This window comes from Streptomyces sp. NPDC050085, from assembly GCF_044460595.1.
Classification (GTDB): domain Bacteria; phylum Actinomycetota; class Actinomycetes; order Streptomycetales; family Streptomycetaceae; genus Streptomyces.
The window spans coordinates 229,781-455,103 of the sequence record NZ_JBITJZ010000003.1 but is presented as its reverse complement, the minus strand read 5'-3'; the positions used below and the strand labels follow the sequence as shown (position 1 = coordinate 455,103).

Annotated in this window: 202 protein-coding genes, 1 tRNA gene and 1 riboswitch (2 of these 204 running past the window's edge); of the genes, 105 read left to right on the top strand and 98 right to left on the bottom strand. The window is 71.9% G+C overall.

What is annotated here, in order from left to right:
- The 7 genes from ACIBUY_RS14485 to ACIBUY_RS14455 all read right to left on the bottom strand — a co-directional run.
- Positions 1-1,589, bottom strand: the 5' portion of a protein-coding gene (locus tag ACIBUY_RS14485; RefSeq protein ID WP_399152727.1) for an AfsR/SARP family transcriptional regulator. It extends 1,147 nt beyond the left edge of the window; only the first 1,589 of its 2,736 coding nucleotides appear in the window; the start codon lies at positions 1,587-1,589; the stop codon falls past the left edge of the window.
- 66 nt (positions 1,590-1,655) lie between these two features.
- Positions 1,656-2,279: a hypothetical protein gene (locus ACIBUY_RS14480; RefSeq protein ID WP_365560045.1), complete on the bottom strand. Its 624-nt coding sequence runs from the start codon at positions 2,277-2,279 to the stop codon at positions 1,656-1,658.
- Between the two features lie 113 nt (positions 2,280-2,392).
- Positions 2,393-5,119 (bottom strand): BTAD domain-containing putative transcriptional regulator, encoded by a 2,727-nt coding sequence (locus ACIBUY_RS14475; RefSeq protein ID WP_365560042.1) that lies wholly within the window; start codon positions 5,117-5,119, stop codon positions 2,393-2,395.
- A 104-nt stretch (positions 5,120-5,223) separates the two neighbouring features.
- The gene (locus tag ACIBUY_RS14470) at positions 5,224-5,442 is read right to left on the bottom strand and encodes a DUF6458 family protein (RefSeq protein WP_365560039.1); all 219 of its coding nucleotides are present in this window, start codon (positions 5,440-5,442) and stop codon (positions 5,224-5,226) included.
- Between the two features lie 90 nt (positions 5,443-5,532).
- Entirely contained in the window at positions 5,533-6,831 is a 1,299-nt protein-coding gene (locus ACIBUY_RS14465) for a M18 family aminopeptidase (RefSeq protein ID WP_365560037.1), read from the bottom strand.
- 273 nt (positions 6,832-7,104) lie between these two features.
- Complete coding sequence (locus ACIBUY_RS14460) at positions 7,105-8,943, bottom strand: acyl-CoA dehydrogenase (RefSeq protein ID WP_365580795.1); 1,839 nt, start codon at positions 8,941-8,943, stop codon at positions 7,105-7,107.
- A gap of 169 nt (positions 8,944-9,112) precedes the next feature.
- Positions 9,113-9,973: an alpha/beta fold hydrolase gene (locus ACIBUY_RS14455; protein ID WP_399152726.1), complete on the bottom strand. Its 861-nt coding sequence runs from the start codon at positions 9,971-9,973 to the stop codon at positions 9,113-9,115.
- Between the two features lie 164 nt (positions 9,974-10,137).
- Between ACIBUY_RS14455 and ACIBUY_RS14450 the strand changes: the two genes are divergently transcribed.
- From ACIBUY_RS14450 to ACIBUY_RS14420, 7 genes are all read left to right on the top strand, one after another.
- The gene (locus ACIBUY_RS14450; protein WP_365580800.1) at positions 10,138-10,626 is read left to right on the top strand and encodes an SseB family protein; all 489 of its coding nucleotides are present in this window, start codon (positions 10,138-10,140) and stop codon (positions 10,624-10,626) included.
- A gap of 172 nt (positions 10,627-10,798) precedes the next feature.
- Entirely contained in the window at positions 10,799-12,844 is a 2,046-nt protein-coding gene (locus tag ACIBUY_RS14445; RefSeq protein ID WP_399152725.1) for a hypothetical protein, read from the top strand.
- Between the two features lie 135 nt (positions 12,845-12,979).
- Positions 12,980-13,948, top strand: coding sequence for a pirin family protein (locus tag ACIBUY_RS14440; protein ID WP_365580804.1), 969 nt, complete (start codon positions 12,980-12,982; stop codon positions 13,946-13,948).
- 148 nt (positions 13,949-14,096) lie between these two features.
- Positions 14,097-14,678 (top strand): hypothetical protein, encoded by a 582-nt coding sequence (locus tag ACIBUY_RS14435; protein WP_365565216.1) that lies wholly within the window; start codon positions 14,097-14,099, stop codon positions 14,676-14,678.
- Between the two features lie 5 nt (positions 14,679-14,683).
- Positions 14,684-15,838, top strand: coding sequence for a peptidoglycan-binding protein (locus tag ACIBUY_RS14430; protein ID WP_399152724.1), 1,155 nt, complete (start codon positions 14,684-14,686; stop codon positions 15,836-15,838).
- A complete protein-coding gene (locus ACIBUY_RS14425) occupies positions 15,835-16,554 on the top strand; it encodes an ABC transporter ATP-binding protein (RefSeq protein WP_365565212.1) in 720 nt (239 codons plus the stop codon). Before ACIBUY_RS14430 ends, ACIBUY_RS14425 begins: the two co-directional genes overlap by 4 nt.
- On the top strand, positions 16,551-17,765 hold the full coding sequence (locus tag ACIBUY_RS14420) for an ABC transporter permease (RefSeq protein WP_365565210.1): 1,215 nt from the start codon (positions 16,551-16,553) through the stop codon (positions 17,763-17,765). Before ACIBUY_RS14425 ends, ACIBUY_RS14420 begins: the two co-directional genes overlap by 4 nt.
- Here ACIBUY_RS14420 and ACIBUY_RS14415 read toward each other — a convergent pair.
- Both ACIBUY_RS14415 and ACIBUY_RS14410 read right to left on the bottom strand, forming a co-directional pair.
- Entirely contained in the window at positions 17,686-19,395 is a 1,710-nt protein-coding gene (locus ACIBUY_RS14415) for a sensor histidine kinase (RefSeq protein ID WP_399152723.1), read from the bottom strand. The two genes, ACIBUY_RS14420 and ACIBUY_RS14415, sit on opposite strands and share 80 nt — an antisense overlap.
- Positions 19,392-20,090, bottom strand: a complete 699-nt coding sequence (locus tag ACIBUY_RS14410) for a response regulator transcription factor (RefSeq protein ID WP_399152722.1) — start codon at positions 20,088-20,090, stop codon at positions 19,392-19,394. Before ACIBUY_RS14410 ends, ACIBUY_RS14415 begins: the two co-directional genes overlap by 4 nt.
- 126 nt (positions 20,091-20,216) lie before the next feature.
- On the opposite strand from ACIBUY_RS14410, the gene ACIBUY_RS14405 reads away from it, so the two are divergent.
- Positions 20,217-21,335: an AI-2E family transporter gene (locus ACIBUY_RS14405; protein WP_365565203.1), complete on the top strand. Its 1,119-nt coding sequence runs from the start codon at positions 20,217-20,219 to the stop codon at positions 21,333-21,335.
- Here ACIBUY_RS14405 and ACIBUY_RS14400 read toward each other — a convergent pair.
- The gene (locus tag ACIBUY_RS14400) at positions 21,248-23,458 is read right to left on the bottom strand and encodes a SpoIIE family protein phosphatase (RefSeq protein ID WP_399152721.1); all 2,211 of its coding nucleotides are present in this window, start codon (positions 23,456-23,458) and stop codon (positions 21,248-21,250) included. The two genes, ACIBUY_RS14405 and ACIBUY_RS14400, sit on opposite strands and share 88 nt — an antisense overlap.
- A gap of 138 nt (positions 23,459-23,596) precedes the next feature.
- On the opposite strand from ACIBUY_RS14400, the gene aspS reads away from it, so the two are divergent.
- Positions 23,597-25,363, top strand: a complete 1,767-nt coding sequence (aspS, locus tag ACIBUY_RS14395) for an aspartate--tRNA ligase (RefSeq protein WP_365565198.1) — start codon at positions 23,597-23,599, stop codon at positions 25,361-25,363.
- A 74-nt stretch (positions 25,364-25,437) separates the two neighbouring features.
- On the opposite strand, the gene ACIBUY_RS14390 is transcribed toward aspS, so the two are convergent.
- Positions 25,438-27,036, bottom strand: a complete 1,599-nt coding sequence (locus tag ACIBUY_RS14390) for a hypothetical protein (RefSeq protein ID WP_399152720.1) — start codon at positions 27,034-27,036, stop codon at positions 25,438-25,440.
- A 326-nt stretch (positions 27,037-27,362) separates the two neighbouring features.
- On the opposite strand from ACIBUY_RS14390, the gene ACIBUY_RS14385 reads away from it, so the two are divergent.
- Positions 27,363-27,845 carry a hypothetical protein gene (locus ACIBUY_RS14385; protein ID WP_399152719.1) on the top strand — a complete coding sequence of 161 codons (483 nt, stop codon included), beginning with the start codon at positions 27,363-27,365 and terminating at the stop codon, positions 27,843-27,845.
- A 5-nt stretch (positions 27,846-27,850) separates the two neighbouring features.
- Here the strand turns inward: ACIBUY_RS14385 and ACIBUY_RS14380 are convergent, their stop codons facing one another.
- Both ACIBUY_RS14380 and ACIBUY_RS14375 read right to left on the bottom strand, forming a co-directional pair.
- Positions 27,851-28,534 carry a response regulator transcription factor gene (locus ACIBUY_RS14380; protein WP_365565190.1) on the bottom strand — a complete coding sequence of 228 codons (684 nt, stop codon included), beginning with the start codon at positions 28,532-28,534 and terminating at the stop codon, positions 27,851-27,853.
- Positions 28,531-29,691, bottom strand: a complete 1,161-nt coding sequence (locus ACIBUY_RS14375; protein ID WP_365565188.1) for a histidine kinase — start codon at positions 29,689-29,691, stop codon at positions 28,531-28,533. Before ACIBUY_RS14375 ends, ACIBUY_RS14380 begins: the two co-directional genes overlap by 4 nt.
- A gap of 121 nt (positions 29,692-29,812) precedes the next feature.
- Between ACIBUY_RS14375 and ACIBUY_RS14370 the strand changes: the two genes are divergently transcribed.
- The 3 genes from ACIBUY_RS14370 to ACIBUY_RS14360 are packed head-to-tail and all read left to right on the top strand — an operon-like array spanning position 29,813 to position 32,972.
- A complete protein-coding gene (locus tag ACIBUY_RS14370) occupies positions 29,813-30,739 on the top strand; it encodes an ABC transporter ATP-binding protein (protein ID WP_365565185.1) in 927 nt (308 codons plus the stop codon).
- On the top strand, positions 30,736-32,172 hold the full coding sequence (locus ACIBUY_RS14365; RefSeq protein ID WP_399152718.1) for a hypothetical protein: 1,437 nt from the start codon (positions 30,736-30,738) through the stop codon (positions 32,170-32,172). Before ACIBUY_RS14370 ends, ACIBUY_RS14365 begins: the two co-directional genes overlap by 4 nt.
- Positions 32,169-32,972 carry a hypothetical protein gene (locus ACIBUY_RS14360; RefSeq protein ID WP_399152717.1) on the top strand — a complete coding sequence of 268 codons (804 nt, stop codon included), beginning with the start codon at positions 32,169-32,171 and terminating at the stop codon, positions 32,970-32,972. The genes ACIBUY_RS14365 and ACIBUY_RS14360 overlap by 4 nt, the downstream gene beginning before the upstream one ends.
- 21 nt (positions 32,973-32,993) lie before the next feature.
- Here ACIBUY_RS14360 and metG read toward each other — a convergent pair whose 3' ends face one another.
- The 4 genes from metG to ACIBUY_RS14340 form a co-directional block, all read right to left on the bottom strand.
- Positions 32,994-34,718, bottom strand: coding sequence for a methionine--tRNA ligase (metG, locus tag ACIBUY_RS14355; protein ID WP_399152716.1), 1,725 nt, complete (start codon positions 34,716-34,718; stop codon positions 32,994-32,996).
- Between the two features lie 159 nt (positions 34,719-34,877).
- A complete protein-coding gene (locus tag ACIBUY_RS14350) occupies positions 34,878-36,491 on the bottom strand; it encodes a VWA domain-containing protein (RefSeq protein WP_399152715.1) in 1,614 nt (537 codons plus the stop codon).
- A gap of 181 nt (positions 36,492-36,672) precedes the next feature.
- Positions 36,673-38,088, bottom strand: a complete 1,416-nt coding sequence (locus ACIBUY_RS14345) for a hypothetical protein (protein WP_399152714.1) — start codon at positions 38,086-38,088, stop codon at positions 36,673-36,675.
- A 171-nt stretch (positions 38,089-38,259) separates the two neighbouring features.
- Positions 38,260-39,216, bottom strand: coding sequence for a LysR family transcriptional regulator (locus ACIBUY_RS14340; RefSeq protein WP_365565170.1), 957 nt, complete (start codon positions 39,214-39,216; stop codon positions 38,260-38,262).
- Between the two features lie 150 nt (positions 39,217-39,366).
- Between ACIBUY_RS14340 and snpA the strand changes: the two genes are divergently transcribed.
- Entirely contained in the window at positions 39,367-40,020 is a 654-nt protein-coding gene (gene snpA / locus ACIBUY_RS14335; RefSeq protein ID WP_365565230.1) for a snapalysin, read from the top strand.
- A gap of 36 nt (positions 40,021-40,056) precedes the next feature.
- On the opposite strand, the gene ACIBUY_RS14330 is transcribed toward snpA, so the two are convergent.
- The 4 genes from ACIBUY_RS14330 to ACIBUY_RS14315 form a co-directional block, all read right to left on the bottom strand.
- Entirely contained in the window at positions 40,057-42,027 is a 1,971-nt protein-coding gene (locus ACIBUY_RS14330; protein WP_399152713.1) for an FUSC family protein, read from the bottom strand.
- A 72-nt stretch (positions 42,028-42,099) separates the two neighbouring features.
- Entirely contained in the window at positions 42,100-43,104 is a 1,005-nt protein-coding gene (locus ACIBUY_RS14325) for an endonuclease/exonuclease/phosphatase family protein (RefSeq protein ID WP_399152873.1), read from the bottom strand.
- Positions 43,105-43,187: 83 nt separating this feature from the next.
- Positions 43,188-43,706 carry a hypothetical protein gene (locus ACIBUY_RS14320; protein WP_399152712.1) on the bottom strand — a complete coding sequence of 173 codons (519 nt, stop codon included), beginning with the start codon at positions 43,704-43,706 and terminating at the stop codon, positions 43,188-43,190.
- Entirely contained in the window at positions 43,703-44,617 is a 915-nt protein-coding gene (locus ACIBUY_RS14315) for a hypothetical protein (protein ID WP_399152711.1), read from the bottom strand. The genes ACIBUY_RS14320 and ACIBUY_RS14315 overlap by 4 nt, the downstream gene beginning before the upstream one ends.
- Positions 44,618-44,755: 138 nt before the next feature.
- Here ACIBUY_RS14315 and ACIBUY_RS14310 point away from each other — a divergent pair, with 138 nt between their 5' ends.
- Entirely contained in the window at positions 44,756-45,208 is a 453-nt protein-coding gene (locus tag ACIBUY_RS14310; protein ID WP_399152710.1) for an SH3 domain-containing protein, read from the top strand.
- On the opposite strand, the gene ACIBUY_RS14305 is transcribed toward ACIBUY_RS14310, so the two are convergent.
- The 6 genes from ACIBUY_RS14305 to ACIBUY_RS14280 all read right to left on the bottom strand — a co-directional run bounded on the left by ACIBUY_RS14305 (position 45,209) and on the right by ACIBUY_RS14280 (position 51,282).
- Positions 45,209-45,631, bottom strand: coding sequence for a hypothetical protein (locus ACIBUY_RS14305; protein WP_365565157.1), 423 nt, complete (start codon positions 45,629-45,631; stop codon positions 45,209-45,211). It abuts the gene before it with no gap.
- Positions 45,632-45,733: 102 nt separating this feature from the next.
- Entirely contained in the window at positions 45,734-46,975 is a 1,242-nt protein-coding gene (locus ACIBUY_RS14300; protein ID WP_365565154.1) for a PP2C family protein-serine/threonine phosphatase, read from the bottom strand.
- A gap of 139 nt (positions 46,976-47,114) precedes the next feature.
- Positions 47,115-48,515 carry a helix-turn-helix domain-containing protein gene (locus tag ACIBUY_RS14295; RefSeq protein ID WP_365565151.1) on the bottom strand — a complete coding sequence of 467 codons (1,401 nt, stop codon included), beginning with the start codon at positions 48,513-48,515 and terminating at the stop codon, positions 47,115-47,117.
- Between the two features lie 31 nt (positions 48,516-48,546).
- The gene (locus ACIBUY_RS14290; RefSeq protein WP_399152709.1) at positions 48,547-49,350 is read right to left on the bottom strand and encodes a ParB/RepB/Spo0J family partition protein; all 804 of its coding nucleotides are present in this window, start codon (positions 49,348-49,350) and stop codon (positions 48,547-48,549) included.
- On the bottom strand, positions 49,350-50,141 hold the full coding sequence (locus ACIBUY_RS14285; protein ID WP_399152708.1) for a ParA family protein: 792 nt from the start codon (positions 50,139-50,141) through the stop codon (positions 49,350-49,352). Before ACIBUY_RS14285 ends, ACIBUY_RS14290 begins: the two co-directional genes overlap by 1 nt.
- Before the next feature lie 85 nt (positions 50,142-50,226).
- Positions 50,227-51,282 (bottom strand): Lrp/AsnC family transcriptional regulator, encoded by a 1,056-nt coding sequence (locus ACIBUY_RS14280; RefSeq protein WP_399152707.1) that lies wholly within the window; start codon positions 51,280-51,282, stop codon positions 50,227-50,229.
- A 178-nt stretch (positions 51,283-51,460) separates the two neighbouring features.
- Between ACIBUY_RS14280 and ACIBUY_RS14275 the strand changes: the two genes are divergently transcribed.
- A complete protein-coding gene (locus ACIBUY_RS14275) occupies positions 51,461-53,332 on the top strand; it encodes an ATP-binding protein (protein WP_399152706.1) in 1,872 nt (623 codons plus the stop codon).
- 140 nt (positions 53,333-53,472) lie between these two features.
- The gene (locus ACIBUY_RS14270; RefSeq protein WP_399152705.1) at positions 53,473-54,534 is read left to right on the top strand and encodes a M4 family metallopeptidase; all 1,062 of its coding nucleotides are present in this window, start codon (positions 53,473-53,475) and stop codon (positions 54,532-54,534) included.
- Positions 54,535-54,559: 25 nt separating this feature from the next.
- On the opposite strand, the gene ACIBUY_RS14265 is transcribed toward ACIBUY_RS14270, so the two are convergent.
- The gene (locus tag ACIBUY_RS14265; RefSeq protein WP_399152704.1) at positions 54,560-55,357 is read right to left on the bottom strand and encodes a DUF4389 domain-containing protein; all 798 of its coding nucleotides are present in this window, start codon (positions 55,355-55,357) and stop codon (positions 54,560-54,562) included.
- A gap of 49 nt (positions 55,358-55,406) precedes the next feature.
- Positions 55,407-56,624, bottom strand: a complete 1,218-nt coding sequence (locus tag ACIBUY_RS14260) for an MFS transporter (RefSeq protein WP_399152703.1) — start codon at positions 56,622-56,624, stop codon at positions 55,407-55,409.
- 83 nt (positions 56,625-56,707) lie between these two features.
- Between ACIBUY_RS14260 and ACIBUY_RS14255 the strand changes: the two genes are divergently transcribed.
- The 3 genes from ACIBUY_RS14255 to ACIBUY_RS14245 all read left to right on the top strand — a co-directional run bounded on the left by ACIBUY_RS14255 (position 56,708) and on the right by ACIBUY_RS14245 (position 59,216).
- Positions 56,708-57,631 carry a LysR family transcriptional regulator gene (locus ACIBUY_RS14255; RefSeq protein WP_399152702.1) on the top strand — a complete coding sequence of 308 codons (924 nt, stop codon included), beginning with the start codon at positions 56,708-56,710 and terminating at the stop codon, positions 57,629-57,631.
- A gap of 59 nt (positions 57,632-57,690) precedes the next feature.
- Positions 57,691-58,647, top strand: coding sequence for a S8 family peptidase (locus ACIBUY_RS14250; RefSeq protein ID WP_365565127.1), 957 nt, complete (start codon positions 57,691-57,693; stop codon positions 58,645-58,647).
- Between the two features lie 131 nt (positions 58,648-58,778).
- Positions 58,779-59,216, top strand: a complete 438-nt coding sequence (locus ACIBUY_RS14245) for a hypothetical protein (RefSeq protein WP_365565124.1) — start codon at positions 58,779-58,781, stop codon at positions 59,214-59,216.
- 28 nt (positions 59,217-59,244) lie between these two features.
- Here the strand turns inward: ACIBUY_RS14245 and ACIBUY_RS14240 are convergent, their stop codons facing one another.
- Both ACIBUY_RS14240 and ACIBUY_RS14235 read right to left on the bottom strand, forming a co-directional pair.
- Entirely contained in the window at positions 59,245-61,071 is a 1,827-nt protein-coding gene (locus ACIBUY_RS14240) for a DUF6049 family protein (RefSeq protein WP_399152701.1), read from the bottom strand.
- A gap of 125 nt (positions 61,072-61,196) precedes the next feature.
- Positions 61,197-61,607, bottom strand: coding sequence for a VOC family protein (locus ACIBUY_RS14235; protein ID WP_365565119.1), 411 nt, complete (start codon positions 61,605-61,607; stop codon positions 61,197-61,199).
- Positions 61,608-61,718: 111 nt separating this feature from the next.
- On the opposite strand from ACIBUY_RS14235, the gene cbiE reads away from it, so the two are divergent.
- Positions 61,719-62,960, top strand: a complete 1,242-nt coding sequence (gene cbiE / locus ACIBUY_RS14230) for a precorrin-6y C5,15-methyltransferase (decarboxylating) subunit CbiE (protein WP_399152700.1) — start codon at positions 61,719-61,721, stop codon at positions 62,958-62,960.
- A 259-nt stretch (positions 62,961-63,219) separates the two neighbouring features.
- Positions 63,220-64,002: a precorrin-4 C(11)-methyltransferase gene (gene cobM / locus ACIBUY_RS14225; protein WP_399152699.1), complete on the top strand. Its 783-nt coding sequence runs from the start codon at positions 63,220-63,222 to the stop codon at positions 64,000-64,002.
- Here the strand turns inward: cobM and ACIBUY_RS14220 are convergent.
- Positions 63,979-65,574, bottom strand: coding sequence for a PstS family phosphate ABC transporter substrate-binding protein (locus ACIBUY_RS14220; protein ID WP_399152698.1), 1,596 nt, complete (start codon positions 65,572-65,574; stop codon positions 63,979-63,981). The genes cobM and ACIBUY_RS14220 overlap by 24 nt on opposite strands.
- Positions 65,575-65,742: 168 nt before the next feature.
- On the opposite strand from ACIBUY_RS14220, the gene ACIBUY_RS14215 reads away from it, so the two are divergent.
- The gene (locus ACIBUY_RS14215; protein WP_365565111.1) at positions 65,743-66,096 is read left to right on the top strand and encodes a hypothetical protein; all 354 of its coding nucleotides are present in this window, start codon (positions 65,743-65,745) and stop codon (positions 66,094-66,096) included.
- Here the strand turns inward: ACIBUY_RS14215 and ACIBUY_RS14210 are convergent.
- Positions 66,093-67,208: a cobalt-precorrin-5B (C(1))-methyltransferase gene (locus ACIBUY_RS14210; protein WP_365565108.1), complete on the bottom strand. Its 1,116-nt coding sequence runs from the start codon at positions 67,206-67,208 to the stop codon at positions 66,093-66,095. The two genes, ACIBUY_RS14215 and ACIBUY_RS14210, sit on opposite strands and share 4 nt — an antisense overlap.
- Before the next feature lie 11 nt (positions 67,209-67,219).
- On the opposite strand from ACIBUY_RS14210, the gene ACIBUY_RS14205 reads away from it, so the two are divergent.
- A complete protein-coding gene (locus ACIBUY_RS14205) occupies positions 67,220-67,963 on the top strand; it encodes a cobalt-precorrin-6A reductase (protein WP_365565105.1) in 744 nt (247 codons plus the stop codon).
- Here the strand turns inward: ACIBUY_RS14205 and cobJ are convergent.
- The 3 genes from cobJ to ACIBUY_RS14190 are packed head-to-tail and all read right to left on the bottom strand — an operon-like array spanning position 67,936 to position 71,250.
- On the bottom strand, positions 67,936-69,447 hold the full coding sequence (gene cobJ, locus ACIBUY_RS14200; RefSeq protein ID WP_399152697.1) for a precorrin-3B C(17)-methyltransferase: 1,512 nt from the start codon (positions 69,445-69,447) through the stop codon (positions 67,936-67,938). The genes ACIBUY_RS14205 and cobJ overlap by 28 nt on opposite strands.
- The gene (locus ACIBUY_RS14195) at positions 69,444-70,124 is read right to left on the bottom strand and encodes a precorrin-8X methylmutase (protein ID WP_399152696.1); all 681 of its coding nucleotides are present in this window, start codon (positions 70,122-70,124) and stop codon (positions 69,444-69,446) included. The genes cobJ and ACIBUY_RS14195 overlap by 4 nt, the downstream gene beginning before the upstream one ends.
- A complete protein-coding gene (locus ACIBUY_RS14190; protein ID WP_399152695.1) occupies positions 70,117-71,250 on the bottom strand; it encodes a cobalamin biosynthesis protein CobG in 1,134 nt (377 codons plus the stop codon). The genes ACIBUY_RS14195 and ACIBUY_RS14190 overlap by 8 nt, the downstream gene beginning before the upstream one ends.
- Before the next feature lie 54 nt (positions 71,251-71,304).
- Positions 71,305-71,443: riboswitch (cobalamin riboswitch) on the top strand.
- 33 nt (positions 71,444-71,476) lie between these two features.
- Between ACIBUY_RS14190 and cobN the strand changes: the two genes are divergently transcribed.
- Complete coding sequence (gene cobN, locus ACIBUY_RS14185) at positions 71,477-75,082, top strand: cobaltochelatase subunit CobN (protein ID WP_399152694.1); 3,606 nt, start codon at positions 71,477-71,479, stop codon at positions 75,080-75,082.
- Between the two features lie 20 nt (positions 75,083-75,102).
- Here cobN and ACIBUY_RS14180 read toward each other — a convergent pair whose 3' ends face one another.
- The 4 genes from ACIBUY_RS14180 to ACIBUY_RS14165 form a co-directional block, all read right to left on the bottom strand.
- Positions 75,103-77,595 carry a polysaccharide lyase family 8 super-sandwich domain-containing protein gene (locus ACIBUY_RS14180; protein WP_399152693.1) on the bottom strand — a complete coding sequence of 831 codons (2,493 nt, stop codon included), beginning with the start codon at positions 77,593-77,595 and terminating at the stop codon, positions 75,103-75,105.
- 125 nt (positions 77,596-77,720) lie between these two features.
- Complete coding sequence (locus ACIBUY_RS14175; protein WP_399152692.1) at positions 77,721-78,914, bottom strand: right-handed parallel beta-helix repeat-containing protein; 1,194 nt, start codon at positions 78,912-78,914, stop codon at positions 77,721-77,723.
- Positions 78,915-79,046: 132 nt separating this feature from the next.
- Entirely contained in the window at positions 79,047-80,168 is a 1,122-nt protein-coding gene (locus ACIBUY_RS14170) for a protein-L-isoaspartate O-methyltransferase (protein WP_399152691.1), read from the bottom strand.
- A 407-nt stretch (positions 80,169-80,575) separates the two neighbouring features.
- A complete protein-coding gene (locus ACIBUY_RS14165; protein ID WP_399152690.1) occupies positions 80,576-80,959 on the bottom strand; it encodes a hypothetical protein in 384 nt (127 codons plus the stop codon).
- A 209-nt stretch (positions 80,960-81,168) separates the two neighbouring features.
- On the opposite strand from ACIBUY_RS14165, the gene ACIBUY_RS14160 reads away from it, so the two are divergent.
- Positions 81,169-82,395 carry an XRE family transcriptional regulator gene (locus ACIBUY_RS14160; RefSeq protein ID WP_399152689.1) on the top strand — a complete coding sequence of 409 codons (1,227 nt, stop codon included), beginning with the start codon at positions 81,169-81,171 and terminating at the stop codon, positions 82,393-82,395.
- On the opposite strand, the gene cutA is transcribed toward ACIBUY_RS14160, so the two are convergent.
- The 5 genes from cutA to ACIBUY_RS14135 all read right to left on the bottom strand — a co-directional run bounded on the left by cutA (position 82,392) and on the right by ACIBUY_RS14135 (position 84,928).
- Positions 82,392-82,709, bottom strand: coding sequence for a divalent-cation tolerance protein CutA (gene cutA, locus ACIBUY_RS14155; protein ID WP_365565079.1), 318 nt, complete (start codon positions 82,707-82,709; stop codon positions 82,392-82,394). The genes ACIBUY_RS14160 and cutA overlap by 4 nt on opposite strands.
- A gap of 80 nt (positions 82,710-82,789) precedes the next feature.
- Positions 82,790-83,104, bottom strand: coding sequence for a hypothetical protein (locus tag ACIBUY_RS14150; RefSeq protein ID WP_399152688.1), 315 nt, complete (start codon positions 83,102-83,104; stop codon positions 82,790-82,792).
- Positions 83,105-83,136: 32 nt separating this feature from the next.
- The gene (locus ACIBUY_RS14145; RefSeq protein WP_399152687.1) at positions 83,137-83,529 is read right to left on the bottom strand and encodes a hypothetical protein; all 393 of its coding nucleotides are present in this window, start codon (positions 83,527-83,529) and stop codon (positions 83,137-83,139) included.
- Positions 83,508-84,149: a DUF1707 domain-containing protein gene (locus ACIBUY_RS14140; protein WP_399152686.1), complete on the bottom strand. Its 642-nt coding sequence runs from the start codon at positions 84,147-84,149 to the stop codon at positions 83,508-83,510. Before ACIBUY_RS14140 ends, ACIBUY_RS14145 begins: the two co-directional genes overlap by 22 nt.
- 428 nt (positions 84,150-84,577) lie before the next feature.
- Entirely contained in the window at positions 84,578-84,928 is a 351-nt protein-coding gene (locus ACIBUY_RS14135) for a hypothetical protein (RefSeq protein WP_399152685.1), read from the bottom strand.
- Positions 84,929-85,029: 101 nt separating this feature from the next.
- Between ACIBUY_RS14135 and ACIBUY_RS14130 the strand changes: the two genes are divergently transcribed.
- Complete coding sequence (locus ACIBUY_RS14130) at positions 85,030-85,689, top strand: MSMEG_1061 family FMN-dependent PPOX-type flavoprotein (RefSeq protein ID WP_365565065.1); 660 nt, start codon at positions 85,030-85,032, stop codon at positions 85,687-85,689.
- A gap of 69 nt (positions 85,690-85,758) precedes the next feature.
- Here ACIBUY_RS14130 and ACIBUY_RS14125 read toward each other — a convergent pair whose 3' ends face one another.
- Entirely contained in the window at positions 85,759-86,241 is a 483-nt protein-coding gene (locus tag ACIBUY_RS14125) for a DUF4334 domain-containing protein (RefSeq protein ID WP_365565062.1), read from the bottom strand.
- Positions 86,238-87,041, bottom strand: coding sequence for a squalene/phytoene synthase family protein (locus ACIBUY_RS14120; RefSeq protein ID WP_399152684.1), 804 nt, complete (start codon positions 87,039-87,041; stop codon positions 86,238-86,240). The genes ACIBUY_RS14125 and ACIBUY_RS14120 overlap by 4 nt, the downstream gene beginning before the upstream one ends.
- Positions 87,042-87,208: 167 nt before the next feature.
- Here ACIBUY_RS14120 and ACIBUY_RS14115 point away from each other — a divergent pair, with 167 nt between their 5' ends.
- Genes ACIBUY_RS14115 through ACIBUY_RS14105 form a run of 3 tightly spaced genes read left to right on the top strand, consistent with a single transcriptional unit; the run spans position 87,209 to position 90,577 of the window.
- Entirely contained in the window at positions 87,209-88,648 is a 1,440-nt protein-coding gene (locus ACIBUY_RS14115) for an oxygenase MpaB family protein (protein WP_399152683.1), read from the top strand.
- A gap of 13 nt (positions 88,649-88,661) precedes the next feature.
- Complete coding sequence (locus tag ACIBUY_RS14110; RefSeq protein WP_399152682.1) at positions 88,662-89,039, top strand: collagen-like protein; 378 nt, start codon at positions 88,662-88,664, stop codon at positions 89,037-89,039.
- The gene (locus ACIBUY_RS14105) at positions 89,036-90,577 is read left to right on the top strand and encodes an AarF/UbiB family protein (RefSeq protein ID WP_365565051.1); all 1,542 of its coding nucleotides are present in this window, start codon (positions 89,036-89,038) and stop codon (positions 90,575-90,577) included. The genes ACIBUY_RS14110 and ACIBUY_RS14105 overlap by 4 nt, the downstream gene beginning before the upstream one ends.
- Positions 90,578-90,588: 11 nt before the next feature.
- Here the strand turns inward: ACIBUY_RS14105 and glsA are convergent, their stop codons facing one another.
- The gene (gene glsA / locus ACIBUY_RS14100) at positions 90,589-92,292 is read right to left on the bottom strand and encodes a glutaminase A (RefSeq protein WP_399152681.1); all 1,704 of its coding nucleotides are present in this window, start codon (positions 92,290-92,292) and stop codon (positions 90,589-90,591) included.
- A gap of 324 nt (positions 92,293-92,616) precedes the next feature.
- On the opposite strand from glsA, the gene ACIBUY_RS14095 reads away from it, so the two are divergent.
- Positions 92,617-93,150, top strand: a complete 534-nt coding sequence (locus ACIBUY_RS14095) for a hypothetical protein (RefSeq protein WP_399152680.1) — start codon at positions 92,617-92,619, stop codon at positions 93,148-93,150.
- 18 nt (positions 93,151-93,168) lie between these two features.
- Positions 93,169-93,600 (top strand): hypothetical protein, encoded by a 432-nt coding sequence (locus ACIBUY_RS14090; protein ID WP_399152679.1) that lies wholly within the window; start codon positions 93,169-93,171, stop codon positions 93,598-93,600.
- Here the strand turns inward: ACIBUY_RS14090 and ACIBUY_RS14085 are convergent.
- The 3 genes from ACIBUY_RS14085 to ACIBUY_RS14075 form a co-directional block, all read right to left on the bottom strand.
- On the bottom strand, positions 93,597-94,676 hold the full coding sequence (locus tag ACIBUY_RS14085; RefSeq protein ID WP_399152678.1) for a PP2C family protein-serine/threonine phosphatase: 1,080 nt from the start codon (positions 94,674-94,676) through the stop codon (positions 93,597-93,599). The genes ACIBUY_RS14090 and ACIBUY_RS14085 overlap by 4 nt on opposite strands.
- A gap of 59 nt (positions 94,677-94,735) precedes the next feature.
- Positions 94,736-95,365: a hypothetical protein gene (locus tag ACIBUY_RS14080; protein ID WP_399152677.1), complete on the bottom strand. Its 630-nt coding sequence runs from the start codon at positions 95,363-95,365 to the stop codon at positions 94,736-94,738.
- A 495-nt stretch (positions 95,366-95,860) separates the two neighbouring features.
- Positions 95,861-95,934: transfer RNA gene (locus tag ACIBUY_RS14075), tRNA-Gly, on the bottom strand.
- 545 nt (positions 95,935-96,479) lie between these two features.
- Here ACIBUY_RS14075 and dcd point away from each other — a divergent pair.
- The 3 genes from dcd (at position 96,480) to ACIBUY_RS14060 (ending at position 98,234) form a co-directional block, all read left to right on the top strand.
- Entirely contained in the window at positions 96,480-97,055 is a 576-nt protein-coding gene (dcd, locus tag ACIBUY_RS14070; RefSeq protein WP_018529309.1) for a dCTP deaminase, read from the top strand.
- A gap of 11 nt (positions 97,056-97,066) precedes the next feature.
- Entirely contained in the window at positions 97,067-97,564 is a 498-nt protein-coding gene (locus ACIBUY_RS14065) for a phosphoribosyltransferase (RefSeq protein WP_365565024.1), read from the top strand.
- A gap of 127 nt (positions 97,565-97,691) precedes the next feature.
- Positions 97,692-98,234, top strand: coding sequence for a GNAT family N-acetyltransferase (locus tag ACIBUY_RS14060; protein WP_365565021.1), 543 nt, complete (start codon positions 97,692-97,694; stop codon positions 98,232-98,234).
- A gap of 81 nt (positions 98,235-98,315) precedes the next feature.
- Here ACIBUY_RS14060 and ACIBUY_RS14055 read toward each other — a convergent pair whose 3' ends face one another.
- The 4 genes from ACIBUY_RS14055 to ACIBUY_RS14040 form a co-directional block, all read right to left on the bottom strand.
- Positions 98,316-99,209, bottom strand: coding sequence for a YIP1 family protein (locus ACIBUY_RS14055; RefSeq protein ID WP_365565018.1), 894 nt, complete (start codon positions 99,207-99,209; stop codon positions 98,316-98,318).
- Between the two features lie 130 nt (positions 99,210-99,339).
- Positions 99,340-100,602, bottom strand: coding sequence for an FG-GAP repeat domain-containing protein (locus ACIBUY_RS14050; protein ID WP_399152676.1), 1,263 nt, complete (start codon positions 100,600-100,602; stop codon positions 99,340-99,342).
- Positions 100,603-100,722: 120 nt separating this feature from the next.
- On the bottom strand, positions 100,723-103,014 hold the full coding sequence (locus ACIBUY_RS14045) for a (Fe-S)-binding protein (RefSeq protein ID WP_399152675.1): 2,292 nt from the start codon (positions 103,012-103,014) through the stop codon (positions 100,723-100,725).
- Positions 103,015-103,192: 178 nt separating this feature from the next.
- Positions 103,193-104,461, bottom strand: coding sequence for a nucleotide sugar dehydrogenase (locus ACIBUY_RS14040; RefSeq protein WP_399152674.1), 1,269 nt, complete (start codon positions 104,459-104,461; stop codon positions 103,193-103,195).
- Between the two features lie 147 nt (positions 104,462-104,608).
- Between ACIBUY_RS14040 and ACIBUY_RS14035 the strand changes: the two genes are divergently transcribed.
- From ACIBUY_RS14035 to ACIBUY_RS14005, 7 genes are all read left to right on the top strand, one after another.
- Positions 104,609-105,652: an NAD-dependent epimerase/dehydratase family protein gene (locus ACIBUY_RS14035; protein WP_365565006.1), complete on the top strand. Its 1,044-nt coding sequence runs from the start codon at positions 104,609-104,611 to the stop codon at positions 105,650-105,652.
- Positions 105,653-105,656: 4 nt separating this feature from the next.
- On the top strand, positions 105,657-106,700 hold the full coding sequence (locus ACIBUY_RS14030; protein WP_399152673.1) for an MraY family glycosyltransferase: 1,044 nt from the start codon (positions 105,657-105,659) through the stop codon (positions 106,698-106,700).
- Between the two features lie 152 nt (positions 106,701-106,852).
- Positions 106,853-107,530: a WecB/TagA/CpsF family glycosyltransferase gene (locus ACIBUY_RS14025; RefSeq protein WP_399152672.1), complete on the top strand. Its 678-nt coding sequence runs from the start codon at positions 106,853-106,855 to the stop codon at positions 107,528-107,530.
- On the top strand, positions 107,524-107,928 hold the full coding sequence (locus tag ACIBUY_RS14020) for a hypothetical protein (protein WP_365564999.1): 405 nt from the start codon (positions 107,524-107,526) through the stop codon (positions 107,926-107,928). Before ACIBUY_RS14025 ends, ACIBUY_RS14020 begins: the two co-directional genes overlap by 7 nt.
- Positions 107,925-109,052: a glycosyltransferase family 4 protein gene (locus tag ACIBUY_RS14015; RefSeq protein ID WP_365564996.1), complete on the top strand. Its 1,128-nt coding sequence runs from the start codon at positions 107,925-107,927 to the stop codon at positions 109,050-109,052. Before ACIBUY_RS14020 ends, ACIBUY_RS14015 begins: the two co-directional genes overlap by 4 nt.
- On the top strand, positions 109,049-110,260 hold the full coding sequence (locus ACIBUY_RS14010; RefSeq protein ID WP_399152671.1) for a glycosyltransferase: 1,212 nt from the start codon (positions 109,049-109,051) through the stop codon (positions 110,258-110,260). Before ACIBUY_RS14015 ends, ACIBUY_RS14010 begins: the two co-directional genes overlap by 4 nt.
- 36 nt (positions 110,261-110,296) lie before the next feature.
- Positions 110,297-111,343, top strand: coding sequence for an LCP family protein (locus tag ACIBUY_RS14005; RefSeq protein WP_399152670.1), 1,047 nt, complete (start codon positions 110,297-110,299; stop codon positions 111,341-111,343).
- Positions 111,344-111,356: 13 nt separating this feature from the next.
- Here ACIBUY_RS14005 and ACIBUY_RS14000 read toward each other — a convergent pair whose 3' ends face one another.
- Together ACIBUY_RS14000 and ACIBUY_RS13995 are read right to left on the bottom strand one after the other, a co-directional pair.
- The gene (locus ACIBUY_RS14000) at positions 111,357-112,781 is read right to left on the bottom strand and encodes an oligosaccharide flippase family protein (RefSeq protein WP_399152669.1); all 1,425 of its coding nucleotides are present in this window, start codon (positions 112,779-112,781) and stop codon (positions 111,357-111,359) included.
- Positions 112,778-113,830 carry a hypothetical protein gene (locus ACIBUY_RS13995; protein ID WP_399152668.1) on the bottom strand — a complete coding sequence of 351 codons (1,053 nt, stop codon included), beginning with the start codon at positions 113,828-113,830 and terminating at the stop codon, positions 112,778-112,780. Before ACIBUY_RS13995 ends, ACIBUY_RS14000 begins: the two co-directional genes overlap by 4 nt.
- 74 nt (positions 113,831-113,904) lie before the next feature.
- Here ACIBUY_RS13995 and ACIBUY_RS13990 point away from each other — a divergent pair, with 74 nt between their 5' ends.
- Entirely contained in the window at positions 113,905-114,996 is a 1,092-nt protein-coding gene (locus ACIBUY_RS13990; RefSeq protein ID WP_399152667.1) for a glycosyltransferase, read from the top strand.
- Positions 114,993-116,156 (top strand): glycosyltransferase family 4 protein, encoded by a 1,164-nt coding sequence (locus ACIBUY_RS13985; protein ID WP_399152666.1) that lies wholly within the window; start codon positions 114,993-114,995, stop codon positions 116,154-116,156. Before ACIBUY_RS13990 ends, ACIBUY_RS13985 begins: the two co-directional genes overlap by 4 nt.
- Here the strand turns inward: ACIBUY_RS13985 and gmd are convergent.
- The 3 genes from gmd to ACIBUY_RS13970 are packed head-to-tail and all read right to left on the bottom strand — an operon-like array spanning position 116,153 to position 119,333.
- Positions 116,153-117,139, bottom strand: a complete 987-nt coding sequence (gene gmd / locus ACIBUY_RS13980; RefSeq protein WP_399152665.1) for a GDP-mannose 4,6-dehydratase — start codon at positions 117,137-117,139, stop codon at positions 116,153-116,155. The two genes, ACIBUY_RS13985 and gmd, sit on opposite strands and share 4 nt — an antisense overlap.
- Complete coding sequence (locus ACIBUY_RS13975; protein WP_399152664.1) at positions 117,136-118,518, bottom strand: O-antigen ligase family protein; 1,383 nt, start codon at positions 118,516-118,518, stop codon at positions 117,136-117,138. The genes gmd and ACIBUY_RS13975 overlap by 4 nt, the downstream gene beginning before the upstream one ends.
- Positions 118,515-119,333 carry a glycosyltransferase gene (locus ACIBUY_RS13970; RefSeq protein ID WP_365564969.1) on the bottom strand — a complete coding sequence of 273 codons (819 nt, stop codon included), beginning with the start codon at positions 119,331-119,333 and terminating at the stop codon, positions 118,515-118,517. The genes ACIBUY_RS13975 and ACIBUY_RS13970 overlap by 4 nt, the downstream gene beginning before the upstream one ends.
- 158 nt (positions 119,334-119,491) lie before the next feature.
- On the opposite strand from ACIBUY_RS13970, the gene ACIBUY_RS13965 reads away from it, so the two are divergent.
- Together ACIBUY_RS13965 and ACIBUY_RS13960 are read left to right on the top strand one after the other, a co-directional pair.
- Positions 119,492-120,427: a GDP-L-fucose synthase gene (locus ACIBUY_RS13965; RefSeq protein WP_365564966.1), complete on the top strand. Its 936-nt coding sequence runs from the start codon at positions 119,492-119,494 to the stop codon at positions 120,425-120,427.
- 91 nt (positions 120,428-120,518) lie between these two features.
- Complete coding sequence (locus ACIBUY_RS13960) at positions 120,519-121,970, top strand: polysaccharide biosynthesis tyrosine autokinase (protein WP_365564963.1); 1,452 nt, start codon at positions 120,519-120,521, stop codon at positions 121,968-121,970.
- Between the two features lie 7 nt (positions 121,971-121,977).
- Here the strand turns inward: ACIBUY_RS13960 and ACIBUY_RS13955 are convergent, their stop codons facing one another.
- A complete protein-coding gene (locus ACIBUY_RS13955; protein WP_399152663.1) occupies positions 121,978-123,138 on the bottom strand; it encodes a hypothetical protein in 1,161 nt (386 codons plus the stop codon).
- Between the two features lie 104 nt (positions 123,139-123,242).
- Here ACIBUY_RS13955 and ACIBUY_RS13950 point away from each other — a divergent pair, with 104 nt between their 5' ends.
- From ACIBUY_RS13950 to ACIBUY_RS13925, 6 genes are all read left to right on the top strand, one after another.
- Positions 123,243-123,779, top strand: a complete 537-nt coding sequence (locus ACIBUY_RS13950) for a low molecular weight phosphatase family protein (protein WP_399152662.1) — start codon at positions 123,243-123,245, stop codon at positions 123,777-123,779.
- 108 nt (positions 123,780-123,887) lie between these two features.
- Positions 123,888-125,750, top strand: coding sequence for a molecular chaperone DnaK (gene dnaK / locus ACIBUY_RS13945; RefSeq protein WP_365564956.1), 1,863 nt, complete (start codon positions 123,888-123,890; stop codon positions 125,748-125,750).
- Positions 125,747-126,433, top strand: coding sequence for a nucleotide exchange factor GrpE (gene grpE, locus ACIBUY_RS13940; RefSeq protein ID WP_365564953.1), 687 nt, complete (start codon positions 125,747-125,749; stop codon positions 126,431-126,433). Before dnaK ends, grpE begins: the two co-directional genes overlap by 4 nt.
- A gap of 45 nt (positions 126,434-126,478) precedes the next feature.
- Complete coding sequence (gene dnaJ, locus ACIBUY_RS13935) at positions 126,479-127,660, top strand: molecular chaperone DnaJ (RefSeq protein ID WP_365564950.1); 1,182 nt, start codon at positions 126,479-126,481, stop codon at positions 127,658-127,660.
- A 5-nt stretch (positions 127,661-127,665) separates the two neighbouring features.
- On the top strand, positions 127,666-128,124 hold the full coding sequence (locus ACIBUY_RS13930; protein WP_365564947.1) for a heat shock protein transcriptional repressor HspR: 459 nt from the start codon (positions 127,666-127,668) through the stop codon (positions 128,122-128,124).
- 222 nt (positions 128,125-128,346) lie between these two features.
- The gene (locus ACIBUY_RS13925) at positions 128,347-129,639 is read left to right on the top strand and encodes a hypothetical protein (protein ID WP_365564944.1); all 1,293 of its coding nucleotides are present in this window, start codon (positions 128,347-128,349) and stop codon (positions 129,637-129,639) included.
- 23 nt (positions 129,640-129,662) lie between these two features.
- On the opposite strand, the gene ACIBUY_RS13920 is transcribed toward ACIBUY_RS13925, so the two are convergent.
- Positions 129,663-130,997 carry a fibronectin type III domain-containing protein gene (locus ACIBUY_RS13920; protein ID WP_399152661.1) on the bottom strand — a complete coding sequence of 445 codons (1,335 nt, stop codon included), beginning with the start codon at positions 130,995-130,997 and terminating at the stop codon, positions 129,663-129,665.
- Between the two features lie 224 nt (positions 130,998-131,221).
- Here ACIBUY_RS13920 and ACIBUY_RS13915 point away from each other — a divergent pair, with 224 nt between their 5' ends.
- Complete coding sequence (locus tag ACIBUY_RS13915; RefSeq protein WP_365564938.1) at positions 131,222-131,740, top strand: GNAT family N-acetyltransferase; 519 nt, start codon at positions 131,222-131,224, stop codon at positions 131,738-131,740.
- Here the strand turns inward: ACIBUY_RS13915 and ACIBUY_RS13910 are convergent.
- The 3 genes from ACIBUY_RS13910 to ACIBUY_RS13900 all read right to left on the bottom strand — a co-directional run bounded on the left by ACIBUY_RS13910 (position 131,707) and on the right by ACIBUY_RS13900 (position 133,632).
- On the bottom strand, positions 131,707-131,913 hold the full coding sequence (locus ACIBUY_RS13910) for a DUF397 domain-containing protein (protein WP_365564937.1): 207 nt from the start codon (positions 131,911-131,913) through the stop codon (positions 131,707-131,709). The genes ACIBUY_RS13915 and ACIBUY_RS13910 overlap by 34 nt on opposite strands.
- Complete coding sequence (locus ACIBUY_RS13905) at positions 131,910-132,767, bottom strand: helix-turn-helix transcriptional regulator (RefSeq protein ID WP_365564934.1); 858 nt, start codon at positions 132,765-132,767, stop codon at positions 131,910-131,912. The genes ACIBUY_RS13910 and ACIBUY_RS13905 overlap by 4 nt, the downstream gene beginning before the upstream one ends.
- An 85-nt stretch (positions 132,768-132,852) precedes the next feature.
- Positions 132,853-133,632 carry an NAD(P)H-dependent oxidoreductase gene (locus tag ACIBUY_RS13900; protein WP_399152660.1) on the bottom strand — a complete coding sequence of 260 codons (780 nt, stop codon included), beginning with the start codon at positions 133,630-133,632 and terminating at the stop codon, positions 132,853-132,855.
- A gap of 173 nt (positions 133,633-133,805) precedes the next feature.
- Here ACIBUY_RS13900 and ACIBUY_RS13895 point away from each other — a divergent pair, with 173 nt between their 5' ends.
- The 3 genes from ACIBUY_RS13895 (at position 133,806) to ACIBUY_RS13885 (ending at position 136,228) form a co-directional block, all read left to right on the top strand.
- Positions 133,806-134,687, top strand: a complete 882-nt coding sequence (locus ACIBUY_RS13895; RefSeq protein ID WP_399152659.1) for a helix-turn-helix transcriptional regulator — start codon at positions 133,806-133,808, stop codon at positions 134,685-134,687.
- 48 nt (positions 134,688-134,735) lie between these two features.
- Positions 134,736-135,203 (top strand): ATP-binding protein, encoded by a 468-nt coding sequence (locus ACIBUY_RS13890; RefSeq protein ID WP_399152658.1) that lies wholly within the window; start codon positions 134,736-134,738, stop codon positions 135,201-135,203.
- A gap of 200 nt (positions 135,204-135,403) precedes the next feature.
- On the top strand, positions 135,404-136,228 hold the full coding sequence (locus ACIBUY_RS13885) for a helix-turn-helix domain-containing protein (RefSeq protein ID WP_399152657.1): 825 nt from the start codon (positions 135,404-135,406) through the stop codon (positions 136,226-136,228).
- Between the two features lie 444 nt (positions 136,229-136,672).
- Here ACIBUY_RS13885 and ACIBUY_RS13880 read toward each other — a convergent pair whose 3' ends face one another.
- Positions 136,673-138,352, bottom strand: a complete 1,680-nt coding sequence (locus ACIBUY_RS13880) for an FG-GAP repeat domain-containing protein (protein WP_399152656.1) — start codon at positions 138,350-138,352, stop codon at positions 136,673-136,675.
- 356 nt (positions 138,353-138,708) lie between these two features.
- Between ACIBUY_RS13880 and ACIBUY_RS13875 the strand changes: the two genes are divergently transcribed.
- The 3 genes from ACIBUY_RS13875 (at position 138,709) to ACIBUY_RS13865 (ending at position 141,627) form a co-directional block, all read left to right on the top strand.
- Positions 138,709-139,074, top strand: a complete 366-nt coding sequence (locus tag ACIBUY_RS13875; RefSeq protein WP_399152655.1) for a nuclear transport factor 2 family protein — start codon at positions 138,709-138,711, stop codon at positions 139,072-139,074.
- Between the two features lie 323 nt (positions 139,075-139,397).
- A complete protein-coding gene (locus ACIBUY_RS13870) occupies positions 139,398-140,519 on the top strand; it encodes a sugar ABC transporter substrate-binding protein (RefSeq protein ID WP_399152654.1) in 1,122 nt (373 codons plus the stop codon).
- Between the two features lie 100 nt (positions 140,520-140,619).
- A complete protein-coding gene (locus ACIBUY_RS13865) occupies positions 140,620-141,627 on the top strand; it encodes a helix-turn-helix transcriptional regulator (RefSeq protein WP_365564914.1) in 1,008 nt (335 codons plus the stop codon).
- Positions 141,628-141,634: 7 nt separating this feature from the next.
- Here the strand turns inward: ACIBUY_RS13865 and ACIBUY_RS13860 are convergent, their stop codons facing one another.
- Both ACIBUY_RS13860 and ACIBUY_RS13855 read right to left on the bottom strand, forming a co-directional pair.
- Positions 141,635-142,621, bottom strand: coding sequence for a helix-turn-helix transcriptional regulator (locus tag ACIBUY_RS13860; protein ID WP_365564911.1), 987 nt, complete (start codon positions 142,619-142,621; stop codon positions 141,635-141,637).
- Positions 142,618-143,664, bottom strand: a complete 1,047-nt coding sequence (locus tag ACIBUY_RS13855) for a helix-turn-helix transcriptional regulator (protein ID WP_365564908.1) — start codon at positions 143,662-143,664, stop codon at positions 142,618-142,620. Before ACIBUY_RS13855 ends, ACIBUY_RS13860 begins: the two co-directional genes overlap by 4 nt.
- Positions 143,665-143,932: 268 nt before the next feature.
- On the opposite strand from ACIBUY_RS13855, the gene ACIBUY_RS13850 reads away from it, so the two are divergent.
- Positions 143,933-144,280, top strand: coding sequence for a hypothetical protein (locus tag ACIBUY_RS13850; protein ID WP_365564906.1), 348 nt, complete (start codon positions 143,933-143,935; stop codon positions 144,278-144,280).
- 102 nt (positions 144,281-144,382) lie between these two features.
- On the opposite strand, the gene ACIBUY_RS13845 is transcribed toward ACIBUY_RS13850, so the two are convergent.
- The gene (locus ACIBUY_RS13845) at positions 144,383-144,802 is read right to left on the bottom strand and encodes a TIGR03618 family F420-dependent PPOX class oxidoreductase (RefSeq protein WP_365564904.1); all 420 of its coding nucleotides are present in this window, start codon (positions 144,800-144,802) and stop codon (positions 144,383-144,385) included.
- A 164-nt stretch (positions 144,803-144,966) separates the two neighbouring features.
- On the opposite strand from ACIBUY_RS13845, the gene clpB reads away from it, so the two are divergent.
- Both clpB and ACIBUY_RS13835 read left to right on the top strand, forming a co-directional pair.
- Entirely contained in the window at positions 144,967-147,564 is a 2,598-nt protein-coding gene (gene clpB / locus ACIBUY_RS13840) for an ATP-dependent chaperone ClpB (protein WP_365564901.1), read from the top strand.
- Between the two features lie 127 nt (positions 147,565-147,691).
- Entirely contained in the window at positions 147,692-148,234 is a 543-nt protein-coding gene (locus ACIBUY_RS13835; RefSeq protein ID WP_365564899.1) for a YbjN domain-containing protein, read from the top strand.
- Between the two features lie 9 nt (positions 148,235-148,243).
- Here ACIBUY_RS13835 and ACIBUY_RS13830 read toward each other — a convergent pair whose 3' ends face one another.
- Together ACIBUY_RS13830 and ACIBUY_RS13825 are read right to left on the bottom strand one after the other, a co-directional pair.
- Entirely contained in the window at positions 148,244-149,434 is a 1,191-nt protein-coding gene (locus ACIBUY_RS13830; RefSeq protein ID WP_399152653.1) for a hypothetical protein, read from the bottom strand.
- 66 nt (positions 149,435-149,500) lie between these two features.
- Complete coding sequence (locus ACIBUY_RS13825) at positions 149,501-150,700, bottom strand: pyridoxal phosphate-dependent aminotransferase (protein ID WP_399152652.1); 1,200 nt, start codon at positions 150,698-150,700, stop codon at positions 149,501-149,503.
- Positions 150,701-150,831: 131 nt separating this feature from the next.
- On the opposite strand from ACIBUY_RS13825, the gene ACIBUY_RS13820 reads away from it, so the two are divergent.
- The 3 genes from ACIBUY_RS13820 to ACIBUY_RS13810 all read left to right on the top strand — a co-directional run bounded on the left by ACIBUY_RS13820 (position 150,832) and on the right by ACIBUY_RS13810 (position 153,769).
- Positions 150,832-151,134: a hypothetical protein gene (locus ACIBUY_RS13820; protein ID WP_399152651.1), complete on the top strand. Its 303-nt coding sequence runs from the start codon at positions 150,832-150,834 to the stop codon at positions 151,132-151,134.
- Positions 151,135-151,619: 485 nt separating this feature from the next.
- A complete protein-coding gene (locus ACIBUY_RS13815) occupies positions 151,620-152,144 on the top strand; it encodes a DUF2617 family protein (RefSeq protein ID WP_399152650.1) in 525 nt (174 codons plus the stop codon).
- A gap of 98 nt (positions 152,145-152,242) precedes the next feature.
- Positions 152,243-153,769 carry a polyamine aminopropyltransferase gene (locus tag ACIBUY_RS13810; protein ID WP_365564889.1) on the top strand — a complete coding sequence of 509 codons (1,527 nt, stop codon included), beginning with the start codon at positions 152,243-152,245 and terminating at the stop codon, positions 153,767-153,769.
- A 71-nt stretch (positions 153,770-153,840) separates the two neighbouring features.
- Here ACIBUY_RS13810 and ACIBUY_RS13805 read toward each other — a convergent pair whose 3' ends face one another.
- Positions 153,841-156,141 (bottom strand): FG-GAP-like repeat-containing protein, encoded by a 2,301-nt coding sequence (locus ACIBUY_RS13805; RefSeq protein WP_399152649.1) that lies wholly within the window; start codon positions 156,139-156,141, stop codon positions 153,841-153,843.
- A 319-nt stretch (positions 156,142-156,460) separates the two neighbouring features.
- On the opposite strand from ACIBUY_RS13805, the gene ACIBUY_RS13800 reads away from it, so the two are divergent.
- The 10 genes from ACIBUY_RS13800 to kynU all read left to right on the top strand — a co-directional run bounded on the left by ACIBUY_RS13800 (position 156,461) and on the right by kynU (position 164,478).
- Positions 156,461-157,288: an SRPBCC domain-containing protein gene (locus ACIBUY_RS13800; RefSeq protein WP_399152648.1), complete on the top strand. Its 828-nt coding sequence runs from the start codon at positions 156,461-156,463 to the stop codon at positions 157,286-157,288.
- A 56-nt stretch (positions 157,289-157,344) separates the two neighbouring features.
- Positions 157,345-158,133 (top strand): aldose 1-epimerase, encoded by a 789-nt coding sequence (locus ACIBUY_RS13795; RefSeq protein WP_399152647.1) that lies wholly within the window; start codon positions 157,345-157,347, stop codon positions 158,131-158,133.
- A 10-nt stretch (positions 158,134-158,143) separates the two neighbouring features.
- Complete coding sequence (gene pyrE / locus ACIBUY_RS13790) at positions 158,144-158,704, top strand: orotate phosphoribosyltransferase (RefSeq protein ID WP_399152646.1); 561 nt, start codon at positions 158,144-158,146, stop codon at positions 158,702-158,704.
- A 158-nt stretch (positions 158,705-158,862) separates the two neighbouring features.
- On the top strand, positions 158,863-159,894 hold the full coding sequence (gene fbaA, locus ACIBUY_RS13785; protein ID WP_365564877.1) for a class II fructose-bisphosphate aldolase: 1,032 nt from the start codon (positions 158,863-158,865) through the stop codon (positions 159,892-159,894).
- Between the two features lie 85 nt (positions 159,895-159,979).
- Complete coding sequence (locus ACIBUY_RS13780) at positions 159,980-161,137, top strand: aminotransferase class I/II-fold pyridoxal phosphate-dependent enzyme (RefSeq protein WP_365564875.1); 1,158 nt, start codon at positions 159,980-159,982, stop codon at positions 161,135-161,137.
- Positions 161,138-161,176: 39 nt separating this feature from the next.
- A complete protein-coding gene (locus ACIBUY_RS13775) occupies positions 161,177-161,416 on the top strand; it encodes a ribbon-helix-helix protein, CopG family (protein ID WP_365564872.1) in 240 nt (79 codons plus the stop codon).
- Positions 161,413-161,847 carry a PIN domain-containing protein gene (locus ACIBUY_RS13770; RefSeq protein WP_399152645.1) on the top strand — a complete coding sequence of 145 codons (435 nt, stop codon included), beginning with the start codon at positions 161,413-161,415 and terminating at the stop codon, positions 161,845-161,847. Before ACIBUY_RS13775 ends, ACIBUY_RS13770 begins: the two co-directional genes overlap by 4 nt.
- Positions 161,848-161,893: 46 nt before the next feature.
- On the top strand, positions 161,894-162,307 hold the full coding sequence (locus tag ACIBUY_RS13765) for a DUF3151 domain-containing protein (protein WP_365564868.1): 414 nt from the start codon (positions 161,894-161,896) through the stop codon (positions 162,305-162,307).
- A gap of 148 nt (positions 162,308-162,455) precedes the next feature.
- Positions 162,456-163,286: a tryptophan 2,3-dioxygenase family protein gene (locus tag ACIBUY_RS13760; protein WP_365564865.1), complete on the top strand. Its 831-nt coding sequence runs from the start codon at positions 162,456-162,458 to the stop codon at positions 163,284-163,286.
- On the top strand, positions 163,279-164,478 hold the full coding sequence (kynU, locus tag ACIBUY_RS13755; protein ID WP_365564863.1) for a kynureninase: 1,200 nt from the start codon (positions 163,279-163,281) through the stop codon (positions 164,476-164,478). The genes ACIBUY_RS13760 and kynU overlap by 8 nt, the downstream gene beginning before the upstream one ends.
- A 48-nt stretch (positions 164,479-164,526) precedes the next feature.
- On the opposite strand, the gene ACIBUY_RS13750 is transcribed toward kynU, so the two are convergent.
- Entirely contained in the window at positions 164,527-165,135 is a 609-nt protein-coding gene (locus ACIBUY_RS13750) for a TetR/AcrR family transcriptional regulator (RefSeq protein WP_399152644.1), read from the bottom strand.
- A gap of 144 nt (positions 165,136-165,279) precedes the next feature.
- On the opposite strand from ACIBUY_RS13750, the gene ACIBUY_RS13745 reads away from it, so the two are divergent.
- The 8 genes from ACIBUY_RS13745 to ACIBUY_RS13710 all read left to right on the top strand — a co-directional run bounded on the left by ACIBUY_RS13745 (position 165,280) and on the right by ACIBUY_RS13710 (position 174,253).
- A complete protein-coding gene (locus tag ACIBUY_RS13745; protein ID WP_365564857.1) occupies positions 165,280-166,143 on the top strand; it encodes an alpha/beta hydrolase in 864 nt (287 codons plus the stop codon).
- Between the two features lie 102 nt (positions 166,144-166,245).
- Positions 166,246-167,604: a sensor histidine kinase gene (locus ACIBUY_RS13740; protein ID WP_399152643.1), complete on the top strand. Its 1,359-nt coding sequence runs from the start codon at positions 166,246-166,248 to the stop codon at positions 167,602-167,604.
- A complete protein-coding gene (locus ACIBUY_RS13735) occupies positions 167,601-168,275 on the top strand; it encodes a response regulator transcription factor (protein WP_365564852.1) in 675 nt (224 codons plus the stop codon). The genes ACIBUY_RS13740 and ACIBUY_RS13735 overlap by 4 nt, the downstream gene beginning before the upstream one ends.
- Before the next feature lie 37 nt (positions 168,276-168,312).
- On the top strand, positions 168,313-169,143 hold the full coding sequence (locus tag ACIBUY_RS13730) for a PaaX family transcriptional regulator C-terminal domain-containing protein (protein WP_399152642.1): 831 nt from the start codon (positions 168,313-168,315) through the stop codon (positions 169,141-169,143).
- Between the two features lie 144 nt (positions 169,144-169,287).
- Positions 169,288-170,685 carry an alpha/beta hydrolase gene (locus tag ACIBUY_RS13725; protein ID WP_399152641.1) on the top strand — a complete coding sequence of 466 codons (1,398 nt, stop codon included), beginning with the start codon at positions 169,288-169,290 and terminating at the stop codon, positions 170,683-170,685.
- 23 nt (positions 170,686-170,708) lie between these two features.
- The gene (locus tag ACIBUY_RS13720; protein WP_399152640.1) at positions 170,709-172,313 is read left to right on the top strand and encodes an MFS transporter; all 1,605 of its coding nucleotides are present in this window, start codon (positions 170,709-170,711) and stop codon (positions 172,311-172,313) included.
- A 9-nt stretch (positions 172,314-172,322) separates the two neighbouring features.
- Positions 172,323-173,549 (top strand): cytochrome P450, encoded by a 1,227-nt coding sequence (locus ACIBUY_RS13715; RefSeq protein WP_399152639.1) that lies wholly within the window; start codon positions 172,323-172,325, stop codon positions 173,547-173,549.
- 98 nt (positions 173,550-173,647) lie between these two features.
- A complete protein-coding gene (locus ACIBUY_RS13710; RefSeq protein WP_399152638.1) occupies positions 173,648-174,253 on the top strand; it encodes a Uma2 family endonuclease in 606 nt (201 codons plus the stop codon).
- Between the two features lie 45 nt (positions 174,254-174,298).
- Here ACIBUY_RS13710 and ACIBUY_RS13705 read toward each other — a convergent pair whose 3' ends face one another.
- Both ACIBUY_RS13705 and ACIBUY_RS13700 read right to left on the bottom strand, forming a co-directional pair.
- Entirely contained in the window at positions 174,299-175,921 is a 1,623-nt protein-coding gene (locus ACIBUY_RS13705) for an ABC transporter permease (protein WP_399152637.1), read from the bottom strand.
- Entirely contained in the window at positions 175,918-176,838 is a 921-nt protein-coding gene (locus tag ACIBUY_RS13700) for an ABC transporter ATP-binding protein (protein WP_365564833.1), read from the bottom strand. The genes ACIBUY_RS13705 and ACIBUY_RS13700 overlap by 4 nt, the downstream gene beginning before the upstream one ends.
- A gap of 62 nt (positions 176,839-176,900) precedes the next feature.
- Here ACIBUY_RS13700 and ACIBUY_RS13695 point away from each other — a divergent pair, with 62 nt between their 5' ends.
- Complete coding sequence (locus ACIBUY_RS13695) at positions 176,901-177,380, top strand: MarR family transcriptional regulator (RefSeq protein ID WP_365564830.1); 480 nt, start codon at positions 176,901-176,903, stop codon at positions 177,378-177,380.
- A 40-nt stretch (positions 177,381-177,420) separates the two neighbouring features.
- Here ACIBUY_RS13695 and ACIBUY_RS13690 read toward each other — a convergent pair whose 3' ends face one another.
- Positions 177,421-178,254 (bottom strand): diacylglycerol kinase family protein, encoded by an 834-nt coding sequence (locus ACIBUY_RS13690; protein ID WP_399152636.1) that lies wholly within the window; start codon positions 178,252-178,254, stop codon positions 177,421-177,423.
- Positions 178,255-178,436: 182 nt separating this feature from the next.
- Here ACIBUY_RS13690 and ACIBUY_RS13685 point away from each other — a divergent pair, with 182 nt between their 5' ends.
- From ACIBUY_RS13685 to ACIBUY_RS13675, 3 genes are all read left to right on the top strand, one after another.
- A complete protein-coding gene (locus ACIBUY_RS13685; RefSeq protein WP_365564825.1) occupies positions 178,437-179,720 on the top strand; it encodes an adenylosuccinate synthase in 1,284 nt (427 codons plus the stop codon).
- Between the two features lie 95 nt (positions 179,721-179,815).
- Entirely contained in the window at positions 179,816-180,151 is a 336-nt protein-coding gene (locus ACIBUY_RS13680; protein ID WP_399152635.1) for a hypothetical protein, read from the top strand.
- 161 nt (positions 180,152-180,312) lie between these two features.
- The gene (locus tag ACIBUY_RS13675) at positions 180,313-182,244 is read left to right on the top strand and encodes an NAD-binding lipoprotein (RefSeq protein ID WP_365564819.1); all 1,932 of its coding nucleotides are present in this window, start codon (positions 180,313-180,315) and stop codon (positions 182,242-182,244) included.
- Between the two features lie 43 nt (positions 182,245-182,287).
- Here the strand turns inward: ACIBUY_RS13675 and ACIBUY_RS13670 are convergent, their stop codons facing one another.
- Positions 182,288-184,183 (bottom strand): protein kinase, encoded by a 1,896-nt coding sequence (locus ACIBUY_RS13670; protein ID WP_399152634.1) that lies wholly within the window; start codon positions 184,181-184,183, stop codon positions 182,288-182,290.
- Positions 184,184-184,412: 229 nt separating this feature from the next.
- Here ACIBUY_RS13670 and ACIBUY_RS13665 point away from each other — a divergent pair, with 229 nt between their 5' ends.
- Positions 184,413-185,138 (top strand): hypothetical protein, encoded by a 726-nt coding sequence (locus ACIBUY_RS13665; protein ID WP_399152633.1) that lies wholly within the window; start codon positions 184,413-184,415, stop codon positions 185,136-185,138.
- 184 nt (positions 185,139-185,322) lie between these two features.
- Positions 185,323-186,678 (top strand): aspartate aminotransferase family protein, encoded by a 1,356-nt coding sequence (locus tag ACIBUY_RS13660; protein ID WP_365564811.1) that lies wholly within the window; start codon positions 185,323-185,325, stop codon positions 186,676-186,678.
- Between the two features lie 117 nt (positions 186,679-186,795).
- Here the strand turns inward: ACIBUY_RS13660 and ACIBUY_RS13655 are convergent, their stop codons facing one another.
- From ACIBUY_RS13655 to ACIBUY_RS13645, 3 genes are all read right to left on the bottom strand, one after another.
- Positions 186,796-187,446 carry a hypothetical protein gene (locus ACIBUY_RS13655; protein ID WP_399152632.1) on the bottom strand — a complete coding sequence of 217 codons (651 nt, stop codon included), beginning with the start codon at positions 187,444-187,446 and terminating at the stop codon, positions 186,796-186,798.
- A 112-nt stretch (positions 187,447-187,558) separates the two neighbouring features.
- Positions 187,559-188,299, bottom strand: coding sequence for a GntR family transcriptional regulator (locus ACIBUY_RS13650; protein WP_399152631.1), 741 nt, complete (start codon positions 188,297-188,299; stop codon positions 187,559-187,561).
- Positions 188,300-189,097: 798 nt separating this feature from the next.
- Positions 189,098-189,835, bottom strand: a complete 738-nt coding sequence (locus tag ACIBUY_RS13645) for an SLATT domain-containing protein (RefSeq protein WP_365564804.1) — start codon at positions 189,833-189,835, stop codon at positions 189,098-189,100.
- Between the two features lie 267 nt (positions 189,836-190,102).
- Between ACIBUY_RS13645 and ACIBUY_RS13640 the strand changes: the two genes are divergently transcribed.
- The 7 genes from ACIBUY_RS13640 (at position 190,103) to ACIBUY_RS13610 (ending at position 196,597) form a co-directional block, all read left to right on the top strand.
- Positions 190,103-190,447, top strand: coding sequence for a YbaB/EbfC family nucleoid-associated protein (locus tag ACIBUY_RS13640; protein WP_365564802.1), 345 nt, complete (start codon positions 190,103-190,105; stop codon positions 190,445-190,447).
- 94 nt (positions 190,448-190,541) lie between these two features.
- Positions 190,542-191,141 (top strand): recombination mediator RecR, encoded by a 600-nt coding sequence (gene recR / locus ACIBUY_RS13635; RefSeq protein WP_018529216.1) that lies wholly within the window; start codon positions 190,542-190,544, stop codon positions 191,139-191,141.
- Positions 191,134-191,799: a DUF5063 domain-containing protein gene (locus ACIBUY_RS13630; protein WP_365564800.1), complete on the top strand. Its 666-nt coding sequence runs from the start codon at positions 191,134-191,136 to the stop codon at positions 191,797-191,799. The genes recR and ACIBUY_RS13630 overlap by 8 nt, the downstream gene beginning before the upstream one ends.
- 213 nt (positions 191,800-192,012) lie before the next feature.
- Entirely contained in the window at positions 192,013-193,299 is a 1,287-nt protein-coding gene (locus ACIBUY_RS13625; RefSeq protein ID WP_365564798.1) for an aspartate kinase, read from the top strand.
- Entirely contained in the window at positions 193,299-194,372 is a 1,074-nt protein-coding gene (locus tag ACIBUY_RS13620; RefSeq protein WP_365564795.1) for an aspartate-semialdehyde dehydrogenase, read from the top strand. Before ACIBUY_RS13625 ends, ACIBUY_RS13620 begins: the two co-directional genes overlap by 1 nt.
- Before the next feature lie 369 nt (positions 194,373-194,741).
- A complete protein-coding gene (locus tag ACIBUY_RS13615; RefSeq protein ID WP_399152630.1) occupies positions 194,742-195,437 on the top strand; it encodes a SigE family RNA polymerase sigma factor in 696 nt (231 codons plus the stop codon).
- On the top strand, positions 195,434-196,597 hold the full coding sequence (locus ACIBUY_RS13610; protein ID WP_399152629.1) for a hypothetical protein: 1,164 nt from the start codon (positions 195,434-195,436) through the stop codon (positions 196,595-196,597). The genes ACIBUY_RS13615 and ACIBUY_RS13610 overlap by 4 nt, the downstream gene beginning before the upstream one ends.
- 6 nt (positions 196,598-196,603) lie before the next feature.
- Here the strand turns inward: ACIBUY_RS13610 and ACIBUY_RS13605 are convergent, their stop codons facing one another.
- The 3 genes from ACIBUY_RS13605 to ACIBUY_RS13595 form a co-directional block, all read right to left on the bottom strand.
- On the bottom strand, positions 196,604-197,374 hold the full coding sequence (locus ACIBUY_RS13605) for an SURF1 family protein (RefSeq protein ID WP_365564787.1): 771 nt from the start codon (positions 197,372-197,374) through the stop codon (positions 196,604-196,606).
- Between the two features lie 59 nt (positions 197,375-197,433).
- Positions 197,434-199,236 carry a prolyl oligopeptidase family serine peptidase gene (locus ACIBUY_RS13600; RefSeq protein ID WP_365564785.1) on the bottom strand — a complete coding sequence of 601 codons (1,803 nt, stop codon included), beginning with the start codon at positions 199,234-199,236 and terminating at the stop codon, positions 197,434-197,436.
- A gap of 199 nt (positions 199,237-199,435) precedes the next feature.
- A complete protein-coding gene (locus ACIBUY_RS13595; protein WP_399152628.1) occupies positions 199,436-199,729 on the bottom strand; it encodes a DUF6191 domain-containing protein in 294 nt (97 codons plus the stop codon).
- Positions 199,730-199,817: 88 nt separating this feature from the next.
- Between ACIBUY_RS13595 and ACIBUY_RS13590 the strand changes: the two genes are divergently transcribed.
- Entirely contained in the window at positions 199,818-199,979 is a 162-nt protein-coding gene (locus ACIBUY_RS13590; protein WP_365564780.1) for a hypothetical protein, read from the top strand.
- A gap of 281 nt (positions 199,980-200,260) precedes the next feature.
- Here the strand turns inward: ACIBUY_RS13590 and ACIBUY_RS13585 are convergent, their stop codons facing one another.
- Positions 200,261-201,619: a helix-turn-helix domain-containing protein gene (locus ACIBUY_RS13585; RefSeq protein ID WP_399152627.1), complete on the bottom strand. Its 1,359-nt coding sequence runs from the start codon at positions 201,617-201,619 to the stop codon at positions 200,261-200,263.
- Between the two features lie 123 nt (positions 201,620-201,742).
- Here ACIBUY_RS13585 and ACIBUY_RS13580 point away from each other — a divergent pair, with 123 nt between their 5' ends.
- A complete protein-coding gene (locus ACIBUY_RS13580; protein WP_399152626.1) occupies positions 201,743-203,059 on the top strand; it encodes a M64 family metallopeptidase in 1,317 nt (438 codons plus the stop codon).
- Positions 203,060-203,096: 37 nt separating this feature from the next.
- Here ACIBUY_RS13580 and ACIBUY_RS13575 read toward each other — a convergent pair whose 3' ends face one another.
- A complete protein-coding gene (locus ACIBUY_RS13575; RefSeq protein ID WP_365564771.1) occupies positions 203,097-204,440 on the bottom strand; it encodes a hypothetical protein in 1,344 nt (447 codons plus the stop codon).
- Between the two features lie 154 nt (positions 204,441-204,594).
- On the opposite strand from ACIBUY_RS13575, the gene ACIBUY_RS13570 reads away from it, so the two are divergent.
- Entirely contained in the window at positions 204,595-206,769 is a 2,175-nt protein-coding gene (locus tag ACIBUY_RS13570; protein ID WP_399152625.1) for an MMPL family transporter, read from the top strand.
- On the opposite strand, the gene ACIBUY_RS13565 is transcribed toward ACIBUY_RS13570, so the two are convergent.
- The 5 genes from ACIBUY_RS13565 to ACIBUY_RS13545 all read right to left on the bottom strand — a co-directional run bounded on the left by ACIBUY_RS13565 (position 206,766) and on the right by ACIBUY_RS13545 (position 211,258).
- Positions 206,766-207,359 carry a hypothetical protein gene (locus ACIBUY_RS13565; protein WP_365564766.1) on the bottom strand — a complete coding sequence of 198 codons (594 nt, stop codon included), beginning with the start codon at positions 207,357-207,359 and terminating at the stop codon, positions 206,766-206,768. The two genes, ACIBUY_RS13570 and ACIBUY_RS13565, sit on opposite strands and share 4 nt — an antisense overlap.
- 142 nt (positions 207,360-207,501) lie before the next feature.
- On the bottom strand, positions 207,502-208,296 hold the full coding sequence (locus ACIBUY_RS13560; protein ID WP_399152624.1) for an SDR family oxidoreductase: 795 nt from the start codon (positions 208,294-208,296) through the stop codon (positions 207,502-207,504).
- Entirely contained in the window at positions 208,296-209,975 is a 1,680-nt protein-coding gene (locus ACIBUY_RS13555) for an FAD-binding dehydrogenase (RefSeq protein WP_365564760.1), read from the bottom strand. The genes ACIBUY_RS13560 and ACIBUY_RS13555 overlap by 1 nt, the downstream gene beginning before the upstream one ends.
- Positions 209,972-210,583 carry a TetR/AcrR family transcriptional regulator gene (locus ACIBUY_RS13550; protein WP_365564757.1) on the bottom strand — a complete coding sequence of 204 codons (612 nt, stop codon included), beginning with the start codon at positions 210,581-210,583 and terminating at the stop codon, positions 209,972-209,974. Before ACIBUY_RS13550 ends, ACIBUY_RS13555 begins: the two co-directional genes overlap by 4 nt.
- A 93-nt stretch (positions 210,584-210,676) precedes the next feature.
- Positions 210,677-211,258: a TMEM165/GDT1 family protein gene (locus tag ACIBUY_RS13545; RefSeq protein WP_365564754.1), complete on the bottom strand. Its 582-nt coding sequence runs from the start codon at positions 211,256-211,258 to the stop codon at positions 210,677-210,679.
- 351 nt (positions 211,259-211,609) lie between these two features.
- Here ACIBUY_RS13545 and ACIBUY_RS13540 point away from each other — a divergent pair, with 351 nt between their 5' ends.
- Together ACIBUY_RS13540 and ACIBUY_RS13535 are read left to right on the top strand one after the other, a co-directional pair.
- Entirely contained in the window at positions 211,610-212,005 is a 396-nt protein-coding gene (locus tag ACIBUY_RS13540; protein ID WP_365564751.1) for a hypothetical protein, read from the top strand.
- 85 nt (positions 212,006-212,090) lie between these two features.
- The gene (locus ACIBUY_RS13535) at positions 212,091-214,067 is read left to right on the top strand and encodes a hypothetical protein (RefSeq protein ID WP_399152623.1); all 1,977 of its coding nucleotides are present in this window, start codon (positions 212,091-212,093) and stop codon (positions 214,065-214,067) included.
- Between the two features lie 76 nt (positions 214,068-214,143).
- On the opposite strand, the gene ACIBUY_RS13530 is transcribed toward ACIBUY_RS13535, so the two are convergent.
- From ACIBUY_RS13530 to ACIBUY_RS13520, 3 genes are read right to left on the bottom strand one after another with little or no spacing between them, the layout of a single operon-like run.
- On the bottom strand, positions 214,144-216,252 hold the full coding sequence (locus ACIBUY_RS13530) for a reprolysin-like metallopeptidase (protein WP_399152622.1): 2,109 nt from the start codon (positions 216,250-216,252) through the stop codon (positions 214,144-214,146).
- Between the two features lie 51 nt (positions 216,253-216,303).
- A complete protein-coding gene (locus tag ACIBUY_RS13525) occupies positions 216,304-216,510 on the bottom strand; it encodes a DUF397 domain-containing protein (RefSeq protein WP_399152621.1) in 207 nt (68 codons plus the stop codon).
- A complete protein-coding gene (locus tag ACIBUY_RS13520) occupies positions 216,489-217,334 on the bottom strand; it encodes a helix-turn-helix transcriptional regulator (RefSeq protein WP_399152620.1) in 846 nt (281 codons plus the stop codon). Before ACIBUY_RS13520 ends, ACIBUY_RS13525 begins: the two co-directional genes overlap by 22 nt.
- 175 nt (positions 217,335-217,509) lie before the next feature.
- Between ACIBUY_RS13520 and ACIBUY_RS13515 the strand changes: the two genes are divergently transcribed.
- Both ACIBUY_RS13515 and ACIBUY_RS13510 read left to right on the top strand, forming a co-directional pair.
- A complete protein-coding gene (locus ACIBUY_RS13515; protein ID WP_365564736.1) occupies positions 217,510-217,833 on the top strand; it encodes a hypothetical protein in 324 nt (107 codons plus the stop codon).
- Positions 217,834-218,067: 234 nt separating this feature from the next.
- Positions 218,068-218,622, top strand: coding sequence for a L,D-transpeptidase (locus ACIBUY_RS13510; protein WP_365564733.1), 555 nt, complete (start codon positions 218,068-218,070; stop codon positions 218,620-218,622).
- Positions 218,623-218,680: 58 nt separating this feature from the next.
- Here ACIBUY_RS13510 and ACIBUY_RS13505 read toward each other — a convergent pair whose 3' ends face one another.
- Complete coding sequence (locus ACIBUY_RS13505) at positions 218,681-219,853, bottom strand: ATP-binding protein (protein WP_399152619.1); 1,173 nt, start codon at positions 219,851-219,853, stop codon at positions 218,681-218,683.
- A 534-nt stretch (positions 219,854-220,387) separates the two neighbouring features.
- On the opposite strand from ACIBUY_RS13505, the gene ACIBUY_RS13500 reads away from it, so the two are divergent.
- Together ACIBUY_RS13500 and ACIBUY_RS13495 are read left to right on the top strand one after the other, a co-directional pair.
- Positions 220,388-220,951, top strand: a complete 564-nt coding sequence (locus ACIBUY_RS13500) for a bifunctional DNA primase/polymerase (RefSeq protein WP_399152618.1) — start codon at positions 220,388-220,390, stop codon at positions 220,949-220,951.
- 231 nt (positions 220,952-221,182) lie between these two features.
- Positions 221,183-223,117 (top strand): hypothetical protein, encoded by a 1,935-nt coding sequence (locus tag ACIBUY_RS13495; protein ID WP_399152617.1) that lies wholly within the window; start codon positions 221,183-221,185, stop codon positions 223,115-223,117.
- On the opposite strand, the gene ACIBUY_RS13490 is transcribed toward ACIBUY_RS13495, so the two are convergent.
- From ACIBUY_RS13490 to ACIBUY_RS13475, 4 genes are all read right to left on the bottom strand, one after another.
- Positions 223,106-223,399, bottom strand: a complete 294-nt coding sequence (locus tag ACIBUY_RS13490; RefSeq protein ID WP_365564723.1) for a hypothetical protein — start codon at positions 223,397-223,399, stop codon at positions 223,106-223,108. The genes ACIBUY_RS13495 and ACIBUY_RS13490 overlap by 12 nt on opposite strands.
- Positions 223,392-223,784 (bottom strand): DUF6578 domain-containing protein, encoded by a 393-nt coding sequence (locus tag ACIBUY_RS13485; RefSeq protein WP_399152616.1) that lies wholly within the window; start codon positions 223,782-223,784, stop codon positions 223,392-223,394. Before ACIBUY_RS13485 ends, ACIBUY_RS13490 begins: the two co-directional genes overlap by 8 nt.
- Positions 223,785-224,052: 268 nt before the next feature.
- A complete protein-coding gene (locus ACIBUY_RS13480; protein ID WP_365564718.1) occupies positions 224,053-224,391 on the bottom strand; it encodes a MerR family transcriptional regulator in 339 nt (112 codons plus the stop codon).
- Between the two features lie 644 nt (positions 224,392-225,035).
- A protein-coding gene (locus ACIBUY_RS13475) for an SCO5918 family protein (RefSeq protein WP_365564716.1) crosses the window boundary here: on the bottom strand, positions 225,036-225,323 show its 3' portion. It continues 39 nt past the right edge of the window; the window shows 288 of its 327 coding nt (coding positions 40-327); its start codon lies off the right edge, out of view; its stop codon occupies positions 225,036-225,038.

The following is a 225,323-nucleotide window of genomic DNA, read 5'->3' as shown; positions in this document are numbered from 1 at the left end:
AGGCGGTGGAAGAGGAGGCGGGCGTCGGCGGGCAGGGTGCGCAGGGTGAGGCGCAGTGCGGCACTGACCCCGGTGTCGTCGAGGTCGAGGAGCGCCAACCGCCGGTGTTCGTCGGCCAGTTCGTCGGCGAGGGAGGTGAGCGGCCACGGGGAGCGGGCGCCCGCGCGGGCGGCGACGACGCGCAGCGCCAGCGGCAGGCCCGCGCACAGTGCGGTGAGCCGGGCGGCGGCCTCGGGCTCCGCGCTGAGGCGGTCCTCGCCGCCGGTGGCGGCGGCGAGCAGGGCGGTGGAGGCGGCGCTGTCGAGCACGCCGACGTCGACGGTGCGGGCGAGTTCGCTGACTGCCAGGCCGTCCAGGCGCAGGCGCGAGGTGACCAGGGCGGCGCTGCCGGGTCCGGCGGGGAGCAGGGGGCGGACCTGGGCGGCGGTGCGGGCGTTGTCGAGGACGACGAGGTACCGGTGCTGCTCGCTGCGACGCCGGTACGCGGCCGCCAACGCGCTCTGGGTGTCGGGCAGTTCACGCGCCGGGACGCCGAGCGCGATGAGGAACTCGCGCAGTACGTCGGCGGTCTCCTGGCCGCTCTCCTCGCTGAATCCGCGCAGGTCGGCGAAGAGGACGCCGTCGTAGCGGTCGCGTGCGGCGTGGGCCCAGCGCAGGGCGGCCGCGGTCTTGCCGACCCCGGCGGGTCCTGTGATGACGACGACGGCCTGCTCGCGGCGCGCGGCCGCGCCGATCGCGGCCAGTTCGCGCTCGCGCCCGACGAACCCGCGCGGCGGCCGCGGCAGCAGATCGGGCCCGTCCGCCGCCGCGACGGGCCGGTCCACCGGGGCGTCCCCGGGCTCGGCGGTCTCGTCCCCGGCGAGGATCTCCGCGTACGCCTCGCGCAGCGCGGGCCCGGGGTCGACGCCGAGTTCGTCGGCGAGCAGGGTGCGGGTGCGGTGGTACTGGTCGATGGCGTCGGACTGGCGGCCCGCCCGGTACAGGGCCCGCATCAGCGCGGCGGCGAGCGTCTCCCGCATGGGATGCGCGACGGCCTCCGCGTGCAGCAGCGCTGCGGCGCGCGCGTGGTCGCCGAACTCCCCGTAGGTACGCGCCAGTTGCTCGACCGCCGAGATCCGCGCCTCCTCCAGGCCGTCGGCCGCGACCCGCAGCGCCCCGCCTGTGGCGACGCCGACGAGCGCGGGCCCGCGCCACAGCGCCAGGGCCTCGCGCAGCAGGGCGGCCGCGTCGTCGGGGGTGCGCTGGTCGCGGGCGAGCCGGACGAGCTCCTCGAAGCGGTGCGCGTCGAGGAGCGACTCGGGCATCTCCAGGACGTACGCGTCGCCGCGCGTCACGAGTTGTACGCCCCACTCGTCGGCGCCGCCCTGTGCGAGCAGCGCCCGCAGCCGGGACACGTGGCCCTGTGCGACGGTCCTGGCCCGCGCGGGCGGACCCTCCGGCCACAGCGCGTCGATCAGCTGGTCCAGGGGGACGGCCGTGTTGGGCCGCAGCAGCAGCGCGGCGAGCAGGCTGCGCCGCTTGGCCGGACCGAGGGGCAGCTCCCCGCTCTCGGTGGCCACGGCGACCGCGCCGAGCAGCCGGAACTCCACGACCGTACTCTCCCTGAATACCCCGAAAAACTGATGGGATCAGGGTACGTGGCGGGCGGCGCGCCCTTACGGGTGGTAGATCTCCTTGACCGTGGTGGCGATGCCGTCCGCGTCCTTGGTGACCTGCACCTTGACGGAGTTCATCTTGGCGGCCTTCACCAGCTGCTCGTAGGTGCACGGGGTGGTGCCCATGTTGTTCTCGGCGGTGACGGAACCGTCCGAGCTGCCGCAGATCGCTGCGGCACCGAGGATCTGGGTGTTGTTCTCGACGAGGAACTCATAGTTGCCGACCATCAGCTTGTGGTCGGCCAGGTACGAGAGCGTGCCCTCGTAACATCCGTCGGCGCCACCGGTGTTGACGCACTGCTCCTGACCGGTCGCGACGCTGTCGTCGCCCTGCTGGGAAGCGCCGCCGGAGCCGGAGCCGGAGCCGGAGCCGGAGCCGGAGCCCGAGCCGGAGCCCGAGCCCGAGCCCGAGCTGGCAGCGGGAGCGGGGCTGGAGGCGTCGCTGCCGGCGGCGGGCGTGCTGTTGGTGGAGGCGGCGGGGCTGCTCGCGGTGGTGCTCGCGCTGCTGTCGGCGGCGCCGCTGTCCTTGGTGCCGTCCCCGTCGTTGCAGGCGGTCAGCGAGAGGGCGAGCGCCGCGACGGCGGCGACGGCGAAGGCGGTGTTCTTACGCAGGGCGGTACGCATGATCGCAAGTCCCCCGTGGTAGTTAGGTTTGTTGACAGTTACGACCTTGCCGCCTGCCGCTGGCGTTCTGCTAACACCCCACTAACGAAACATCGTTGCAGGTGAAGGGCTGGTCAAGGCAGTGTGAAGGACTGTTGGAGCTGTTCCGCTCTGGCCCGGTATGCGGCTTCTGAGAGCGGCTCGTCGAGCACCGCGGCGACGTCGCCGAGCCGGGTCAGCGTGCGCACCGTACGCGCCGGAAGGTCCTCCTCCTCGTTGGCGGCGACCGCGGCGAGCAGCGCCTCGCGGGCCTCCTGGTGCAGCCCGCTGTAGTGCAGTGCGACGCCGTACGACTCCCAGATCAGCGGACGCCAGCCGGCGATCTCGTTCTCGGGGATGGCGGCGAGGCAGCGGGCCATGTGCCCGGCCGCCGCCGCGAAGTCGTTCTCGGCCAGGGCGACATGGGTGGCGTGGTAGTGCTCCAGGGTGACGGTGATCGGATGGTCGGCCGAGCGGGCGTCGCGCGCCGCGTCCGCCAGCGCGTCGAGCATGCCGGCCGGGTTGCCGTGCCGGTGGCGGGCGATGGCGAGCAGGACGAGGACCTGGCAGGAGACCTCGGGTGCGAAGGTGCGCAGCGGCGCCACCGCCCCGGCCAGGAAGGTCTCGGCCCGCGTGAACTGCCCGGTCTCCACGAACAGCAGGCCGGTGATGGCCCGCAGCCAGCCGATGCCCGGGGTGCTGCCGATCCGCTCGGCGGCGGCGAGCGCCGTGCGCAGCGGCTGCTGCCAGCCGGGGTGCGGGTGCCAGTGGACGAGGGGCCACAGCAGGGTGGCGATCCGCCAGGTGCGGTCCTCGTCGCCGAGCCGGGCGGCGGCCGATACGGCGGCCATCAGCGACTCCTGCTCCTTGAGGAACCAGCCGAACACGGCGTCGCGTTCGGCGAACCGGGGGACGGGCAGCCCTGCCTCGAACCCTTCGGGCAGCGCTACGGTCCGCGCGCCGGTGGGGTCGAAGACGTCCACGGCGGCGTGCTGGGCCCGCAGCCAGTGGTCGACGAGGCGCCTGGTGACCGCGTCGGCCCCTTCGGCGCGGGGCAGTGCGCGCGCGTAGAGCCGTACGAGGTCGTGCAGGCCGTAGCGGCCGGGTCCCGCCTCCTGGACGAGGTGCGCCGCGGCGAGGCGGTCCAGGCCCGCGCGGGCCTCGGCGAGCGGGATCCCGGCGGCGGCCGCGGCGGCGTAGGCGTCGCTCTCCCGTGTGAAGGAGTGGCCGAGCGCGCCGAGCAGCCCGGCGTCGGCGCCGTCGAGGCGCGCCACCGAGGTGCGCAGGGCGGCCTCCACGCCGGTGTCCTCGGCGGACAGCAGGGTCAACCGGCCGTCCTCGTCGGCGAGTTCGGCGGCCAGATCGGCGACCGTCCAGTGCCGGCGGCCCTTGAGACGGGCGGCGGCGATCCGCAGCGCGAGCGGCAGCCCGTCGCACAGCCGGGCCACTTCGCGCACGGCGCCCGGATCGGGGTCGTCGCCGAGGGCCTCGGTGAGCAGGCCCGCCGCCTCGTCCTCGCCGAGCACCTCGACGGGGACGGGTGTCGCGCACTCCTCGGCCATGACGGCGTCGAGGCGGGTGCGGCTGGTGACGACGGTCGTGCAGGCGGAGCCGCCGGGCAGCAGGGGGCGTATCTGCGCGGAGTCCCTGGCGTTGTCGAGGACGACGAGCAGCCGCCTGTCCCGCACCAGTGAGCGGTACAGGGCCGCCGCCGCGTCGGTGGAGGCGGGGACGGCGGGGGCCTGCACACCCAGGCAGATCAGGAACTCCCGCAGTACGTCGGCGGGGTGGGCGGGCTCCGTCCCGCTGTGGCCGCGCAGATCGGCGAAGAGCACCCCGTCCGGATGCCGGGCGGCGTGCGCGTGCGCCCAGTGCACGGCGAGGGAGGTCTTGCCGACCCCGGCCGGGCCGGTGACCAGGGCGATCGGCGCGGTGCCGGGGGCGGTGGCGCGGGTCAGGAGGTCCAGCTCCGGGGCCCGGCCGTGGAAGCCGCGGGGCGGGCGCGGCAGCAGATCGGGACGGGGCGTGTCGTCGACGAGGAGGGGGCCTGGACCGCCGCCGCCGAGGGGAGCGGCGTCCGCGTCCGCGGTGCCCAGGACCTCCGCGTACGCCTCGCGCAGCGCGGGCCCGGGGCCGACGCCGAGTTCGTCGGCGAGGAGGGTGCGCGTGCGGTGGTACTGGTCGATGGCGTCGGACTGGCGCCCCGAGTGGTACAGGGCCCGGACCAGTGCGGCCGTCAGGGGCTCGCGCAGCGGATGCGCGGCGGCCTCGGCGGCGAGCAGCTCGACGGCCTGCCCGTGCGCCCCCGACTCGCCGTACACGGCGGCCAGTTGCTCCACGGTGGCGAGCCGGCTGTCCTCCAGCGCGGCCGCGGCGACGAGCAACGGGCCGGTGGCGACGGTCCCGCCCAGCGCGTCCCCCCGCCACAGCGCGAGCGCCTCGCGCAGCATCAGCGCCGTGTCGCCCGGATCGCGCTGCCGCCGGGCCAGCGCCACCAGGTCCTCGAACCGGCGGGCGTCCAGGAACGTCTCCGGCAGGTGCAGCGCGTACGCCCGCCCCTGTGTGGCGAGTTCGACGTCGTACGCGTCAAGGCCCGCCTGCGCGATCAATGCGCGTAGCCGCGACACGTGGCCCTGGATGACGGTGCGCGCGTGCAGCGGCGGCTCGCCGTCCCACAGCGCCTCGGTGAGGGCGTCGACGGAGACCGCCGTCCCGGCGCGCAGCAGCAGCATCGCCAGCAGGCTGCGTCGCTTGGCGGGCCCGAGCGGCACCGGGCCCGCGCTCCCGTTCAGGGACACGGGCCCGAGGAGTTGGAACTCCATATGTGCACTCTCCAGGGGGCCTGCGTGACGTCCTGCATGACGTGCGTACGAGACTATCCCCGGGAGTTACAGGCCGGTCACGGCGGCCCTACAAGTGGGACGGCTCAGTAGCGGTGCTGCGGATCGTCCTCGATCACGGTGGTGCGGCTCGGCGGGACGCCCCTGCGGCGTCCGATGCTGCGGAACACGAAGACCCCGATCAGCCCGACGATCATCAGGATCCAGCCGACGAGATCGAGGTTGACGCCTTTCATGTGCCAGTCGGTCGCGAACGCGAGGATCGCCCCGACGGCGACCAGAATGATGGAACCCCCCAGGCTCATGAGGTCCGCCTCCCAGACTCGTATGACGTACGGATACGTGAAAGCCCCGGGTACCCGGGGCTCTCGACGTCACACGGGGGAGGACGGAACTCAGCCCTCCAGGAACGCCGTCAGCGCGTTCGCCAGCAGGTACGGGTCGTCCGCGCCGCACATCTCGCGGGCGCTGTGCATCGACAGGATCGCGGCGCCGATGTCGACGGTCTTGATGCCGTGCCGGGCCGCGGTGATCGGGCCGATGGTGGTGCCGCAGGGCATCGCGTTGTTGGACACGAACGACTGGAACGGCACGCCCGCCTTCTCGCAGGCCCGCACGAACACGGAGCGGCCGACGCCGTCCGTCGCGTAGCGGTTGTTGACGTTGACCTTGAGGATCGGGCCGCCGTTGGCGCGCGGGTGGTGCGTGGGGTCGTGCCGCTCCGCGTAGTTGGGGTGCACCGCGTGGCCGGTGTCCGAGGACAGGCAGACCGTGCCCGCGAAGGACCGCGCCTTGTCCTCGGCCGAGCCGCCGCGCGCGAACACGGAGCGTTCGAGCACGTTGCCGAGCAGCGGGCCGTCCGCGCCGGTGTCCGACTGCGACCCGTTCTCCTCGTGGTCGAAGGCGGCGAGCACCGGGATGTACGGCAGGCCCTCCCGCTTGCTGACCTCGGCGAGCGCGGCCGTACAGGCGTGCACGGACAGCAGGTTGTCCATCCGCGGCCCGACGACCAGCTCCTTGTCGCGGCCCAGGTACGACGGCGCTTCGATCGCGTACGGCATCAGGTCCCAGCCGGTGATCGAACCGCGCTCGAGACCGAACTCGTCCTCCAGGAACGCCAGCAGATCGCCCTCGTGGACGTCGTCGCCCAGACCCCAGATCGGCTGCATGTGCCGCTGCTTGTCCAGCTTCAGACCGTCGACGTTCACCGACCGGTCCAGGTGGACGGCGAGCTGCGGGACGCGCAGCAGGGCCCGGTCGACGTCCACGAGCCGCTCGCTGCCGTCGCGCAGCGAGATGCGTCCGGCCAGGCCCAGGTCCCGGTCCAGCCAGGTGTTGAGCAGCGGCCCGCCGTAGATCTCCACGGCGACCTGCCGCCAGCCCTGGGTCCCCATGTCGGGCTGCGGCTTCACGCGCAGGTTCGGGGAGTCGGTGTGGGCGCCCACGATCCGGAACGGGGTGTGCGCCTGCGCGCCCTCCGGGACGTACCAGGCGATGATCGCGCCGCCCCGCGTCACGAACTTGCCGCCCGCCTCGCCGTCCCAGGCATCGGTCTCCGCGACCTGCCGGAACCCCGCCTTCTCCAGCCGCCCGGCGACGCTCGCCACGGCGTGGTACGGCGTGGGGCTCGCCGCCAGGAAGGACATGAGGTCGTCGGTGTGCCCGCGATCGAAGGGGCCGGAGGATGTGCGCATGCGGCCAGGGTAGTGCGGGTTTCCGGGGGCCTGCCTGCGGCGGCCCGGCGCCCACCCGCCGTGGCGCCTGCTCCCGTCCCGCGAGTGCGGCTCTCGTCGTGGCTGGTCGCGCAGTTCCCCGCGCCCCTTCAGGGGCGCGGGGAACTGCGCGAGAAGCCCCACCGCCCGCAGCCGCGCACGGAACAGGAACCCCGCAGACGACTGGGCGCACAAAGGCCCGTCGTCCCCCAGCGGGGGCGACGGGCCTCAGGGCAGGGTCCGGCTCGGCGGAGGCTAGAACGCCGCCTCGTCCAACGTCATGACGTCCAGGCCCGACTCGCTCGTGGTCTGGGCGAGCTTGCGCGCACCCGTGACCCCCGGCAGGACGTTCGCCGCGAAGAACTTCGCCGCGGCGACCTTGCCCTGGTAGAACGCCGTGTCCTTGCCCGCGTCCCCGGCGGCGAGCCGCTCCGCCGCGACGGCCGCACCCTTGAGCAGCAGGTAGCCGACGACCACGTCGCCGGAGGCCATCAGCAGCCGCGTCGTGTTCAGCCCCACCTTGTAGATGGACTGCACGTCCTGCTCGGTCGCGATCAGGTCGTTGATCATGAGGCCGACGATGGTCTCGAGCTCGGTGGTCGCCTTGGCCAGCGACTCACGGGCCCCGGCCAGTTCCTCGCCGCCGGTCTCCACCGCGAGGAACTTCTTGATCTCCTCGGACAGGCCGTTCAGCGCGGCGCCCTGGTTGCGGACGATCTTCCGGAAGAAGAAGTCCTGGCCCTGGATGGCCGTGGTGCCCTCGTACAGCGTGTCGATCTTGGAGTCACGGATGTACTGCTCGATCGGGTACTCCTGCAGGAAGCCGGAGCCGCCGAACGTCTGCAGCGACTGCGCGAGCTGCTCGTAACCCTTCTCCGAGCCGTAGCCCTTGACGATGGGCAGGAGCAGGTCGTTCAGCGCGTGCTCGGCCGAGGCGTCCTCGCCCGCGGCCTCCTTGACCTGGATCGCGTCCTGGACGGAGGCGGTGTGCAGGACGAGGGAGCGCATGCCCTCCGCGTACGCCTTCTGCGTCAGCAGCGAGCGGCGCACGTCGGGGTGGTGCGTGATGGTGACCTTCGGCGCGGTCTTGTCCGTGCTGCGGGCCAGGTCAGAGCCCTGCACGCGCTCCTTGGCGTACTCCAGCGCGTTCAGGTAACCCGTCGACAGCGTGGAGATCGCCTTCGTGCCGACCATCATGCGGGCGAACTCGATGATGCGGAACATCTGGCGGATGCCGTCGTGCTTGTCGCCGATCAGCCAGCCCTTGGCGGGGTGCTGGTCGCCGAACGTCATCTCGCAGGTGTTGGACGCCTTGAGGCCCATCTTGTGCTCGACGTTGGTCGCGTACACGCCGTTGCGCTCGCCCAGCTCGCCGGTCTCCCAGTCGAACTCGAACTTCGGGACCAGGAAGAGGGAGAGGCCCTTCGTGCCCGGGCCGTGGCCCTCGGGGCGGGCGAGGACGTAGTGGAGGATGTTCTCCGACATGTCGTGCTCACCGGACGTGATGAATCGCTTCACGCCCTCGATGTGCCACGAGCCGTCCGCCTGCTCGACGGCCTTGGTGCGGCCGGCGCCCACGTCCGAACCGGCGTCCGGCTCGGTCAGCACCATCGTCGAGCCCCACTGCTTCTCGACGGCGATCTCGGCGACCTTCTTCTGCGCCTCGTTGCCCTCCTCGAAGAGGATGCCGGCGAACGCCGGGCCCGAGGAGTACATCCAGATCGCCGGGTTGGCGCCCAGGATCAGCTCGGCGTGGGCCCAGATCAGGGAGCGCGGCGCGGTGGTGCCGCCGATCTCCTCGGGCAGGCCGAGGCGCCAGTACTCGGCGTCCATGAACGCCTGGTAGCTCTTCTTGAAGGAGGCCGGGACCGGTGCCGTGTTCGTCTCCGGGTCGAAGACCGGCGGGTTGCGGTCGGCGTCCGCGAAGGACTCGGCCAGGTCGTTCTCGGAGAGGCGGGCGACCTCTTCGAGGATGCTCTTGGCGGTGTCGACGTCCATCTCCCCGAACGGGCCGGTGCCGTACAGCTTGTCGCGTCCGAGCACCTCGAAGAGGTTGAACTCGATGTCGCGGAGATTCGACTTGTAGTGCCCCATGGCGACGGCTCCGTAAAGGCTCAGGAAGGATCGACGGCGGTCGACCTCGTACGCATACCAACTAGTAACCAACAGGATGCTACCCGTCGGTAATAACAATCAACCCCTGATGGGCCAACTGTGACGAAGCACCCTCGCATCGGGACCGGTATTGCGCTCGAGGCTCCTCTCACGCCCCCGTCTCGCGCAAGAACCCCGTCAGCAACTTCCCCCACTCCTGCGGCAGTTCGGCGAACGGGAGGTGGCCCGTGGGTATCTCCGCGAGCCGTGCCCCCGGTATCGCGGCCGCCAGCTCCCGGTGCAGCGGCGGCGGCACCAGACGGTCCCCCGTCGTCGTCACGACCAGGGTCGGGGCGGTGATCCGGGGCAGGTCCGCGCGCACGTCCACCCGCGTGACCAGATCGACGTGGTCCGCCGTGCCGGGCGGGATCCCCGCGCCGACGTCCTTCAGGAGCGCCGCCAGCTGCTCGTCGTCCAGGGAGCGCAGGGCATGCTCGCTCAGGGCGTGCGGGACCACGAAGCGGGCCAGCGGGTCCGGGTCGCCGGCCAGAGCGAGGTCGCGCCACAGCTCGGCGCCGAGCCGCAGCTCGTGGTCGGTCCTGGCGAACGCGGCCGTGAGCAGCAGGGCCGTCACGCGCTCGGGGTGCCGGACGGCCGTGCGTATCGCGACGGCTCCGCCCAGCGAATATCCGGACACCGCGAACCGGTCCAGGCCCTCCGCGTCCGCCGCGGCCACCAACTGGTCCACCAGCTCGTCCAGTTGGAGCGGGGTCCGGCTCCTCGGGGTCGCGCCCGTGCCCGGATAGTCCACGCCGACCACGGTGTGCCCGGCCGCCAGGGTCTCCATCACCGGGCCGTAGTTGGCCTCCACCGATCCGCCCGCGCCGTGCGCCACCAGCAGGCCGGGGCCCGACCCGCGCACGGTGCGCGCATAGGCACCGATCCCCGCACCGATCCCCGCACCGATTCCCGCACCGATTCCCGCACTGATCCCCGTGCCGATCTCCGCACCAATGTCCGTACTGGTCATGCCCGTTCCTCCCCCTCGGCGGCGCGCGGGAGTCCCGCGCCGCCCATTTCTGTATCGGCAACTACAGAAATAACGTAGCAGCTCCCGTCCCTCTTTTTCTACCGTCCGCTACAGAAATCCATCCCGGCCCCATGGCCCCGCCCGCGCTCGGTACGCTTGCCCCCATGTACGGATACGACCCGCACGCCGGAGGTGCTGCCGCCGGGCAGCAGTACGCGCCGCCGCAGCAGGGAATGCAGCCCGGCATGCAGGGCGGGTACGGGCAGCAGGCGCCGCCGCTGTACCCGGAGCCGTCGCCCCCGTCGCTCGCCGACGCGGTCCGTGCGTTCACCACCGGATCGATGTCCGCCGAGGACTTCCAGCAGATCTTCGCGTCGTCGAAGGTCTACTGCCCGCGCGGCGACAACCCGGGCTTCCTCGCGCTGCACAACACCCAGCAGCCGGTGATCCCGATGTTCACCACGCTCAAGGAGCTGCGCCGGTACGCGGGCAAGGAGTCCAAGTACTTCGTCATCACCGGCGCCGAGGTGATCGACCTGCTGCCCACCGGGTACGGCTTCGTCCTCGACATGGAGGGCGAGCACCGGATGGTCTTCGACGCGAAGGCGGTCGAGCAGATGGTCGACTTCGCGATGCGCCGCATGTACGGCTGACGCCAGGGCCGTAGACGTACCGGCATCTGACATCCGACATCCGGCATTCCGCATCCGGCATCTGACATTCCGCATCGGGCATCCGAACAGCTCACTCAGCGTGCACGGAATAGCTCTGCGTGACTAGATCGCAACTATGCGTAGTCAATTCCTTGTGCGTCTTCTACGGAGCGTGACCATCACTGCGGTGGCCGCCGGTGGCCTCGCCCTGCCGATGGCGACCGAGGCCCGGGCCGACACCCTGATCGACGAGACGTTCAGCAAGGCGGACGTCGACACGGCCGAGTGGTACAGCCGTTCCGCCGGGTCCAAGGACCCCAGCGGCTGGGCCTGTCTCACCGCCGCCCGCGGCACCGAGGGGCCGCTCAAGGCGTGCGGCGGCCGGACGTCCAAGGACGCGGCCGGCAAGGGTGCGCTGCGGCTGACCGGCAACACCGTGCGGCAGAGCGGCTTCGCCCTGATCAATCGCGCGGTGCCCTCGCGCGCGGGCATCTCGGCGACCTTCGACCAGTACCAGTACGCGACCACGACCTCCCGAAAGGGCGGCGCCGACGGCATCAGCTTCTTCCTCCTCGACGGGAAGGCCGCGCCGAAGGACGCCGGGCACTACGGCGGTGCACTCGGCTACTCCGGGATCGCGGGCGGCTACATCGGCGTCGGCCTCGACCAGTACGGCAACTTCGCCGACCCCGTGCAGGGCCACGGCCGCGGCGGCCCCGGCCGCACGCCGAACTCCATCACCGTGCGCGGCGCCCTCGCCGCGCAGAACGCGTACATCGGCAACTACAAGATGCGCCGCTCGCTGGCCGTGGACTCCGGGACGGCCCGGTCCAAGGCCCGGCGCACGGTCAAGGTCGAGCTGTCTCCCTCCCTCGAACTCGCGGTCTCCATCGACTTCCACGACGGACAGGGCATGAAGCGGGTCCTCGGCCCGCTGAACCTGGCGCATGTGAAGGGGCAGCCCGCCGTCCCGCCGACGCTGAAGATCGGGTTCGCCGCGTCCACGGGTGCGGCCACGAACTTCCACGAGATCCAGAACGTCAAGGTCACCACCCTCGATCCCGACCTGTACGTCACCGAACAGGTGGAGGGCACGTTCCGGACGGGCGGCACGGGGCGCCTCGTCCTGGACGTCGGCAACCGGCCGCTCGCCGCGCCCAGCAAGGGCATCGTCACCCTGACCAAGACGCTGCCGCCCGGCCTCACGCCGAAGATCGTGTCGGCGCCCGGCTGGGACTGCGCGATCAGCGGAGAGAAGGCCGTCTGCACCCGGCCCGACGTGATCCAGCCCGGCACCAAGGCGCCGCCGGTCGTCCTCGACGTGAAGGCCGGGCCGAACGCGGTCGGCTCCGCGCCCAGCGACGCGGTGGTCGGCGCCGCCCCCGAGGACGACCAGCACCCGGCCGACAACCACGTACAGACCACCATCGACGTCATCAACGAGGTGGCCCTGCGCGTGGCCGAGGCCGCCGACCCCGAGCCGTACGTGCCCGGGCGGAACGTGTCGTTCGCCACCGCCGTCACCAACGACGGGCCCGGCACCGCGACCGGCGCCCGCGTCACGGCCCAACTGCCGCCGAACCTCAGCGGGTTCACCTGGACCTGCAAGGCGCTCGACGGGGCCACGTGCGCGGCGGCCGAGGGCACCGGGGACGTGGACCAGCGGGTCACGCTGCCGCCGGGCGGCAAGGTCGTCTACATCCAGGTCGGCAAGGTGCCCTCGGGTGCGAGCGGCGACCTGACCGGGCACGCCACGGCGGCGCCGCCCGCCAACTCCGAGGACGCGGGCTGCGACCCGACCTGCACGGACCAGGCGTCGGTGTCGCCGCGCCCGCACACCGCCCTGTCGGTCCAGGAGACGCACAAGCCGGAGAAGTACCAGGCCGGCGACCCGCTGACGCTGACCGTGACGGTGCGCAACGCCGGGCCGTCGGACGCGCTCGGCGTCCGCGTCCAGGACACGCTGCCGCCCTATCTGAGCAACTTCAGCTGGGTCTGCGCCGCGCAGTCGCCCAGCTCCTGCGGGCAGGGCCGGGGCGTCGGCGACCTCGACACCACCGCCGACATCGCGGCCGACGGCGAGGTCACGTACACCTTCTCCGGCGTCGTGGCACCGCGCGTCGCGAGCAACGAGGCCCTGGTCGCACCGGCGGACAACGCGGTGGAGCTGACCTGCCGCGGCGGCTGTTCCGCCTCGACCCAGGTCAACGTCGGGTAGCCCGGGACACGGAGAAGCGACGGTCACCGCTGCGGCGCCCGGAGGGAATTCCCTCCGGGCGTCCGGCGTTCCAGGTGGCAGAAAGTTCTACGTTCAACTAAAGTCGAGGTACGAGGACGCCAAGGAGGTCCCCCAATGCCCGCTGTGACCGTCGAGAACCCGCTGACCCTGCCCCGTGTGGCCGCGCCGGCGGACGCCACCTCGCGCCCCGTGCTCGCCGTGACGACCGCGCCCAGCGGCTTCGAGGGGGAGGGATTCCCGGTGCGCCGCGCCTTCGCCGGGATCAACTACAAGTACCTCGACCCGTTCATCATGATGGACCAGATGGGCGAGGTGGAGTACGCGCCGGGAGAGCCCAAGGGCACCCCTTGGCACCCGCACCGCGGCTTCGAGACCGTCACGTACATCATCGACGGCACCTTCATCCACCAGGACAGCCACGGTGGCGGCGGCACCATCACCAACGGCGACACGCAGTGGATGACGGCGGGCTCGGGCCTGCTGCACATCGAGGCGCCGCCGGAGCAGCTCGTCATGTCCGGCGGGCTCTTCCACGGCCTGCAGCTGTGGGTGAACCTGCCCGCCAAGGACAAGATGCAGGACCCGCGCTACCAGGACATCCGCGGTGGCCAGGTCAAGCTGCTGACCACGGCCGACGGCGGCGCGCTGCTTCGCGTCATCGCCGGTGAGTTCGACGGTCACGAGGGCCCCGGCATCACGCACACGCCGATCACGATGGTGCACGCCACCGTCCGCCCCGGCGCCGAGGCGACCCTGCCCTGGCGCGAGGACTACAACGGTCTCGTGTACGTGCTCGCGGGCAAGGGCACCGTGGGCGCCGACCGGCGTCCGGTCCACATGGGCCAGACCGCCGTCTTCGGCGCGGGCTCGTCCCTGACCGTGCGGGCCGACGAGTCGCAGGACTCGCACACCCCGGACCTCGAAGTGGTCATCCTGGGCGGACAGCCGATCCGTGAGCCGATGGCGCACTACGGCCCGTTCGTGATGAACACCAAGGCCGAACTCCAGCAGGCCTTCGACGACTTCCAGGCGGGCCGCCTGGGTGTCGTCCCCTCCGCGGAGCGGCTGCCGCACACCGGCTGACAACCGGCCGGACGACAGGTCCGCGGGGGCCCGGACGGGTTCTTGAACGGTTCTTCAAAGGTTCTTCACAGCTCCGCTCGTACGGTCGTCGCGGCCCGGACCCAAGTGGTCCGGGCCGCGACGGCTGTTACGTGAGGAGCGCTTGGGGATGAGTACGCGTCGGTGGTCCGGGGGGCCGCTCCTGATCGGGGCGGTGGCTGTGGCGGTGATGACGGTGGCCGGGTGCGGAGGCGGCGGTGACGGCAAGGGCGGCGAGATCGCCTCCGCCGGGCGCGGCACCGCGAGCGCCGGCGCCTCGAAGCAGGCGTCCAGCGAGCTGGCCGAGTACGTCGAGGCCAGGCGCACCTGGGTGAAGTGCCTTCGGGGCGCCGGGTTCGACGCCCCCGACCCGGACGCCAAGGGCCGGGTCGACCTGGGCGACACCGCCAAGTGGAAGAAGGACCCGGTCGCGCTGGACGCGCAGGAGAAGTGCGCGGACCTGGTGCCGCCGGTGCCGGACAGCGTGGAGAAGGCGCAGCAGCCCGAGCTGTCCGAGGCGGAGATCGCCAAGAACCAGAAGTACGCGCAGTGCATGCAGGACAACGGCGCCCCCGACTTCCCCGACACCGACGCGAGCGGCCACTTCCGGGACGTCACCTGGGACTCCGCGTCCGCGGGCGGCAAACGGGCCGCGCGGATCTGCGCCCCGGTCATCGGGATCCCGTCCGACGCCCCCTCGCCGAAGGGCTGAGCGCGATGCGCGGACGCGGCACGCTCCTGATCGGCGGGGGGCTGCTGGTCGCGGCGGTGAGCGTGGTCGGCGCGCTCGGTCTCGGCGGTGGCGGCGGCACGGGTGCGGGCGGCGCCGCGGCGCAGAGCCGCAGCAGCCGCCTGGTCTCCGTCGACAAGGGGACGCTGACCCGGCAGGCGGAACTGGACGGGCAGTTGGGGCACGGCCCGCAGGTGCCGTTCCCCGTCAAGGCCGGGGGGACGGTCACCTGGCTGCCGCGGCCCGGCGCGGTGGTGCGGCGCGGTGCGGCGGTGCTGCGGGCCGACGACCGGCCGGTGACGCTCCTGTACGGGAGCCTGCCGATGTACCGGGAGCTGGCCGTACGCCGCTCGGGCGAGACCTCGACTCCCTTGCGGGGCATGGACGTCAAGCAGTTCGAGACGAACCTCGCCGCCCTCGGCTACGCCGGCTTCACCGTCGACGAGTCGTACACACGGCTCACGGCGGACGCGGTGAAGCGCTGGCAGGAGGACCTCGGTCTGCCGCGGACGGGCCGGGTCGGCGCGGGCGACGTCGTCTACGCGCCCGGTGCCGTGCGGATCGCGGGGACGAGCGTGCTGGTCGGCGGAAGTGCCGCGGGGACTCCGGTGAGCTATACGAGTACGGCGCGCATGGTCACCGTCAACGCCCCGGCCGGGCAGACGAGTTGGGCGGAGGTGGGCGCTCGCGTCACCGTCGATCTCCCGGACGGCAGGTCCGTCGGGGGCGAGGTCGCGAGCGTGGGCGGCGACGCCACCGCGCCGGGGGCCTCGGGCGACGGCGGAGACGGAGGGGGAGACGGAGGCGGAGACGGAGGGGGTGACACGGGTGGTGCCGGCGCGGCGGACAAGGCGGCGACCGTGGCCGTGGTGGTCACCTTCGACGAGCAGGGCGCACCCGGCAGGCTGCAGAGCGGCCCGGTCACCGTCCGGCACGTCGAGCAGCGGCGCACGGGCGTCCTCAGCGTTCCGGTCGCCGCGCTGGTGGCCCTGGCCGAGGGGGGATACGGCCTGGAAGTGCCCGGGGGCGGGGACGGGGACGGCCGCTTCGTCCCGGTCAGGACCGGCCTGTTCGCCGACGGCCGGGTCGAGGTGAGCGGCCCGGGTGTCCGCGAGGGCCTGAAGGTGAGGATCCCCCAGTGACCCAAGTGGCGTTGCCTGTCGTGGAGTTCACCGGGGTCTCCAAGGTCTACCCCGGTCGTGTCACTGCCGTGGACCGCGTCGATCTGACCGTCCAGCACGGCGAACTGGTGGCGGTGGTCGGCCACTCCGGGTCCGGCAAGTCGACCGTGCTGCATCTGATGGGCACGCTCGAAAGGCCGTCGGGCGGCCGCATCGCGGTGGCCGGGTACGACGTCGCGGGCCTGTCCGACCGCGAGCTGTCGGCGCTGCGCGCCCAGCACATCGGCTTCGTGTTCCAGCAGTTCCATCTGGCCGTGGGCGTACGGGTGTTGGACGCGGTGGCGGACGGTCTGCTGTACGCGGGCGTGCCGTTGCGGGAGCGGCGCCGCAGGGCTGCCCGCACCCTGGAACGCGTAGGACTCGGGCACCGCGTCGGCCATCTGCCCCATCAACTGTCCGGCGGTGAGCGCCAGCGCGTCGCCGTCGCCCGCGCCGTGGTCGGCGAGCCGCCGCTGCTCCTCGCCGACGAACCCACCGGCAACCTGGACTCGGCCTCCGGCGCCGCGGTCCTCGCGCTGCTGCGGGAACTGCACGCCGCGGGCACGACCGTCGTCGTCATCACCCACGACCGGGAGCTGGCCGAGAGCCTCGACCGGCGGGTGGAGATGCACGACGGGCGGCTCGTCGCCGACAGCGGACCTGCCGTGCCGGGCGTACGAGCGGAGGCCCGGTCATGAGAGGCACGCGCGCGGGCGGCCGGGGCCTGCGCCCGGCCCGCCTCGGCCTCGCCGACATCGTCCGCCTCGGCGGCACGGGTCTGCGCACCCGCCCGCTGCGCGTCTTCCTGTCCGCGCTCGGCATCGCGATCGGCGTCGCCGCGATGGTCGCCGTCGTGGGGATCTCCGGCTCGGGGCGCGCCGAGGTGGACCGGCGTCTCGACGCCCTGGGCACCAATCTGCTGCGGGTCGCGCCGGGCCGGGCACCGGACGGCACCACGACCCGGCTGCCGACGCAGGCGCCGGCGATGATCGGGCGGATCGGCCCGGTCGACCGGGTGGCGGCGGTCGGCACGGTCCCGGGCGCGGCCGTCTACCGCAACGAGCACATCCCGGTGGGGCGCACGAGCAGCGTCGAAGTGGCCGTGGCAGGAAGGGAGTTGCTGCCCACCGTCGGGGGCAGGGTGCAGACCGGGCGGTGGCTGGAGGAGGCGACCGAGCAGTACCCGGCCGTGGTGCTCGGCGCGCGGGCGGCCCGCCGCCTCGACGCGTACACGCCCGGCACCCGGCTCTGGCTGGGCGGCCAGTGGTTCTCGCTGGTCGGTGTCCTCGACCCGGTGCCGCTCACTCCGGAGCTCGACGACACCGCGCTCGTCGGACGACAGGCCGCGGCGACGTATCTGCACGTCGACGGCCACCCCTCGACGGTGTACGTCCGGGCGCGCGACGACCGCGTCACCGCCGTACGCGACGTGCTGGCGGCCACGGCCAACCCCGAGCGGCCCGGCGGCGTCCTGGTCTCCCGGCCCTCCGACGCGCTCGCCGCCCGCGAGGCCACCGAGTCCGCGCTGACCGGGCTGCTGCTGGGCCTCGGCGGCGTCGCGCTCCTGGTCGGCGGGGTCGGCGTCGGCAACACCATGGTCATCTCGGTGCTCGAACGGCGCCCCGAGATCGGCCTGCGCCGCTCCCTCGGCGCCACCAGCGGGCAGATCCGCGGCCAGTTCGTCTCCGAGGCGCTGCTGCTGTCGGCCCTGGGCGGCCTCGGCGGCACGGTGCTCGGTACGGGGATCACGGCCGGGTACGCCCACACCCGGGACTGGCCGACCGAGGTGCCGCCGTGGGCCGCTGCCGCCGGGATCGGCGTCACCCTCGTCATCGGGATGCTGGCCGGTCTGTATCCGGCGGTACGGGCAGGGCGGCTCGCCCCGACCCAGGCGCTCGCGGGGACGTGACCGATGGAGGGGAGGCGGCGGGCAGCACGACGGTGAACGTGCTGCCCGCCCCGAGCGTGCTCGCCACCTCGATCGTCCCGTCGTGGTCGGCGACGATCCGGTGGGCGACGGCGAGGCCGAGGCCGCTGCCGCCGGTGGCCCGGCCGCGGGCGGCGTCGGCCCGCCAGAAGCGGTCGAAGAGGTGCGGCAGGTCCTCGGGGCGTATCCCGGTGCCGGTGTCCCGCACCTCGATGACGGCACGGTCGCCCTGCGCGTTCAGGGCCAGGGTCACGACACCGCCGGGTGCCGTGACGCGCAGCGCGTTCACGACCAGGTTGCCGAGCACCTGCCGCAGCCGGTCGGGGTCCCCGTGCACGAACACCGGCCGAGCGGCGGCGAGTTCGACGCGCACGCCCGCGTCCTCGGCCTGCTGCCGGTGAGCGGTGCGGCAGGTGTCGAGCAGCTCCCGAAGGGCGACCGGCGCCCGGTGGTAGGTGAGCGCGCCCGCCTCGGCGAGCGCCAGGTCCTGCAGGTCGTCGACGATCCGCTGCTGCAGCAGCGCCTCGCGGTGCAGCGAGTCGAGCAGTTCGGGGGTCGGCTCGACGACACCGTCGCGCAGCGCCTCCAGGTAGCCGCGCAGATTGGCCAGGGGTGTCCGCAGCTCATGGGCGATGTCACCGGTCAGCCGCCGCTGCCGGTCCTCGGCCTCCTGCAGGGAGTCGGCCATGCGGTTGAAGACACGGCCGAGACCGGCGATCTCGTCGCGCCCCGACTCCGGGACCCGCCGGGTCGGATCGCCCTCCCCCAGTGCCCGCGCTGCCCCGGTCAGGGCGCGTACGGGGCGCAGCACGGCCCGGCTCAGCAGCAGGGCGCCGAGGATGACCGCGAGTGCCACCCCCGCGGCGACGAGCACCGTGGGCGTCGCGGCCAGGGACGGCGGGGACTCGTGCAGGACCCCCGTGCGGATCTGCAGCCGCGCGGGCGCGAAGGCGTCGGCCCGCTCGTTGAACGCACGCCGCAGACACGCGGCCGGCTCCCGCTCCTTCTCGCACGGCATCGCCGCGTCGCGGTCCTGCCGGGACAGCGCCTGCGAGACCGGCGGCTGCTTCAGCGGCGCGCACTGCCCCACCGGCCGGTCGGCAGTCGCCTGCGGCATGCCGAAACGGTCCGGCTCGGCATGGACCGCGGCCCGCGCCCGCGTCAGGCACGTGGCGTAGGCGACGGAGTCCCGGTACGCGCCGAGGGCGACCAGCGTCGTCTTGACCGAGGCGCGCGGCACCTTCCCGACCGGCAGGACCAGGCGCGGACGGGGGTCGACCAGGACCGGCGGCCGGGTGCTCACCGGCCGGACGTCGCGCCCGGCCAGCGCGTCGGAGTCGGCGAGCAGGACGTCCGCGTCGCTGACGACGCGAATGCGCTGCCCGGTCTGCCGGGACAGCGCGGCGACGGTCGCGGAGACCCCGTCCCAGGTGCCGTGCGCATAGCCGTACGCGTACAACTCACCGGTGATCAGGGCGATTTCCTCCCGCCCGGCGCTCACCTCCTCCCGCACCTGACCGGTCGCCTGCCGCCAGGTCAGCCATGCGGTGGCGGCGGTCGCGGCGAGTGCGACGAGCAGCAGCAGGCCGAGCGCCCGCAGCCGGAAGCTCATCGTGCGCCCCCGGCCTCGGTGATCCGGTAGCCACGGCCGTACACCGTCTCCACGTGCGGTGCGTCGCCCGGGGCCCGCGCGAGCTTGCGCCGCAGGTTCATCACATGGGCGTCGACGGTGCGCTCCATGACGTTCTGGTCGAACCCGAAGACCCGGTCGATGATCTGGCTCCGGGTGAACACCCGCCCGGGTTCGGCCGCGAGGAGGCCGAGGATCGCGAACTCCTTGCCGGTCAGCGGCACTTCGCAGCCGGACACCCGCACCTCGTAGCGGACCAGGTCGATCTCCGTCCCGCCGACGCTGATCACCGTGGGCTCGGCGGACCCGGCACCGCGCGCCCGCCGCAGCAGCGCCCTGACCCGGGCGGTCAACTCCCTTGGGCTGTACGGCTTCGCCATGTAGTCGTCGGCCCCGAGGTCGAGCCCGAGCAGCATGTCCTCCTCGGTGGTCCGCGCGGTGAGCAGCAGGATCGGCACCTGGGACTCGGCCCGCAGGATGCGGCACACGTCGAGGCCGTCGACGAGCGGCATCATCACGTCGAGGACGATGAGGTCGGGCCGCACCGCCCTGGCCCGGTCGACGGCGCTGCGCCCGTCGGAGACCACCTGCACCTCGTGGCCCTCGCGCTCCAGGTAGACCCGGATCAGGCGTGCCTGCAGGGCATCGTCCTCGGCGACCAATATCCGTGCGCTCAAAGGGACTCCTCTGCCCAGGGGCCCCCAAGGTACTGGGACGCACCCCGGCCGCGGGCGCTGACCCTGCGTCACCCGCGTGGCCCCGCCCGGAAGGTCGGGGCCACGCGCGCGTGATGGCCTGAAGGCGTGCAGACCGGTAAGCAGCTCCTCCCCGAACCCGCCCGCCGCACCGCCGCGTGGTGTGCCGTGGCGCTGCTCGTCGCCGGGGTCGCGGCCGTGGCGATCTGGCTCGTCGTCATCTTCAAGTCGGCCGTCACGCCCGTGCTGCTCGCCCTGCTCGGCACCGCACTGCTCGCGCCGGTCTTCGACTGGCTGATCAAGATGAAGGCGCCCCGCGCCCTCGCCGCCGGACTGACCTGCGTCGCGCTCGTCGCCGTCGTCGGCGGCGCCGGATACATCGTGGTCACGGCCCTCATCGACAGCGGGGACCAGATCGTCGACTCGGTGCAGGACGCCGGGAACTGGATCCGCGAGCACTTCGGGATCACGGAGGCCGGTGACCTCGGCAACGCCGCCGACAACGCCAAGAGCCTGCTCGAGAAGTGGGGTTCCAACCTGGCCAGCGGGGTGCTGACCGGCCTGTCCGTGCTCGGCTCGCTGCTCGCCACCAGCGTGCTCGCGCTGCTGCTGACCTTCTTCTTCCTCAAGGACTCCGACCGGGCCGTGGGCCTCGCCCACGCGGTCGCGCCGCGCGGCGCGGGCGAGGTCGTCGAGGCCATGGGGCGCCGCGCCTTCGAGGCGATCTCCGGGTTCATGCGGGGCACGACCTTCATCGCGCTCATCGACGCGATCTGCATCACCGTGGGGCTGCTGATCCTGCGTGTGCCGGGCGCGGTGGGCCTGGGCGCCCTCGTCTTCGTCGGCGCCTACATCCCCTACCTCGGCGCCACCCTCTCCGGCGCCGTCGCCGTCCTCGTCGCCCTCGCCGACCGGGGCCTGGTCATCGCCCTGTGGACGCTCGGCGTGATCCTCGCCGTGCAGCAGCTGGAGGGGCACATCCTGCAGCCGATGATCCAGTCGCGGACCGTGCAGATGCATCCGGCGATGGTGATGCTGGCGATCACCGCGGGCGCGTCCGTCGCGGGCGTCCTCGGGATGCTGCTCGCGGTGCCACTGGTGGCGGCCGCGTTCGGGATCCTCGGGGAGCTCAGGACGCGTTACGCGGACGGAGGCGCGGCTTCCGATCCCGTTTCACGTGAAACAGCGTCCGGGGACTCCGGGCACTCCGGGGCCACCGGCTCGTAGAGCTCGAACCAGGTGCTCTTGCCCTCGCCCTGCGGGTCCACGCCCCAGCGCTCGGCGAGCAGGTCCATGAGCACCAACCCGCGCCCCGACGAGGCGAGTTCACCGGGTCTGCGCTTGTGCGGCAGATCGTCCGAGGCGTCCGCGACCTCGACCCGCATCCGGCGCGGTCCGTCGGCGGCGCGGGTCACCTCGGCGACCAGGAGGGCGTCGCCGTCGGTGTGCACGAGGACGTTCGTGACCATCTCGGAGACGAGGAGCACCGCCGAGTCGATCTGGTCGTCGTCGGCCCAGTCGTGCAGCAGCTCGCGCAGCTGCTGGCGGGCGGCGGCGATCCGCTCCGGCTCGGCCTGCGCGATGGTCATGGCGGTGCGGCGGGCCGTGGCGGGGGTGCTGCCCGTCGTCCGCCGCAGCAGCACCAGGGCTATGTCGTCCTCGCGGCGGTCGGCGAGCGGGCCCGTGGTGTGGTGCGAGGAGGGCCCGTGCACGGCTTGGACGAGGGCGTCGGCCAGCTCCTCCAGCTTCTCGGCGGCGGCCGACTCCAGCGTCGTACGGACCCGCGACCAGCCGGTGTCGAGATCGTGCCCGCCCGTCTCGATCAGGCCGTCGGTGCACAGCAGCAGCGTCTCGCCGGGCTCCAGGGCGAGCCGGGTCGTCGGGTAGTCCGCGTCCGGGTCGATGCCGAGCGGCAGTCCGCCGGCGGTGGGCCGCATCAGGACGGTGCCGTCGGCCATGCGTATCGCGGGGTCGGGGTGTCCGGCGCGGGCGATCTCCAGGACGCCGGTCGCCGGGTCGGCCTCGACGTACAGACAGGTCGCGAAGCGTGCGCCCATGTCGTCGACGGTGCCGGAGGTGGTGGCAGTGTTGGCGGTGTCGTCTGCGTGCTCCGTGATCCCGTACAGGAAGCGGGAGGCGCGGGAGAGGACCGCGTCGGGGCGGTGCCCTTCGGAGGCGTACGCGCGCAGGGCGATGCGCAGCTGCCCCATCAGGCCCGCGGCCCGCACGTCGTGCCCCTGGACGTCGCCGATGACGAGCGCGATGCGGCCGGAGGGCAGCGGGATCATGTCGTACCAGTCGCCGCCGACCTGGAGGCCGCCGCCGGTCGGCACGTAGCGGGCGGCGATGCTCATGCCGGGGATCTCCGGGCCGAGCGTGGGCAGCATCGACTTCTGCAGGCCGTCGGTGAGCTCCCGCTCCGACTCGGCGACCCCGGCCCGGGAGAGGGCCTGGGCCAGCATCCGCGCGACCGTCGTCAGGACCGAGCGCTCGTCGGGCGTGAACGACACCGGGTAGGCGAAGCCCGCCATCCACGCGCCGATCGTGCGGCCCGCGACGACCAGCGGCAGGAACGCCCACGACTGCCGCTTGAACCGGGCGGCCAGCGGCCAGGCCGCCGGATAGCGGGTGCGGTACTCCTCCGGCGACGAGAGATAGACCGCGCGCCCGCCCCGTACGACCTCGGCCGCCGGATAGTCCGTCGCCAGGTCCATGTCCGTGAAGGGGCCCTCCGAGCCGGCCTTGTGCCCGTGGTGGCCGATGACGGTGAGCCGGTCGCCCGCGACGCCGAAGACCGCGAGCCCGTCCGGCGAGAACCCCGGCATCGACAGGCCGGCCGCGACCCGCAGGACCTCCTGCGTCGAGGTGGCCTCCGCCAGGGCGCGGCCCGCATCCAGCAGGAACGCCTCGCGCGAGCGGCGCCAGTCGCCGGTCACCGGGGTGCGGGACGCGGTCTGCGGATGGGGCTCGGTGACTTCCTGGAGGGTGCCGATCAGCTCGTACGAGCCGGGGGCGTCGCCGTGCACCACGGGCCGGGAGCGGCTGCGTACCGTCCGCACGACGTGGCCCTGGTCGTCCATGATGCGCAGCCGGGCCTCGGCGACGGTGCCCTCGGCGACGGCGAGCTGCACGATGCCGTCCACCTCGTTCCAGTCGACCGGGTGGAAACGGGCCCGCACCCCGGCCTCGGTCAGGGTGACCGTGCCTCCGCCGGGGTTGGGCAGGCCGAGGAGCCGGGCGGCCTCGGGGTCGAAAGTGACCAGGCCCGCCCGGTTGTCCCAGCGCCACAGGCCGGTCGCGAGAGCGGCGAGGACGTCCTCCACCGGAGGGAGGGGCTCACCGGTGTGCATGGCCCCACTCTAAGAAGAGGTGATCGGGAACGGCCACCGAGACTGTGAGCGGAGCGATCTTGGGGCGGCCGGTACCCTTGGGGAGATCCGGGTTGTCTCCCCGGGAACCCCAAAAATGCAAAGGCTGGATGAACGACGATGCATCGGTACAGGTCCCACACCTGCGGCGAGCTCCGCGCCTCTGACGTCGGCAGCGACGTCCGGCTGAGCGGCTGGCTGCACAATCGCCGAGACCTGGGCGGCATCCTCTTCATCGATCTGCGCGACCACTACGGCATCACGCAGCTCGTCGCCCGCCCGGGCACGAAGGCCGCCGAGGTCCTCGACAAGCTCACCAAGGAGACCGTCGTCCGCGTGGACGGCAAGGTCGTCTCCCGCGGCGCGGACAACGTGAACGCGGAGCTGCCCACCGGCGAGATCGAGATCGAGGCCGCCGAGGTCGAGGTCCTGGGCGCGGCCCAGCAGATCCCCTTCACGATCAACGCGGACGACGGCGTGAACGAGGAGCGGCGCCTGGAGTACCGCTTCCTCGACCTGCGCCGCGAGCGCATGCACCGCAACATCATGCTGCGCTCCGCCGTGATCGCCTCGATCCGCTCGAAGATGGTCGCCCTCGGCTTCAACGAGATGGCGACGCCGATCCTCACCGCGACCTCCCCCGAGGGCGCGCGCGACTTCGTCGTCCCGTCCCGTCTGAACCCGGGCAAGTTCTACGCGCTGCCGCAGGCCCCGCAGCAGTTCAAGCAGCTGCTGATGATCTCGGGCTTCGACCGCTACTTCCAGATCGCGCCGTGCTTCCGCGACGAGGACGCGCGCGCGGACCGCTCGCCGGGCGAGTTCTACCAGCTCGACGTCGAGATGAGCTTCGTGGAGCAGGAAGACGTCTTCCAGCCCATCGAGAAGCTCATGACGGAGCTGTTCACGGAGTTCGGCGGCGGCCGCGAGGTCACCAGCCCGTTCCCGCGCATCCCGTTCCGCGAGTCGATGCTGAAGTACGGCAACGACAAGCCGGACCTGCGCGCCAAGCTCGAGCTCGTCGACATCACCGACGTCTTCGAGGGCTCCGAGTTCAAGGCGTTCGCCGGCAAGCACGTGCGCGCGCTGCCCGTGCCGGACACGGCCTCGCAGTCCCGCAAGTTCTTCGACGGCCTCGGTGACTACGCGGTCGAGCAGGGCGCCAAGGGCCTGGCCTGGATCCGCGTGGGCGAGGACGGCGCGTTCGCGGGCCCGATCGCCAAGTTCCTCACCGAGGAGAACGTCAAGGTCCTCACCGAGCGCCTCGGCCTGAAGGCCGGTCACGCCGTGTTCTTCGGCGCGGGCGAGTTCGACGAGGTCTCCAAGATCATGGGCGCCGTCCGCGTCGAGGCCGCCAAGCGCGCCGGGCACTTCGAAGAGGGCGTCTTCCGCTTCTGCTGGATCGTCGACTTCCCGATGTACGAGAAGGACGAGGAGACCGGCAAGATCGACTTCTCCCACAACCCGTTCTCCATGCCGCAGGGCGGCATGCAGGACCTGGAGGAGAAGGACCCGCTCGACATCCTGGCCTGGCAGTACGACATCGTCTGCAACGGCATCGAGCTGTCCTCCGGCGCCATTCGTAACCACGAGCCCGACATCATGCTCAAGGCCTTCGAGATCGCGGGCTACGAGGCGGACGTGGTCGAGGCCGAGTTCGCGGGCATGCTCCGCGCGTTCCGCTTCGGCGCCCCGCCGCACGGCGGGATCGCCCCGGGCGTCGACCGCATCGTCATGCTCCTCGCCGACGAGCCGAACATCCGGGAGACCATCGCGTTCCCGCTGAACGGCAACGCGCAGGACCTGATGATGGGCGCCCCGACGGAGCTGGACGAGTCGCGTCTGCGCGAGCTCAACATCCAGCTGCGCAAGCCGGTCGAGAAGAAGTAGCGACCACGGTCGCTCACCGGGAAGGGCCCGGAACCGTCCGTCGGTTCCGGGCCCTTCCTGCTGTCGTACGCGGATCAGCGCAGCCTGCGCGCCAGGGTGACCAGGGCGGTGCCGGACGCGAGCAGGGCCAGGGTGAGGAGCACGGTCGCGGTCGGGAAGGGCGCGCCCGTCTCGGCGAGCGGGGGGCCGGGGACGGCCGTCGGCGTGGGCCGCGGCGTGCCCGCGGGCGACGACGGGGTGGGCGTCGGCGTGGGTGCGGGGGACGAGGTCGGTGTCGGTGTCGGTGTCGGTGTCGGAGACGGCTGCGGCGCATAGCGGTTGGTGACCGTACAGACCGCGCCCGCCGCGGTGACGTCCACCGGGAACGACACCGACCGGCCCGACGGCGTTGCCGTCACCGGGCTGCCGTCACACTGCGCCGACACGAACTCCCAGTCGTCGGACGGCAGTTGTTCGGTCACCGTCTGCGTGCCGAGGGCCACCTGACGGTGGTCCACCTCGGCGGCGGTGCCGACGGCCGAGGTCGACACCGTGCCGAAGTCGGTAGTGGTCCCGGACGTGTCCTTCGCCGAGAACGCGAACGGGCCGCCCGTGCCGCCCTCCGTCCGCTTGAGCAGGGTCAGCGGGGCGACCGTGTCACTGGGCGCGTTGGTGTACGTACACGTGACGGTGTCGCCCTTGGCCAGGTCGACGGTGGCCTTGCCCGCCGCCGTGGTCGTACTCGTACTGGAACCGGACTGCGAGGCGCAGTTCAGGTCCGTCAGCGTCCAGCCGGACGGCGCGGTCTCGGCGAACGACCAGGGCGTGTCGCCCGAGCCCTTGGTGGCGGCCCGGCGGAACGACGTCTCGGCGGCGGCCCCGCCCGTCACGTCGAGCGCGAAACTCTTGTCCGCGGTGTACGAGATGTTCCCGCTGTAGTCGAAGGTCTGGTCGGCGGTGCTGTTCCTGACCTCCTTGCGGACGACGATCCGGCCCGCGCCCGGGTTCGGGGTGACCGTGTAGTAGAAGCAGAAGACGTGCTGGACGCCGGTCGGGTACGCGGCCCGGTCGACGTTGTCGTTCTTCTGGTTGTCCACCGCGCAGCGCAGCGCGCCGAAGGCGTACTTGTCGCCGAAGTCCGCCGTGTTCAGCGGGTCGGTGGGGGTGCCGCCCTGGATCTGCAGACGGCGGTTCTGGGCGACGGTGGTGTCGGTGGGGCCGAGCGCGACGGTGACGGCGCCCGCCAGGGTGTCGCCGGTCGGGTCGCCCTGGTCGTCGAGGAGCGGGGTGGACGCCTCGGTGACCGGCTGCACCCCGGAGTCGCTGGGCACCACCGTGGACAGGCCGTCGACGTCGCTGCTGATGCCCCTGCCGAGCGTGAACCTCCAGCCCGGCAGCGGACGGCAGTTGGGGTCGTTGGCTTCCTCGATCGCCGGGTCGACCGGCTGGCCCGCCGTGTAGACGGAGTCCTTGCCGAGGTCGCGCAGGGACTGCGAGTTGTTGTCCCTGAGTACGTTGGCCATGATGTCGGTGTAGTCGTCGCAGACGCGCGCGGCCAGGGTCAGCCGCAGACCGGTCGCCCTGCCGGCCTTGGTCGCGGGGTCGGGGGCGTCGGCGGTCGCGCCCGGCGGGCCGGAGCAGATCAGCATCCCGATCAGGGCCAGGACCAGGACCGCGGCTTGTCTTCTCGTCACGCACTCAGAGTGGGACCCGGGGCCCGTTCCGGGTCGCACACACGGCGCGTTACTGCCATCGATCATCTGATCGCAGTAACGCCCGCCCCGCCCGGCGAGAACCGCCGCCTCCCGGGCCGGTACCGGCACGACGCTCACCGAGGACACCATCTACGACCAGAGCGGTGTCACCGGAGGACTGCTCAGAGCCCGGACCACTCATGCCTCCGGGGTCATGACGGCATGGCGAAATGGGTCTTGGACGCTATAACTCGCAAGCCATAGCGTCGAGTTGTCCGCACGATTCGCATGGTTCGCACACGGACGTCACCGTGAGGAGACCTGTCATGGCCACTGGAAAGTTCACCAGACTCTTCGCCGTATCGCTGGTGACCGCTGTCATCGGCATCGGCGTGGGAGGAAGCGCAGACGCCGGCACCTCGGCGAAGAGCCGGGTCGAGGTCCTCGACCTGGCGGTGCGCTACGACCAGCACGAGGCCCTCGACGTCGGCCCGGCGGGCCCGAGCCTGGGTGATACGAACGTCTACTCCGGCATTGCCGTGCAGGACGGCCGTGACGTCGGGCGCGGCGGCGGTACGTGTCAGGTCGTGCGCGTCGAGGGAACCGCCGCCACGACGCAGTGCCTGCTCACGCTGGAGACGGAGCGCGGCTCCCTGACCATGCAGTCGCTCTGGAAGACCGGGGGCAGGGGTCCGCTCGACATGGCCATCACCGGCGGCACCGGTGATTTCGCCGACGCTCGGGGCACGGTCCGCTACTCGGACATCGGCACGCCGGACGAGCGGGCGCGGGCCGAGATCCTGCACTGACGCCGCTAAGGTGCCGCCTCCCGGCCGGAGCGCGGCACCACGAGCCCCGACTCGTACGCCGCCACCACCGCCTGCGCCCGGTCGCGGACGCCCAGCTTGGCAAGGACGCGGCTGACGTGGGTCTTGACCGTCTCGCCGCCGACGACGAGGCGGGCCGCGATCTCCTGATTGGACAGGCCCTCGGCGATCAGCCGCAGCACTTCGCGCTCGCGCGGGGTCAACGCGTCGATCGGCTGGGCCTGTTGGGGCGTCGCACGCGGCCGCAGCCGGGCAAACTCCGCGATCAGCCGCCGGGTGACCGTCGGCGCGAGCAGCGCCTCGCCCGCCGCCACCACCCGCACCGCCTCGAAGAGCCGCTCGGCCTGCATGTCCTTGAGCAGGAAGCCGCTGGCCCCGGCGGCGAGCGCGTCGTACACGTACTCGTCGAGGTCGAACGTCGTCAGCATCACGATGCGGGTGGCGGGCAGGTCGCGGGTGATGCGGCGGGTGGCCTCGATGCCGTCCATGCCGGGCATGCGGACGTCCATCAGGGCGAGGTCGGGGCGGACCTCGCGGCAGACGCGGACCGCGTCGGCGCCGCCGGACGCGCTGCCGACGACCGTGAAGTCCTGCTGGCTGTCGAGGAGGGCGCCGAATCCCGCGCGTACGACGTCCTGGTCGTCGGCGACGACGATCCGGATGGCGGTCATGCGGCCGGGCCCTTGACCGGCAGGGACGCCTCGACCAGGAAGCCGCCCGCAGGCGCCGGGCCCGCGTGCAGGGAGCCACCCGCCATGGCGGCGCGTTCGCGCATGCCGAGCAGGCCGTGGCCCGCCGCCGCCTCCGATGCGCCCCCGCCGGGGCCGCAGTCGCGTATACGCAGGGTCAACTCGTCCTCCGTGTAATGGAGTTCGACGTCCACCGCGACGCCGGGTGCATGACGGCGGGCGTTCGTCAGGGCTTCCTGCACGATGCGGTACGCGGTCAGCTCCAGGCCCGGTTCGAGGGCCCGCACCGGGCCGCGCACGAGGAGCCGGACCGCGCCGCCGGCCGTCGTCCGGGCCTCGTCGACGAGGGCCAGCAGCTGGTCGAGTCCGGGCTGCGGGGCCCGCGGCACGGCGGTGGCCTCGGGCACGTCCTCGCGCAGCACGCCGAGCAGCCGGCGCATCTCGGTGAGGGCGAGCCGGGCCGTGTCGCCGATCGCCAGGAACGACGCGGCGCCCTGGTCGCTGAGGCCGGGGGTGGTGTAGCGGGCGGTCTCCGCCTGGACGGAGATCGTCGAGATGTGATGGGCGACGATGTCGTGCAACTCCCGTGCGATACGGGCCCGTTCGCCGAGCGCCGCATGGGCGAGGGCCGTGTCCGCGTACGCCCAGTCGGCGGCGGAGCGACGGGCCGCCTCGGCCTTCGCGCGCCGGGCGCCGCCCGCGGTGAGCGCGGCCGCGGCGCCCGCGAGGAGGACGACGCCGTAGGGGCCGCTGCCGTCCGTGAGCGCGTACGCGGTGAAGGGCACGGCGAACAGGACGGCGGTGCGGCCAGGACCGCGCCGCCCCACCAGGTACAGGGCGGCGGCGAGGGCCGGCAGGCCCGCGTACAGCGTCTGCCCGTACGTGAGGGGAGCGAGCAGCGCGGCCGCGGTGAGGGCCGTGGCGGTCAGGAGGAGCTGGGAGCGGACGAAGGCGAGGGGGGCGCTCGCGCCCAGCGCGAGGGCGAGGAGTCCGGGGAGTTCGGGGGCCGGGTCGCGGCCCTGCCCGGTGACCTCGGCGAGAGCGGCGAGGGACAGGGCCGTGGCGGCGAGCAGCGGCAGGTCGCGGGCGCTCGCCACGCGCTGCGCCCGCGCCCGTGCCGCGGTCCGGGTCCCGGTCATGGCGGCCATTATCGGCGGGGCGCGACGCGGCGGGCGTCCCCCTGCGGGGGGAGGGGGTCCCCCCGGAGACCACGCCCGGGCGGGACGCCTGACCGCCGCCCGGTCCCTAACGTCAACTGGCATGACCGACATGACGATCGAGGCCCGCGGGCTGTGCAAGCGGTACGGGGCCACCACGGCCGTGGACGAGCTCAGTTTCACCGTCGAGGCCGGGCGGGTGACCGGGTTCATCGGGCCCAACGGGGCCGGGAAGTCGACGACGCTGCGGATGATGCTCGGGCTCGACCGGCCCGACAGCGGGGCCGCGCTCATCGGCGGGCGGGAGTACACCCGGCTCGCCGACCCGCTGTCCACCGTCGGCGCGCTGCTCGACTGCGAGGCGCTGCACCCGGGCCGCCGGGCCCGCGACCACCTGCTCTGGCTCGCCCACTACAACGGGCTGCCGAGCCGCCGCGTCGACCTCGTCCTCGACCAGGTCGGCCTCGCCTCCGCCGCGAAGAAGCGCGCGGGCGGCTTCTCCCTCGGCATGCGCCAGCGGCTCGGCATCGCGGCCGCGCTGCTCGGCGACCCGCCCGTGCTGATCCTCGACGAGCCGGTCAACGGGCTCGACCCCGAGGGCGTCCAGTGGATCAGGCGCTTCCTCAAGTCCCTTGCCGCAGAAGGGCGTACGGTCCTCGTCTCGTCGCATCTGATGAGCGAGCTGCAGGACACCGCGGACCACGTCATCGTGATCGGCCGGGGGCGGCTGCTCGCCGACACCGACGTCGCCGCGCTGCTCGACGAGGCGTCCGGCGAGCGCGTCGCCCTGCGCACCAGCCGGCGCGCCGAGGCCCTGGCGGTCCTCGCGGGCGGCGACGCGACCGTCGCCGTGACCGGGCCCGATGCGCTCACCGTCACCGGTCTGGCCGCCGAGGAGATCGTCGCCCGGCTCGGCGCGCACGGCATCGCGTTCTCCGAACTCACCCGGCACCGGGCCACGTTGGAGGAGGCGTACATGGAACTCACCGGCGCCGCCGCCGAGTTCACCAGTCAGGAGGCGGGGGCATGAAGTCGCCCATGGTGCGTGCCCTGCGCGCCGAGTGGACCAAGCTGCGCAGCGTCCGCAGCACTCCCCTCGCGCTGCTCGCCCTGCTCGTGCTCAGCCTGCTGCTGACCTTCGCGTCGGCGAACGGCAGCCAGTTCAGTTACGGCGGTCCGAAGGAGTACGACAGCTCGTCGTTCGTGCACCGCACGGCCACGGGCGACGGCACCTTCACCGTGCGCGTCGCCGCGCAGCGGAACAGCGCCGGCTGGGCGAAGGCGGGGCTGCTCCTGAAGGACGGCACCGCGAGCGGATCCTCGTACGCCGCCTTGATGGTGACGCCGGAGCACGGCGTGCGGATGATGGCCGACGGGACGCACGAACTGACCGGCTCCAGCAGCTCGGACGCCCCGCGCTGGCTGCGGCTCGTGCGGGCCGGGGACCGGGTCACCGGCTACGAGTCCGCCGACGGCCGGACCTGGCACGAGGTCGGCACGCTGACCGTCGCCGGGCTGCCGCGGACCGCCGAGGCGGGCCTCTTCGTCACGTCGCCGATCGACGGCAAGGAGGAGCGCGTGGGCCCCGGCGACCTGCGCATGCACCCCGTGGCCACCCTCGGCAGGGCCGACTTCGACCACGTGACCTTCCCCGCGCAGGCCACGGCCGGCGCCTGGCGGCAGACGGACATCGAGCAGGCCGTGAAGAAGGGCGAGATGGCCGACCCCGTCGCCGGCCCGCAGCCCTTCCGCGAGCACGACGGCACCTTCACGATCACCGGCAGCGGTGACCTGGGCGGCCTCGGCATGGGGGGCGTCGGACAGCTCGGCGGGCAGCCCGACCTGGTCAAGATGGCCCTCGACGACGGCATCCAGATCGCCACGATCGCGGTGATCGCCCTGGGCGTCCTGTTCATCACGTCCGAGTACAAGACCGGGACCGTGCGCACCACGTTCACCGCGAGTCCGCGGCGCGGCCGGGTGCTCGCCGCGAAGGCGCTGGTCCTCGGCGCGACGGTCTTCGTCGTGGGCCTGGTCGCGAGCGTCGCGGAGTTCTTCGTCGCGCGTCCCGCCCTGCGCGACAACGGCTTCGCCCCGCCGCTCTTCCCCGAGCTCTCGCTCACCGACCCGGCCACGATGCGGGCGATCGTCGGCAGCGCGGCGTTCCTCGCCCTGGCCGCCGTGCTGAGCCTGGGCGTCGGGGCGCTGCTGCGGCGCGCTGTGCCGGCCGTGGTCCTGATGATCGTCACGTTCGTGGTGCTGCCGATCGTCGCGCAGAGCACGTCCATCGGGTTCAGCGACTTCGTCGGCCGGGCCACGCCGACGGCAGGCCTCGCGGTCCAGCAGACCCACCGGCTCCTCGACACCGTCATCACGCCGTGGGCGGGCTTCGGGGTGCTCTGCCTGTACGTGGCCCTGGTGCTCGGGGCGGCGCGGTGGCGGCTCACCGGGCGGGACGCATGACGGCCATGGGAGTCCGGCGGGCGATCCACGGGGAGTGGACCAAACTCCGGACCGTACCCGGGCAGTTGTGGACGGTGGTGTCCCTGACCGGGGCGATGGTGGCGTTCACCGCGCTGATCGCGGCGAGCGCCGGGAAGGGCCAGTCGGGGGTCCTCGCGCCGACCGCGCTGTCCCTGTCCGGGGTGTACCTGGCGCAGACGGGTGCCGCGCTCGTCGCGATCGCCGTGGTCTCGAGCGAGTACCCGCGCATGATCCGTACGACCCTCGCGGCGAACCCGCGGCGCACCACGGTGTTCGTGGCGAAGGCGGCGGTGACGGTGGCGGCGGTGCTCGCCGCCGCGCTCCCCGCGGTGCTCGGCTCCCTGGCGGCGGGCCGCACCGTCCTGTCGGGCAGGGAGGGAGGCGAGGGAGGTGAGGGAGGCGACGGGGGCTTCCCTCAACTGCCGCTGTCCTCCGCCGCGTTGTGGCGGGCGGCGCTCGGCACCGTCGTCTATCTGCTGCTGGTCGCGCTCCTGAGCGTGGGCGTGGCGCTGGTGGTGCGGCACGCGGCGGCGGCCGTCGGGGCGGTGATGGCGCTGCTGTACGGGCCCTATCTCGCCACGCTGATCATCAAGATGCCGGAGCACGCGCTGCACCGGGTCCAGAAGGTCTCCCCGATGACGGCGGGCCTCGCCGTCCAGACGACGAGCGGCACCGGTACGGCGCCGCTCGCCCCCTGGACGGGCATCGCCGTCCTCGCCGCCTATGCGGGCGGGGCACTGGTGCTGGGCTGGGCGGTGCTCAGGCGACGCGACGCCTGAGCCCGCTCACAGAGGGTGCTTTCAGGCGGCGGGCTCGCCGCCGAAGCGCTCCTTGTACGACTCCAGGTCCTCGTCCGTGATCTTGGCGAAGAGGACCGGCGGGACGGTGAACGGCGTACCGGCCGGGACCGTCGTCAGGGCCGTGGCCTGCTCGGCCGTGACCCACGTGGCGTCGTCGCCCGGCAGGTCGAACGCGGCGCGCATCGCGGCCGCGGACGCCGGGATGAACGGCTCGGAGACCACCGAGTACAGGTGGATCAGGTTCATCGCCGTACGGAGGGTCAGGGCGGCGCCCTCCGGGTTCGTCTTGATCTCCAGCCAGGGGGCCTTCTCCTCCAGGTAGGAGTTGCCCGCGGACCACAGGGCGCGCAGCGCGGCCGCGGCCTTGCGGAACTGGAGGGCCTCCATCTGCTCCTCGTACTCGGCGAGCAGGCGGGAGATCTCCTGACCGAGCCTGGTCTCCGCCTCGCCCGGCTCGCCGCCCGCCGGGACGTCGTCGCCGAAGCGCTTGCGGGAGAAGGACAGGACGCGGTTGACGAAGTTGCCGAGGGTGTCGGCCAGGTCCTTGTTCACCGTCGCCGTGAAGTGCTCCCAGGTGAACGACGAGTCGTCCGACTCGGGGGCGTTCGCGATGAGGAAGTAGCGCCAGTAGTCGGCCGGGAGGATCGCGAGGGCCTGGTCGGTGAAGACGCCGCGCTTCTGCGACGTGGAGAACTTCCCGCCGTAGTACGTCAGCCAGTTGAAGGCCTTGAGGTAGTCGACCTTCTTCCACGGCTCGCGGACACCCATCTCGGTGGCCGGGAACATCACGGAGTGGAACGGGACGTTGTCCTTCGCCATGAACTCCGTGTACCGGACGTCGGAGGCGCCGGCGGGCTCGTACCACCAGGACTTCCAGTCGCGGTTCTCAGGGTCCTGGTCGGCCCACTCCTTCGTCGACCCGATGTACTCGATCGGGGCGTCGAACCACACGTAGAAGACCTTGCCGTCGGCCGCGAGCTCCGGCCACGTGTCGGCCGGGACGGGGACGCCCCAGTCCAGGTCACGCGTGATCGCCCGGTCGTTCAGGCCCTCGGTCAGCCACTTGCGGGCGATGGAGGACGCGAGCTGCGGCCACTCGTCGGCGACCTCGTCGATCCACGCCTCGACCTCGACCTGCAGCTTCGACTGGAGCAGGAACAGGTGCTTGGTCTCGCGGACCTCGAGCTCGGTGGAGCCGGAGATCGCGGAGCGCGGGTTGATCAGGTCGGTGGGGTCGAGCACGCGCGTGCAGTTCTCGCACTGGTCGCCGCGGGCCTTGTCGTAGCCGCAGTGGGGGCAGGTGCCCTCGACGTAGCGGTCGGGGAGGAAGCGGCCGTCGGCAGGCGAATACACCTGGCGGATGGCGCGCTCCTCGATGAAGCCGTTCTCGTTCAGCTTGCGAGCGAAGTGCTGGGTGATCTCCGCGTTCTGCTGCGACGAGCTGCGGCCGAAGTGGTCGAAGGCCAGCTGGAAGCCGTCGTAGACCGCCTTCTGCGCGTCGTGCGCCTGCGCGCAGAACTCGGCGACCGGGATGCCCTGCTCCTTGGCCGCGAGTTCGGCGGGGGTGCCGTGCTCGTCCGTCGCGCAGATGTACAGCACGTCGTGGCCGGTCTGGCGCAGGTAACGGGCGTAGACGTCGGCCGGGAGCATGGACCCCACCATGTTGCCCAGGTGCTTGATCCCGTTGATGTACGGAAGGGCGCTGGTGATGAGGTGTCGAGCCATCGGGGGCTGCTCCCGGGTTGTGACGTGGGCGGCGCGTGGTCCTGCCGCCGGTGGAATCTAGAAATCGTAGCCGACACGGGGTGGCCGCCCGCGCGGAGTTTTACTGCGCGGACGGCCACGGGGCACGTGCCTGGCTTTTCGGGTGTGACGCGTTCGGGCTTACGGGCGCCAGGTCTCCAGCAGACCCGCGTACAGCTCGGCGTCGGTCAGCTCGCGCGGGGTCGGGCCCGCGTGGAAGTAGCCCGCGTTGTCGGCCTTGAGCTTGCGCAGGTAGTCGAAGCCCTTGGCCTCCGGGTCGCCGAACGCCACGAACTGGAAGTGGATCGGGTGGCTCGCCGCCTTCGCGAGGGCGTCGTTCGCCGGGCGCTGCACGTCCGGCGGGCCGTCCGTCTGGAACACGACCAGGGCCGGGGCCGTCGGGTCCGCGGACTTCTCGTGGTGGGCGACGACCTCCTCGATCGCGCGGTGGTAGCTGGTGCGGCCCATCCGGCCGGCCGCCGCGTGCCACTCGTCGATCTTGCCCTCGTACCCGTCCGTGTCCAGGGTGAGGTCGCCGGTCGCGTCGATGTCCGTCGAGAAGAAGACGGTGTGCACGGTCGGGGTCTCGCGGTCGTCCAGGTGGGCGGCGAGGGCCAGGGTCTGCTCGGCGAGCGCTGCCGCCGAGCCGTCCTTGTAGTACGCGCGCATGGACCCGGAGCGGTCGAGGACCAGGTACACCGTGGCGCGGGCCCCGGTGAGCTCCCGCTTCTTGAGCGCGGCACCGGCGGCCTTGTGTGCGGCGACGAGACCCGGGGCGCGGGTCTTCACGCGGGCGGCGGTGTGGGCCGGGGTCTTGGGGCCTTCGCCGGTGACCGGGGCGGCGGCTTCGGCGTCGGCCACGACGAGCTCGGGCTCGGGCTCCGGCTCGGCCTTCGGCTCGGCCTTGGCCTTGGCCTTGGGGCGGGCCTTGGCCTTGGGCTTCGCCGGGGTCTCGGCTTCCGCTTCGGGCTCGGCCTCGGCGGCGGCCACGACGGGCTCGGCCTCGGTCTCGGGCTTCGCCGGGGTCTCGGCTCCGGCCTCGGGCTTCGCCGGGGTCTCGGCTTCGGCCTCGGGGGTCGCTTCCGGTTCCGCTTCGGCCTCAGCCGGGACCGGGGCGGCGGTCTCGGCCTTCGGCTTGGCCTTGGGCCGGGCCTTGGCCTTCGGCTTCGCCAGGGTCTCTGCCTCGGCTTCGGGCTCGGCCTGGGCGGCGGCCACGACGGGCTCGGGCTCGGCCTCGGGCTCCGCCGGGGTCTCTGCTTCGGTCTCAGCCGGGGCCGGGGCCGGGGCCGGGGCCGCGGTCTCCGTCTCGGCGGCCGTCTCGGCGGGAGCCGCCGCCTGCGCCGGGATCTCGGCCTCGGCCGGGGCGGGGGTCTCGGCCTCGGCGGGTGCTTCCGCTTCGGCCTGCGCCGGGATCTCGGCCTCGGCCTGCGTCGAGGCCTCGACGTCCGCCTCGGGTGCCGCCTCCGCCTCGGTTTCCGCCTGTGCCTGCGGGGCGTCGGAATCCGCCCCGAGGTGCTCGCCGCCCACCGGGCTCGACGGCTTCGGGACCGTCACGTTGTCGAAGGCCGCCGCCACCAGGTCGTCCGCGGCGCCCTTGGCCGGCGCGGGCACCTTGCGGTCGCCCGTGGACGCGGTCGGCACCGGCTCCGGGGACGGTGCCGGGAGCGTGACGTCCGGCTCCGCCGCGGGGGCGGACTCCGGGTCCTTTTTACGGGACCGCCCGAACGCGTTCCGCAGCAGATCCAGAATGCCCATGTGCGCAACCTTCCGCATGAGTTGGTCCCTGAACGTCCCTGGAACCCCTGGCCAGGGCGGACACGTAAGGTTAGCCGCCCTGGACAGCCACGTACGGCAAGGCTGTTGGGGCGTCCCCCGAGGGCGCCCCAACAGCCTTGCCGTATGGCCGTATTGAGCTGTTACGTCAGCTGCGGCGACGTCAGTTGTTGTGCTTGCGGCGGTAGACCGTGAAGCCCAGACCCGCCGCGGCCACCGCGGCCGCACCGGCGCCCGCCGCGATCAGCGGGGTGTTGTCGGAGCCGGAGCCGGACGTGTTCGCCGAGACGTTCTCCGCGCCCGCCTTGACGCCGCCCCGCGGCAGCGTGCGGTCGCCGTTCGAGTGCGGGGCGACCGGGGCGGTCTTCTTGTTCTGCTGCTGGTTCTGGTGCTGGTTCTGGTCGTGCTTGCCGGAGCCGTCGAGCCAGGACGTGACCGTGCCGTTGGACTTGAGGGCGACGTGCAGGCCGTTGTGCTGGCCGTACGCGGTCTTGTTGTTGGCGTCGAGGGTGTCGTACTTCGTGCCGTGGCCGTAGATGTCGGCCTGGTAGTGGCAGGTGCCCAGCTTGTAGACCTTGGCGATCGAACCGTCCGCCAGCTTCACCGACTTGACGTACACGCGCTTGGCGGGGGTCGGCTTCGGGGCGTCCTTCTTGGCCTTGATGGTGCCGTCGCTGGAGAGCGTGAAGGTGTAGTTCTCGAGCTTGGTCGACTTGCTGCCGTTGTAGGTCTCGAGCTTGCCCTTGACCGTGCCGTTGTGGGAGATCTCGGCGCGGGCGCTGCGCGCGGAGGCGTTCACGTCGACCTTCGCCGACCAGCCGTCGGAGAACTTCGTGGTGCCCTTGGACACCCAGTCGCCCGGCTTCGGGGGCTTCGGGGGCGTCACGTCCTGCTTCGCGGTGATCGTGCCGTCGCCGGCCAGCGTGAACGTGTAGCCGTCGATCTTCGTCGTGGCGTTGTCGATGTACGCGGTGAGGTGGCCCTTGACCGTGCCGTTCCGGGAGATGTCGGCCTTGGCGGTGCGCGCCGATGCGTTGACCTTCACGTCGGCCGTCCAGCCGTTGCCGAGGTCCTTGGTGCCGAGGGACTCCCAGTCGCCCGGCTTCGGGGGCGTCACGTCCTGCTTGGAGGTGATGGTGCCGTCGCTGGTCAGTGTGAACGTGTAGTCGCCGATCTTGGTGGACTTGCTCCCGTCGTACGCCTCCAGGCTGCCCTTGACCGCGCCGTTCTGGGAGATGTCGGCCTTGGCGGACCGCGCCGATGCGTTGACCTGGACGGCGGCGGACCAGCCGTCGCCGAGGTCGGTGGTGCCCTTGGACTCCCAGCCGCCGGGGACGGGGGGATCCGTCTGGTCCTGACCCTGGTCCTGACCCTGACCCTGGTCCTGACCCTGGTTGTCGTTGCCCTGGTCGTCGGTGCCGTTCTGGCCCTGGTTCTGGGTCTGGTCCTGGTCGCCCGCGGCGGCCGGCTGCGGCGCGGGCGTCGTGTCGGCGAAGGCGGCGGTGGCCGGGACGGCCAGGGCGGCTATGGCGCCGGTGGTGACGGCGGCGGTGCGGAAGGTACGTCGAGTGGCGCGCATGGTGCTTCCCTCGTGGCTCGGTGCTCGTGCTGAAGTCTTTGTCCCTGTCTGTGCACCTTTGCGGTGCCAACGGATATGAAGTTAGAGCGGCTGTGTGTGCGTCGCCCGTACGTCGTGTAACAGCCGTGCCCACACCAGGGCGCGCTCCTGTAAATGGGGCAAAACCGCAGGTCAGGCCGGGTCCTGGACCTTGGTCCCGAATCCGGCGGGACCAAGGTGCTCCCGATAGGCGGGGGCCTGCTGCACGGTCTCCCGGTACGCGGCGTGCAGATCCGGCAGTACGGCGTCGAGGAGCGCCTCGTCACGGGCGACGAGCAGCAGGCGTACGCCCACGGGGTCGCCGTCCAGCGGCCGGATCGCCAGGTCGGTGCGGCCCCGGGACGTGGGCTGGCACAGGGCGACGACCTCGCCGGTCGCGACGAGGGACGCGGCGGTGAGGTAGTCGCCGTGCAGGACCCGGGGGCTCAGGCCCGCCGAGCGCAGGGCGCGCAGCAGCCCGTCCCACTCGCCGTCCACGGTCGGGTCGACCATCCACCGGTCCCCGGCCAGGTCGGTGAGGCGTACGACGCTGCGCCGCGCGGCCGGGTGGTCGACGGCGAGGGACACGAACTGTGGCTCCCGTTCGACCAGGACCCGGCACGTCAGCCCCGGCGGTATCCGCAGCGGGCTGCCCTCGACCTCGTGCACGAACGCCACGTCGAGCCCGCCCTCGGCGACCTGGCGGAGCAGGGCGTGCGCGGAGACGTCCACGCGCAGGGTCGGTTCCCCGGTGGGCCCGGTGCGCAGGCGGCGCAGCCAGCCCGGCAGGGCGCGGCTCGCGGTGGAGCCGATGCGCAGCCGGCCGGGGCTCGCGGCCGTGGCGGCGGCGGCCGCGCGGGTCTCCTCGACGAGGCTGCGCAGGCCGTCGACGAGCGGGCGGGCCCGGGTGAGCAGGACGCGGCCGAGCGGAGTGGGGCGGCAGCCGGTGCGCTCGCGCGTGAACAGGGGGCCGCCCAGGTGCTCCTCGATGCGGCGCAGCTGGGTGCTCAACGACGGCTGGGTCATGCCCAGTTGGCGGGCGGCCTTGTGCAGGCTGCCGGTGTCCTCGATCGCGCACAGGGCGCGCAGGTGCCGCACGTCCAGCTCCATGGGCGTCGAGCGTAAGGCGGTCCCGGGGTGCGCACCAGTACGCCTCCGTCGCACCTGCGGGGTTCCAACTCCTCGGTGATAGGCCCGAGTTATCGCCAAGTGCCATCATTCCCAGGCGTCCCGCGCGCCCCCACACTCTCTTACATGACCATGACACCACCCCCCACAGTCATCCGTCTCCTCGCGTGCGCGTTCGGCGCGGGGCTCACCGTCACGGCGCTCGCGGCCGGACCCGCCACCGCGCAGGCCCCGGCGCGGGCCCACTACGCGGGTTCCGCCGAGGACGCCGCCAACAACCGGGCGTTCTTCGACGCGGTCGTGAAGTCCGTCGCCGAGAAGCGTGCCGCGCACCCCGGTGCCGCGTCGGTCACCATCACGTACGACGCCTCGGGCGCCCCCAGCTTCCAGCAGGAGATAGCGAACAGCGCCTCCATCTGGAACTCGTCCGTGTCGAACGTGAAGCTCCAGGCGTCCGCGGGCGGCGGCGACTTCGCGTACTACGAGGGCAACGACCCGAACGGTTCCTACGCCTCCACCGACGGGCACGGCAACGGCTACATCTTCCTGGACTACGCGCAGAACCAGGAGTACGACTCCACGCGCGTGGCGGCGCACGAGACGGGGCACGTCCTCGGGCTGCCGGACCACTACTCGGGGCCGTGCAGTGAGCTGATGTCGGGCGGCGGCCCGGGCCCGTCCTGCACGAACCCGTACCCGGACGCGAACGAGCGCAGCCAGGTCGACTACCTCTGGGCCAACGGTTTCGCCAAGGCGCTGGAGAAGGCCGGCGCCAAGCTCGGGTAGCTCGGTGCGTTGCCGACCGCTGCGCGAGAAGGCCACTCAACTCGCGGTCGGCGTCGCAGCGGTCGGACCTCCCCGGATGCCGATCGCACGGGCGGCCGCAACCTCCTGGCGGACGTGTTCCAGGACCCCCTCCTGGGACCCCGCCCCGCTGAAATCGGCCCGCACTTCCTCCAGCACCACCGAGTCACGCAAACCCTGCGCCAACTCCCGCAACTGCGAGGTCACGTGGGAGACCTCCGGAGGAGTCGGCGCGGGGGAACCGTGCCGGACCCGCACCCGCGCGGCGGTCGTCGCGTCCACGATGCGTTCGACCGCCACGACCAGGGGCCACCAGGCCGCCGCCCGCCTCCCCGTGGGCGGCGGCTCGGTCAGTGCCCGCTGGAACTCGGCCCTGATCACCGACAGGTCCCGGTAGAGCCGCCGCCGCATCCGCGCCCGCCCGGCCGGGTCCTCGGTCGGCCCGAACGCGCACTCCACGTACGTCGCCGTGTCGGCCACCGCGTCGGCGAGCCGGTCCCCGATCCGCGTGTGCCAGCTCTCCGGCCACAGCAGGTAGCCCGCGACCAGCGCGATGCCGCAGCCCATGAGGCTGTCGAGGAGGCGCGGCCAGAGCAGCGCCGTGCCCTGGTGGTTGAGGATGTCGGAGAGCAGCAGGATCACCGGGGTGATGGCCGCGGTCTGGAAGGCGTAACCGCGCGGCGTCAGCGCGGGGATGAGCGGCGCGAGCAGCATCATCACCGGCACGTCCCACCAGCCGAGGGGCACTTCGGCGAGGACGGCCGCCGCCACGACGAGCCCGACCGCCGTGCCGAGCGCACGCAGCACCGCCCGCGAGAACACGGAACCGAAGTCGGGCTTCATGACGAACGTGATCGTCAGCGCCACCCAGTACGAGCGCGGGACGGAGACGATCGACACCAGGGCCTGGGCGATGCCGATGCACAGCGCGAGCCGCAGGCCGTAGCGCCAGGAGGCGGAGGAGAGCAGGACGTTGCGGACGCCGCGGCGGGCGCGGACGCGAAGCGCGGCGGGGCGGCCGAGCCGGTCGTCGACGTTCGTGAAGTCGCTGTCCCCGGTCCGCGCGGCGACCTCCGCCGCGTGCCGCACCGCGTGGTCGACGGCGCGCGACGCGGCCCCGTCGGGCTCGGGCAGCGTCAGCGGGGTGAGCTCGGCGGGCCTGCCGGAGGCGATGGCGTCGGCGAGTACGCGTACGGCGTCGGGGACCTGCGACGGCAGCGGCACCCCGCACTGGTGCGCGGCGGGCGCGGCCTCCACGATGGGGATGACGGCGTTCAACTGGCTGACCAGGCGCACCAGTTCGGGGTTGCGGCCGTGGGCGCGGGCCCGCCGGGCGAGCACGAGGTCGTAGGACTGGTTGAGGGACTGGGTGACGGCCGCGCGGGTCTCGGCGTACGTCAGGGGGTCCTGGCCCGCCGCGTCCAGGAGGTGCGCGACACCGCGGTACGCCGCCGCCACCGCGGCCCGCTCGGGCACGCCGCCCCGCAGCGGCCAGGCGAGCAGCGCGAGGAGCAGCACGAGCGCGCCGCCGCTCGTCATCAGGAGCGGCGCCAGCCACCAGTCGCCCGGCATTGGAAGGCCCGCGCCCACCACGCAGTTGAGCAGGAGCAGCAGCCCGGAGACCGAGGCGACCGCGCCGATCGTGGAGATCATCCCGGAGGCGAGGGCGACGGCCGTGACAGCCGCCACCGCGAGCCAGCCGTGGCCGTGGACCAGCGAGCCGACGGTGACGCCGATCGCGCCGAAGAGCTGGGGGACGGCGATGTTGAAGATGCGCATGCGGTACGCGTCCGCCGTGTCGCCGATGACTCCGCTGAGGGCGCCCATCGAGGCGAGGGCGCCGTACGCGGGTTGCCCTGCGGCCAGGCCGATCGCCAGGGGGGCGGCCATGGCGATCGCGGCCCGCGCCACGGCCGCCCAGGGGACCGGGGCCTTTTGCGGGCGGAGGGTTCTGACCAGCCAGTCGGGGGGAGTGAGGCGGGGCGGCATATGCCCAGTATGCGATCTTGCGCGCCGTCACGGGGCTCTGTCCCGGACCCTGCGCCTCAATCACCGGCGGGGCTATCTTTCGTGCAGCGTCAGATCCACCAGCAGGGCCCGGTGATCGGTGTCCGTCAGCTTGATGAAGCGGGACTTCTCGGCGGAGAACTGGCTGCTCATCAGGACATGGTCGATCTGCGTCCCCAGCGGCGACGGCGCCGACGACGGCCAGCTCGGGGTGCGGGCGTGACCGGTGAGCTGGGCCGCGTCGCGGAGATCGCCCGCGTCCATGACGCGGCGGAACGCGGCGTGGTCCTGCGTCGCGTTGAAGTCGCCCGCGAGCAGCGTCGGCCCCGTCCTCCCGGCCGCCGCGACGTCCGCGAGGCGGCCGAGTTCCCGCTTCCACACCCCGACCTGGCGGGGCAACGGCGGCATGGGGTGGGCGAGTTGGAGCCGGACCGCGTGACCCCGTACGTCGGCGGTCGCGCCCGGCATGCCCATCTCGCCCGGGACGGTCGGCGCCGCCGTCAGCGGGAACGTACTGAGGACGATCGAGCCGTCCGAGCCCGCCTCGCGCACCGCCTGACGGTAGGGGTAGGCGGTCTTGAGGGAGTTGCGGGCGAGCTTGTCCTGGCAGGCCGGGTCGCACTCCTCGACGAAGACGATGCCGGGCTTCTCGCGCGTGATCGCGTCGATGAGGGCGTCCGTGCCGCGGCCGAACTGCACGTTCGAGGAGAGGACCCGGAGCCCCGAGACGGGGGCCCCGTGGGCCTCGGCTCCGGACCCGTACGGCTCCATGTACCAGGCGAGCGCGCCGAGGGCGAGGACGCCCCACACCATGCCCGTACGCCAGCGGGCGAGCAGGGACAGGAGCAGGGCGGCCACGACCGGGGCGATCAGCCACGGCAGGAAGGCGAGGAGCTGGGGGACGGGGGTGAACGCGTCGGTGTCGGCGGCGCGGCAGCCGACGATCACGCTGACGAGGGCCAGGAGCAGCGCGGCCGCCCACGCCCCCGCCCGGTTCACCCGACGACGCCCGGCGTCCTCGGGCTCGTGGCCGAGGGCGCCGGGCGCCTCGTCAGTGATGTGCCGCTGGTCCAAGGCCGGGCCTTCCGTCGGGAGTTCTCCTGGATCCTCCCGGAAAGACGGGCGCACGGGCCAGACGGTTCTCAGGCGGGCCTGGTCGTGCCGGACCGGGACTTGTTCGGGCCCGGGTCCGTCGCGAGCGCCCAGATCACGAAGACGCCGATGCCGATGGAGATCACCGACCACACGGGCGCGTACGGCAGGAACATGAAGTACTCGACGATGTAGAGCGCGGCGAGGCCGATGCCCGCGCCGCGCGCCCAGTCGGCGCCCTTGAGGATGCCCCAGCCGGTGATCGCGACGAGGATGCCGATGATCAGGTGGATCCAGCCCCACGTGCTGAGGTTGAAGGAGTAGACGTAGTCGCCGATGCGGCCGTACACGTCGTCCTTGGCGATGCCCGCGATGCCGTTGAGGATGCCGAGGACGCCGCTGACCAGCATCAGGACGCCGGCGAACACCGTGCCGCCGGTGGCCCATCCGTTGCCGTCGCCGTCGCCGCGCGTGGGGTCGGGCGTGCGGGTGCGGTGCTGCGCGGACCAGGCCGCCGGGTCCGGCTCGGGGCCCGGGTCGGGGGTCGCGTTCGGGGTGGTCTGGCTCATGGTGCGCCCTCCTTGTGCGTCACGGGAATGGTCGCCCGGATGCGGTCCGGCGGCATGTCACGGGCGGCCGAACGAGGGAGCCTGCCGCTCAGCCACGACCCGAGCGCGACCACGACGCCGACCGCCACGATCACCCACGACGCGGTCCGCATCGACGAGGTCAGCGCGTCGTAGACCGCCCCGGCCGCCGCCTTGTCCGTGTCGTTGTCCAGGTCGCCGAGGGTGAGCGAGCGGGCGATCGTCAGGGCGACGAGCAGCGCGCCCGCGCCGAGCGCCATGCCGAGCGCCGTCGCGGTGAGGGCGCGGCGGCGGCGCAGTGCGAGGAGCAGGCCCGCGACCGCGAAGACGAGGGCGGCGACGGGCAGCCACAGCCCGGCCAGCTGGAGCATGTGGAATCCCTTGCGCAGCTTTTCGAGGTCACCGCCGGACAGGATGGTGATCTCGGTGTGGGTGACGGGGATCTGGGCGGCGAACGGCACGCCGGAGTCTTCGAGTTGCTGCTTGACCTGCTCGGTGACCGGGGCCAGGTCGAGGGTGACGGGCCCGGTGGTGCCGTCGTCGAGGGCCTGCTGCACGGCGTCGTGGGCGGCCCGGTTCGCGGTGTTCCACGCCTTCTGGAACGCGGGGGTGTCCGTGAAGGAGACGACCGCCTGGTTCAGGTACTGCTCGACGGTCGACTGCAGCGGGCCCACGTCGATGTCCTTCATGACCCCGGTGGTGACCGCTTCGGCGACCGCGTTCTGCACTGCCGGGTCCGTGGCGAGCGGCGTCATCGTGGACACGTAGCGGTCGCTGTCGCCGATCTCGTACTTGGCCCAGGTGGACAGGGTGCCCAGCGGGACGAGGAGACAGGCGAGCACGAGCAGGACGGGGGCCAGGACGCTGCGGACCGCGCGGGGTGTGTGGATCACCCTTCAAGGCAAGGGCCCGGCGGCAGCGGCCGCGAGCGGGGCGCCTGCATACGGACTGCTCTGCAGTGGAGCACTGAGCCGAACGGGTGTTTCCTGGACGAGGGAGCTCGGGGAGCTCGGGGAGCTAGGAGGCCGATCATGCGCCGTACTACTCCGGCCCTGGCCGCTGCCGCCGTCGTGGCGAGCGGCGTGCTGGCCGTGACCGCAGCCGCACCGGCAAGCGCGAACACCAGTGCGAACAATGGCGGAGGTGGCGCCGTCTGGGGCACGGTCGTCTCCCGCACCGACCTCAACCTGCGCTCGGGCCCCAGCACGTCCGACGCGGTCGTCTACCGGCTCGCGCCGGGCAGCCAGGACCGCATCGAGTGCGCGACGAACGGCTCGTGGGTGAACGGCACGTCGGTCTGGTTCTGGTTCACCGGCGCCCAGGGCTGGGCCAGCGCCGCGTACGTCGACATCGGCAGCCAGGGCGTCCCCGGCTGCTCGGGCTCCTCGGTGCCGTGCCCGCCGGACCGGCAGCAGCAGGGCAGCAATAATCCGAGCGGATTCTGGTTCCGCTCGGACTACCGCGTGGAGTTCGGCACGTACTGACTACGCGTACTCGCTCGACGAGTAGTAGCGGTAGTAGACGCCGACGAACGTCGAACCGGCGACGGCGATGCCGAGCACCACGGACCACAGGATCGTGCCGTTGGCGAGGCTGTGCAGGAAGCCGACGGCGATGCCGGCGAAGGCGCCCCAGACCATGGCGCGTACGCCGATGTGGCGGCTGCCCTGCTGCTTGCACCACTGGTGGATGGCGAAGCAGAGCGCCGCGACGATGATGCCGGTGACGAAACCGAGGGCGATGTTGGCGCCGGTGACGCCCTGTCCGTAGCGCGCGATGTTCGCCGCCCAGAACCCGTAGAGGGCGCCGGTCACCACCGGCAGGACCTTCGCGGTGGTGGTCGCCGACGGGGTCGCGGGGCGGCCGCCGGGAGTGGAACGGGCCGGTGCGGGTGCCGCGTGAGCCATGACGGGCTCCTTTCTGTGCCCCCCTTCCCGTCCTTCCATTGAGGGCGCAGCGCAGGTGACGCGCAACTACACGCGCGCCTGCACGAGGAACTGCACGAGGACCTACACGAGGGCGGCGTGCTGCGGCGCGTACAGCTCCGCGTCGGCGGGCGAGACGAACGGCGCCACGGACGTCGCCGTCCGCCGGATCACGGTGATCGCCGCGTCGTCGGAGGGCGCCCCGTGCCGGTGCCGGTGCAGGTCCTCGGCGATCAGCCGCAGCAGCTCGCCGGGCGGTGCCTGCGCGGTCGCGGGGGCGGCGGACAGCAGGCGCGGCAGCCGCTCCCGTACGGGATAGAAGGCGCCGTCCTCGTCCCGGCACTCGGTGACCCCGTCGGTGAACAGCACGAGGGTGTCGCCGGGGGCGAAGCGCAGCCGCACCGGGCGCGGCAGCCCGGCGGCCAGCTGTCCCATGCCGAGCGGCAGGCCCGGCTCGACCTCGGGCGTGCGGACCCGGCCGTCGGGCGAGACGACCAGCGGCGGCTCGTGCCCGAAGTTCACGATGTCCACGACGTCGGCGCCCTGCTCGGGCGGCGGGAAGTGCAGCAGCAGCGCCGTCGAGAACGCGTCCGGGTGCTCGCTGTCCTGGGTGCTGCGCGTCCACGCGTTGTAGCGCTGCATCGCGGTCTCCAGGCGCCGGGCCACCTCGTCCACGTCGGCCTCGTGGTACCCGGCCTCGCGGAACGCGCCGAGCAGCGAAGCCGACGCGGACACCGCGGGCAGCCCCTTGCCGCTGACGTCGCCGAGGACCGCGCGGATGCCGTGCGGGGAGGGCTGGAAGTCGTACCAGTCGCCGCCGACGCGGGCCCCGCGCGCGGCGGGCTGGTAGAAGTCGGCGAGGTGCAGCGGGCCGATCCGCTCGGGCAGGGCGCGCATCACCGCGCGCTGCGTGGCCTCCGCGACGTCGGTGACGGCCTGGAGCCTGGCCTGCTGCTCCTCCCTGCGGCGCGCGATCAGCACGCCGAGCAGGCCGCCGGTGCCGATCATCAGCGGTCCGAACACGGCGACGCTGCCGTACGGGGTGGGGGACATCGCCTGCAGTGCGATGTACGTGACCAGGAGGAACCCGGTGACGAACGCGGTCGTCATGACCGGCGCGAGCAGCGCCACGACGATCGGCACCAGGCCGAGCAGCGGGCGGGCCCGGAAGTCGGCGGGGGTGGCCAGATCGAGCGTCACGACGGCGGTGACCATCGCGGTCACCAGGAACAGCACGGTGTGCCGGCCGCCCGTGTGGTGCCCGGCGCTGTGCCGGTCCTCACGGGGCGGAGGCTGGTAGTAGCTGCTTGAGCTGCGGAAAGGCATGGCACCAAGAAGGATGCCGGGCCGAAGTACCGCCGATGTAGGGGCGAAGGTCCGCAGACGTCTGAGATCCCGGTCTCAGTCCCTGTCAGCGTCAGTGTCAGCGTCAGTGTCAGTGTCAGTCCCAGTCCCAGTCCCGGTCTCAGTACGCGGGTACAGGGACGAACCGCGACGTCACGTGCAGGTCGGCGGCGATCGCCGCACCGGCGTCCCGCAGCGCGGCGAGCCAGGCGGCGGTGTCCTCGCGCCCCTGGTGGGCGGTGACGTCGAGGGCGGAGACGACCCGCCCGGCGAGGTCCCGCACCGGTACCGCGAACGACCGCAGCCCGTCCTCGGGCCCGTCCACGACGGCCTCGGCGGCACCGTCGCGCAGGACGTGCCCGGCGGCCGTGACGGCGGCGGGCAGCCGTGACCCGACGCCGATGTCGACGCTCATCACCCGGCGCGGGGAGACCCGCGCGGTGCACCGGACGGCGTCCCCGTCCGGCACCGACAGACCCACGGACTCCCCCAGCGCCTCCGACAGGGCCGTCAGACGGGGTGCGGCGATGCGCGGCAGCGTCGTACGGGACAAGGGCGCGCACCCCAGGGCGAGCACGCGGGGCGTGAGCCGGTAGAGGGGGCCGGACCGGGCGACGTAGCCGAGGTGGTGGTGGGTGATGAGGGCGCGGCGGGCGGTGGCGCGGGGCAGCCCGGTGCGCTCGGCGACGTCGGCCAGGTTCATCGCGGGATGAGCACTGTCGAAGGCACAGAGGACACGCAGCCCACGAGCAAGAGACACCACTTCAGCCCCTCCGGCGTTTGAGGAGCGGGGTCCGGGGCGGAGCCCCGTGGCCTCAGGCGGATCGGCCAGCAGCGATTCCATCCCCCGCACACATTCCTCAAGCGGCCCGCGCACAGCGCCTCGCAACGAACCCGCCGAGTGCCGACTCGTATGGCTCACCACACTCACCGCCGCCACGACCACCCCGCCCGCGTCCCGCACGGGCATCGCCACGGCGACCAACCCGGGCTCGACCAACTGATCGTCAACCGCCAGAGGCACCCCGCGTCCGAAGACGAGCCCGGGCGCGGACCCGTCGCCCGGCAGCGCGTCCCCCACCCGGAAGCTGATGGACAGGGCGCGGCGGCGCAGCACCTGGTGGACGAAGCGGATGTCGGGGCCGTCGGGGACGGCGAGGGAGACGGACTCGTCGAGGTCGTCGGCGAGGCGGTCGGCGAGCGGCCCGAGCAGTTCGGGCAGCCGCAGCGCGTCGAGGCAGGCGTTGGCGATGCCCATCAGGGGCGGCGCCAGGGTCGCGTCCCGCCCGTCGAGGCGTACGTGACCGAGGTGGGCCAGGGTCGCGCAGATCCGGTCGACCGAGGAGCGGGCGAGGCCGGTGGCGCGGGCGAGCTCGGCGACGGCGAGCGTGCCGTCCGCGTCCGTGAGGCGCCGCAGCACGTCGAGGCCGCGGATCAGCGGGGTGACGGCCTCGGCGGGCGGTGGGGTCACGGGCGCGGACGGCACGGACGGCACGGACGCTACGGACGGCAGATCGAGCACGGGCCCACCGTAAGGGACGTGCAGGGCGGTCTCAGCGGCTCAGCAGTTCCAGGACCCGGTCGAGCGCGGCCGGGGCCAGGTGACGGCGGAGCGCGTCGACGACCTCGTCCGGGGTGGCCCGGCTGTCGATCCTGATAACGCCGTAATCACGCCCGCGCCGCTCCTTGCGGGCGGAGGGGACGGCGGCGGCGGTGTACGGCCCCGGCAGCTGCTGCTCGTCCTGCGGGAGGCGGGCGATGCGCCGGGCGTCCTCGACGGAGACCCGGCCGTCGGCGAGGGCCTCCTGGAGGTCCTCGCGCAGCTTCATCAGGGACAGCCGCTGCGAGACGAAGCCCTGCGTCTTGCCGATGCGGGCGGCGACCTGGCGCTGCGAGTACCCGTAGGCGGTGATCAGGCCCTGGATGGCCTGGGCCTGTTCCAGCTCGGTGAGGTCGTCGCGCTGGACGTTCTCGATGAGCGCGTCCTCGTCGGAGCGGCTGGCGTCGTCCCGCACCAGGACGGGCACCTCGTCCAGGCCCGCCATCTTCGCGGCGGCCAGGCGCCGGTGGCCGTGCAGCACGACGTACGGGGCCTTGCCGACGGCCTTCTTGTGGTGCGGGTGGGCGGCGAGGAACACGGCGGCCGGGACGACGCCGAGGGCCTGGAGCACCCCGCGCTCGCGGACCGTCTCGGCGAGTCCTTCCAGGTCGCGCAGTTCGTGGCGCGGGTTGTCGGGGTTCTCGGTGAGCTCGGAGACGGCGACCCGCAGGGGTGTGGTGTCGGGCCGTGTGCGCGGGGCCGGGGTCTTCTCGGCGTCCGCGGACAGCAGCGAGGACAGGTCGGTACGGCGCCCCATCAGACCTTCGCCCCCTTCTTCTTCGTACGGGAGGCGGTGCTCTTGGTGCTCTTCCCGCGGCTGCGGGCGGGCTTCGGGATCGCCGCGAGCCCCACCTCGAGGGCGAGCCGGAAGAAGTCCTCGCGGGCCTGGAGGGCGACGCGGTTGGCCCCGTACTGCGTGACGACGAGGCCGTCGGCGCTGGCCCGCGTGTGCAGCTTGTAGTGGCGTACGACGGTGCGGGCCAGCGGCCAGCCCTGGGCCTCGACGAACGCGCGGGTCTGCTCCAGGTCGGCCTTGCCGTCGCGCGGGTCCCAGTTGTTGATGACGACGCGGAAGGGCAGCCCGCGGGGTTTCACGACCCGCTCGACGGTGCGCTGGGTGGGCTGGAAGCCGAGGGGCTCGGGCTCGATGGGGACGATGACGTCGGTGGCGTTGGACAGGACCGCGCGCAGGGCGTCGGCGGCCGCGCCCTTGCCGAGGGGGTCGGCGCCGTCGCCCTCGGCGAGGTCGAGCCAGCCCGGGGTGTCCACGAAGACGTGCTGCGCGGACGGGATCTGCGACAGGGCGGCGAGCCCGGCCAGGTCGTCGTGGGCCTGCACGAAGTCGAACGGCAGGCCGTCGCCGACGCGCTCGGACCACCACACGGCGGAGCCCTGCGGGTCGATGGAGACGGCGACGACGGGCGGCTGTTCGCCGTCGGCCTGGTTGCCGGCGCCGAGGACGTCGGCGGTCACGGCGGCGAGATTGACGGTGAGCGTGGACTTGCCCACGCCGCCTTTCTGGTTGAGGATCACGTGCACGTTGGCCACGAATACTCCCTAACTGGTGCGTTTGGGGCGGGTGTTCGTGGTCACTGTGGCAGCGGGGCCGTCGGGGGTGCGGCTGTACACGCCGTTACGCACGGGGGTTGCTGCCCCAGATGTCCGGCGGGACGAGCCGTTCGCGCAGCCCGTCGGGGGCCAGGACGTGGCCGCCGAGCTTGTGGCCGCGCAGCGAGAGCAGGGTGTCCGTGATCCGCAGGCCCGGCGTCTTGCAGGCCAGTTTCCTGGTGTACTCGGGGAGTTGCTCGACGCGGCCGAGCCAGGCGCAGACGAACAGGTTGTGCGGGCCCGTCACCGTGGTGACCGTCCGCGTCTCGCGCAGCCGCGACACCGCGGCGGCCACCGGCTGCATCTGGTCGGGCGGTACGTCGGCGAAGATCAGGCACCACACCGGGGAGCCGGAGTCGCGCGGCGCCACCTCCGTGCGGTACAGCAGGCCGCCGTCGGACTCCAGGCGGGCCAGACGCCGCCGGACGGTCGACTCGCTGGTGCCGACCCGCAGGGCGAGCGCCGCGATGCCGGTGCGGCCGTCCTCGGCGAGGGCGAGCAGCAGCCGCTGGTCGACGGGGTCGGGCGCGCCGCCGGGGGCCGCGGCCCGCGCGGACCGTGCCGCGCGGCCGCTCAGCGCCCGGACCCGGCGCAGCTGGTGGGGCGTGAGCTGGTCGAGCCGCGGCGGCGTCGCCGGGCAGTACACCCCGGTCACGACATGGGTGCGGGTGGCGCGCACGCCGGGCAGCCGGTGCAGCCGCTCCGCGAGGTAGTGGTCGAGGGCGGCGGCGTCGGGCTGGGCCGTGTACACGACGAGGTCGGCGTCGCCGGTGACGTGGTGCACCGTGAGGGTGCCGGGGTCCTCGACGAGCCGGCCGGCGATGGCGGGCACGGTACCGGCCGTGCACTCGATCCGGATCCAGGCCGCGCACACCGCGGGACTGCCGGTGGTCAGCGCCCCCGGCAACACGCCCGACCAGGCGTGACCGCGTGCGGTGAGCCGGGACCAGCGGCGCGCGAGGGTGTCCGCGGAGGGGCCGAGCGCGGCGGAGAGCTGGGCCCAGCTGGCCCGCGGGGCGATCTGCAGTGCATGGATCAGGGTGAGGTCGGCCTCCGAAACGGTGGATTCCCGTGTCCGCACGCGCTCTCCTCGACGGTAATCCCGACAACGCCCGGGACATCCGCCGCGCAGTACGAACATGGGCCTCAGGCATATGCATTCAAACGGGCACGCTGACCCATGACCATTAAGCGTGCCTTAAATCCGGAATCGGGGGCACATGGCGATGGGGCTTGACGAGGCGATACACCGACATTTCGTGGGACGCGGCCCCGACCTCGCCGCGGTCCTGTCCCGCCTCGCCACCGCCCGCCTGGTGTCGGTGACGGGGCTGCCCGGCGTGGGCCGCACCCGGCTCGCCCAGGAGGCGGCCGCGCAGTCGCGCCGCGAGGTGGTCCAGGTGTCGGGCCGCGGCTACGAACCGGAACTCCTCCCCGGACTCGGGGCACGCCTGCGTCACCGCCTCGCCGGGCGCGGCGGGGCGATGCTCCTGCTCGACGACTGGGAGCACCTCGGCGGCGCGGGCACGGCCCTCGTCGCGTCGCTGCTGCTCGACCTGCCGTACGTGACCGTCCTGGTCGTCGCCGACCGGCCGCGCCATCTGCGGGGCGAGGCCGTCGTCGAACTGGCGCCGCTGCCGGTGCCGCCCGCCGACTGTCCCGAGGCGGAGATCGGCCGGTACGCGGCCGTGGAGCTGCTCGCCGGGGAGCTCGGCGAGGAGGCGGTGGCCAAGCACGCGCGGGCCGTCGCGGAGCTGTGCCGCGGGTTCGCCGGGGTACCGGGTCCGCTGCTCGCCGCGGCCCGGGCCTGGACGCCGGATCAGGATCCCGCTCAACTGCCGCTTCCCGAGGCGGTGTTGGGCGCCGCGGCCGAGGCGTACGCGCACTGCTCCCGCGTCGAGCGCCTGCTGTGGCGGCGCCTGTCGGTCTTCGAGGGGAGCTTCGACCGGGAGGCCGTGCGCGAGGTGTGCGGTTCGGGCGCGCTGCCCTCGGCCGAGGTGCTCGGCCTCCTCGACCGCCTGGCGCCCCAGCTGCTGGTCCGCGACGGCGGCGGCCGCTACCGGCTCCCCGCACCTCAACGGGCCGTCGGAGCCCAGGAGTTGGACCAGGAGGGCGAGCGCTGGGCCGCGGTCCTGCAGCACCGCAGGTGGGCGGCCGGTGTCGCCCGGCAGGCCGCCGAGTGGTGGAGCGCGGGCCGCCAGGACGAGGCGCGGGAGCTGGCCCTGCGCGAACTGCCCGACCTGCGCGCCGCGATGGACCCGGGCACGGCGCCGCTCTCCCCGCACGTCGAGGCGGGCACGGCGCTCGAGGTGGTGGTCGGGCTCTGGTTCCTGTGGACGGCGTGCGGGCGCACGGCTGAGGGCCGCGACCGGCTGCGCCACGCCCTCTCCCTCCACCAGGACCCGCCCCCGGCACGGGCGTTGTGGCTGGCCGCCTGGATCGAGCTGGACCTCGGTCACCCCGAGGCCGCCGACCCGCTGCTCGCGACGGCCTGGGCGGCGGCGGTGCGCGAGGGCGACGACCGGTGCCTCGGCCTCCTCGCGCACGTGCGGGGCGCGGTGGCGCTGTGGCAGGGCAGGACCGAGGCGGCCGCGGCCGAGTTCCGGCAGGCCGTCGAACTCCTGGACCACGACGGGGGGTTCGGCCCAGGACCGGCGTACTGCCGCGCGGCCCTGGCCCTCGCCCTGGCCCGCACGCACCCGGAGGAGGCCCTGGAGGCGGCGCACGCCGAGCCCCTGGGCCCCGGCCGGGTGCGCGACGTGTGGGCGGAGGCCTGGCTCCGGTACGCGCGGGCCGAGGTGGCGCGCTGGGAGGGCGACCCCGAGCCGGCCCGCGCCCTCGCGTCGGCGGCGCTGCGGACGTTCCTGGAGTACGGCAGCGTGATCGGCGCGGCGTGCGCGGGCGAGCTGCTCGCGGACGCGGCGGCGCTGTGCGGCGAGAGCTTCCTCGCGGCTCAACTCCTGGGCGGGGTCGACGCGTTGCGCGGTACGCCGCCGACGTCCCCGGTCGTCCCGTACCGCACCCCGGTGCGCCGCCGCTGCGAGGCGCTGCTCACCGGACTGTCGCAGGAGCGCAGGGCGCAGGCGTACGAGAGCGGGGGCCGGGAGGGCCTGGCGGGCCTGCTGGCGTAGGACCGGCCGGGGGCCTGTCACTCGTAAGAAGAAGCAGGTGAAACACATGTCTCGGGGACTTTTTGGCCGCTGTCTGCCGCCATTCGGCCAACACGGTGTTGTTCCCTGAGGAGTTGAGTGACCTGTGTCACTTTCGTGGCATGGAGACTTCGACGGTTCTCGGCCCCGTGTTCTGCCCCATCGTTCCCCCGTACCTCACCGACCAGCTCGCCCGGCACGAGGATCCCGCCGTCCACGAGCCCGCGCGCCGGGCCCAGGCGATGGACGGCGCGCTGCGCACCGCGCGCCGGACGACCGCTGTCCGTGGGGCCGTGGCCGGCGCGGGCGCGCCGTCCGACAAGCCGGACCGCACGATCTACGACGCGCACCGGCAGGAGTCGCTGCCCGGCACGAAGGTGCACTCCGAAGGCGACGGGCCGGCCACGGACGCGACCGTGAACCGGGCCCATGCCGGGCTCGGCGCCACGTTCGACCTGTACCTGAAGGCGTACGGGCGGCACTCGATCGACGGCTCGGGCCTGCCGCTCGTCGCGACCGTGCACTACGGGGAGAGTTACGGCAACGCCTTCTGGAACGGCGAGCAGATGGTGTTCGGCGACGGCGACGGCGAGGTGTTCCTCGACTTCACGCTGCCCCTCGACGTCATCGGCCACGAACTCACCCACGGCGTCACGCAGTTCACCGCGAACCTCGACTACGCCGACCAGCCGGGCGCGCTCAACGAGTCGCTCTCGGACGTCTTCGGCTCGCTCATCAAGCAGTACGCGCTCGGGCAGAGCGCCGCCGACGCGGACTGGGTGATCGGCGCGGGCCTGCTGGCACCCGGCATCAACGGCGTGGGCCTGCGCTCGATGAAGGCGCCCGGCACCGCGTACGACGACCCGAAGCTGGGCAAGGACCCGCAGCCCGCCACGATGGACGGCTACGTCCGCACGAGCCAGGACAACGGCGGTGTCCACCTGAACTCCGGCATCCCCAACCACGCGTTCTACGTGCTGGCCACGCAGCTCGGCGGCAACGCCTGGGAGCGGGCCGGGCAGATCTGGTACGACACGCTGACCGGCGGCGAGCTCGAACAGACCGCGCAGTTCGCGGACTTCGCCCGGCTCACGGCCGCGGCGGCGCGCAGCCGCTACGGCGACGGGGCGGAGCTCGAAGCGGTCCTCAAGGCCTGGTCGCAGGTCGGCGTCTCCACGAGGTGACCGGGCGCGGCCCGCTCGCGGGCGGTCAGCCGCCCGCGGGCACCGACGCCTCCACGGACGCCGGTTCGTAGCGCACCGCGTTGCCCGCCCACCCGAGCAGCCCGAGCACGAGGAACGCGCCGAGCAGCACCTTCCCGGTCCCGCCCACGAACAGCGGCCGGGTCGCCGAAGGCCCGCTCACCGTACCGATCACCGAGTCCACCGACCCCTGGTCGCCGAAGAGCCGCTTCGGGTACGAGGAGGTGAGCAGCAGCAGATACGCCGCCACCCGCATCCGGTACCGCAGCACGGCCGCGCTCGCCTCGAACAGCGGCAACGGCATCCGCCCGAGCACCAGCACCACCAGCCACGACAGGAACGAGACGGCCCACCACCCGGCCATGGCGAGGGCGCCGAGGACCGCCGAGGGCACCACGAGCACGAGCCGGAAGAGGACGGCGAGCCGGTTCAGCGCCGACGAGTGCAGCCGCAGCTGCACCGGATACCCGTACGCGGGGGAGAGCTCGAAGGGCGGGTAGCGGTCGGTCAGCAGCATCGCGGCGGCGTTCAGCCGGGTCTCGTAGCCGAGGTATCCCGCGAGCCACCGCTCCAGCGGATCGGGCACCCGGCCGAGCAGCAGGGTCGCGCACCACGCCACCGGCAGCACGAGGACCGTGGCGACGGAGAGCAGCGCCAGCAGGAACGCGTGCGGCAGCAGCATGAGCAGCCGCAGCAGCACGGTGAGCCGGTGCTGCCGGCCGGGGGCCGGGATGTCGAGTTCGGGCAGGGGTTCGGCGCCGGGGATCAAGGGGACGGCGCCGTAGTGGGGGGAGGAGGCGGCCATGCGGCCACTGTGCCCAGAACCGCAGGCCAGGGCATCCGCTGGGGCCCGTTCAGGTGGTGGGCGACAGGTCCGTGCGGACGGCTGCGGAGCCCGACGGCAGCAGCAGCGGCGTCGCCAGGAGCAGGACCCCGGCCGCGGCCAGGGCCGGGCGGGTGCCGACGAGGGCCGCGAGGGCGCCCCAGGCCAGGGTCAGACCCGCGGTCACCGCGCCGCCCGTCACCGACCAGGCCGCGAGGACGCGGGCCACCTTGTCCGGGTCCGTCTGCTCCAGGCGGTACGTGGCGTGGACCGGGCCGAAGACGCCGCAGCTGGTGATCAGGCCCAGTTCGACGGCCATGACGAGGGCGAGGCCGCCCGCGCCAGGACCGATGAACGCGAGGCCCACCGGCCAGATCACCCGGGCGACGCCGCTCGCCCACAGCACCCGCCGCTGCCCGAACCGGGCGGCCAGCGGCCGGGCGAGGCGGGAGCCGACGAGCCCGCCCAGGCACGGCACGCCGAAGGCGAGCCCGTACTGCCAGGGCGCGAAGCCGAGTTCGCCGAGCATCAGGACCGCGACCAGCGGCGAACCGACCATGATCAGGCCGTTGACCAGGACCGTGTTGAAGAAGAGCGGGCGCAGGACCGGGTGCGTCAGGATGTGCCGCCAGCCCTCCGCGAGGCCGGGCACGCCGCGCGGGCCCGTCGGCGCGGGCGGCTGCTCGGGGGCGCGGATCGCGCGGATGCCGAGCGCGGACAGGACGTAGCTGCCCGCGTCGAGCAGGACCGTCGTCAGCGGCCCGAACGCCCCGATCAGCGCCCCGCCGAGCGGCGGCCCGACCGCCGTCGCCGTCCACTGCGTCGACTCGAACCGGCCGTTGGCGACGAGGAGTTGCTCGCCCCGCACGAGCTGCTTCAGATGTGCGCCGCTCGCCGCCTTGAACGCGATGTCCGACGCCGCGACGACCACCGAGACGGCGACGAGCTGCCCGAAGGAGAGCGCCCCGAGGGCGAACGCGAGCGGCAGTGAGAGCAGCGCCGCGCACCGCACGAGGTCGGCGGCGATCATCACCGGCCGCTTGCGCCGGAACTCCACCCACGGCCCGAGCGGCACCGCCACCAGCGCCCCCATCGCGAGCCCGGCGGCCGCGAGGAACGACACCCGCGCGGCCCCGCTGTGCAGCACGAGGACCGCGACGAGCTGGAACGCGTCGAGCGCCAGCCAGGTCCCCGCCGTGCTCGCCGCGAACGCGGCCCACAGCCATCCGAAGTCCCGCCCGAGTCTCATAAGGGCAGATCCAAGCCGTGCGGCCGGTGCCCGATCAAACAACCGGCACGGCCGTCTCGTACAACCCGTGGTTGTATGGCGAGGTGGATGTCGAAGCCGTGCGGACCTTCGTGACCGTCGCAGACGAGGGGCAGATCCAGCTCGCCGCGCAGGAGCTCGGCGTGACCCAGCAGGCCGCCTCCAAGCGGATCGCCGTGCTGGAGCGGCAGCTGGGGGTGCGGCTGTTCACGCGGACCCCGCACGGGGTCCGGCTCACGCTCGACGGGCAGGCCTTCCTGCCGCACGCCAAGGCGGTGGTGCGGGCCGTGGAGAAGGCCGCCGCGGCCGTGCGCCCCGGTCGCCGCCCGCTGCGCGTCGACGTGATGGGCACCCGGGTGAGTGTCGCGGGCCTGGTCCAGGACTTCCACGGGGCACGGCCCGACGTGCCGCTCGACGTCGTGGCGACCAAGGGCGACGGGCGGGCCGTCCTCGCGGCCGTGCGGGACGGGCGCGTGGACGCCGGGTTCTGGGCGCGGCGCGTGCCGTCGCTGCCGCCCGGCGTGTGCAGCACCCGCGTCTACGACGAGCCGATGGTGCTCGTCACCGGCACCGGACACGCCCTCGCCGACGCGGACGCCGTCAGCCCGGCGGACCTCGTCGGGCACCGGATCCTGATGCCGGACCTCGCCGAGGGCAGTGAATGGGCCGCGTACTACGCCGAGTTGGCGGCCACGTTCGGTCTGGACATCGACACGTCGGGGCCGTCGTTCGGGGCGGACTACCTGCTGCGGACGGTCGCGGACGCGGCGGACGTCGCCACGTTCATGGGGCCGCGCACCCCGCTCGCCTACCCGGCGGGCCTCGCCCTGCGCACCGTCCCCCTGCACCGCCCCACGCCCGTGTACCCGCACTCGCTGCTGTGGCGGGACGACAATCCGCACCCAGGGCTCACGGCCCTGCGGGAGTACCTCCTCGCTCGCTACGAGGGGCCGCGGGGCGCCGACCACTGGGTGCCGAAGTGGGCCTGATGCCCCCGAACGGCCCGCCACCAGATGCGTGACGGCGGCGCCCCGCACAGGCTCGCACCATGCGTACCCGTACCCCGCTTGCCTTCTGTCTCGCCGCCGTCCTCCTGCTCGCCACCGCCTGCGGTGACGACAGCGAGCCGGATCCGATGCAGGGCGATCAATGGGCCCTGGACGCGATGAGACTGCCGGACGCCTGGAAGACGTCGAAGGGCGACGACACGGTCATCGCCGTCGTCGACACCGGCGCCGACCTCGACCACCCGGACCTCAAGGGCCGCTTCGTGGACGGCTACGACTTCGTCGACGACGACACCGAGCCCAAGGACATGAACGGCCACGGCACGCACGTCTCCGGCATCGCCGCGGCCCACACCGACAACGGCGTCGGCATCGCGGGCGGCGCCCCGGACGCCAAACTGATGGAGGTCCGCGTGCTCGGCGCCGACGGCTCCGGGTCCAACGCGAACATCACCAAGGGCATCGTCTGGGCCGCCGACCACGGCGCCGACGTCATCAACCTCTCGCTCGGCGAGGGCAAGCTGATGTCGAACCTGCTCCAGGGCGGCATCCTCAACAAGGCCATCCAGCACGCCCACGACAAGGGCGCCGTCGTGGTCGCCGCGGCGGGCAACGACGGCGCGGACACCCAGCCGTACAAGGTGGACACCCCGGTGCTCGTGGTCGGCGCCAGTGACCAGGACGGCAAGCCCGCCTCCTTCTCCAACTTCGGTGCGGAGCAAGCCGTTTCGGCCCCCGGCGTCGACATCCTCTCCACCCTTCCCACGTACCGGACGAAGGAGAGCCTGAAGAACACCTCCGGCTACGGGGACCTGTCCGGTACGTCGATGGCCTCGCCGTACGTCTCCGCGCTCGCCGCGCTCCTGCACCAGCAGGGTCTGGAGCCGGACGAGATCATGTCGACCATCCGCGAGACCGCGGCCAACCCGGACAAGATCGCCAAGCTGGGTCTGGGCATCGTCGACGCGGAGGCCGCCGTGCAGAAGAAGGACGCGTAGGTCTCCCGCCCGGGCGCCGTGACATTTGTACTGGCGGGGTCGGTACGGCTCGCTCTGCCGGGCGGTGCCCCTGTTCCGCGAAGCTCTTCCTTGTCGGAACAAGGGGCACCACACAGCAGGGGGCAAGGGACATGGGCGCGAACAAGGTCACGGTCGAGCAGGCTCAGCAGGTCGCGCGGGGCACGGACTTCAAGGGCCTGCCCACCTGGTACTTCCCGATCATGGGCTGCCTCGCCGGCGTCTTCGACATCGCCCGCGCCTACCCGGCCGTCTACTGGGTGATCCCGATCGTCCTCGCCGTGAACCTCGCGCTGACCCTGACCGTCCTGCGCACCCGGATGCGGCTGATGAAGGCCCTGTGGAAGAACAAGCGCACCCGCTTCCTCGCGATCGGCCTGGTCGGCGTCCGCTTCGCGGTGCGCGCCGTACTCGCCTCGCTCGGCTTCGCCCTCGGCACCGCGACGGGCGGCGTGTTCGTCGGCATCCTGATGGCCGCGGTCGGCACGGCGATGGCCTGGGGCGACCAGTGGCTGGTCCTGCGCACGCTGCGCCGCACGGCCACCGCCTGACACCGCCTGAGACCGACCAGCGAGTGACCTACTCCGCCGGGGGCTCCTGCCCCCGGCGTCGGCGTACCCGGTGCATCCGGAACGCCGCCGCGAGCACGATCAGCGCAACTCCCGCCCCCACCACGGCGATCGCTCCGACGGACACCGACGTGACGTCGACGTCGAACGTCATCGGCTCGCCCCACGGCTTGCCGTCGCTCGTCGTGTACAGCTGTGCGGTGAGCCGCGCCTTGCCGTTGGCCTTCGCCGTGACGCCGATGTGGGTGGTGTGGTTCGCGGAGCCCGCGGCCTCCACCGACAGCTTCGGGTCGTTGACCTTCAACCGCTCCGAGTCGCTGGAGGAGACGCGCAGTTCGAGACCGGCGACCGGCTGCTGCAGCCCGTTGTCGAGCGTCACGGGGATCGTCGAGTTGCCCGAGGTGAGGGTGACGGTCGTCTTCGGCACGAGCCGCAGCGAGTCCACGGACGTCGACAGGAAGTCGGAGGTGCGCTGCTGGAACGTCTCCTGCGCGCCGTCGTCCGCCACCCGCCAGGCCGTGGACAGGGCGCGGGCCATCGCCGCGTGCACGGACGCCGTGGTGGCCTTCGGGTCGGCGAGCACCTTGGAGAGGGTGGCGAGGCCGTCCAAGTCACCGGCTACAGCGGTGAGTTGGGCGCTGGTCAGTTCGCTGTTGCGCAGCCGTGAGGGGTACGCGGAACTGCTCTCCGCCTGTCCCTTCACCGGGTCGTCGTCCGCCGCGCGGATGCCCTCCAGGTCGAGCCAGCCGTCCTCGGCCCCGGCGTCGAGCGCGGCGCCGAGCGCCTTCGCCGCCGTGCCGGACAGGTCACGCGGCGGTACGAGGACGGGGCGGGTGTTCGCCTTGAGGAGGGTGGTGAGCTTGGTGACCGTCGCGGCGTCGGGCGCCTCGTCGTCACCGTCACCGCTCGCGGACGCGGACGGGCTGGAGGACGTAGAGGGCGCAGACGACGCAGACGACGAAGTGGGGGATGCGGTCGGGGAGTTGGATGCGGACGAGGACGCGGACGGGGACGCCTCCGGGTCCGGGTCCTTGATGCGGGCGAGCGCCGTCGTGACGTCCGCGTCGTAGGGCAGCGCCGTGATGTCGGCGTCGTCGCCGCTGCCCTGGAGCGTCACGGGGTCGTCGCCCGCCGGGCTGAGCCCCGCCCCCGAGGCGAGCATCCGCGTCACGCCCAACGCGCCCCCGAGGTGCGTGACCCGGGAGTCAAGGGCGCCGTCCGCGGGCCAGCCGAGCCCGGCCCGGGTCCCGGTGCCGAGGATGTCGTCGACCCGCTCCTTCGCCGGGTCGGCGAGCCCCGCGACGACCTCCGTCAGGTCGTCGGTGTCGGTGCCGGGCCGGTGGGCGAGCGAGGCCAGGTCGGCGTCCGCGTACGGGAGCAGCCAGACGTCATGGCCCTGCACGGCGTCCTTGAGCGCGGCCAGCCAGGACCTGGCGGCGTTCTGTCCGGTGCCCTGCGTGCTGTTCTGCGGGTTGCTGGAGTCGGGGCTGTCGGCGACGCGGTAGCCGTTCGCCATGGCCTGCGCGGCGATCACCAGGTCGGGGTCGAGGACCCAGCTGACGTCGCGGTCCTTGCCCGCGTCGACGACCTCGCGCAGGCGGCCGCCGTCCGCGAGCAGATCGGCGAGTGAGTCGTCGTCGAAGACGGCCTGCGCGGTGGAGCCGGAGCCGCGGGCCGCCGCCGTCATGTGCGGGGTCGCGACGACCGGCCAGACGACGGCCGCGCGCACGGTGTCCCCGTCGGCGGCCCGCGCCTGCGTCGACGCGCCCGGAATCGCCGACGCTCCCAGCACCACGGCGGACACGACCCAGGCCCGCGCCGCCCCGTATCCCGTCATGTCGCCTCGTACCTCCCGTTCGGTGCCACCGGCCTCAAGGCAGGGCCTGAGGCTTGAGCCAACACCGTCCGGGCGGCCGCCCCGTGGACCGCACGGCCGGGCGGCGCGTCGGGCCCGCGCCGCCGCTAGCCCTCCGTGGCCTCCAGCGCGGAGCCGATCCGCAGCAGGTTCCCGTCGAGGTCGACGAGCGCGAACTCCCGCATCTCGTACACCGTGTCGTCGGGCTCGACGAGCCGCGGCGTCGCGTACGGGTCCTCGCTCAGGCCCGTGTCCCGCCACTCCGCGTGCACCGCGTCCACGACGTGCGCACCGCCGTCGAGCCGCAGGTACAGGGCGTGCGCGGTGCTCAGGGGGTCGGTCTCGGGGGCGTGGAAGAAGTGCAGTTCGGCTTCGTCGCGTACGAGGATGAGGTAGCCGTCGTCCGGGTAGTGGCCGTCGACCGCGAAGCCGAGGTCCGCGTAGAAGGCGATCGTCGCCGCGAGGTCGCGGCTCGGCAGGATCGGGGCGAGGCGGCCGGTGAGCGGGGTGCGGGGCATCGGTGCTCCAGGGGCGTCGGAGGGGGAGCCGATGTCGCCCGATAGAGTGCGGCTCCCTTGACTACACGTAACCCTCCCGAGCATGACGCACCACGTACGAGGTACCAGGCAGTGACTCCCGAGAGCCCCGAGAGCCTTTCCCTGACCCCGGTGACCGTCGTCGGGATCGGGGCGGACGGCTGGCCGGGCCTGCCCGAGTCGGCACGGGCCGCCCTGCGCACGGCGGAGGCGCTGATCGGGGGCCCGCGCCAACTCGACCTCCTCCCCCTCGACGACTGCCCGGGCGAGCGGGTGCCGTGGCCGTCGCCGCTGCGGCCCGCCGTGCCGGGCCTGCTCGCCGCGCACGCGGGACGCCGGATCGCGGTCCTGGCGAGCGGCGACCCGATGTTCTACGGGATCGGCCGCACGCTCGTCGAGACGACCGACGTCCCGGTACGCGTACTGCCGCACCCCTCCTCCGTCTCCTACGCCTGCGCCCGCCTCGGCCTGCCCGTCGAGGACACCGAGGTCGTCACGCTGGTCGGCCGCCCGGTGGACCGGCTCGCCGCCGCGCTGCACGACGGACGCCGGGTGCTCGTCCTGTCGGCGGGCGCGGACACCCCGGCGGCGGTCGCGGCCCTGCTCACCGACCGGGGGTTCGGCCCGAGCCGGATGACGGTCCTGGAGCAGCTGGGCTCCGCGGCCGAGGCGTCGTACGCGGGCGTGGCCGAGGACTGGTCGCACGCGCCCGGCGACGCCCTGAACGTCATCGCGGTCGACTGCGCCCGGGCCGCTGACGCGCTGCGCCTGGGTGCCGTGCCGGGTCTGCCGGACGCCGCGTACGAGAACGACGGCCAGCTCACCAAGCGCCACGTCCGCGCCGCGACCCTGGCCGCGCTCGCGCCCGCCCCCGGCGAACTGCTGTGGGACGTGGGCGGCGGCTCGGGCTCGATCGGCGTGGAGTGGCTGCGCACGCACCCCTCCTGCCGGGCGTACGCGGTGGAACGGGACCCGGAGCGAGCCCTGCGCATCGTGCGGAACGCTGCGCGGCTCGGGGTGCCGCAGCTGGAGGTCGTGACGGGCCCCGCGCCCGACGCCCTCGCCCAACTCCCCGCTCCGGACGCGGTGTTCATCGGCGGCGGGCTCACGGCGCCCGGCCTCCTCGAAACGTGCTGGGACGCGCTCCCGCCCGGCGGCCGCCTCGTCGCGAACACGGTCACCCTCGAATCGGAGGCGCTGCTCGCCGACTGGTACCGGTGCCACGGCGGCGACCTGGTGAAACTGTCCGTCGCGCACGCGGTGCCGGTCGGGGGTTTCACGGGGTGGCGGCAGGCGATGCCGGTCACTCAGTGGTCCGGGGTGAAGGTCCAGTGAGCGTCTGCCGGGTTGCTGTCTCGTCGTCGGCTGACGGCCGGTGGTCCTGCTTCGCGCAGTTCCCCGCGCCCCTGAAATGCAGGCGCTGCGCGCCGCATTTCCCCGATGAAGGCAAGCGGCGAAGCCGCAAGCCTTCAGGGGCGCGGGGAACTGCGCGAGAAGCCCCACCGGCTCGCAGTCGGCAACCGGACGGTCGAAGCTACGGCGGCAGGCTGCAGCGGACAGTAACCACGAACTTCACGGCAGGAGTTGCTCGGGCATGACCGTGTACTTCATCGGGGCGGGCCCTGGCGCCGCCGATCTGATCACCCTGCGGGGCGCGCGCACCCTCGCCGCCTGCCAGGTGTGCCTGTACGCAGGCTCACTCGTACCCCGAGAACTGCTCGAGGAATGCCCGCCGGGCGCCCGCCTCGTGGACACGGCGAACCTCGATCTCGACGCCATTGAACGGGAGTTCGCGGCGGCGCACGACGCGGGACTCGACGTGGCGCGGCTGCACTCGGGGGACCCGTCCGTGTTCAGCGCGGTCGCGGAGCAGATGCGGCGGCTCGACGCGCGCGGCATCCCGTACGAGGTCGTGCCCGGCGTCCCCGCGTTCGCCGCCGCCGCGGCCGCGTTGAAGCGGGAGCTGACCGTCCCGACGGTCGGCCAGACGGTGATCCTGACCCGGATCGCCCAGCAGGCCACGCCGATGCCGCCCGGCGAGGACCTGGCCACGCTGGGCGCGAGCGGCGCGCTGCTCGTGCTGCACCTGGGCGCCAGGTACGTGGACCGCATCGTCTCCGAACTGCTGCCGCACTACGGCGCCAACTGCCCGGCCGCGGTCGTCGCGTACGCGAGCCGCCCCGACGAACTGGTGCTGCGCGGCACGCTCGGCGACATCGCGGACCAGGTGAAGGGGGCCGGGGTGCTGCGCACGGCGGTGATCCTGGTGGGCCGCACGCTGGGGGCGTCCCAGTTCAGGGACAGCCACCTGTACTCGACGGAGCGGGAGCGAACGGACTGTGCAACGGGCGCTTCAGGGAGCGCACTTGAGCGCTGAGTCGAAGTCGATGCACGGCTTGAAGTGGTTCTGGCGCAGCACGCCCGCGCCGAGCCCCTTCGTCAGGTAGAGCAGGAATCCGGCGGCGGGGGAGTCGGCGGGCGGTTCGCCGTAGGAGTAGGCGTTCTCGGTCTGCCAGTACGGATAGCCGTTCTGGGCGGCGCCGTCGGCCTCGGCCGCGATGCCGCCGATGCGTACGCGGACGACGCCCGGGGTGGCGAGCGCCGCGCTGAGTTCGGCGTGGCCGAGGGCGCCGGGCGTACGGGACACGGAGTCGAGGAGCGCGCGGGTGTCCTTGACCTCGCAGCGCCCGGCCCGGTTCGCGGCCAGGGCGGCGCAGTCGCTGGTGGTGACGCCCGGCAGCTCCTTTTGGCCGAGGACCTTGTCGACGAGGACGGTGCGGGTGCCGGAGTCGGAGTTGCGGCTGACGAGGTGGACGGGCAGGTCGGCGCCGTTGACCTGCTTCCAGTTGGTGATGCGGCCCGCGTACAGGTCGCGTATCTGCTGGACGCTGAGGTTCTGCACGCGGGCGTCCTTGCTCGCGACGAGCGTGAACATCGACAGGGCCACCGGCCCGGGCAGCAGCTCGGGGTACTGGTTCTGCTCAAGTGGCGTGTCGGAGAAGGCGAGTTGGTCGCTCAGTCCCTCTCCGTCGGCGAGCTTCGCGCCCTTTCCGGCGGCGTCGAGCTTGCTGAGTCCGGTGCCGCTGCCCACGAAGTTCGCGGCGGGCGCCTCGACGCGGACCTGGCCGAGGCAGCGCCTCTCGTACGCGGTGGCGGCCTTGGCCACGGCGTCCTGGAACGCGGTGGATCCGGACAGGCGCAGCACGCCCTTCTCGGCACAGTCCAGCGGCGGCGTCACCACGGTCTTCGTGTCGTCGCGGGTGAACGTGAGCACGGACTGCGTGGCGGCCACCATGACCAGCAGGGTGACGAGGGCGGCGACGCCCGGTGACGCGTACGTGTGGCTGTCGGTCCAGCGGATCCGGCGCCGGCCACCGTTCTTGATCGCGGCGGTGACCTTGACCAGCGGATCGTGCCGGCGCCGCCGCTGGCGCCGCTCGTACCATTCGCTGCGCTCCAGTCGGCCGCGCAGGCCGGTGCGGTGCGGCGGCCCCGGCGGCGCGGGCGGAACGGTGCCCGGTACGCGTTCCAGGGTGACCAGGACCTTGTAGTACCAGCCGCGGTTGAGCTGCACCTTGGGCAGGTTGATGGCATCGCGTTCGAGGGTCGGGCCGAACGCCGACAGGTCCTCGAAGAAGCCCCACTGTGCCTCGTCGCTGCACTCGGTGACCGACACGTCGACGACCCGGCGGTCGGGGAACGCGATGTGGATGCCGACGGGGGAGCCGTCCCGGCCGATGTAGTCGTCGGAGTCGATGGCCGTCCAGCCGCTGTTCTGGAACCGCAGCAGCACGAACGACCGGTTCGACGTGCCCTGCGCCCCGTCGGCGGTGGTCTCCATCTGGACCCGGTAGCCGAGCCGTTTGCGCCCGGCGAGCATGAACTCCCACACGGCAGCGACGACGGGCACGGCGAGGCCGAACACGGCGACCATCGTCTCCAGTTGCATGGCCTTCGACTCCCTTGACAACAGCGGCAGTTGAGGGATGGGGGAGACGAATGTACGTGCGGGTGGCATGGGTCACAGGGGTGCGGGCCGAAGCTTCAGCCGCTGTTCGCCCACGCTTCACCGGGGGCCGTGAGGCAACCATCGGGCGGCGCCGACGGTCATGCAGCCATGATCCTCTCGTCCGAAGACGCCGGCGTATGGCTCGTGCCCGTGGTGTTCGTGCTGGGCCTGGCCGTCGTCTCGCCGATCGCGTGCGTGGTGCTCCTCGCGCGGCTCGTCCTGCGGATCGCGCGGGCGGCGGCCGTGGGTCATCCCTGGTCGGCGTTCACGCCCGGCACCTGGCTGCTCGCCGCGGGTGCGGGCGCGTTCGGCGCCACGTGCCGGTTCTCTGTGCTCCTGTACGACCGTTCGTCGTCCTGGGCCGACTCCGTGAGCTTCGTCTGTGCCTGTTTCGCCCTGGCCGCGCTGAGCATGGCGGCGCTCACCGCCATGCTGAACGATCGCCTGCAGGACCGGAGTTAGCGCACCGAACTGCGCCCCACCACGTTCCCCGCCCGGTCGATGCAGATGACGTCCACCGCGACCGGGGCCCCGCGCAGCACGAGCAGCGCCTGGTCGCGGGCCTCGGCGGCGACCAGGTCGCCGAGCGGGACCCCGGCCGCCGCGCACAACTGGAGTGCGGCGAGGCCGGTGTTGGCCTCCGCGACGGCCGACTTCAGGTCGGGGGAGGCGCCGCCGCGCCCGGCCAGCTCGGCGAGGAAGCCCTTGTCGACCTGGGAGCGGGCGGAGTGCAGGTCCAGGTGGCCCGCCGCCAGTTTGGAGAGCTTGGCGAAGCCGCCGCAGATCGTGAGCCGGTCGACCGGGTGCCGGCGGACGTACTTGAGGACGGCCCCCGCGAAGTCCCCCATGTCGAGCAACGCGTCCTCGGGCAGGCCGTGTTCGCGTACGACCGTCTTCTCGGAGGTCGACCCCGTGCACCCCGCGACGTGCGTCCGCCCGGCGGCCCGCGCCACGTCGACGCCACGCCGGATCGAGTCGATCCAGGCCGAGCACGAGTACGGCACGACGATCCCGGTGGTGCCGAGGATGGAGAGGCCGCCGAGGATGCCGAGCCGGGGGTTCCACGTGGAGCGGGCGATCTCCTCGCCGTGGTCGACGGAGACGGTCACCTCGACGTCGCCGCTGCCTCCGTGGGCGGCCGCGACCTGCGCCACGTGGTCGCGGATCATCTGCCGGGGCACGGGGTTGATCGCGGGTTCGCCGACGTCGAGGGGCAGCCCCGGCCGGGTGACGGTGCCGACCCCGGGACCGGCACGGAACACGACGCCGGACCCCGCGGGCAGCACCCGCACGGTCGCGCGCACGAGGGCGCCGTGGGTCACGTCGGGATCGTCCCCGGCGTCCTTCACGATCCCGGCCGTGGCCGACGACTGCGTCAGCTCCTCGGCGGCGAGCGCGAAGGCCGGCGTCTGCCCCTTCGGCAGCGTGATGGTGACGGGGTCGGGGAAGTCGCCGGTCAGCAGCGCGGTGTACGCGGCGGTCGTCGCCGCCGTCGCGCAGGCACCGGTCGTCCAGCCGGGCCGCAGACCGGTGTGCTTGAGTTGGGCCCCGCGCCCGCCCACTGGCTCAGTCATGGAGTTCCCCGATGCACGTCCTCATCCTCGGCGGAACGACCGAGGCCCGGCGCCTCGCCGCGACCCTGCACACCCGCGTGCGCGTCACCAGCTCGCTCGCGGGCCGGGTGGCGGCGCCGCGGCTGCCGCCCGGCGAGGTGCGGATCGGCGGGTTCGGCGGGGCCGACGGCATGGCGGACTGGATCCGCGAGCACTCCGTCTCCGCGCTCATCGACGCCACCCATCCCTTCGCCGAGACGATCAGTTTCAACGCGGCCGCCGCGGCCGCCACCGCCCATGTTCCCCTGCTGGCGCTGCGCCGGCCCGGCTGGGTCCCGGGCGCCGGCGACGACTGGCGGGAGGTGGGTTCCCTGGCCCAGGCCGCGCAGGCGGTGCGGGGCCTGGGCGAGCGGGTCTTCCTGACGACGGGCCGGATGGGCCTGGCGGCCTTCGCCCACGTCGCCGACGCACACTTCCTCGTACGCTCCGTGGACGCACCGGAGCCCCCGTTCCCGCCGCGCATGGAGGTGCTCCTCGACCGGGGCCCGTTCACGCTGGAGGGCGAGCGCGAGGTCCTGGCCCGCCACCGCATCGACGTCCTGGTGACGAAGGACAGCGGGGGCGCCGCCACGGCCCCCAAGCTGACGGCCGCGCGGGAGGCGGGCATCCCGGTGGTCGTGGTGCGCAGGCCGCCGGTGCCGGGGGGCGTGGTGGTGGCGGGGTCGGTGGAGGCCGCGGCCGCCTGGGTTCAGGAGCTCGCCGGGGCCTCCGGGTAACGGCGCGGCGTCCACGCCACCGTCCCCCCGTCGCCGCGCACGACCGCCTGCGTCTGCGACGAGCCCACGATCAGCAGCGTGCGCATGTCGACGACCTCCGGGTCGAGGTCGGCCAGGTGCACCACGCGGACGGACTCCTGCGGGCCGCCCACGTCGCGGGCGAGGACCACCGGGGTGTCCGGCGCCCGGTGTTCGAGGAACAGTTCGCGCGCCTTCGCCACCTGCCACGTACGGCTGCGCGAACCGGGGTTGTAGAGCGCGACGACCAGGTCCGCCGCGGCCGCCGCGTGCAGCCGCTCCGCGATGACCTCCCAGGGCTTGAGCCGGTCGGACAGGGAGATCGTGGCGTAGTCGTGGCCGAGGGGCGCCCCGGCCTTCGCCGCCGCCGCGTTCGCCGCGGTCACGCCGGGCAGCACCCGCACGGGTATCGCCGAGTACCGCTCCTCGCAGGCCACTTCGAGCACCGCGGTGGCCATGGCGAAGACGCCGGGGTCGCCGCCGGACACCACCGCGACCCGCCGCCCGCGCCGCGCCAGGTCGAGCGCGAACTCGGCACGCTCCGACTCCACCTTGTTGTCCGAGCCGTGGCGCCGCTGACCCGGCCGCTCGGGGACCCGGTCGAGATAGGTGGTGTAGCCGACGAGGTCGTCGGCGTTCGCGAGGGCGCCGCGCGACTCGGGGGTCAGCCAGGGGGCCCCGGCGGGCCCGGTGCCGACGACCACGACCTCACCGTGGCGGGGGTCTGCCGCCGGTTCGTCGTCGATCCGCGAGGGCAGCACCGCCACCGAGAAGTACGGCACCGACGCGGGGTCGATGTCGGCGATCCGCCCGGTGCGCTCCCCGTCCATGAAGGCCCGCTCGACGTACCGCGCGTCGTCGAGCCGTCCCGAACTCTCCAGCGCCGCACGGACCTTGGGGAACGTCCGCCCCATCTTCATCACCACGGCCGAGTCCGCGGCGGCGATCCGCGCCGTCAGCTCGTCCTCGGGGAGCGTCCCCGGGATGATCGTCAGCGTCTCCTTGTCCTCGCACAGCGGCTCGCCGAGCCGGGCGGCGGCCGCGCTGACGGACGTGACACCCGGGATGACGACGGTCTCGTACCGGTCGGCGAGACGCTTGTGCATGTGCTGGTACGAGCCGTAGAACAGCGGGTCGCCCTCCGCGAGGACGGCCACCGTGCGGCCCGCGTCGAGGTGCGCGGCGAGGGTGGCGGCGGCCTCGGCGTAGAAGTCGTCGAGGGCGCCGCGGTAGCCGCCGGGGTGGTCCGTGGTCTCGACGGTGAGCGGATACATCAGCCGCTCCTCGATCTGGTCCGCACGGATGTGCTCCGCCGCTATGGAGCGGGCGATGGACCGCCCGTGCCGTGCGCAGTGGTACGCGATCACGTCGGCGGACGCGATGGCCTTCACCGCGGCGACGGTCATCAACTCCGGGTCACCGGGCCCGAGTCCGACCCCGTACAGCTTTCCGGTGGTGCCGGTCATGCCCGTCCCGCCTTGTCTTCCTTCTTGTCTTCCCTGTCTTCCATGATCTCGGCCTCGGTCGCGAGCGCGTTGAGCGCGGCCGCCGTGATGGCGCTGCCGCCGCGCCGTCCGCGTACGACGAGGTACTCGAGGCCGAGCGAGTTCGCGGCGAGCGCGTCCTTCGACTCGGCGGCGCCCACGAACCCGACGGGGATGCCGAGCACGGCGGCCGGCCGCGGCGCACCGTTCGCGATCATCTCGAGGAGGTGGAAGAGGGCGGTGGGGGCGTTGCCGATGGCGACGACGGCCCCGTCGAGCCGGTCGCGCCACAGCTCCAGGGCGGCAGCACTCCGCGTCGTCCCCAACTCGGCGGCCAGCGCGGCCACTTGAGGGTCCCGGAGCGTGCACAGTACGTCGTTGTCGGCGGGCAGCCGCTTGCGCGTCACGCCGCTCGCGACCATGTGCGCGTCGCAGAGGATGGGCGCCCCGGCGCGCAGTGCGGCACGGGCCTTGGCGACCACCTGGGCCGAGTGGCCGATGTCCTGTACGAGATCCACCTGACCGCAGGCGTGGATCATGCGGACCGCGACCTGGGCGACGTCGGCGGGCAGGCCCGCGAGCCCGTCCGCCGCCTCGGCGCGGATGGTGGCAAAGGACTCGCGGTAGATCGCCGCGCCGTCCTTCTCGTAGTCATACACGGGGTTCGGCTCTTTCGGTGGGGTCGGTGATGTCGTACGTGCCATGAGGGCGGGCCACGATGTCGATGTAAGGACCGGTCGGGTGACCGCAGCGCCGCTCGCAGCCGGACCAGTAGGTGGGCAGGGCCGGATGGGCCTCGCCGATCCGCGCGGTGGCGTCGGCCCGTACGTCGGCATGGGACTTGGCGCATCCGGGCCGCCCGATGCAGGCGCCGACGCGGGTCCAGGGGGAGTCGGTGTCGTACGCCGTGACGCCGGGCACGACGACGCGGCGCCAGGGGGTCAACCGGAGCTCTTGGAGGGGGTGTTGGGCGGCCAGTTCGATGAGGTCGCGCCAGTGGGTGGGAGTGAGGGTGCCGAAGGGGGGCGCGAAGCCACATTCAGCCCCGCCGGCGATTGAGGCGCGGGGTCCGGGGCGGAGCCCCGTGGCCTGCACGCCGACCTGCTCCAGCCGCTCACCCACCAGCCGCCCCAACTCGCCCTCCGGCAACCCGAGTTCGGCCACCCGCCATACGCGACGTCCAGTAATGCTCCGAGCCGCCTCGACAAAAACCTCAGCCGCGACAACCGCAGCCCGGGCCCCGTCCTCGTACGCCACAGAGAACTCGGCCCCGTCGACACAGAGCACGCCCCGGCCCCCCGGAACCCCCCGCACCAACACATCCGGCCGCAGAGAAGCCACATCCCCCCGCCCGTCATCCAGGGCAAAGAGGAACCGCCCCGACAACCCCGGGGTCACGGCACTCGCACACAGCCCCGCATCAAGCCCGTTCAACCAGGACCGCACGTCCACGAACCCGCCCCCGTCGAGCCCCGACATGGGCGAGGCCACGACATTGCGCACCCGCTCGTGCGCGGCGGAGGGCAACAGCCCGGCGGCCGAGAGCGCGGCGGCCAACTCGGCGTCACACCCGCCCCGCAACCCCCGAAGCTGCACGTTCCCCCGGGACGTGAGGTGCAGCAGCCCGTCCCCGAGCCGCCCCGCGACCTCCCCGAGGGCCCGCGCCGCGGCCACGCCCAGCACCCCGCCGGGTATCCGCACCCGCGCCAGGAACCCGTCGTCCGCGGCGTGCAGCCGCAGCGCGCCCGGGCAGGCGTCGCCGGGGGACATGGGGGAATCGGACATGCCGGGGAGCATACCCATCGCTCTGTGACGGGCATCCCGTACCGGGCGCGGGCCCCGACCCGTACGATGAGCGGTGCCATCGACGGCGACAGGGGAGGAAGCCCGGTGCGAATCCGGCGCGGTCCCGCCACTGTGAGCCCTCTCATAGCCAGAGGGTGAGCCAGGAACTCCCGCCGTCACATGAACCACCCGGGGCGCGGACACCCCGAGGAAGGCCAGCCGACGCATGCTCCTGCTCCTGTCGACCTCCGACACGGACCTGCTCAGCGCCCGCGCGGCGAACACCGCCGCCGACGCCCCGGTCACGTACCGCTTCGCGAACCCTTCCCGGCTGCCGCTGGACGACCTCGACGCGCTGCTCGACGGCGTCGACCTCGTCGTCGTCCGTCTCCTCGGCGGCGTCCGCGCCTGGCAGGACGGCATCGACCGGCTGACCGCGGCCGCGATCCCGATGGTCGTGCTCAGCGGTGAACAGGCCCCGGACGCCCAGCTGATGGCGGCCTCCACGGTCCCGGTCGGGATCGCGGCGGAGGCCCACAAGTACCTGGCGCACGGCGGCCCGCAGAACCTGGCGCACCTCGCCCGCTTCCTGTCGGACACGGTCCTGCTCACCGGCCACGGCTTCGAACCGCCCGCGGCGGCGCCGACCTGGGGCGCGCTCGACCGTCCGGAGGCGTCCGGGCAGGGCCCGACCATCGCGGTGCTCTATTACCGCGCCCACCACATGAGCGGCAACACGGCGTTCGTGCACGCCCTGTGCGACGAGATCGAGCGCGCGGGCGGCCGCCCCCTCCCGCTGTACGTGGCCTCTCTGCGCGCCCCCGAGGCCGAGTTGATCGACGCGCTGCGCGCCGCCGACGCCATCGTCACGACGGTGCTCGCGGCGGGTGGCACACGGCCGGCGGAGGCTTCGGCGGGCGGCGACGACGAGTCGTGGGACGCGGGCGCGCTCACCCGGCTCGACGTCCCGATCCTCCAGGCCCTGTGCCTGACGTCCTCCCGCGCGGACTGGGAGGAGAACGACGAGGGCGTCTCCCCGCTGGACGCGGCGAGCCAGATCGCGGTGCCGGAGTTCGACGGCCGCCTCATCACGGTCCCGTTCTCCTTCAAGGAGATCGACGAGGACGGGCTGCCCGCGTACGTCGCCGACGCCGAGCGCGCGTCCCGCGTGGCCGGGATCGCCGTACGCCACGCACGCCTGCGCCACATCCCGGCGGCGGACAAGAAGCTGGCGCTCGTCCTGTCCGCGTACCCCACCAAGCACTCCCGCATCGGCAACGCGGTCGGCCTGGACACCCCGGCCTCCGCGGTGGCGCTGCTGCGCCGACTGCTGGACGAGGGCTACGACTTCGGGGACCGGGCCGACATCCCGGGCCTGGTCTCGGGCGACGGCGACGAGTTGATCCGGGCGCTCATCGACGCGGGCGGCCACGACCAGGACTGGCTCACGGAAGAGCAGCTGGCCGCCAACCCGGTCCGCATCCCGGCCGCCGACTACAAGCGCTGGTACGCGACGCTGCCCCAGGAACTCCGTACGAACGTCGAGCAGCACTGGGGCCCGCCGCCCGGCGAGATGTTCCTCGACCGCTCCCGCAACCCCGAGGGCGACATCGTGCTCGCGGCCCTGCGCCGCGGCAACCTCCTCATCCTCATCCAGCCGCCGCGCGGCTTCGGCGAGAACCCGATCGCGATCTACCACGACCCCGATCTGCCGCCGTCCCACCACTACTTGGCCGCGTACCGCTGGATCGCGGCGCCCGCTGCCGACAACGGGTTCGGCGCCGACGCGATGATCCACCTCGGCAAGCACGGCAACCTGGAGTGGCTGCCCGGCAAGAACGCGGGCCTGTCCGCCGCCTGCGGCCCCGACGCAGCGCTCGGCGACGTCCCGCTGATCTACCCGTTCCTGGTCAACGACCCGGGCGAGGGCACCCAGGCCAAGCGCCGCGTCCACGCCACGCTCATCGACCACCTGGTCCCGCCGATGGCCCGCGCCGACAGCTACGGCGACATCGCCCGCCTGGAACAACTCCTGGACGAGCACGCGCAGATCGCGTCGATGGACCCGGCGAAGCTCCCGGCGATCCGGGCCCAGATCTGGACCCTCATCCAGGCCGCGAAGCTCGACCACGACCTGGGGGTCGAGGACCGCCCCGAGGACGAGGGCTTCGACGACTTCATCATGCATCTCGACGGCTGGCTCTGCGAGATCAAGGACGTCCAGATCCGCGACGGCCTCCACGTCCTGGGCAACCCCCCGGCAGGCCCCGACCGGGTCAACCTGGTCCTCGCGATCCTCCGGGCCCGCCAGATCTGGGGCGGCACGACCGCCCTGCCGGGCCTGCGCGAGGCCCTGGGCCTGGACGAGTCGAAGGCGACCCGCACGGACGCGGACGCGGTCGAGGAACAGGCCCGCGCCCTGGTCGAGGCCATGGAGGCCGCGGACTGGAACCCGGAGTCCGTCCCCACCGACGTATCGGACCAGGTCCGCGCCATCCTCGACTTCGCCGCACGAGAGGTCGTCCCCCGGCTCAGCCGCACCACCGACGAACTCGACCACGCCGTAAGGGCATTGGAAGGCCGCTTCATCCCGGCAGGCCCCAGCGGCTCCCCCCTGCGCGGCCTCGTCAACGTCCTGCCGACCGGCCGCAACTTCTACTCCGTCGACCCGAAGGCCGTCCCGTCCCGCCTCGCCTGGGAGACGGGCCAGGCCCTGGCCGACTCCCTCATCGAGCGCTACCGCCAGGACAACGACAACGCGTACCCCACCTCCGTGGGACTGTCCCTGTGGGGCACGAGTGCCATGCGCACAGCGGGAGACGACGTCGCCGAAGCCCTCGCCCTGCTCGGCATCCGCCCGGTCTGGGACGACGCCTCGCGCCGCGTGACGGGCCTCGAGCCCATCCCGTACGAGGAGTTGAACCGCCCCCGCATCGACGTCACGCTCCGCATCTCCGGCTTCTTCCGCGACGCGTTCCCGCACACGATCGGCATCCTCGACGACGCGGTCCGCCTGGCCGCGTCCCTGGACGAGCCGGCCGAGCGCAATCACGTACGGGCGCACGTCCAGGCGGATGTCGCGGAACACGGCGACGAGCGCCGGGCCACCACCCGCATCTTCGGCTCGCGCCCCGGCACGTACGGCGCGGGCCTGCTCCAGCTGATCGACTCCAAGGACTGGCGCACGGACGCGGACCTCGCCGAGGTCTACACGGTGTGGGGCGGCTACGCGTACGGCCGCGGCCTGGACGGACGCTCGGCCCGCACCGACATGGAGACGGCGTACAAGCGCATCGCGGTGGCCGCCAAGAACACCGACACCCGCGAGCACGACATCGCCGACTCCGACGACTACTTCCAGTACCACGGCGGCATGGTGGCGACGGTCCGTGCGCTGCGCGGCACGGCCCCCGCCGCGTACATCGGCGACTCGACGCGTCCCGAGACGGTCCGCACCCGCACGCTCGTAGAGGAGACGTCCCGCGTCTTCCGCGCCCGCGTCGTCAACCCCAAGTGGATCGAGGCGATGCGCCGCCACGGCTACAAGGGCGCCTTCGAACTCGCGGCGACGGTCGACTACCTCTTCGGCTACGACGCGACGACCGGCGTGATCGCCGACTGGATGTACGACAAGCTCACGCAGACGTACGTACTCGACGAGACGAACCGCCAGTTCCTCTCCGAGGCCAACCCGTGGGCGCTGCACGGCATCGCGGAGCGTCTCCTGGAGGCCGAGTCCCGCGGCATGTGGGAGAAGCCGGACCCGCAGACCCTTGAGGCCCTCCGCCAGGTGTACCTGGAGACGGAGGGCGACCTGGAGGCCGACGAGTAGGGACGAGCGCGGACCGGGGTTCAGCGAAGGGTCACGGAGAAGCTCCGCCCGTACGCCTGCCGCGTGTCCACGTCGAGCCGGGTGCCGCCGCGCACCCGGCTCACCCGCACCGCCGCGTCCCCGGAGACCTTCCGAAGGCCGGGCCCCCGCAGCACGACGGTCACCGTGTCCCGGCCCGTCGTCGGGTCGCAGACGGCGACCGTGACGTCCCGCTCGCGCCGGACCAGGACGGACGCGGGCCCCTCGACGGACAGCCCCGCCAGGTGGTGCGTACCGCCGGTGAAGGTGTTGGCGGCGGTGAGGCCGAGCCGTTCGTCGCGCACGGCCTGCAGGAGCGGGCTGTTGTGCAGGACGCGTGCACCGCGGTGGCCCCGCACGGCCGCCTCGGAGGCGGCGTTGGGCAGCAACGCATAGGCAAAATGGGCGAGTTGGGAGTCTGCTTCCTGCTCGACCGCGAGCGAGAACACCTGCTTGGTCACGGCCGTGTCCGGGTTCGACGTGCGCACCACGCGCCGGCTCCGCGTCACCGTCTCGAGGCGCGTACGCGGCCGGGGGCAGCCGTCGAGCAGGACGTAGCCCACGGCCGTGCCCCGCGTCTCGTTGGCCCACCGCACCCAGCCGGTCCCCTCGCCCACCGTCACCCGGTCACCGGCCGCGGCGATCCGCGCGTCGAGCGTCGTCGTGACCGCCCGGCCGCCGCCCGGCGCGTCCCCGACCCCGGCGGCGAGCACGACGATCTCGTCGTCGAGCAGGAACCAGGACCTGGTGGCCCGCGCGCTGCGGTACACGACGAAGTCGTCCGGCAGGACGCCCGCCTGCTTGTCCCGCCAGGGCACGTCGTCGGAGAGGACCCAGCCCACTGCGCCGTACGCGCCGAGGGTCGCTCCGCCCGAGTACGTCTGGGTGGCGGTCGGGAAGTAGACGTAGGTGTTCTGGGACTCGCTGGACGCCGTGAAGTTCAGGGGGTGCGACGGGTTGTCGTAGAAGAGCTTGCCGCCGTACAACTCCGGTACGGTCCCCCGGTGTTCGACGGGTGCGGTCACTCCGGCCAGTCCGTACGGCGACACGGTGGTGAAGTAGTCGACCCCGTACGACTCGCGCTGGTCCTGCCCCGACAGGTACAGGTAGTGCGCGCCGTCGCCCTGGAACCAGGGCATCAGGTTCTCCCCGCTCATGTACTCGTACTTGCTGATCCGCGCCGAGCTGCGGGCCAGCGTGAACGCGTAGCCGGGCCGCCGGTGCACGGTGCGGTCCATGGAGTTGAAGGCGACCGAGCGGGCAGGGGGGTTCAGATCGGCGGCGGGGACGGACGCGTCCGCGAGGACGTCCGCGTAGCGCACCACGCTCAGCGGTGACACGAAGGCCGTCGGGTCGAGCGCGGACCGCGAGGTGGCCCGGATGTGCTTCACGTAGCTCTTCAGCGCGGTCGCCGCGTCGCCGGTCGACAGCGAGGCGAGGTCGACGACCGCTTCGACGACCGTGGCGACGTCGTCGTACCCGGTGCCGGTGCGCGACACCGAGCGTCCCTTCACCGCCTCCATCATCCAGCCCTCGAAGATGAGCGGCGCGAACCCGTCGCGCACCCACCCCTGCACGGTCGGCACCAGCTCGCCGCCGTGCGCGAACCCGGTCCCGTCGAGGATCTTCAGCGTCTGCACGACGCGACTGAGCAGCCCCTTGCCGTACGCGCCCGTGTACGCGACGGAGGCGTGCTGGATGAAGGAGCCGTCGGCGTAATACCCGTCCGTCACACCGTGGTCGAGGTGGTACGGGTCGATCGTCGCGAAGACGGTGAGCTGGTCGGTGAGGGCTTTGCGGATCCGCGTCTCGTCAGCGGTCAGGGCGCCCTGGAGGACGCGGTTGGTGGTGATGTCGGCGAGGTTGGCGCCGGTGTGGAAGCGGGAGTCGAGGTCGACGTCGCCGTCCTTGCCGTTGCGCAGGTACGCGTCCATGGAGGCGATGTACGTACGTATCAGCTCGGCGTCGGCCCGCTCCGCGAGCAGCACCAGCGTCTTGCTGATGTGCTGCGAGATGCCGATCTCCCAGAAGAACCAGTTGCCGTAGTACCCGGCGGACTGGTCGCCGTAGTAGTGCGCGTGCAGCCACCGCAGCCCGTCGAGCACACGGTCCTGGACGGCCGAACTCCCGTACAGGTCACCGGAGATGCCGACGGTCCGCGTCGCGAGGGCGATTTCGTACAGCCGCTGGAAGCTGGTGTTCAGATTCGGGTCACTGGTTCCCAGCGGCACCCCGGCGAACAACTCACTGCCGCCCGACGCCGCGTCCAGCGAGGCGAGGTTCGTCCGCGCGGTCCGCTCGATGGCGGCGCGCTTGGCGGCGGTCTCCGTACGGGAGTTGGCCTCGGCGTTCCCGGCGAAGATCTCGACGGTGTTCGCGAGCAGCCGCGCCACCCCGTCCGCCACGTCGGCGGCGCTCGCCCACTGAACGGGCACCGCGGCCAGCACCCCGCTCGCGGTGAGCGCGCCCAGCAGTCGTCTTCGGGTCAACTCCATCGGCAACCTCCCCTGTCCCCACGGCAACCAACCACACGGGACCGGCCCCAACAAGGGACCGGTCCCACAAGGCCCCGGGGCCAGGCGGGCAGGTAGGGGCAGGAGGGACAGGGGAGGTCATGGACTCACAGCGTCACGACGCTCCCGCCCAGCTTCACGACGAGCTTGCCGTCGGAGGCGAAGGACCAGGTGAGGGCGCCGTCGTATGCCGAGCAGCGCGACCCGTTCGTACCGGCCCAGAACTGGTTCGTGCTGTCGACGGTGCCGACGGTCTTGTCGTTCGACCCGTCGGTGACGTCGAAGCGGCAGGAGGTGTTGCTCTTGAACACCGAAGTGCCCTTGTCGAACGAGTAGTTGCGCTCGGCGTTGTCGATGCTGAGGTTGTTGGAGACGGCCATCGAACCGGGGTTGGAGTTGTACGTGAACCCGTGGTGGCCGTTCTTGTACGCGATCGAGCGCCGCACGACGTGGTTGACGGCGATGTCGTCGCCGCCGAGCTTGTAGCCGTTGCGGTCACCGTTGGTGTTCACGGTGCCGTCGCTGAGCGTCCCGTTCGCGTACGACACCGAGTCCTCGATGGTGACGGGCCCGATCGCCCCGGTGTCGGTCTTGGTGTACAGGTCCCAGCCGTCGTCGATGTTGTTGTGCGAGACGGCGTACCGGAACACGTTGCCCGTCCCGGTGGTGAGCTTCGCGGCGAACCCGTCCGCGTCCTCGCCGTCGGAGTCGGCGTTGTCGTGCGACTCGGCGCTCAGGATCAGGTTGTCGGCGGGCCAGTCGGCCTTGGCGGTGCTGGACGAGATCCGGCCGAGTTGCAGACCGGTGTCGCGGTTGTAGCGGGTGACGGTCCGCTCGACGATGTTGTGGCTGCCGCCGACGTAGATGCCGTTGTCGCCCGCGTGCTCGACGACGAACCCGTTGAGGTGCCAGTACGAGGCGAAGAGCTGGATCCCGCGGTTGGTCGAACTCTCGCTCTGCGCAGCGAAGTTGAGGACCGGCTTCTCACCCGGGTAGTTCGTGAGCGTGGTCCGGGCGGCCGAGGTCCCGTCGGCCGCGTCCGGAATGGTCACGGTGGCCGAGTAGGCGTACGTCCCGCCCCGCAGGTAGATGGTGCCCCCGGACGCGACCTTGCCGACGGCGGCGGCCAGGGTCGTCGGATCGGCCTGGGTGCCGGCGGCGCCCGCGGTCCCGTTCGGGGCGACGTACACGGTTGTGGACGCGTAGGAGGAGGCGCCGGAGGCCTGGGCGGTGGTGCCGGACGAGAGGGCGAGCGCGCCGGCGACGAGGGCGAGCGACGCGATGAGGGGTCTCGTTTTCATCTTTCGACTCCAGATGGCTCGTTGGATCGGCTCTGGCCGAGAGTAGAAAGCGCTATCTTCCTGGAAGATAGGGAGGCTGGCATGATCACGTCAAGGTTCAGGTATGCATTCATTGTTCATTGACATGAACAACTAGAGGTCGGGGATGGCGTCGGTGGCCGCCCCGCGTACGACGTTGCCCGGCTCGTCGAGCCAGAGCCACCGGCCCACGTCGTCGAAGGTCAGCCCGTAGCGCTGGAAGTGCGGTCGCCCGGCCAGACGCCACGTGCTGTAGGCGCTGACGAGTTCGGCCCACAGGTCCCGCGTGCCGTAGGCCGTGACCGCGTCGCGCTCCCACCAGCGGTGACAGTTCACGACGGCCACCGACGTGCCGGTCTCGTCCCAGAGCTGGACCTGGCGCTCCTCGCCCACGCCGCGCTCGGCGTACGCCACGTCCGGCAGGTGCAGACCGAGTACGAAGCGGGAGTGCCAGTCGCCGTCCAACACCGCGCTCGGGTCGATCGTGGATGGCTGCTTGCGGCTCTGGGCGGGCGGGTGGAGCCGGTGCGTCGGGCGATGGCTGCGTACCCACATGTAGCAGGCAGTGCCGACGAACCGCCCGTGGGCGACATTGCCCTCGACCGTCAGCCTCAACAGCCCGCCGGAGGCGAACAGCGTGTTGAACGGGGTCAGGACGACCGCCCCCTCGCGGGCCTGTTCCCGCCACGCTGCGGGGATGTCGCGCACGGCCGCGGTAGCGATGATCCGGTCGTACGGCGCCCCGGCCGGCCACCCGTTCAGGCCGTCGCCGCACACCGTGTTCGGTGCATACCCGGCCGCCTCCAGGTTCGAGGCGCCGATGGCCGCCAAGCCGGGGTCGTACTCGACCGTCGTCAGCTGCGGGCTCCCGACCACCTCGCACAGCAGGGCACTGTCGTACCCAGATGCCGTGCCGATGTGCAGGACGGCGTACTCGGGCTCCAGGTCGAGCCGGTTCAGCTTCTCGAAGACGATGTCCAGAGCGGAGATCGACGAGGTGAAGTCGCCTTTCGCCGGGCCCTTGTCCGGGGTGAGGGTGTCGTCGATCTGCATGATGAGCGAGCGATGGGTGCCCCACACCGCGCGCCGCCACGCGTCCTCGTCCTTGGCCTTGTCGATGACCTGGTGCAGGCCGTCGGTGTCGGTTTCGTAGCTCCAGAACCGGTCGGGGGCGAACCTCTCCCGGTCGACCGCGTTGAAGGCCGCCCGAAGCCATGGGGACCTGAAAGCCCCCATGACCTCAAGCTCCTTGCCACTGATGGCTCGGTAGTCCATGGCTCCTACTTCGGCCGGTCTCCGTCCGGGCTGGGCGGGGTCGGCGGCGGGGTCCACGGCTTGTCCTCCGGCGGTCCTGCGTGCTTTCCGGACATGCGGCTACCTCCTCGGTGCTGTGTCGTGCGCGGGTGGAAGGGGACTGCCCGGACGGTCCGGGCCTGGTACGGGGGGAGTTGACACGGGTCGCTCTCCTTGTTGGCTGCCCGCCGCACTGGGCTGGGTCGGGGCGAGGTCTCAGAGGGAATGCAGCAGGGCGATGCCCCACGCGGTGACCGCTGCGGCCGTGAGCGCCGTCGCGATGAGCGCCTCCCAGATGCGCGTCCGCAGGGGTGCCGGGAGGCGTCTCATCCGGCGAACCTCGGCGGCTTTCACTGTTCGTCCTCCGCGGGCCGGGGATCCAGGACATCGGCCAGGCACGCGGCCGCACGCGCAAGGTTCTTCACGTGGCTGTAGACCCGATAGTCGGAGTCGTTGCTCGTGGGGCGCGTCGGGGAGTCGACAACCCGGCACGCGGCACGGAAGGCCGTCATTGTCGCCACCTCCTGGTCCGGGTGGTTATCACGCATCATGCGGCGCATCAGCCCGGTCAAGATCCGCTCGTGCTGGACCAGTTGTGGACGACTCGTCGCCATCAACTCCAACCCCTCGACGGCGCCGGCAGCCTGACGCACCGCAGGGAAGTCGATGGCCTCATCGGACGTAGATCCGAAGTCGGCCCGGTCCTGCCGATGCGCTGGGTTCACGACGCTCACGACGTATTCCTCTGTTCGTCCCGCTGGTGTCCCAACTGTCGTCCGATACGGGCTTCATGGCTTGCCGCCGAGAGGTATCCCCATCATGGGTAGGCTGAACGATCACTTTGCGGTGACACTGGTATCCATCAGCAGGCGCAATGGGGCACCGGATGAGCGAGTACCTACCTGCAACAGCAGTGCCACGGAACGTTCTTGACTTGCCAGAGATGCAGTCAGCCATCAAGGCGCACGACTTCGGCGCGGTGTTCCGTTTGGCGCGTACGCACGCCCGAATCAGTTACTCCAAGATCGCCGCCGAATGCGACATAAAGCCGGAACGCGTGGGGACCCTCGCAGGGGGGCGCGGAAGTGTCACCAGCTTCGAGAAGATCGCCGTCATCGCCGACGCCTTACGCATTCCGGGGCGCCTGCTGGGACTCGCCGACCGTCCGTGGGAGGTGAGCAACTCAACGCGAGACGGAGAGAACGTGCGTCGAAGGGACTTTGTACGCAACACGGGATCCGTCGCAGCCACCTTGGCGCTGCCCCCCGTCGAGAGAGGGCGCCACATTGGCGCGAACGTTCCTCACCAACTACGCCGGCGCGCTGCACGCCTGCGCAAGCTCGACGATGTGTTGGGCGGAGGCGACACCTTCCGCCTGTACCTGGGGGAGTACCAGTCCACCCGGGTTCTGGTGAGGGACCACAGCTACGGTGAGGCCACCGGTCGGGCGCTTCGGTCAGTGCTCGCGGAGCAAGCGCAGCAGGCGGGGTGGGCAGCCTTTGACTCGGGCCGTCACGCGGAGGCACAGGGCTTGTACGAGGCGAGTGGGAGTGCTGCCCGCGAGGCGGGTGACGCCGCTTTGTCAGGCAACGCGTTGGCGTTCTTGGCCTACCAGCACTCGGCAGCCGACAAGAGCGCTGCTGTGGCGATAGCGGCCGAGGCATGTCGAACGGCGGGTGCGGACGCGCCGGCGGGCGTCCGGGCGCTGTTACTGGAGCGACTGGCGTGGGCTCACGCAGTAGCGAGCCAGGCGCGTGAGACCGAGGCCGCTCTGCACGCGGCAGAGGCGGCCCTGTTGGAGCAGGGGGGTGACCTGCCTCCCGACTGGGCAGCGTGGGTTGACCTCGACGAGTTGGAGATTATGAAAGGGCGGTGCTGGACGGAACTGCGGCGTCCGCTGCGCTCGGTGCCGGTCCTGGAGTCGGTGTTGGACCGATTCGACGACACCCACGCCAGGGACAAGGCCCTTTACCTGTCGTGGCTGGCCGAGTCCTACCTCGCCGCCTCCGAGGTTGAGGCGGCCGCGATGACCGCGGGGCGGGCACTGGAACTGGCCGCCGGAGTCGCGTCCGTGCGGCCCCGACGGCGCCTGATGTCCACCGTGCAGGCGCTCGCCAAGCACCGCGGGGTACCGGAAGTCGATGACCTGCTGGAGCGGGAGCAGATCTAGCCGAGCGTCTTGTCCACCCATTCGCGATAAGTGTCCGACGACTCGACGAACGACACCGCGTTCAGCTCGGGCCGCTCCCACGGATGGTGCGCCATGACGAACGCTTCCAGGTCGGCATAGCGGTCGGCACGCGTTTTGAACAGGATGCGGAACTCTTCCCCCGTTCCGAACGCCCCGTCGTGCCAGAACGCAGTGATGACCGGGCCGATCACCTGAGCACCAGCAGCGAGTCGACTGCCGACTACGGCCCTCGTGAGGGCAACGGCCTCTTCCCTGCTGGCAGTTGCGGTGGCGACCTGCAGATAGTCCGTCATACGGCGCAGCCTAGGGTCGCCATAGCCCGTATGGAATACCGCCCGGACCAGACGGGCCCGACGCGTCCCACCGGGTCCCCCTATCGCCGGGTGGTCTCCTGCACGCTGAGCAGCAACCCGTCCGCCACCACGGCAGTCACCACCCGTACGCCCACGACGGAGCTGTCCACGACGTGGCGCTCCACGAACCGGAACACCTCGGGGGTGACGCTGGTGACCTCATCGACCTCGATCGACAGCCCGGGTTGGCTGCCCCCGGCCCCGCGCAGGGCCTCGCGCAGCGTCTTGAGGTCGAGGATCGCCCCGTCCGTCGTCACGAGCTCGAAGTCGTCGTGGTGGGCGCCCATGAATGCGCCGAGGCATTCCGCGTCGCCATCCCTCAGCCACGCGGTCAACTGGTCATGGTGTCGAACCAGGAAGTCACCGGTCACCCCTCAACTGTGCCAGGTGAGTTCGTGAGTTCGGCGTCGAACCACAGCGAGTGCCCCGAGTCGGAGGCGCTGAAGACCAGCCGGTTTCCCTGGCGGGCCTCGGCGTTGATGGTGAAGGGGGCGAGGGCCACCAGGATCTCGAACTGGGCGTCGTCGCGGACGTCGATGTCGATGCCCATCCCGGGGTCCGCACGTCTGGACCGCGTACCGGCCGCGACCGCGTCGCGAGCGAGAGACAGCGCGTCCTGGTACGCGTCGAGGACGTCGTACGGCCAGTCATCGTCGCTGTAGGCGTCGACGTGGGCGGTGTCGATGAGGGGGCGGAGGACGCGTAGCGCTTCGCGTATGAGTTCAGGGTCCGGCGGCGTCATCGTGCACGTCGCAGCCACTGCCCGAACGTGCGGCGGGCGGGTCGGACCACGACCCGCCCGTGCGCCTTCTGCCCGGTCAGCTCCACCCGCAGGGCGATGTGGGCATCGAGGCCCGTCGCAGGCGCCCCGCGCTGCTTGAGCTTGCAGTGGACCAGGAGCAGACCGTCGGTGTCGACGACGACGCCGGGGCGCGTGATGATCGTGAGGGCCTTGCCCGCCATGGCCACGTTGATGTGCAGGCGGTCGTGCGTGATCACGGCGTCGGTGAAGTCGAGGGTCACGTCGCACCAGGTCACCGCGAGCTCGAGCCTACGGGGGACGACCCAGCGCCCGACGCGCTCGATCGAACCGCTGAAGACCTGCTCGATCCGGACGGAGTCCTTGGCCTCGGGGCCGGCCGGGAGGTCGGCGGTGAGCGGGGCGAGTTCGCTCAGGGTGCGGGCCGTGAGGGCGGCTTCGACGCGCTCGTCGAGCTCGTCCGCGGTGAGCAGGCCGTCACCGGCGGCGATCCGCAGGGTGTCGACGACGCGGTCCCGGTCGGCGTGGGAGGCCCGCAGCTCGGGCGACGGGGGCGCATCGCTGGGCACGTCGTTGGGCGTACCGCTGGGCTTACCGCTGGGCGAAATCTCTCCCGACATGCTTCCGTCCTGGTCCGTCGAATGTCTCGGCCAGCAGACTAACGCTATATCGCGACATAGATCCAAGGCTGGAGTTCAACAGGCAGGATACGCCGGGGCCCCAGCCTGAAGTGGGGCCCCGGACTAGGGAGTTGGGCTCAGGCGCCGCTGGGGTCGGCGGCCGGAGTGTCCGTGCCGGACAGATCTCCGATCCACTGGACCGGCAGCTGACCCGCAACGACGCGTACGACCTCGGCGGCGAGCCGAACGTCCTGTCCACGGTCCGGATGCCGTACCGCACGGGCACCCTCACGGTCGAGGAGCGGCGCGTCGAGGGCGCACCGCTGATCACGGAGGACCCGCTCTGCTCCTCGGTGGCGATCGCGGACGCCGAGGTGCGGTGCCGGCTCCAGAGAAGCCGGATGCCCTGCGTCAAGGGCCTGTTGGGGCTACTGGCGGGCGGTCTCCTGCACGCTGAGCAGCAACCCGTCCGCCACCACAGCGGTCACCACCCGTACGCCCACGACGGAGCCGTCCACGACGTGGCGCTCCACGAACCGGAACACCTCGGGGGTGACGCTGGTGACCTCATCGACCTCGATCGACAGTCCGGGTTGGCTGCGGCCCGCCCCGCGCAGGGCCTCGCGCAGCGTCTTGAGGTCGAGGATCGCCCCGTCCGTCGTCACGAGCGCGAAGGCGTCGTGGTGGGCGCCCAGGAACGCGTCGAGGCTCTCCGCGTTCCCGTCCTTCAGCCACGCGGTCAACTGGTCATGGTGCCGGACCAAGAAGTCACCGTTCATCCCCCAACTGTGGCAGCCGGCCCCCACCGTTTCGAACGGGGCTCCCGGCTTGTCGTCCTCGGCCCAGTCGAGCGGCCCGGGGCGGCGCCTAGAGTCGGGGCATGACGACATCCCTCGCCACCAGCGCGTTCGACTCGCTCCGGCTCGACGCCGTGTCCGACCTGGAGGCGCTGCGCCAGGTGTACGAAGATCCCGGCGACGCGGCCCGGCGCAAGCAGATGACCGAACTCACCGACCAGACGCGTAAGTTGATCGCCTGCTCCTCGCTGGTCATGGTCGCCAGCGTGGACGCCGACGGCAACTGTGACGTCTCCCCGCGCGGCGGCCCCGCCGGTTTCGTCTCCGTCCTGGACTCGCGCACCCTGGCGATACCGGACGCCACCGGCAACAAGCGCCTGGACACCCTGCACAACGTCATCGCCACCGGCCGGGCCGGGCTGCTGTTCGTCATACCCGGGCGCACCACGACGCTCAGGGTGAACGGCCGGGCCTGCGTCTCCACCCGCCAGGACCTGCTGTCCCAGCTGACGGCCGTGGGCAAGCCCCCGGCCAGCGCACTGGTCGTCGGCATCGATGAGGTCTACCCGCACTGCCCCAAGTCCCTGCTGCGCAGCGGAGCGTGGAAGCCGGAGCAGTGGCTGCCGACGGACGCCCAGCCGACCTCGGCCGAGGTGACGCTGGCCCAGCTGCGGATGCCGGAGCTGACGATCGCCGACATCGAGCGGACCGAGGCGGAATCGCTCAAGTACCGGTACGAGTGACAGGCCCCAGGACCCCCAGGACCCCCAGGACCCCCAGGACCCCCAGGACTCCGAGGGCTCCCAGTGCTCCTACGGCTCCTGGGGCTCCCGCTCGAGTACGAAGTAGAAGTGCCTCCCCCGCTCGTCCAGCACCCCCTTCCCGTTCATGATCCCCATGAGCGTCGACGCGTCGACCCTCTTGAAGTGGTCGAAGATCGGCTGACCGTCGTAGACCATCGTCGCCGTCGTCTCGCCCCGGAACTCCACGCTCCACAACGTCGCCTCGCCCTTGCCGAGTTCGACGTTCGAGTACAGCGCGCCGTCGGCGTCCCGGCACATCAGCGGTTTGACGTCGAGGGGCGAGGTGAAGGTCTTGCCGTGCCAGGCGACCGTGTTCAACTGGCCGTTCATGGGGTGGCCCGTGTCGAACTCCGCGCCGCGCCACGGGCCGAGGATCTCCTCCGGGCGTACGGTCTCCAACGCCGCCCAGATCGCGTCCAGTTCGGCGTCGTCGGCCTGCCGGCCCGAGGTCCGCAGGGCGGTGAAACGCGTGCGTGCTTCATCCAGGTTCATCGATTCTCCTGTACGGGGACGGCGTACCGCGACGCGAGTGAGGTGATCGTCGCCCGGTCCAGGGGCGTGCCCTCCCTGAGCGCCGCCAGCGTCGTGTCGCAGATGTCGAGGGTGAGGGCGCAGAAGTCCCTGATCGGGCCGTGCGCGATGGATTCGGTGTAGGCGCGGGCGGCAGGCAGGTGGCGCTGCGCGTAGCGGGTCATGTCCGCCGAGGTCCAGCCGGGCGGGAAGAAGTCGATGCCCCGGGTGAGGTCCTCGTCGTGGTTCCAGGCGATGTTCGCGGCCTGTACGGCGCGGCCGAAGGCGACGGCCCCGGCCTGCGAGGTGACGATCCCGGCGTACCGGGTCCACAGGTCGGCGAGCGTGATGCCGACGGAGCTCGCGACGGCGAACGTGTAGCGGTCCAGGTCGGCCTCGTCGTGGATGCGGAAACCGGCCTCCACCCAGTCGGCCATCCGGTCGGCGAGCGCGGCCAGGGCGTCCCACAGCCGCGGCGCCACGTCGGCGGGCGGCAGGGCGACGGCCCATTCGTGGAAGCGGTGCGTGACGGCCGGCAGGTGGGCGTGGTGCGGGTGGAGGAGGGCGTCCACGTCCTCCGGCGTGAAGGATTCCTGCTGCAGGAGCCGGCTCGCCCCGCGCAGCAGGCGGATCTTGGCGTGGGGCGGCAGACGGGGGTGGTCCTCGATCTCGTCGAGGGCGCGGTTGGCGAGGTAGTAGGCCGCGACGGTGTCTCTCAGCTCCCCGTCGAGGCGCATGATCGGGAGGAAGAACGTCCTGCTCGTGCTCTTCAGGGTTTCCATGACGTGCGTGTCGATCACAACTCGGCAGTACCCAGGCCGATTTGCCTGCAAGCGTCCAAGCGTATGCACACGGGAATTCGACAGGCGCTTCACTCGATGGGGTTGAAGGAGGCGAGGGGTCAAGGCTCGGGGTTTGCGGACGCCCGCGATTAGGGAGTCTTCGCCGCGTGACCGAACACCCCCCTGAACATCTCACCGGTGCTGCAGCCGATTTGCCCGGCCCCGGCTCCCTGTGCTGGCGGTTGCTCGGGCAACGCCGCATGCTGCTCGTCACCGGCCGCGCCCTGGTCCTGGAGGCCGCGCTGCCCGCCGGGGGAGCGGCCCTGGCCCAGCACTCCACGTACCGCACCCGCCCGCTGCGCCGCCTCGAACTCACTCTGGACAGCCTCCAACGCCTCACGTACGGCGACGCGGACACCCGGGAGAAGGAGTTCGCCCGCATCCGGCGCGTCCACCGGCACATCAACGGAACCGACGAACAGGGCCGCGCCTACAGCGGGTTGCACGACGAGAGCCGCCTGTGGATCGCCCTCACGCTGTTCGACGCGATGGTCGAGATGGAGCGGCTCGCCGGCCGCCCGCTCTCCCGGGCCGCAGAGACGCAACTGTGGGACGAGTGGCGCACGATCACCGTCGCCTTCGGCATCCCCGACAGCGTCGTGCCCGGCGACCTGGCGGCATGCCGCGCCCACTGGGACGCCGTCCTCGCCGAGGAACTGGAGGACAACCCGGAGGTCCGCCACCTCATGGGCGAGCTCTACGCCACCGTGCCCGCCCCCGACTGGCTCGCCCGCTGCCCGCAGCCGCTGTGGCACCTGGCCAGGCTCGCCGCCGGGTCCGTGATGGGCGCCGTGCTGCGGGCCGACCTGCCCGAGGCCTACCGCCGCAGGATCGGGCTGCGGGCGAGCGGCCGCGACCGTGCGGTGTCCTGGCTGGTGCACCACGCGGGACGCTGGGCCCTCGCCGGGCAGCCCGTGCGGCGGCGCTACCTCCCCCTCGCCGCCGCGGCCATCGGCGGCGGCCCGCTGGAGCCGCGCACGGCCCGCCGCCCGCTGCCCAGGCCGCGCCGCGCGTCCCCGGACGCCCGCCCCGCCCGGGTCTCCGCCTTCTTCGACGACGTCCTCGACCAGACCGGCGACGGCTTCATCACCCGCGAGGACCTGTACGCGATGGCCCGCGGCGTGTGCTGGCCGCTCGATCTGACCGACGCCGCGGAACAGCGTGTGTACGACGCCTTCGACGCCTGGTGGACGCAGCTGTCCGCACTCGACGAGGACGGCGACGGCCGCGTCTCCCGGGCCGAGTTCGTCAACGGCACCCTGCCGGTCGAGGGCGCCGCCTCCCCGTACGTACAGGACGGTCTGCTCCCGGCGATGGCGGCCGTCTTCGACGCGGCGGACGGTGATGCCAGCGGCCATCTGGACATGGCCGAGTACCGGAAGGTCTTCGGGCCCAAGCTGCACCCGGCCGACCTCAACCGGGCGTTCCACGAACTCGACCGCGACGGGGACGGCCGGGTCGACAAGGCCGAATTCCTGGATGCGCTCGGCCAGTTCTTCACCGTACGCGCGGATCACGAGGCGGGCGCCCGCCTGTTCGGCCGCTGAGCAGGGGAGTCCCATGACTGGCGTTGACGATCCTCGTCCCCTGCGCGTACTGCTGCGCACCCGCGACGGCCGACTGAGGGACACCGAGGCGGGCGGGGACATCGTGGACCCGGAGGAGTTCCGCGCCCGGCTGCAGGCGGGGGAGCGGCTGCGGGTGCGGCACGAGTCCACCGGCGCCGACTGCACGCTCGACACGGTGGCCCAGGTCGTCGCGGCCTGCCTGCCGGCGCAGCGCGGCCTGTTCGGCGTACCTGAAGTGCCGGGAAGGCAGGGAGCACCAGGAACACCGGGAGCACCAGGAACACCGGGAGCACCAGGAGTGCCGGGAGCACCAGGAGTATCGGGAGTATCGGGAGCGCCAGGGGCACTGGACGACGGGGCGTCGGCGTGAGGGCGGGACCGGGGCGCAATCTCCTGGTGGGCCGGCTGATGACCCTGCTCGTCTCCGACGTGCTCGCCTCGCGCGAACGCATCGACGTCGACCGGGCCGCGCTCGCCGGCCAGCGCCGCCGGGCCCGCCGCATCCGGGAGACGATCGAGGAGCTGGGCCCGTTCTGGGTGAAGGTGGGCCAGATCCTGGCGACGCGCTCGGACGTCGTCTCGGACGCGGTCCTGGCCGAACTGGCCCACCTCCAGGACTCCGTCCACACAGAACCCTTCACCGTCTTCGAGCCGGTCCTGCGCGAGGAGTTGGGCGCGAACTGGCGCTCCCTCTTCCGTGACATCGACACGGATACGCCCCTGGGGTCCGCGTCCCTCGCCCAGGTCTACCGGGTCGTCCTCGCCGACGGCCGCGTCGCCGTCCTCAAGGTGCAGCGCCCCGGCACCCGGGCGCGCGTCTACGCCGACATGACCCAACTGCGGCGCGCGGCGCGGGTGGCGGGCCGCGCCGTCCCCCGCATCGACTCGGTCCTGGACGTGGAGGCCACGCTCCAGATCGTCTTCGACTGCATGCAGCCCGAACTCGACTTCACCGCCGAGGCCCGTCACATGGCCCAAGGGCGGCGCATGGCGCGGGACTTCAAGGGCATCAACGTCCCCGAGGTCCATCGGGCGACACCGCGGATCCTGCTCCAGTCGATGGCGCCGGGCACCGCCCTCAGCCAGACCGACCTGTCCCTGTTCTCCCCGAAACAGCGCCGCAGGATCGGCACCGACCTGCTCTCCTTCATGTACCGGGGCTACTTCGTGGAGCGCATGTTCCACGCGGACCCGCACCCGGGCAACATCTTCGTCCACCCGGAGCACGGCGCGACCCTCATCGACTGGGGCATGGTCGGCCGCATCGACCGCAACCTCGGCTCGCTCGGCGTCATGGCCCTCACCAGCCTCGCCCAGAACGACGCCCGCGGTCTCGCCTCCGCCTGGACCGAGATGGGCCGCACGACGCCGTTCGCCGATCTCCTCGGATTCCAGCAGGACTTGACCCGCCTGGTGCCGCTCATCGCCTCCGCCGCCCTGGAGGACCTCGACTTCGGCGTCGCCCTCACCGACGTACTGCGCTGCGCTGCCGGTCGCGGCATCCGCACCAGCCCGATGGTCGGCATGCTCGGCAAGTCCATCACCAACATCGAGGGCTCGGTCCGTCGCATCGCCCCCGAACTCTCCGCCCTGGACGTCTTCGAGGACGCCCTGACGGACGTGATGGTGGAACTGGCCCGGGACGTCTTCTCCAAGGAACAGACAGCACGCCGCGCGCTCGAACTGATCGTCGCCGGCAACTCGAGCGTGGACCAACTCCGCGCACTCCTGCGGGACTTGGCCAACCGCGAACTGACCATGCGGGTCGGCCTCCTGCCCGGCCACGGCATCGGCAGCGACGGCACCGGCATCCTCGGCCGCCGCGTCGCACCCCTGGTGGCGGCGGGGCTTGCGGTGTGGGGCGTACGGCGCATGACGGCCGCGCAGCCGGCCCGCCCACGCGGCTAGCCGCTTGAGCATCACGAAGTCCCGGACTTGTTACGGGACTTGGCGCCACCCGAAGCCGACCGCCCGGCCGGGGACGGCACACTGGCGGCGCTGCCGCTGCCGCTGCCGCTGGCGCTGCCGCTGGCGCTCGCGCTGGCGCTCGCGCTCGTGGTCGCGCTCGTGGTGGTACGCAGGAGGTCCGCCACGCCCGTGTGCCCCTCGCGTTCCGCGTCGTGCAGCGGCGTCGCGCCCCAGCGGTCCAGGGGATCTGGGGGCACGCCGCGGTCCAGCAGATAGCGGACCACCGCTGTACGTCCCTCGCTGGCGGCGAGGTGCAGGGCGGTACGGCCGTCGTAGTCGCCGGCGCCGAGGTCGGTGCCGGTCGCGGCGAGCCGGCGCACCTCGTCCAGATCGCCCTGGCTCGCGGCCCAGCACAGCGCCACGACACTCTCCACGGCGCTCTGGTTGCGGCGCATCCGCAGGTCCTTGCGGGATCCGGCAGGACCGGCGGTCGCATGCGGATGGACCTGGTAGCGCTCGACGAGTTTGCGGCAGAACTCGATGCCCCGTACCGAGTTGCCGAGTTCGTCGAGGCGCGGTGACCACACGCAGATCCCCATCAGCTGCGGGATCACGACCATCAGGGCGCCGGAGACCCCGCTCTTGGCGGGGACGCCCACCGTGAACGCGAACTCGCCCGAGAAGTCGTACATCCCGCAGGTCGTCATCAAGGACATGCAGTGCTGCACGGTCTCCTCCGAGAAGACCCGGTCCCCGGTCAGCGGGCACACGCCGCCGGCGGCCAGCGTGCCGGCGACCGTGGCGAGCATCCGGGCGTCCAACTCGATGGAGCAGCACTGGAAGTAGAACTCCAGCGTCTCGCGCAGGTCGGTCCCCTCGGGGAAGGCGCGGGACTCCCGCATCGAATAGCCGAGGGCGAAGTTGCGGTCGGCGGTCTGCCGTTCGGAGAGGTAGACCGCGTTGTTGAAGCCGGGCCTGCGCCCGCCGGCCAGCCGCTGCCAGGTCTGGGCGACGTGGTCGAAGCGGTCGGCGAGCGTCTGCTGGGGGTGGATCAGCGAACAGCTCATGATCGCCCCGGCGTTGATCATGGGGTTGTGCGGGCGGCCCTGCCGGTTGAGGGTGAGTTCGTTGAAGCTCTGGCCGCTGGGCTCGCGGCCGACGTGCCGGTGCGTCGTCCCGACGCCGTGCTCCTCCAGGGCGAGGCAATAGCTGATCGTCTTCGACACGGACTGGACGCAGAAGGGCACGTCCGCGTCGCCGACGGCGTGCCGCTGCCCGTCCACCGTGCAGACGGCGACGGCGAGTTGCTCGGGATCGATCCGGGCCAGCTGCGGGATGTAGTCGGCGACGGCGCCCCCGCGCAGCGGCAGCAACTCCCGGTGGATGCCGTCGAGATCGCCGGCGAACGCGGCGAAGTCGGGCACCGCGAGCCGCCCCCGCATCGCCCGCTGCACGAGCCCGCTGTGCTCCTGGACCAGTTTGACGAACTCTTCGAAGCCCATCTCCGTGTCGCCCGCCGCGGCCAGCATGCCCTGGATGCGCGGGTCGTCCTCGAGGATGCCGGCAGCCGCCAGGTGCGTGAGGAGTTCGCGGCGCGACAGACCCTGGCTGTGGTCGTCGTCGAAGGCGTCGAAGAGCGTGCGGTAGTCGTGCTGACGGGCGGGGGAGCGCTGCGTTTCCTTGGGGGTGCTGGTCTGCCGGGTGTCAGCGGGCATGAGCGCTCCTTCGTACGAGGGTCTGGCGCGGTGCGGGTGGTTCCTCCCTGCTCATCACCCGCACCCGCCCCGGCCAACCCGTCGTGTCACTCGTACGGGAGGGAGGTGTGGGAGCGGAAGTGCCTGGTGTGGCGTGCGACGGCGCACGGGACGGGCTCAGTCGGCATTGCCGCGGCCTCGATCGCCGTGCGCGGTGCCGGACCTGTGCGCAGTACGGTGAAAGAACCGAGGGCTACCCGTGCACCGGCCCGCCGCCCCTGCCGTTCTCGGCGATCGACGACACCGGGGCCGCTCACGGCGGAGCCCGGGGGCAGGGCTCGCCTCATGACACAGCACATTCAGGACCCCTCGCCCTGGGACGCCGAACGGGTACGCCCGCTGACCCGCTGTCAGATAGCGGACAGGACCCGTGAACTCGGCGACCTGTACGCCGTCAACTCCGGCGCGGACCCGATGAATTGGGACATCGTCAGCCGCGCCTTCCTGATCCGCCTTGCCACCGACATGCGCCGTCCCGGCTTCGCGCTGCTCGTCGCGGAGACGGGCGCGGGGGAGCGGTCGGCGACGGCCTGCGCGTACGGATTCCCGCTGCACGACGGGCTGTTCGCGATCCGCGAGATCGTCGTACGCGCCCGCGTGCGCCGGGAGTCCCCAGGCCGCGACTGGAACCTGGCCCGTCGCCTCCAGCGCCGCCTGCTCGGCGACCACGGCGACGCCACCGGGCTCACCCTGGTCGAACGCTCCGACCTGTGGACCCTGGACGCCCTGCGCTCCTGGGGCTGGCGCGAGGTGCGGGGCGGCAGCGACGACGAGGTGCCGGCGTGTCCGCCGTGCCGCGTACTGCTCCTCGACCCCTGATCTGCTTGGCTGCGGATCATGACTGACCCGCTGGCCGTGGCCCAGGAGATCGCCGGGATCGCCGCGGAGCACGGCCACACGGCCGAACTCCCGGAGCCCGGCGCCACGCTGCCGCTGTCGATCGAGGTGACAGGCCCACCCACGGTCACGGTCGTCCTGGACGGGACCGGCCCCGGTACCGGTGTCAGGGATGCATCGGTGACGGTGGAGACAGTGCGCTTCACGGACCTGGAGCCCGACGAGGTGGTCCCGTTCCTGCGCGCGGTCTACGACGGCACGGCGTACGTCCGCGCGGTGACGAAATGGTGGCAGTTCCTGCTGCCGCTGACACCCGCCGGGTACTGGCTCGTCGTACCGATGCCGGGTGGCCGCGCGTACAAGGAACTGGTCCCGAGGATGATCCTCACCCCCTGGCTCTCCGCCCGGATCGGCAAGGGAACACCGGGCTAGTCGTGACTCGTGGTCGGGGCCAGCGCCAGCAGGGCCATGTCGTCGTCGCGGGCCCCGTCGCTCCATGTGCGTACGGCGTCGTCGACGGCGTCGAGCAGCGCGGCCGGTCCTGAGTAGGTGGCGGCGGGCATCGCCGTGGCCGGGTCGAAGAACGTGCCGGAGGCGTCGCGGGCCTCGGTGACGCCGTCGGTGACGAAGAGCAGCAGCGCACCGGGCGGCAACGCGTGCACCGACTCGGCGGTTTCGCTTTCTGCTCCGGGGGCCAGCGGGCCGAGGCCGAGGGGCAACCCGCTCTGGGCACACGGCAGTTCGCGGGGCGGGGCGCCGGGCGGGAAGAGATAGGGGGCGGGGTGGCCGCGGCTCAGCAGACGGACCTCGCGTGCACCGGGCGGGATCTGCGCGAGCAGCGCCGTGGCGAACCCCTCGTAGGCGTCCGCGTCGCCGCGCCGCTGGGCCTCGCGGAGGGTGGCGCGTTCCATGCGGTCGGCGAGGGCCGCGAGATCGGGGACGTCGTCGGCCCATTCGCGGAACGCGCCGAGCTGCACGGAGACGAGCCCGATCGCGCCGAGCCCCTTGCCGCGGATGTCACCGATGACGACACGGACGCCGTACGGGCCGGCCTGGGCGGCGTAGAAGTCGCCGCCGACGCGGGTGCCGTGGAGGGCGGCGCGGTACTCGGCGGCCAGCTCGATGTCGCCGAGCCGGCCCGGCGGATCGGGCAGCACGGCGCGCTGGGCGGCCTCGGCGGTGTCGCGCGCCCGGTCGTAGCGCAGCAGCATGCGGTTGACGACGACGCCGGTCAGGCAGGCGAAGACGATGTTGAGCGCGTCGATGTACTCGTGGATCTGGTGCTGGGTGCCGAGGACGGCGGTGATGAACACCTCGAGGGCGAACGCGGTGGCGCCCACGGCGAGGGTCTGCCGCAGCGAGAGCAGTGCTCCGGCGATGACGGCGGCGAGCGCGAACAGGGGCGTGGCCCGCACCGCTTCGGGCGTCGCCAGTTCCAGCGCGAGACCGACGACGAGCAGCACCCAGGGCGCGGCGCGGGCGGCTGCGGGGCGGTGGGAGGAGTGCATGCGCCCAGCATGGAAGGCGAGGCCGCGGCACGCCGCCCGACACGTCGAGCCGCTCCGCCCTACCCGGCGACCCAGTGGTTCCGCCCGCTCTGCGGCTGACAGGTGATGCGCGCGCCGTTACCGGCGGTGGTGGTCATCCCCAGATACTTCCGGGGACAGAACTGCCCGGCCTCATAGGGCCGCCCGGAGGGCGACAGCAACTGCCCACTGGACGAAGAACCACTGGACGAAGAACCACTGGACGAAGAACCACTGGACGAAGAACGGTCACCGGGTGCCGTGCGGGCCGGAGCACTGGCAGGCGCACTGGGCACAGAGCGCTCCAACGCACCATTCGTCTCGGGCTCCTCAGGCTCCTCAGGCTCCTTGGGCACGATGAGCTTCTTACTGATCCCACCCGCGTGCAGCGTCACGGCCTGCCCGGAGGAAACCTCGTCGCCCCAGGTGAAGCGGGCATCCGTAGCCGCGTACACGGCCCCGTGGGCAGGCACGTCATCGGTCAGCCGGACGCGCCCCTGCTCGATGGTGGTCCCGGACGAGTCAGTGACGCTGTACGTCGTGACGGAGTCATCAACCGCGTACGAACTGACTTCACTGCCCCCGGGGTTGGACACCTTGAGCTTGACGTCGAGCCCGACCCCGGAGCGAGTGGGCTCCTGCCAGACGGCGGAGACGAACGACGACTTCACGGCGGGAGCCGGGGAAGCGGGACGAGAGCCAGAGGCCGACGAGGATCCGGATCCGGAGCCGGAGGAGCCCCCGCCCCCGAAGAGCGCGACGATCCCCCCGACGATCAACGCGAGAACGACGATCAGACACCCGCATCCGGCGAGCGCGTCCTTGGTACTGGAGTTGTTGGTCCTGCTGGCGGCCATGAGGAGAGCTGCACGTTCCGTCCGGTGGGGCAGTAGGTCAGCTGTCAACCGTGACCGAAGGACGTCCCACCCGAGCAGAGCCGAAGGCCCCGACCCCAGAGGCCGAAGGTCACCCCAGAGCTCGTCAGAAGACCTCCCACTCCCGCCGGGGAACGGAACCCTCCCAGCTGTCGGTGCACGTCTCGGCCCACTCGGGCGCAACGAACACGGGGCGGGTACGGGCGAAGTCGCCGTTCTGCCGACACCGCAGGACCAGGCCGAGCCCGGACAACAAAAAGGCCCGGGTCCTGAGGACCTGGGCCTTGATCATGGAGCGGGTGACGAGAATCGAACTCGCGCTCTAAGCTTGGGAAGCTTATGTTCTACCATTAAACTACACCCGCGTGGTACGGCCGTTGGAGCGGCTTTGTACTGCCGGACACTGTACCTCATGCCGGGCCCCGGGCGCTCAAGCCCCGGGGCCCGGCTGCGCTGTGTGGGGGTGGAAGTGACTGCGGGTGAAGGGAGTTGGGGCGTACGGTGGGGGGACCGCGCGAAGGTCGTCAGGGGTTGCTCCCGAGTCGGGGAGTCGCCTGGATCGGCGTCCCTTTCATCCCGTAATGTGACCCCTCGTCGTCGGCCGGGAAACCGGCCCAGTGGCTCGTGGGGAAGGGACTCAAGGGACTTGATGGACTCGATGGAGCGCACCGTCGTCCGCTGTGCCGAAGGGCACGTCTTCAGCACCTCTTCGTTCCCGATGCAGCAGGCGGACCGCCTCGGTCCCGGCCGGCTCATCCGGTGTCCACGGTGCGCGCGGCTGCGGCACGCCGTTCCCGTGGGATCGCCGAAGCGGTAAGCGGTAAGCGGCGAGCGGTAGTCGCCCGGACCAGGTGAAGCGCGTGGGCCCGCCGATTTCGGCGGGCCCACGCGCTCTGCGTATCCTCGGGGCGTGCTTCTCTCAGACAAGGACATCCGGGCCGAGATCGACGCCGGGCGGGTACGGATCGATCCCTACGACGAATCGATGGTTCAGCCGTCGAGCATCGATGTGCGGCTCGACCGCTACTTCCGGGTGTTCGAGAACCACAAGTACCCGCACATCGACCCCAGCGTCGAGCAGGCGGACCTGACGCGGCTGGTGGAGCCGGAGGGCGACGAGCCGTTCATCCTGCACCCGGGCGAATTCGTGCTCGCCTCGACGTACGAGGTCATCTCCCTGCCCGAGGACCTCGCCTCGCGGCTCGAGGGCAAGAGCTCGCTGGGGCGTCTCGGGCTCGTGACGCACTCGACCGCCGGGTTCATCGACCCGGGCTTCAGCGGTCACGTGACCCTGGAGCTGTCGAACCTCGCGACGCTGCCCATCAAGCTGTGGCCGGGCATGAAGATCGGGCAGCTGTGCATGTTCCGGCTGTCGTCGCCCGCCGAGCACCCGTACGGCAGCGAGCGCTACGGGTCGCGCTACCAGGGACAGCGCGGGCCGACCGCCTCCCGTTCCTTCCTCAATTTCCATCGGACCCAGGTGTGAGCAGCAGCGACATGAGTGACGTGCGCGAGAACCTTACGTACGAGAAGTTCGGCGTGGCCGTGCGCGAGCTCGCGCAGACCATCGCCGACGACGGGTACGAGCCGGACATCGTGCTCAGCATCGCCCGCGGCGGCGTCTTCGTCGCCGGCGGCCTCGCGTACGCGCTGGACTGCAAGAACATCCACCTGGTCAACGTCGAGTTCTACACCGGCGTGGGGACCACCCTGGAAATGCCGGTCATGCTGGCGCCCGTCCCGAACGCCATCGACTTCAGCGACAAGAAGGTGCTCATCACCGACGACGTCGCCGACACCGGCAAGACGCTGAAGCTCGTCCACGACTTCTGCCTCGACACGGTCGCCGAGGTGCGCTCCGCCGTCGTCTACGAGAAGTCGCACTCGCTCGTGAAGTGCGAGTACGTGTGGAAGCGCACCGACGAGTGGATCAACTTCCCGTGGAGCGTGGAGCCGCCCGTCGTGAAGCGCGACGGCCAGGTGCTGGACTCCTGACCTGATCGGCATCTCGCCTGTTCGGCATGTGGAAAAGGGGCCCCTCGGGGCCCCTTTCGCGCAGCCCGATTGGGCGAGATCGTAAGGGGGCAGGACCCGGGTTCGCAGACCTGGAAGGGATGACCGCATGGGGCGCCTGAGGCCGATCGAACCGTTGGCGGAACCCCTCGCGGACGGGGTGGTCGCGGTGCGCTTCCGGCGTGAGTCGGATCTGCGGGCGATCGAGGAGGCGAGTCATGACCCCGATACGCGGCGGTGGCTCGACGACATGCCCATGGACGAGGCTGCTCGCAGGACGAGCATGCTCCGGGTCCAAGAAGCCTGGCGAACCGGGCGAGCGGCCCCACTGGTGATCGCGGACGCCGCGACGGACGAGCCCATCGGCATCATCAACCTGCAGTTCCGGGACGATGACGTGGCAGCCCTCGCTTACGGCGTGTTCCCTGCCCAGCGCGGTCGGGGCATCGCCCCGCGCGCTGTGCGACTGGTCGTGGGCTGGGGCTTGGACGAACTGGGGCTGACCCAGATCCTGCTCGAGGCCGATGTGGAGAACACGGCATCGGTCAGGGTTGCCGAGAAGTGCGGGTTCCAGAGGATCGACAGTCGGGCGCCGAGCGCAGAAGGCGGGCACGCGACGGTCGTGTTCGGTTGCGTGAAGCGTGAAGCGTGAAGCGTGAAGCGTGAAGCGTGAAGCGTGAACGGGGTCGGCGCTGACAGCAGCGCCGGCCCCGTTCACCATGTCGCGTGCGCGCTAGAACGTGCCCAACTTGATGATCGACAGCAGCGCGATCAGCTGGATCGACGACGCCGCGAGCGCCTTCGGCCAGGGCAGGTCGTGGGACTTGGCGACCATCGTCGTCAGCAGGGCGCCGGCCGCGAGCCAGGTTGCCCAGCCGAGGAGTTGGACGAACATCTCGTTGCCGCCGACGAACATCGCGACGAGCAGGCGCGGGGTGTCCGTGAGGCAGGCGATCAGCATGGACAGGCCCACCGTGGGCTGCCAGGCGCCGTCGCCGCTGAGCTGGCGGGCCAGGGTGTGGGTGACCACGCCGAGGATGAAGAAGCTGACCGTGACCGCCACGCCGGCGGTCAGGACCTGGGGGACCGCCGTGGAGAGCGTGGCGTTGATCACGTCCTTGCGGGCGCCGTCGAAGCCGAAGATGGCGAGCAGGCCGTAGAGGAACGTGACGATCAGGGCCGGGGCCCACATCGCGTAGTCGCGCATCTGGAGGTACGTCTGCGACGGGCGCAGGATCACTCCCGACAGGAGTTCCTTCCAGTGCAGGCGGGGGCCGATGGGGCCGGCCGGGGCCGAGCCCGCCTGGTAGGTGGCGCCCTGCGTGTACGCGTAGGGGTCGTCGTCGGCGTTCACCGAGAACGACTGGGTGTGGCCCGGGTTGTTCGCCGCGTACGGGTCGTAGCCGCCCTGGGGGTGGGGCGCGTTCGGGTCGCCGAAGTACTCCGGCTCGCCGTGCGAACCCTGCGGCCCCTGTGCGCCTTGTGCCCCCTGCGGGCCGTACGAGCCGTACCCGTTGCCGCCGTTGTTCGGGGGCCACTGCTGCTGCGGGCCGCCGCCGTAGTGCTGCGGGGGCCCTTGCGGCGCTTCGCGGTTGTCCCGGCCGCGTCCGTTCCTGAATCCAGCCACGACTCGAACGTACCTGGTTTCGAAGGCCCCGAGGCCGGGCCCGGGGGATAGGGCCGGGCATTGCGGCTGACCTGTGACATCCCTTACGGGCTGACCCTAGGGGGAGTCAGTGTGTGAGCCGGTGCGTGCATCAGTGCGTGAACTGTGCGCTGGTGAAGGTGAGTTCGGGGCGAGGTGAGAGGAGGGTCGCCGAGCGGGTTCCGGGGAGGACGATGATCTTGTCCCGCCCTCCCGCATCATCCGCCGAGGCGGCCGTGCTCTGGAGCACCACATCGTCCCTGCCGTCGCCGTCGAAGTCCGCCACCGCCACGACCCGGCCCGTTCCCGCAGAGGCCGCCACCGGCTTCGTGCCGCCGCGGACGAGATGGACCGCGGTGCCGCCCGAGACGACGAGGTCCGTGCGGCCGTCGCCGTCGAGGTCGCCCGCGTCGAGGGCCGTGCCCGTGGCCTTCACCGTACGAGCGGCGGCGCCCTGGGCCGCGTACACCTTGAGGCCGGTGGAGGTGAGGACCGCCGCGCCCCGGCCGGTGGTGAAGCGGCCGAAGTCGACGTCCGTGCCGGCCGGGTACGTGGCGCCCGGCCGGGCCGGGCCCTTCGCGCCGCCGAGGACGAGGGCCGAGGCGGCCGTGCCGGAGTGGGCGCGGACCAGGACGTCGTCGGTGCCGTCCCCGTCGAGGTCGGTGGCCGGGCCCGCGGGGACGTTGCCGGACGTCTGGACGAGGCGGGCCGTGCCGCGTGGGGCTCCGGCGCGGGTGAAGGGGCCCGGCAGGAAGGTCAGGCGGCCCGCGCTCGCGTGCACCACGAGGTCGTCCTTGCCGTCGCCGTCGAAGTCACCGCAGACGGGCTGGTCGGGCCAGTCGTTGCCGAAACGTGCCTGCGCGGGGATCGTCAGCTTCACGCCCTTGCCGGAGATGCCGGTCGGCGAGCCGAAGAGCAGTTGCAGGGGGACGGGCGGGGCGCCCTGGCCGTCGTAGGGCGGGTCCGTGGAGACGACGAGGTCCGTGAAGCCGTCGCGGTTCAGGTCGCAGGCCGCCTCGGAGCTGAACGCCGCCGGGACCTGCCCCTTGGTCGGCGCCGCGTACTTCGCCGGGGAGAGCAGCTGCCGGGACCCGGGGACGAGGCCGTGGCCCTTCTTGCCGTAGACGATGCCGATGCCCGCGTCGTCGCCGAGCCCGTCGTGCGCGAGCTCGTCCAGTACGAGGTCGGGCGCGCCGTCCCCGTTGAAGTCGGAGGGGGCCTTGGAGCCGGTGCCGTGGGGGACCGGGAGGACCGGGGTCTGCTGCTTGCCCGCCATCGCCACGGGGCGCGATTCCTTGTGCTCGGTACCGCCGCAGGCCGCGAGGGTGAGGGCCAGCGCCCCTATCGTGCAGCCCCGTCTCCATATGCCCGACATCAGCAAAGTCCCCGCCCGTCCCGTGAGTTCACAGCTTTCCCATGATGGCCCAAAGGGGCGTCCCCTGTACCCGGCGGGTACAGGGGACGCCTGACGAACCATGTCGATCGTGCCGAACCGCTACTTCACGGGCTCCGGCTCCGGTGCCTCCTCGGCCTCCGCCTCGCCCGCCGGGTCGGCCGGCGTCTTCACGGAGTCGAGCAGCAGCTGGGACACGTCCACGACCTGGACGGACTCCTTGGCCTTGCCGTCGTTCTTCTTGCCGTTGACGGAGTCCGTCAGCATCACCAGGCAGAACGGGCAGGCCGTCGAGACGATGTCCGGGTTCAGGGACAGGGCCTCGTCGACGCGCTCGTTGTTGATGCGCTTGCCGATCCGCTCCTCCATCCACATCCGCGCGCCACCGGCGCCACAGCAGAAGCCGCGCTCCTTGTGGCGGTGCATCTCCTCGTTGCGCAGGCCCGGGACCTTGCCGATGATCTCTCGCGGCGGCGAGTAGATCTTGTTGTGGCGGCCCAGGTAGCACGGGTCGTGGTACGTGATGATGCCCTCGACCGGCGTGACCGGGACGAGCTTGCCCTCGTCCACCAGGTGCTGGAGCAGCTGCGTGTGGTGGATGACCTCGTAGTCGCCACCGATCTGCGGGTACTCGTTGCCGATGGTGTTGAGGCAGTGCGGGCAGGTGGCGACGATCTTCTTGGCGGTACGAGGCTTCTTCGACTCCTCGGTGACCTTGCCGTCGTCGTCGTACTCCTCGCCGAACGCCATGTTCAGCGCCATGACGTTCTCCTGGCCGAGCTGCTGGAACAGCGGCTCGTTGCCGAGGCGGCGGGCGGAGTCACCGGTGCACTTCTCGTCGCCGCCCATGATCGCGAACTTCACGCCCGCGATGTTGAGCAGCTCGGCGAAGGCCTTCGTGGTCTTCTTCGCGCGGTCCTCGAGGGCACCGGCGCAGCCGACCCAATAGAGGTACTCGACCTCGGTGAGGTCCTCGATGTCCTTGCCGACGACCGGCACCTCGAAGTCGAGCTCCTTGAGCCACTCCAGGCGCTGCTTCTTCGCCAGGCCCCAGGGGTTGCCCTTCTTCTCCAGGTTCTTGAGCATCGTGCCCGCCTCGGACGGGAACGCGCTCTCGATCATCACCTGGTAGCGGCGCATGTCGACGATGTGGTCGATGTGCTCGATGTCGACCGGGCACTGCTCGACGCAGGCGCCGCAGGTGGTGCAGGACCACAGGACGTCCGGGTCGATGACGCCGTTCTCTTCGAGGGTGCCGATCAGCGGGCGCTCGGCCTCGGCCAGGGCCGCGGCGGGCACGTCCTTGAGCTGCTCCTCGGTCGCCTTCTCCTCGCCCTCCATCGACTTGCCGCCACCGGCGAGCAGGTACGGGGCCTTGGCGTGCGCGTGGTCGCGCAGCGACATGATGAGGAGCTTCGGCGAGAGCGGCTTGCCGGTGTTCCAGGCGGGGCACTGCGACTGGCAGCGGCCGCACTCGGTGCAGGTGGAGAAGTCGAGCAGGCCCTTCCAGCTGAACTGCTCGACCTGGCTGACGCCGAAGGTGTCGTCCTCGCCCGGGTCCTCGAAGTCGATCTCCTTGCCGCCCGAGGTCATCGGCAGCAGGGCGCCGAGCGACGCGTCGCCGGAAGCCTTGTTCGCGTTTCGCTTGAACCAGATGTTCGGGAAGGCGAGGAAGCGGTGCCAGGCGACGCCCATGTCGGTCTTGAGCGCGACCGTGATCATCCAGATGAAGGAGGTCGCGATCTTCACGCCGGCGAAGAGGTACGTGAGGTTCTGGAGCGTGGAGACGTCCAGGCCCGAGAGCCAGTCGACGACCGGGTACGAGATGAAGAACGAGGCCTCGTAGCCGTCCACGTGGTGCTGGGCGCCTTCGAGGGCGTGCAGCATGAAGATGCAGACGCCGACGATGAGGATGACGGCCTCGACGAAGTACGCCTGGCCGAAGTTGGAGCCGGCGAAGCGGGACTTGCGGCCCGGCTTGCGCGGGTGGGACAGCTGGCGGATGACGATCAGGACCGCGATCCCGAGGATCGTCAGGGTGCCGATCAGCTCCACGAACATGTTGTACGGGGCCCACTCGCCGACGATCGGCAGCAGCCAGTCGGCCTGGAAGAGCTGGCCGATGGCGTTGACGATCGTCAGCAGCAGCGAGAAGAAGCCCACCGCCACGAACCAGTGCGCGACACCGACGACGCCCCAGCGGTTCATCCGGGTGTGGCCGAGGAACTCCTTGGCCACGGTGACGGTGCGCTGGACGGGTTCGTCGGTGCGCGTGCCTGCGGGGACGTTCTGGCCGAGCCGCATGAAGCGGTAGATCTGCGCGATGGCCCGGACGAACAGGGCCACGCCGACCACGATCAGGGCCAGCGACACGATGATCGCGGCGAGTTGCATTTGGGGGCTCCTCGGGCCTGCGAGGGGAGTCATGGGTAGCGGCATTACTAAGCGGTAACTTATGTAGTCCGTCTGAGACTACCCACTTACGCCGTCGCAATGTAGTCGGCCCGGTCGTGATCTGTGTCGCTGAGGTGACCCTTCACGGCACTCACGGCACTCACAGCACTCACGGCCCTCACAGTCGCTCGACGGTCCGCGCCGCACACCGGCTGCGCGTGTCGAGGACGTACGTGTACGAGGCGGCCGCCTCCAGCAGGGCGTAGTCGAGGCCGTCGTGGTCGGTCAGCACGATCACCGCGTCGGACGCGCGCAGCTCGGCCTCAGTCAGCTCGACGCACAGGACGTGGGTCGGCAGGTGCGCCGGGTCGGCGTGCGGCTCGACGGCGTGCACCACGGCCCCGGCCTCGTGCAGCAGCCGGGCCGTCTCGACCGCGGGCGACTCGCGCACGTCGCCGGTGTCCTTCTTGTACGCGAGCCCGATCAGCAGGACGCGGGCCCCGGCGAGGGCGCGGCGCATCCCGGCGGCGGCGCGTTCGACGACGTACGACGGCATGTGGGCGTTGATCTCGTTGGCGAGGGAGACGAAGCGCACGTCGTGCTGGAGTTGGCGGCGCACCTGCCAGGACAGGTAGGAGGGGTCGACGGGGAGGCAGTGGCCGCCGACGCCGGGTCCTGGGAAGAACGGCATGAAGCCGAACGGCTTGGTGGCGGCCGCGTCGACCGCCTCCCAGATGTCGACGCCGAGCGGCCGTGCGCACATCGCGAGCTCGTTGACGAGGGCGATGTTGACGTGCCGGAACGTGTTCTCCAGGAGCTTGGTCAGCTCGGCGGTGCGCGGCGAGGAGACGGGGACGGTGCGCTCCACGATCCGGTCGTAGAACGCCTCGACGGCCTCGAGCGAGTCGTCGTCGATGCCGGAGACGACCTTCGGGGTGTTCTCCAGGCGCCAGCGCCGGTTGCCCGGGTCGATGCGTTCGGGGCTGTAGCCGAGGTGGAAGTCGCGGCCCGCGGTGAGCGAACTGCCCTGTTCGAGGAGCGGGCGCAGCACGTCCTCGGTCGTGCCGGGGTACGACGTCGACTCCAGGATCACGGTCGCGCCGCGGCGCAGGTGCGGGGCGAGCGCACGCCCTGACGCCTGGACGTAGGAGAGGTCGGGGGCGCCGTCGGTGAGCGGGGTGGGGACGGTGATGACGGCGACGTCGAAGCCGGCCGCGGCCGCGGGGTCCGTGCTGACGTGCAGGCGGCCGGAGTCGAGCGCGGCGAGCAGCCGCTCGTCCGGGATGTCCTCGACGTAGGAGTCGCCGGAGGCGAGGCGCTTGACGCGCAGGGCGTCGACGTCGACGCCGGTGACGTCGAGGCCCCGCTCGGCGGCGGCGACGGCGACGGGCAGGCCGACGTAGCCGAGGCCGACGACGGTGACACGGGATCCAGCGTTCGCGTACACGGGGTTCTCCGATCCGGGGGAGCTGACGCCAAAGCAGATCGTGTTATTCGCCCCATATTTGGACATAACGGAATAGCTTATGTAGGGCTCCGGGCGGGCGTGCCCCTCCGGTGTCACCCCGATACCGCAACTGACGAGGGGCCCTCGATGGCAGCACCGGTCGCTACCCTGACGTACCTGGTCACCGGAGGCGCGGGCTTCATCGGCTCGCACCTGGCCGACGCCCTGCTCGCCCAGGGCCACACCGTCGTCGTCCTCGACGACCTCTCCACCGGCGACCGCGCCAACCTCGCCGCCTCCTGGCCCAACCCCCGACTGCGCTTCGTGCGCGGCTCGGTCCTCGACGCCCGCCTCGTCGACGAACTCACCGGCCGCTGCGACCACGTGATCCACCTCGCCGCGGCCGTCGGCGTGCGCCTGGTCGTCGAGCAGCCGCTGAAGTCCTTCACCACGAACGTGCGCGGCACCGAGCACGTCGTCGAGGCCGCCCACCGGCACGGCCGCCCGCTGCTGCTCGCCTCCACCTCCGAGATCTACGGCAAGAACGGCGCGGGCCCGGTCGCCGAGACCGCCGACCGCATCCTCGGCCAGACCACCGTCGCCCGCTGGTCGTACGCCACCGCCAAGGCCGTCGACGAGATCCTCGCCCTCGGCCACCACCGCGAACGCGGACTGCCGGTCACGGTCGCCCGGCTCTTCAACACCGTCGGGCCGCGCCAGTCGCCCGCGTACGGCATGGTCGTGCCGAGCCTCGCCGCGCAGGCCGTCACCGGGCAGCCGCTCACCGTCCACGGCGACGGCACGCAGCGCCGCTGCTTCGCCCACGTCGCCGACGTCGTCGACGCGCTGCTTCGCCTGCTCGCGCACCCGGGCGCGGTCGGCGAGGTCTTCAACATCGGCAGCGGCGAGGAGACGACCATCGCCGACCTGGCCGGGCTGATCGTCGAACGCTCCGGCTCGACCTCCCCCCTGCGCTTCATCCCGTACGAAGAGGTGTACGCGGGAGGGCACGGCTTCGAGGACATGGCGCGGCGCGTCCCCGACACCCGCAAGATCCGCGAACTCACCGGCTGGGCACCGAAGTTGGGCCTGAGCGACATCGTGGACGCGGCGCTGCTCGACGCGGGCGGCGGCGTGCCGGGGCCCGCGGCACCCGTGGTCTTCCCCGCCGCCGCCCCGGCCAGGGCCTGAGCCCATGCTGTACGGGATCGCCGCCGCCGCGACCGCGCTGCTGCTCGCCGCCGCCCTGACCGCAGCGCTCCGCGCCCTCGCGCTGCGCACCTCCTTCGGCGTCGACCGCCCCGGCGGGCGCAAGGCGCACACCCGGCCCACCCCGCACCTCGGCGGCGTCGCCGTGGCCGCCGCCACCGGGACCGTCGCGGGGGCGGGGGCCGCGACCGGCCTGGCCCCGCTCGGCTCCGCCACCGGCACCCTGCTGGTCGCGGCGGGCGCCGTGGCCCTGCTCGGGTTCCTCGACGACCTGCGGCCGATGGGGGCGCGGGCCCGGGTGATGGTGGAGGCGGGGGCGGCGACGGTCGTCGTGCACGGGCTTCAACTCGGTTTGGTCGTCGGGGCGTTGGCCGTGCTGTGGATCGTGTTCGTGACCAATGCCTTCAACCTCCTCGACAACTCCGACGGGGCCATGGGCGCCGTCGCCGTCGTCACCACGCTCGGCCTGTGCGCCTGCGCGGGTACGGAGGGGCTCGGCCCGCTCGCCGTCGTCCTCGGGCTGCTCGCCGCCTCGCTCACCGGGTTCCTCATGCACAACTGGCATCCGGCGCGGGTGTTCCTGGGCGACTGCGGGTCGTTGTTCACCGGGTTCCTGGTGGCGTGCTCGGCGCTCCTCGTGAACGTCGAGCACGAGGCGCCCGCGTCGCTGGCCTCCCTGTTCGCGGTCACGGCCGTGGCCACCGCCGACACGCTGCTCGTTCTCGTGTCGCGGCGCCGGGCCGGGCGGGGTCTGCTCCGCGGGGGCTCCGACCACATCGCCCACCGGTTGCGCCGGCTTGGGCTCACGGTGTCCGGGGCGGCGGTCGTGCTGGGCGCTGCGGCCGGGCTGGGCACGGCTACGGGGGTTCTGCTGCATCGCGGGGTCGTGGGGGTCTCGGTGGTGTGGTGGCTGGGTGGGGCCGTTCTTGTGGCGCTGGTGTTGTTGTTGCGGGTGCCGGTTTATGGGGGGCGGCGTCGGGTTGGGGCGAGTCATGTGGCTCAGGTCGACGTCCTTCGAGTTGATGCCTGATGGGACAGTCCCTCGGCGTAGATGGCTGTGCCCACCCGTTCCTCCCCCACAGCCCTGAAGACGTGGGGGGACCCCCGGCGGAACGCCCGCCCACAGCGGCGGTGGCCAGGTGCCCCATCGCATCCGTCTCCCCGGACGTCGCCGCTCGGTACGTGGTCGATGCCGCTCTCGCCCGTCACCCCCACCACATCCACCTCTGCAACGCCTACACCCTCGCCCTCGCCGACACCGACCCCGCCCTGCGCGCCCTGCTGCAGGACCCCGGGGCCGTCAACTTCCCCGATGGGCAAGGGGTGGTGTGGGCCGGGGGGATGCGGGAGCGCGTGTACGGGCCCGATCTCTTTCTGAACGTCTTCCGGGAAGGGCAGGCCGGTGGGCTGCGGCACTACCTCCTCGGGTCCACCCGTGACGTCCTCGACCGGCTCGCCGCCGAGTTGCGGTCCCGGTTCCCCGACGCGCTGATCGTCGGGACGGAGTCGCCGCCCTTCCGTGAACTGGGCGTGGAAGAGCGGGAGTTCCAGGCCCGGCGGATCGCCGAGTCCGGGGCGCACATCGTGTGGATCGGCCTCGGCACCCCCAAGCAGGACCACGAGGCGGGCCGGCTCGCTGCGCTCCATCCGGCGGTGTACGTCGCGGTGGGCGCCGCCTTCGACTTCGTATCGGGAAACAAGCCGCAGGCACCCGGGTGGATGCAACGGCACGGCCTGGAGTGGCTGTTCCGGCTCTGCAGTGAGCCGCGGCGGCTGTGGAAGCGGGTGGTGTGGGGGCATCCGCGGTTCGTGTGGGCGGCCCTGCGGGGGCGTGAGTGCAAGGGAGCGGGAACATGCTGAACGTCGGCCGGACGCGGCTTCTGGTGCGTCAACTCGCCCAGTACGAGATCGACTTGGTCCTTGACAGCGGCGCCCATGACGGAGTCTTCGGACGGGCTCTGCGCCGGGCCGGGTACCGAGGGCGGATGGTGTCCTTCGAACCGTTCCGGGGTCCGCAGGCCGGGGTGCGCAAGGCCGCGGCCCGCGACCGGGAGTGGCAGGTGCTGCCGTACGCGCTCGGCGGCCGGGACGGTGTCTGGACGCGCCGCCTGGACGGGGTCTGGGAGGACGTCGTGGCGCCCGGCGAGCGCATGCTGCTGCACGTCGGCCACGCGCCGGAGCTGCCCGAAGTGCTGGCTGGTGCGGGCGAGTTCGGGCCCGATCTCACCCTGGTGCGGGCCGGGGCGGCGTACGCATGAGGATCGCGCTCGTCCACAGCTTCTACGGCTCCTCCGTACCCGGCGGCGAGAACGAGACCGTCCTCGACCAGGCCGCCGCCCTCACGCACGCGGGGCACGAGGTGCGCGTCATCGCCGCCCGCACCGACGACCTGCAGCACGCGCCCGGGTATGCGGCGCGGTGCGCGGTCACCGTCGCGACGGGGCACGGCCGCAGCCCGCTGGCCGCGCTGCACGCGTTCGCCCCCGACGTGGTGCACGTCCACAACCTGTTCCCCAACTTCGGCCGCTCCTGGGCCGCCGAATGGACCGGGCCGCTGGTGGCGACGCTGCACAACTACCGGCCGCTGTGCGCCTCCGCCGTCCTGTACCGGGACGGCGCCCAGTGCACCGAATGCCTCGACGGACACCGCTGGGCGGGCCTTCGGCACGGCTGCTACCGGGGGTCGCGGATCGCGACGCTGCCGCTCGCGTGGGCCACCCGGGGCGGGGTCCGCGACGACCCGCTGCTGCGCCGCGCCGACCGGGTGGTGATCCTCTCGGAGCTCGGCCGGCAGACGTACACCCGGGCGGGACTCCCGGAGGAGCGGATCTCGATCGTCCCCAACTTCGTTCCCCAGGCGCCCGGTTCGGGCCCGGAGGGTGAGGGCGCGTGGGTGTACGTGGGGCGGCTCACGCCGGAGAAGGGCATCGTCGACCTGCTGCGCCTGTGGCCCGCGGGGCGGCGGCTCGACGTGGTGGGCGCGGGGCCGCTGGAGGGGGAGTGCCGGGCCGTGGCGCCGTCGTCCGTGCGGTTCCTGGGCGCCGTCGAGCGGGAGCGACTGCGTGAGGCGCTGCCGTCGTACCGGGGACTCGTCTTCCCCAGCCGGTGGCTGGAGGGCGTGCCCCTCGTCTATCTGGAGGCCCTCGCCGCGGGCCTGCCCGTGCTCGCCTTCGAGGGCTCCGCGGTGCCGCGCGCGGTCCGCGCCGAGGGCACCGGCACCGTGACCTCCTGGGACGCCCCGCTGGACCCGGCCCTCGACGTGTCCGAGCGGATCTTCCCGACCCTGCGCGAGCACTGCCGATCCGTGTACGCGAAGCGGTACGGGGAGTCGGTGTGGCTGGAGCGGATCGCGCGCGTGTACGCCGAAGCCGGGTGCCGATGAACGCCACCGCCCGCCCTGCCCGGCGCGTCACCGTCGTACAGCCGTATCTCACCGGGTACCGGGTGCCGTTCTTCGAGCGGCTGCGGGATGAACTGGCCGACCGTGACGTGGAGTTGACGGTTGCGCACGGGCGGCCCGTCGGCGGTGCGGCCGAGCGCGGCGACAGCGTCCGGCTGCCCGGGGCCGTCGAACTCCCGCAGCGGGACTGGCAGGTGAGAGGGCGTCACCTCGTCCGCCGCGATCTGCGCTCCGTCGTCCGCGACAGTGACGCCCTGATCCTCACCCAGGCACTGCACCACCTCGACTCCCTCGCCCTCCTGGCCCGCCGCCCCCGCGGGCTGCGCATCGGACTGTGGGGCCACGGCCGTACGTACACGGTCCGGCACTCGGCGCCGGCGCGCTGGGCCAAGGCGGCGCTGACCCGTCGCGCCGACTGGTTCTTCGCGTACACCGACGAGGGCCGTGCCTACGCCGAGGACGCCGGGCTGCCCGCCGGCCGCGTCACCGTCCTCGACAACTCCCTCGACACCCGGTCCCTGGAAGCCGCCCGCGACCGCGTCACGGAGGTGGAGGTGCGGCGGCTGCGGTCCCGGCACGGGCTCACGCCCGGGCTGACCGGTCTGTACGTCGGCGGGCTCGACGCCCCCAAGCGCACCCCGTTCCTGCTGGCCGCCGCCGATGAACTCGCCGCGCGGCTGCCCGGGTTCAGGCTGCTCGTCGCCGGGGACGGGGCGCAGCGGGCGGCGGTCGAGCGACACGGCCCGCACGTCGTGCACGTGGGGGTCGTGGGGGAGCGGGAGAAGGCGCTGCTCGGTGCGGCCGCGGACGTGATGCTGGTGCCGGGCGCGGTCGGCCTGTGCGCGGTCGACTCGTTCGCGCTGCGCACGCCGCTGGTCACCACGCCCTGGCCGTTCCACGGCCCCGAGTTCGGCTATCTGGACGACGGGCGCAATGCGGTGCTCGCGCCCGACGACCCGGGCGCGTACGCCGCCGAGGTCGCCCAACTCCTCACCCGGCCAAGGCGGTTGGCATGCCTGCGGCGGTCCTGCCGGGCGGACGCCCAGCGCTACACCGTGGAGGCCATGGCGCGCCGGTTCGCCGCGGGGGTCGACGGGCTGCTGGGCACCCGGGCGGGCGGCAGCGGCCGCGACGCGGGGCCGGTCAGCGGCGCGGTGACGCCGTCCGGCGGTACACGGTCGAGGGTATGACCGGTCGATCCGGGTGCGATGTGGAAGGCCTTCTGTATGGCACCGCGGTCCTTTCCCCCGAAGATCATCCGATTCCTGCCCGAACGGCGCTGGCTGCGCTGGAGTCTGCTCGGCACCTGTCTGGTCCTGGTGGCCGCGGTGGGCGCGGGCGCATTCGCGTACGCCCGGCTCAACCACAACATCCGCACCGACGAGGCCACTGACCGGGCCCTCGCCGCGGACGGCGGCAAACGGCCCGTCGCGCTGCGGCCCGGCGCCCAGAACATCCTGATCATGGGCTCGGACATCGAGGCCACCAAGGACAGCCAGCGCTCCGACACGACGATGCTGCTGCACCTGTCGGCCGACCGGAAACGGGCCGCCCTGATGAGCGTGCCCCGCGACCTGATGGTGGACATCCCGGCCTGCCGGACGCCGGACGGGGAGCGCAGCGAACCCGAGTACGCGCAGTTCAACTGGGCCTTCGAGCGCGGCGGGGCGGCCTGTGCGATCCGCACCTTCGAGGATCTGACGGACGTCCGCGTCGACCACCACCTGGTGCTCGACTTCACCGGGTTCAAGCGGGTCGTGAACGCGCTCGGCGGCGTCGACGTGAAGGTGCCCGAGCGGATGAAGGTCCCCGACAGCGATCTCGTACTCGACAAGGGCGAGCAGCATCTCAACGGCGCCCAGGCCCTCGTCTTCGTCCGCGGCCGCACCGGCGTCGGCGACGGCAGCGACCTGCAACGCATCGAGCGCCAGAAGGAGTTCGTGCGCGACCTGCTCACGCAGGTGCGGCAGGCGGGCCTGCTCGACCACACGACCCGCCTGTACCCGGTCCTGGACGCCGTCACGTCCTCCCTCACCGCCGACAAGGGCCTCGACTCGCTGAGCGAGCTGTACGGACTGGCCGACGCGGCCGGTCAGGTGCCGCAGCAGCGCACGGCCATCGTCACCATCCCGAGCGTGGAACACCCCGACTACTGGGGGCGGTACACGCCGGTCGAGGACCAGGCCGAGAAGTTGTTCAAGGCGCTGCGGGAGGACCGGGAGCTGCCCACGCACCTGTACAACGCGTACGACCCGAGGAACGACGAGCTCTGACGGCCGCGGGCCGTTACGCGAACTTCCTGTTCACCCGCGATCCGCTGCCGCGCAGCGTCGCGTAGGCGGGGACCCGCGTGCGCAGGGCCAGGGCGAGCAGCGTCACCGGCACCATGGCGGCGAGCCCCGTCGGCAGGCCGCCCGCGCGCGTGCCGTAGTGCCCGGCCAGGGCGAGCGCGCAGCCGAGCAGCGCGTGCACGGCGTGCGCGCGCAGGAGTCGGGCCACGGGCAGGACGCGGGCGGTGTGCCAGCGGACGAGCTGCACGAGGTGACCGGCCACGGGGCCGGTCACCGTCGCCGCCGCGCACAGCGTGAGGGACCCGGTGCGCCAGGCCGCGGCCAGGGTGAGCGCGGCCGCCGCGGAGACCGCGAGCTGGGTGTGCAGGAGGCGGCGCGTCGCCCCGGCCGCGGTGTCCATCGAGTTGCCGGTCGAGCACAGCAGCGCGCAGCCGGCGCCGAGCGCGAGCACCGGCACCAGGCGCGCCGCCTCCTGCCAGCCGTCGCCCAGGACGAGCAGCAGGACACAGGGGCCGACGCCGCACAGGGCGCCGAGGCCTGCGAGGGCCAGTGCGGAGGTGCCGCACATGACGGCGTACGCGGCGCGCGGCGGCACCTCGCCCTCGGCGCGGGCGGCCGCGAGCGCGGGGGTGACCGCCCGGCTCAGACCCTGCGCCAGGACGGTCAGCGGGATGCCCGTCAGCAGGGCGGCCCGTGAGTAGAGCCCGGCGGCCGCGGCGCCCGCGGTGGCGCCGGTCAGCCACAGCGGGGCGTTGTTCGTGACGGACTGGGCCAGGCCGAAACCGGTGAAGAAGCTTGATTCCGCCAGGAGTTGACGCCGGGGGACCGGGTCGCCGGGCGGGATGCGGGTGCGCCGGAGCCGGAGCAGGGCGAACAGCAGCGTGGCGAGGGCGGCGACCGGCACGGCGGTGGCGAGCGCGTACGGGCTGTGCGTGGCGTACAGGAACAGCAGGGCGGCGGCGCTGCCGGCCACCTGCCCGGCCGTCTCGGCGCGGACGGCGGCCGGGCTGCGGCCGAGTCTGCGCAGCGCGGCGGTTGCCGCGAGGGCCATGGGCTGGACGAGGAACTGGGTGGCGAGCACCTGGAGCATCGGTGTGCTGTGCGGGCCGTGCAGGACGAGGCCGACCAGCGGCGCGGCCAGCAGGGCGAGCACGAAGGAGCCGAGCCCGAACAGCGCCGCCTGCGTCAGGACGGTGCGCAGCAGGGCCCGGGTGACGGTGTCGGCGCGCAGCACGCTGGTGCTCAGGCCGGAGTTGGCGACGTAGCCGATGAGGGCGACGGCGGTGCCCGCGAGGGCGTACGCGCCGAACGCGTCCGGGGGCGCGAGGCGGGCGGTGGCGGCCGTGTAGCCCAACTGCAGGACGAGTTGGACGGCGGAGCCGCCGTAGTTCCAGGTGAGGCTCCGCAGCGCCGGCCTCATGCGAAGGCCTGCCACGGGTCGGCGGGCGGCGGGGCGACGGGAAGGTGGGCGCCGAGCATGTGCCGCAGCGCCTGTTCGTTCCCGAGCCGGTCGCGCACCCAGCGGTGGCCCGCGAGGCCGGCCGCGTGCAGGGTGTCCGGGTCGTCCCGCAGCAGGGCGCGGACGGTGGCGGCGATGCCCTTCGGCGAGTCGGCCTGGTGCAGGCCGTGCGTCGGCCCGGGCACCCAACTGGCCGCACGGATACGGGAGGTGACGTGGGGTCGGCCTGCGTAAAGGCCGATCGCCATGCGGTTCGAGGTGTATCCGGGGTGCCGCAGGAAGTGCCCCGAGTCGAAGCTCAGACGGGCGTCGCGCACCGCGGTGACCTGCTGGTCGAAGGGGAGCGGGCCGAGGGCGCCGCGGCCGCGCCAGCCGGGGCCGTGCACGGCGGTGCGCACGCCGCGCAGGCGGAGCACTCTGCGGACCGCGCTGCGGCGCTGCCGGGCGTCGTCGACGCGTTCGAGCACGCCGAGGCGGACGTAGCAGCCGCCGATGTGCACGGCGTCGTACCGGGCGTCGGCGAGGGGTGGCACCGGCTCGGGGGTGCGCAGCCGGTCGGGGAGGGTGTGCGGGACGTAGCGCACCGGCTGCCGGGTGAACTCGCCGAGCAGGGCGGCCTGTTCGCCGAGCGCGACGCTGAAGACGGAGTCCGCGTGCCGCAGCCAGGCGGCCGTCCGGTCGGTCAGGGGTTTGCGCCCGCCCCACGGGTCGCCCTCCCACTGGACGACCGGCGGGGATCCGAGTGCCTTCAGGAAGGCCGCCACGTCCGCGTGGTCCCAGGGGAAGCCGTGGGGCGAGCGGACGAGGACGAGGTCCGGGGCCGCCTCGCGCGCCCGGCGGGTGAGGGTGCGCAGCGCCTCCTCCTTGGTGGCGCCGTCTCGCAGCAGGGCCGGCGGAGACAGGGGAACGTGGCGCAGGGCCCCCTCCGCCCTCAGGGCGTCGAAGCCGCGGGCGAAGCCGCGGGTGTCGAGGTCGTTGGTGAGGTGCAGGACGACGGGAGGGTGTGACACGGGGGCTCCTCGGCGTGGGGAGAGTCCCTGAGAGTATGGGGTGAATAGCCATCAAAATGGTGCAAACTGCCCCCATGCGTGTACTTCATGTGCTGGGTGAACTCCGGCCCTCCGGGGCCGAGGTGATGCTCCGTGCGGCCGCCGGCGACTGGCGCGCCCACGGGATCGAGGCCGATGTGCTCGCCGTCGGCCCGCACATCGGCAGCTTCGCGGACGAACTGCGGGCGTCCGGATACGGGGTGGCCCACGAGCCGGACGCGCGGCCCGCCCGATTGCCGTGGAGGCTGTGGCGCCGGGTGCGCGCGGGCCGCTACGACGTCGTCCATCTGCACGCGGAGCGGGCGAACTTCCCGTTCGGGGCGGCCGCGCGGGCCGCGGGAGCGGGCGTCGTCCGCACCGTGCACGCCGTGTTCCTCCTGGACGGCGAACCCAGGTGGCGGCGCGTGCTGCAGCGGGCCCTGCTGCGGGCCGGCGGCCTCGCCCACGTGGCGGTGGGGCCGTCCGTCGCGGCCAACGAGCGCGCCCGCTTCCGCAATCCGGCCACCGTCATCCCCAACTGGTGCGACGGCTCCTTCCTCCCGCCGACGGCGCAGGAGCGCGCCCGTGCCCGGCGGGACCTCGGCCTGCCGCCGCACGGCCCGGTCGTCGTCAGCGTCGGCAACTGCGCACCCGTCAAACGGCATCCGGCGGTCCTCGCGGCACTGGCCCACCCGGCCTGTCCGCCGGACCTGCTGTACGTGCACGTGGGCGAGGAGGACCCGGAGCAGGCGGAACGGGCGCTCGCCGAGCGGCTCGGGGTGGCGCGGCGGGTGCGGTTCGTGGGACGGGCGGCGCCGCTCGCCGCCCTGCACGCGGCCGACGCGTACGTCATGCCGTCGGCGCGCGAGGGCGCCAGCGTCGCGGCCCTGGAGGCGCTGGCGACCGGCCTGCCGCTGGTGCTCGCCGACGTGCCGGGGCTGCGCGACCTCGCGGAGCACGCGGACACCGTGACCCTGACCGGGGTGGACCCGGCCGCGCTCGCGGCCGCCCTCGCCGCGGCCGTGTCCGGGCCCCGTGCGCGCGAGAGCCGCGGGCGGCGCATGGCGCAGCGGTACGGGGCGGGGCGCGGCACGGCGGCCTACGCGGCCGCCTACCGGGGCGTGCGGAAAGAGGTGCGCGGCGCATGAAGGTGGCCTACGCGGGACCGCTCGACCTGCCGCTCCTCGCGCGACAGCTCGGAGCGGGCGAGGGGCCGCCGCTCCCGCCGGGGCTCGGCGGCCCGCTCTCCTCGGCGCTGGTGGCCGAACTGGCCGCGCAGGACCATGAGTTGACCCTGGTCACCCTCTGTCGACAGGTGAGCGAGCCGGTGGAGCGGCAGGTGGGCCCGGTCCGGGTGCTGATCGGCCCCTACCGGCTGCGGCACCGGGCACGCGACGCGTTCCGCGCCGAGCGCGACACGGTGCGTACGCTGCTCGACTCGGCCGACGTGGACGTGGTGCACGCGCACTGGACGTACGAGTTCGGGCTCGGCGCCCTGGCGAGCGGGCATCCGGCGCTGGTGACGGTCCGCGACTGGGCGCCCGCGATCCTGCGGCTCAAGCCCGACGCGTACCGGACGGTGCGGCTGTTCATGCAGGCGAGCTGTCTGGCCCGTGCCCGGCACCTCACGGTGGCCTCGCCGTACATGGGGCAGTGCCTGCGCCGGTACGGGCTGCGCACCGCGCTGGTGCCGCACGGCATCGCCGAGTCGCTCTACGGCCGGGTCCGGCCGGCCGGCGCACTGCACCGCATCCTGTCGGTCAACTCCGACTTCTCCACGCGCAAGAACGCCAAGGCGCTGCTGTCCGCCTTCCCCGCCGCCCGCCGCGAACTCGGGCCGGAGTGCGAACTGCGCCTGGTCGGCCCGGAGTTCGAGCCGGGCGGTCCCGCCGAGCGCTGGGCCCGCCGCGCGGGCTGCGCCGAGGGCGTGGCCTTCCTGGGGCCGAAGCCCTTCGACGAGGTCGTCGCCGAGATGGACCGGGCGGACCTGTTCGTGGCGCCGTCCCTGGAGGAGTCGTTCGGGATGACGGTCCTGGAGGCCATGGCCCGCGGACTCCCCGTGGTCGGCGGGGTCCGCGCGGGTGCCGTGCCCTGGCTCCTCGACCACGGCCGCGCCGGCGAAGTGGTGGACGTGACGCGGCCCGCGCACATCGCGCGGGCGCTGGTGGACCTGGCCCGCCACCCCGCACGCCGGGCCCGTCTCGCGCAGGAGGGCCACGACCGCGCCCGCCGCCTCAGCCTGGCCTCGGCGGCGGTCCAGTACGGCGAGCAGTACCGGGCGGTGGCGGCGGCCCGCGACAGACCCTAGGCCGGGGTGCGGGCGCCGAGTTCGGCGTCGACCATGATGCGGGCCAGTTCCGGGGTGTGGACCGTGGCCTGCCAGCCGAGTTCGCGGCCGGCCTTGGTCGCGTCGCCGATCAGGTCCGGCACCTCGGACGGCCTCAAGTACCGCTCGTCGAAGCGGACATGGCGCTCCCAGTCGAGGCCCGCGTGCGTGAAGCAGAACGTCAGGAAGTCGCGCACGCTGTAGCTGGTACCGGTGGCGACCACGTAGTCGTCGGGGGTGTCGCACTGGAGCATGCGCCACATCGCGTCCACGTACTCGGGCGCGTAGCCCCAGTCGCGGCGCGCCTCCAGGTTGCCCAGGTGCAGGAACTCCTGCTCGCCCCGGGCGATCCGGGCCGCGGCCCGCGCGATCTTGCGGGTCACGAAGGTCTCGCCGCGGCGCGGGGACTCGTGGTTGAAGAGGATGCCGTTGACCGCGTAGAGCCCGTACGCCTCGCGGTAGTTGCGGGTGATCCAGTACGCGTACACCTTCGCGGCGGCGTACGGGGAGCGCGGGTGGAACGGGGTCGACTCGGACTGCGGGGGCTGCGTGATGCCGAACATCTCCGAGCTGGACGCCTGGTAGAAGCGGCACGGCAGCCCGGTCGTGCGGATCGCCTCCAGCAGGCGCGTGGTGCCGAGCCCGGTCGTGGAGCCGGTGAACTCGGGTTCGTCGAAGGAGACCCGGACGTGCGACTGGGCGGCCAGGTGGTAGACCTCGTCGGGCTGGATGCGCTCCAGGAGGGCGGCCATCCGGGAGCCGTCGGCGAGGTCGCCGTAGTGCAGGAACAGCCGGGCGTCCGGGTCGTGGGGGTCCTGGTAGAGGTGGTCGATGCGGGTGGTGGAGAAGGTGGAGGAGCGACGGATCAGGCCGTGCACCAAGTAGTCCTTGGAGAGCAGGAGTTCGGCCAGGTACGAGCCGTCCTGGCCGGTGATGCCGGTGATCAGCGCGGTCTTCCGAGTCATGGGCGGAGCGTAGCCGGAGAATCGGGCATATCGGTGGAATGGGGGCGCAGGGTGGAGGGTGAGGTGACGACCAGCCACACCGTGAGCGCCACCAGGATCTGCGGGGAGAGGCCGCCCAGGTTCCGCAGCGGCGACTCGGTCAGGCAGGCCGTGCCCAGCACGACGAGGAGTGCCCACGACAGTCCGGCGCTCGCCGCCCGCGTGCGCGCGGCCCGCAGGGCGAGGGTGCCGAAGAGGGCCAGCAGCCCGGCCAGGCCGATCAGGCCGCTGTCCCCCAGCGTCGACAGGACCTGGTTGTGGGCCTGGCCGATCCAGGTGTCGGCGGTGCCGAACACCCGCTCCCGGTAGGCCGGGCCGAAGAGCGTGGGTCCGTAGCCGAACAGCGGATTGCGCTGGAACTCCTCGTACGCGAGCCGCCAGGCCAGGGCGCGCGCGTCCGCGAGGTCACCGGTCCCGGTGGCGAGGCTGCGGGCCACCATGTTCTGCGTCGCGGGGACGAGCGCGACGGCCGTGCCCAGCGCCGCGGCGAGGGTCGCGCAGAACGCCCGCCGGGCCCGCGTGCGGTTCCAGGTGCCGTCGAGCAGCAGCACGGCGGCCGCGCATCCCCAGCCCATCCGGGACTGGGTGAGCAGCAGCGAGGCGGCCGCGGCCAGGGCGTGCGGCTGCCACAGTCCGCGGCGGCCCACCGGGACGAGCTCGACCAGGAGGGCGGCCGCGGCCAGCGGGGCGAGCTGGTTGGGGTTGGTGGCCAGGCCCGTGAACTGGTGCAGGCCCAGGCCGAGATAGTCGCGGCCGGCCGGGGCGCCGTGGTGCAGCGCGGGGGCGGCCCAGGCGGGGGCGACGACGAGGGCCGCGAGCCCCGTCCACATGCAGCACCGCAGCGCGAGCCGCAGGGCCCGCAGGAGCTCGGGCAGGGGCGGCCGGGGCAGGGCGAGGAAGACGCCGAAGAGGATCACCGGCAGGGCGAGGTTCCAGCGCAGCCCGCCGTGCCCGGCGGCCACCGCGGCGACGGCCGGGCCCGCCGCGAAGGCCAGGCCGCCGAGGGCGAGGGCGCGCAGCGACCTGCTCAGGGGCGGCCGCGGACCGCGCCGCGCCCAGACGAACGCGGCGCCGACGAGAACGACCGCGAGCAGCCCCTGCGACGCCAGCAGGGCCGTCCCGGTCACCGGGGCGTCTCCGGTGGCGTCCTCGCGGGCGGCGAGCAGCGAGGTGACGCCGGTCGCGGCGCACACGAGAAGCAGGAAGCGGGAGGCGGTCCCGAACCGGTCCCCGGCGCGCTCCGGGACCCTCGGCGCCGCGCCCGCGGACGTGCCGGAGCCGCCGGGCCACGGTCTCCCGCCGGTGCGCCGCTGTCCGCGCGCGGTGACGTCCGCGCTCACCGCGGCCACCTGCTGCCGAGGCCCGCCCGCACCACCGTCATCACATACGGCGACACCATCAGCACCGGCGCCCGCACCCCCGCATGCCGCCAGCAGTACACCCACCACTGCCGCACGGGCAGCTCCCGCTGGGAGACCCGGCGGCGCAGTGCCTCCCGTACGCCGATGCCGGGTTCGCGCGAGCCCCGCAGGACCGGATTGGCGGGGCATTCGCCGACGTGGCGCGGGGCGACGTACGCGGCGACGCCCGCCGCACGGGCCCGGTGGCCGTGGTCGTAGTCGCCCATGCCGTGCTTGAAGACCTTGTCGATGTCGCCGACCCGCTCGCGAACCGCCCAGGGCAGCAGCACCGCATTGCCGTTGTACGTGTCGCAGGGCTCGGGCCTGCCGGTCGGCTCGACCGGGGTCAGGGCCCGGCCGCGGCGCCCCGAGTACGTGGTGACGCCGTCGTGCCGCACGGCCCCGACGATCACGGCCTGGTCGCCGAACTGCCGTGAGGTGTCCAGGAGTTGGGACAGCGCGTCCGGCGCGAGCCGCACGTCGTCGTTGAGCCACAGCTGGTGCGTGGGCTCGGGCCTGCCCGCCGCGCGGCTGTTGCGGCTGGCCAGGCGCATGCCCTCGCCCCAGAAGACGTCGGGCCCCACGACCGCCACCTCGGCGCCGGGGTGCGCGCGCCGCACGGCCTCGGGCGTGCCGTCCGTCGAGCCCGCGTCGACGAGGTGCACCTCGACGTGCGCACCCGGCGGCAGCCCGCGCTGCGCGGCGACCGCGTCGAGCGCGGCGAGCGTGGTGGCACACCGGTTGTGACTGGTCATCAGGACGGCTACCCGGGGAGGAGAGGGCGGGGAGGGCGGGAAGGGCGGCTCCACGAGCGGCTCCACGGGTGCTCCTTACGTCGCGCGTTCCGGACATTCAGCGCATAAGTCTCTAGCCTCGACTCCGGGAAACCGCCGAACGACATAGGAGCCGCTCCGTGCACCGCCCCCTTTCCCGCACAGCCCGCGTCCACATCGCCGGTCACCGCGGACTCGTCGGCTCCGCGCTCGTACGGCACTTCAGGTCGGAGGGGTTCCAGGACCTGATGCTCTACGGCTCCGACCGGGTCGACCTGCGCGACCGGGACGCCGTGCGCAGGCTGTACGCCGATCAGCGGCCCCGCGTCGTCGTGCTCGCCGCGGCCCGCGTCGGCGGCATCGCCGCGAACGCCGCCCGCCCCGTCGACTTCCTCTCCGACAACCTCCGCATCCAGGTCAACGTCCTCGACGCGGCACGGGAGTTCGGGGTCGAACGCCTCCTCTTCCTCGGCTCCAGCTGCATCTACCCCAAGCACGCCGAGCAGCCGATCCGCGAGAGCGCACTCCTCACCGGCCCCCTCGAACCCACCAACGACGCCTACGCCCTCGCCAAGATCGCCGGAATCAAGCACGTCCAGGCCCTGCGCACCCAGTACGGCCTCACCGGCTACATCGCCGCGATGCCGACGAACCTCTACGGCCCAGGCGACAACACCGACCCGGCCACCTCGCACGTCCTGCCCGCGATGCTGCGCCGCACCCACGAGGCCCACACCCGCGGCGACACCCGCCTCACGCACTGGGGCACGGGCACCCCGCGCCGCGAGTTCCTGCACGTCGACGACCTGGCCAGGGCCTGCCTGTTCCTGCTCGAGCACTACGACGCGGACGAGCCGGTGAACGTGGGCCGGGGCGAGGACGTGACCCTGAGCGAACTGGCCGACCTGGTCGCCGAGACCGTCGGCTACCGGGGCGAGATCGCCTGGGACGAGACCCACCCGGACGGCACCCCGCGCAAACTCCTCGACGTCAGCCGCCTGACGGCCCTGGGCTGGAAGCCGGAGATCGCGCTCAGGGACGGAGTGGCCGACACCTATACACGGCTGGCCTTTTAGGGGCGCGGGGCTGCATCAATTTGCGGCTCCGCCGCGTGGGCGCGAGCAACCACGACGAATCCGCACTCGGCAACGAAACGAGAACCCCCCGTTGGAACTCCGCACTTTCCTCCAGATCCTGACCAGAAGACTCCCCACGCTCCTCACCTGCCTCGCCCTGGGGGCAGCCGCAGCCTGGGCCGCGACATCCATGACGCGCCCCACCTACGAGGCCAGGACCCAGCTCTTCGTGGCGACGCACGGCACGGGAGACACCGCGCAGCTCCAGCAGGGCCAGAGCTTCTCGCAGGCCCGCGTCCAGTCGTACGCCGCGATCGTGAACACCCGCCAGGTCACCGAACCGGTGGTCCGCAAGCTGAGGCTCGCGATGACTCCGGAGGAGCTCGCCGGGCACATCACGGCCAAGGCCCCGCTGAACACCGTGCTCATCGACATCACGGTCACCGACGGCGACGCCGAGCGCGCGGCCCGGATCGCCGACGCGGTGGCGACCCGCTTCGGCGCGGTCGTCGAACGCCTCGAGGCACCGCGTGCGGTCGCGCTCGCCGAGGGCAACAGCGGTCCCCCGTACGCCGGTTCACCCGTCACGCTCGGCGTGACCCAGCAGGCCGCCGTGCCCACGGAACCCGTCTCGCCGCGCCCCGCGCTGAACCTCGCCGCGGGCCTGCTCGGCGGTCTGCTGGTGGGTGCCGCGCTCGCGTTCCTGCGCGAGAGCCTCGACACGACGGTCAAGAGCGCCGAGGCCACGACCGAGCTGACCGGAGTGGCCCCGCTGGCCTCCGTCCCGTACGACAAGGAGGCGCCGGGCAAGCCGCTGGCGGTCGGGGAGGCCGCGCGCACGCCGCGTGCGGACGCGTTCCGCAGGCTGCGCGCCAATCTGCAGTTCGCGCACATCGACGACCGGCCGCGCGTCATCGCGGTGACCAGCTCGCTGCCCGGCGAGGGCAAGACGAACACCGCCGCCAACCTCGCCCTCTCGCTCGCCGAGGCGGGCGTCGCCACCTGTCTCGTGGACGCGGATCTGCGCAAGCCGTGCGTGGCGAAGACGCTCGGGCTCGTGCAGGACGCGGGCCTGACCACCGTGCTGATCGGGCGGGCCGGGCTCGACGACGTCATGCAGCACGCCCCGCACGGACTCGCCGTGCTGACCGGCGGGACCGTGCCGCCGAACCCCTCCGAGCTCCTCGCCTCGGAGCGGATGGGCGAGCTGCTGCGCGAACTCGCCGACCGCTACGAGACGGTGATCGTCGACACGGCCCCGCTGCTCCCGGTCGCCGACACGGTCGGCCTCGCCCCGCTCGTCCAGGGCACGCTCCTCGTCGTGCGCGCCGGGAAGACGTCCCGCGACGAGGTCACCGCGTCGGCCGGTTCACTGCGCACGGTCGGCGCCCGGCTCATCGGCACCGTGTTCAGCATGGCGCCCGTCCCCCGGGGCGGCGGCTACGGCGGTTACGGCTCGTACGGGGAACTGCCCGCCCCGCGTCCCGGAGTGCTGCGCTCGCCCGCCCGGCCCGTGATGTCGTATCTGGCCGGGGACAAATGACGGAATGTCAGAGGGCGGCCGTGCCCAGGTGGGCGAGGAGGTAGCAGCCGCACAGCGCGGACAGGACGGCCGCGACGGACAGGACCGTCGCGGCCGTCCGCGTGCGCAGCCGCGCCACGACGAGTGCGAGTGGCAGCAGGAGCCCGAAGGCGGGCAGCAGGAACCGGGGCCGTGAGTGCAGGAACCCGTCGCCGCCGAGCACGATGACGGCGAGCGCGCCGGTGTAGAGCAGCAGCACCGGCGGCTGGCCCTGGCGCGATCCCGCGACGAGCAGGGCGGCGAGTACGGCGACGGTCAGCAGGGCGGCGACCGCGAGGGCCGGTTGACCGGCGGCGACGGCGGCCGCGGCGCGGCGCAGCGTGTGCGCCCCGAAGTCGTAGCGCGAACCCCAGGCGCGCTGCACCGCGAAGTACCCGGTGGGCCCGGCGCCCGCGTGCAGCCCGGCCCACAGCACGTAGCCGCACCAGCCGAGCGGGGCGACGAGTGCCGCCGCCAACACCGGTGCGCGGGACGGGAGTTCACCCGCACGTGAGCTGCGTACGACCGCGTGGGCGGCGCCCGCGCAGACCGCGAGGGCGACGGCGACTCCGGTGGGCCGGGCGAGCCCCGCCGCGACCGCGAGCACCGACGCGGCGGGCCAGCGCCCCGCCATGGCGGCGTACAGGGCCCAGACCGCGCAGGCGGTGAAGAGCGATTCGGTGTAGGCCATCGACTCCACGACGGCGTGCGGCAGTGCGCCCCACAGCACGGCGAGCGCGAGGCCCGCGCGCGGGCCGTGCAGCAGCGCCCCGATCCGGAACAGGCCGACGGCCGCGGCGAGGGCGGCCGTCCAGGAGACGAGGAGCGCGGCGGGCGCGGGGCCGGCGGGCAGCACCGCGTCGGCCAGGCGGATCAGCCAGGGGTACAGCGGGAAGAAGGCGAGCGGGCTGAGGTCGGGGTTGGGCAGTGTCTCCGGCGCCGCGGCGTAGCCGTGCTCGGCGAGGGTCCGGTACCAGCGCGCGTCCCCGACGGCGGCGAGCTGGTGCAGCGGGGCGCGGCCGGTGGCCAGGGCCCAGCCGGCGAGGGCGACCAGACCGATCAGCCGGGTCCCCGCATAGGCGAGGGCCGCGGTGGTGGCGGTGGCGGCGACACCCCTGCCGCGCACCGCACCCTTTACGCTGCCATCCATGGCGTACATCCCGTACATACGGGACTTAACGGCACGTCAGTCGTCGACCTGAAGGGCATCCGGCATCCGTGACACCCGTGACACCCGAGGCATGCCCGACACCCGTGACGTCCGTGACATCCGTGGCCCCGCTCACCGTTCTGTTCGTCTGCACCGGGAACGTCCACCGCTCCCCGCTCGCGGAGCGCCTGCTGCGGGCCCGTATGCCGGGCGTCCGCGCCGTGAGCGCGGGCACGTTCGCGCGGCCCGGTGCGCCCATGGACACGGCGACGCGGTCCGTTCTGGAGGAGCTGGGCGGTGATTCGGCGGGTTTCGCCTCGACGCAGCTCACGGCCGAGCTGGTGGAGCGCTCCGGCCTCGTGCTCGGCCTCGCCCGCGAGCACCGCGAGGCGGCGGTCCGGCTCGCCCCGCTGGCGCTGCGGCGCACCTTCACGCTGCGCGAGTTCCTGCGGCTGAGCGACGGAACCGGAGTGCCGGGCGCTGCCGTCCGCAGGGGTACGCTGCCCGCCGTTCCGGCGGCGGAGGACGAGGTTCCGGACCCCTGGGGGCAGGGTTACGACGCCCTGAAAGACTGCGGTCGTGATCTCGACGTACTGGTAAAAGAGCTGGTCAGGGCGATTTCTCCAATGGTCTGCGAATAAGCGCAGGATAAAAGTTGAGTGGATGCGACTCAGGTCTGTTGACGGGGAGGGGGGTGGTGTTGCAGTCTTGAGTCAGATCCACTCAAGTAGGCACCTGGAGGAATCGAAATGGCACGTGCGGTCGGCATCGACCTGGGCACGACTAACTCCGTCGTCAGCGTTCTCGAAGGCGGCGAGCCCACCGTCATCACCAACGCCGAGGGCGCCAGGACCACGCCGTCCGTCGTCGCCTTCGCGAAGAACGGCGAGGTGCTGGTCGGCGAGGTCGCCAAGCGCCAGGCGGTCACGAACGTTGACCGGACCATCCGCTCCGTCAAGCGCCACATGGGCACTGACTGGAAGATCAACCTGGATGGCAAGGACTTCAACCCCCAGCAGATCTCCGCGTTCATCCTGCAGAAGCTGAAGCGGGACGCCGAGGCGTACCTGGGCGAGAAGGTCACGGACGCGGTCATCACCGTGCCCGCGTACTTCAACGACTCCGAGCGTCAGGCGACGAAGGAGGCCGGCGAGATCGCGGGCCTGAACGTCCTGCGTATTGTCAATGAGCCGACTGCGGCCGCCCTGGCCTACGGCCTCGACAAGGACGACCAGACCATTCTCGTCTTCGACCTCGGTGGCGGCACCTTCGACGTCTCGCTGCTCGAGATCGGCGACGGCGTCGTCGAGGTGAAGGCCACCAACGGTGACAACCACCTCGGTGGTGACGACTGGGACCAGCGCGTCGTCGACTACCTGGTCAAGCAGTTCAACAACGGCCACGGCGTGGACCTCGCCAAGGACAAGATGGCGCTCCAGCGTCTGCGCGAGGCCGCCGAGAAGGCGAAGATCGAGCTTTCGTCCTCGACCGAGACCACGATCAACCTGCCCTACATCACGGCGTCCGCCGAGGGCCCGCTGCACCTGGACGAGAAGCTCACGCGCGCCCAGTTCCAGCAGCTGACGTCCGACCTCCTGGAGCGCTGCAAGACGCCGTTCCACAACGTCATCAAGGACGCGGGCATCCAGCTCAGCGAGATCGACCACGTCGTTCTCGTCGGTGGCTCGACCCGTATGCCGGCCGTCGCCGAGCTCGTCAAGGAGCTGACGGGTGGCAACGAGGCCAACAAGGGCGTGAACCCGGACGAGGTCGTCGCCATCGGCGCCGCCCTGCAGGCCGGTGTCCTCAAGGGCGAGGTCAAGGACGTCCTGCTCCTCGACGTCACCCCGCTGTCCCTCGGCATCGAGACCAAGGGAGGGATCATGACGAAGCTCATCGAGCGCAACACGACGATCCCGACCAAGCGCTCGGAGATCTTCACGACGGCCGAGGACAACCAGCCGTCGGTGCAGATCCAGGTCTACCAGGGCGAGCGCGAGATCGCGGCGTACAACAAGAAGCTCGGAATGTTCGAGCTGACCGGTCTGCCGCCGGCCCCGCGCGGTGTCCCGCAGATCGAGGTCGCCTTCGACATCGACGCCAACGGCATCATGCACGTGACCGCGAAGGACCTCGGCACGGGCAAGGAGCAGAAGATGACCGTCACCGGTGGCTCCTCGCTGCCGAAGGACGAGGTCAACCGGATGCGCGAAGAGGCCGAGAAGTACGCGGAGGAGGACCACGCCCGCCGCGAGGCCGCCGAGTCCCGCAACCAGGGCGAGCAGCTCGTCTACCAGACCGAGAAGTTCCTCGCGGACAACGCGGACAAGGTCCCCGGCGACGTGAAGACCGAGGTCGAGGAAGCCGTCACCGAGCTGAAGGAAAAGCTCAAGGGCGAGGACACGGCCGAGATCCGCACCGCCACCGAGAAGGTCGCCGCCGTCTCGCAGAAGCTGGGCCAGGCCATGTACGCCGACGCCCAGGGTGCGCAGGCCGCCGGTGGCGCCGACGCGCCCCAGGGTGACGGCCCGAACATGTCCAAGGACGGTGCCGACGAGGACGTCGTCGACGCCGAGATCGTGGACGAGGACCGCAAGGACGGTGCCGCGTGACGGAGGAGACCCCGGGCTTCGAGGAGAACGAGAAGCCTGACGTCCCCTCCGGCGCCACCCCCGACGACGCCGAGACAGTAGCCGGACAGGCCGCCTCCTCCGACAAGGAGGGGGCAGCCCCGGCCGGGGACTCAGCTTCCACCCAACAAGAAGGCGCTGCCGGTCTGACGGCAGCCCTGGACCAGGCACGCGCCGCCCTCGGCGAGCGCACCGCCGACCTCCAGCGCCTGCAGGCCGAGTACCAGAACTACCGTCGCCGTGTGGAGCGGGACCGCGTCACGGTCAAGGAGATCGCCGTCGCGAACCTCCTGACCGAGCTGCTTCCCGTCCTCGACGACATCGGCCGCGCCCGTGAGCACGGCGAACTCGTCGGCGGATTCAAGTCCGTGGGCGACTCGCTGGAGACGGTCGTGGCGAAGCTGGGCCTGCAGCAGTTCGGCAAGGAGGGCGAGCCCTTCGACCCGACGGTGCACGAGGCCCTGATGCACAGCTACGCGCCGGACGTCACCGAGACGACCTGCGTGGCGATCCTGCAGCCGGGTTACCGGATCGGCGAGCGCACCATCCGCCCCGCGCGGGTGGCCGTGGCCGAGCCGCAGCCGGGCGCGCAGGGCGGCAAGTCCGACGAGTCGGCCGACGCGAAGGCCGAGGAGAAGGACAGCGGTGGCCCGGACGAGGGCTGACGTCATACGTACGACAGATACAGGTGAGGAGGGACGTCGAGGCCGATGAGCACCAAGGACTTCATCGAGAAGGACTACTACAAGGTCCTCGGCGTCCCGAAGGACGCCACCGACGCCGAGATCAAGAAGGCGTACCGCAAGCTGGCGCGCGAGAACCACCCCGACGCCAACAAGAACAACCCCAAGGCGGAGGAGCGGTTCAAGGAGATCTCCGAGGCGAACGACGTCCTCGGTGACCCCAAGAAGCGCAAGGAGTACGACGAGGCGCGCGCCCTGTTCGGCAACGGCGGATTCCGTCCGGGGCCCGGCGCGGGCGGCGGCTCGTTCAACTTCGACCTGGGCGACCTCTTCGGAGGCGGCGCCCAGGGCCAGGGCGGGCAGGGCGGTTTCGGCGGCGGCATCGGGGACGTGTTCGGCGGCCTGTTCAACCGGGGCGGCGCGGGCACGGGCACCCGTACCCAGCCGCGCCGCGGACAGGACATCGAGTCCGAGGTGACGCTCAGCTTCACCGAGGCGGTCGACGGGGCGACAGTCCCCCTCCGCATGTCGTCCCAGGCCCCCTGCAAGGCGTGCTCCGGCACCGGCGACAAGAACGGCACGCCGCGCGTGTGCCCGACCTGCGTCGGCACCGGCCAGGTCTCGCGGGGCGGCGGTGGCGGCTTCTCCCTCACCGACCCCTGCGTGGACTGCAAGGGCCGCGGCCTGATCGCGGAAACGCCCTGCGAGGTCTGCAAGGGCAGCGGCCGCGCCAAGTCCTCCCGCACGATGCAGGTGCGCATCCCCGCCGGGGTCTCCGACGGCCAGCGCATCCGTCTGCGCGGCAAGGGCGGACCCGGTGAACGGGGCGGCCCGGCGGGCGACTTGTACGTCGTGGTCCACGTCGACAGCCACCCGGTCTTCGGCCGCAAGGGCGACAACCTCACGGTCACCGTCCCGGTGACCTACCCGGAGGCGGCGCTCGGCGGCGAGGTCAAGGTCCCCACGCTCGGCGGCCCGCCGGTCACCCTGAAGCTGCCCCCGGGCACGCCGAACGGGCGGACGATGCGGGCCCGCGGCAAGGGCGCGGTCCGCAAGGACGGCACCCGGGGCGACCTGCTGGTCACCGTCGAGGTCGCGGTCCCCAAGGACCTTGACGACGAGGCCCGTTCGGCCCTCGAGTCGTACCGCAAGGCGACTGAGGACACCGATGTCCGGGCAGAACTGTTCCAGGCCGCGAAGGGAGCCTGAGCCAGATGGATGGGCAGCATGGTCGACGACGAAGCAACCCGTACGAACTGACCGAAGAGACCCCGGTGTACGTCATTTCGGTGGCGGCCCAGCTGTCCGGCCTGCACCCGCAGACGCTGCGCCAGTACGACCGCCTCGGCCTGGTCTCCCCCGACCGCACGGCCGGGCGCGGCCGGCGCTACTCGGCCCGCGACATCGAACTGCTGCGCACCGTCCAGCAGTTGTCGCAGGACGAGGGCATCAACCTGGCGGGCATCAAGCGCATCATCGAGCTGGAGAACCAGGTGGCCGCGCTCCAGTCCCGGGTGGCGGAACTCTCCGCCGCCGTGGAGGGAGCCGCCGCGGCCATGCAGCAACGTGAGGCGGCGGTGCACGCCTCGTACCGCCGCGACCTGGTCCCGTACCAGGAGGTCCAGCAGACCAGCGCGCTGGTGGTCTGGCGGCCGAAGGGGCCGCGGGACTGAGCTGCTGTGCAACGTGTGAAGGGGCCCCGGAGTCAGCCGACTCCGGGGCCCCTTCACGTTGCCGTCTCCGGCTGTGACGAATGAGGCTGCTGATGCGCTGGGTTCTGGGGGAGGCCTGTGTGTTGGCTGTGCCGGCTGTCCCGTTGCCATGAGAAGGGCATGAGAGTCGTGACGGTCGTAGGGAGCAGAGTGGTTTCGCGTACAGCACGTCACCGGCGTTCGATGAAGCGCCGGATACTCGCAGGGGTTTCCGTCGCCGCGGCGGCCGGGATCGCGGCCGCCGCGGCGTTCGCCATGAACGCCGAGGCCACGTGGACCTCGGCGTGGAGCGTGTCGGCGTCCGGCTGGACTCCGGACGACTCGCCCGGGGTTTCCATGGACCGGCAGGGGGACGCCCTGCTGAGCTGGTCGGCCGGGGACCAGTCCACGACGTACTCCTACAACCGCATCCAGACGCGGGTGAAGTACAGGGACGGCTCGACCGGGGCGATCCGCACGCTGTCGCCGGACGGCGCCGCCGTGGCATGGCCGGAGGCCGACTCCGACGACACCGGTGACTCGGCGGTGGTCTGGCAGCAGGACAGTACGGTCGTCGGCCGTCGCGTCGCGGGCTCCGGCAGCCTCGTCGGGCCGCTGCAGAAGCTGTCCACGTCGGCGCCCGCCACCGACCCGGTCGTGGCCGTCACACCGAGCGGCACCGCGATGGCGGCCTGGACGGAGGTCCGCGACGGAAGCTGGCGCGCGGTCGCCCGCCGGATCTTCATGGACGGCACGCTCGGCTCCGTCATCAACCTCGGCTCCAGCAACGGCGACAAGCCGGCCATCGGCGTCGACCGCAACAGCCAGTTCGTCGTGGCCTGGCCGCGCGGCGCCGACGTGGCGGCCAAGCGGATCACGTCGACGACCGTCTATCCGGCGAAGTTGATCACCACGCCCATCGCCTCGTACGGCGGGTTCGGCATGGTGCGGGTCGGCGTCGACCGGGACGGTGACGCGGTCATCAGCTACCGCTCCGGCGGCGGCACGGTCCCGCAGGTGTGGGCCTCGCGCTGGAGCCGCACCGGGACCCTGTCCTCGCCCCTGCGCATCTCGGCGTCCACCGACAACGCGGGCAACCACCACACGCTCGCCACCGACCTCGAGGGCGACTCGGTGATCGTGTGGACCCGCAACGTCAGCGGCAAGCTCGAACTGCGCGGCCGCACGCTGTCCGCGGGCGGCACCCTGGGCACCGTCACGGCCCTCGGCGCCGGTGACCGCCCCGACCTGGCGCTCGACGACGACGGCGACGGCATGCTCGTCTACGCCACGGTCCTGCCCAAGTCGGCGCCTCCCTACAGCTATACGCAGGTCAGCGCCAAGCTGGTCAGCCGCACCGGCACGTTCGGTACGGCGAAGGTCCTGACGTCGGACGGCCGCGTGCCGCAGGTCGCCGCCCGCCCGGCCGCCCTCTTCACGGTGGACTGGCAGCAGGAGTCGTATCCGTACACGATCAAGTCGGTACAGGGGCCCTGAGACCCCAGGGCCCCTTCACGTGCTTACGGTGCGACGGGCGTCACCGACACCTCCGGTGACGGGGCCGACTCGTTGCCGTCGGTGTCGACCACGGTGACGACGTAGTAGTACGTCGTCCCGTTGGTCACGTCGTAGTCGGGGTAGGAAGAGTCCGTCGTCGGGATGACCTTGTCGGCCGTCGCGGGAGTGACCCCCGGGGACGTGGACCGGTACAGGCGGTACCCGGCGAACGGCGGCTGGTCCGTGCTGAAGGGCGGGTCGTACCAGCTCAGCACGGCCTGGCCGTCACCGGCCGCGGCGTCGTAGATCGTGGTGGACGGCGGCGGCTGCGGGGCGCGCACCTCGGGCAGCTGGGAGGCCGACGCGGCCGACCTGACCCCGTACGCGGACTCCGCGACCACCGCGTAGTAGTAGTCCTTGTCGCTGTCCGCCACGGTCTGCGTGTACGAGGTCTGGTCCGTGGAGGTGACCAGGTTCGCCGGGTTCGTCGTGTCCACGGGGGTGGTGCGGGACCGGTACACGTGGAACTGCTGGACGGGCACGTACCCGTTGCTCTGCCAGGCCAGGCTCAGCTTGTTGCCGACGATGAGCGCGCTGTTGAAGGTGGGCGCCTGCGGAGCGCTGCTCGACCCGATCGACTTGGTGGCGGTGACGTAGGGGCTGGACGCCGACTCGTTGCCCGCCGCGTCCAGGCCGCGCACGAAGTAGACGTACGTCTGCCCCGGCTCGCCGGTGGTGTCGCGGTAGGTCAGCGTGGACGTCCAACCCAGCTTCTTCGCCGTGCCGTTGACGCTGGTCGACCGGTAGACGTTGTACTTCACGGCGTCCGTCCCGCCGCTGCGCCAGGTCAGGGTGACCCCCCGCACGTCCTGCTTCGCGACGGTCAGGTCCGTCGGGGAGAGCGGGGCCGTGGTGTCGCGGGTCGCGTGCACGGTCTCGGAGAAGTCCGACGTGTTGCCGTACGCGTCCACGGCCCGCACCTTGTACGCGTACGGCACGTCCTCCCAGGCGTCGGTGTCCGCGTACTCGGGCGAGACCGCCTGGTCCACCGTCGCGAGCAGGGAGAAGTCGCCCGTCTCGCCGGTCTCCTCGGAGGCGCGGTAGACCTCGTAGTGCGCGGCTTCGGACATCCAGCTCCAGGAGAGCGTGACCGCGTCACGGCCGCCGGTGGCCATGATGAACGAGGGTCCGTCACCGAGGCCGGCCTCGTCGTACGCGGCGGCAGCGGTGCCGCTCGTGGGCGCGGCCGTGGCGGCCGTGCCGGTCAGGCCCAGGACCAGGGCGGAGGTGGCGGTGACGGTGGCGATGGCGAGCCCGAGCCGGGCGGGTCGGACCGTGGGTCTTACTTGGTGAGGCACGGCGGGCGTTCCCTTTCTCGTGGTGACTGACGAGTGGGGGGATGCCGACGTGGGGGAGGCGGAGTGATCCTAGACCGTGCGGGCCGCATATGCCTCAACTGGCTTGAAATGAACGGTGATTGGCGCGCCACCGTACAGCTGCGCATCCGCTGTGCACCGGGGCGCGGCCGACCTGCGGCGACCCCTTCCCCCGCCCGTTCCCGCCCATGCCGCAGGATGTGACCATGACCGAGATCCGCACCCCCCGCCTCCTGCTGCGCCGCTGGCTGCCCGACGACGACCTCGCGGCCCTGTCGGAGATCCAGTCCGACCCGGCCGTGATGCACCGCATCGGCGACGGCGCCCCGCGCTCCCTCGACGAGACCGCCGAGGACATCGAGCGCTGGGAGGAGGAGTGGGACGACGAGGGCTTCGGCGTTTTCGCCGTCGAGCTCCTGGGCTCGGGCGAACTGGCCGGGGCCGTCGGCCTGTACGTGCCGGACGCCCCGGCGAAGCTGGCGGGCCACATCGGCATCCAGTGGCGGCTCGGCCGCGTCTTCTGGGGCCAGGGCTACGCCTCGGAGGCGGCGCAGGCCACGCTGGAGTTCGCCCTCCAGGACCGGGGGATCGACCGGGTGGTCGCGGCCACGACCCTGGACGACACGTCGTCGGCGAAGGTCCTGCACAAGCTCGGCATGGCGCCGACCGGCGAGGACGAGGGCCTGCGGCTCTACGCGATCGACTTGACCGAGTTCCAGGGCTGACCCCCGAGGAACCCCGTCCAGGTCGCCCCGCTCACCCGGAGGCGGGGACCCTGGGCGTTCTTTGAGTCGCGGATGTGGACGGTGCCGGGGGTGTGGGCCATCTCGAGGCAATCGGGCTCATCGCTGCCGCTGCTGTAGCTGCTCTTGAACCAGACCAGTTCGGATGCGTTCATGTTTCTCCCAGCACTTGCTCGATGAAGGCCAGTGACTCTCTTGGCGAGAGAGCCTGAGCACGGATGATCCCACACCGCAGTTCGATGATGCGGAGTTGCTTCGGGTCGGAGACCGGGCGACCGCTGAAGAGCCGCACGCCGCGCCCGAGCGCCGCCCCGTCCTGGAACTTCAGCACTTCCATCTCTCCACTCATCCCGGCGTGGTCCTCGCGGTCCGTCGGCATCACCTGGACCTCCACGTGCTGCAACTGGCTTAGTTCCAGGAGGTGTTCGAGCTGGCGCCGCAGGACCATCTTCCCTCCGATCGGTCGTTGCAGAGTCACCTCTTCTTGGATGAAGCTGAGGTTCGGCGCGGGGTCACGTTCGAAGATCGACTGTCGTGCCACGCGTGCGGCTACCCCTCGTTCGATCCGCTCACGGGAGAGAGCCGGGCGCCGCAGGGAGAGGAGCGCCTGCGCGTATTCGCCTGTCTGCAGCAAGCCATGCAGATAGTGATCCGAGTACGCCGTCAACTCCACGGCCCTCGCCTCGACTTCGGCGATGTCCCGCACCTTCTTCGGATACCGCAACGTCGCGGCATCCTCCTTCATCCCGCCGAGCCGACCCCCCGCCCGCAACACCTCATCCGCCTTGTCCAGGAACTCCGGCCGAGGAATCCGCGTCCCGCTCTCGACCTTGTAGACGATGCCCTCCCCGTACCCCATCGCGGCGGCGAGTTCGGAGGCCCTGAGTCCGGCCGCTTCCCGCCAGGCCCTCAACTGGCGCCCGATCAGCGCCATGACGGCGGCGCCTTCCTCGTCGCCCGGTTCGATCTCCCAGCCGTCACCGTCGGTCGTGTCCGTCGTCTCTGTCATCAGCCCACACCTCCAGCAACGGCCGTACCCATATGCCCAGTTGGACAGGCCTGTACGACTCTGTACAGCCGTGGACAGATTCCGGTCAGCCGCGCACGTGCAGCCCGAAACCGGTGCGGCCCGCCGGCTCCAGCCCCTCCTTCAGGTGCAGCGAGGGGAGTTCGTAGTCACCGAAGTTCTGCCGCCGGAACGGGATCGGGTCGGTCGACTCCAGGGTGAGCAGGCGCTGCTCCCAGGCCTTGGCGACGTCCGCGTAGTCCTCGTCGGCCATGCGGTCGGCGCCGTACAGGACGAACGGGGGCAGCACCTCGATGCCCGGGTAGTAGAGCGTGCCGTGCTGGATCGGGAACAGCAGGTCGTCGATGGGGCCGTTGATGCCGCGGGCGGCGTAGTGCGGCTCGGGGCCGCCCACGGTCACCGACAGCAGGGCCCTGCGGCCCGCGAGGGTGCCTTCGCCGAAGCGCTCGCCGTACTTGGTTTCGCTGTGCTCGCCGACGCCGTACGCGAAGCGGTACGTGAACACCCGGTCCACCCAGCCCTTGAGGATCGCGGGCATCGAGTACCACCACAGCGGGAACTGGAAGATGATCGTGTCGGCCCACAGCAGCTTCTCCTGCTCGGCGCGGACGTCCGCGGTGAGCGCCCCGGACTCGAAGGCCCGGCCGGAATCAAGGGCCACCTTCAGCGGCTGCGAGGCGTGCGGACCGTAGTCGTCGGCGTCCACGACCGCCTTCCACTTCATCGCGTACAGGTCGCTGACCCGGACCTCGTGCCCCGCCTTTTCCAGGGTGGACACCGCGAGGTCCTTCAGCGAGCTGTTGAGCGACTTCGGTTCCGGGTGGGCGTGGACGATGAGCGTCTTCATGGGAGTTCCCTCTGTCTTCGGATCGGTTCGGATCAGTTCCGACGCTCTCGATCCTGGGCCTCGCGGCGCCCGCTGTTCAGGGGCGGACCTTCCGTCGGACGGGACTTCCTGGTATCGGCAGGGCCACCCTCGCGGACGCGTGAGGGTGGCGCTGCGCGGACATACTGGAACGCATGGACGATCTCGATCTCGATCTCGCGAGCTTCTTGCGGACCCGGCGTTCGCGGGTCGATCCGGCGGCCGTCGGCATACCCACCGACAGCCGGCGCCGGGTCGCAGGGCTGCGCCGCGAAGAGGTCGCCCACCTGTCGGGGGTCAGCGTCGACTACTACGTACGCCTGGAGCAGGGGCGCGCGACCCAGCCGTCCGAGCAGGTCCTCGACGCGCTCGCCCGCGTCCTCGGCCTCGACGGGACGGAGCGCGAACACCTCTACCGGCTCGCGCGGCAGCGCCGCCGCCGCGCGAAGACGCCGGGCGGGCGGGTCCGCCCCGAGCTGCTGCGCGTCCTGGACCTGGTTCCCGACGCACCCGCGCTGATCATGGACCACCGCCTGGACGTGATCGCCGGGAACCGTCTCGCCGGGCTCCTCTTCGGCCGGCCGCTGCCGGGTCTGAACACCGCCCGGCACATCTTCCTGGAGGAGGCCGAGCGCGGCCTCTACGCGGACTGGGAGACCTGCACCCTCGACGTCGTCGGGCACCTGCGCCTGGCCGCCGGGAAGTACCCCGACGACCGGAAGCTGGCCGCGCTCATCGGCGAACTGTCCATGGGCAGCGAGCGTTTCCGCCGCCTGTGGGCCCGCGCGGACGTGCGCGCCCGCACCTACGGACGCAAGGCGTACCAGCACCCGCTGGTCGGACTCCTCGAACTGCACCAGGAGAACTTCGCGCTCCCGGACGAGTCGGGCAGGGAGCTGATCGTCCTCTCCGCCGCCCCCGGCAGCCCCACCGAGGACGGGCTGCGCCTGCTCGCGGGCCTGGGCACCGACTCCGCCGCCGGCCCTCTGGACAGCGTGTACAGGCCTGGACAGAACCTGGACAGTCGCCGTACGTGACGCTCGTGTCGCGGGTGGGTGTCCCAGGAACCGGACACGCTGGGTGACGTGAACCAGGACACCGCCGAACTCCCGCGCACCGCCCGCCACTTCCACGTCCAGCTGTCCTCCACACCCCGCGGCGCCCGCCTCGCCCGCCTGCTCTCCCTCGAGCAACTCCGCGCCTGGGGACTCGTCCACGTACAGGACGCGGCAGCCCACGTCGTCGCGGAACTCGCCGCGAACGCGGTCACACACGCGCGCCTGCCCGGCCGTGACTTCCGGCTCAGCGTGTACGTGACCGGAGGCGCCCTGCGGATCGAGGTCGCCGACGCCCGGGGCGACCGGCTGCCTCAACTCGGCGCGGGGGAAGGGGAGTCGGGGCGCGGCCTGCTCCTCGTACAGGCACTCGCGAACCGCTGGGGCGTCACGGCGGGGCCCGCTCCGCGCAAGACGGTGTGGGCCGAGTTCGACCTACCGGGGTGCGGATATCCGTACGCCGGTGACCTGGACGGCAACACCAAAGAAACGACCTAGAGGGAAAGAACCCGGGCCAAGCCCCACCCCTCCTCCCGCCGCCACTCGGACGGGTGAAGGTCGCCAACTCGGCTTGTGCATATGCCGGTTGAGCCCTCTACGCTCACGCTGCGTACAACAACCCCGAACATGCGACGGCCCCCGCAGGGACTGGCATCCCAACGCGAGGGCCTGACCGCCGAGGAAGAAGAGGCTTCCCGATGGATACTCAGCACCCTAGCGCGCCCACGCGCCCCGAATCCGGCGTTGGCGGCATCGTTCACGAGAACGTGCGCCACCACACCCGGTACACGGTCGTCGGCAACCACCTCGCCCAGCACCGCGAACTGTCCGGCCTCGCCATCGGCCTCGCCGTGTACATCCAGTCGCTGCCGCCCGGCGCCCGCGCCGACATCCGCACGCTCGCCGCCCGTTTCCCGGAGGGCACGACCCGTATCGCCGCCGCCCTGCGCGAACTCGAAACCCACGGCTACCTGCGGCGTGAGCGGCACCGCACCCCCGACGGGCGCGTCCGCACCCGCACGGTCTCCTGCAATCAGCCGGGGGCGGCCGTCCCGGCCCGCGCGGAGCGGCCGACGCCGGAGCGGAAGAAGGCGTCCCGGCCCCTCACCGTCCCCCACCCGGAACACGCTCCCGGCCCCGGCATCGTCAAGGCGGCCACCGACGTCCTCGCCGCCCTGCACCGCACCGACTCCCGCCTCGCCCTCTCCGCCCGTGACACCGAACGCCTCGCCCCCGGCGTCATCGCCTGGCTGGAACGAGGGCTCATCCCCTCCGCCGTACGCCACGCCCTCACCCGGGACCTGCCGGAGGACGAACCGCTCCGCAGCCCCGCGGCCCTCATCGCGCACCGCCTGACGGCTCAACTGCCACCTACAACACCCGCGTTCAGGTTGCCCTCGGCGTCTTTGCCGGTGGCTCACCCCCTCCAGAACTGCGACGTGTGTGACCACGCCTATCGCGGGACGGAACCGGGCTGCTGCCCCGGTTGCCGCATCGAGACCGCTGACGTCCGTTCTTCCTGAAGGAGCTCCGAACGACCGGCGGACACGAGCTGTTCCCGCGTCCCGAGAAGACTCCGGATGCCCTGCGCGCGGCGCTCGCCGCCGTCGCGCCGGCCCGGCTTGCCGAAATGCAGGAGCAGAAGGACGAGGCGTTCGCCAAGGCCGTGGAATGGCAGTCGCTGAGTCCGGTGCAGAGCTGGGTGCTGACGTGAGCCAGGGACATCGAGATCGCCCGTCGGCCCGACCTGTCCGCCCGTTGCGCCTACGCGAAGGAGCACTTGGAGGACGAGGACCCGGCCACTGCGCGCGAGGCGCTGAGGGATCTGAGCGCTGTCCTGGCCGAGGCCCTGCGGGCGGTTCGCGAGTGACCTGGGCCTGGGAGCCTCGGCTTCTGACCACAAGCCGGAAAACGCGTATGCCCGGCCAGGATCTCCCGGCCGGGCACACGCGGTCGTTCAGTGGTGCCTAGTACACGTGGCTGTACGCGTTCCAGCCCGTGCCGATCTTGGCCTTGGCCTTGAAGCCGCCCGTGCCGTTGGACGAGTAACGGAACAGCTCGCCCTTGGAGTTGACCGCGAGCAGGTCCGCGCGGCCGTCGCCGTCGATGTCGCCGGGCGCGTCCAGCTGGGAGTACGTCCAGCCGTAGCCGATCTTGACCCGGGACGAGAACGGGTGGTTGCGGTCGCCGGTGCCCTTGTAGAGGTACAGGTTGCCGGACGTGGTGCGCGCCACGATGTCCGCGCGGCCGTCACCGGAGATGTCACCGGCGCCGAGGATCGACTTGTACTGGTTCCAGCCGCCGCCGATGAAGCTGCGGGCGGTCAGCTGGGTGCCCGTGCCGTAGCCGCGGAACAGCCACAGGTCACCGGCCTTGGAGCGGGCCAGCAGGTCACCGTTGCCGTCGCCGCTGAGGTCGCCGGGGCCGAGGACGAGGTTGTAGTTGCTCCAGCCGGAGAACTGGGTGCCCGTCCGCAAGTTGTACAGCTTGCCTTCGTACCTCTCGATCAGGTCGCCGTAACCGTCGCCGTCGAGCGAGGAGGCGTAGAAGAGGCTGGCGCCGTAGAAGCCGCCCTGATCGCTGACCTTCTGGCGCGCGCCCAGCCAACCGTTGTTGGTGGAGTTGTACTGCCAGAGCGAGCCGTACTTGTCCATGGCGACGACCGCGCGCTTGCCGATGTACCGGTCGGAACCGGAGTTGGCGAACGCGGTGATGGGGTTCCAGCCCGTACCGCCACCCAGGCGCGGCTTGAACTTGCCGGTGCCGTCGGACTCGTACAGGTAGAGCGTGCCGGAGGTGGTACGCGCCACGATGTCGTCGTTTCCGTCGGCGTCGTCGTCGCCGACGGCGGCGAGCTGGTTGTAGCCCTGCCAGCCGTAGCCGATCTTGACCCTCGGCTTCAGCGGGACGGACTCGGAGCCCTTGCCGCCGTAGAAGTAGAGGTCGCCGGAGGGCGTGCGGGCAACGATGTCACCGAGCCCGTCGCTGTTCATGTCGCCGACGCCGAGCAGCTGGTCGAACTGGCCCCAGCCGCTGCCCACGATGACGCGGTCCTTGAACGGGTACGTCGCGGAGCCGGTGCCCTTGTACAGGTAGAGCTGGCCCGACGGGGTGCGGGCGAGCAGGTCGGCCTTGCCGTCACCGGTGACGTCCCCCGGCGCGGTGACCTTGTTGAACATCTGCCAGCCGGAGCCGGACCAGACGTCGTCGCCCGTGCCCGTCAGGCTGTTCGTCATATGCAGCGACAGCCGTCCCGAGGCGGACAGGCTCAGGACCTCGTGGGTGGACGGGTCGCCGTCGAGGTCGCCCGGGGTGAGCAGTTCCCTGGCGGGCGTCTGCTCGTCGCGCGAGGTGTAGACGGTGAACTCGACGTCGTCGGTGTTGGGCGCCCCGTACCGGATGTAGGTCTTGTTGTTCCAGACCTGGTAGAGGGAGTCGGCGAGGCCGTCCCCGTCGATGTCGAAGCGCGGCGCGGGGGCGTCGACCGCTGCCCGCAGCTTGTTGGAGCCCGACGCCCTGTGCTTGAGCATCGCGTCCGACGGCGGCGTGAACGTGGGCGCCGAAGGCTCGGTGACCGTGTGCGATGCGGGGTCGTTGTCGGCCGCTCCGGCCGGCCCGGCCAGCGCCATCCCCGCCGCCAGAACCACGGCGGCGCAACCGGCTCTCAGCCCAGCTTTCTTCCATGAAGTAGTGCGCAAAACCCCCCCAAGGGTTATGAATTCGGCCCTGTGAACGTTCTGTGAAGCGGGCCGATGCTGGGCGCGATTGTATGCATGGGGCACGTGGGGCGCGAGGGTCAGGTAAGGCCGTTGACGAATTCCTGCCCCGGGCATGGCCTGTATTGCCTGCCGCCCGTATTGCCTGCCGCCTGCATTACCTGGGACGTAATCGACCCTCCCGGCGTACCCCGGCACTCTGAAGTCACCGGAACCCGGGCGGCGCACTCCGCTCGGGCTCCGGGTCCAGCAGCCGATGCACCCCGACCACCAGGAGGCCGATCAAGATGACCGCTCAGGACACCGCCGTCGCCCGCTACTTCGAGGCCTGGAACGCCAAGGGCCCCGAGGAGATCGCCAAGGCCGTCGCCACCGCCTGGACCGAGGACGGCACGTACACCGACCCGCTCGCGGACGTCGCGGGTCACGACGGGATCGCCGCCGTCATCGCGGCGGCGCACGAGCAGTTCCCGGGGTTCGTCTTCCGCCCGCTCGGCGCGGTCGACGGACATCACCAACTCGCCCGTTTTGGCTGGGAGTTGGTGTCGGAGGCGGACGGGACCGCGCCCGTCGCCGGGTTCGACGTGATCGAGCTCGACGACGACGGGCGGATCCGTACGGTGCACGGGTTCATGGACCGCGTACCGGGTTAGACCGCCGTCGAGCCGCGCCCTCGCGTTCGGGGTGTGTACGCGAAGCGGACATGCGCGGCATCGGGTCGCCGGAGTCCTGGCCCTCCCGGGCTCCGGCGGTTCCTGACGGGTCCACGACAGGTGAGGCCGCGTGTGCACGTTCGATCAGCGCTGCGCGGAAGGACGCGCTCCGCGACTTGTCCGGATACCCGGCTTCATGTCGGAAACCAATGGATCCGGTTTCGTTGCGGTGTTGCTTCACCTCTTGACGGGTCTTGTGCCGCGGAGTTGGCTTCGAGCCACCTCGGTCGCACCGTCGCGGCCACGTCAGGGAGGTATCCGTAATGAACACGCGAATGCGATGCGCCGGACTCGTCGGCGTCGCATCCGTCCTGGTGGTCTCGCTCTCGGCCTGCGGTGGTGTGCTGCCCGGCGGGGGCAGCGACAGCAGCGAGGCCGTGCGCAAGGGCAACGATGTCAAAATAGGCCTGCTCCTTCCGGAGAAGGAAACTGCCCGTTATGAGAAGTTCGACTACCCCATCATCAAGAAGCAGGTGGCCGAACTCACCGACGGCAAGGGTCAATTGATCTACGCCAACGCCGACCAGGACGACAAGCTCCAGAACCGCCAGGTGGAGCAGATGATCGAGAAGAAGGTCGACACGCTGCTCGTCGACGCCGTCGACGCCGAGAAGATCGCGGCTTCCGTGCAGAAGGCGAAGGACGCGGGCATCCACGTCATCGCGTACGACCGCCTCGCCCAGGGCCCGGTCGACGCGTACGTCGGATTCGACAACGGCCTCGTCGGTCAGACCCAGGGCAAGGAGCTCGTCGCGGCGCTCGGCGAGAAGGCCGACAAGAGCACCAAGATCGTCATGATCAACGGCTCGCCGACCGACCCGAACGCCGCCGACTACAAGGACAGCGCCCGCGCGGAGCTCGCCGACGCGGTGACCATCGCCAAGTCCTACGACACGGCCGCCTGGAAGCCGGAGAACGCCAAGACCGAGATGAAGCAGGCCATCGCCGCGCTCGGCGCGAGCAACATCGCGGGCGTGTACTCGGCGAACGACGGCATGGCGGGCGGCATCGTCGCCGCGTTCAAGGAGGCGGGCGTCACGAAGATGCCCCCGATCACCGGCCAGGACGCCGAACTCGCGGCGGTGCAGCGAATCCTGACGGGTGATCAGTACATGAGCGTGTACAAGCCCTACCCCCAGGAGGCCGCGATGGCCGCCGAGATGGCGGTCCGGGTCGCGCAGGGCCGCACCATCGAGTTCGAGGCGCTGGCGATGGGCCGCACGGACAGCCCGACGACCAAGCAGATCCGGACGGCGAGCGTGAGCGTGGTGGCGCTGACGCGGGGCAACATCAAGCAGACCGTGGTGAAGGACGGGATCTTCACGGTGAAGGAGATCTGCACGGCGAAGTTCGCGGTGGCCTGTGCCGAGGCGGGGTTGAAGTAGCAGAGGCCGTTCTCGGCGAGTGGGCCCGGCACCCGGATGGGGTGCCGGGCCCCCTGCGTATGGTGTCGGGACCTGAAGTGCGGTACGGGAGGGGCGGCGGATGGGCGGGGGCGGGGAAGAGACGCACGCGCACGGGCCGGATCGACTGTGCGCGGCGGCGGAGCAGGTGTACGCGCGGGCGCTGCGGGCGGGCCGGGTCCGGCGCACGGAGGCCGCCGCGGCCCCGTGCCTGGTGGATCTGGAGCTGCTCCACCCCGACGTGCGCGACCTGAACTGGTTCGTGCCCGTGCCGCCGGACAAGGTCATGGCCGGGCTGCTGCGGGAGGCCCACGAGGAGGCCGCGGCCGGGCATCGCCGGGTGGGCGAACTCCTCGAAGGAGCCTCGCGGTTCGCGGGGCTCGACGCCGTGCGGGCCGCGCCCGACAGCTTCTACCGGCTGATCGAGGGCAACGACCGGATCCAGCGGGTGGTGGACGAACAGATCGCCACCTGCTCGGAGCAGGTCCTGACGATCCAGCCGGGCGGCATCCGCACGGAGGTGAGCCTGCGCGAAGGGGCGCTGCGGACGGTCGACTTCCAGCAGCGGGGGGTGCGCATGCGGACCCTCTACACGCACGTGGCCCGGCACGGCCCGGGTCTCGCCCGCTATCTGGAACTGGTGGGGGACGTCGTGCAGATCCGCACCCTGGAGGAGGTGCCCGAGCGGCTCTTCGTCTTCGACCGGACCGTGGCCTACGTCCCGGCGAACAAGGACCGCACCCTCGCCCTGGAGATCCGCCACCCCGAACTCGTCGGCTACCTCGCCACCACCTTCGAAAGACTGTGGCGCCTGGCCCTCCCGCTCTCCACCCCGCTGCCCGCCGCCGACGCGGACGGCATCAGCCCGCGACAGCGCTCCATCGCGGCCCTGCTGGCCGAAGGGCACACGGACGCGGTGGTCGCGGAGCGGCTCGGCATGAACGTACGGACGTGTCGCGCGCACATCGCGAAGCTGGCGGAGACGCTGGGCGCGGCGAACCGCACGCAACTGGGCGTCCGCCTGGCCCAGGCGGGCCTGTCCGACGCGTCCCGGCCGGGTCAGCCGGCCGAAGGTCCGCGCGGGTCATGAGCTGCGGTCATGCAGTGGAACTCTCCTTGCTCAGGATTCCGGACTGGCCGATCAGATAGCCGAGTTGGGCCCGGCTCTCGCTGCCGAGCGAGGTGGCGAGCTTGGCGATGTGATGACGGACGGTGCGGATGTTCATGCCGAGGCGCTCGGCGATGACGGCGTCGGTGTGGCCTTCGACGAGGAGGGCTGCGATGGTGCGTTGACGGTTCGACGAGCCGTTCTGGAGAGCGAGCTCCTGGGTGGTCCCGGGATACATGGGCGACGCGAGACGCCACAGACGCTCGAAGGTGGTCACCAGATAGGTGATCAGCGCCGGATGGCGGATCTCCAGGGCCACGGTCCGGTCGGGGTTGGCGGGGATGAAGGCAACGGTGCGGTCCAGGACGACGAGGCGTTCGGTGACTTCGTCCAGGGTGCGGACCTCCACCTCGCCCTCCAGTTGCTCGAAGTGCGCGCGCACGGCGGCCGAGTGGCGCGCGGTGTCCTGATACAGGGTGCGCATGCGGCAGCCGCGGGACAGCAGTCGCTGTTCGCGGGGCAGCACTTCGGCGAGCTGGTCCGGAGGCCGGTGGCCGCCGGGCTGGATGGTGAGGAGCTCCTGGGAGGAGGACAGCATCGCGTCGTTGATCGCCGCGTTGATGCGGTGGAAGCCCATGAGGACGGTGAGCATCGGGGCGCCCGGCACGGCCGCGCGCTCGGCGTCCAGATTCATGAGCGGGGCGAAGGTCCTGGCCAGTTGGGCCTCGCGGTGACGCTGCCGCGCGATCTCGTCCTCGATGGTGTTGAGCAGGGTGGGCAGGGCCACCGCGGGAGCGATCGGCTGCAGCCACTCGGTGTCGGCGGGGTCGGGTGTCAGCAGGCCGAGTTCGAGCAGGCAAGGGGCGTCCTTGGCGTCGTGGCGGCGTACGCGACCCCAGTGCAGCGCACGGGCGTAGAGCTGTGAACCTGCTTCGCAGAATTCTTCTGCCCCATGCTTGTGTGCCCTGACTGTCACTTGTTGCTCTCTCCGGTCGGTAGCCCTGATTCCTGATCCAAAATCCCCGACTTCGCGATGAGGTAGCCGAGTTGGGCGCGGCTCCCGCTGCCGAGGGAGGCTGCGATCTTCGCTATGTGCGCACGGCAGGTGCGTACGTTCATGCCCAGTCTGCGCGCTATCGCTTCGTCCACGTGGCCCTCGATGAGCAGCTTGGCTATGGAGCGCTGAACTCCCGTGATGCCGTCGGCGGCCGGCGGGTAGGGCGGCTCCTCCAGGAGCGGGGTCGCGCGCCTCCACAGGTCCTCGAACACCTTGGTGAAGTAGTCGACCAGGCCGGGATGGCGCAGTTCAAGGGCTACCTGCCGCTTCTCACCGACCGGGATGAGGGCCGCACTGCGATCGAAGATCATCAATCGGTCTATGAGTTCTTCGAGCGTGCGTATCTCCACCTTCTCCCGGCTCATGCGGGCCGCGTAGGCGAGTGTTCCCTGGCTGTGGCGCACGGTGTGCTGGTAAATGCTGCGCATGGCCACGCCGCGGTCGAGGATCGTTTCGCCGCGCTTCAGGGCCACATTGAGCGTGTTCTCGCTGCGTCCGCCCCCGGGTTGCACCGTGAGTACTTCGAAACGGCACTCCGCGGTGAGACGCTCTATGGCCGCGTTGATCCGCGCGTCGCCCTCGAGCACGGTGATGGCGTGCGTGACCGGCCCGGCGCGTGCGGTGATGGCCATGAAGGGCTCGAAGAGTTCCGCCAGTTGGACGGCCTCCCTGCGCCGTTCCTGGATCTCGCGCTCCAGTGGATTCAGCCATTGTGCGAGGGCCGCGGAAGGGGGAACCGGCCGCAGCCAGTTCGCGTCGTCCGGATCAGGGTGCAGCAGCGCGGCCTCGAGGAGGCAGGGAGCGTCGTCCGCCTTCGCCCGCTCCAGGCGCCCTTCACTCAAGGCGTCCGCGTAGAGGCGCGACCCTTCGTCACAGAGCGGAGTCGAGGGGTGCGGATGTGTCGGTTTTGTGTGTATTGCGAGCAATCTCCACCCCCCAGGGTCCTGAACGTGCAGGAACATGATGCATCGACCCTGTGGCTTTGACGTGCCGAATTGAGACATCGTCTTGTTGCAGCCGGGGGAGAGGAACTTACCAAGTGAGGACGAAGCCGACTATGTTGAAGCGCATGCTTCGCTCGGTGGTGATCGCCGCCTTTTCCGCCGGGCTGGCCGCCAGTGCGTTGAGCACTCTCGATCTCGGATGGAACGCCAGTGAGGCGGGCACCGTCTCGGTTGCCTCCGCACCCCCGGACCTTGGCTGGAATGTTGCCCCGGCGGGAGCATCCGCATGATCACCCCACCCGACGACAGATCCCTCCGCCGCGAGATGGCGATCGCCTACCGGGCCGGCTGGCACTCGATCGACCTCGTGACGGCCATCCCGAGTCCCGGTGACTCGCTCATGGTCACCCTCTTCGGGGAGCCGATCATCGTGGTGCGGGACGACGAGGACGACATCCGGGCCTACCGGTGTCTGCGTCGGCCCCGCGGCGCCCCGCAGCCGGTGAGGACCGTCGTCCGGTACGGAATGATCTTCGTCAACCTCGATCAGCGGGACCACCAGCTGGTCGGCGACGCCGAGGCCGAGGTCTCGAGCGCGCCCCACAGAACCACAGCCACCCCCCGCAGTGCCTGACGCGATCCCCCGTCGCAGTACATCGCGCAGGTGCTTCCCCCCGCAGCGGCGCCACCGTGGACCTGAACACGGTGGCGCCGCTGCAGTTTTGCGTCCGGGTGCCTACGCGCCCTGGACCCCGTTCCCCGTGCCGCGGCGCACCGCGATCTCGATGACCACCCGGTCCGGGTTGGGCCGCGGCGCGCGCGTGTAGCGCTCGGTGTAGCGGCGCTCGGCGTCCGCCACCCGCTCCGGCTCCGTGCGGACCGTCGCCGTGCCCTCCAGGGTCGACCAGCGCCGCCCGTCGACCTGGCAGACCGCGACCCGCGCCGGGAGCGGCCCCTCGAGGATGTGGGCGATCTTCCGGCTGGCCTTGTTCGTGATGACGCGGGCCACCCGTTCCTCGGCGTCGTAGGTGACGCCGACGGGTACGACGTGCGGGGTGCCGTCCGGGCGCAGCGTCGTCAGGGTGCACAGGTGCCGTTCCCGCCAGAAGCTGAGAAAGGCGGCGTCGGGTCGTTCGAGGTCGATCGGCTTGGCCATGCCACGGAACCTATCCCCAGGGGCTCCCGTCGCCACCCTTGAGTGGAATAGACTCAACTTTGTGTACGTTGGATGAGTCAGAGTCCGTAGGACGGCATGGCCCGTAGACGACGTGGTCCGTATGACGACGTGGTCCGTATGACGACATGGAGGAGAACAGGCACGTGGACGCCGAGCTGACGAACCGGAGCCGCGACGCGATCAACGCGGCGACCAGCCGGGCCGTGTCCGGGGGAAACCCGGATCTGACCCCGGCCCATCTGCTGCTGGCCCTGCTCGAGGGCGAGGACAACGAGAACATCACCGACCTGCTCGCCGCGGTCGACGCCGACCAGGTGCAGGTCAGGACGGGCGCCGAGCGCGTGCTCGGGTCGCTGCCCAGCGTCACCGGGTCGACGGTCGCGCCGCCGCAGCCCAACCGCGAGCTGCTCGCGGTCATCGCCGACGCGGCCGCCCGCGCCAAGGAGCTCGGCGACGAGTTCCTCTCCACCGAGCACCTGCTGATCGGCATCGCCGACAAGGGCGGGGCCGCGGGCCAGGTGCTGACCGACAATGGGGCCAGTGCGAAGAAGCTGACCGAGGCGTTCGCGAAGAGCAGGGGAGGGCGCCGGGTGACGACACCCGACCCCGAGGGTTCGTACAAGGCACTGGAGAAGTTCGGCACGGACTTCACCGAGGCGGCGCGCGAGGGCCGGCTCGACCCCGTCATCGGACGCGACCAGGAGATCCGGCGCGTCGTCCAGGTGCTGTCCCGCCGCACCAAGAACAACCCCGTGCTCATCGGCGAGCCCGGCGTCGGCAAGACCGCCGTCGTCGAGGGGCTCGCGCAGCGCATCGTGAAGGGCGACGTTCCGGAGTCCCTCAAGGGCAAGCGGCTCGTCTCGCTCGACCTGGGTGCGATGGTCGCGGGCGCCAAGTACCGCGGCGAGTTCGAGGAGCGGCTCAAGACCGTCCTGTCCGAGATCAAGGAGAGCGACGGCCAAGTCATCACGTTCATCGACGAGTTGCACACCGTCGTGGGCGCGGGCGCCGGCGGTGACTCCGCCATGGACGCGGGCAACATGCTCAAGCCGATGCTCGCCCGCGGCGAACTGCGCATGGTCGGTGCCACGACCCTCGACGAGTACCGCGAGCGCATCGAGAAGGACCCGGCCCTGGAGCGCCGCTTCCAGCAGGTGCTTGTCGCCGAGCCGAGCGTCGAGGACTCGATCGCGATCCTGCGCGGACTCAAGGGCCGTTACGAGGCCCACCACAAGGTCCAGATCGCGGACAGCGCGCTGGTGGCCGCGGCCACCCTCTCCGACCGCTACATCACCTCCCGCTTCCTTCCCGACAAGGCCATCGACCTGGTCGACGAGGCGGCCTCCCGGCTGCGCATGGAGATCGACTCGTCCCCCGTCGAGATCGACGAACTCCAGCGCTCCGTCGACCGGTTGAAGATGGAGGAGCTCGCGATCGGCAAGGAGGCCGACCCGGCGAGCAAGCAGCGCCTGGAGAAGCTGCGGCGCGACCTCGCCGACAAGGAGGAGGAGCTGCGGGGCCTCACCGCCCGCTGGGAGAAGGAGAAGCAGTCCCTCAACCGCGTGGGTGAGTTGAAGGAGAAGCTCGACGACCTGCGCGGCCAGGCCGAACGGGCCCAGCGCGACGGCGACTTCGACACCGCGTCCAAGCTGCTCTACGGCGAAATCCCCACCCTGGAAAGGGACTTGGAGGCCGCCAGCGAGGCCGAGGAAGAGGTCGCGCGCGACACCATGGTCAAGGAGGAGGTCGGCCCCGACGACATCGCCGACGTCGTCGCCTCCTGGACCGGCATCCCCGCCGGGCGCCTCCTGGAGGGCGAGACGCAGAAGCTGCTGCGCATGGAGGACGAGCTCGGCAAGCGCCTCATCGGCCAGTCGGAGGCGGTGCGGGCCGTGTCCGACGCCGTGCGCCGCACCCGCGCCGGGATCGCCGACCCCGACCGCCCCACCGGCTCCTTCCTCTTCCTGGGCCCGACCGGCGTCGGCAAGACCGAACTGGCCAAGGCGCTCGCCGACTTCCTCTTCGACGACGAGCGGGCGATGATCCGCATCGACATGTCGGAGTACAGCGAGAAGCACAGCGTCGCCCGGCTCGTCGGCGCGCCCCCCGGCTACGTCGGCTACGAGGAGGGCGGCCAGCTCACGGAGGCGGTACGCCGCCGGCCGTACTCGGTGGTCCTGCTCGACGAGGTCGAGAAGGCGCACCCGGAGGTCTTCGACATCCTGCTCCAGGTGCTCGACGACGGCCGCCTCACCGACGGCCAGGGCCGCACGGTCGACTTCCGCAACACGATCCTGATCCTCACCTCGAACCTGGGCAGCCAGTACCTGGTCGAGCCGCTCACCTCGGCGGAGGAGAAGAAGCAGCAGGTCCTGGAAGTCGTACGGGCGTCCTTCAAGCCGGAGTTCCTCAACCGGCTCGACGACCTGGTCGTCTTCTCCGCCCTGGAGAAGGACGAGCTGGCCCGCATCGCGCGCCTCCAGCTCGACCGCCTCGCCAAGCGCCTCGCCGACCGCCGCCTGACGCTGTCCGTCTCCGACGAGGCACTGGCCTGGCTCGCGGACGAGGGCAACGACCCGGCGTACGGCGCCCGCCCGCTGCGCCGCCTCGTCCAGACGGCCATCGGCGACCGCCTGGCCAAGGAGATCCTGTCGGGCGAGGTGAAGGACGGGGACACGGTGCGGGTGGAGGTGTTCGGGGACGGGCTCCTGGTCGGGCCCGCCACCGGGAAGACCCTGTAACGGCCACGCTCCGGACGCTGTCCGCAGTCGGCGAACGACGGAAACCAGGCAGAGGAGCTCCCGGGGTTGCCCCCCGGGGGGCCCCCTGGGAGAGGATGGGCCCGATCCATACGAAGGGACCAAGCAAGTGAGCATCGACCCGTCCTCGATTCCGAACTTCGGGGGACAGCCCGAACCGCAGCAGGGGGCGGGACCGGCAGGCCCCGTCATCCCCGACCAGGACCTGGTCAAGCAGCTCCTCGAGCAGATGGAGCTCAAGTACGTGCTCGACGACGAGGGTGACCTCGCCGCGCCGTGGGAAGAGTTCCGGACGTACTTCATGTTCCGCGGCGAGGGTGACCAGCAGGTCTTCTCGGTGCGGACGTTCTACGACCGGCCGCACGGCATCGACAGCAAGGCCCAGCTCCTCGAGTCCATCGACGACTGGAACCGCCGCACGCTGTGGCCGAAGGTCTACAGCCACACGCACGACGACGGCGCGGTCCGCCTCATCGGTGAGGCCCAGATGCTGATCGGCACCGGGGTCTCGCTCGAGCACTTCGTGTCGTCGACCGTCAGCTGGGTGCGCGCCGCGATCGAGTTCGACCGCTGGCTCGTGGAGCAGCTCGGCCTGGAGGCGGACGTCGACTCCGCCGAGAGCGACGAGAAGCCCGGCGACGACGCCGAGTAGGGCAGCGCGCTACAGGGGCGTGTGGGCGTAGACGATCAGATACGTTCCGTACGCCACCGAGAGCCCGGCCAGCACCCCCACCACCAGGAGGGCGTGTGCGGGCCGGGCTTTCGCCGTTCTCGCCAGGGCGTGGGCCAGCGGCAGCAGCAGCGGGAACGCGGGGAGCAGGAAGCGCGGCTTGGACTCGAAGAAGCCGGAGCCGCCGACCGTGATCAGGAGCAGGACGCCGCTGTACACGAGGAGCGGCAGCGGGGCCCTGTCCAGGAGCAGGAGCGCGTACAGCAGGAGGGCCGCGGCCACGATCACCAGCGTCATGGGGAAGACGAAGCGGTCGCCGTTCAGCAGCATCTTCTTCGCGAAACGGGCCGAACCGAGCCCGAAGTCGAACGTCGAGCCCCAGCCGCGCTGCACCGCGAAGTACCCGCCGAGCAGATCGTGCTTGCGCCATCCCACCCACAGGACGTACGCCGCCCAGCCCGCCGGGGCGACGAGCGCGCCCGTCCACAGCCTGTGGGGAACGCGGCCGCGGCGGCGGATCAGCTCGTACAGGGCTGTGGACACGATCGCCGCGGCCACCGCGAAACCGTTCGGCCGGGACAGGCCCGCGAGCGCGGCCAGCGTGCCCGCCCACACCCAGCGGCCGCTGAGGACCGCGTACAGGGACCAGGCGGCGAGCGCCGTGAGCAGCGGTTCCGTGTACGCCATGGACAGGACGACCGAGTGCGGGAGCAGGCCCCACAGGACCACCAGGAGGGTGGCCACGGTGCGGCTGTGCAGGAGTGCGCCGATGCGGTAGATGCCGAGGGCGGCGGCGAGGGTCGAGGCCCAGGCGATCAGCAGGGCGCAGGGCGCGGCGCCGAACGGGAGCACCAGGTTCGTCGCGCGGATCAGCGCCGGGTAGAGCGGGAAGAACGCCAGGTCGCTGTGGACGACGCCCGCCTCGAAGTGCAGGGTGCGGGCGCCGTAGCCGTGCGCGGCGATGCCGAGGTACCACAGGGAGTCCCAGGAGCGGCCGAGCAGCGCGAAGGGGCGCTGCCCGCTCAGCCAGGCCGCGGCGGCGACGGCCAGCATTCCGGTGAGCCGGGCGGCCGCGAACAGACCGAGGGCCCGGACCGCGCCGGACGCCGCCCGGCGCGGCACGTCCCTGGGTTCGGCGGTGGCTGAGGGGGCGTCAAGAAGCAGGGTGCTCGGCTCGGTCACAACCGAACCCTGCGATAGCCGTGCCGGGGGCGCTAGTTGGGCAGGGCCAGACGGGGACGGGGGGTCTCAAGGAGCGATGCCCTTGAGGCGGGACACCGCCTCTTCCAGGACCGGGAGCCGCTTGCAGAAGGCGAAGCGGACGAACGGGGCGCCCGCCTGCCTGTCGTCGTAGAAGACCGCGTTCGGGATCGCGACCACGCCGCAGCGTTCGGGCAGTGCCCGGCAGAACGCGAAGCCGTCGTCGAAGCCGAGGGGGCGGATGTCCGTGGTGATGAAGTACGTGCCCTGGGGACGGAAGACCCCGAAGCCCGCGTCCGCCAGACCCGCGGCGAGCAGGTCGCGCTTGGCCGTCATGTCGGCGCGGAAGCCGTCGAAGTAGGCGTCGGGCAGGGCGAGGGCCTCGGCGATCGCGTACTGGAAGGGGCCCGCGGAGACGTACGTGAGGAACTGCTTCGCGGAGCGGACCGCGGTCACCAGGTCCGGCGCCGCCGTCACCCAGCCGACCTTCCAGCCGGTGAACGAGAACGTCTTGCCGCTCGACCCGATCGTGACCGTGCGCTCGCGCATCCCGGGCAGCGTGGCCAGCGGCACGTGCTCGGCGGCGTCGAAGGTGAGGTGCTCGTAGACCTCGTCGGTGACGACCAGGAGGTCGCGCTCGATCGCGAGCTCGGCGATCGCGGTGAGCTCGGCGCGGGCGAGGACCGTGCCGGTCGGGTTGTGCGGGGTGTTGATCAGCAGGAGACGGGTGCGGGGGGTGATCGCGGCCCGCAGCTCGTCGAGGTCGAGGCGGAACGCCCCGTCGTGCGGGCGCAGCGTCACGGGGACCCGGGTGCCGCCCGCCATGGCGATGCAGGCCGCGTACGAGTCGTAGTACGGCTCCAGGGCGACGACCTCGTCGCCGGGCTCGACCAGGGCGAGCAGCGCGGCGGCGATCGCCTCGGTCGCGCCCGCCGTCACCAGGACCTCGCGGTCCGGGTCGAGCCCGATGCCGTAGCGGCGCTGCTGGTGGCCGGCGATCGCGGTGCGCAGCTCGGGGACGCCCGGGCCCGGCGGGTACTGGTTGCCGCGCCCGTCGCGCAGCGCCCGCACCGCCGCCTCGCGGATCTGCTCGGGGCCGTCGGTGTCCGGAAAGCCCTGGCCGAGGTTGATGGAGCCGGTGGAGACGGCGAGTGCGGACATCTCCGCGAAGATCGTCGTGCCGAACTCGGCGAGGCGGCGGTTGAGCAGGGGGCGCGGTCCTGACGGCGTGGCGGTCATGGCGGTCATCCTGCGCCGAACCTCTGGAGTTCCTCAACTCTGCTTTGGCCGTGTACGGGCAGGGGCATCCCCCTGTCACGCCCGTTCGGGCGCCCCATCGGGGGATTCGGGGAAGTGAAACCAAGAAAAGGGGGCCTGCGATGGAGGCATTCATCATCGTGGTCTTCGTGGCGCTGGTCGTCGCCATCGTGATCGCAACGGCCAAGGCGGGCAGCAGTGGCCCGTCGCGTACGTCCTTGAAGAAGAAGCAGCAGCAGCGGTCGCGCGGCGGCAGCTGGTGGGCCGCCGGAGGGGGCGGGGTCGCGTCCTCGTGCTCGGGCGGATCGTCCGACGGCGGTGGGCACCACTCGTCGTGCGGCGGGGGTTCTTCGTGCGGCGGTTCCAGCTCCTGCGGGGGCGGCTCGTCGTGCGGCGGCGGGGGCGGGTGCGGCGGCGGCAGCTGACGCCGGGCCCGGGGCGTGTCCGCAAAGTCCCTTCGTCCGCCCGGAGGGAGGCAGAAGGGACTTTGGGGACACGCCCTAGCGTGCGGCCCGCGCGGAGACGACTGACACGGGGCAGTCGGTCCACGCGGGCCGCACGCATGTTCCGCTCTACGCCCGTCAGGTTGTGCGCCCGGCGCGAAAGATGGCCTTGGAAGTTGAACAGTTGAGCTGTGCAGCCCTCGGGGGGATGGAAACCCTCCGAAGTTGGGTAAAAACGCTGTGACGGCGCCACCGCCCATGATTCCCTTTTAACCGTCAAAAGCGGCCCTCGTACAGCGCAGTGCCATGTAGTGCCCCCAGTCAGTGCTCTCGTCCGCCGATCAGCCCCGTCCGATCAGCCCCGTCCGATCAGCACTACTGCGTACTCGTCGCGTTCGCGTGGGCACGAGCCGGTCCCTACGACGTAACCGGCCCACCCTCACTTTGCGTCTCCGCGGAGCCGACCCATGCTCACGACCCTGAACACCGCCTACACCGATACGAGTGCGGCCGATCTGGCCTGGGCCCTGGGCCGCGAGCCACTCCCCGCACTCGCCACTCTCGATCTCGAACTCGCAGGCGCCAAGCTGCAGTTGAGGCTTCTCGGCGCCTCTCACCAGGTCCTCCTGGAGGAGGAGCACGGCAGCTGCTCGGAGACCGTCGCCTGCATCCCGGGATCCAGCACCCCGCTGCCGCTCGGCGTCGCCAAGCGCGTCGGCGACTGGGAGTACGAATTCGCGGCGCGCGTCGAACATTTGACGGCAGGTCAGTTCGCGGGACGAGCCCAGGAGTTGCTCGCCCTCGTCGCCGACCATCCGAACGGCCTGGCCGGAGTCTTCCCCGGCAGTCCGCACGCCTTCACCGCGATGCTCGCCCAGCGGCACGAGGGCCAGGTGCAGTGGCGCACCTGGCACGCCTACCCGCAGGACGGTCAACTCGTCGCCACCCGCAGTCGGGTGGGGGCCCGCATCCCGGCGGTCGCCGCGCTGTAGCGCGTGGCCTGCGGGGCGGCGGGAGTATGCCTGCGGTGCGCCGGTTCCACACGTGTGGGTGACGGGGCGGAGTCGAACAGTGACGTAGCGTTCCAGGCGTGATCGAACCGCACGTGCCCGCCGCGCCCACAGGCCCCGGACTGTCCCGGCCCCTGGGCGGACGGGGCCGGGCCCCGCTTCCGGTGAAGCCGGGCACCGGCCGGTTCCTGGTTCTCGTCTGCGTCTTCGTCTGCGCGGCCTGCGGACTGGTCTACGAGCTCGAACTGGTCGCGCTCGCCGCGTACTTGATGGGCGACTCGGTCACCCAGGCCTCCGTCGTGCTGTCCGTCATGGTGTTCGCCATGGGCCTCGGCTCGCTCGCCGCCAAGCGGCTGCGGCCGCACGCCGCCGCCGGGTTCGGCATGCTCGAGGCCGGACTCGCGCTCGTCGGCGGCAGCAGCGCGATGGTCCTGTACGCGGTGTTCGCGTGGACCGGCGGCTGGGGCGGCGCCTGGTCCCAGGGCCCGCGCTGCCTCCTGGTGGCCATCTCCCTGGGCATCGGCGTCCTGATCGGCGCGGAGGTCCCGCTCCTGATGGTGCTGATCCAGCGGATCAGACGACAGGACCCCGGCGGGGCGGTCGCCGACCTGTTCGCCGCGGACTACGTCGGTGCGCTGGTCGGCGGCCTCGCCTTCCCCTTCGTGCTCCTGCCGATGCTCGGCCAGCTCACGGGCGCGCTGCTGACGGGCGCGGTCAACGCGGTGGCGGGCGGGGCGCTCGTCCTCGGCCTGTTCCGGCGCGACCTGACGACCCGGGGCCGCTGGCTGCTGCTCACCGCCAACCTCACGGTGCTGAGCCTGCTCGCCGCGGCCTGGGTCCTGGTCGACGACTTCGAACGGGCGGCGCGGCAGGCCATGTTCGGGGCGCACGTCCGCGTCGCCGAACAGACCGGGGTGCAGGAGGTCGTCCTGACCGGCGGCGAGCACGGCCCCCTCGACCTGTACCTCGACGGGCGGCTTCGGGTGCGCGGCCGGGTCGAGCGGGCGTACCACGCGGCGCTCGTCGACCCGGCGATGCGCTCGGGCCCCCACGGGCGGGTCCTCGTCCTCGGCGGGGGTGACGGTCTGGCGGCGCGCGAGGTGCTGCGGCTGCCCGGGGTGCACCGGGTCGACGTCGTCGACACCGACCCCGCCGTCGTCCGCCTCGCCCGCACCGACCCGGCGCTCAGCACCCTGAACGCGCACGCGCTGAGCGACCCGCGCGTCCGCGTCTCCACCGGCGACGTCTTCGCCCGGCTCCGCTCCGCCCCCCGGACTCCCCCCTACGACGTGGTGATCTGCGACCTCCCCGACCCGGGCCTGACGGACAGCACGAAGCTGTACTCGCAGGAGTTCTACGGCCTGGTGGCCCGGCTCCTGACCGGCTCGGGCCGACTGGCCGTCCACGGCGGCCCGGTCTCGCCCCGCTTCTGGACGGTCTCCGCGACGGTGCGCTCCGCGGGGTTGCGGGTGGTGGCGTATCGGGGAGGCGAGGACGCGGGGTTCGTGCTGGCGGGGTGGAGTCGCCCGCGGGGGGCGGGAGTCGGGGCCCTTCGGCCGGACCGGGCGTACTCCCCGTCGACGCTGGTGCATCCGCGGTACGGATGAGCCCGGGGACGTACGAAGGCCCCCTGCGGGGTGAGGGCAGGGGGCCTCGTCGTGTGGCGCGCGAGGGAACGTCAGACCAGATCGACGTAGGTGCTCCAGCCGGTGCCGACCTTGGTGCGCGGGGCGTAGGGCGCGGCGGCCCTGCCCGTCCCCCGGTACAGCCACAGCGCGCCCGACGCGTCGCGGGCGAGGAGGTCGGCCGTGCCGTCACCGGTCAGGTCACCGGGGACGACCAGGGTGTCGTAACCGCCCCAGCCGGTGCCGACCTTGGTGCGCGGGGCGTAGGGCGCGGCAGCCTTGCCCGTCCCCTGGTACAGCCACAGCGCGCCGGTCGTGTCGATCGCCAGCAGGTCCGCGTGCCCGTCGCCGGTCAGGTCGCCCCGGCCCGCCAGGATCCGGTGGGTGTTCCAGCCGCTGCCGATCTTCACGCGGGCGGCGAAGGGAGACGCCGGGTCGGCCGTGCCGGGGAACAGCCACAGGACGCCCGACGCGTCACGGGCCAGCAGGTCGGCGCGGCCGTCACCGGTGAGATCACCGGCCCCCGTCAGCACGGTGTACGCGTTCCAGCCGCCGCCGGCCTTCACGCGCGGGGCGAACGGGCGGGCGTTCCCGCCGCCTCGGTAGTACCAGAGCACGCCGCTCGCGTCGCGGGCCACGAGATCACCCGAGCCGTGCACGGTCAGTCCCGACAGCGCGGTCATCGCGGTGTATCCCTGCCAGCCGTCGCCGACGGCCGTCCGCGCCCGGTACGGCGCCGCGGCCTTGCCCGTGCCGTCGTAGCGCCACAGCGTCCCCTTCGCGTCACGGCCGAGGAAGCGGCTGCCGACGGGGACCGGGTAGGGGCTGTCGATCGCGAAACCGGCCGTCGCCGAGAGAGCGGTGGCAGCGGTGCCGGATGCCTGGAAACGGGCGTCCGCCTCGATCTGCCAGGCGTCCACGTACGCGCCCGCGGCCAGGGTGTACGCGATCGTGTGGTCACCCGCGGGAAGGTCGCAGGAGAGGGCTTCGGCCGTGCCGTTGACCGGTCCCGCCGCCTGCCGGCAGGCGCCCTGGGGAGCGCCGCTGACCGACGTCACCGAGAGGTCGACCGCGCTGGTGTCCCAGGCGGGCTGACCCGCGGCGGGGCGGAACGCCACGGTGAGGCGGCCGGATTCCTCGGCATGGACGCGCACGCTGTGCGTGACCTTCGAGGACACGGCCAGGTCGGCGGTGGTCAGGTCGAGGGAGCTCTGCGTCTGCTCGATCAGCGCGCCGGAGCTCGTGATGTCGCCGTCCCGCACCGGATACTCGCCGGCCGTGAGGAACCGGGTGCCGCCGTCGCCGTCCACCGGAGCGATGTCATGGAACGAGTAGGACGGCTCAGCGGCTTCGGCGACAGTGGCCCCGGCCTGCTTCGTCCAGTGGGATCCGTCGTAGTGCCAGAAGGCCGGACCGGCGTCCACGGCCGAGTCGTCACGGCCGACCGCCCACAGACCGCCGCGCCCGTCCGGCTCGATGGCCTCGACGAGGAACGCGGACAGCTCTCCCGTGACGTCGTGCCAGGCGGCGCCGTCCCAGTGCTCGACGTGCGTCCGGACGCCCGCGGCGTCGGGCAGATTGCCCCAGCCGGCGGCGTAGACGCTGTCGGCCGCGTCCACGGCGACCTCGGTCAGCTCGACGACCGCGGGGGCGGGCGGCTGCGGCATCGGCGTCCAGGTCGTGCCGTCCCAGTGGTAGGCCACCGGGTGGCCGCCCTCGGTCGGGTACTGCATGCCCGTCGCATAGGCGTCGTCGGCCGACCGCGCGTCGATGTCACGGATGTCCACGCCGTCCGGCAGGCCGAAGGTCTGCCAGGTGCCGTCGCTGTACGTGGAGAGCGCGTCGCCGCCCTTGAAGAGCCGGCCGGGCACCGCCTTGATCGGGACCTCGGGCCAGGACCGGTCGAGGGCGCCCGCGGCGGGGACGAGCGCCCACTGCTTGCCGTCGTAGTGCGCCAGGTACTGGTCGCGCCCGGTCATGCCGTAGGCCCACACGTCGTCGCTCGACGCCGCGCTGATGTCCGACCACTCGATCACCTTGGGCAGCGCGGGATCCGCGATCGCGGACCACACCTTCCCGTCCCAGCGCATGAGGACGCCGCTGTTGTCGGCTCCCCTTCCCGCGGCCCAGGCATGGCTGTCGTCCACGCCGGTCACAGCCAGGAGTGCCTTCGGGCCCCCGGCGCCACCGGACAGCGCCACCTTCCAGCCGGGCGTCGAGGCGTGGTGCGCCGCCGGTGTCGGGTCGGCGGCGGCCGTGCCCCCGGCGCCGACGGCTGTGCCGAGCAGGGCGAACCCCGCCGCGCACGCCACGGCGGAGAGCCGGGCCCGTCTGTACGTACGCTCGTTCCTCATGCTGCGTCCCCTCCCCTGATCGGCGGCCTCGCGCAGGGCCGCCGTCGCGTTGTCGAAGCACGGCGGGAACCGGACACGACGTGGTGGGCGCGACGCGGCGCCGGGGTGTGTCCAGGGGTCCCTCCGTGTGCGGATGGTCCGGTGATCCGTGCGCTCGGCACCCATGCCGCCACGCAGGCCCCGTTCGCCGCCCGCCGGACCGCTCCCCGCGGTCTCGCGCCGCAGTGTGCCACAGCGGCCCGCCCGGGAGCGCGGCCATATCGATGGGCAACGCCGAACAGCCCTCCCGTTCCCGACGGAGTCGTTAGGCTCGGGTGGTATGGAGCATGAGGTGTTCGTTCCGGTTCCCGCGGAGGCCCTTCGGGCGGTGCTCTGCGATCCCCTTCGGGTGGCCCGGGCCCTGCCCGGGTTCCAGCGCGACGCCTCGGGGGACGGGGGGCGCCTCAAGGTGCGGATCGGCGGGCACACCATCACGTACCGCGGCAGCGTGCACGTCGTCGAGGCGCCCGACAGCAACGGCGGGTCGTTCACCGTGAGCGGGGACGGGACCGAGGTGCGTGGCGCGGGTGGCGTGAAGTTCGCGCTGACGGCGCGGGTCGCCGCGACCGACGGCGGGGCCGCGCTCACCTTCACCGGCACCGGGTCCGGCGACGGCCGGGTGGCCGAACTGCCGCAGGACGCCGTGGAGTCGGCGGCCCACCGACTGCTGAACCGTTTCGGGGGGAACCTCGGGGCGGCCGCCCAGGAGCCCGACGGGCCCGAGGCCGATGAGCCGGACGGCGGCCTCGACGAGCCCGCGGTCGCGCCCCGCGTCTCCGTGTACGACACCGAGGTACCGCCGCCCTCCCTCGGCCCCGACCTCGACGAGATCGACGACGTCGACGAGGTGGATGACGTGGATGACATCGACGCGGACGGCACGGACGAGGCGCTGCCCCCCGAGCCCGCCGCCGCGCACGCGCGGCGCACCATGATCGGCCGCAGCGCCGAAGAGGTCGACCACGCGCCGCCGCGCGGCCGGTACGCCCCGGTGCCCGTGCCCGAGGGCGTCACGGCGAGCGCCACCCTGCGCTGGGCCGCGCCCGCCGCCGCCCTCGCGCTCGCCTCCGCCATCGTCGTCGGCCGGGCCCTGCGCAGGCGTCGGTAGGCCGCGGCAGGCGTCGGCAGGCGCCCGCAGGCATACGCCGCATAGGGTCAGGGGTCGTGACGACTCAGGAGACGACGCTGACCGCGGGCGACGCGGAAGTGACCGTGGCGCCGGGCAACGGCTGCCGCATCAGCAGCTTGAAGATCGCCGGGACCGAGCTGCTGCGGCAGGGCGAGCGGTACGGGTGCTTTCCGATGGTGCCCTGGTGCGGGCGGATCGCGGAGGGGCGGTTCCGGGACGGCGGGCACGTCCACCAGATGCCGCTGAACTCCCCGCCGCACGCCATCCACGGCTTCGCCCGCGACGCCGAGTGGCGCCTGGCGCGCAGCAGTGCGGCCGAGGCCGTGTTCACGTACGACCTCACCGATCCCTGGCCCTACTCCGGCCGCGTCACGCAGATCGTCGCGCTCGCCGAGGACTCGCTGACGCTGACCCTCGGCATCGAGACGTACGGCGACTCGTTCCCGGCGCAGGCGGGCTGGCACCCCTGGTTCAACCGGCAGCTGGGCGACGCGCAGGTGCAGATCGCGTTCGAGCCCGCCTGGCAGGAGGAGCGCGGCGACGACCACCTGCCCACCGGGAACCGGATCCCCCCGAAGCCCGGCCCCTGGGACGACTGCTTCGGCATGCCCGACGGCGTCGACGTGACGCTGACCTGGCCCGGCGAGCTGGCGGTGCACGTCAAGAGCCGCGAGCAGTGGGTCGTCGTCTACGACGAGCAGGAGGCCGCGGTGTGCGCCGAGCCGCAGACCGGCCCGCCGAACGGGCTGAACACCGCCCCGCGCCTGGTCACCCCCGTGGAGCCGCTGGAGGCCAGCACCACATGGACATGGCAGCGCCTTTAAGCTCGTAGCCATGACGACGAACGACGTGCGCGACGCGCTGCTCCAGCAGATCAAGGACAAGGCCGTGGTGCACGGCAAGGTGACGCTCTCCTCCGGCATCGAGGCCGACTACTACGTCGACCTGCGCCGCGTCACCCTCGACGGGGAGGCCGCGCCGCTCGTCGGTCAGGTGCTGCTCGACCTGACCAGTCAGCACGGGCTGGAGTTCGACGCCGTCGGCGGCCTCACCATGGGCGCCGACCCCGTCGCCGGCGCGATGCTGCACGCCTCCGCGGCCCGCGGCGAGCGCCTGGACGCGTTCGTCGTCCGCAAGGCCGCCAAGGCGCACGGCATGCAGCGCCGCGTCGAGGGCCCCGACATCAAGGGCCGTCGCGTGCTCGTCGTCGAGGACACGTCCACCACCGGTGGTTCCCCGCTGGAGGCCGTGCAGGCGGTGCGCGAGGCGGGCGCCGAGGTCGTCGGCGTCGCCACCATCGTGGACCGGGCCACCGGCGCCGCGGAGAAGATCACCGAGGGTGCCGGGGTCCCGTACCTCTTCGCGTTCTCCAAGGACGAGCTGGGCCTCGACTGAGGCCCTGCCGGCTCGGGACTTTCGCCGGAGTGGACCAGCGGCGCAAGTCTGGAAAGATGGGGGCGACGATGAAGTCACCCCTTGGTATTCGGTGAGGGTCACCAGGTCACCAGCAACCACCCAAACCCGCAGAATCGCGCTTCACGAGGAGACGGCAGATGCCCATCGCAACCCCGGAGCAGTACAACGAGATGCTCGACCGGGCCAAGGCGGGGAAGTTCGCCTACCCGGCCATCAACGTCTCGTCGACGCAGACCCTGAACGCTGCGCTGCAGGGCTTCGCGGAGGCCGAGTCCGACGGCATCATCCAGATCTCGACCGGTGGCGCCGAGTACCTGTCGGGCCAGGGCGTGAAGGACATGGTCCCGGGCGCCGTCGCCCTCGCCGAGTTCGCGCACGTCGTCGCCGAGCGCTACCCGAACAAGATCGCGCTGCACACCGACCACTGCCCCAAGGGCAAGCTGGACGGCTACGTGCGCCCGCTGCTCGACATCTCCGCGGCCCGCGTCGCCGAGGGCAAGAACCCGCTGTTCCAGTCGCACATGTGGGACGGCTCGGCGGAGACCCTCGCCGACAACCTGGAGATCGCCCAGGAGCTGCTCGCCAAGGCCAAGGCCGCGAACATCATCCTGGAGATCGAGATCACCCCGACCGGCGGTGAGGAGGACGGCGTCTCGCACGAGATCAACGACAACCTCTACACCACCGTCGACGACGCCGTCCGTACGGTCGAGGCCCTCGGCCTCGGCGAGAAGGGCCGCTACCTGCTGGCCGCGTCCTTCGGCAACGTGCACGGCGTCTACAAGCCGGGCAACGTCGTGCTCCGCCCCGACCTGCTCGCCGAGCTGAACGAGGGCATCGCCGCGAAGTACGGCAAGCCGGCCGGTTCCAAGCCGTTCGACTTCGTCTTCCACGGCGGCTCCGGTTCCACCCTCGAGGAGATCCGCACCGCGCTGGAGAACGGCGTCGTGAAGATGAACCTCGACACCGACACCCAGTACGCCTTCACGCGCCCGATCGCGGGCCACATGTTCTCGAACTACGACGGCGTCCTGAAGGTCGACGGCGAGGTCGGCAACAAGAAGACGTACGACCCGCGCGTGTGGGGCAAGGCCGCCGAGGCCGGCATGACCGCCCGCATCGTCGAGGCCTGCGAGAGCCTGCGCTCGACGGGTACGCGCATCAAGTAGTCCGCAGCATCCCGCAGTTGTGCGCACGGGCCCGGCGTTCCCTCAGGGGAACGCCGGGCCCCCGCCATGTCCGGAGGGGCCCTCAATGACGTACTACGACTTCGACACCGTCGTCGACCGGCGCGGCACCTGGTGCGTGCAGTGGGACGGCATCACGGACCGCTTCCCGACCGGTGACCTGCTGCCGTTCACGATCTCCGACATGGACTTCGCGTCCCCTCCGGAGGTCCTGGCCGCCCTCAACTCCCGTGTCGCACACGGGGTGTTCGGCTATACGGACTGGAAGAACGACGACTTCCGCGGGGCGATACGCGACTGGTACCGCACCCGGTACGCCACCGAGGTCGACGTCGAACGGCTCGTCTACGGCCCCTCCGTGCTCAACCAGATCGCCCAGCTCCTGCGCATGTGGACGCGGGAGGGCGACGGCGTCGTCCTGCACACGCCGACGTACGACGGGTTCCGCAAGGCGGTGCTCGGGCTCGGGCGCGACATGCGGACCGTCGCCGTCGACGACTGGGCGGGCCTGGAGCGGGAGTTGGCGCGCCCCGACACCCGGGTGTTCGTCCTGTGCTCGCCGCACAATCCGACGGGCCACGTGTGGACGGACGCGGAGCTGCGCCGCATGGCCGAGCTGGCGCGTTCGTACGACGTCGCCGTGATCAGCGACGAGATCCACTCGGACCTCGCGTTCGACGGGTACGCCCACCGGCCGTTCACCGCGTACGGCGAAGGGCTGCGCTGGGCGCTGGTCACCTCCGGCAGCAAGTCCTTCAACTTCCCTGCCCTCAGCGGCAGTTACGGCTTCGTCGGCGACCCGGACGACCACGCCGAGTTCGTCCGCCGGATGGGCCACGACGAGGGCCTGGAGTCGCCGGCCGTGCTCGCGCTGACCGCGCACATCGCCGCGTACCGCGAGGGCGGCGCCTGGCTGGACGCCCTGCGCGCGTACACGTACGCCAATCTGCGCCTGGCCGAGGAGCGCCTCGACGCGGCCTTCCCCGAGCTCAAGTGGCGTGTCCCGCAGGCCGGTTACCTGGCCTGGATCGATCTGCGGCCGCTCGGCATCGAGGAGGACGCCGAGCTGCAGCGCGTCCTCGTCGAGCAGGAGAAGGTGGCGATCATGCCGGGCGGCACGTACGGGTCGCCGGGCTTCGTGCGGCTGAACCTCGGGTGCCCGCGGGTGAAGGCGGCGGCGGGGATCGACGCGCTGGTGCGGGCCGTGGGGCACATGGCTCGCTGAGCGAGGACGCAAAAGTTATGGCGCTGGTACCATAACCATATGGCGCTGAAGAGGACCACGGTGATGGTCGACGAGGAGGATCTGCGGGCCGTCAAGGAGGCGGCTCAGCGGGAGGGCAGGCCTGAGGCGGAATACTTCCGTGAGGCGTTCCACCTCGCTGCGCTTCGTGCCCGCCGGTGGGAGAGCGACTGGGACATCCCTGAACTCGACTTCGGGGGACCGGTCACGGCCGAGGATGTCGACGTGGCGGTTCGTGACGCGGTGACGGACGAGCGTTGATCGTCATCGGCGACACGTCCGGCCTGGTCGCGGCACTCAATGTCACCGACCCGGAATTCAAGTCGGCTCGTGTCGCGCTGCGCAGTGCCTCCGCGACGGTGGTGTCCCCGCTCGTCTTCCTGGAGATCGAGCACATCACGACGCGCAACGTCGGCCGCCGTGCGGCGCACCAGGTCAACGACTGGCTGCTGGGCCAGGCGGCCACCATGCGGCTGCTGGTGCCGGAGATCACCGTCGATGTGCTGCGCAAGGCCCGCGCCGTCCAGAACCGCTATGAGGCGTTGACGCTGGACCTGGCGGACGCGGTGAACGTGGTCCTTGCGGAGGTGTACGAGACCGAGTGCGTGCTCACGCTGGACCGCAGGGATTTCCGGGCCATGCGTCCGCTCACCGGGCACCAGGCGTTCCGGCTGTTGCCCGACGACCTGTGACGGCCCGCCCGGCGCACCCGGCCGCCGGCCCGGCACACTGGAACCCATGAGCCTTCACGAGAACCTCCTCGGGGGACCGCCCCCGACGCACCTGCCCGACGACCCGGAGCCGCGCGAGCTCCTCGCGAACGGCACGGCGCCCGCCGATGTCGCCGCCAAGTACCCGACCTCCTCGCTCGCCTGGGCGCAGCTCGCCGACGAGGCGTACGAGCGGGGCAGCGTCGTCGAGTCGTACGCGTACGCGCGCACCGGCTACCACCGGGGCCTGGACGCCCTGCGCCGCAGCGGCTGGAAGGGCCACGGCCCCGTGCCGTGGGAGCACGAGCCGAACCGCGGCTTCCTGCGGGCCCTGCACGCGCTGGCGCGGGCCGCCGGGCAGATCGGTGAGCAGGAGGAGTACGAGCGCTGCACGCAGTTCCTGAAGGACTCGTCGCAGACGGCGGCGCAGACCCTCGGCTAGAGCGCTTCTCCAGTGCGGCCCGTCTGGTGTGACCAGGCGGGCCTTGCCGTTTCGGGGGACCATTGCGGAGGATGCACGTGGGGACCGGGGCCCCGTGCCGGTAACGGCAGGGCGGACCGCTACCCGGAGTACAACACAGGAGACAGCGATGTCCCACGACGCGGAAGCGACGACAGCCCCGCATCTCGACTTCGCGGGCACCACGCCTTACGAGGACTACGTCCAGGCGGACGTGCTCACCCACCTCCAGCACCTGCGCTCGGACGACCCCGGCGAGATGGTCTTCCTCGTGACGACCCAGGTCATGGAGTTGTGGTTCACCGTCATCGTGCACGAGTGGGAGACCGCGACCCGGGCTCTCGCCGCCGACGACATCCCCACCGCCGTGGCCGCGCTCAAGCGGTCCGTGCGCGAGCTGGACGCCCTGAACGCCTCGTGGCGGCCGCTGGCGCAGCTCACCCCGGGACAGTTCAACTCCTACCGGTCCGCCCTCGGCGAGGGCAGCGGCTTCCAGTCGGCGATGTACCGGCGCATGGAGTTCCTGCTCGGCGAGAAGTCGGCGTCGATGCTGGTGCCGCACCGGGGCGCGCCGCGCGTGCACGCCGAGCTGGAGAAGGCGCTGCACGAGCCGAGCCTGTACGACGAGGTGCTGCGGCTGCTCGCCCGGCGCGGGCACGACGTGCCGCGCGCCGTCCTCGACCGTGACGTGTCGCAGCGCTACGAGCCGTCGCCCGAGGTCGAGGCCGTGTGGACGGCCCTGTACGCGGGCGACGAGAGCGACGAACTGGCCCGTCTGGGCGAGGCGTTGACGGACGTCGCCGAGCTGGTGTGGCGCTGGCGCAACGACCACCTCGTGGCGACGCGGCGTGCCATGGGTGCGAAGGCCGGCACCGGCGGCTCCGCGGGCGTGGCGTGGCTGGAGAAGCGCGCGCAGAAGAACGTGTTCCCCGAGCTGTGGACGGCGAGGTCCCATGTCTGATCCGCAGGATCTTTCCGAGCGGGCCCGGAAACTGGACGCCGACGATCAACTGGCGGGCGTACGCGGCGACTTCGTCCTCGACGACGTCGTCTACCTGGACGGGAACTCGCTGGGCGCGCTGCCCGCGAACGTCCCCGGCCGCCTGGACGACGTCGTGCGCCGGGAGTGGGGGCAGCTGCGCATCCGCTCCTGGACCGAGTCCGGCTGGTGGACGGCGCCCGAGCGGATCGGCGACCTGATCGCCCCGCTGGTGGGCGCGGCCGCGGGCCGGATCGTGGTCGGCGACTCCACAAGTGTCAATGTCTTCAAGGCACTTGTGGGCGCGGTGCGGCTGGCGGGGGAGGGGCGGGACGAGATCCTCGTGGACGCCTCGACGTTCCCCACGGACGGGTACATCGCCGCGTCGGCGGCCCGGATGACGGGCTGCACCGTGCGCGCGGTGGAGCCGGGCGAGGTCCCTGCCGCGCTCGACTCCCGTACGGCAGCAGTGCTGTTGAACCACGTCGACTACCGCTCGGGCAGGCTGCACGACCTGCCGGGGCTCACGGCGGCGATCCGCGCGGCGGGCGCCGTCTCGGTCTGGGACCTGTGCCACAGCGCGGGCGCGCTGCCGGTCGGGCTCGACGTGCACGGGGTCGACCTGGCGGTGGGCTGCACGTACAAGTTCCTGAACGGGGGCCCGGGTTCACCCGCCTACCTGTACGTGCGCGAGGAGCACCAGGGCCGCTTCGACTCGCCGCTGCCGGGGTGGAACTCGCACGCCGAGCCGTTCGGGATGCGCCCGGAGTACGAGGCGGCGGACGGGGCCGTGCGCGGCCGCGTCGGGACGCCGGACATCCTGTCGATGCTGGCCCTGGAAGCGGCGCTCGAGGTCTGGCAGCGCCCGGACGTCTCGGTCGACGCCGTACGCGCCAAGTCCCTCGCCCTCACCGACTTCTTCCTGGAGTGCGTCGAGGCGTACGTGCCGCAGGGGCGGGTGGAGCCGGTGACCCCGGCCGCGCACGCCGAGCGGGGCAGCCAGGTGGCGCTGCGGTGCGCGGACGCGGGGCAGGTCATGGAGCGGCTCATCGCGGCGGGCGTGGTGGGTGACTTCCGGGCGCCGGACGTGCTGCGGTTCGGGTTCACGCCGCTGTACCTGGGGTTCGCGGAGGTCGAGCGGGCGGCGCGGGTACTCGCGGACACCCTCGGGTGATCCCGCGGTGATCCCGCGGTGATCCCTCGGTGGTCCCTCGGGTGGCCCTCAGGTGACGTAGACGCCGGCTGTGGCCGCCGCGAGTGCGGCCTCGACGGCCCGGTCCGCGTCGGCTTCGGTCGGCGCGGACCCGGTCGTCAGGAGGCGGTAGTAGAGCGGTGCCGACACCGCCCGCACGACCTCCGCCGCGTCCGTCCCCGCGGGCAACTCCCCGCGGTCGACGGCCTCTTGGACGACCGGCGCCCACTCCGCGACCCGCACCGCGTAGAACTGCCCGAGGGCCTCGGCCGTACGACCGTCACAGGTGGCCGCCGCGATCACGGCACGGAACAGCGGGCCCTGCCGGGCGTCCGCCAACGTCCCTTGTACGAGACGGGCGTTGGCGGTCAGGTCACCGCGCAGGGAACCGGTCGCCGAGCGCGGCAGCGACTCCTCGGCCATCTCGGCGAGGAGGTCGGCGACGAGCCCGGTGGGCGTGGACCAGCGCCGGTACACGGTGGTCTTGCCGACGTCCGCGCGGCGGGCGACGTCCGCCAGGTCGAGCCGGTCGAAGCCCTGCTCGGCCAGCACGTCGCCCGCGGCCGCGAGCACGGCCGCGCGGACACGGGCCGTGCGGCCGCCGGGACGGAGCGTGCCGGGTTCGGGTTCGCTGCTCATGACGGCCAGGGTAACGGAACAGCAGGACCGTTTGCTCGGTAACTGTGTGTGTTGACGCACGTCACGGGCCTGGTAGCGTCCGCTTACCGTGCTGTTCTCCTGCAGTTCTTCCGCAACTCAACTGCGACGCCGAGAGGTTGGAGCATGCCAGATCGCGACGAGGCCGAGGAGGCCTCGGCCTTCTCGCACCCCGCCGTCGTGCCGGACGTCACCGCCGCGTACGGAGATCACCCGGATCAGGTCGTCGACTTCTACGCGCCCCGCGACGGCTCGACCGCGGCCCCGCTGGTCGTCGCCCTGCACGGCGGCGCGTGGCGGGCACCCTACGACCGGGAGCATCTGAGCCCGCTGTGCGACTTCCTGGCCCGGCGCGGTTTCGCCGTGGCCAACGTCGAGTACCGCAGAGGAAGTTCGCTGCCCCACCAGGGTGCGGACGGGCCGGTGGCCGGGCGCTGGCCGGAGACGTTCGACGACGTGGCCGCCGCGTTCGACGCGCTGCCCGCGCTCGCCGCCGAGCACCTGTCGACGGCGGACCCGCGCCGCATGGTGCTCACCGGGCACTCGGCGGGCGGCCACCTCGCGCTGTGGCTCGCGGCCCGGCACGTCCTGCCTGCGGACGCCCCCTGGTACACCCCGGCCCCGCCCGCGCTGCGCGGCGTCGTCGCGCTCGCCCCGATCGCGGACCTCGCCCTCGCGGAGGAGCTGGGGGTGTGCGGCGGTGCGAGCGCCCAACTCCTTGGCGGTGAGGGCGAGTTGTTCGAGACGCGGCGGCCGTACGCCGATCCGGCGGCGCTGCTGCCGACGGGCATCGCGACGACGCTCGTCCAGGGGCGGGCGGACACGACGGTGCCGTACGCGGTGGCGGAGGCGTACGCGGACGCGGCGGCCAGGGCGGGCGAGGTCGTCGGGGTCACGTTCCTGGAGGAGGTCGGCCACTTCCCGCTGATCGACCCGGCGGCGGACGCGTGCGCGGTGGTGGCCGAGGAGATCGCGCAGCTGGCCTGGTAGCGGACCCCGTGCGGGCCCGCTCCCGTAGTACTCACGACGGACCCCCGGGACCCGTCGCACTGGGGACGCCCCCGCAGGGCCCCGCACCGTACGGTCAAGGGCATGACCGAGACGACCACCACCACGGGCCCCCGCGAACGGAGCCCCGAGTTCAGCCTCGTCCAGGCGGCGCTGCGGGGCCTGCGCGAGGACCTGTTCCGGGACGTGCGGGCGTACCGTCCGATGCCGCGGGCGGCCGCGAACGGGCCGCTGGCCCAGCTGTTCCCGAAGCGCATACGCAGGGAACTGGAGGTCCTGCCGCACGTCGCCGTGCTGGCGCTGGCCGTGCTCACCACGGCCGTCACCGCGGCGACCTTCATCAACCCGGTCTCCGCCCTGCTGGCCGGGGCCCTCGCGGCGGTGCCCGTCGCGCTCGCCCTGATCCGGCCGGTCCTCGCCTGGTGGCTCTCCCTCGCGGCGTCCCCCTGCCTCGTCGTGGTCACCGGCGGCGACGGCCTCTACCCGTGGTCGGCGGGCAGCGCCGTGGGCCACACGGTCGTCATGATGGTCGTCGCGGCCCGCACCCGGCCGCGTACGGCAGCCTGGATGTGGGTCATCAGCGGGGCGTACTCGCTGCTGGCCGGCGCCGCCTTCGGCCGCTGGTACAACAGCGACACCATCCCGATGCTGCTGGTCTCCGGCATCGCCCTCGCCCTCGTCACCCTGATCCAGGCCAACCGCACCACGCGCCGCCAGGTCGTCGAGGAGCGCACGGTCACCGCCGTCGAGCGCGACAAGCGCACGCTCCTCGAAGAGCGCACGAACATCGCCCGCGAGCTGCACGACGTCGTCGCGCACCACATGTCGGTCGTCGCGATCCAGGCCGAGGCCGCGCCCTACCGGGTCGAGAACCCGCCGCCCGAGCTGGAGCAGGCGTTCGTCACGATCAGGCAGAACGCGGTGGCGGCGCTCACCGAACTGCGCCGCGTCCTGGGCGTCGTACGGGCCGAGGACTACCAGGCGCCCGACGCCCCGCAGCCCACCCTCGCCGACCTCGACAAGCTCCTGGAGAACGTGCGGGACGCGGGCCTGACCGTCACCAAGGGCATCACCGGGGCGGTGCGCGAACTGCCGCCGGGCGTCGAGCTGTCGGCGTACCGGATCGTGCAGGAGGCGCTCAGCAACGCCCTGCGGCACGCGCCGGGCGCCGAGGCCGCGGTCGAGGTGTCGTACGTCCTCGGCGGCCTGGGCCTGCGGATCGTCAACGGCCCGCCCAGCGCCCTCGCCAAGCCGAGCCCCGGCGCGGGCCACGGCATCACCGGCATGCGCGAGCGCGTCACCATGCTCAGCGGCGCGATGACCGCGGGCGCGACGGCGGACGGCGGCTACGAGGTGACGGTGTTCGTGCCGGTCCCCGTCGGGGAACCCCGGCCACAAGAGGCGCAGGAGCCCGAGGAGCCCGAGGAGGACGGCGCGGCATGATCAAGGTCCTGATCGCCGACGACCAGATGATGGTCCGCGAGGGCTTCTCGGTCCTGCTGAACGCCATGCCCGACATCGAGGTCGTCGGCGAGGCCGTCAACGGCATCGAGGCGGTCGCCCAGGTGCGTGAACTGTGCCCCGACGTCGTCCTGATGGACATCCGCATGCCGGAGATGAACGGCATCGAGGCGACCCGCGAGATCGTCGCCGCCCAAGGGGACGGCGCGGGTACGAAGGTGCTCGTCCTGACCACCTTCGACCTCGACGAGTACGTGTACCAGGCGCTGCGCGCGGGTGCCTCCGGCTTCCTCCTCAAGGACGCCTCCGCCCGCCAACTCGCCGACGGGGTAAGGGTGGTGGCGAGCGGCGAGGCGCTGCTTGCACCGTCGGTCACGCGCCGCCTCATCACCGAGTTCTCGAAGCTCTCCGACACCCCGAAGCTGCCCGCCGTGCAGAACCCGGGGGCGTACGGCGAGCTGACCGAGCGCGAGACGGAGGTGCTCGTGCTCATCGCGCAGGGCCTGTCGAACGTGGAGATCGCCGGGCGGCTCGTGGTCGCCGAGTCGACGATCAAGACGCATGTGAGCAGGGTCCTGGTGAAGCTGGGCCTTCGCGACCGCACGCAGGCGGCCGTGTTCGCGTACGAGGCACGTCTGGTCACCCCGGGCTGAGAAGTCCGTCCTTCCGGGCGCCGGTTACCGTACCCGGGTGAGCGCCGACACCAGCCCCCGCCCCCAGTCCCTGATGCTGAGCTTCCTCGGCGACCAGGTGCTCGGGCGGGGCGTGTGCGTGTACTCGGGCAGCGTCATCGAGGTGTTCGCGCGGGCCGGCGTCGGCGAGCACGCGACCCGCTCGACCCTGACCCGGATGACGGGCCGCGGACTGCTGCGCCGCCAACGCGAGGGAAGGCGCACGTACTTCGGGCTCACCGCGCACTCCGAGGAGATCCTGCGTGACGGCGAGCGCCGCGTGTGGGGGACCGGTGCCGTGAACGACGACTGGGACGGCACCTGGTCGCTGCTCGGCTTCTCGCTGCCCGACTCCTGGCAGCGTCAGCGCCACGATCTGCGCGCGCAGCTCACCTGGGCCGGATTCGGGCCGCTGTTCAACGGCCTGTGGATCGCGCCCGGCGAGGTGGACGTCTCCGACATCGTCGCCGGGCTCGGCCTCGCCGCCCACGTCAAGGTGTTCCGGGCCAGGGCGGACGTCGGCATGGATATCGCCGAGATGATCGACGACACCTGGGACGTGGCCCAACTCGCCGCGTCCTACCGGGAGTTCAGTGCCCACTGGCGTCGTTGCGCCGAGGCGGACGCGGCCTGTGCGCAGGACGCCCTCGCGCTGCGGCTGCGGCTCGCCGCCGACTGGCTCGGCGTCATCCGCCGCGACCCCAGGCTGCCGGTGGAGCACCTGCCGAAGGACTGGCCGGCGGGCCCGGCGCAGGACCTGTTCCGTGCGGTGCACGCGCGGCTCGACGGGCCGGCGAAGGACGCGGCGCGGCGCGTGATCGAGACGGTGCCGGTGCGCCCGGAGGCCTGACCGGAGCCCTTGCGGGACCCCTGCCAAGGTGTCCGCCTCAATTGATGTTGTGCACTTCATTGACGGTCGTTCTGGAACTGCCCTACATTCCGAGCCGTTCGCCGTTCCGCTCAGTGCACTGAGCATCCAGATCGGAGCACCGTCATGCCTGCTCGTGTACGTGCGATACGTGCGACCGCCGCCCTGGCCGCGGCCGCTGCCCTCTGTCTCACCGCGCCCGGCGCCGCCCACGCCGGCACCTCTCCCGCCGCCGCTCAGCACCTCACCGGCACCCTCGCCGACGGCGCCACCTGGATCGCCGACGTCCCCGCGCCCGGCCGCTGGAACGGCACCCTGCTCCTGTTCAGCCACGGTTTCGGGCCCACCGTCGCCCAGGACGCCCCGTCGGAGGCGGCCCGCACCGCGCTGCTCGCCGAGGGCTACGCCCTGGCCGGATCCTCGTACGACCCGAACGGCTCCCAGTGGGCCCTGGCCAGTGCCGAACGCGACCAGTTCGCCACCCTCGACGCCGTCACCGCGAAGATCGGCACACCGCGCCGCACCCTGTCCGTGGGGCAGTCCATGGGCGGTCTCGTCAACGCGCAGCTCGCCCGCGACGGAGCCGGCCGGATCGACGGCGCCCTCGGTCTGTGTGGGCTCGTCGCGGGCGGCACCGACCTCGACAACTACCAGCTCGACGCCGAGTACACGATCGCCCGACTCCTGCTGCCCGGTGAGGAGTTGAAGCTCGTACGCTTCGACACGCAGGCCGAGGCGGCCGCCACCGCAGACCGGCTCACGGCCGCCGTCACCGCCGCCCAGGCCACCCCGGCAGGCCGCGCCCGCATCGCCCTCGCCGCCGCCTACCTCAACGTCCCCGACTGGGCCCCGGGCAAGGACCGGCCCGCCGCCGACGACTGGCAGGGCCAGGAGGAGCAGCAGTACGCCTGGCTCGCCCAGGGACTGCTCTCCTTCGTCGAGGGCGGGCGGTACGCCGTGGAGCAGTCGGTCGGCGGCAACAACTCCTGGAACCGGGGCGTCGACTACGCCGCCCTGCTCGCCGGGTCCCCGCACGCGCCGCGCGTCCGCGCCCTGTACCGGGCGGCCGGGCTCGACCTCGGCGCCGACCTCGATGACCTCACCGCGGGCGCCGCCGTCACGGCCGACCCGGACGCCGTGCGCGCCGCCGCCCGCACCTCGTCGGCGGGACAGGGGCTCGGCGTGCCCCTGCTCGACGTGCACACCACGGCCGACAACCTCGTCCCCGTCGAGCAGGAGAACCGCTTCGCCGACCGCGTCCGCGCGTCCGGCGACGGCGCCCTGCTGCGCCAGGCCTACGTCGAACGGCAGGGCCACTGCGCCTTCACCACCGCGGAGACCCTCGCCGCCGTGCACGCCGTCGAGCGCCGCGTGGCCACCGGGCACTGGGGTGCCGTCGCGGAGCCGGCCGCCCTGCAACAGGCCGCGCTCGGACTCGGCCTCGACGGGGCCGCTTATGTCCCCTACCGGCCCGGTGAGTTGACGGTCGGCCGCGCTGCTTCTGCCCGCACCCCCCGGCTCTGACGACGACGTAGGGACTGCCACCCATGGACACGGAAACCGGTACGGACAAAGCGGTCGCACCCCGACTGGCGCTCGGCACTCTCATCGCGGGCTGCCTCGCCGTCTGCCTCGCCCAGATCGGCATCGCCATCCCGGCCACGCTCAACGGCCTGTTCCAGGAGCACCTGCACCCGGTCGGCTCCCAACTCACCTGGATATCCGACGCGTTCCTGCTCCCGGTCACCGTCCTGGAGCTGTCCTTCGGTGTCCTCGGCGACCTCTTCGGGCGCAAACGGCTGCTCGTCGGTGGCGCCGTCCTGCTCGGCGCGGGCGAGGTGGTCGCCGCGGCGAGCAGCGGCATCCACCAGCTGTGGGTCGGCCAGGCCCTCGCCGGGCTCGGCGCCGCCGCACTCTTCCCGACGTCGCTCGCGATGATCGCCGCGGGCACGACGGGACACGCCCAGCGGGCCCGCGCCATCGCCCTGTGGGCCTCCAGCCTCTCCGCGGGCGGCTTCCTCGCGCCGCTGCTCGGCGGGATCACCGGCACGTACGGATCGTGGCGCTGGTCCTTCGTGGTCGTGGCGATCGTCGCCGCGCTCAGCGCCCTGGTCAGCCTGCTGTTCGCCACCAACTCCTCCGCACCACAGGGCCGTTCCCTCGACATCGGCGGCCAGATCACCATCGGCGTCGGCCTCTTCGCGCTGCTCTACGCCGTCATCCAGGGGCCGACCGACGGCTGGGGCTCGGCGCCGGTCGTGGTCGCGTTCGTCGTCGCGGCCGTCTTCGTCGGCCTGTTCGTGGTGGCCGAGCGCCGGGCGCGGTCGCCGCTGCTGCGGCTCGACCTGTTCCGCAACCGCTCGTTCGCCGTCGCGTCCGTCGTCGCCGTCGTCGGCATGTTCAGCTTCCTGGGCACCGCGTACGGGGCGAGCATCCGGCTCGGCCCGATCCAGCACCAGAGCCCGATGCGCACGGCCTTCGCGTTCCTGCTCCTGAACGGCATCACCCCCTTCCTGACCCCGCTCACCTCCCGGCTGCTCGCCCGCGTCCCGGCTCGGACCCTGCTCACCGCGGGGCTCGCGCTGATCGCGGCGGGTGACTTCCTCGCGGCCACGCTCGACGTCGACGACCGCGCTCTGACCTCGCTGATCCTGCCGCTCGGCCTGGTCGGCACCGGTTTCGCGCTCACCGTCTCCTCCATCACGGCGACGGCGGTGAACACCGTCCCCGTCCCGCTCGCGGGCATGGCCAGCGCCTCGACGAACCTGCTGCGCGACTTCGGTTTCACGCTGGGCCCCGCCGTCATCGGTGCCGTCGCCCTCAGCCAGGCCGCCTCCCGGATCACGGACGCGCTGCCCGGCTCGTCCCTGCCCGCCGCCTCGAAGGCCGCGGCGCACGAGGTGCTGCACGAGGGCGGCCCGCTCGCCCTGAACTCCGTCCCCGCGAACTCCCCGCCGGGTGCTGCCCGTTCCTTCGCGCTCGACGCGCTCGGCCACGGCTACGCGCTCGGGTTCGTCGTCTGCGGCTGCGCGGCCCTGTTCGCGGCGCTGCTCGTGCTGGTCGCGCTGCGCCCCCACGCGGCGCCCGAAACCCCGCGGGAATCCCCGGCGGAACAGGAGGAGACCCTGGTCACGGGCGCGACGGAGGACTAACGTCCCCGCATGGAAGCCACCGCCGCCCCCGCCCCCGCCGTCTTCGACCCCTGGTCCCCGGCCTTCGTCGCCGACCCGTACCCCGCGTACGCGGCGCTGCGCGAGGCCGGCCGGGTCCACTGGTTCGAGCCGACGCGCCAGTACCTGATCCCGCACCACGCCGACGTCTCGGCGCTGCTGCGCGACCGGCGCCTCGGCCGCACCTACCAACACCGGTACGCGCACGAGGACTTCGGCCGCACGGCGCCCCCGCCCGAGCACGAGCCGTTCCACACGCTCAACGACCACGGCATGCTCGACCTCGAACCGCCGGACCACACGCGCATCCGCCGCCTCGTCTCGAAGGCGTTCACGCCGCGCACGGTGCAGCAACTCCAGCCGTACGTGGAGAAGTTGGCCGGTGACCTGGTGGCGGGCCTGGTCGCGGACGGCGGCGGCGACCTCCTCACCGCGGTCGCCGAACCCCTCCCGGTCGCGGTCATCGCGGAGATGCTCGGCATCCCGGAGGCCGACCGGCCCCTGCTGCGCCCCTGGTCGGCGGCGATCTGCGGCATGTACGAGCTGAACCCGCCGGACGAGACGGCACGGGCCGCGGTGCGTGCGTCGACCGAATTCACGGAGTATCTACGCGAGTTGATAGCCGCCCGGCGTGCCGCTCCCGGCGACGACCTGATCTCCGGGCTCATCTCCGCGTACGACGAGGGGGACCGCCTCACCGAGCAGGAAATGATCTCGACCTGCGTCCTGCTCCTCAACGCGGGCCACGAGGCCACGGTGAACTCGACGGTCAACGGCTGGTCGGCCCTGTTCCACCACCCCGCCCAACTGGCGGCCCTGCGCGCGGACCACTCCCTGATCCCCTCGGCCGTCGAGGAGCTGATGCGCTACGACACCCCGCTCCAGCTCTTCGAACGCTGGGTCCTGGACGACGTGGAACTGGCGGGCACCGTCATCCCCCGGGGCTCCGAAGTGGCCCTCCTCTTCGGCGCGGCCAACCACGACCCGGCGGTCTTCCCCGACCCGGCCCGCCTGGACCTGACTCGTACGGACAACCCCCACATCTCCTTCAGCGCCGGGATCCACTACTGCATCGGCGCACCGCTGGCCCGCCTCGAACTCGGCGCGTCCATGCGGGCGTTGCTCACCCAGGCGCCGACGCTGCGGCTCGCGGCGGAGCCGGTCCGCAAGCCGAACTTCGTGATCCGGGGGATGGAGGGGCTGGCTGTGGAGCTTTGACGATTCTGCGATCACTCGGGCGGGTGATCGCCTCTCGAACGCGACTCGTAAGCGCGTGGGCCTGGTCACAGTGGTGCCCGCCAGGAAAGGAGTGCACCATGACGGTTATGGCTGAGCGCACGTCGCCCGAGACGCTTCCGATGTCGGTGGAGGAGTTCGAGAAGATCGCCGCGTTCTCCGCCAAGGAGACCGAGGCCGTCAGGTTGGAGTTCATCAACGGACGGATCGGGATCAAGGGCGTGACGGACGGAAAGCACAGCTCACTCATCATGTGGTTGATCCGGCAGTGCATGCAGGCACGGCCGGATCTCGACCTGAACCCCACCCAGGGGCTCAAAGTCGAGGAGTACCGCAAGGGCAGGGCGGAGCCGGACGGCGTGCTGACCCCGGTGGACCACTTCATCGATCAGGGGGACTGGGCGGAGGCCGACGGTGTCCTGATGACGGTCGAAGTGACGTCGTACGACTCCGACACACACGCCCGCGACCGTGTGGAGAAGCCCGCCGCCTACGCCGCCGCGGACATCCCCGTGTATCTGCTGGTGGACCGCGATGCGGGCGCGGTGGTCGTGCACAGCAAGCCGGACGCAGCGCGCGGCGAGTACCGGGACATCCACACCGCGCTCTTCGGCGAGCGCGTCCGCCTCCCCGATCCGGTCGGGATCGAGCTGGACACCGAACAGCTCAAGCGGTACGTCCGCTGAGACTCACTGACAACAGGCCCCGCCGGCGTCCCGGTGGGGCCCCGCTCAGTTGGACATGTCCCGCCGCCGCAACCCCACCAGCCCCATCCCCACGAACACCACGGCCAGCCCCGTCAGGACCACCACGGCCCCCCACTCCATCTCCCCACCCGGCAGCTTCGGCAGGTGCCCGAACGGGGACAGGTCCATCACCGCCTGCGGCAGCTTCAGGGCCGGGCCGATCCAGCCGATCAGGAGCGCCGCGCCCGCCACGCCCCAGCCGCCGCCGACCGCCGCCCGCGGGGCGAGGCCGTAGAGGAGCATCGCCACACCGCCGAGCGCCCAGACCGCCGGGAGCTGGACCAGGCAGGCGCCCAGGACAGGGCCGAGGTCGTGACCGTGGCCGACCGCGAGGCCGAGGCCGCCGAGCAGCATGATCAGGGCCGCGCCGGCGAAGGCGATCACCAGATGGCCCGCCGCCCAGCGCAGCCGGCCCACCGCGCCCGCGAGCACCGGTTCGGCCCGCTGTGAGGTCTCCTCGCCGTGCATCCGCAGCACGGCCTGGACGACGTAGAGCGCGGCCACCATCCCGAGCATGCCGACCATCGCCGCGAGGAACGCGTCGGTGAGCCCGGACTGGCCGCCCATCCGCTCGATGATGTCGCGGGTGTTGGCGTTGTCGCCGACGAGGTCCGTGGCGCCGTTCGTGACGCCGCCGAGCGCGACGCCCGACGCGAAGAAGCCGAGGGACCAGCCGAGGACGCTGCCGCGCTGCAACCGCCAGGCCAGCGCGCCCGCGGAGGCGAGGCGGCCCTGCGCGGGACCCGGGCGGCTCGGCAGGAAACTCATGCCGATGTCGCGCCGCCCGGCCAGCGCGTACGCCGCAGCGCCCTGCGCGAGCACGGCCGCCGCGAACAGCAGCAGCACCCACCAGCGTTCACCGGCGTAGGCGCGGGTGTTCTCCAGCCAGCCGATCGGAGAGATCCAGGTCAGCACCGACGAACCGTCGTCCGTACCCGCGTCGCCCGCCGCCCGCAGCACGAACGCCACGCCCAGCAGGCCCGCGCTCACGCCCCGCGCGAGCCGCGCGCTCTCCGTGAACTGGGCGACGATCGCCGCCGTCGTCGCGAACACCATCCCGGCCCCGGCGGTCGCGAGCCCGAGCGCGACCCCGCCCGCGACGCCCCCGGCGCCCATCAGCGGCATCCCGACCGCGATGATCGCCGCCACCGCGGCGTTCGCGACGAGCGCGGTCAGCAGCGCGGCCGTGAGCGGCGCACGCCGCCCGACCATCGCGGCGGACACCATCTCCTGGCGCCCGCTCTCCTCCTCGTCACGGGTGTGCCGCACGACGATCAGCAGGCTCATCGCGGCCGCGAACAGCGCCGCGTACGCGCCCACGCGCCACACGGTGAGCCCGCCGAGCGAGTCGTCGATGGCCGGTCCGTACAGGGCGCGCAGCGAGCTGTTGGCCTGCATGGTGGTCAGCACGTCGGCGCGCTCGGCGGGCGTGGCGTAGATGCCCTTCAGCGTCCTCGGCATGGTGACCACGGTCAGTGCGACGACGTAGACCCAGATCGGGATCATCAGCCGGTCGCGGCGCAGCGCCAGCTTCAACAGGGCGCCGGTGGCGGCGAGTTGGCGGCTTCCGCCGGTGCGCGGCGCGTAGCCGGCGGTGAGGGCGGTCATCGGGCCGCCGCCGTCTCGGGCGTGCGCACGTCGTCCTGGTAGTGCCGCAGGAACAGCTCCTCCAGGGTCGGCGGCGTGCTGGTCAGCGACCGCACGCCGGACGCGGTGAGCGAGCGCAGCACGGCATCCAGCTTGTCGGTGTCCACCTGCAACTTGACGCGCTTTCCCTGTACGTCGATGTCGTGCACTCCGGGCAGCGACCCCAACTCGCCCGGTTCGCCGGTGAGTTCGGCCGTGATGCTGGTCCGCGTCAGATGCCGCAGCTGCGCCAGCGACCCGCTCTCCACGGTCTGTCCCTTGCGGATGATGGAGACGCGGTCGCACAACTCCTCGACCTCGCTGAGGATGTGGGACGACAGCAGCACCGTCTGCCCGCGCTCGCGGGCCGCCTCCTCCACGTACGACTGGAAGACCTCCTCCATCAGCGGGTCGAGCCCGGACGTGGGCTCGTCGAGGATGAGCAGGTCGACGTCCGAGGCGGCGAAGGCGGCGACGAGCGCGACCTTCTGCCGGTTGCCCTTGGAGTAGGTGCGGCCCTTCTTGGTCGGGTCGAGCTCGAAGTGCTCGATGAGGTCGGCGCGCCGCTTCGCGTCGAGCCCGCCCCTCAACTGCCCGTACAGGTCGATGACTTCACCGCCGCTGAGGTTGCGCCACAGGGTCACGTCCCCGGGTACGTACGCGACCTTGCGGTGCAGTTCGACGGCGTCCGCCCAGGGGTCGCGGCCGAGCATCTGCACGGCGCCCGAGTCGGCGCGCAGCAGGCCGAGCAGGACGCGGATGGTGGTCGACTTGCCCGCGCCGTTCGGGCCGAGGAAGCCGTGCACCTCTCCGGACTCGACGTCGAGGTCGAGCCCGTCGAGGGCGGCGGTCCTGCCGAACGACTTGTGGAGTCCGGAGACCGTGATTGCCTTCGTCATGTTTCTGAACGTACGCTTGCTTCACAAATTTGTGAAGTTAAGGAAGCCTATAAACTCGCGGTATGAGTAGCAACAGCAGCACGGACCCGTCCCGCTTCGTGGAGCGGTTCGCGGGCCAGCTCGTCGAGGCCGGCCTGCCCCGGATGCCCGCCCGCGTCTTCGCGGCGCTGCTCTCCTCGGAGGACGGCGCGCTCACGTCGGCGGAACTGGGGCAGCGGCTGCAGGTCAGCCCGGCGGCGGTGTCCGGCGCGGTGCGCTATCTGACGCAGGTCCACATGGTCACGCGCGAGCGGGAGCCCGGTACGCGGCGCGATCTGTTCCGGGTGCACGGGAACCAGTGGTACGAGGCGCTCGCCAGCCGGGACAGCGTCGTGAAGCGCTGGGTCGAATCGCTCGCGGAGGGCGTCGAAAGCTTCGGCGCGGACACCCCGGCGGGCAAGCGGCTGGGGGAGACGCTGGCGTTCTTCGAGTTCGTCCAGGGGGAACTGGGCGGCTTGATGGACCGCTGGCGGGAACACAGGAAGACGCTGGGCCTGGACTGAACCCCAAAGGCCCGAGCCGCTGCCCCAAAGCCCGATCCGCTCAGGGCAACGCCAACCCCCAGGCTCCCACCTGCACCCTCCAGGTCCGCTTCCGCACAGGCCCGCGCAGAGCCCCCGCATCCACCCGGTACCGGAAGTCCGGCCCCGACACGGTGACCGTACGGGCCTGCGTGAGCACGGGCTCCGAGGCCCCGCGGACCTCGACCCGCGCGAAGCCCGTCCCGGTCGCGGGTCCGACCAGCACCCCCTCGACCTCCTGGTCCAGGTCGACCAGCGTCACCCCGTCCGCCTCGACCCGCAGCCGCGCGGGCGCCACCGGCCCGGGCGGCGCGGGGCGTGCGGCCAGGGTGCGGACCAGCGAGCGGCACGTACGCAGCCAGGACCGGTCGAGCGCCACCCCCGCGGGCGGCGCCGGGGCGGCCACCGGCGGGATCCGCAGGTCACCGAGGACGACCCCGCCGCTGTCGTCCACCAGCAGGTCGAGCCGCCGCTCCGCCCCGTCGAGCGCGGCCCGCGCCGCGGCCACCGCCCCGAGCGGCACCCCGAGCGTGCGCGCGAGCGACACCGCACCGCCCACGGGGACCATCGAGAGCACCGCTCCGGTCAGCGCACGCTCCCGGTGCAGCGCGGTCACCACGCGCACGAGCGCCCGGTCGTCACCGACCACCACGGGGCGCCGCGCACCCCGCTTGGCCAGCACCTTCGCCAGATCCTCCGGCCCGTCCGGCAGGCACACCTTCGCGGTCGCCCCCGCACACAGGACGTCTTTCGCGATCCGGACGGATTCCCCGTCCGTTCGCCGGGCGAGGGGGTCCACGATCACCAGAAGTTCCCGGGAAAGACCCTCGTCCGCCCGGTCAGATGGATGGTCCAAAGCCGCCACCTCGGCCTTGCCTCGCTTCCTCGGGTAGCATCTTTGTGCAAGAGCCCCTTGCGCTATTGCGCCAGGGGCTTCGTCTATTCCGGGGCACCCCAAGGCTTACGAAGGCTTCGCCGCACCGCCGCGGCCGTGGCCCCTGACCTTGGACATGCCCCGCCCGGAAGGGGTGTACGCCTGTGCCCGCACTTGTGCTGCTCGGTGCTCAGTGGGGTGACGAAGGCAAGGGAAAGGCCACTGACCTGCTCGGTGGCTCCGTGGACTATGTAGTGCGTTACCAGGGCGGCAACAACGCCGGCCACACGGTCGTCGTAGGCGACCAGAAGTACGCGCTGCATCTCCTCCCTTCCGGAATCCTCTCCCCGGAGTGCACGCCAGTCATTGGCAACGGCGTCGTCGTCGACCCGTCGGTCCTGCTCTCCGAGCTGAGCGGTCTGAACGAGCGCGGCGTCGACACGTCCAAGCTCCTGCTCAGCGGTAACGCGCACATCATCACGCCGTACAACGTCACGGTCGACAAGGTGACGGAACGCTTCCTCGGCAAGCGCAAGATCGGCACGACGGGCCGCGGCATCGGTCCCACCTACGCCGACAAGATCAACCGCGTGGGCATCCGCGTCCAGGACCTCTACGACGAGTCGATCCTCACCCAGAAGGTCGAGGCGGCCCTCGAGGTCAAGAACCAGCTCCTCACGAAGCTCTACAACCGCCGTGCCATCGAGGCGCAGCAGGTGGTGGAGGAGCTCCTCGGCTACGCGGACCAGATCAAGGGCTACGTCGCCGACACGACCCTGATCCTCAACAAGGCGCTCGACGACGACAAGGTCGTGCTCTTCGAGGGCGGCCAGGGCACGCTCCTCGACATCGACCACGGCACGTACCCCTTCGTCACCTCCTCGAACCCGACCGCGGGCGGCGCCTGCACGGGCGCGGGCGTGGGCCCGACGAAGATCAGCCGCGTCATCGGCATCCTCAAGGCGTACACGACGCGCGTCGGCGCGGGCCCGTTCCCCACGGAGCTCTTCGACGACGACGGCGAGGCGCTGCGCCGCATCGGCGGCGAGCGCGGTGTCACCACCGGCCGTGACCGCCGCTGCGGCTGGTTCGACGCGGTCATCGCCCGCTACGCGACCCGCGTGAACGGCCTCACGGACTTCTTCCTCACGAAGCTCGACGTCCTGACGGGCTGGGAGCAGATCCCGGTCTGCGTCGCGTACGAGATCGACGGCAAGCGCGTCGAGGAACTCCCGTACTCGCAGTCCGACTTCCACCACGCGAAGCCGATCTACGAGACGCTGCCCGGCTGGTCCGAGGACATCACGAAGGCCAAGACCTTCGCCGACCTCCCCAAGAACGCGCAGGCGTACGTCAAGGCGCTCGAGGAGATGTCCGGCGCCCCGATCTCGGCGATCGGCGTGGGCCCCGGCCGCGACGAGACGATCGAGGTCAACTCGTTCCTGTAGGGCGGTAGTCGCCCGCTCCGCGTCCATGCCCCGGTCCGCTTCGGCGGACCGGGGCATGCGCCTTGTTCCAGGTTGCTTCAGGGGGAGTGACGAACGTGCGGATCGCGCGAGTCGGCAGGTACGAGAAGCTGCGCGAAGGGCTGGCGAACCTGGATCTGTCGCACCAGACGTTCGGCACCGGCGCCTGCGCGTCCGCGTACAAGGCGTCGGCCCGCGACGGGTACGCGCACATGACGGGCATGGCGGAGCGGGTCTACACACGCCGTGCCGACGGGCTCGTGGTGGACGTGACCGTCACGGCCCAGCCGGAGAGCGCGGCGCGCACGTCCCTGGAGCGGGTCTTCACGCAGGGCGCCGCCACCGTCGCCCCGGAGCTGGCCGACTCCCTCCTCGACGCGGCCGAGCGGCGGGTGCGGGCCGCCGCCAGGTGAGGCGGGTGCGTCCCTCTGGCCGCACCCCGCCTTGCAGAGGCCCCCGCCCCGTCGGATGATCAAGTCACCGAATGTCACCCAACGTAGCGACAGCAGTACGGATCGTCACTTTCCGTGCTTGATTGATCGAGGGAACATCGAGCGAACGGGGAGAGGCGCACATGGCTGAGCGCACGACCGAGCGCGCTTCCGAGCGGGTCACGGCCGGGGCCAGACTGCGGCTGCGGTACTGGTTCGACAACACGATGGCCCGGGGGACGCCCGCGCTGATCGGCTGGCTCACCGTCGTCTGCCTCGTCATCGTGATCCCGGCCAGTGCCGCACTCGTCTGGGCGGACCGGAACACCCCGACCACCATCGGCAACCAGTTCATCGCCATCTGGAAGAACGTGGGGAACACGTTCAAGCTGGGCGGAGCCGTCGGCACCCCCATGTACGTCGTGCTCTCCGTGCTGCTCGCCCTCGTCGCCCTGTTCTTCGCCTCGACGCTCGTCGGGCTCATCACCACCGGTGTGAACCGGAAGATCATGGCGCTGCGGCTCGGCAAGTCGATGGTCCTCGAGGACGCGCACACCGTGGTGCTCGGCTGGTCGGACCAGGTCTTTCCGGTCATCAGCGAGCTGGTCGAGGCCAACAGCAACGAGCGGCACCCGGCCGTCGCCATCCTCGCCGACGTCGACAAGGTCCACATGGAGGAGGAGATCCGGACCAAGGTGCCCGAGACCCGGAACACCCGGGTCATCTGCCGCACCGGCAACATCACCGACCCGGCCGTCCTCGGCATGGTCAACCCGCACACGGCCCGCGCCGTCATCGTCCTGGCCCCCGGCGACGACGACGCCACCGCCGCCGACGCCACCGTCATCAAGGCGCTGCTCGCCCTCAACAGCGAATCCGCGCCGCGCGGCGACGCCTATGTGGTCGCCGCCGTCCGCGACGGCCGCAACCACCCCGCGGCCCTGCTCGCCGCGGGCCCGGGCGGCTGCGTCCTGAACATCGACGACGTCACCGCGCGCCTGATCGTGCAGACCTCGCGACAGCCGGGCCTGTCCCTCGTCTACCAGGACCTGCTCGACTTCGAGGGCGACGAGTTCTACACGGTGGCCGAGCCGGCGCTCGTGGGCCGCCCCTTCGGGGAGGCCGTGCTCGCGTACGACACCTCGTCCGTGGTGGGTCTCGTCCGCGCGGACGGCAGCCAGCTGCTCTGTCCGCCGCCCGGGACCCGGATCAGGGAGGGCGACCAGATCGTCGCGGTCTCCCGGGACGACGACACCCTCGTCCTCGCCGACCGGCCCGCCGACGTCGACGAGAGCGCCATCGTCGCCCCGCAGGAGCGCGTACCGGTGCCGGAGCGCATCCTGATGCTCGGCTGGAACCGCCGCGCCCCGATGATCATCGAGCAGCTCGCGGGATACGTCGCCCAGGGCTCGGTCCTCGACATCGTGGCGCGGGGTGCGCGCGCCGCCGACGAGGCCCGCGTGCTGACCGAGCAGCCGAACCTCAAGATCGCCTTCCGCTCCGGCGAGACGGCGCGGCCCGAGGTGCTCGCCGGCCTGGACGTCGGCTCGTACAGCGGCATCGTGGTCCTCGGGTACGAGGACGAGAACCCCACCCTCGCCCACCACTACGACCCGGACGGGGACACGCTCGTGACCCTGCTCCATCTGCGGGCCCTGGAAGCCGAGTTGGGGTGCGAACTGCGGGTCGTCACGGAGATGGCCGACGACTCCAACCGGGCGCTCGCCCCGATCAGCGAGGGCGCCGACTTCATCGTCAGCGGCAAGCTGATCAGCCTGCTGATGGCACAGATCTCGGAGAACCGGAAGCTCGCCGCCCTCTTCCGTGAGCTCGGCGACGCGGACGGCGCCGAGATCTACCTCAAGCCCGCGACCGACTACGTCGCGGCCGGGGCCGAGGTCACGTACGCGACCGTCGTCGAGGCGGCCCGCCGTCAGGGCCAGTACGCCATCGGCTACCGGCTGCTCCAACAGGCCACCACCGCACCGCGGTTCGGGGTGCGGCTCAACCCGGACAAGCGGGAGCGGGTGCGGCTGGGGGCGGGCGACAGCGTGATCGTGGTGGCCGAGAGCTGACGTCCGAGAGGTGATGGCCGAGAGCTGAGAGCCCGGCAGGCTGTCAGCTCTCCTTGTCGTACGTGAACGTCTGTTGATTGCCCGTCGCGTCGATCAGCTCGCGCTTCAGCTGGCCCGAGGGCAGGACCGTGACCGTGCTCGGTGTGCCCTTGCGGCAGGACGACGCAGAGGGCTCCGCGACCGTGACCTCGGTGCCCGCGACATGCATCTCCGTGTCGTCGGCCGAGGCCAACTTGCCCTGGAACACACAGTGGTAGGGCGAGCCGTTGTTCTGCGTGCCGTCCTGGGTCAGGGACAGCACCGTGTCGCCGGGCTCGCCCTGCTGGACGACGAGACGGCGGGTGATGGGCCCGTAGTCGTTCACCGCCTCGTTCGTCCACGTGCCGAGGTACTTCTCCGGTATGCCGCCCGCCGTGGACTGCGGGGTGTCGGACGGGGCGGACGACTGCGGTGGCGTCGGGGAGTCCTGGCCCTGCGTCGAGGGTGCGGGGGTCGGGGACACCGGGGCCGACGCGGTCGGTGTACCGCTGCTCTGCGCCGTGGTGGACGACTTCCCGTCGTCCTTCATCAGGGCGTACACCGAACCGCCCGCGCCGAGCGCCACTATCAACGCGACCGCGACCAGCGCCGCCGTCGACCGGCCGCCCCGGCGCGGGGGCTCCGGCTGGGGGACGGGCAGGTGCGGGACGCCGGGCCCGTACGGGGGCGTCTGGCCCCAACTCCCTTGCGGATAACCGTAGGCGGGTGCCTGCGGCTGCTGGGGGTGCGGCTGGGCGGGCGGCAGCGCCGGATAGCCGTACGCGGGCGCCGCGGGCGGCAGCGCTGGGGCGGCCGCCGGGGGTTCCTGGCCCGGGCCCACCACCACCGTGGGCAGGTGGTCGAGCGGCGCCGCGCCAGGGGCGCCCGGGGGCGGCGGTGCGGAGCTCGGGTTCGGGCTCGGGGTCTCCTGCGAGCTCGGGACCGGGAAGGGGGCCGGAACTGGATCCGGGGCCTCGGGGTCCGCGGAGTCCGGGTCCTCCGAGTCCAGCAACTGCACCGCGTGGCGGCCCAGTTGAGCCACCAGCGCACCCGGCAGCCACGGATCGCGCGTGCGGCCGCCGTCCGCCAGGGTGTCCTCGGCGTCGGTGCGCTCCAGGATCTCCTCGAGCGAGGGCCGGTCCGCGGGCTGCTTGTGCAGACAGTCCCGGACGAGATCCTGCAGCCCCTCCGGGAGGCCGCTCAGGTCCGGCTCCTCCTGGGCGATGCGGAACATCAGGGCGTGCACCCCGCTGTTCGACGTGCCGAAGGGCAGCGCGCCCGTCGCCGCGTACGCGAGCACCGAGCCCAGACAGAACACGTCGCAGGCCGGGGTGATCCGGTCGCCGCGCACCTGCTCGGGCGCCATGAAACCGGGGGAGCCGACGAGCGCGCCGGTTCTCGTCAGGCCGCCGTCCGTGACGGTCTCCAGGGCGCGCGCGATGCCGAAGTCGATGACGCGCGGGCCGTCGATGGTCACCAGCACGTTCGACGGCTTCAGGTCGCGGTGGATGATCCCCGCGTCGTGGATGTCCTTGATCGCGTGCGCGAGGCCGGCCGCGAGGATGCGTACGGAACGCTCCGGCAGCGCGCCGTAGTCGTGCGAGACGACCTGCTGGAGGGACGGGCCCGCGACGTAGCCGGTCGCGACCCACGGGATCCGCGCCTCCGTGTCCGCGTCGAGCACCGGCGCCGTCCACGCGCCGCCGACGCGCCGCGCCGCCTGCACCTCCTGGCGGAACCGGTTCCTGAACTCCTCCTGCTCCGCGAGTTCTTGGCGCACCAGCTTCACCGCGACGGTGCGTCCGCGCTCCGAGCGCGCGAGGTACACCTGCCCCATCCCGCCCGCGCCGAGCCGGCCGATGAGCCGGTACGCGCCGATCCGCTGCGGGTCTCCCGGACCCAGCGACTCGAGCCTCTCCATGTCGCGCCACCCTCCCCCGTACGTGACCAACAGACTGAGAATAGTGCGGGCATAAGACACAGAGGACGGGAGCGGCTTCTACGGTTCCGTAACGGGTTGCGTAACAGCCGCTGCGCTCCGTTGCTCTTCAAGCGATCGCAGTTTTCCGGAAGTTGACTTCCGGTGGTCGGAAGTCGGGGACGATGGCGGGGTGGTTCAGGCAGTTCGCCCCCTATCGCCAGGAGACCGTGTGACCCCCGCCGTACGCGCCATCGCGCGCGCCGCGCTCGCCGCCCGGCCGCTCTCGCTCGCCGAACTCGACGCCAGGGCAGGCTTGTTGACCCGGCACGACCGCGCCTACCTCGTCCCCTACGAGGTCTTCCAGGACGTCGCGACCCTGCTCACCGATCCCCGCAGGGCGGGCGGGGCGCTGCGGGCGCTGTCGGTGAACGGGCGGCGCTGGTTCGCGTACCGGACGACGTACTACGACACGGCGGACCTGCGCGCGTTCCACGACCGGCGCCGCACGGTCCGGGAGCGGCTCTACGCGGACACGGGGGAGCGGCGGCTCGAGATCGCGCTGCGCGGCACACGGGGCGAGACGGTCACGCACCGGCGACGCCTTGCCTCCGGCGAGCAGGTCCTCGACGCCGCCGGGGCCTTCGGGCGCGCGTGCGGGGTGGCCGTGCCCGAGGGCTTGCGGCCGGTGCTCGTCGTGGAGCACGGACGCGCCACGTTCGTCGCCGACGGGGAGCGGGTGACGTGTGATGCGGAGGTCGTGGTGCGGGACGTGGGCGACGAGGGGCGGGAGGTTCGGGGGGACGGCGGCCTGGTGCGGGTCGGGTCGAAGGGGCGGCTTCCGGTGGGGGAGGCGGACCGGGTGCTGGGGCGGTTCGGGGTGGGGGCGGTCGAGGGCGGGGAGTACGGCCGGGGGGTGGTGGCGGTGCGGCCTGAATTGGCCGGCCTGGCGCCGTAGCTCCGCCGGTTCGCCGCCGGGTGCGCCTTCGTCGTGGCGACCAGCCCCCACCGGCCCGCAGACCGCGACGCGCCGGGACCCGGCCGTCGCGTCCGGTGAACACGACAACCTGTCGCGTTCGCCTCCGTCCCACAGACAGGACGCCGATAGTGCGGCACCACCGGGGACATTTACCCTCGGCCCCATGACCCCTCAGCCGAATCCCCAGGTCGGCGCCGCCGTGAAGGCCGCGGACCGTGCGCACGTGTTCCACTCCTGGTCCGCACAGGAACTCATCGACCCGCTCGCCGTCGCCGGTGCCGAAGGCTCGTACTTCTGGGACTACGACGGCAACCGCTACCTCGACTTCACCTCCGGGCTCGTCTACACGAACATCGGGTACCAGCACCCGAAGGTCGTCGCCGCGATCCAGGAGCAGGCCGCGACGATGACGACCTTCGCGCCCGCCTTCGCCATCGAGTCGCGCTCCGAGGCCGCACGCCTCATCGCCGAGCGCACCCCCGGCGACCTCGACAAGATCTTCTTCACGAACGGCGGCGCGGACGCCGTCGAGCACGCCCTGCGCATGGCCCGTCTGCACACGGGCCGCCCCAAGGTGCTCTCCGCGTACCGCTCGTACCACGGCGGCACCCAGCAGGCCATCAACGTCACCGGCGACCCGCGCCGCTGGGGCAGCGACAGCGGCACGGCCGGGGTCGTGCACTTCTGGGCGCCGTTCCTGTACCGCTCGCGCTTCTACGCCGAGACGGAGGAGCAGGAGTGCGCGCGTGCACTTGAGCACCTCGAGACGACCATCCAGTTCGAGGGTCCTGCCACCATCGCGGCGATCATCCTGGAGACGGTCCCGGGCACGGCGGGCATCATGCTGCCGCCGGCCGGCTACCTGGCGGGCGTGCGCGAGCTGTGCGACAAGTACGGCATCGTCTTCGTGCTCGACGAGGTCATGGCCGGGTTCGGGCGCACCGGTGAGTGGTTCGCCGCCGATCTGTACGACGTCACGCCCGACCTGCTGACCTTCGCGAAGGGCGTGAACTCCGGGTACGTGCCGCTGGGCGGTGTCGCGATCAGCGGTGCCATCGCCGAGACGTTCGCCAAGCGGCCCTACCCGGGCGGTCTGACGTACTCCGGACACCCGCTGGCCTGCGCCGCGGCCGTCGCCACCATCAACGTGATGGAGGAGGAGGGCATCGTCGCGCAGGCCGCGAAGACGGGCGCGGAGATCGTCGGGCCCGCTCTGCGCGAGCTGGCCGAGCGGCACCCGTCGGTGGGCGAGGTGCGCGGCGTCGGCATGTTCTGGGCCCTCGAGCTCGTACGGAACAAGGAGACCCGGGAGCCGCTGGTGCCGTACAACGCGGCGGGTGAGGCGAACGCGCCGATGGCCGCGTTCGGCGCCGCCGCCAAGGCGCACGGCCTGTGGCCCTTCATCAACATGAACCGCACCCACGTGGTGCCGCCGCTGAACGTCTCCGAGGCGGAGGTCAAGGAGGGCCTCGCGGCGCTCGACGCGGCGCTGGCGGTCGCGGACCAGCACACCGTCTGACGCGGCTGATACGTCTGACGCGGCTGACACGTCTGGCGCGGCTGATACGTCAGACACGTCAGACGGGGCTGATACGTCTGAGGGGGCGGGGCCGCGGCCCCGCCCCGGCTCAGGTCCTCAGCTGAAGATGATCATCGAGCCCTGGGCCAGGCTGCGGGTCGCCGCCTGGTGCAGGCCGAGCCACACGTGCCGTTCGCGGGCGAAGGGGCTGTCGTCGAGGGGGACGGGCGCGGCCGGTTCCTCCAGGGCCGTGGGACCCGCGGGCGGGGCCGGCGGGAGCGGCGGGTTGGCCGGGTCTATGCCGATCGACGGGGCCACGTACTCCAGTTCCCGCAGCAGGGCGTGGGACGAGCCCAACGGGCCGCCGCCCTCGAGGAGTTCGTCGTTCGACAGCGGCGCCGGGAAGTCCACGGGGACGTACGCCCCCGCGTGGTCGTAGTGCCACACGAGGTGCGAGCCCTGGGCCGTGGGCTCGAACATCTCCAGCAACTGCTCGTAGTCCCCGCCGAGTTCGTCCACCGGCGTGACCGCGAGCCCGCACATCTGCAGCAGGTACGCGCGCCGCAGGAAGTGCAGCGCGTCGTAGTCGAACCCCGCGACCGGCGCCACGTCGCCGGAGAGCCCCGGCATGTACGAGTAGACCGGCACCGGCGGCAGTCCCGCCTCGTGCAACGCCTTGTCGTAGAGGGCGAGTTCCTCGGCGAAGGGATTGTCGGGGCTGTGGCACAGCACGTCGACGAGGGGGACGAGCCACAGGTCACAGGCCAAGGGGGCTCCTTAGGACTCCGGGGTGAGCGGCGTGTTCTCGGCGTACGTCAGGGTAGTCGGCGGCGGCCCGACACAGCCCTGTCTTGCGGGTACCCGGGCTCCCTACGGATCCTCAGCCGTTCTGCCCTTGCTGCCCTTCCTGCCCGCTCTGCCCGCTCTGCCCGCCCTGTTCGTTCACCAGACGCTCCATCAGGGCGAGCGACTCCGTGTTGTACGACGCGACGATCGCGTGCGCGCCCGGGGCGTCCCGGCGGGCCAGGGCGTCCACGAGGTCGCAGTGCCCCGACCACAGGTGCCCCTTCAGATCGCCGGCGCGACGCAGATACGGCACCGCGCACATCCAGGACTGCAGGCGGAGCCGGTGGAAGAAGTCCGAGAGGTACGCGTTGCCGAACAGGGCGGAGAGCTCCCGCCAGAAGCGCAGGTCGTAGCCGATGAGGACGTTCAGGTCACCGGCGCCTGCCGCGCGGGCCGCCTCCTCGCCACGACGGCGTACGCCGGACAGGTCCTCCGGGGAACGCGGGTCGGGCTCGGGGTGCTCGGCCAGGCCGCGGAAGATGCCGTCCGCGACGAGGCTGCGGGCCTCGATCATCGCCCGGTAGTCGGTCAGGGAGTACTCGTGGACGCGGAAGCCGCGGTGCTGGGCCGAGTCGAGCAGGCCCTGCGCGGTGAGGTCGACCAGGGCCTCGCGGACCGGGGTGGCCGACACCCCGTACCCCTCGGCGATCTCCTTGACCGTGAACTCCTGGCCCGGGGCGAGGCGGCCGCCCAGGATCTCGTCGCGCAGCGCGTCCGCGATCTGCCGGCGCAGGGTGTTGCGGGTGACGGCGGGGCCGTCTGGAGCGGGCGGCACGGGTGGGTCCCCCCGGTTCGGCTGGGTGACAGGGTGCGGGCCAGCCTATCCGGGCCCTCGCACCCCAGGGACTCCGTCCCCGGGGCCCGGCGGCCCCACGCCGCCATCCGTCCCACCGCTGCCGCGGCGCCCCCCGTTTCCCCACCCACCCGCCCACCATGGGTGGAGGGAACGCCGTCCCCTCCACCCCGTACGACCTCGCGCCGTTGTCCACCCCGGCGTCGTCGTTCATCCCGCTGGGCGGGGGGCTGGCGGGTGGGGACCCCGGCGAGGCTCCCGGTTCCGTGCGGCCTCGCGCCGTCGGGCGTCCCGTTGGGTGGGGGCTGGCGGCTGGGACCTCGGTGAGGCTCCCGGTTCCGTGCGGCCTCGCGCCGTCGGGCGTCCCGGCGTCGTCGTCCATCCCGCTGGGCGGGGGGCGGACGGGTGGGAACCTCGGCGAGGCGCTCCACCTCGTGCGGCCTCGCGCCGTCGTCCATCCCGCCGTCGCTGTCCATCCCGCCAGGGGGGCGGACGGATGGGAACCCGGCGGGTCCCGGGCCCGCACGGACCCGCACCGTCACCGTCCCACCGCGCCCGCGGCGCACCCCGGCCCCCCTGAGACCTCGCGCACCCCGGCCCCGTGAAACCCCGCGCACCCCCGCCCCTGAAACCCGGCCCCCCTGAGACCTCGCGCACCCCGGCCCCCTGAAACCCGGCCCCCTGAAACCCCGCGCACCCCCGACCCCCGCTGCAACCCGAAGGCCCCACCCCCGCTGCAACCCGAAGGTCCCACCCCCGCTGCAACCCGGGGAGAGCCGCCTACCTCGGCTCCGGCGGCCGCTGCCTGGGCATGTTCGGCCGGGCCCCCGGTGGCAGCGGAAAGCGGCCGGGGGACGGCTCCGCGGGGCGGGGGATGCCGGGGACCGAGGACTGCATGCCGAGCGGCGCGGGGCCGGAGCGGAACTCGACCATCCAGTCCGCGGTCTCGGCCCGCACCAGCTCCGTGACGTCCTCCGTGAAGCGGCGAAGAACAGACAGGCACCGCTCCGCCGCCTCGCTCGCCGTGCCCTCCGTCGGCCCGAGCACCTCGCGCACGCTCTCCGACGCCCAGTCGAACTGCAGCACCTGCAGCCGCCGCTGCACCGCCTGCGCCGTGGCGACATCCCTTATCCAGCCCGAGGTGAGGCCGAAGTACCGGTCGCAGCCGATGCAGGCCACCGCGAGGAGGAGCGCCAGGTATCCCCAGGGCGCGGCCCCGCCCGCCGCCCCGGTGAGATCCAGCAACGGAAGCGCGCCCGCGGCGACCGCCCCGAGCGCGGCGCCGCCGCGCAGCGCCCGGGCGCCCCGCCGCTTCCACACCCGGTCGGTGAGGTACCAGGCCGCGGTGCGCAGAGCACCCTGCTCGACCCAGCGGTACAGCTCGTCGAGCCGCTCCGCGGGCTCGCCCCAGTCACCGAGCGGGAACGTCCGCCCCGTGAGGTCGCCCGAGCGCACACCGTCACCCTGCCCCGCGCCCTCCTGGGGCGGTCCTTCGGGCTGCATCTCCGGCTGGCTCACCCGGCACTCCCTTATGGCTGTTACGTGTGGCTGTTACGGCGCGGCTGTTGCGGCTGGGGCTGAATGTGCAGCATCTTTCCTACCGCCCAATGGGTGGCCAAGCTCCCGTTTTCGCGGGTTTTCCGCTCAGAAGTGGGCCTTCATCAGGTATAGGAAAGCCGCCCATCTCACTCGAAAGAGTGCAGTGTGATGTGCCGGGGCAGGTACCCCCCGGACCACGTAGGCTCGAACCGAAGCGACCGAGAGACGCCAGAACAGGAGCTGATCGTGATTCCCGGTGGTGGCCAGCCCAACATGCAGCAGCTGCTCCAGCAGGCCCAGAAGATGCAGCAGGACCTCGCGAAGGCTCAGGAGGAGCTGGCGCAGACGGAGGTCGACGGCCAGGCCGGCGGCGGCCTCGTCAAGGCGACGGTGACGGGATCGGGTGAGTTGCGCGGGCTGGTGATCGACCCCAAGGCGGTCGACCCCGAGGACACCGAGACCCTCGCCGACCTGGTGGTCGCGGCGGTCCAGGCGGCGAACGAGAACGCGCAGACGCTCCAGCAGCAGAAGCTCGGCCCGCTCGCGCAGGGCCTCGGCGGCGGCAGCGGCATCCCGGGCCTCCCCTTCTAGCCCCGGCGCCAACTACCGTACGTACCAAGCGAGCGAGCACAGAAACCAGCACAGAAACCAGCACAGAAACCAGCACAGGAAAGGGACGGCTTCCGTGTACGAAGGCGTGGTCCAGGACCTCATCGACGAGTTGGGCAGGCTGCCCGGCGTCGGTCCCAAGAGCGCGCAGCGGATCGCCTTCCACATCCTGCAGGCGGAGCCCACGGACGTACGGCGTCTCGCGCAGGCCCTCATGGAGGTCAAGGCGAAGGTCCGCTTCTGCGCGACGTGCGGGAACGTGGCGCAGGAAGAGCTCTGCAACATCTGCCGCGACCCGCGCCGCGACCTGAGCGTGATCTGCGTGGTCGAGGAGCCCAAGGACGTCGTGGCGATCGAGCGCACCCGCGAGTTCCGCGGCAAGTACCACGTGCTCGGCGGCGCCATCAGCCCCATCGAGGGCGTCGGTCCCGACGACCTGCGTATACGAGAACTTCTCGCGCGGTTGGCCGACGGGACGGTCACGGAGCTGATCCTGGCCACCGATCCGAACCTGGAGGGCGAGGCCACGGCGACGTACCTCGCCCGCATGATCAAGCCCATGGGCCTGAAGGTCACCCGCCTGGCCAGCGGCCTCCCCGTCGGGGGCGACCTGGAGTACGCGGACGAGGTCACCCTCGGCCGCGCCTTCGAGGGGAGACGACTCCTAGATGTCTGACGCCACGCTGCACGCCACCGCGCAGGACCCGAACGACTTCGCGGTCCAGATCTCCGACCAGGTCGAGTCGTTCATCGTCGCGGTCACCGAGATCGCGAAGGGCGACGAGCCGGACTCGGCCGTCCCGTTCCTGCTGCTCGAGGTCTCTCAACTGCTGCTCGCCGGCGGGCGGTTGGGCGCCCACGAGGACATCGTCCCGGACGAGCGCTACGAGCCGGACCTGGGACCCGAGCCGGACGTGGACGTGCTGCGCGAGGGTCTCGCGCGGCTGCTCGACCCCGTCGACGTGTACTCCGAGGTCTTCGACCCGTACGAGCCGCGCAAGGCGCCGGTCGCCGCGCGCATCTCGGACGACCTGGCCGACGTGATCACCGACCTGCGCCACGGCATGGCCCACTACCGGGCGGGCCGGATCACCGAGGCGCTGTGGTGGTGGCAGTTCTCGTACTTCTCGAACTGGGGCTCCACGGCCTCCGCGACCCTGCGCGCCCTGCAGTCCCTGGTCGCCCACGTCCGCCTCAACCAGCCGCTGGACGACCTCGACGGCCTGGACACGGACGAGGACCTGTCCACCGCCGAGGCCACCCTCGAGGAAGAGGCGGGCAAGGTCATGGCGGAGGAGATCGCGGGCCCGCTGGGCCTGCGCCCCGTGAAGTGACCTGGCCCACTTTCCCGGTTGCTCCCACCCGGTCCGGGCATGTGCTTGATCGGGCGGCCGGAACCCCCTACCGAAACCCCGGGTGATCACCTCGTGAGCGGGACATCTCACGATGCGATATGCCCGGGGCGGATTTCGGCCGCTCGTTAAACTGAGCCGACCGCAGTACGCGTACGTACATGTGGTGACAGACGGACTGAGCGAGGAGCGCACGTGGGCCTTGTCGTGCAGAAGTACGGAGGCTCCTCCGTAGCCGATGCCGAGGGCATCAAGCGGGTCGCCAAGCGCATCGTCGACGCCAAGAAGAACGGCAACCAGGTGGTTGTCGTGGTGTCAGCGATGGGCGACACGACGGATGAGTTGATCGATCTCGCCGAGCAGGTTTCCCCGATTCCTGCCGGGCGCGAATTCGACATGCTGCTGACCGCCGGAGAGCGGATCTCCATGGCCCTGCTGGCCATGGCGATCAAAAACCTGGGCCACGAGGCCCAGTCGTTCACGGGCAGCCAGGCAGGCGTCATCACCGACTCCGTCCACAACAAAGCCCGGATCATCGACGTCACGCCGGGCCGGATCCGCGAGTCCCTGGACAAGGGCAACATCGCGATCGTCGCCGGGTTCCAGGGCGTCTCGCAGGACAAGAAGGACATCACCACCCTCGGGCGCGGTGGCTCCGACACCACGGCCGTGGCCCTCGCCGCCGCGCTGGAGGCCGAGGTCTGCGAGATCTACACCGACGTCGACGGCGTGTTCACCGCCGACCCGCGTGTGGTGAAGAAGGCGCGGAAGATCGACTGGATCTCCTTCGAGGACATGCTGGAGCTCGCCAGCTCCGGCTCGAAGGTGCTGCTCCACCGCTGCGTGGAGTACGCCCGTCGGTACAACATCCCGATCCACGTGCGGTCCAGCTTCAGCGGACTGCAGGGGACCTGGGTCAGCAACGAACCGCTCGCAGTCAGCACAGACAAGGACAAGGCCGTGGAGCAGGCGATCATCTCCGGTGTCGCGCACGACACCTCCGAGGCGAAGGTCACCGTCGTCGGCGTCCCGGACAAGCCGGGCGAGGCCGCCAAGATCTTCCGGGCCGTGGCCGACGCCGAGATCAATCTCGACATGATCGTCCAGAACGTGTCGGCGGCCGCGACCGGCCTGACCGACATCTCCTTCACGCTCCCCAAGACCGAGGGCCGCAAGGCCATCGACGCCCTGGAGAAGCAGAAGGCCAACGTCGGCTTCGAGTCGCTGCGTTACGACGACCAGATCGCCAAGATCTCGCTCGTGGGCGCCGGCATGAAGACGAACCCGGGTGTCACGGCCGGGTTCTTCGAGGCGCTCACCGACGCGGGCGTCAACATCGAGCTGATCTCCACCTCCGAGATCCGCATCTCCGTCGTCACGCGCGCCGATGACGTCAACGAGGCAGTGCGCGCCGTGCACTCCGCCTTCGGTCTCGACTCGGACTCCGACGAGGCCGTGGTCTACGGGGGCACCGGCCGCTGATGGGCCGTCCTGTTACGGCCTCCGCCGGGCGTCCGACGCTCGCGGTCGTGGGAGCGACCGGGAGCGTCGGCGCCGTGCTGTTGCAGATCCTGTCGCAGCACGCGGACATCTGGGGCGAGATCCGGCTCGTGGCCTCGGCCCGCTCGGCGGGGCGCAAGCTCGCCGTGCGCGGTGAGGAGGTCGAGGTCCTCGCCCTGGAGGAGTCGGTCTTCGACGGCGTCGACGTCGCGATGTTCGACGTGCCCGACGAGGTGGCGGCGCAGTGGGCGCCGATCGCGGCCGCCAAGGGCGTCGTGGTCGTGGACAACTCGGCGGCGTTCCGCCTCGACCCGGACGTGCCGCTGGTCGTCCCCGAGGTCAATCCGCACGCCGCGCGCGTGCGGCCGCGCGGCATCATCGCCAACCCCAACTGCACGACGATGTCGATGATCGTGGCCATCGGCGCGCTGCACGCCGAGTTCGGCCTGCGCGAGCTGGTGGTGTCGAGCTACCAGGCGGTGAGCGGGGCGGGCCGTGGCGGCGTCGAGACGCTGCGCGAACAGCTCTCGCTCGTCGCCGGTACGGATCTGGGGACCAGCCCGGGCGATGTGCGCCGCGCCGTCGGCGACCGCACCGGGCCCTTCCCCGAGCCCGTCGCGCTGAACGTGGTGCCGTGGGCCGGAACGCTGCGCGAGGACGGCTGGTCGTCGGAGGAGATGAAGGTGCGGGACGAGTCCCGCAAGATCCTCGGCCTTCCGGGTCTGCCGGTGGCCGTCACGTGTGTCCGCGTCCCGGTCGTCACCACGCACTCCCTGACCGTCCACGCCCGCTTCCAGAGCGAGGTCACCGTGGACCGTGCGCGCGAGATCCTCGCGACCGCACCCGGCGTCGTGCTCTTCGACAACCCGGCCGCCGGTGAATTCCCCACGCCCGCCGACGCGGTGGGCACCGACCCGACCTGGGTGGGCCGCGTGCGCCGCTCGCTCGACGATCCGGCCGGGCTCGAACTCTTCGTCTGCGGGGACAACTTGCGCAAGGGCGCCGCGCTGAACACGGCGCAGATCGCGGAACTGGTGGCCGCCGAGTTCGCGTGAGGTGCGTGAGGTGCGCGAGATGTGCGTGATGTGCGCCTCTCCTGGCGTCCGCCTTGCGGTCACCCCCTTCCCATATGCGGATTCGCTCGTAGGATCTGTGTAAGTTCTGTGGCCCCAGTGGTTCAGACCAGTGGTTCAGACCATGCGCTCGAAGATTTCCTCCCCGTCCTGCAACCGCGCGCAGGGCGGGGAGCGTCTTTGCGGTCGCCCTCGGGGGCGGAGCAGCGCAGAGGGCAATTGGGGCATAGGGGAAGAGTAGGTACGCATGTCGGCATTTGACGGTTCGTCATTGGTGGGGATGACGAGGTCTGTCGTAAATGAGGCGCCCGACGCGTACAACCCTGACGGGGGGAAGCGTGTCCAACTGGCGTGGCAGAAGTACTCGACTTCACAGCGGTACGAGCGTCAGGTGCGGCGGCGCTCGGCCCCGCCCTGGCCCCCCTTGTTCCCCTCGGGGCCCGGCGTCCCCGCGGGGGCCCGGCCGGCGGCATGCCGGTGATCGCCCCCATGCCCGCAGCGCGGCCGGCGCACATTCCGGCGCAGGCACAGGGCGCTGACGACGTGGCGGCCGCAGGCACCACAGTCGATCACCTCACCGAGACCTACCGCGCCCACTACCGGTCGCTGCTCGGACTCGCGGCGCTCCTCCTCGACGACACCGCCTCCTGCGAGGACGTGGTCCAGGAGGCGTTCATCCGCGTGCACTCCGCGCGCAAGCGGGTCCGTGACCCGGAGAAGACACTGGCGTACCTGCGGCAGACGGTCGTGAACCTCTCGCGTTCCACGCTGCGCCGCCGCATCCTCGGGCTGAAACTCCTCACCAAGCCGATGCCCGACATGGCGAGCGCGGAAGAGGGGGCGTACGACCTGCTGGAGCGGGACGCCCTGAAGGCGGCGCTGCGCGGGCTGCAGCGGCGCCAGCGCGAGGTCCTCGTCATGCGCTACTTCGCGGATATGACCGAGGCCCAGGTCGCCGACGCCCTAGGGATATCCCTGGGGTCCGTGAAGGCGTACGGTTCACGCGGCATCGCGGCGCTGCGCGTGGCCATGGAGGCGCCGGCATGAGCCCCACAGGCCCCCAGGGACACGGCCCGGACGGCCGGTTCAAGAAGTACGCGCAGGACGAACATGCTGGGAACGACATCGTGAACGACGGATCCCCTCGCCGGGCCGACGCGGCGGCCGACGGCGCGAGCGACCCCGACGAGCTGGAACTGCGGCGCCTGATGCGACAGGCCGTCGCCGACATCGCCCCCTCCGACGAGGCACTCGAGCACCTGCGCCGTGCGGTGCCCGCGCGCCGGGCCCGCAAGCGGCAGGCCGTGGTCGGCGTCGTCGCCGCCGGGGTGTTCGTCGCGATGGCGGTGCCCGCGGTGCTGCACGTGGCGAACACCGGCTCCGCCGGCGACCGGCCGTCCATCGCGGGACACAGCGAGACCACGCACGGCGGGGTCGGCGTGAACCCGTCCTCGTCCGGCGGCCAGGACTCCGTCGGCTCGCCGTCCACGTCCCAGGACGGCAAGGACGAGAACGGCAAGGACAAGGACGGCAAGGGCGGCGAGACCGGCTCGGACGGCACGGCCGGTTCCGGCGCGGGCGGCACGGCCGGTCCCACGCCGGGGTCCACGGCCGCGGCCTCGTCCCCGGCCTGCGACGCGACGGATCTGAACAAGGCGGTGGCGGACGTCGGCACGCCCGACGCCAGCGGCACGGTCTACGGCTCGTTCCGCGTCTCGAACGTGTCGGACGCCAACTGCACGATCGACAGCCCCGGCAGCATGGTCACCCTCGCGCAGGGCGCGGCCGACCCGACCAAGGTGAGCGTCGTCGACCACACCTCGGGCGACAAGGCGACCGGCCTGCCCGACCCGTCGACGGAGCCGAGCCAGCTGATCCTGGAGCCCGGTTCGGCGTACGAGGTGCGCTTCGCCTGGGTGCCGTCGGGGCAGTGCCCGTCGACCGGCACGGGGACCGGTGGCACCGGCGTCGGGGAGTCCCCCTCGCCGACCCCGACCTCGGGCGACACGGGCAACGGTGCCGATACGGGGACCCAGACCGGCACGTCCGACTCGGGCCTGTCGACGCAGCTCGGGTCCGAGGACACGGCCGACGGCAGCGTCGTGGTGTCGCACACCGCGGAGCCGGGCGAGCCCAGCGTCTCCGCGACGATCCCGGACGCGTGCGCCGGCACGGTGTACCGCACGGGCGCGCTGCCCGCTTCGTAGCGGTGCTTACGCCGCTTCTTCCGTCAGCCCGAGTTCCGCGTCGCGCAGCGCCTCCGCCTCGCGCCTGACCAGGCGGAACCACATGAACAGGACGAAGCCCGCGAAGACGAACCACTCGCCGGTGTAGCCGAGGTTCTGGAACGCCTTGAGGTCGAGCCCGCTGCCCTGCGGGGTGTCGGCCGGGACCGCCGTCATGGCCGCGTCGGCCTTGTCGAGGGTCACCCAGGCGTCGTAGACGTCGTACGGCACCAGGTTCACCAGGGACGCCGCGCTGATCATGCCGACCTGGCCCGCGGGCAGGCCGCCCGCGGTGGTCACCCCGTTCGAGCCCGGGGACTCGGAGGCCTGCAGGGCGCCGGTCACCGTGACGTCGCCCTGCGGCGGCGCGGGCGCCTTCGCGGCGGACGCGGTGCCGGGCAGCCAGCCGCGGACCACGGGCAGCGCCTTGCCGGTGCCGTCGACCTTCAGGAGCGTGACGACGTAGAAGCCGGTCCGTCCGTCGAGATCGCGGTCGGGGACCAGGAGCTGCTTGTCGTAGTGCCCACTCGCCGTGGCCCGCTTGCCCGAGGTGTTCTTGTCCACGGGCAGCAGCGAGGCGAGCGGTGCGGCGGCCGACTTCTTGTTGGCCGCCGTCTGCTCGGTGGCGGACCGGTGGTCCTGCACCCGGTCCTCGAAACGGCTGAGCTGCCACGAGCCCATGAAGATGCAGACGGGGATCGCGAGGAGGACGAAGAGGTTGATCCCCCACCAGCGAGGGGTCAGCAGGAACCGGTACACGCCTTCAAAGGTACGGGTCCGATGTAAAGGCCCCTCCCGCGGCCCCCGTCCGCGCGGGCTCAGCCCGGCAAGTGGCGCCGCGCGAAGTCCAGTTCGAGGCCGACCTGCTTGATGCGCTCCTCGACGACGAGCGAGCCGTGTCCCGCGTCGTACCGGTACACCTCGTGCACCGCGTCGCGGGAGGCGAGCCGGTCCACGTAGTTGTCGATCTGGCGGATCGGGCAGCGCGGGTCGTTCACCCCCGCCGAGATGTAGACCGGGGCCTTCACGTCGTCGACGTACGTGAGCGGGGAGGACGCCGTGAAGCGGTCCGGCACCTCGTCGGGGCCGCCGCCGAAGAGGGTGCGGTCCAGGGCCTTGAGGGCCTCCATCTCGTCCTCGTACGCCGCTACGTAGTCGGCGACCGGCACGGCCGCGAGGCCCACCGCCCAGGCGCCCGGCTGGGTGCCGAGGCCGAGCAGGGTCAGATAGCCGCCCCAGGAGCCGCCCGCGAGGACAAGCCGCTCGGGGTCCGCGAGCCCCGAGTCCACGGCCCATTCCCGGACCGCCGCGATGTCCTCCAGCTCGATCAGGCCGACGCGGTGCTTGAGGGCGTCGGTCCACTCCCGGCCGTAGCCGGTCGAGCCGCGGTAGTTGACCCGGACCACCGCGTACCCGTGGTCGACCCAGGCCGCCGGGCCGGCGGCGAACGCGTCCGAGTCGTGCCAGGTCGGCCCGCCGTGGATCTCGAAGACGGTCGGCAGCGGGCCGCTCGCCCCGGCCGGCTTCTGCACGAGGGCGTGGATGCGGCCGCCGGGTCCCTCGACCCAGGCGTCCTCCACGGGCACCGAGTGCGGGGCGCGCAGGCCCGGCGGATCGAGGACGACGCCGCCCGTGGTGGAGCGCACGGCCGGCGGCTCGGCGGCCGACGACCACAGGTACTCGACGCTGCCGTCGGGCCGGGCGCTGGCCCCCGACACGGAGCCGACCGGGGTCTCGACCTTCGTCAGGGCGCCGGTCGCGAATTCGTAGCGCCACAGGTCGCCGCGGGCCTCGAATTCATGGGCGATCAGCAGGGCGGAGCCGTCCGGGTACCACTCGGCGGACACGTCGCCCGGCAGCTCGAGCGCGAGCTCCGTCTCCTCGCCGGAGAGCACGTCCCACACCATCGGCTCCCAGCGGCCGCGCCGCTGGTGCCCGACGAGCAGCCGGGTGTCGCCCTCGACCGGCGCGAACCCGAGCACTTCGAGGCCCAGCTCCTCCTCGCCGCCCTTGGTGTCGTCGAGCTCGGCGACTGTCGTCCCGTCGATCCTGACCACGCGCAGCGCCGAGTGCATCGCGTCGCCGTGCTCGGTGTGCTCGATGGCGATGAGCGTGCTGTCGTGGCTGAGGTCGCCGACGCCGGCGGACTCGCGGTGCCGGTAGATCTCGACGGGCTCCGCCGCGTCAGGACCCACGACGTGGATGGTCGTCCCGGCCTCGTCCGTGGAGCGGCCGATCACGGCGGTGCGTCCGTCGCGCCCGAGGGCGAGCCCCGCCGGGTAGGAGGGTGCGAGTCCCGGCACGGCCTCCAGGTCGGCGCCGCCCGCGAACGGCTGGCGCAGCCACACCCCGAACTCGTCCCCGTCCTTGTCGCTGAACCACCAGATCCAGGCGCCGTCGGGGGACAGCACCCCGTCCGTCGTCCCGTTCGCCCGGTCCGTGGCCTGGCGCTGCTCACCGGTCGCTCTGTCCCACGCGTACAGCTCGTACGTCCCCGTCGCGTTCGACACGAACAGGGAGCGGTCCGGGGCGTCCTCGGCCCAGTCGGGCAGCGACACACGCGGCGCCCGGAAACGCTTCTCCCAGTCGGGCATGGCTTCAGCTTCGCTCATGCCCCCCATCAAACCCGATGCCGACCGCAGTCCCTAGGGCGTGTCTTCAAACTCCCGTCTGCCTCACGACGCCTGGCACGCACTCTCGCCGCACCGGGCGTAAGGCCAAGTACATCCAGTACGAGGCCTTGCACCCGGCACGCCGAGAGCACGCACCAGACGCCGCGCGGCCGCCCTGCGGGCGACGACGGGAGTTTGAAGACACGCCCTAGGGGCGCACGTCGAGCCGGATGACCGCCCGGCCCCCGTCGAGGTCCACCCGCGAGCGGGCCGGGGGTGCGCCGTCCTCCTCGTCGTCGCGCAGCACCAGCGCGCTCTGGCGTTCCTTGAGCTCGCTCTGCTTGCCGGGCGAGAACGTGGCGTGCAGCTGCTCGAAGCCGGTCGCGGAGATCTGGCTCTGCCGCTTGCGGCGTCCGGCCAGGCGCAGGCCCTGGTCGGCGAACGCGATCACGGTCAGCAGGATGACCAGGCCCGGCAGCGTGAGGAAGACGGCGAATCCCATGCGTCCAGTGTCCGGGATGCCGATCCGGCGGGGCAGGGGGAGAGTGGGAGGGATTCGCTTCCGGCGCGACCGAGGAGGAGAAACGGTCATGGCCAAGCAGAACAAGGACCCCAGGGAACAGTCCCAGAAGGCCAGGAACGACGCGGCGCAGCAGCGCGCGCAACAGGCCAAGCGGAACATCGACTCCGTCTCGGCGAAGACCCGCGGCCTGCAGCAGAAGGCGCAGTCCAGGCGGCAGGGCAACCGCTGAATCAGGCGTAACCCGGCCGGGCCGTGCATCCGAGGGGTGATCGGCCGGGTCCGCCTCGCAGGTTGCTCCCGCTCTGCTGCGACCTGCTGTGCGTCGTCCGGTGCCGGGACGGGGAGGGGGTGGATGAACTGCGCCGACGCGGTTCATCCGTGCGTCCCGGTACGGCGACGTGAGGGGAATGTACGCCCGGTCCGACCGGTCCGGAATACCTCGCGCATATATCTACGTACATGTCTACGCACAGGTCACAGCGGACCTCACGGCGCACCTCACAGCGCACGTCACAGGGGCGGGCGCGCGGGCGCCGGGCCCAGTGTCGTCGTGCCCGGCGCGGCCCGGTGACCGAGGCCCGTGCGGTACGTGTCGAGGGCTGCTTCGATGCGGCCCGTACGGCGGTACAGGTCGCCGAGGAGGCGGCACAGGTCCGCCAAGTCCCCTGCCGCGCCCGCCCGTTCGAGCAGGCTGAGGGCGTTGACGTAGTGCTCCTCGGCGTCCTCCACGGCCCCGGACTCCTGGGCGATCAGGCCGAGCAGCCGGTGCGCCCCGGCCGCGTGGACGGCGCCGCGGTCCGGGCTCAGTGCGCCGAGCAGGGAGCGCAGCAGCCGCGCGGCCTCCTCGGGGCGGCCCAACTGGCGTAGGACATCGGCGAGTTCGACCTCGACCTGCTGGGTGTAGAGCGTGGCGCGCTTGGCGGAGAGCATGTCGCGGGCCGTGCGCAGTTCCGTCTCCGCGTCGGCGAGACGCCCGGCCTGCGCGTGCACATAGCCGCGCATCCAGTGGCAGTGCGCCAACTCGGTGCGGATCTGCAGGTGTTGGTACAGCTCGGCCGCCTTCGCCAGGGACGCGTCCGCCTCCGCCACCTTTCCCTCGGCGAGCAGCGTACGGGCCACGGAGCGGTGCATCTGGGCGACGAGCGCCGGGTCGCCCACGCGCGGGGCGAGCGCGAGCGCCAGCTCCGCGGACTGCGCGGCCCGCGCGTGCGCGCCCATGTCCATGTACGGGGCGATGGACGCGGTGTAGAGCAGGACGAGCGCGTCGGGGTCGTGCAGCCCGCTCGTGTTGAGCTCGTCGAGGGCCGACTCAAGGAGGTAGCAGGCGTAGCGCAGGGCGCCGGAGAGGTAGTGGGCGACGGCGCGGGCGCGGATGACGGGCACGCGCTGGGTGAGCGGCGCTCCGGCCGCGACGAGCAGCGCGTCGGCCGCGTCGAAGTGCCCGCGCGCCTCGGCGAGTTCACCGGTCTCCAGGGCGCATTCGCCGCGCCCCAGCTCGGCCGCGGCCCGCTCCGCGTCGAGCCCGTGCCGCTCCGCGCGGGCGGCGAGCTCCGCGTAGAGCCCGGCCGCCTCGCTCGCCGCCCCGGTCGCCAGGGCCCGTTGCGCCTCGGTCAGCCGGAGCCTCAAGTCCGTGGCCAGATGGGCGGGTTGGCCGGTGGAGAGTTCCTCGTACGTCACTCCCAGGCGCTCGGCGATGTGTCGCAGGGCCGCCTCTGACGGGCGTACGCGACCGGCCTCGAGGGTGGAGATGTACGCGGGCGTGTAGGCGGGTTCGGCGACCTTGCGCTGGGTGAGGCCGCGCTCGGTGCGCAGCCGCAGGACGCGGCGGCCCACGTGCTCCGTGTCCTGCGTGGCTGGTTCTTCCGGCATGGCGTGAGTCTCACCTCTTGCCCCTCGTCACGCCAACCCCCTAGGTTGAGCGACCAGTTAAGGCAAGTTAAGTCTGCTTAACCTTCAACTTACTCGGCTTACTCACGTTACTGCGAGGTTCCCGTGCGTGTCCGCACCCCTCTGTTCGCCGCGCTCGCCGCGGGTTCCCTCGCCGTCGCCGCACTGGGCGCCGCGGGTTCGGCCACGCACGCCGCGACCGCCGGGGACACGCGCACGGTCGAGTACTTCCCGAGCGACCACGGCGCGGGCAGACACGCCCGAGTCCCCACCTCCGTACCGGAGAAGATCAGCCGCATCAGTCAGGCGCAGCCGAAGGCGCCCGGCGCGACCGCGGTCACGCCGCTGCAGGAGACGGGCCCCTCCGACGGCCGCCTCGACCTCGTGATCATCGGCGACGGCTACACGGCGGCCCAGCAGGCGGACTTCCGGGCGGACGCGCAGACCAAGCTGGACGCGATCTTCGCCATAGAGCCCTACAAGAGCTACAAAGGACTCTTCAACTTCTGGCTGGTGGACGCCGTTTCGAACGACTCGGGCGTCTCCGGCGACCCGACGAAGGACGTCGTCAAGGACACCGCCGTCAGCAGCTACTTCTTCTGCGACGACATCGAGCGGCTGCTCTGCGTCGACGAGAAGAAGGTCGACGCGTACGCGCAGCAGGCCCCGGACTCCGACATCGTCTTCGTCGTCTCGAACTCCACCAAGTACGGCGGCGCGGGCTACAGCGGACTGACCTCCACGGCCGGGCACACGGGCATCGCCACCATGTCGTCCGACAACGACCGCTCGTACCTCATAGGCGCCCATGAACTCGGCCACTCCATAGGCCTGTTGGCGGACGAGTACCAGTACGCGGGCTACGGGACGTACCCCGGCGCCGAGCCCGTCGAGCCCAACACCAGCAAGCTCACGGCCGACGCGATGAGCGCCTCGCAGTCGAAGTGGTACCGCTGGCTCGGCCAGAGCGACCCGTCGGGCGGCACCGTCGGCACGTACGAGGGCGGCGGCTACTACGAGTACGGCATCTACCGGCCGACCGCGAACTCGATCATGCGGGCCCTGGACACGGACAAGTTCAACCTCCCCGGCCGGGAAGCGATGATCGCCGGCTTCTACCGCGACGCCGACCTCCTGACCGCCCGCACCTCCACGGCCCGCACCCTGCGCACGACCGACACCCTCCGCGTCGACCTCGCCCCGCTGGCCAAGGGCCTGTCCGACGTACGCGTGCACTGGTACGTGGACGGGGTCGAGGTCACTCGCGCTGCGGGCCGACACGCGCTGAACGGGCGGGCGTTGGGGCTGCGCAAGGGTGGTGTGCACCAGGTGACGGCGACGGCGGTCGACGCGACGGCGGCGCTGCGCGACCCGGCCGCCCGCGCGGCGGCGACCAACAGCGTGACCTGGACCGTCCGCTGATTCATGCGACTCGTGTGAGTCATGTGAGGCATGTGAGTCAGATGACGAAGACCGCGGTCGTCACGGCGAACAGCAGCAGACACGTCACCGGCCAGTACAGCAGCCGGGCCGCGCTGTTGCCGCGCCAGTCGACGAGCCGGATCCGTTTGTCCGAGGTGTGCTCGACCGCGTTCAGCGCCACCAGGCCGATCACCAGGTACAGGATGAAGGAGAAGTACTCGGCGTACACCACCCCGCTGGAGCCGGTGTCGGAGCGCAGCGAGCTGTGCTGCACCGACACCACCAGCATCATCGAGCCGCAGAAGCCGATCACCGCCCACGTGCTGAAGCCGGACAGCGAGCGCCGGTCGGAGTCCTTCGTGACCACGAACAGCGACGCGAACACCAGCATGGCGATGACGGCCAGCGGGACCAGGCGGTTGAGCAGCGGGCTGAGGAAGGCGCGGGTCACGCCGATCGAGTACGAGAGCTGGGGGATCGTGTTGTCGACGGCGAGGCCCGGGCGCCCGTAGTTGGTGTGGGTGGTGCCCCGGCCGACGCTGAACGTCGAGAACTGCCGGTGCCAGTCGCTGCTGACCAGGTCGTGGTAGACGCCGTACCCCTGGTGCGTGTCCCACGGCGGGTACGCCGCGAAGTCGGGGACGAGCGTGTTCACCGCGGCGTGCTTGGGCCACATCGTCAGCCACACCACCTGCCGGTCGAGCGGGTAGTGGTCGTAGTCGAAGTACTCGCGGACCGTGGTGTTCAGCTTCCAGCCGACGACCTCCTGGCCGCCCGGTGCCGGGTCCCGGTAGATCTCCTCGCCGACACCGCCCTCGACGGCGTTGGGGAGGTCGATCTCCGCGCTCTCGGCGCCGCCCTTGGGCAGCCGCTGCCAGATGTAGCCGGTGAGCTTCACGTTGTTGCTGCTCGTGTACTGCATCGTCTCGATCATCACGCCCGTCGGGATCTGCGTACGACCGTCCGCGAGACCCTGTTTGACCAGCGCTTTCTCGGTCTGTGCCGGGGTGGAGACGGCGGTGCCGGGGATCGAGTGCAGGGAGTCGTTGACCGAGACGCACACCCAGATGAAGACCGTGGCCGCCACGCACAGCAGGCTGACGGCGCCGCTGAACAGGGCCAGCGCGCGGGGGCGGCTGGTGTCCGGCCACAGCAGCGCGCCCACCAGGGCGGCGAGGCCCAGGACGCCGCAGACGAGGGTGAGCGTGGAGCGCAGCCCCGGCCCCTGCACGTCGTGCACCGGATCGTCCATCGTGGCGGCCGCGACGGCGGCGATCACGAGGAGCACGACGGCCGCGACCGCCACCGTGATCCGTGGGCGCCCCCAGGAACGCGGGGCTTTCGGGGTCGGTGGCGGGTCGTGCGGGTCGTGCGACGTCATCGGTCGGGCACCTCGTACGCGATCGGGGACCTGACCCTCACCAGCATCCGCCCGCCCCGGCGCCCCTGCATGTCGATCACCGCCCGAGTGGCGGGGCACCGGGACCCGGGTGAGGCTGGCGGGGTGACCCGGGGGTGACGAGAGGCGTAGAGGGATGTTCGCAGCACTCGGTCGGTTCGTGGTCCGCAGGCCCTGGTGGGTCATCCTCGCCTGGGTGATCGTGGCGGCAGCCGTGATCTCGCTCGCGCCGAAACTGACGTCCAGTTCGGACGAGGCGAGCTTCCTGCCCGACAACTACGAGTCCATCAAGGCCGCCGACATCCAGGAGTCGGAGTTCCCGAAGCAGCAGAACATCGGGGCCGTCATCGTCTTCCAGCGCTCCGACGGCGAGCGCCTCACGGCGGCCGACTCGGCCGAAGTGGTGCGCGTGTCAAGGGAGTTGGCGGGCAAGGACATCCCGAAGGTCGAGGCGGTGGTGCCGGGGCAGCCGTCGCCCAACGGCCTGGTCCAGACGTCGATGGTCGCGATGCCCAAGCTGACCGACCCGGCCGACACCTCGGAGCAGGACGCGGTGAAGACGCTGCGCACCGACCTCCAACAGGAGGTGAAGGGAACGGACTTGAAGGCCGGCGTCACCGGCTCCGCGGCGACCGCGCTCGACGAGGCCGACGCGTCGGAGCGGGCCGGGATGCTGGTCGGCGTCGGCACGATCGTCATCATCATCGTGCTGCTCCTGCTGATCTTCCGCAGCCCGATCATCGCGCTGCTCCCGGTGGTCCTGATCGGCCTGATCTCGCCCCTGGCCACCGGCCTGATCGCGTCGGCCAACAAGGCCTTCGACATGAAGGCGGACTCCTCGATCCAGGAGCTGTTGACGGTCGTCCTGTTCGGCGTGGGCACGGACTACATCCTGTTCCTCCTCTTCCGCTACCGAGAGGCACTGCGCGCGGGGGAGGACTCCAAGACGGCGATGGTGCACGCCGTGGAACGGGTCGGCGAGGCCATCACCTCGGCGGCGGGCGCGGTCATCGTGGCCTTCGCGGCGCTCGCGCTCTCCACCCTCGGCATGCTCAAGTCGATGGGCCCGGCCCTTGCGATCGCGGTGTTCGTGACGCTGTGCGCGGGCCTGACGCTGGTCCCGGCCGTCGTCTCGCTCCTCGGCACCAAGGTCTTCTGGCCGTCCAAGTCCTGGAAGCAGGAGCCGCAGGGCACGGGCTTCGCGAAGCTGGGCGCGTCCATCGCCCGCCGCCCCGCCGTGTGGGCGCTGGTCTCGGCGCTCTTCATGGGCGTACTGGCGTTGGGAGCGCTCGGCTACAAGGCGAACTTCGACCTGGCCACGTCCTCGCTCCCCAAGACGAAGGAATCGATGGTCGCCCTCCAGAACCTGGAGAAGGGCTTCCCTGCGGGCACGACGGACCCGACGAGCGTGTACCTGACCTCCACGACGGACGCGCCGCTGACGCCGCTCCAGACGGCGGAGTTCCGCAAGTCCCTCTCCGGGGTGGACGGGGTCGGCACGGTGGGTGCGCCCACCCTCAGCACGAACGGCACGGCGGCCGCGTACAGCGTGATCCTCGACGACCCGCCCGCCTCCGAGGCGGCGATGGCCACGGTCAAGGACGACCTGCGCCCGGCGGCCCACGCGGACGCCCCGGACGGAACGCAGGCCGCGGTCGGCGGCATCACGGCGGTCTACGTCGACATCAACAAGGCGGTGGACCGCGACTACTCCGTGGTCTTCCCGGTGGCGGCGGTCTGCATCATGATCATCCTGGGCCTGCTGCTGCGCAGTCTGGTGGCGCCCTGGTACCTGATGCTCTCGGTGGCCCTCGGCTTCGGCGCGACGCTCGGCGCCACGTCGTTCCTCTTCACGCAGATCGGCAGCCAGCCGGGCCTGATGTTCATGCTGCCCGTGATCATGTACTTGTTCGTGGTCGCCCTGGGCACGGACTACAACATCCTCATGGTGTCGCGCCTGCGCGAGGAGGCCAGAGAGGGCAGGAACCCGCACGACGCGGCAGGCACGGCGGTCCGCCACTCGGGCCCCACGATCGCCTCGGCGGGCGTCATCCTGGCCGGCACCTTCGCCACCCTGATGCTGGCCGGCAACTCCACCCTCTCCCAGATGGGCTTCGCCCTCTCCTTCGGCATCGTGATCGCGGCCTTCGTGATGGCGATGGTCTTCACCCCGGCCCTGACGGCCCTGATCGGCCATGCGGCTTGGTGGCCGGGGCACGGGGACCGGCGGGCGGGGAGCGGGGCCGGTGACTCTGGTTCCGGTGACTCCGGTGGGGCCGACGACCCCGCTCGCACCGCCTCAGGCAGTTAGGGCGCAGCCGGAGACGCCTGTGCCTCCGGGGTCTTCGTCGGCTGCGGCTGGGGCTGCATCGGGGGGAGCACCGTGGAGACGATGTTCTGGGCCAGGTCGATGCCGAAGTTCGCGAAGGTCTGGGCCGTCAGGAGGGACATCTGGGTGGTGAGCGCCGCGCCGGAGCCGAGGACGCGGCCGTAGTCGCCCGCGGCACGGGCCTCGGCCATGTTCCGGGTCTCCTTCTTGATCGCGTCGATGGTGGCGGCGAGCAGCGGGTTCGGGCCGCGCAGGGCCGGGGAGCCGCCGGGGATGATGGCGAGGAGGTTGTCCAGGGACTTGTCGACGTCCTGCTGGGACTGTGCGATCTGCTCGGGGGTCTTGTCGCCCTGCAGGACGTCGCCCGCGAAGTTCGAGACCGTGGCGTTGGCCTGGCCGTTGGCGCCGGTGGTGTGGAAGGTCCTGGCCTGGTTGCGCATCTGCTGCTCGGTGATCGCGTTCGGGGGCGGCGGCGGGTCCATGGGGCCCTGGGCCGAGGCCGTGGGCAGCGGGCCGAGCACCGTCATCCCGCAGACGACCGCCGCGGCACATCCGAGTAGGGCCTTGCGCATCTCTCACTCACTCCGTCTCTCCGCACTGGATCACTGACTTGCCGTCAGAATCAGCGCGGACGACGCGGCCCGCCAGCCGGGGCCCGGCGGGCCTTGCGCCACTCGGCGGTACGGCCGGGCCCCGCCCCCTCACTCGGGCGCCCTACTTCAGCCCGTGCCGCCGCGCCACCATCCGCTCGCTCGCGCCCCGCGACACGAGCCGCCGCAGCGCGAACACCACCGGCGCGTTGCTGCCCACCGCGTACAGCGGCCGGGGCCGCGGCGTCTCGATGGCCGTCAGTACCTTCGCCGCGACCTTCTCGGCCGAAATCCCCTTCGCCTCATTGGAGTTGAGGGCGGCGAGCATGGTGTCGTACGCCGTGCGGAAGGGGGAGTCGGCCGCCACGTACTGCGTGCGGCGCTCGCTGATGCCGGTGGCGATCGAACCCGGCTCGACCGTCGTGATGCCGACGCCGTACGGGGAGTACTCGCGCCGCGCCGCACTCGCGAAGCCCTTCACCGCCGCCTTCGAGGCGACGTACGAGGACCGGTACGCGAGCGGGAAGCTGGCCAGCATCGAGCCGACCATCACCACCCGGCCGCGCCGCCGCTCCCGCATCCCGGGCAGCAGGAGCTGGCTGAGCCGGACCGCGCCGAAGACGTTGAGCTGGAAGAGGCGGCGCACCGCGTCCATGGGGAGCTCTTCGAAGGGGCCGCTCTGTGATTCCCCGGCGTTGTTCACGAGGACGTCGACCTCGCCCGCCGCGGCCGCGCACGCCTCGATGCTCGCCTCGTCGGCCAGGTCGAGGGCGAGGTAAGTGACGCCGGGGATGGGGGAGTTGACCTTCTCCGGGTTGCGGCTCGTGCCGTACACCTGGTACCCGCGGCCGACGAGCGCGGCGGCGACCGCCGCGCCGATGCCGGAGGACGCGCCCGTCACGAGCGCGGTCCCCGCCATCACAGGCTCCGCGCCAGGGCGCGGCCCGCGGCCCGGCCGGAGAAGATGCAGCCGCCGAGGAAGGTGCCTTCGAGCGCGTTGTAGCCGTGCACGCCGCCACCGCCGAACCCGGCGACCTCTCCCGCCGCGTACAGCCCCTCGAAGACCTCGCCGTCGGGCCGCACCACCTGCGAGTCGAGGTTCGTCTCCAGGCCGCCCAGCGTCTTGCGGGTCAGCACGTGCAGGCGTACGGCGATCAGCGGGCCCTGCGCCGGGTCGAGCAGCCGGTGCGGCTTGGCGACGCGGGTGAGGCGGTCGGGCAGGAAGGCGCGCGCGTTGCGGATCGCCATCAGCTGCAGGTCCTTGGAGTAGCCGTTCGCCACCTCCCGGTCCCGGGCCACGATCTCCCGCTCGACCTGCTCGTATGCGAGGGGGGTCGAGGGAGTGAGTTCGTTCATTCCCGCGACGAGGTCCTTGAGGTTCTTGCGTACGACGAAGTCCTCGCCGCGGTCCAGGAACGCCTGGATCGGACCCGGCGCCCCCTTCTTCACCCGCTGCAGGACCAGCTTCAGGTCCTTGCCGGTGATGTCGGGGTTCTGCTCGGACCCGGAGAGCGCGAACTCCTTCTCCACGATGGCCCGCGTCAGCACGAACCACGTGTGGTCGTACCCGGTGGAGGTGATGTGCTTGAGCGTGGCCAGCGTGTCGTGCCCGGGGAAGAGGGGTGCGGGCAGCCGCTTGCCGGTCGCGTCCAGCCACAGCGAGGACGGGCCGGGGATGATGCGGATGCCGTGGCCCGGCCAGATCGGGTCCCAGTTCTTGAGGCCCTCCGTGTAGTGCCACATGCGGTCTCGGTTGACGACGGAGGCCCCGGCGCCCTCGGTGATCTCGATCATCCGCCCGTCGACGTACGCGGGCACGCCCGTCACCATCGACTCCGGCGCCGGTCCCATGCGCTCAACGGGCCAGTTCTTCCTGACCAGTTCGTGGTTGCCGCCGATGCCGCCGGAGGTGACGACGACGGCCTGCGCCCGCAGTTCGAAGTCGCCGACGGTCTCCCGCGATGAGGCCACGCCGCGCGCCTCGCCCGACGGTTCGAGCAGCGCGCCGCGCACGCCCACCGCCGCCCCGCCCTCCACGATCAACTCGTCGACCCGGTGCCGGTACTTGAAGGTGACGAGCCCGCGCGAGGCGGCCTCGAGGACCGGCTCGCGGAACACGCGGACGACCTCGGGCCCCGTGCCCCACGTGATGTGGAAGCGCGGCACCGAGTTCCCGTGCCCGGTCGCGGTCCCGGCCCCGCGCTCGGCCCACCCCACGTTCGGCGTGACCTTCAGCCCGAGCCCGTACAGGTAGTCGCGCTTCTCCCCGGCCGCGAACTTCACGTACGCCTCGGCCCACTTGCGCGGCCAGCGGTCCTCGGACTCCCGGTCGAAGCCCGCGGACCCCAGCCAGTCGGCGAGCGCCAGCTCGTAACTGTCCTTGATGCCCATCCGGCGCTGCTCGGGGCTGTCGACGAGGAAGAGCCCGCCGAGGGACCAGAACGCCTGGCCGCCCAGATTGGCCTCGTTCTCCTGGTCGACGAGGAGCACGCGCTTGCCCGCACGGGTCAGTTCGTACGTGGCGACGAGCCCGGCGAGCCCACCCCCCACGACGATGACATCAGCCGCGTCGGCGACATCGGCACTGGCGTCACTCATCGGGTCTCCCTCGGTGTGCTGTAGGCGTTGAGTACGTTCAGGAACAGGGCCTCGCGCCGCTCGCGCACGGCCAAGTCGCCCGGCTGCAGCAGGACTTGGGCCGCGGTCCCGTCGTGCACGGCGACGAGCGCGTCGCCGAGGGCCTGCTCGTCGGGGACCGCGCGTCCGATCCGGCCGAGCGCCGCGACGAGCACGGGGACGAGCGCGTCCCGGATCGCGGCCTCCCGGGCGGCCATCACCCGGCGCAGGCCCGGATTGCGCAGGGCGTGCGCGGTGAACTCGGCGTTGATCCGGAACCAGGCGTCGTCGACCGGGTTCGCGGCGACGGCGGCCCGGACGGTGGCCTCGGGGTCGGCCGGGTCGAGCCCGGCGAGTGCGGCCCGCATGTCGTCGAGCATCCGTGCCGAGCGCTCCTCCCACAAGGCGAGGAACAGCTCGTCCAGGGAGGAGAAGTTCGAGTAGAAGGCGCCCCGGGTGAATCCGGCCCGGTCACAGACCTGCTCGACGGTGGAGCGCCCGAAGCCGACCTCCGCGAACACGTGGTGGGCCGCTTCGAGCAGCCGCTGCCGGGTCTGCGCCCGCCTTCTGGTGACCGTGCCGCCGGGCATCCGCGCCTCCTTGATCGGATACAGGAACGTATTCGATACGTTCCTGTATCCACAAGGGGTGGGAGCCGGGTGGACCCGGGGCCGGGTTCCGGGTCAGATCACGATCTCCAGCAGCGTCCACACGGCGAGCCCGAGCATGCAGAAGCCGCCGATCCGCTGCACCGTCTTCAGCGGCACCCGCTTGGCGATGAACCGCCCGGCGACCAGCGCGAGCGCGGACACGGACATGAGGGCGGCGGCGGATCCGATGGCCGTCGACCACGTCCCGTTCGTGGCGGCCAGGTTGGCGGTGGTGATCTGCGTGAGGTCGCCCCACTCGCCGATGAAGACGGCCATGAAGGCGGTGCCGAAGACGGGCCAGAACCCGGTCACGGTCTTGCCCGCGCCGTCCTCGTCGTCCTCGTCGCCCCCGCCGCGCAGCAGCATGAAGGCGCCGAACAGGAACATCAGCGCGGAGACGACCTTCACGATCCAGTCGGGCAGCAGGCCGAGCAGCGAACCCGCGCCCACGGCGATGGCGACGTGCACGGCGAAGGCGGTGGAGGTCCCGAACCAGACGTACAGCGGCTTCATCCGCGTACCCATCGCCAGCGAGGCGAACATGGTCTTGTCGGGAAGCTCGGCGAGGAAGATCAGCCCGAAGGCGGTGAGGATCGCCAGGGGGTCGAGATGCATCAGCGGGTGCTTTCTGTACGGGCCGGGTTCTCGCAACCCACCCGCTGCGCGGGGAGGACCACTCGACCCGGCAGCGGAGACACGTATCCCGTACGTGTCCGTCGTTCTGCCTGGTCGAAGGTCTCGCCCGCACGGACCGTCACGGTCCGGGCCCGGCCACCGGGAACCCGAGGGCTCCAGTGTGTCGACGACCGGTTCGCAGGGCTACTCCCCTTCGCTTGCACGTCAAGGCTACACGCCGGGCCGGGGACGACTCAGGGCCGAAGGTCCGCCGCCTTGTCGCACGTACTCGGACCCGCCTGAGTACGTGGGCTCTGTTCCGGACCCGTCCCGGCCGGAAACCCTTGAGCCATGGAACGACAGACCTCGGCCCGTGACCTGCTGCCCGGCCTCGCCCTGGCCGCGCTCGCCCTTGCCGCCTGGGCCGGCTGGCTCGGCTGGGACCAGCACCGGGACGTCCACGCCGACGGCTCGACGACCGGCCCGTACGAGGCCTGGCAGGTGATCGGCCTGCTGGTGACGCTGCTGCCCGCGGTCTGCTGGGCGGCGGCCCGTGGGCACACCGTGTCCGCCGTCGTGGGCACGACGGCGGGCCTGACCGTGGCCGCGACCTACGACTGGTCGGACGACGCCAGCGGCCTGTACGGGGTCGGCGTGGCCATGGTGATGCTGGGGAGCCTGGCGGCGACGACCGTGGTCTGCCGGGTGGTCACGTCGGTGAGGCAGGGGCGTCGGGCGCACCGCTGACGAGGTGCCCGCATGCGAGGGCCGCGGCGCGGAACAGGTGTGCCGCACCGTCGGCGCCTGTGGCGGCGCTGTTAATTTGCCCGTTATGAGAAGAATCACATTGTTCGTGGCGCTGGTCCTGGCCGTCGCCGGGGCGCTGCCGGCCGCTGCCGCGCCGGCCGCGCCGCCGCCGCCGACCAGCGCCGCTCCGGTGCTGACGGATGCGCCGGCGCCGGGTACGCCCGAGGACAAGCACCTGGGTACCTGGCTGGAGCTGGTCGAGAAGGACCCGAACCGGTACGTCCAGGAGCTGGAGGAGAGCTGCATCCAGACGGGCAGCAAGGCCTGTCGGATGACCGCGGCCGACATCGCCCGGATTCCGGGCGACTTGAAGAAGGCCTCCGAGGAGTTCCAGGCCGAGCTCGCCAGTGACCCGGAGCTGGCCGCCGAGGTGAAGCAGGAGGCCGCCGACGCCCGGCGGGCCGCCCTGCGGCACGGGCCGCACGCGCAGAACCGCAGTGCGCTGCCGAACCTGGGCAGGGTGGTCCGCACCCTGGCGGCCCACAGCAAGAACGCTGCGGTGCGCAGCATGGGCAAGCTCAACGCCGACAAGATCGGTGACTTCGCCGACAACGTCAGCAGGGCCGTCTACGCGCACAACGGGGTCAAGGAGTCCACCGCCGCGTCCATCGCGAAGATCGCGATCTACTCCACGCCGGTCATCGGGGACGTCTTCTCCCTCGGCGAGGTGATCTTCAGCAAGGACATGCCGATCGGCGAGCGGATCGAGGGCGGCGTGGTCGCCGCGGTCTCCCTGGCCGGAGCCGCCGCCGCGGTCGCCTTCCCGCCGCTGGGAGCCGCCATCGGTGTCGGCGTGGCCACCTACTACGTGGGCAAGGCCATCTGGGGCTGGCTCTGCGGCGGTGCCAAGGAAGAGGAATGGGTCATCGACCCGCCGCTGACCCCCCAGGACCTGTACGACCGCGGCGCCGACATCCGCTGGGAGACGCACCCCGTCGCCGGCCGGCAGGTCGCCGTCGAGGTCTGGGACGCGCCCCCGCGCAGCGCACCGGACTGGGCGAACCTGAGCTGGGACCCCATCCCGCCCGGCCAGGCCCATCCGCCGGTCCCCTCGTTCGTCCGGCCCGTGAACGGCTGGCTTCCCCACCCCGACGACATGACCGGCCACACCGTGACCCAGAAGCTGCTGCTGGACTCCAAGTGGTCGTCGGACAAGCGTCATCAGGACGGGCTGCTGCCGTACGAGCTGGAACAACTGGACGTGAGCGGCGGTCTGGTGCGGGAGTACGCCGTCCACCTGGGCAATACCTGGGGCGCGCAGAGCGCGGAGTTCGCCGTGTGGCAGGACGGCAAGAAGTACGAGGGACGCTGCTCGGTCCAGAAGTACCACCACCCTGTGGGCCAGCCCCAGGCCGTCGAGGTCTACTGCGGACTCGCCCCGAGCCACACGATGCACACAGTGCCCAGGGTGGTCGTCTCCGAGAACCACCCGGCCGTCGTGGAGATCGCCACCACCTATGACCTGTCCCAGGTCGAGCCTCAGTACCGGTGCACACCGGCGCCGGCCTGCATTCCCGCCGGTGCGCAGAAGACGCCGCCGCAGGGGAGCCTGCGGCTGGTCGCGAACTCGGGCACGCGCCACCAGACCGTCACCCTGGACATGGACTACAGCTACGCCATCGTCAGCCCGCCCGCCACGGCGTCCGCCCAGCCGGGCTGCTCGGGCGACCAGGTCGCGCGGGCGGAGGCGCTCGCCGCCCGGGAGAGCGCCGCCACCGGCTCCCGCCTCACCGGCGTCTGCCTCAACGACGGGATCTACGTCGGCTTCGAAGTCATGGGCGTCGACGGCGCCGCCGACCCCGGCTGGTCCACGTGCACCGACCCCAGCGCCGGCATCGCCGCGATGGACCAGGCAGCCGCCATGGGCATCACCGCCCCCGTCAGCGCCGCCTGCGTCGAGGGCCACGCCTACGGCCTGTACGACCCCGTCGCCCTTCCCCAGGGGGGCAATGTCCCCCAGAGCGGCCTCGGCGTCACCACCCGCGCGGGACGCGACAGCTAACCGTCACCGCCACAACGCCCCCAACCACACGCAAGGTTGGGGGCGTTCGGCTGCCTGACGGATTGCCTGACGGCATTCAACGAGACCCGTCACCGCGCTCGCAGCCGCAGCGGAACACCGCCGTGAGCGTGTGGTCGTGGTCGTCGAGGAGGAGCGAGGTCTCGCCCTGGGCCTTCTCCTCGTCGCCGCCGTAGGGCCTGCCGTCGAGCAGCCAGTCGACGAAGACGTGGCCGGGTTCGGGGACGGCGCTGACGTGGACGGTGTCGCCCTCGGCGTACGGGCCGGGCTCGGAGGCGGTGAGGGTGCCGTTGCCGCCCACGGTCAACAGGCCGACGGTGCGGCTGCGCGGCTCGAAGCGGGCGGTCAGCTCCATGTCGTCGGCGCCGACGTCGAGCGCGACGGTGTCGTCCTCTCCCGCGTACGACCCGTCGAGCTGCCAGCCGGCGAACCGCCAGCCGGGTGCGGCCTCGGCCTCGTACAGCAGGTCGCTGCCCTCAAGGACGCTGCCGTCGGCCTCGATGCCGCGGCGGCCCGACGCGCGGACGACCTTGCCCTTGCCGTGGGTCTTCGCGGTGACCTTCGAGGTGGGGGCCTTGCCCTTGCGGAAGACGGCGGTCAGGGTGCGGTCGCGGGCCATGCCGACGCGGGTGGTGGCCGCCTTGCCGCGCAGTTTCTTGCCGTCGAGGACCCAGTGGTCGAAGACGTATCCCTTACGTGCGTTCGCGGTGAAGGCGGCGCTGGAGCCGGGCTGGTACGGCCCGGGGCGGGCGGCGGTGATGGAGCCCGCGCCCTTGGGGGAGGCCGCGCCCTTGACCGTGCACAGGGACGGGGCGGTGCGGGCCGGGCGGTAGGCGGCGACCGCCTTGGCCGTGCGGGCGAACACGTCGACGGTGTCGGCCTCGTTGCGCTTGCCGAGCGGGACGCCGAGGGCCTCGCCGCGGTAGCGCCGGTTCGGGTTCTCGAACTGGTTGATGCGGTTGCAGGGCCCGTGCGTGGCGCGACGGCACCCGGACTCGTACGCCATGATCGTCGACCAGTCGCCGTCGCGCGGGAAGTAGCCGTTGGCCCCGTACGGCGGGGGCTGCACGGGCTGGGTGACGCGGTCGTGCGAGGCGCCCAGGTTGTGGCCGATCTCGTGGCCGAACGAGTAGTGGCCGACGGCGCTCTGCGCGACGACCGAGAAGCCGTAGTTCGTCGTACGCGGACCGGGCGACGGCGGTACGTAGCCGAGGCCGCCGTACGTCTTGCCGCCCGCGAGCACGGAGACCAGGTCGGCCCCGAACTGGTCGCGCTGGGCAAGGAGTTGGTCGGCGACCTTGTCGCCCGGGTCGGCGACGGCCCGCAGCAGCGGCTCGCCGACGGTGTCCAGGCGGGCGGGCAGCGGCCCGGTGGCGGCGGTGTGCACGAGGCGCAGGCGGACCTTGGCCCTGCTGTCGGCGAAGGCGTCGTTGGCGAGAGCGACGGCGCGGGCGGCCTGGGTGCGGATCTGCCGGTCGCCGCCGGCCTCCTTGCGGGCTGTTGGTGTGTAGCCGATCAGGACGTCGACGACGTTGATGCCCTTGGCGCCCTTGCAGTCGGGGCCCGCGAGGGGCGGGGCCGGAGCCGGTGCGGGCCGGGCGGGCGCGGACGCGGGCGGCGCGGCCAGCGGGGTCTCGTCCTCCTCGGCCATCGGCGTCAGCTCACTGATCGTCACCTGGCCGGGGCCCGCGGATTCCACCACGTACGCGTCGCCGCCCAGCATGAACTGGGCGCTGAGCACGGCGTCCCCGGGGCTCCCGTCGCAGCCGCTCTCCAGCGTGGCGACGACGTCCGCGTCCTCGGCACCGGCGACGGTCCCTGACCACATGAGCCGCCCGTCCTCGATGGCGTGCGACTCCTCCGTCACGTGGACCCGGGTGTCGTCGAAGAGCGGGAAGATCACCTCGTCACCGGGGCCGCGCCCGCACATCACGTCCACGGCGGACGCGCCCACGCGGGCGGTGCGCGAGCGGACGGCGTCGTCGCCGATCTCCTCGCGGTCGGCAGGGGCGTCGGCGGGCGACGGCGGCGTCACCACCACGGCCCCACCGGGCGGCCGCAGCCCGCGCCCGCCGCTCCCGTCGTCCGCGGCGCCGCTCACGCCGCCGGTCATCCCGAACACCACGGAGGCGGCGAGCACCGCTGCGGTCCATCTGTAACGAGCCATGCGGGGAGGGTTCCTCGCCCGGCCCGGGGGATCACGGTCGGCGGGGTCGTGTCACTCGGTGCGCCGAACGGCCGCCACGAAGGCCGACCAGGCGTGCGCCTTGAAGACGAGGGCGGGGCCGGACGGGTTCTTGGAGTCACGGACGGGGACGACGGCCTCCGGCATGTGGTCGGCGACCTCCAGGCACTCGCCGCCGTCGGTGTTGCTGTAGCTGCTCTTGCGCCAGGTCGCGGCTGTCAGATCAATGGTGGTGCGCACGGTGCTCCCTCCAGCAGTTCCCCGATGAACTCCCGCGACGCGGCGGGGGACAACGCCAGGTCACGCATCGCATCGTAGGCGAGCTGCAACCTTTCAACTCGGCTGTTGTCCTCGATGAGTTCACCGTGGACGTCGTTCTCCGTGTACGCCACCGTACGTCCGTTCGCATCACGCAGGAACATCACTTGGGTGTGCATCAGCCCGAAGGGTCCGGCCTTGAACGGCAGCACCTGGAGTACGACGTTCGGGCGCAGGGAGGCGTCCAACAGATGCTCCAGTTGGACACGTTGGGCCTGTGGATCACGTAGCCCCAGTCGCAGGACAGCCTCGGACAGGATGCTGCGGAAGTTCGGGGCGCCCTCCTTCGTCAGCAACTCGGCGCGGCCGAGGCGGGCTTCGACCTGTCGGGCCAGCTCCTCGCCCTCATGGCCACCTGCGGCAAGCAGCTCGGTCGCGTAACCCTTGCTCTGCAAGAGGCCTGGGGCGCTGCTGATCCCGAAATGCCAAAGACTGGTCGCCTCCGCCTCCAAGGACATGTACCGCCGGTACTGCTCCTTGAACTGCGTCGGGTCGTTCTGCGCCAACTCCCAGAGGGTGAGCATGAATTCGGGGGTTCCGTAGACGTCGTCCAGGGCCTGGGCCAGTTCGGGGCCGCCCAGGGTCTGACCGCCCTCCACCTTGCTGAGCTGGGACGCGTCCCATCCCGCCTTCTTGGCGAGCTGGCGCAGGCTGAGGCCGTTGCGCTGGCGCAGGATGTGGGCCTGCTCGGCGTAACGGCGGCGGGGTTCGGTGCTGCGGTCGGTGACGGTCCGTCTCATCGGCATGGGGTCGCCCTCCCTGTTGCCTTTGTTGAATTTGGCGGCCAGGAGTTGAACTTGCGCTGCTCCAGGGCGTTTTCGGCTCCGCGCGGCGGCATCCTCGTATCACCGCCCACCACGCACGGTAACCCTGCCGATGCGCTGCGCAGGGGCGAATGCTGAAGAAAGACGGGATACGCCGATGAAGACGGATAAGGGAGCGAGCGGGAAGGTGCCGGTCGGCTACTGCGACGTGTGCACTGCCTTGCGGGCCCAGCGGGATGCGGCCCACGCGGCGGGGCAGGACGGTGAAGTCGGCGTACGGGAGCGCGAGTTGGAGACGCACGGGGTCCCGGAGCCCGCCGTGCCGGTCGACGGGTGCGGGGTCTGTGCCGGGTTCGCGGACCGGCGGGCGCGGGCGCGTGCCGCGTACGACTACAGCGAGCAGACCGACATGAACGTACGGCTGCGTACGCACCTGGAGGACGAGCACGGGGTGGCGCGGCGGCAGGCGGCGCCGTCGTGAGGGCGCGGCGGCGCAGGTACCGGCGGCGGTACGACGGGGCCTTCTGGAGCGGGGTCCTCACCCTGTGCAGCGTGGGCGCGCTGCTCGCGGTGATCTGCGTCTGTGCGGCGGTTGGGCCGTTCGGCGCTCCGTGACGCTCGTTCGGAGCGCCTGACGATGCGTCAAACAGCTCGTGGGATAAACCCGTGAGCAGGAAGGACCGTTCACCGTTCCGCTGCACGAGAGGTCGACAGCATGGATTACAGGCGCGTATGGGGAGGTGCCCTGACCGCCGCCGAACCCGTCGGGGCCCGGGGCACGGCGTGCGTGCTGGCCCCCGGGCCGTATCAGAAGCAGGTCGAGAAGATGCTGGGGCTGCGCGTCGACGGGAGCCAGTCGGAGGCGGACTGCCGCGCGATCCAGGCGTTCCAGCGGCGCGAGGGCGTCACACCCGCCAACGGGTACGCGAGCCCGGCCACACGGCACATGCTGACGGTCGCCGTGGCCCGCAAGAATCCGAACGCCGCGGGCCGTTGCCCGGTCCGCAAGGGCCGCGTGGCCTGCGTCGACCTGACCCGGCAGCTGATGTGGGTGCAGCGCGGCCGCAAGGTGGTCTACGGCGCCGTACCGGTGCGCACCGGGCGCAAGGGCCTGGAGACCCGCAGGGGCTGGCACACCGTCTTCCGCAAGAAGCTGCACGAGGTCTCGGTCCTGTACCACCGCACGCCGATGCCGCACTCCCAGTACTTCTCGGGCGGCCAGGCCCTGCACGGGTCGCTGACGAACCTGTTCGTCGGGCCGGGCCTGTAGGAGATCTGGAAGCGCAGGATGAACCGGCTGGTGTCGTCGTCGGAGCCCTCGAGGAGCTTCAGCGCCTCCGCCGCGACCGTCTCCGCCTGCTCGTACAGGCCATTGAGGGTGGCGGGAACGAGGTGGAACAGACGGGCTTGGATGGCCAGTTGGCGATCCCCACTCGTCTCGGCGATGGCCAGGCTCTCCTCGGCGGGTACTGGGCGGCGATCTTCTCGCACCACAGCCGCGCCTCGGTGAACATGCCCGAGATGACCCAGTAGAACCACAGGCCCCGCATGATGACGACCGCCAGGGGACGGCTCTCGGGATCCTGGAGGCAGTGGTCGAACGCCGCCCGGATGTCGGCATGTTGGCGGTACAGGGCGCGGTAGCGGGGCACCAGGGCATCACGGAGGAAGTCCCGGTTGAAGTCCTCGGTGAGCGCGGCGAGATACCTGGCGTGCGCGCGGCGCAGCCCCGTGCTTCCCCCGTGTTCGGCCAGCATGCCGTCGCCGTACTCGCGCAGCGTGTCCAGCATCCGGTACCAGCGGCCGTCGGGCCCGATGCGCTGCACGACGGACTTGTCGACGAGCCCGACGAGCGCCTGCACCACGTCGAAGCCGGTCAACTCCCCACCTGCACAGACCTGTTCGGCCGCATCGACGTCGAAGGGCCCGCGGAAGACCGACAGGCGCGCCCACAGCAGCCGCTCGGCCGGGGTGCACAGATCGCGGCTCCAGTCGATCACGGTGCGCATCGCGCGCTGCCGCTGCCCCGATCCGCGCTGCCCGATGTCGAGGACCCGGAACCGGTCCTCGACCTGACGGTGCAGTACGTCCATGGGGACGGCCCGCAGCCAGGTCGTGGCCAGTTCGATGGCGAGCGGCAGCCCGTCCAGGCGGCGGCACAGCCGTATCACGTCGGCGCGGTTGCTGCCGTCGACGGCGAAGCCGGGCAGGACCGCGGCGGCCCGCTCCTCGAAGAGGGTCAGCGCGTCCCCGCCGTCACTGCCGATGGACATCGGGGCGGCCTGATACAGGTGCTCGGCCGGCACGTTCAGCGGGTGCCGGCTGGTGGCCAGGACCCGGGTGTCCGGGGCCCGGACGAGCAGCGCCTCCGCGAACTCGGCGCATTCCTGGGCCAGATGCTCACAGGTGTCGAGGACCACGAGCGCGGGCCCCTGACGCAAATAAGCGACGACGGCGTCCAACGGGGCGCGGGTCTCGGTCAGTCCGAGGGCCGCGGCCACGGTGTGCGCGAGCAGGGGCCGGGTCGCGCAGGGCGGACAGCTCGACGAAGTACACGCGCTCGTCGAAGACGGGGGTCAGGGTGGACGCGGCCTTCAGGGCGATGCGGGTCTTGCCGACGCCGCCCGGCCCGGTGACCGTCACCAGGCGGAACTGCCCCAGCGCCGCCCTCACTTGGGAGACGTCGTCGTGGCGCCCGATGAAGCGGGTCAGCTCGGCGGGAAGAGTGCTGGCCGTCGTACGCACTTCGTCCACTGTCACGACAGAATTGTGGCAGGCGGCCTGTCCGAGGAGTCGCGAATGGACAGTATTCACGCGATGTCCACACAGCCCTGTGGCACCGCCCCGCGACCGCCCCGCCGACAGGGCGGTCGCAGGATCGAGAGGGCGAACGGCCGGGGTCTTGGGCCGTGGGCGCCAGGAGGGGAACAGCGCCTCGCCCGCTCTCGCGGTGTGCCCTCAGAGTGCAGCGCCGGGCGGGGTCCCGTCCCGCACGCGGCGGTCTCTAGGTATACGTATCTTGCGAAACGCCGCTGGTGGTCCGGGAACTCGTTCGGTCGAGCGAGGTCCCGCACGACTCGCGCTCCCGGGGCGGGCCACGCAGGATTCCTGTGATCCCGTGCCCGCCCTTGGGAAGGACGTCGACCGTGCCCCAGCCGGACCTGAACGCAGCCGAGTGGCTGGCATCCGCCGCAACCGACCCGGCGCGACTCGTCCGCCGGTGGGAGCGTGACCCCTTGGACGTCGGACTGCTCGCGGTGGGGCGGTGGTGGGACGTGGTCCTGGCCGCGGGCACGGCCGGCCGGTCCGCGCTCGACCGCCTGACCGCGCACGGCCCGCGACCGGGCCCCGTACTGGCCGACACCGCGGGCACCCGAGTCTGCTTCCTCGTCCCGCCGGGCACCGCCGGTGCGTCCTTCCGCGCCGGTGTGCGCGTGGTCGGAGCGGGCGCCTGGCTGGTCGCCCCGCACCCCGAGGTCACCTCCCGCGGTCTGCGCTGGCTGGTGCCACCGGACGGCAGCGGAACGCTCACCGCCCCGTCCCGGCTCGCCGAAGCCCTGCCCCCCGCCTCACCGAACGGCCTCGCGCACTACGCATGAGCCATACGTTCCTACGCCTACGCCTACGCGTACGGGGTGAAGGGTGATCCCGGTACGCCACCATGTCCCGTCACCCGCGTTGTTCCCCCTGCGACCGACAGGGATCGCGACGGACGGAACGGAAGGTGCAGTGACGTATCACCTGGAGGGCCGGGGGCGGCGGTGAGTCCGACGACGAGCCGGACCATGGGCCGGTCCGTCGGTCAATGGGCAGCCCTGGAAGGTGACTTGGTGGGCCGCGAGGAGGCGGCGGCCGCACTGGAGACCCTGCTGCGCGAGCACCGGCTGGTCACCGTGACGGGCCCGGTGGGGGTGGGCAAGAGCGCTCTCGCGGAACAGGTGCTCGCGGCACTCGCGCAGCAGGGCGTGTGCACCGTCGTCCGTGTCAGGCGGCCCCAGCCGGGCCCGCGCTCGGCCGAAGAGCCCGCGTCGGCCGCGCTGGCGACGGCGATCAGCCACGACGACCCCGAGGCGGCCGTGGCAGCGCTGGCCGAACTACAGCCCCCGCACACGGACTTGACGGCACCGCTCCTCGTCGCCCTGGACGACATCGACCCGCTGCTCGATTCCTGCCTGCGCACGACGACCGTCCTCCTGCGGAAGTTCCCGACGCTACGTGTCCTGGTCACCGCCCGCCGGCCGCTGGGTGCGGCACAAGAACGCACGCTGCGCCTGAAGCCACTGAACACAGCACACGCAGCCGATCAACTCCCTCCAGCAGTAAGGCTGTTGCTCGCACAAACCCGTGAGGTGCGTCCGCACCTCATCGTGGACCCGACGGTGCTGCACACCATGGCCGCGATCTGCGACGTCCTCGGCGGCCTGCCCCTGGCCCTCGCACAGGCCGCGCAGCAACTGACCCACCTGGACCCGGACGAACTCCTGGCACGCCTGCGGTACAACCAGTGCTGGCTCACCCACCCGGACGCCGCCGTCGTCCGGCACCGCTCCCTGCGCCGGGCTCTCGGCGCGGTCTACGCACTGTGCGAGCGGCGGGACAAGGCGGTCTGGGCCCGGGCGAGCGTGTTCGAGGGCCCGTTCGCCGAGTCGGCCGCCGTGTTCCTGTGCTCGGGCGGCCGCGTGGAGGTCGACGCGGTGCGCGGCTGCCTGGCCCGGCTGGCGGCCGTGGGCGTGGTGGAACGGTGCGGCGACGAGGGCGTACCGGGAGGGCGGCGCTACGTGATGAGCCGCGCGGCCCGGGAGTTCGGCCGTGAGGCACTGTGCCGCGCGGGCGAGTCCGAAGCCGCGCTGGAACGATTCCTCATCCATGGCCGTCAGGTCGCCACCGTGGCCGGGGAACTGTGGAGCACCGGCAGCCCCGACGAGGCCGTCGCCCTGCTCAGGGCCGAACGGGCCAACATCTGGGCGCTGTTGGAGCAGACCCCCGGCGGCCCGCCGCACACACAGACCCTCGGCGAGATCGTGGCCCGGCTGTGGTTCTGGTGGACCGCCCACGACACCCGCGACCCCGGGCGGCGCCACCACTTGCTGCGTGCGCTGTGCCCGCCGCGCAGCCCGGACCTGTGGCGGGCCCCCTGGCTGGCGGGCATGCTCACCGCGCAGCACTCTCCCCGGATGGCGACCCGCCTGCTGGCGCAGACCTGGGGGCAGGCCGTCCTCGACGCGGACACCGCCGACGCCGGGCGCATCGCTCACGTGCAGGGCCTCATCGCCTGGCGCCAGGGCGACCTCACCAGCGCGGACCGCCTGCTGAGGGACGCGGCGCGCATCATCCCGGCCCACGCGTCCGACGGGCCCACCCCGGCGCTCAGCCTCGCGCTCCTGGCCGTGGCCCACGCGGCCACCGCCCCGAAGACCGCCCGCGCCCTCGCCCGCCGCGCCCTGGCCCAACCCGGCATCCTCAGCGACGCCTGGTCCGGCTTCCACGCCCGCCTCGCCCTGGCCCTGTCCGACCACCACGCGGGCCGCACGGGCCGCGCCTGGCGCCGCGCACAACGACTGACCCACGCACTCCCCGCCCACCTGACGGACTCCAGCGCAGCGTCACTACTGACCGCACTGCTCACCGCCCTCACGACAGGCACCCCCGTCGAGGCGTCCCCCGGCCCGGACCTCCTACCGGGGCCGACGCCACCACGGGCTGATGCCGGGGCGGCTGCTCGGGCGGCGTGGAACGGTCATCGTCGCGCGGAATCAACGAGATGAGCCGCCGCCGGTCTTGGCCTCGTGCAGGGCGACACCCAGCTCCCGCATGAGGGAGACCTCTTCCTCGGTCCGCAGGCTGACACCGAGATACTGCTCGGGCTCGTCGGCGTCGCAGAAGTCGTCGAAGAGCACGTGGAAGACGTGATCCAGATTCTCGAACGTCGCCGGGTCGAGCCACACATCCCGCTGCCAGGGCGGATTGGCCAGAGCCAGGACCGCAGGCACGAGGTTCACGCGGAAGTTGGCCAGGAGCAGAGAGTCCGCAGCGCTCTCGTCAGCCACGAGGCATCGCTCCTTCCGGGCCGCCCGATGCCTGCTCGGCAGTCACGAGGTATCCGGCGAAGCTGACACCCGGGCGAGCGTCCGCCCACCCGTCCGCCTTGCCGACGGAAACCAATACGGTCGTCCCCCGCACCGGGTGCTGCATCGGGGACGCGCTGCCCGAAGGGACCTCGTATCGGCAGTGCACCTCCGTGACGGTCAGGACGCGCAACGTAGTCGTCGCCCTCTCTTCCCCCGGGCCGTGGTGCTCCTCCCGAAAGTCGATCCCCGCCGCCCGCTCGTCCCCGACGACATCGGCGTAGTCCTCCGGATCGATCTCCAGCAACTGCCACGAGACGACGTCCCCGGGCGTGAAACTCTCCACAACACTGGATCTGCCAGTCATCGACCCACACCGTCAACGTCATCCCGCCATTGTCCGCCGACAGTTCCCGGGAAGCAGATCCACCCGGGGGAGGCGCGTTCTCCCCGTTGTGAGGCCTGGCCGGACTCAGCGCCGAGTACCGCCGCCGTACTCGGGGCAGGGTCCGGCGGCAGCCCTGCGCTGCGGTCCTCGGCGGCTGAGTCGCACCATCGGCAGCGAGGTCAACAGGGATCGTTGGATGGCGCGGACGGCGCGGCCTGTTCTGCCGGGCAGGGGGCGGGTGCCCGCCTCAGGCCGTGGTGGCCGGGCCGGAGGATTCGGCGGCGCGTCGGTACTCGGCGTTGATGCGTTGGGCTTCTTCGAGCTGGTCCTCGAGGATGACGATCCGGCACGCGGCCTCGACCGGGGTGCCCTGGTCGACGAGCTCACGCGCGCGGGCTGCGATCCGCAGTTGGTAGCGGGAGTACCGGCGGTGCCCGCCTTCGGAGCGCAGGGGGGTGATCAGCCGTGCCTCGCCGATGGCGCGCAGGAAGCCGGGAGTGGCACCGATCATCTCGGCGGCCCGGCCCATGGTGTAGGCGGGGTAGTCGTCGTCATCGAGACGGCCCAGCGAGTTGTCTGCTGTCATTTCACCTCTCTGTGGAACGCGTCGAGGGGCCCTGGCGCCGTACGGCACCAGGGCCCCGAAGGAACTACTACACCATCTGCCGACCATGATGCTGCGTCGGCCTCTTGTTTCCGCATGACCGTCCAGAACGCTGACGGGTGTGCGGGGATCGCGGATGCGTGACCGGAGACCACCTGCCTATCGATGTCCTGCGGTACCCGGGTTCAGTTCTGCGCCCGGGCGATCCTGATGGCGATCGATTCCTCCGTTCTTCCCTCTGGGTCATTCACTTTCGTACGGAACAACTGTCCTGCTTGTGGCGGCCCCTCATCACTGCGGGCCGCCCGGTCCGGTGGTCAGTCCCGTCGCCGACCTGCAACAACCCTGGCTTCGAAACTCCACCACCGCACCGTGATGCGAGTACTGCTGCCCGGCAGTTCGTGTCTGCCGGGCCACTCGATCCTGGCTACAACAGAAACCATAACCACGCGAGAACCCAATGTCTACTCCGGCGAGGATAGTTTTTCGGATGCCGGTTGATGAGGTAGTCGTCTCCGCCGGCGTATGGATGCGACGGTCCGGCACGCAGTGAGGGCCCGACCGGTCGTGCCGGTCGGGCCCTCACTGCGGTTCTCGTGCCGTTCGCGTACCGGCCTCGTCGTGGGTCAGGCCACGCTGCTCCCCAGCATGGCGGAGGCCCGCTGGAGCGGGCTGAGCGACGAAAGCGCGGCGGGCGCGGCGGGCGCGGCCGCCGGGACCGTACGGCAGGTGAAGCCGAGTTGGGTCATGGCCCGGACGACCTCGCCGGCACTGAAGTCACGGCGGTCCTGGCGGGTGATCACCTGGCCGACCTGCTTGACGGGGTACTGGCGGCGCCCGATGGTCACCGACTCCGACCCGTCGGTGACCGGCTCGGGCTTGACGCCCTTCATCGTCTCCAGCACGCCGGCCTT

Excerpts from the sequence above, each read along its gene's own strand:
- ACIBUY_RS14480 (WP_365560045.1), bottom strand. The coding sequence starts at position 2,279 with ATGCGTACCGCCCTGCGTAAGAACACCGCCTTCGCCGTCGCCGCCGTC.
- ACIBUY_RS14475 (WP_365560042.1), bottom strand. The coding sequence starts at position 5,119 with ATGGAGTTCCAACTCCTCGGGCCCGTGTCCCTGAACGGGAGCGCGGGC.
- ACIBUY_RS14470 (WP_365560039.1), bottom strand. The coding sequence starts at position 5,442 with ATGAGCCTGGGGGGTTCCATCATTCTGGTCGCCGTCGGGGCGATCCTC.
- ACIBUY_RS14465 (WP_365560037.1), bottom strand. The coding sequence starts at position 6,831 with ATGCGCACATCCTCCGGCCCCTTCGATCGCGGGCACACCGACGACCTC.
- ACIBUY_RS14460 (WP_365580795.1), bottom strand. The coding sequence starts at position 8,943 with ATGGGGCACTACAAGTCGAATCTCCGCGACATCGAGTTCAACCTCTTC.
- ACIBUY_RS14455 (WP_399152726.1), bottom strand. The coding sequence starts at position 9,973 with ATGACCAGTACGGACATTGGTGCGGAGATCGGCACGGGGATCAGTGCG.
- ACIBUY_RS14450 (WP_365580800.1), top strand. The coding sequence starts at position 10,138 with ATGTACGGATACGACCCGCACGCCGGAGGTGCTGCCGCCGGGCAGCAG.
- ACIBUY_RS14440 (WP_365580804.1), top strand. The coding sequence starts at position 12,980 with ATGCCCGCTGTGACCGTCGAGAACCCGCTGACCCTGCCCCGTGTGGCC.
- ACIBUY_RS14435 (WP_365565216.1), top strand. The coding sequence starts at position 14,097 with ATGAGTACGCGTCGGTGGTCCGGGGGGCCGCTCCTGATCGGGGCGGTG.
- ACIBUY_RS14430 (WP_399152724.1), top strand. The coding sequence starts at position 14,684 with ATGCGCGGACGCGGCACGCTCCTGATCGGCGGGGGGCTGCTGGTCGCG.
- ACIBUY_RS14420 (WP_365565210.1), top strand. The coding sequence starts at position 16,551 with ATGAGAGGCACGCGCGCGGGCGGCCGGGGCCTGCGCCCGGCCCGCCTC.
- ACIBUY_RS14415 (WP_399152723.1), bottom strand. The coding sequence starts at position 19,395 with ATGAGCTTCCGGCTGCGGGCGCTCGGCCTGCTGCTGCTCGTCGCACTC.
- ACIBUY_RS14400 (WP_399152721.1), bottom strand. The coding sequence starts at position 23,458 with ATGCACACCGGTGAGCCCCTCCCTCCGGTGGAGGACGTCCTCGCCGCT.
- aspS (WP_365565198.1), top strand. The coding sequence starts at position 23,597 with ATGCATCGGTACAGGTCCCACACCTGCGGCGAGCTCCGCGCCTCTGAC.
- ACIBUY_RS14385 (WP_399152719.1), top strand. The coding sequence starts at position 27,363 with ATGGCCACTGGAAAGTTCACCAGACTCTTCGCCGTATCGCTGGTGACC.
- ACIBUY_RS14380 (WP_365565190.1), bottom strand. The coding sequence starts at position 28,534 with ATGACCGCCATCCGGATCGTCGTCGCCGACGACCAGGACGTCGTACGC.
- ACIBUY_RS14375 (WP_365565188.1), bottom strand. The coding sequence starts at position 29,691 with ATGACCGGGACCCGGACCGCGGCACGGGCGCGGGCGCAGCGCGTGGCG.
- ACIBUY_RS14370 (WP_365565185.1), top strand. The coding sequence starts at position 29,813 with ATGACCGACATGACGATCGAGGCCCGCGGGCTGTGCAAGCGGTACGGG.
- ACIBUY_RS14365 (WP_399152718.1), top strand. The coding sequence starts at position 30,736 with ATGAAGTCGCCCATGGTGCGTGCCCTGCGCGCCGAGTGGACCAAGCTG.
- ACIBUY_RS14360 (WP_399152717.1), top strand. The coding sequence starts at position 32,169 with ATGACGGCCATGGGAGTCCGGCGGGCGATCCACGGGGAGTGGACCAAA.
- metG (WP_399152716.1), bottom strand. The coding sequence starts at position 34,718 with ATGGCTCGACACCTCATCACCAGCGCCCTTCCGTACATCAACGGGATC.
- ACIBUY_RS14350 (WP_399152715.1), bottom strand. The coding sequence starts at position 36,491 with ATGGGCATTCTGGATCTGCTGCGGAACGCGTTCGGGCGGTCCCGTAAA.
- ACIBUY_RS14345 (WP_399152714.1), bottom strand. The coding sequence starts at position 38,088 with ATGCGCGCCACTCGACGTACCTTCCGCACCGCCGCCGTCACCACCGGC.
- ACIBUY_RS14340 (WP_365565170.1), bottom strand. The coding sequence starts at position 39,216 with ATGGAGCTGGACGTGCGGCACCTGCGCGCCCTGTGCGCGATCGAGGAC.
- snpA (WP_365565230.1), top strand. The coding sequence starts at position 39,367 with ATGACACCACCCCCCACAGTCATCCGTCTCCTCGCGTGCGCGTTCGGC.
- ACIBUY_RS14330 (WP_399152713.1), bottom strand. The coding sequence starts at position 42,027 with ATGCCGCCCCGCCTCACTCCCCCCGACTGGCTGGTCAGAACCCTCCGC.
- ACIBUY_RS14320 (WP_399152712.1), bottom strand. The coding sequence starts at position 43,706 with ATGAGCCAGACCACCCCGAACGCGACCCCCGACCCGGGCCCCGAGCCG.
- ACIBUY_RS14310 (WP_399152710.1), top strand. The coding sequence starts at position 44,756 with ATGCGCCGTACTACTCCGGCCCTGGCCGCTGCCGCCGTCGTGGCGAGC.
- ACIBUY_RS14305 (WP_365565157.1), bottom strand. The coding sequence starts at position 45,631 with ATGGCTCACGCGGCACCCGCACCGGCCCGTTCCACTCCCGGCGGCCGC.
- ACIBUY_RS14300 (WP_365565154.1), bottom strand. The coding sequence starts at position 46,975 with ATGCCTTTCCGCAGCTCAAGCAGCTACTACCAGCCTCCGCCCCGTGAG.
- ACIBUY_RS14290 (WP_399152709.1), bottom strand. The coding sequence starts at position 49,350 with ATGGGGCGCCGTACCGACCTGTCCTCGCTGCTGTCCGCGGACGCCGAG.
- ACIBUY_RS14270 (WP_399152705.1), top strand. The coding sequence starts at position 53,473 with ATGGAGACTTCGACGGTTCTCGGCCCCGTGTTCTGCCCCATCGTTCCC.
- ACIBUY_RS14265 (WP_399152704.1), bottom strand. The coding sequence starts at position 55,357 with ATGGCCGCCTCCTCCCCCCACTACGGCGCCGTCCCCTTGATCCCCGGC.
- ACIBUY_RS14260 (WP_399152703.1), bottom strand. The coding sequence starts at position 56,624 with ATGAGACTCGGGCGGGACTTCGGATGGCTGTGGGCCGCGTTCGCGGCG.
- ACIBUY_RS14250 (WP_365565127.1), top strand. The coding sequence starts at position 57,691 with ATGCGTACCCGTACCCCGCTTGCCTTCTGTCTCGCCGCCGTCCTCCTG.
- ACIBUY_RS14245 (WP_365565124.1), top strand. The coding sequence starts at position 58,779 with ATGGGCGCGAACAAGGTCACGGTCGAGCAGGCTCAGCAGGTCGCGCGG.
- ACIBUY_RS14240 (WP_399152701.1), bottom strand. The coding sequence starts at position 61,071 with ATGACGGGATACGGGGCGGCGCGGGCCTGGGTCGTGTCCGCCGTGGTG.
- ACIBUY_RS14235 (WP_365565119.1), bottom strand. The coding sequence starts at position 61,607 with ATGCCCCGCACCCCGCTCACCGGCCGCCTCGCCCCGATCCTGCCGAGC.
- cobM (WP_399152699.1), top strand. The coding sequence starts at position 63,220 with ATGACCGTGTACTTCATCGGGGCGGGCCCTGGCGCCGCCGATCTGATC.
- ACIBUY_RS14220 (WP_399152698.1), bottom strand. The coding sequence starts at position 65,574 with ATGCAACTGGAGACGATGGTCGCCGTGTTCGGCCTCGCCGTGCCCGTC.
- ACIBUY_RS14215 (WP_365565111.1), top strand. The coding sequence starts at position 65,743 with ATGATCCTCTCGTCCGAAGACGCCGGCGTATGGCTCGTGCCCGTGGTG.
- ACIBUY_RS14210 (WP_365565108.1), bottom strand. The coding sequence starts at position 67,208 with ATGACTGAGCCAGTGGGCGGGCGCGGGGCCCAACTCAAGCACACCGGT.
- ACIBUY_RS14205 (WP_365565105.1), top strand. The coding sequence starts at position 67,220 with ATGCACGTCCTCATCCTCGGCGGAACGACCGAGGCCCGGCGCCTCGCC.
- cobJ (WP_399152697.1), bottom strand. The coding sequence starts at position 69,447 with ATGACCGGCACCACCGGAAAGCTGTACGGGGTCGGACTCGGGCCCGGT.
- ACIBUY_RS14190 (WP_399152695.1), bottom strand. The coding sequence starts at position 71,250 with ATGTCCGATTCCCCCATGTCCCCCGGCGACGCCTGCCCGGGCGCGCTG.
- cobN (WP_399152694.1), top strand. The coding sequence starts at position 71,477 with ATGCTCCTGCTCCTGTCGACCTCCGACACGGACCTGCTCAGCGCCCGC.
- ACIBUY_RS14180 (WP_399152693.1), bottom strand. The coding sequence starts at position 77,595 with ATGGAGTTGACCCGAAGACGACTGCTGGGCGCGCTCACCGCGAGCGGG.
- ACIBUY_RS14175 (WP_399152692.1), bottom strand. The coding sequence starts at position 78,914 with ATGAAAACGAGACCCCTCATCGCGTCGCTCGCCCTCGTCGCCGGCGCG.
- ACIBUY_RS14170 (WP_399152691.1), bottom strand. The coding sequence starts at position 80,168 with ATGGGGGCTTTCAGGTCCCCATGGCTTCGGGCGGCCTTCAACGCGGTC.
- ACIBUY_RS14160 (WP_399152689.1), top strand. The coding sequence starts at position 81,169 with ATGCAGTCAGCCATCAAGGCGCACGACTTCGGCGCGGTGTTCCGTTTG.
- cutA (WP_365565079.1), bottom strand. The coding sequence starts at position 82,709 with ATGACGGACTATCTGCAGGTCGCCACCGCAACTGCCAGCAGGGAAGAG.
- ACIBUY_RS14140 (WP_399152686.1), bottom strand. The coding sequence starts at position 84,149 with ATGTCGGGAGAGATTTCGCCCAGCGGTAAGCCCAGCGGTACGCCCAAC.
- ACIBUY_RS14135 (WP_399152685.1), bottom strand. The coding sequence starts at position 84,928 with ATGAACGGTGACTTCTTGGTCCGGCACCATGACCAGTTGACCGCGTGG.
- ACIBUY_RS14130 (WP_365565065.1), top strand. The coding sequence starts at position 85,030 with ATGACGACATCCCTCGCCACCAGCGCGTTCGACTCGCTCCGGCTCGAC.
- ACIBUY_RS14125 (WP_365565062.1), bottom strand. The coding sequence starts at position 86,241 with ATGAACCTGGATGAAGCACGCACGCGTTTCACCGCCCTGCGGACCTCG.
- ACIBUY_RS14120 (WP_399152684.1), bottom strand. The coding sequence starts at position 87,041 with ATGGAAACCCTGAAGAGCACGAGCAGGACGTTCTTCCTCCCGATCATG.
- ACIBUY_RS14110 (WP_399152682.1), top strand. The coding sequence starts at position 88,662 with ATGACTGGCGTTGACGATCCTCGTCCCCTGCGCGTACTGCTGCGCACC.
- glsA (WP_399152681.1), bottom strand. The coding sequence starts at position 92,292 with ATGCCCGCTGACACCCGGCAGACCAGCACCCCCAAGGAAACGCAGCGC.
- ACIBUY_RS14095 (WP_399152680.1), top strand. The coding sequence starts at position 92,617 with ATGACACAGCACATTCAGGACCCCTCGCCCTGGGACGCCGAACGGGTA.
- ACIBUY_RS14090 (WP_399152679.1), top strand. The coding sequence starts at position 93,169 with ATGACTGACCCGCTGGCCGTGGCCCAGGAGATCGCCGGGATCGCCGCG.
- ACIBUY_RS14085 (WP_399152678.1), bottom strand. The coding sequence starts at position 94,676 with ATGCACTCCTCCCACCGCCCCGCAGCCGCCCGCGCCGCGCCCTGGGTG.
- ACIBUY_RS14065 (WP_365565024.1), top strand. The coding sequence starts at position 97,067 with ATGAGTGACGTGCGCGAGAACCTTACGTACGAGAAGTTCGGCGTGGCC.
- ACIBUY_RS14060 (WP_365565021.1), top strand. The coding sequence starts at position 97,692 with ATGGGGCGCCTGAGGCCGATCGAACCGTTGGCGGAACCCCTCGCGGAC.
- ACIBUY_RS14050 (WP_399152676.1), bottom strand. The coding sequence starts at position 100,602 with ATGTCGGGCATATGGAGACGGGGCTGCACGATAGGGGCGCTGGCCCTC.
- ACIBUY_RS14045 (WP_399152675.1), bottom strand. The coding sequence starts at position 103,014 with ATGCAACTCGCCGCGATCATCGTGTCGCTGGCCCTGATCGTGGTCGGC.
- ACIBUY_RS14035 (WP_365565006.1), top strand. The coding sequence starts at position 104,609 with ATGGCAGCACCGGTCGCTACCCTGACGTACCTGGTCACCGGAGGCGCG.
- ACIBUY_RS14030 (WP_399152673.1), top strand. The coding sequence starts at position 105,657 with ATGCTGTACGGGATCGCCGCCGCCGCGACCGCGCTGCTGCTCGCCGCC.
- ACIBUY_RS14020 (WP_365564999.1), top strand. The coding sequence starts at position 107,524 with ATGCTGAACGTCGGCCGGACGCGGCTTCTGGTGCGTCAACTCGCCCAG.
- ACIBUY_RS14015 (WP_365564996.1), top strand. The coding sequence starts at position 107,925 with ATGAGGATCGCGCTCGTCCACAGCTTCTACGGCTCCTCCGTACCCGGC.
- ACIBUY_RS14010 (WP_399152671.1), top strand. The coding sequence starts at position 109,049 with ATGAACGCCACCGCCCGCCCTGCCCGGCGCGTCACCGTCGTACAGCCG.
- ACIBUY_RS14005 (WP_399152670.1), top strand. The coding sequence starts at position 110,297 with ATGGCACCGCGGTCCTTTCCCCCGAAGATCATCCGATTCCTGCCCGAA.
- ACIBUY_RS14000 (WP_399152669.1), bottom strand. The coding sequence starts at position 112,781 with ATGAGGCCGGCGCTGCGGAGCCTCACCTGGAACTACGGCGGCTCCGCC.
- ACIBUY_RS13990 (WP_399152667.1), top strand. The coding sequence starts at position 113,905 with ATGCGTGTACTTCATGTGCTGGGTGAACTCCGGCCCTCCGGGGCCGAG.
- ACIBUY_RS13985 (WP_399152666.1), top strand. The coding sequence starts at position 114,993 with ATGAAGGTGGCCTACGCGGGACCGCTCGACCTGCCGCTCCTCGCGCGA.
- gmd (WP_399152665.1), bottom strand. The coding sequence starts at position 117,139 with ATGACTCGGAAGACCGCGCTGATCACCGGCATCACCGGCCAGGACGGC.
- ACIBUY_RS13970 (WP_365564969.1), bottom strand. The coding sequence starts at position 119,333 with ATGACCAGTCACAACCGGTGTGCCACCACGCTCGCCGCGCTCGACGCG.
- ACIBUY_RS13955 (WP_399152663.1), bottom strand. The coding sequence starts at position 123,138 with ATGGATGGCAGCGTAAAGGGTGCGGTGCGCGGCAGGGGTGTCGCCGCC.
- dnaK (WP_365564956.1), top strand. The coding sequence starts at position 123,888 with ATGGCACGTGCGGTCGGCATCGACCTGGGCACGACTAACTCCGTCGTC.
- dnaJ (WP_365564950.1), top strand. The coding sequence starts at position 126,479 with ATGAGCACCAAGGACTTCATCGAGAAGGACTACTACAAGGTCCTCGGC.
- ACIBUY_RS13930 (WP_365564947.1), top strand. The coding sequence starts at position 127,666 with ATGGATGGGCAGCATGGTCGACGACGAAGCAACCCGTACGAACTGACC.
- ACIBUY_RS13925 (WP_365564944.1), top strand. The coding sequence starts at position 128,347 with ATGAAGCGCCGGATACTCGCAGGGGTTTCCGTCGCCGCGGCGGCCGGG.
- ACIBUY_RS13915 (WP_365564938.1), top strand. The coding sequence starts at position 131,222 with ATGACCGAGATCCGCACCCCCCGCCTCCTGCTGCGCCGCTGGCTGCCC.
- ACIBUY_RS13910 (WP_365564937.1), bottom strand. The coding sequence starts at position 131,913 with ATGAACGCATCCGAACTGGTCTGGTTCAAGAGCAGCTACAGCAGCGGC.
- ACIBUY_RS13905 (WP_365564934.1), bottom strand. The coding sequence starts at position 132,767 with ATGACAGAGACGACGGACACGACCGACGGTGACGGCTGGGAGATCGAA.
- ACIBUY_RS13900 (WP_399152660.1), bottom strand. The coding sequence starts at position 133,632 with ATGAAGACGCTCATCGTCCACGCCCACCCGGAACCGAAGTCGCTCAAC.
- ACIBUY_RS13895 (WP_399152659.1), top strand. The coding sequence starts at position 133,806 with ATGGACGATCTCGATCTCGATCTCGCGAGCTTCTTGCGGACCCGGCGT.
- ACIBUY_RS13885 (WP_399152657.1), top strand. The coding sequence starts at position 135,404 with ATGGATACTCAGCACCCTAGCGCGCCCACGCGCCCCGAATCCGGCGTT.
- ACIBUY_RS13875 (WP_399152655.1), top strand. The coding sequence starts at position 138,709 with ATGACCGCTCAGGACACCGCCGTCGCCCGCTACTTCGAGGCCTGGAAC.
- ACIBUY_RS13870 (WP_399152654.1), top strand. The coding sequence starts at position 139,398 with ATGAACACGCGAATGCGATGCGCCGGACTCGTCGGCGTCGCATCCGTC.
- ACIBUY_RS13865 (WP_365564914.1), top strand. The coding sequence starts at position 140,620 with ATGGGCGGGGGCGGGGAAGAGACGCACGCGCACGGGCCGGATCGACTG.
- ACIBUY_RS13855 (WP_365564908.1), bottom strand. The coding sequence starts at position 143,664 with ATGTTCCTGCACGTTCAGGACCCTGGGGGGTGGAGATTGCTCGCAATA.
- ACIBUY_RS13850 (WP_365564906.1), top strand. The coding sequence starts at position 143,933 with ATGATCACCCCACCCGACGACAGATCCCTCCGCCGCGAGATGGCGATC.
- ACIBUY_RS13845 (WP_365564904.1), bottom strand. The coding sequence starts at position 144,802 with ATGGCCAAGCCGATCGACCTCGAACGACCCGACGCCGCCTTTCTCAGC.
- ACIBUY_RS13825 (WP_399152652.1), bottom strand. The coding sequence starts at position 150,700 with ATGACCGCCATGACCGCCACGCCGTCAGGACCGCGCCCCCTGCTCAAC.
- ACIBUY_RS13820 (WP_399152651.1), top strand. The coding sequence starts at position 150,832 with ATGGAGGCATTCATCATCGTGGTCTTCGTGGCGCTGGTCGTCGCCATC.
- ACIBUY_RS13815 (WP_399152650.1), top strand. The coding sequence starts at position 151,620 with ATGCTCACGACCCTGAACACCGCCTACACCGATACGAGTGCGGCCGAT.
- ACIBUY_RS13805 (WP_399152649.1), bottom strand. The coding sequence starts at position 156,141 with ATGAGGAACGAGCGTACGTACAGACGGGCCCGGCTCTCCGCCGTGGCG.
- ACIBUY_RS13800 (WP_399152648.1), top strand. The coding sequence starts at position 156,461 with ATGGAGCATGAGGTGTTCGTTCCGGTTCCCGCGGAGGCCCTTCGGGCG.
- pyrE (WP_399152646.1), top strand. The coding sequence starts at position 158,144 with ATGACGACGAACGACGTGCGCGACGCGCTGCTCCAGCAGATCAAGGAC.
- fbaA (WP_365564877.1), top strand. The coding sequence starts at position 158,863 with ATGCCCATCGCAACCCCGGAGCAGTACAACGAGATGCTCGACCGGGCC.
- ACIBUY_RS13780 (WP_365564875.1), top strand. The coding sequence starts at position 159,980 with ATGACGTACTACGACTTCGACACCGTCGTCGACCGGCGCGGCACCTGG.
- ACIBUY_RS13775 (WP_365564872.1), top strand. The coding sequence starts at position 161,177 with ATGGCGCTGAAGAGGACCACGGTGATGGTCGACGAGGAGGATCTGCGG.
- ACIBUY_RS13765 (WP_365564868.1), top strand. The coding sequence starts at position 161,894 with ATGAGCCTTCACGAGAACCTCCTCGGGGGACCGCCCCCGACGCACCTG.
- ACIBUY_RS13760 (WP_365564865.1), top strand. The coding sequence starts at position 162,456 with ATGTCCCACGACGCGGAAGCGACGACAGCCCCGCATCTCGACTTCGCG.
- kynU (WP_365564863.1), top strand. The coding sequence starts at position 163,279 with ATGTCTGATCCGCAGGATCTTTCCGAGCGGGCCCGGAAACTGGACGCC.
- ACIBUY_RS13750 (WP_399152644.1), bottom strand. The coding sequence starts at position 165,135 with ATGAGCAGCGAACCCGAACCCGGCACGCTCCGTCCCGGCGGCCGCACG.
- ACIBUY_RS13745 (WP_365564857.1), top strand. The coding sequence starts at position 165,280 with ATGCCAGATCGCGACGAGGCCGAGGAGGCCTCGGCCTTCTCGCACCCC.
- ACIBUY_RS13740 (WP_399152643.1), top strand. The coding sequence starts at position 166,246 with ATGACCGAGACGACCACCACCACGGGCCCCCGCGAACGGAGCCCCGAG.
- ACIBUY_RS13735 (WP_365564852.1), top strand. The coding sequence starts at position 167,601 with ATGATCAAGGTCCTGATCGCCGACGACCAGATGATGGTCCGCGAGGGC.
- ACIBUY_RS13725 (WP_399152641.1), top strand. The coding sequence starts at position 169,288 with ATGCCTGCTCGTGTACGTGCGATACGTGCGACCGCCGCCCTGGCCGCG.
- ACIBUY_RS13720 (WP_399152640.1), top strand. The coding sequence starts at position 170,709 with ATGGACACGGAAACCGGTACGGACAAAGCGGTCGCACCCCGACTGGCG.
- ACIBUY_RS13715 (WP_399152639.1), top strand. The coding sequence starts at position 172,323 with ATGGAAGCCACCGCCGCCCCCGCCCCCGCCGTCTTCGACCCCTGGTCC.
- ACIBUY_RS13710 (WP_399152638.1), top strand. The coding sequence starts at position 173,648 with ATGACGGTTATGGCTGAGCGCACGTCGCCCGAGACGCTTCCGATGTCG.
- ACIBUY_RS13705 (WP_399152637.1), bottom strand. The coding sequence starts at position 175,921 with ATGACCGCCCTCACCGCCGGCTACGCGCCGCGCACCGGCGGAAGCCGC.
- ACIBUY_RS13700 (WP_365564833.1), bottom strand. The coding sequence starts at position 176,838 with ATGACGAAGGCAATCACGGTCTCCGGACTCCACAAGTCGTTCGGCAGG.
- ACIBUY_RS13695 (WP_365564830.1), top strand. The coding sequence starts at position 176,901 with ATGAGTAGCAACAGCAGCACGGACCCGTCCCGCTTCGTGGAGCGGTTC.
- ACIBUY_RS13675 (WP_365564819.1), top strand. The coding sequence starts at position 180,313 with ATGGCTGAGCGCACGACCGAGCGCGCTTCCGAGCGGGTCACGGCCGGG.
- ACIBUY_RS13670 (WP_399152634.1), bottom strand. The coding sequence starts at position 184,183 with ATGGAGAGGCTCGAGTCGCTGGGTCCGGGAGACCCGCAGCGGATCGGC.
- ACIBUY_RS13660 (WP_365564811.1), top strand. The coding sequence starts at position 185,323 with ATGACCCCTCAGCCGAATCCCCAGGTCGGCGCCGCCGTGAAGGCCGCG.
- ACIBUY_RS13630 (WP_365564800.1), top strand. The coding sequence starts at position 191,134 with ATGTCTGACGCCACGCTGCACGCCACCGCGCAGGACCCGAACGACTTC.
- ACIBUY_RS13620 (WP_365564795.1), top strand. The coding sequence starts at position 193,299 with ATGGGCCGTCCTGTTACGGCCTCCGCCGGGCGTCCGACGCTCGCGGTC.
- ACIBUY_RS13610 (WP_399152629.1), top strand. The coding sequence starts at position 195,434 with ATGAGCCCCACAGGCCCCCAGGGACACGGCCCGGACGGCCGGTTCAAG.
- ACIBUY_RS13600 (WP_365564785.1), bottom strand. The coding sequence starts at position 199,236 with ATGGGGGGCATGAGCGAAGCTGAAGCCATGCCCGACTGGGAGAAGCGT.
- ACIBUY_RS13595 (WP_399152628.1), bottom strand. The coding sequence starts at position 199,729 with ATGGGATTCGCCGTCTTCCTCACGCTGCCGGGCCTGGTCATCCTGCTG.
- ACIBUY_RS13590 (WP_365564780.1), top strand. The coding sequence starts at position 199,818 with ATGGCCAAGCAGAACAAGGACCCCAGGGAACAGTCCCAGAAGGCCAGG.
- ACIBUY_RS13585 (WP_399152627.1), bottom strand. The coding sequence starts at position 201,619 with ATGCCGGAAGAACCAGCCACGCAGGACACGGAGCACGTGGGCCGCCGC.
- ACIBUY_RS13575 (WP_365564771.1), bottom strand. The coding sequence starts at position 204,440 with ATGACGTCGCACGACCCGCACGACCCGCCACCGACCCCGAAAGCCCCG.
- ACIBUY_RS13570 (WP_399152625.1), top strand. The coding sequence starts at position 204,595 with ATGTTCGCAGCACTCGGTCGGTTCGTGGTCCGCAGGCCCTGGTGGGTC.
- ACIBUY_RS13565 (WP_365564766.1), bottom strand. The coding sequence starts at position 207,359 with ATGCGCAAGGCCCTACTCGGATGTGCCGCGGCGGTCGTCTGCGGGATG.
- ACIBUY_RS13560 (WP_399152624.1), bottom strand. The coding sequence starts at position 208,296 with ATGGCGGGGACCGCGCTCGTGACGGGCGCGTCCTCCGGCATCGGCGCG.
- ACIBUY_RS13555 (WP_365564760.1), bottom strand. The coding sequence starts at position 209,975 with ATGAGTGACGCCAGTGCCGATGTCGCCGACGCGGCTGATGTCATCGTC.
- ACIBUY_RS13550 (WP_365564757.1), bottom strand. The coding sequence starts at position 210,583 with ATGCCCGGCGGCACGGTCACCAGAAGGCGGGCGCAGACCCGGCAGCGG.
- ACIBUY_RS13545 (WP_365564754.1), bottom strand. The coding sequence starts at position 211,258 with ATGCATCTCGACCCCCTGGCGATCCTCACCGCCTTCGGGCTGATCTTC.
- ACIBUY_RS13540 (WP_365564751.1), top strand. The coding sequence starts at position 211,610 with ATGGAACGACAGACCTCGGCCCGTGACCTGCTGCCCGGCCTCGCCCTG.
- ACIBUY_RS13535 (WP_399152623.1), top strand. The coding sequence starts at position 212,091 with ATGAGAAGAATCACATTGTTCGTGGCGCTGGTCCTGGCCGTCGCCGGG.
- ACIBUY_RS13530 (WP_399152622.1), bottom strand. The coding sequence starts at position 216,252 with ATGGCTCGTTACAGATGGACCGCAGCGGTGCTCGCCGCCTCCGTGGTG.
- ACIBUY_RS13520 (WP_399152620.1), bottom strand. The coding sequence starts at position 217,334 with ATGCCGATGAGACGGACCGTCACCGACCGCAGCACCGAACCCCGCCGC.
- ACIBUY_RS13515 (WP_365564736.1), top strand. The coding sequence starts at position 217,510 with ATGAAGACGGATAAGGGAGCGAGCGGGAAGGTGCCGGTCGGCTACTGC.
- ACIBUY_RS13510 (WP_365564733.1), top strand. The coding sequence starts at position 218,068 with ATGGATTACAGGCGCGTATGGGGAGGTGCCCTGACCGCCGCCGAACCC.
- ACIBUY_RS13485 (WP_399152616.1), bottom strand. The coding sequence starts at position 223,784 with ATGACTGGCAGATCCAGTGTTGTGGAGAGTTTCACGCCCGGGGACGTC.
- ACIBUY_RS13480 (WP_365564718.1), bottom strand. The coding sequence starts at position 224,391 with ATGACAGCAGACAACTCGCTGGGCCGTCTCGATGACGACGACTACCCC.